Source organism: Stenotrophomonas sp. C-A (assembly GCF_054030835.1).
Genome location: NZ_CM132916.1, coordinates 1,855,023 through 2,081,104, shown reverse-complemented (window position 1 = coordinate 2,081,104; position 226,082 = coordinate 1,855,023). Strand labels below are relative to the sequence as shown.

The 226,082-nt window shown below is 65.6% G+C and carries 210 protein-coding genes, 1 tRNA gene and 1 other RNA gene (2 of these 212 cut by a window edge); 88 read left to right on the top strand and 124 right to left on the bottom strand.

Features of this window, described 5'->3' with window-relative positions; all coding sequences use genetic code 11:
• A protein-coding gene (locus tag ACW5IY_RS09915; protein ID WP_049436273.1) for a response regulator crosses the window boundary here: on the bottom strand, positions 1-2,510 show its 5' portion. Its footprint begins 592 nt before the window's first position; the window shows 2,510 of its 3,102 coding nt (coding positions 1-2,510); the start codon lies at positions 2,508-2,510; its stop codon lies beyond the left edge, outside the window.
• Positions 2,511-2,661: 151 nt separating this feature from the next.
• On the opposite strand from ACW5IY_RS09915, the gene ACW5IY_RS09910 reads away from it, so the two are divergent.
• Both ACW5IY_RS09910 and ACW5IY_RS09905 read left to right on the top strand, forming a co-directional pair.
• Positions 2,662-3,825 (top strand): two-component system sensor histidine kinase NtrB, encoded by a 1,164-nt coding sequence (locus tag ACW5IY_RS09910; protein ID WP_457327173.1) that lies wholly within the window; start codon positions 2,662-2,664, stop codon positions 3,823-3,825.
• Positions 3,815-4,174 (top strand): response regulator, encoded by a 360-nt coding sequence (locus ACW5IY_RS09905; RefSeq protein ID WP_010482617.1) that lies wholly within the window; start codon positions 3,815-3,817, stop codon positions 4,172-4,174. Before ACW5IY_RS09910 ends, ACW5IY_RS09905 begins: the two co-directional genes overlap by 11 nt.
• A 31-nt stretch (positions 4,175-4,205) precedes the next feature.
• Here ACW5IY_RS09905 and ACW5IY_RS09900 read toward each other — a convergent pair whose 3' ends face one another.
• On the bottom strand, positions 4,206-4,772 hold the full coding sequence (locus tag ACW5IY_RS09900) for a TetR/AcrR family transcriptional regulator (protein WP_049486979.1): 567 nt from the start codon (positions 4,770-4,772) through the stop codon (positions 4,206-4,208).
• 171 nt (positions 4,773-4,943) lie between these two features.
• Here ACW5IY_RS09900 and ACW5IY_RS09895 point away from each other — a divergent pair, with 171 nt between their 5' ends.
• Positions 4,944-5,774: a universal stress protein gene (locus ACW5IY_RS09895; RefSeq protein WP_019338486.1), complete on the top strand. Its 831-nt coding sequence runs from the start codon at positions 4,944-4,946 to the stop codon at positions 5,772-5,774.
• On the opposite strand, the gene ACW5IY_RS09890 is transcribed toward ACW5IY_RS09895, so the two are convergent.
• Positions 5,722-6,615: a helix-turn-helix domain-containing protein gene (locus ACW5IY_RS09890; RefSeq protein WP_049436275.1), complete on the bottom strand. Its 894-nt coding sequence runs from the start codon at positions 6,613-6,615 to the stop codon at positions 5,722-5,724. The genes ACW5IY_RS09895 and ACW5IY_RS09890 overlap by 53 nt on opposite strands.
• Positions 6,616-6,759: 144 nt before the next feature.
• On the opposite strand from ACW5IY_RS09890, the gene ACW5IY_RS09885 reads away from it, so the two are divergent.
• A complete protein-coding gene (locus tag ACW5IY_RS09885) occupies positions 6,760-7,317 on the top strand; it encodes a GNAT family N-acetyltransferase (protein ID WP_049436276.1) in 558 nt (185 codons plus the stop codon).
• Positions 7,318-7,324: 7 nt separating this feature from the next.
• On the opposite strand, the gene ACW5IY_RS09880 is transcribed toward ACW5IY_RS09885, so the two are convergent.
• On the bottom strand, positions 7,325-7,789 hold the full coding sequence (locus tag ACW5IY_RS09880) for a GNAT family N-acetyltransferase (protein WP_049436278.1): 465 nt from the start codon (positions 7,787-7,789) through the stop codon (positions 7,325-7,327).
• A 147-nt stretch (positions 7,790-7,936) separates the two neighbouring features.
• On the opposite strand from ACW5IY_RS09880, the gene ACW5IY_RS09875 reads away from it, so the two are divergent.
• Positions 7,937-8,827 carry a dihydrodipicolinate synthase family protein gene (locus tag ACW5IY_RS09875; protein ID WP_049436279.1) on the top strand — a complete coding sequence of 297 codons (891 nt, stop codon included), beginning with the start codon at positions 7,937-7,939 and terminating at the stop codon, positions 8,825-8,827.
• A 128-nt stretch (positions 8,828-8,955) separates the two neighbouring features.
• Here ACW5IY_RS09875 and ACW5IY_RS09870 read toward each other — a convergent pair whose 3' ends face one another.
• Together ACW5IY_RS09870 and ACW5IY_RS09865 are read right to left on the bottom strand one after the other, a co-directional pair.
• Positions 8,956-9,420 carry a hypothetical protein gene (locus ACW5IY_RS09870; RefSeq protein ID WP_152906243.1) on the bottom strand — a complete coding sequence of 155 codons (465 nt, stop codon included), beginning with the start codon at positions 9,418-9,420 and terminating at the stop codon, positions 8,956-8,958.
• Positions 9,421-11,279: 1,859 nt separating this feature from the next.
• A tRNA-Arg gene (locus tag ACW5IY_RS09865) sits at positions 11,280-11,356 on the bottom strand.
• 118 nt (positions 11,357-11,474) lie between these two features.
• Here ACW5IY_RS09865 and ACW5IY_RS09860 point away from each other — a divergent pair.
• From ACW5IY_RS09860 to ACW5IY_RS09835, 6 genes are all read left to right on the top strand, one after another.
• Positions 11,475-12,122, top strand: coding sequence for a phosphatase PAP2 family protein (locus ACW5IY_RS09860; RefSeq protein WP_049436340.1), 648 nt, complete (start codon positions 11,475-11,477; stop codon positions 12,120-12,122).
• A 73-nt stretch (positions 12,123-12,195) separates the two neighbouring features.
• A complete protein-coding gene (locus ACW5IY_RS09855; protein WP_049436284.1) occupies positions 12,196-12,546 on the top strand; it encodes a hypothetical protein in 351 nt (116 codons plus the stop codon).
• A 116-nt stretch (positions 12,547-12,662) separates the two neighbouring features.
• Positions 12,663-13,736, top strand: a complete 1,074-nt coding sequence (locus ACW5IY_RS09850; RefSeq protein WP_019338478.1) for a polysaccharide biosynthesis/export family protein — start codon at positions 12,663-12,665, stop codon at positions 13,734-13,736.
• A gap of 61 nt (positions 13,737-13,797) precedes the next feature.
• A complete protein-coding gene (locus tag ACW5IY_RS09845; protein ID WP_049436286.1) occupies positions 13,798-14,421 on the top strand; it encodes a YjbF family lipoprotein in 624 nt (207 codons plus the stop codon).
• Positions 14,422-14,424: 3 nt separating this feature from the next.
• Positions 14,425-15,177: a capsule biosynthesis GfcC family protein gene (locus ACW5IY_RS09840; RefSeq protein WP_049436287.1), complete on the top strand. Its 753-nt coding sequence runs from the start codon at positions 14,425-14,427 to the stop codon at positions 15,175-15,177.
• Positions 15,177-17,366 carry a YjbH domain-containing protein gene (locus ACW5IY_RS09835; RefSeq protein ID WP_049436288.1) on the top strand — a complete coding sequence of 730 codons (2,190 nt, stop codon included), beginning with the start codon at positions 15,177-15,179 and terminating at the stop codon, positions 17,364-17,366. Before ACW5IY_RS09840 ends, ACW5IY_RS09835 begins: the two co-directional genes overlap by 1 nt.
• A 66-nt stretch (positions 17,367-17,432) precedes the next feature.
• On the opposite strand, the gene ACW5IY_RS09830 is transcribed toward ACW5IY_RS09835, so the two are convergent.
• A complete protein-coding gene (locus ACW5IY_RS09830) occupies positions 17,433-17,867 on the bottom strand; it encodes a low molecular weight protein-tyrosine-phosphatase (protein ID WP_029550852.1) in 435 nt (144 codons plus the stop codon).
• A gap of 110 nt (positions 17,868-17,977) precedes the next feature.
• A complete protein-coding gene (locus ACW5IY_RS09825; RefSeq protein ID WP_457327172.1) occupies positions 17,978-19,312 on the bottom strand; it encodes an undecaprenyl-phosphate glucose phosphotransferase in 1,335 nt (444 codons plus the stop codon).
• A gap of 544 nt (positions 19,313-19,856) precedes the next feature.
• On the opposite strand from ACW5IY_RS09825, the gene amaB reads away from it, so the two are divergent.
• The 7 genes from amaB to ACW5IY_RS09790 all read left to right on the top strand — a co-directional run bounded on the left by amaB (position 19,857) and on the right by ACW5IY_RS09790 (position 26,514).
• Positions 19,857-21,389 carry an L-piperidine-6-carboxylate dehydrogenase gene (gene amaB, locus ACW5IY_RS09820; protein ID WP_049436290.1) on the top strand — a complete coding sequence of 511 codons (1,533 nt, stop codon included), beginning with the start codon at positions 19,857-19,859 and terminating at the stop codon, positions 21,387-21,389.
• Positions 21,390-21,429: 40 nt separating this feature from the next.
• Complete coding sequence (locus ACW5IY_RS09815) at positions 21,430-22,239, top strand: SDR family NAD(P)-dependent oxidoreductase (RefSeq protein WP_197638406.1); 810 nt, start codon at positions 21,430-21,432, stop codon at positions 22,237-22,239.
• Between the two features lie 160 nt (positions 22,240-22,399).
• Positions 22,400-22,684, top strand: coding sequence for a DUF4190 domain-containing protein (locus tag ACW5IY_RS09810; protein ID WP_010484694.1), 285 nt, complete (start codon positions 22,400-22,402; stop codon positions 22,682-22,684).
• 5 nt (positions 22,685-22,689) lie between these two features.
• Positions 22,690-23,460 (top strand): class I SAM-dependent methyltransferase, encoded by a 771-nt coding sequence (locus tag ACW5IY_RS09805; RefSeq protein ID WP_049436292.1) that lies wholly within the window; start codon positions 22,690-22,692, stop codon positions 23,458-23,460.
• 8 nt (positions 23,461-23,468) lie between these two features.
• On the top strand, positions 23,469-24,524 hold the full coding sequence (locus tag ACW5IY_RS09800) for a quinone-dependent dihydroorotate dehydrogenase (protein WP_049436293.1): 1,056 nt from the start codon (positions 23,469-23,471) through the stop codon (positions 24,522-24,524).
• Between the two features lie 8 nt (positions 24,525-24,532).
• Positions 24,533-25,594, top strand: coding sequence for a UDP-N-acetylmuramate dehydrogenase (gene murB / locus ACW5IY_RS09795; protein ID WP_049436341.1), 1,062 nt, complete (start codon positions 24,533-24,535; stop codon positions 25,592-25,594).
• A 32-nt stretch (positions 25,595-25,626) separates the two neighbouring features.
• Entirely contained in the window at positions 25,627-26,514 is an 888-nt protein-coding gene (locus ACW5IY_RS09790; RefSeq protein ID WP_049436294.1) for a DMT family transporter, read from the top strand.
• Positions 26,515-26,632: 118 nt separating this feature from the next.
• Here the strand turns inward: ACW5IY_RS09790 and ACW5IY_RS09785 are convergent, their stop codons facing one another.
• From ACW5IY_RS09785 to ACW5IY_RS09775, 3 genes are all read right to left on the bottom strand, one after another.
• Positions 26,633-27,637 (bottom strand): aminoglycoside phosphotransferase family protein, encoded by a 1,005-nt coding sequence (locus ACW5IY_RS09785; RefSeq protein ID WP_049436295.1) that lies wholly within the window; start codon positions 27,635-27,637, stop codon positions 26,633-26,635.
• Between the two features lie 99 nt (positions 27,638-27,736).
• Entirely contained in the window at positions 27,737-28,771 is a 1,035-nt protein-coding gene (locus ACW5IY_RS09780; RefSeq protein WP_049436296.1) for a DUF418 domain-containing protein, read from the bottom strand.
• Positions 28,768-29,358 (bottom strand): TetR/AcrR family transcriptional regulator, encoded by a 591-nt coding sequence (locus ACW5IY_RS09775; RefSeq protein WP_049436297.1) that lies wholly within the window; start codon positions 29,356-29,358, stop codon positions 28,768-28,770. Before ACW5IY_RS09775 ends, ACW5IY_RS09780 begins: the two co-directional genes overlap by 4 nt.
• 143 nt (positions 29,359-29,501) lie before the next feature.
• Here ACW5IY_RS09775 and ACW5IY_RS09770 point away from each other — a divergent pair, with 143 nt between their 5' ends.
• On the top strand, positions 29,502-29,927 hold the full coding sequence (locus tag ACW5IY_RS09770) for a DoxX family protein (protein ID WP_049436298.1): 426 nt from the start codon (positions 29,502-29,504) through the stop codon (positions 29,925-29,927).
• Here ACW5IY_RS09770 and ACW5IY_RS09765 read toward each other — a convergent pair.
• Both ACW5IY_RS09765 and ACW5IY_RS09760 read right to left on the bottom strand, forming a co-directional pair.
• Entirely contained in the window at positions 29,900-30,694 is a 795-nt protein-coding gene (locus tag ACW5IY_RS09765) for an APH(3')-II family aminoglycoside O-phosphotransferase (protein WP_425602565.1), read from the bottom strand. The genes ACW5IY_RS09770 and ACW5IY_RS09765 overlap by 28 nt on opposite strands.
• Positions 30,695-30,744: 50 nt before the next feature.
• A complete protein-coding gene (locus ACW5IY_RS09760) occupies positions 30,745-31,305 on the bottom strand; it encodes a DUF2938 domain-containing protein (protein ID WP_239682889.1) in 561 nt (186 codons plus the stop codon).
• Here ACW5IY_RS09760 and ACW5IY_RS09755 point away from each other — a divergent pair.
• The 4 genes from ACW5IY_RS09755 (at position 31,304) to ACW5IY_RS09740 (ending at position 35,496) form a co-directional block, all read left to right on the top strand.
• Entirely contained in the window at positions 31,304-31,969 is a 666-nt protein-coding gene (locus tag ACW5IY_RS09755) for an ArsR/SmtB family transcription factor (protein ID WP_049436300.1), read from the top strand. The genes ACW5IY_RS09760 and ACW5IY_RS09755 overlap by 2 nt on opposite strands.
• 13 nt (positions 31,970-31,982) lie before the next feature.
• Positions 31,983-32,711 (top strand): GNAT family N-acetyltransferase, encoded by a 729-nt coding sequence (locus tag ACW5IY_RS09750; protein ID WP_049436301.1) that lies wholly within the window; start codon positions 31,983-31,985, stop codon positions 32,709-32,711.
• A 28-nt stretch (positions 32,712-32,739) separates the two neighbouring features.
• On the top strand, positions 32,740-33,456 hold the full coding sequence (locus tag ACW5IY_RS09745) for an SDR family oxidoreductase (protein ID WP_049436302.1): 717 nt from the start codon (positions 32,740-32,742) through the stop codon (positions 33,454-33,456).
• Between the two features lie 93 nt (positions 33,457-33,549).
• Positions 33,550-35,496 (top strand): EAL domain-containing protein, encoded by a 1,947-nt coding sequence (locus ACW5IY_RS09740; protein WP_049436303.1) that lies wholly within the window; start codon positions 33,550-33,552, stop codon positions 35,494-35,496.
• Here the strand turns inward: ACW5IY_RS09740 and ACW5IY_RS09735 are convergent.
• Positions 35,493-36,104 (bottom strand): TetR/AcrR family transcriptional regulator, encoded by a 612-nt coding sequence (locus tag ACW5IY_RS09735; RefSeq protein WP_010484672.1) that lies wholly within the window; start codon positions 36,102-36,104, stop codon positions 35,493-35,495. The genes ACW5IY_RS09740 and ACW5IY_RS09735 overlap by 4 nt on opposite strands.
• A gap of 104 nt (positions 36,105-36,208) precedes the next feature.
• Between ACW5IY_RS09735 and ACW5IY_RS09730 the strand changes: the two genes are divergently transcribed.
• Complete coding sequence (locus ACW5IY_RS09730) at positions 36,209-37,285, top strand: MBL fold metallo-hydrolase (RefSeq protein ID WP_043397118.1); 1,077 nt, start codon at positions 36,209-36,211, stop codon at positions 37,283-37,285.
• A gap of 165 nt (positions 37,286-37,450) precedes the next feature.
• Complete coding sequence (locus ACW5IY_RS09725; RefSeq protein ID WP_049436304.1) at positions 37,451-40,570, top strand: discoidin domain-containing protein; 3,120 nt, start codon at positions 37,451-37,453, stop codon at positions 40,568-40,570.
• A 143-nt stretch (positions 40,571-40,713) separates the two neighbouring features.
• Here ACW5IY_RS09725 and ACW5IY_RS09720 read toward each other — a convergent pair whose 3' ends face one another.
• From ACW5IY_RS09720 to ACW5IY_RS09680, 9 genes are all read right to left on the bottom strand, one after another.
• Positions 40,714-41,691: an ABC transporter substrate-binding protein gene (locus ACW5IY_RS09720; RefSeq protein WP_043397112.1), complete on the bottom strand. Its 978-nt coding sequence runs from the start codon at positions 41,689-41,691 to the stop codon at positions 40,714-40,716.
• 16 nt (positions 41,692-41,707) lie between these two features.
• Positions 41,708-43,453, bottom strand: coding sequence for an amino acid ABC transporter permease/ATP-binding protein (locus ACW5IY_RS09715; RefSeq protein ID WP_100049947.1), 1,746 nt, complete (start codon positions 43,451-43,453; stop codon positions 41,708-41,710).
• Positions 43,450-44,001, bottom strand: coding sequence for a GNAT family N-acetyltransferase (locus tag ACW5IY_RS09710; protein ID WP_049436305.1), 552 nt, complete (start codon positions 43,999-44,001; stop codon positions 43,450-43,452). The genes ACW5IY_RS09715 and ACW5IY_RS09710 overlap by 4 nt, the downstream gene beginning before the upstream one ends.
• Positions 43,998-45,218 carry a M20 aminoacylase family protein gene (locus tag ACW5IY_RS09705; protein ID WP_100049948.1) on the bottom strand — a complete coding sequence of 407 codons (1,221 nt, stop codon included), beginning with the start codon at positions 45,216-45,218 and terminating at the stop codon, positions 43,998-44,000. The genes ACW5IY_RS09710 and ACW5IY_RS09705 overlap by 4 nt, the downstream gene beginning before the upstream one ends.
• A 4-nt stretch (positions 45,219-45,222) precedes the next feature.
• Positions 45,223-46,566 carry an LLM class flavin-dependent oxidoreductase gene (locus tag ACW5IY_RS09700; protein ID WP_049436307.1) on the bottom strand — a complete coding sequence of 448 codons (1,344 nt, stop codon included), beginning with the start codon at positions 46,564-46,566 and terminating at the stop codon, positions 45,223-45,225.
• Positions 46,567-46,584: 18 nt separating this feature from the next.
• Positions 46,585-47,562, bottom strand: coding sequence for an MsnO8 family LLM class oxidoreductase (locus ACW5IY_RS09695; protein ID WP_049436308.1), 978 nt, complete (start codon positions 47,560-47,562; stop codon positions 46,585-46,587).
• Positions 47,563-47,576: 14 nt separating this feature from the next.
• Entirely contained in the window at positions 47,577-47,939 is a 363-nt protein-coding gene (locus ACW5IY_RS09690; protein ID WP_014646898.1) for a DUF3088 family protein, read from the bottom strand.
• 157 nt (positions 47,940-48,096) lie between these two features.
• A complete protein-coding gene (msuE, locus tag ACW5IY_RS09685) occupies positions 48,097-48,678 on the bottom strand; it encodes an FMN reductase (protein WP_049436309.1) in 582 nt (193 codons plus the stop codon).
• 52 nt (positions 48,679-48,730) lie between these two features.
• A complete protein-coding gene (locus tag ACW5IY_RS09680) occupies positions 48,731-51,307 on the bottom strand; it encodes a TonB-dependent receptor (protein WP_049436310.1) in 2,577 nt (858 codons plus the stop codon).
• Between the two features lie 345 nt (positions 51,308-51,652).
• On the opposite strand from ACW5IY_RS09680, the gene ftrA reads away from it, so the two are divergent.
• Positions 51,653-52,654: a transcriptional regulator FtrA gene (ftrA, locus tag ACW5IY_RS09675; protein ID WP_049436311.1), complete on the top strand. Its 1,002-nt coding sequence runs from the start codon at positions 51,653-51,655 to the stop codon at positions 52,652-52,654.
• Between the two features lie 44 nt (positions 52,655-52,698).
• On the opposite strand, the gene ACW5IY_RS09670 is transcribed toward ftrA, so the two are convergent.
• A complete protein-coding gene (locus tag ACW5IY_RS09670) occupies positions 52,699-54,468 on the bottom strand; it encodes an oleate hydratase (RefSeq protein ID WP_049436312.1) in 1,770 nt (589 codons plus the stop codon).
• 206 nt (positions 54,469-54,674) lie between these two features.
• On the opposite strand from ACW5IY_RS09670, the gene ACW5IY_RS09665 reads away from it, so the two are divergent.
• The 7 genes from ACW5IY_RS09665 (at position 54,675) to ACW5IY_RS09635 (ending at position 58,565) form a co-directional block, all read left to right on the top strand.
• Entirely contained in the window at positions 54,675-55,130 is a 456-nt protein-coding gene (locus tag ACW5IY_RS09665) for an SRPBCC family protein (RefSeq protein ID WP_049436313.1), read from the top strand.
• Between the two features lie 11 nt (positions 55,131-55,141).
• Complete coding sequence (locus ACW5IY_RS09660) at positions 55,142-55,456, top strand: ArsR/SmtB family transcription factor (protein ID WP_005416268.1); 315 nt, start codon at positions 55,142-55,144, stop codon at positions 55,454-55,456.
• Between the two features lie 2 nt (positions 55,457-55,458).
• Positions 55,459-55,917, top strand: a complete 459-nt coding sequence (locus ACW5IY_RS09655; RefSeq protein ID WP_049436314.1) for an SRPBCC family protein — start codon at positions 55,459-55,461, stop codon at positions 55,915-55,917.
• A gap of 133 nt (positions 55,918-56,050) precedes the next feature.
• Positions 56,051-56,470: a helix-turn-helix domain-containing protein gene (locus ACW5IY_RS09650; protein WP_019337520.1), complete on the top strand. Its 420-nt coding sequence runs from the start codon at positions 56,051-56,053 to the stop codon at positions 56,468-56,470.
• Positions 56,467-57,333: an alpha/beta fold hydrolase gene (locus ACW5IY_RS09645; RefSeq protein WP_049436315.1), complete on the top strand. Its 867-nt coding sequence runs from the start codon at positions 56,467-56,469 to the stop codon at positions 57,331-57,333. Before ACW5IY_RS09650 ends, ACW5IY_RS09645 begins: the two co-directional genes overlap by 4 nt.
• Positions 57,326-57,703 (top strand): DUF4180 domain-containing protein, encoded by a 378-nt coding sequence (locus tag ACW5IY_RS09640; protein WP_049436316.1) that lies wholly within the window; start codon positions 57,326-57,328, stop codon positions 57,701-57,703. Before ACW5IY_RS09645 ends, ACW5IY_RS09640 begins: the two co-directional genes overlap by 8 nt.
• 97 nt (positions 57,704-57,800) lie before the next feature.
• Positions 57,801-58,565, top strand: coding sequence for a COG4705 family protein (locus ACW5IY_RS09635; RefSeq protein ID WP_049436317.1), 765 nt, complete (start codon positions 57,801-57,803; stop codon positions 58,563-58,565).
• Here ACW5IY_RS09635 and ACW5IY_RS09630 read toward each other — a convergent pair.
• From ACW5IY_RS09630 to ACW5IY_RS09615, 4 genes are all read right to left on the bottom strand, one after another.
• Positions 58,562-59,344, bottom strand: a complete 783-nt coding sequence (locus ACW5IY_RS09630; protein ID WP_049436318.1) for a 3-hydroxybutyrate dehydrogenase — start codon at positions 59,342-59,344, stop codon at positions 58,562-58,564. The two genes, ACW5IY_RS09635 and ACW5IY_RS09630, sit on opposite strands and share 4 nt — an antisense overlap.
• Before the next feature lie 85 nt (positions 59,345-59,429).
• Positions 59,430-59,909, bottom strand: coding sequence for a hypothetical protein (locus tag ACW5IY_RS09625; protein WP_239682890.1), 480 nt, complete (start codon positions 59,907-59,909; stop codon positions 59,430-59,432).
• 79 nt (positions 59,910-59,988) lie between these two features.
• A complete protein-coding gene (locus ACW5IY_RS09620; RefSeq protein WP_049436319.1) occupies positions 59,989-60,726 on the bottom strand; it encodes a hypothetical protein in 738 nt (245 codons plus the stop codon).
• A gap of 99 nt (positions 60,727-60,825) precedes the next feature.
• Positions 60,826-61,665, bottom strand: a complete 840-nt coding sequence (locus ACW5IY_RS09615) for a type 1 glutamine amidotransferase domain-containing protein (protein WP_049436320.1) — start codon at positions 61,663-61,665, stop codon at positions 60,826-60,828.
• Positions 61,666-61,761: 96 nt separating this feature from the next.
• On the opposite strand from ACW5IY_RS09615, the gene ACW5IY_RS09610 reads away from it, so the two are divergent.
• Entirely contained in the window at positions 61,762-62,685 is a 924-nt protein-coding gene (locus ACW5IY_RS09610; RefSeq protein WP_049436321.1) for a LysR family transcriptional regulator, read from the top strand.
• Positions 62,686-63,241: 556 nt separating this feature from the next.
• Positions 63,242-63,598: a hypothetical protein gene (locus tag ACW5IY_RS09605; RefSeq protein ID WP_049436322.1), complete on the top strand. Its 357-nt coding sequence runs from the start codon at positions 63,242-63,244 to the stop codon at positions 63,596-63,598.
• A gap of 554 nt (positions 63,599-64,152) precedes the next feature.
• Here ACW5IY_RS09605 and ACW5IY_RS09600 read toward each other — a convergent pair.
• The 14 genes from ACW5IY_RS09600 to ACW5IY_RS09535 form a co-directional block, all read right to left on the bottom strand.
• Positions 64,153-64,971, bottom strand: coding sequence for an HNH endonuclease (locus ACW5IY_RS09600; protein ID WP_160314070.1), 819 nt, complete (start codon positions 64,969-64,971; stop codon positions 64,153-64,155).
• A 266-nt stretch (positions 64,972-65,237) separates the two neighbouring features.
• Entirely contained in the window at positions 65,238-66,335 is a 1,098-nt protein-coding gene (locus ACW5IY_RS09595; RefSeq protein ID WP_049436324.1) for a CBS domain-containing protein, read from the bottom strand.
• 252 nt (positions 66,336-66,587) lie between these two features.
• Positions 66,588-67,319 (bottom strand): hypothetical protein, encoded by a 732-nt coding sequence (locus tag ACW5IY_RS09590; RefSeq protein WP_152906244.1) that lies wholly within the window; start codon positions 67,317-67,319, stop codon positions 66,588-66,590.
• A 223-nt stretch (positions 67,320-67,542) separates the two neighbouring features.
• Positions 67,543-67,932 (bottom strand): Mov34/MPN/PAD-1 family protein, encoded by a 390-nt coding sequence (locus tag ACW5IY_RS09585; RefSeq protein ID WP_457327240.1) that lies wholly within the window; start codon positions 67,930-67,932, stop codon positions 67,543-67,545.
• Positions 67,933-68,615: 683 nt separating this feature from the next.
• Positions 68,616-69,428, bottom strand: coding sequence for an abortive infection family protein (locus ACW5IY_RS09580; RefSeq protein ID WP_049436327.1), 813 nt, complete (start codon positions 69,426-69,428; stop codon positions 68,616-68,618).
• 9 nt (positions 69,429-69,437) lie between these two features.
• Positions 69,438-71,609, bottom strand: a complete 2,172-nt coding sequence (locus tag ACW5IY_RS09575; protein ID WP_049436328.1) for a DNA methyltransferase — start codon at positions 71,607-71,609, stop codon at positions 69,438-69,440.
• The gene (locus ACW5IY_RS09570; protein ID WP_049436329.1) at positions 71,606-72,424 is read right to left on the bottom strand and encodes a hypothetical protein; all 819 of its coding nucleotides are present in this window, start codon (positions 72,422-72,424) and stop codon (positions 71,606-71,608) included. The genes ACW5IY_RS09575 and ACW5IY_RS09570 overlap by 4 nt, the downstream gene beginning before the upstream one ends.
• A gap of 384 nt (positions 72,425-72,808) precedes the next feature.
• A complete protein-coding gene (gene guaA, locus ACW5IY_RS09565) occupies positions 72,809-74,374 on the bottom strand; it encodes a glutamine-hydrolyzing GMP synthase (protein ID WP_049436330.1) in 1,566 nt (521 codons plus the stop codon).
• Complete coding sequence (locus ACW5IY_RS09560) at positions 74,371-74,847, bottom strand: hypothetical protein (protein ID WP_049436331.1); 477 nt, start codon at positions 74,845-74,847, stop codon at positions 74,371-74,373. The genes guaA and ACW5IY_RS09560 overlap by 4 nt, the downstream gene beginning before the upstream one ends.
• A gap of 107 nt (positions 74,848-74,954) precedes the next feature.
• Positions 74,955-76,412, bottom strand: coding sequence for an IMP dehydrogenase (guaB, locus tag ACW5IY_RS09555; RefSeq protein WP_005416248.1), 1,458 nt, complete (start codon positions 76,410-76,412; stop codon positions 74,955-74,957).
• Between the two features lie 449 nt (positions 76,413-76,861).
• Positions 76,862-77,740, bottom strand: coding sequence for a bifunctional methylenetetrahydrofolate dehydrogenase/methenyltetrahydrofolate cyclohydrolase FolD (gene folD, locus ACW5IY_RS09550; RefSeq protein ID WP_049402332.1), 879 nt, complete (start codon positions 77,738-77,740; stop codon positions 76,862-76,864).
• A gap of 168 nt (positions 77,741-77,908) precedes the next feature.
• Positions 77,909-79,741, bottom strand: a complete 1,833-nt coding sequence (locus tag ACW5IY_RS09545; protein ID WP_049436332.1) for a monovalent cation:proton antiporter-2 (CPA2) family protein — start codon at positions 79,739-79,741, stop codon at positions 77,909-77,911.
• A gap of 323 nt (positions 79,742-80,064) precedes the next feature.
• Positions 80,065-81,201 (bottom strand): molybdopterin-synthase adenylyltransferase MoeB, encoded by a 1,137-nt coding sequence (moeB, locus tag ACW5IY_RS09540; RefSeq protein ID WP_049436333.1) that lies wholly within the window; start codon positions 81,199-81,201, stop codon positions 80,065-80,067.
• An 80-nt stretch (positions 81,202-81,281) separates the two neighbouring features.
• Positions 81,282-82,193: a LysR family transcriptional regulator gene (locus tag ACW5IY_RS09535; RefSeq protein WP_425602564.1), complete on the bottom strand. Its 912-nt coding sequence runs from the start codon at positions 82,191-82,193 to the stop codon at positions 81,282-81,284.
• Between the two features lie 119 nt (positions 82,194-82,312).
• Here ACW5IY_RS09535 and ACW5IY_RS09530 point away from each other — a divergent pair, with 119 nt between their 5' ends.
• The gene (locus ACW5IY_RS09530) at positions 82,313-83,347 is read left to right on the top strand and encodes an alcohol dehydrogenase catalytic domain-containing protein (protein ID WP_100049952.1); all 1,035 of its coding nucleotides are present in this window, start codon (positions 82,313-82,315) and stop codon (positions 83,345-83,347) included.
• Between the two features lie 61 nt (positions 83,348-83,408).
• On the opposite strand, the gene der is transcribed toward ACW5IY_RS09530, so the two are convergent.
• From der to ndk, 7 genes are all read right to left on the bottom strand, one after another.
• The gene (gene der, locus ACW5IY_RS09525) at positions 83,409-84,806 is read right to left on the bottom strand and encodes a ribosome biogenesis GTPase Der (RefSeq protein WP_010484595.1); all 1,398 of its coding nucleotides are present in this window, start codon (positions 84,804-84,806) and stop codon (positions 83,409-83,411) included.
• Between the two features lie 17 nt (positions 84,807-84,823).
• The gene (bamB, locus tag ACW5IY_RS09520) at positions 84,824-86,032 is read right to left on the bottom strand and encodes an outer membrane protein assembly factor BamB (RefSeq protein WP_010484593.1); all 1,209 of its coding nucleotides are present in this window, start codon (positions 86,030-86,032) and stop codon (positions 84,824-84,826) included.
• Positions 86,032-86,670, bottom strand: a complete 639-nt coding sequence (locus ACW5IY_RS09515; protein WP_032130493.1) for a YfgM family protein — start codon at positions 86,668-86,670, stop codon at positions 86,032-86,034. The genes bamB and ACW5IY_RS09515 overlap by 1 nt, the downstream gene beginning before the upstream one ends.
• 65 nt (positions 86,671-86,735) lie before the next feature.
• Complete coding sequence (locus ACW5IY_RS09510; RefSeq protein ID WP_049436335.1) at positions 86,736-87,608, bottom strand: RodZ domain-containing protein; 873 nt, start codon at positions 87,606-87,608, stop codon at positions 86,736-86,738.
• Positions 87,609-87,626: 18 nt separating this feature from the next.
• Positions 87,627-88,412 (bottom strand): type IV pilus biogenesis/stability protein PilW, encoded by a 786-nt coding sequence (gene pilW, locus ACW5IY_RS09505; RefSeq protein WP_049436336.1) that lies wholly within the window; start codon positions 88,410-88,412, stop codon positions 87,627-87,629.
• Complete coding sequence (gene rlmN / locus ACW5IY_RS09500; protein ID WP_005409296.1) at positions 88,399-89,604, bottom strand: dual-specificity RNA methyltransferase RlmN; 1,206 nt, start codon at positions 89,602-89,604, stop codon at positions 88,399-88,401. The genes pilW and rlmN overlap by 14 nt, the downstream gene beginning before the upstream one ends.
• 10 nt (positions 89,605-89,614) lie before the next feature.
• Positions 89,615-90,040, bottom strand: a complete 426-nt coding sequence (ndk, locus tag ACW5IY_RS09495; RefSeq protein ID WP_008265389.1) for a nucleoside-diphosphate kinase — start codon at positions 90,038-90,040, stop codon at positions 89,615-89,617.
• A gap of 346 nt (positions 90,041-90,386) precedes the next feature.
• Here ndk and ACW5IY_RS09490 point away from each other — a divergent pair, with 346 nt between their 5' ends.
• The 3 genes from ACW5IY_RS09490 to ACW5IY_RS09480 all read left to right on the top strand — a co-directional run bounded on the left by ACW5IY_RS09490 (position 90,387) and on the right by ACW5IY_RS09480 (position 94,771).
• Positions 90,387-91,040: a TetR/AcrR family transcriptional regulator gene (locus tag ACW5IY_RS09490; protein WP_049436337.1), complete on the top strand. Its 654-nt coding sequence runs from the start codon at positions 90,387-90,389 to the stop codon at positions 91,038-91,040.
• A gap of 39 nt (positions 91,041-91,079) precedes the next feature.
• The gene (locus ACW5IY_RS09485) at positions 91,080-93,452 is read left to right on the top strand and encodes a 3-hydroxyacyl-CoA dehydrogenase/enoyl-CoA hydratase family protein (protein ID WP_049436338.1); all 2,373 of its coding nucleotides are present in this window, start codon (positions 91,080-91,082) and stop codon (positions 93,450-93,452) included.
• 110 nt (positions 93,453-93,562) lie between these two features.
• On the top strand, positions 93,563-94,771 hold the full coding sequence (locus ACW5IY_RS09480) for an acetyl-CoA C-acyltransferase (protein ID WP_049436339.1): 1,209 nt from the start codon (positions 93,563-93,565) through the stop codon (positions 94,769-94,771).
• A gap of 482 nt (positions 94,772-95,253) precedes the next feature.
• Here ACW5IY_RS09480 and galU read toward each other — a convergent pair whose 3' ends face one another.
• The 8 genes from galU to cmk all read right to left on the bottom strand — a co-directional run bounded on the left by galU (position 95,254) and on the right by cmk (position 103,540).
• On the bottom strand, positions 95,254-96,132 hold the full coding sequence (gene galU, locus ACW5IY_RS09475) for a UTP--glucose-1-phosphate uridylyltransferase GalU (RefSeq protein ID WP_049486972.1): 879 nt from the start codon (positions 96,130-96,132) through the stop codon (positions 95,254-95,256).
• Complete coding sequence (locus ACW5IY_RS09470) at positions 96,129-98,042, bottom strand: polysaccharide biosynthesis protein (protein WP_049437230.1); 1,914 nt, start codon at positions 98,040-98,042, stop codon at positions 96,129-96,131. Before ACW5IY_RS09470 ends, galU begins: the two co-directional genes overlap by 4 nt.
• A gap of 3 nt (positions 98,043-98,045) precedes the next feature.
• The gene (locus tag ACW5IY_RS09465; RefSeq protein WP_049437232.1) at positions 98,046-99,035 is read right to left on the bottom strand and encodes an MraY family glycosyltransferase; all 990 of its coding nucleotides are present in this window, start codon (positions 99,033-99,035) and stop codon (positions 98,046-98,048) included.
• Positions 99,036-99,038: 3 nt separating this feature from the next.
• Positions 99,039-100,217, bottom strand: coding sequence for a lipopolysaccharide assembly protein LapB (gene lapB / locus ACW5IY_RS09460; RefSeq protein WP_005416232.1), 1,179 nt, complete (start codon positions 100,215-100,217; stop codon positions 99,039-99,041).
• A 6-nt stretch (positions 100,218-100,223) separates the two neighbouring features.
• Positions 100,224-100,508 (bottom strand): LapA family protein, encoded by a 285-nt coding sequence (locus ACW5IY_RS09455; protein ID WP_010484569.1) that lies wholly within the window; start codon positions 100,506-100,508, stop codon positions 100,224-100,226.
• Positions 100,509-100,585: 77 nt separating this feature from the next.
• Positions 100,586-100,891: an integration host factor subunit beta gene (locus tag ACW5IY_RS09450; RefSeq protein WP_005409286.1), complete on the bottom strand. Its 306-nt coding sequence runs from the start codon at positions 100,889-100,891 to the stop codon at positions 100,586-100,588.
• Between the two features lie 87 nt (positions 100,892-100,978).
• Positions 100,979-102,664, bottom strand: coding sequence for a 30S ribosomal protein S1 (gene rpsA / locus ACW5IY_RS09445; protein ID WP_005416230.1), 1,686 nt, complete (start codon positions 102,662-102,664; stop codon positions 100,979-100,981).
• A gap of 198 nt (positions 102,665-102,862) precedes the next feature.
• A complete protein-coding gene (gene cmk, locus ACW5IY_RS09440) occupies positions 102,863-103,540 on the bottom strand; it encodes a (d)CMP kinase (protein ID WP_010484566.1) in 678 nt (225 codons plus the stop codon).
• Positions 103,541-103,737: 197 nt separating this feature from the next.
• On the opposite strand from cmk, the gene ykgO reads away from it, so the two are divergent.
• The 6 genes from ykgO (at position 103,738) to ACW5IY_RS09410 (ending at position 108,249) form a co-directional block, all read left to right on the top strand.
• Positions 103,738-103,863, top strand: coding sequence for a type B 50S ribosomal protein L36 (gene ykgO, locus ACW5IY_RS09435; RefSeq protein WP_005409283.1), 126 nt, complete (start codon positions 103,738-103,740; stop codon positions 103,861-103,863).
• A 176-nt stretch (positions 103,864-104,039) separates the two neighbouring features.
• On the top strand, positions 104,040-104,339 hold the full coding sequence (locus ACW5IY_RS09430) for a hypothetical protein (protein ID WP_226053522.1): 300 nt from the start codon (positions 104,040-104,042) through the stop codon (positions 104,337-104,339).
• Between the two features lie 39 nt (positions 104,340-104,378).
• Positions 104,379-105,416: an agmatine deiminase family protein gene (locus ACW5IY_RS09425; RefSeq protein WP_010484562.1), complete on the top strand. Its 1,038-nt coding sequence runs from the start codon at positions 104,379-104,381 to the stop codon at positions 105,414-105,416.
• 175 nt (positions 105,417-105,591) lie between these two features.
• Positions 105,592-106,479: a carbon-nitrogen hydrolase gene (locus ACW5IY_RS09420; protein ID WP_005409280.1), complete on the top strand. Its 888-nt coding sequence runs from the start codon at positions 105,592-105,594 to the stop codon at positions 106,477-106,479.
• A 14-nt stretch (positions 106,480-106,493) separates the two neighbouring features.
• Positions 106,494-107,024: a GNAT family N-acetyltransferase gene (locus ACW5IY_RS09415; protein WP_049437233.1), complete on the top strand. Its 531-nt coding sequence runs from the start codon at positions 106,494-106,496 to the stop codon at positions 107,022-107,024.
• A gap of 4 nt (positions 107,025-107,028) precedes the next feature.
• Complete coding sequence (locus tag ACW5IY_RS09410; protein WP_152906259.1) at positions 107,029-108,249, top strand: TraB/GumN family protein; 1,221 nt, start codon at positions 107,029-107,031, stop codon at positions 108,247-108,249.
• 295 nt (positions 108,250-108,544) lie between these two features.
• Here ACW5IY_RS09410 and ACW5IY_RS09405 read toward each other — a convergent pair whose 3' ends face one another.
• Genes ACW5IY_RS09405 through ACW5IY_RS09395 form a run of 3 tightly spaced genes read right to left on the bottom strand, consistent with a single transcriptional unit; the run spans position 108,545 to position 116,291 of the window.
• Positions 108,545-111,625 (bottom strand): efflux RND transporter permease subunit, encoded by a 3,081-nt coding sequence (locus ACW5IY_RS09405; protein WP_010484555.1) that lies wholly within the window; start codon positions 111,623-111,625, stop codon positions 108,545-108,547.
• A complete protein-coding gene (locus ACW5IY_RS09400) occupies positions 111,622-115,083 on the bottom strand; it encodes an efflux RND transporter permease subunit (protein ID WP_152609479.1) in 3,462 nt (1,153 codons plus the stop codon). The genes ACW5IY_RS09405 and ACW5IY_RS09400 overlap by 4 nt, the downstream gene beginning before the upstream one ends.
• 56 nt (positions 115,084-115,139) lie before the next feature.
• On the bottom strand, positions 115,140-116,291 hold the full coding sequence (locus tag ACW5IY_RS09395) for an efflux RND transporter periplasmic adaptor subunit (RefSeq protein ID WP_010484552.1): 1,152 nt from the start codon (positions 116,289-116,291) through the stop codon (positions 115,140-115,142).
• A gap of 206 nt (positions 116,292-116,497) precedes the next feature.
• Between ACW5IY_RS09395 and ACW5IY_RS09390 the strand changes: the two genes are divergently transcribed.
• Complete coding sequence (locus tag ACW5IY_RS09390) at positions 116,498-116,887, top strand: c-type cytochrome (RefSeq protein ID WP_005413034.1); 390 nt, start codon at positions 116,498-116,500, stop codon at positions 116,885-116,887.
• 9 nt (positions 116,888-116,896) lie between these two features.
• Positions 116,897-117,358, top strand: coding sequence for a c-type cytochrome (locus tag ACW5IY_RS09385; protein WP_005416218.1), 462 nt, complete (start codon positions 116,897-116,899; stop codon positions 117,356-117,358).
• A 144-nt stretch (positions 117,359-117,502) separates the two neighbouring features.
• Here ACW5IY_RS09385 and ACW5IY_RS09380 read toward each other — a convergent pair whose 3' ends face one another.
• Positions 117,503-119,389, bottom strand: a complete 1,887-nt coding sequence (locus ACW5IY_RS09380) for an ATP-binding cassette domain-containing protein (protein ID WP_049437237.1) — start codon at positions 119,387-119,389, stop codon at positions 117,503-117,505.
• A gap of 348 nt (positions 119,390-119,737) precedes the next feature.
• On the bottom strand, positions 119,738-120,613 hold the full coding sequence (locus ACW5IY_RS09375) for a LysR family transcriptional regulator (RefSeq protein ID WP_049437239.1): 876 nt from the start codon (positions 120,611-120,613) through the stop codon (positions 119,738-119,740).
• A gap of 102 nt (positions 120,614-120,715) precedes the next feature.
• Here ACW5IY_RS09375 and ACW5IY_RS09370 point away from each other — a divergent pair, with 102 nt between their 5' ends.
• Entirely contained in the window at positions 120,716-121,795 is a 1,080-nt protein-coding gene (locus ACW5IY_RS09370; protein ID WP_049437240.1) for a YeiH family protein, read from the top strand.
• Between the two features lie 113 nt (positions 121,796-121,908).
• A complete protein-coding gene (dbpA, locus tag ACW5IY_RS09365; RefSeq protein WP_049437241.1) occupies positions 121,909-123,285 on the top strand; it encodes an ATP-dependent RNA helicase DbpA in 1,377 nt (458 codons plus the stop codon).
• A 140-nt stretch (positions 123,286-123,425) separates the two neighbouring features.
• Here the strand turns inward: dbpA and ACW5IY_RS09360 are convergent, their stop codons facing one another.
• The 4 genes from ACW5IY_RS09360 to ACW5IY_RS09345 all read right to left on the bottom strand — a co-directional run bounded on the left by ACW5IY_RS09360 (position 123,426) and on the right by ACW5IY_RS09345 (position 127,240).
• A complete protein-coding gene (locus tag ACW5IY_RS09360) occupies positions 123,426-123,962 on the bottom strand; it encodes an adenine phosphoribosyltransferase (protein WP_049437243.1) in 537 nt (178 codons plus the stop codon).
• A 595-nt stretch (positions 123,963-124,557) separates the two neighbouring features.
• A complete protein-coding gene (locus tag ACW5IY_RS09355; RefSeq protein WP_049437245.1) occupies positions 124,558-126,123 on the bottom strand; it encodes a protein adenylyltransferase SelO in 1,566 nt (521 codons plus the stop codon).
• Positions 126,124-126,155: 32 nt separating this feature from the next.
• The gene (locus ACW5IY_RS09350; RefSeq protein WP_049437247.1) at positions 126,156-126,845 is read right to left on the bottom strand and encodes a glutathione S-transferase family protein; all 690 of its coding nucleotides are present in this window, start codon (positions 126,843-126,845) and stop codon (positions 126,156-126,158) included.
• A 185-nt stretch (positions 126,846-127,030) separates the two neighbouring features.
• A complete protein-coding gene (locus ACW5IY_RS09345) occupies positions 127,031-127,240 on the bottom strand; it encodes a cold-shock protein (protein ID WP_004153307.1) in 210 nt (69 codons plus the stop codon).
• A 302-nt stretch (positions 127,241-127,542) separates the two neighbouring features.
• Between ACW5IY_RS09345 and ACW5IY_RS09340 the strand changes: the two genes are divergently transcribed.
• Positions 127,543-128,031: a YaiI/YqxD family protein gene (locus ACW5IY_RS09340; protein ID WP_049486970.1), complete on the top strand. Its 489-nt coding sequence runs from the start codon at positions 127,543-127,545 to the stop codon at positions 128,029-128,031.
• Positions 128,032-128,037: 6 nt separating this feature from the next.
• Here the strand turns inward: ACW5IY_RS09340 and ACW5IY_RS09335 are convergent, their stop codons facing one another.
• Positions 128,038-128,916, bottom strand: a complete 879-nt coding sequence (locus ACW5IY_RS09335) for a pseudouridine synthase (protein ID WP_049437251.1) — start codon at positions 128,914-128,916, stop codon at positions 128,038-128,040.
• 124 nt (positions 128,917-129,040) lie between these two features.
• Between ACW5IY_RS09335 and ACW5IY_RS09330 the strand changes: the two genes are divergently transcribed.
• The 3 genes from ACW5IY_RS09330 to ACW5IY_RS09320 all read left to right on the top strand — a co-directional run bounded on the left by ACW5IY_RS09330 (position 129,041) and on the right by ACW5IY_RS09320 (position 132,931).
• Complete coding sequence (locus tag ACW5IY_RS09330; RefSeq protein ID WP_043403207.1) at positions 129,041-129,589, top strand: YaeQ family protein; 549 nt, start codon at positions 129,041-129,043, stop codon at positions 129,587-129,589.
• Complete coding sequence (locus tag ACW5IY_RS09325; RefSeq protein ID WP_049437253.1) at positions 129,586-130,770, top strand: BaiN/RdsA family NAD(P)/FAD-dependent oxidoreductase; 1,185 nt, start codon at positions 129,586-129,588, stop codon at positions 130,768-130,770. Before ACW5IY_RS09330 ends, ACW5IY_RS09325 begins: the two co-directional genes overlap by 4 nt.
• A gap of 91 nt (positions 130,771-130,861) precedes the next feature.
• Positions 130,862-132,931 (top strand): EAL domain-containing response regulator, encoded by a 2,070-nt coding sequence (locus tag ACW5IY_RS09320; RefSeq protein ID WP_049486986.1) that lies wholly within the window; start codon positions 130,862-130,864, stop codon positions 132,929-132,931.
• Positions 132,932-133,044: 113 nt separating this feature from the next.
• On the opposite strand, the gene fabV is transcribed toward ACW5IY_RS09320, so the two are convergent.
• From fabV to queA, 6 genes are all read right to left on the bottom strand, one after another.
• Positions 133,045-134,304, bottom strand: a complete 1,260-nt coding sequence (gene fabV / locus ACW5IY_RS09315; protein WP_043403212.1) for an enoyl-ACP reductase FabV — start codon at positions 134,302-134,304, stop codon at positions 133,045-133,047.
• A gap of 668 nt (positions 134,305-134,972) precedes the next feature.
• On the bottom strand, positions 134,973-135,953 hold the full coding sequence (gene secF / locus ACW5IY_RS09310) for a protein translocase subunit SecF (protein ID WP_049437255.1): 981 nt from the start codon (positions 135,951-135,953) through the stop codon (positions 134,973-134,975).
• Positions 135,954-135,969: 16 nt separating this feature from the next.
• Positions 135,970-137,826, bottom strand: a complete 1,857-nt coding sequence (gene secD / locus ACW5IY_RS09305; RefSeq protein WP_049437257.1) for a protein translocase subunit SecD — start codon at positions 137,824-137,826, stop codon at positions 135,970-135,972.
• Between the two features lie 61 nt (positions 137,827-137,887).
• The gene (gene yajC / locus ACW5IY_RS09300; protein ID WP_046430173.1) at positions 137,888-138,232 is read right to left on the bottom strand and encodes a preprotein translocase subunit YajC; all 345 of its coding nucleotides are present in this window, start codon (positions 138,230-138,232) and stop codon (positions 137,888-137,890) included.
• A gap of 133 nt (positions 138,233-138,365) precedes the next feature.
• Entirely contained in the window at positions 138,366-139,496 is a 1,131-nt protein-coding gene (gene tgt, locus ACW5IY_RS09295) for a tRNA guanosine(34) transglycosylase Tgt (protein WP_049437258.1), read from the bottom strand.
• A gap of 97 nt (positions 139,497-139,593) precedes the next feature.
• Positions 139,594-140,661 (bottom strand): tRNA preQ1(34) S-adenosylmethionine ribosyltransferase-isomerase QueA, encoded by a 1,068-nt coding sequence (gene queA / locus ACW5IY_RS09290; RefSeq protein ID WP_049437259.1) that lies wholly within the window; start codon positions 140,659-140,661, stop codon positions 139,594-139,596.
• A gap of 211 nt (positions 140,662-140,872) precedes the next feature.
• Here queA and ACW5IY_RS09285 point away from each other — a divergent pair, with 211 nt between their 5' ends.
• Both ACW5IY_RS09285 and ACW5IY_RS09280 read left to right on the top strand, forming a co-directional pair.
• Positions 140,873-142,369 (top strand): aminotransferase class III-fold pyridoxal phosphate-dependent enzyme, encoded by a 1,497-nt coding sequence (locus tag ACW5IY_RS09285; RefSeq protein WP_049486967.1) that lies wholly within the window; start codon positions 140,873-140,875, stop codon positions 142,367-142,369.
• A gap of 265 nt (positions 142,370-142,634) precedes the next feature.
• Complete coding sequence (locus ACW5IY_RS09280; RefSeq protein ID WP_049437262.1) at positions 142,635-143,228, top strand: LOG family protein; 594 nt, start codon at positions 142,635-142,637, stop codon at positions 143,226-143,228.
• A 19-nt stretch (positions 143,229-143,247) separates the two neighbouring features.
• Here the strand turns inward: ACW5IY_RS09280 and ACW5IY_RS09275 are convergent, their stop codons facing one another.
• Complete coding sequence (locus ACW5IY_RS09275) at positions 143,248-146,088, bottom strand: EAL domain-containing protein (protein WP_049437264.1); 2,841 nt, start codon at positions 146,086-146,088, stop codon at positions 143,248-143,250.
• Between the two features lie 247 nt (positions 146,089-146,335).
• Between ACW5IY_RS09275 and ACW5IY_RS09270 the strand changes: the two genes are divergently transcribed.
• The 5 genes from ACW5IY_RS09270 to ACW5IY_RS09250 all read left to right on the top strand — a co-directional run bounded on the left by ACW5IY_RS09270 (position 146,336) and on the right by ACW5IY_RS09250 (position 150,513).
• A complete protein-coding gene (locus ACW5IY_RS09270) occupies positions 146,336-146,854 on the top strand; it encodes an RNA polymerase sigma factor (RefSeq protein ID WP_229301621.1) in 519 nt (172 codons plus the stop codon).
• The gene (locus ACW5IY_RS09265) at positions 146,851-147,846 is read left to right on the top strand and encodes a hypothetical protein (RefSeq protein ID WP_049437265.1); all 996 of its coding nucleotides are present in this window, start codon (positions 146,851-146,853) and stop codon (positions 147,844-147,846) included. Before ACW5IY_RS09270 ends, ACW5IY_RS09265 begins: the two co-directional genes overlap by 4 nt.
• A gap of 40 nt (positions 147,847-147,886) precedes the next feature.
• Positions 147,887-148,483, top strand: coding sequence for an IMPACT family protein (locus tag ACW5IY_RS09260; protein WP_049437266.1), 597 nt, complete (start codon positions 147,887-147,889; stop codon positions 148,481-148,483).
• Complete coding sequence (locus ACW5IY_RS09255) at positions 148,476-150,248, top strand: ABC transporter transmembrane domain-containing protein (RefSeq protein ID WP_010484484.1); 1,773 nt, start codon at positions 148,476-148,478, stop codon at positions 150,246-150,248. Before ACW5IY_RS09260 ends, ACW5IY_RS09255 begins: the two co-directional genes overlap by 8 nt.
• A gap of 70 nt (positions 150,249-150,318) precedes the next feature.
• Positions 150,319-150,513: a hypothetical protein gene (locus ACW5IY_RS09250; RefSeq protein WP_005409247.1), complete on the top strand. Its 195-nt coding sequence runs from the start codon at positions 150,319-150,321 to the stop codon at positions 150,511-150,513.
• 269 nt (positions 150,514-150,782) lie between these two features.
• Here the strand turns inward: ACW5IY_RS09250 and ACW5IY_RS09245 are convergent, their stop codons facing one another.
• The 3 genes from ACW5IY_RS09245 to ACW5IY_RS09235 all read right to left on the bottom strand — a co-directional run bounded on the left by ACW5IY_RS09245 (position 150,783) and on the right by ACW5IY_RS09235 (position 154,598).
• Positions 150,783-151,907: a prephenate dehydrogenase gene (locus tag ACW5IY_RS09245; RefSeq protein WP_049437268.1), complete on the bottom strand. Its 1,125-nt coding sequence runs from the start codon at positions 151,905-151,907 to the stop codon at positions 150,783-150,785.
• Entirely contained in the window at positions 151,904-152,812 is a 909-nt protein-coding gene (gene pdxY / locus ACW5IY_RS09240; RefSeq protein WP_049437270.1) for a pyridoxal kinase, read from the bottom strand. The genes ACW5IY_RS09245 and pdxY overlap by 4 nt, the downstream gene beginning before the upstream one ends.
• Positions 152,813-153,398: 586 nt before the next feature.
• The gene (locus tag ACW5IY_RS09235; protein ID WP_014036855.1) at positions 153,399-154,598 is read right to left on the bottom strand and encodes an MFS transporter; all 1,200 of its coding nucleotides are present in this window, start codon (positions 154,596-154,598) and stop codon (positions 153,399-153,401) included.
• A 72-nt stretch (positions 154,599-154,670) separates the two neighbouring features.
• Between ACW5IY_RS09235 and ACW5IY_RS09230 the strand changes: the two genes are divergently transcribed.
• Positions 154,671-155,468 (top strand): AraC family transcriptional regulator, encoded by a 798-nt coding sequence (locus ACW5IY_RS09230; RefSeq protein WP_049434942.1) that lies wholly within the window; start codon positions 154,671-154,673, stop codon positions 155,466-155,468.
• 59 nt (positions 155,469-155,527) lie between these two features.
• Here ACW5IY_RS09230 and dnaJ read toward each other — a convergent pair whose 3' ends face one another.
• The 4 genes from dnaJ to hrcA form a co-directional block, all read right to left on the bottom strand.
• Positions 155,528-156,655, bottom strand: a complete 1,128-nt coding sequence (gene dnaJ, locus ACW5IY_RS09225; RefSeq protein ID WP_049434941.1) for a molecular chaperone DnaJ — start codon at positions 156,653-156,655, stop codon at positions 155,528-155,530.
• A 154-nt stretch (positions 156,656-156,809) separates the two neighbouring features.
• Positions 156,810-158,735, bottom strand: coding sequence for a molecular chaperone DnaK (gene dnaK, locus ACW5IY_RS09220; protein WP_049434940.1), 1,926 nt, complete (start codon positions 158,733-158,735; stop codon positions 156,810-156,812).
• 182 nt (positions 158,736-158,917) lie between these two features.
• Positions 158,918-159,433: a nucleotide exchange factor GrpE gene (gene grpE / locus ACW5IY_RS09215; RefSeq protein WP_010484465.1), complete on the bottom strand. Its 516-nt coding sequence runs from the start codon at positions 159,431-159,433 to the stop codon at positions 158,918-158,920.
• A gap of 63 nt (positions 159,434-159,496) precedes the next feature.
• Positions 159,497-160,561 carry a heat-inducible transcriptional repressor HrcA gene (gene hrcA / locus ACW5IY_RS09210; RefSeq protein ID WP_049434939.1) on the bottom strand — a complete coding sequence of 355 codons (1,065 nt, stop codon included), beginning with the start codon at positions 160,559-160,561 and terminating at the stop codon, positions 159,497-159,499.
• 115 nt (positions 160,562-160,676) lie between these two features.
• Between hrcA and recN the strand changes: the two genes are divergently transcribed.
• Entirely contained in the window at positions 160,677-162,338 is a 1,662-nt protein-coding gene (gene recN / locus ACW5IY_RS09205; protein WP_049434938.1) for a DNA repair protein RecN, read from the top strand.
• Between the two features lie 102 nt (positions 162,339-162,440).
• On the opposite strand, the gene ACW5IY_RS09200 is transcribed toward recN, so the two are convergent.
• On the bottom strand, positions 162,441-163,358 hold the full coding sequence (locus ACW5IY_RS09200) for a LysR family transcriptional regulator (RefSeq protein WP_049434937.1): 918 nt from the start codon (positions 163,356-163,358) through the stop codon (positions 162,441-162,443).
• Positions 163,359-163,455: 97 nt separating this feature from the next.
• On the opposite strand from ACW5IY_RS09200, the gene ACW5IY_RS09195 reads away from it, so the two are divergent.
• On the top strand, positions 163,456-164,700 hold the full coding sequence (locus tag ACW5IY_RS09195) for an SGNH/GDSL hydrolase family protein (RefSeq protein WP_049434936.1): 1,245 nt from the start codon (positions 163,456-163,458) through the stop codon (positions 164,698-164,700).
• A 59-nt stretch (positions 164,701-164,759) separates the two neighbouring features.
• On the opposite strand, the gene fur is transcribed toward ACW5IY_RS09195, so the two are convergent.
• Positions 164,760-165,167, bottom strand: coding sequence for a ferric iron uptake transcriptional regulator (fur, locus tag ACW5IY_RS09190; protein WP_005409235.1), 408 nt, complete (start codon positions 165,165-165,167; stop codon positions 164,760-164,762).
• Between the two features lie 103 nt (positions 165,168-165,270).
• On the opposite strand from fur, the gene ACW5IY_RS09185 reads away from it, so the two are divergent.
• A complete protein-coding gene (locus ACW5IY_RS09185; RefSeq protein ID WP_010484453.1) occupies positions 165,271-165,663 on the top strand; it encodes an outer membrane protein assembly factor BamE in 393 nt (130 codons plus the stop codon).
• A 36-nt stretch (positions 165,664-165,699) separates the two neighbouring features.
• On the opposite strand, the gene ACW5IY_RS09180 is transcribed toward ACW5IY_RS09185, so the two are convergent.
• Positions 165,700-165,957, bottom strand: coding sequence for an RnfH family protein (locus tag ACW5IY_RS09180; RefSeq protein ID WP_010484451.1), 258 nt, complete (start codon positions 165,955-165,957; stop codon positions 165,700-165,702).
• A 3-nt stretch (positions 165,958-165,960) separates the two neighbouring features.
• Positions 165,961-166,386: a type II toxin-antitoxin system RatA family toxin gene (locus ACW5IY_RS09175; protein ID WP_010484449.1), complete on the bottom strand. Its 426-nt coding sequence runs from the start codon at positions 166,384-166,386 to the stop codon at positions 165,961-165,963.
• Between the two features lie 57 nt (positions 166,387-166,443).
• On the opposite strand from ACW5IY_RS09175, the gene smpB reads away from it, so the two are divergent.
• Positions 166,444-166,947, top strand: coding sequence for an SsrA-binding protein SmpB (gene smpB / locus ACW5IY_RS09170; RefSeq protein WP_010484447.1), 504 nt, complete (start codon positions 166,444-166,446; stop codon positions 166,945-166,947).
• Between the two features lie 126 nt (positions 166,948-167,073).
• Here the strand turns inward: smpB and ACW5IY_RS09165 are convergent, their stop codons facing one another.
• The 4 genes from ACW5IY_RS09165 to ACW5IY_RS09150 form a co-directional block, all read right to left on the bottom strand.
• The gene (locus ACW5IY_RS09165) at positions 167,074-167,646 is read right to left on the bottom strand and encodes a hypothetical protein (RefSeq protein ID WP_049434935.1); all 573 of its coding nucleotides are present in this window, start codon (positions 167,644-167,646) and stop codon (positions 167,074-167,076) included.
• Positions 167,647-167,787: 141 nt separating this feature from the next.
• The gene (locus ACW5IY_RS09160; RefSeq protein ID WP_049434934.1) at positions 167,788-168,219 is read right to left on the bottom strand and encodes a GNAT family N-acetyltransferase; all 432 of its coding nucleotides are present in this window, start codon (positions 168,217-168,219) and stop codon (positions 167,788-167,790) included.
• Between the two features lie 266 nt (positions 168,220-168,485).
• Positions 168,486-168,881, bottom strand: coding sequence for a hypothetical protein (locus ACW5IY_RS09155; RefSeq protein ID WP_239682908.1), 396 nt, complete (start codon positions 168,879-168,881; stop codon positions 168,486-168,488).
• Positions 168,882-169,338: 457 nt separating this feature from the next.
• Positions 169,339-170,106: a hypothetical protein gene (locus ACW5IY_RS09150; protein WP_152906263.1), complete on the bottom strand. Its 768-nt coding sequence runs from the start codon at positions 170,104-170,106 to the stop codon at positions 169,339-169,341.
• A 1,524-nt stretch (positions 170,107-171,630) separates the two neighbouring features.
• Between ACW5IY_RS09150 and ssrA the strand changes: the two genes are divergently transcribed.
• From ssrA to ACW5IY_RS09135, 3 genes are all read left to right on the top strand, one after another.
• Positions 171,631-172,023, top strand: a transfer-messenger RNA (tmRNA) gene (gene ssrA / locus ACW5IY_RS09145).
• A 342-nt stretch (positions 172,024-172,365) separates the two neighbouring features.
• On the top strand, positions 172,366-173,865 hold the full coding sequence (locus ACW5IY_RS09140) for a S8 family serine peptidase (protein WP_230080556.1): 1,500 nt from the start codon (positions 172,366-172,368) through the stop codon (positions 173,863-173,865).
• A gap of 143 nt (positions 173,866-174,008) precedes the next feature.
• Complete coding sequence (locus tag ACW5IY_RS09135) at positions 174,009-174,497, top strand: hypothetical protein (RefSeq protein WP_049434930.1); 489 nt, start codon at positions 174,009-174,011, stop codon at positions 174,495-174,497.
• Between the two features lie 14 nt (positions 174,498-174,511).
• On the opposite strand, the gene ACW5IY_RS09130 is transcribed toward ACW5IY_RS09135, so the two are convergent.
• Positions 174,512-174,973, bottom strand: a complete 462-nt coding sequence (locus tag ACW5IY_RS09130) for a methyltransferase family protein (RefSeq protein ID WP_049434929.1) — start codon at positions 174,971-174,973, stop codon at positions 174,512-174,514.
• A 153-nt stretch (positions 174,974-175,126) separates the two neighbouring features.
• Here ACW5IY_RS09130 and ACW5IY_RS09125 point away from each other — a divergent pair, with 153 nt between their 5' ends.
• Positions 175,127-177,157: an esterase/lipase family protein gene (locus tag ACW5IY_RS09125; RefSeq protein ID WP_049434928.1), complete on the top strand. Its 2,031-nt coding sequence runs from the start codon at positions 175,127-175,129 to the stop codon at positions 177,155-177,157.
• 75 nt (positions 177,158-177,232) lie between these two features.
• Here ACW5IY_RS09125 and ACW5IY_RS09120 read toward each other — a convergent pair whose 3' ends face one another.
• A complete protein-coding gene (locus ACW5IY_RS09120; protein WP_049434927.1) occupies positions 177,233-177,925 on the bottom strand; it encodes an alpha/beta hydrolase in 693 nt (230 codons plus the stop codon).
• A 98-nt stretch (positions 177,926-178,023) separates the two neighbouring features.
• Between ACW5IY_RS09120 and ACW5IY_RS09115 the strand changes: the two genes are divergently transcribed.
• The 7 genes from ACW5IY_RS09115 (at position 178,024) to ACW5IY_RS09085 (ending at position 182,567) form a co-directional block, all read left to right on the top strand.
• Positions 178,024-178,956 (top strand): cupin domain-containing protein, encoded by a 933-nt coding sequence (locus tag ACW5IY_RS09115; RefSeq protein WP_239682909.1) that lies wholly within the window; start codon positions 178,024-178,026, stop codon positions 178,954-178,956.
• Between the two features lie 70 nt (positions 178,957-179,026).
• Positions 179,027-179,899: a glyoxalase III HchA gene (hchA, locus tag ACW5IY_RS09110; RefSeq protein WP_049434925.1), complete on the top strand. Its 873-nt coding sequence runs from the start codon at positions 179,027-179,029 to the stop codon at positions 179,897-179,899.
• Between the two features lie 5 nt (positions 179,900-179,904).
• A complete protein-coding gene (locus tag ACW5IY_RS09105) occupies positions 179,905-180,609 on the top strand; it encodes a PA1136 family autoinducer-binding transcriptional regulator (RefSeq protein ID WP_049434924.1) in 705 nt (234 codons plus the stop codon).
• Between the two features lie 87 nt (positions 180,610-180,696).
• Entirely contained in the window at positions 180,697-180,930 is a 234-nt protein-coding gene (locus ACW5IY_RS09100) for a hypothetical protein (RefSeq protein ID WP_049434923.1), read from the top strand.
• Between the two features lie 134 nt (positions 180,931-181,064).
• Positions 181,065-181,304 carry a hypothetical protein gene (locus tag ACW5IY_RS09095; protein ID WP_224329210.1) on the top strand — a complete coding sequence of 80 codons (240 nt, stop codon included), beginning with the start codon at positions 181,065-181,067 and terminating at the stop codon, positions 181,302-181,304.
• Between the two features lie 24 nt (positions 181,305-181,328).
• Positions 181,329-181,574, top strand: coding sequence for a hypothetical protein (locus tag ACW5IY_RS09090; RefSeq protein WP_049434921.1), 246 nt, complete (start codon positions 181,329-181,331; stop codon positions 181,572-181,574).
• Positions 181,575-181,712: 138 nt separating this feature from the next.
• A complete protein-coding gene (locus ACW5IY_RS09085; protein WP_049434920.1) occupies positions 181,713-182,567 on the top strand; it encodes an endonuclease/exonuclease/phosphatase family protein in 855 nt (284 codons plus the stop codon).
• 19 nt (positions 182,568-182,586) lie between these two features.
• Here the strand turns inward: ACW5IY_RS09085 and ACW5IY_RS09080 are convergent, their stop codons facing one another.
• The gene (locus ACW5IY_RS09080; protein ID WP_010484415.1) at positions 182,587-182,850 is read right to left on the bottom strand and encodes a hypothetical protein; all 264 of its coding nucleotides are present in this window, start codon (positions 182,848-182,850) and stop codon (positions 182,587-182,589) included.
• Positions 182,851-182,989: 139 nt separating this feature from the next.
• On the opposite strand from ACW5IY_RS09080, the gene ACW5IY_RS09075 reads away from it, so the two are divergent.
• Positions 182,990-183,367 carry a VOC family protein gene (locus ACW5IY_RS09075; protein ID WP_049434919.1) on the top strand — a complete coding sequence of 126 codons (378 nt, stop codon included), beginning with the start codon at positions 182,990-182,992 and terminating at the stop codon, positions 183,365-183,367.
• Positions 183,368-183,408: 41 nt separating this feature from the next.
• On the opposite strand, the gene ACW5IY_RS09070 is transcribed toward ACW5IY_RS09075, so the two are convergent.
• The 6 genes from ACW5IY_RS09070 to ACW5IY_RS09045 form a co-directional block, all read right to left on the bottom strand.
• Positions 183,409-184,830 (bottom strand): efflux transporter outer membrane subunit, encoded by a 1,422-nt coding sequence (locus ACW5IY_RS09070; protein WP_049434918.1) that lies wholly within the window; start codon positions 184,828-184,830, stop codon positions 183,409-183,411.
• Positions 184,824-185,561 carry an SDR family oxidoreductase gene (locus ACW5IY_RS09065; protein ID WP_049434917.1) on the bottom strand — a complete coding sequence of 246 codons (738 nt, stop codon included), beginning with the start codon at positions 185,559-185,561 and terminating at the stop codon, positions 184,824-184,826. The genes ACW5IY_RS09070 and ACW5IY_RS09065 overlap by 7 nt, the downstream gene beginning before the upstream one ends.
• A gap of 64 nt (positions 185,562-185,625) precedes the next feature.
• Positions 185,626-188,796 (bottom strand): efflux RND transporter permease subunit, encoded by a 3,171-nt coding sequence (locus ACW5IY_RS09060; RefSeq protein ID WP_049434916.1) that lies wholly within the window; start codon positions 188,794-188,796, stop codon positions 185,626-185,628.
• A 112-nt stretch (positions 188,797-188,908) separates the two neighbouring features.
• Positions 188,909-190,135, bottom strand: coding sequence for an efflux RND transporter periplasmic adaptor subunit (locus ACW5IY_RS09055; protein WP_032128263.1), 1,227 nt, complete (start codon positions 190,133-190,135; stop codon positions 188,909-188,911).
• Positions 190,136-190,226: 91 nt separating this feature from the next.
• Complete coding sequence (locus ACW5IY_RS09050; protein WP_049400332.1) at positions 190,227-190,997, bottom strand: SDR family NAD(P)-dependent oxidoreductase; 771 nt, start codon at positions 190,995-190,997, stop codon at positions 190,227-190,229.
• On the bottom strand, positions 190,994-191,221 hold the full coding sequence (locus tag ACW5IY_RS09045; RefSeq protein ID WP_049434944.1) for a hypothetical protein: 228 nt from the start codon (positions 191,219-191,221) through the stop codon (positions 190,994-190,996). The genes ACW5IY_RS09050 and ACW5IY_RS09045 overlap by 4 nt, the downstream gene beginning before the upstream one ends.
• A 147-nt stretch (positions 191,222-191,368) precedes the next feature.
• Between ACW5IY_RS09045 and ACW5IY_RS09040 the strand changes: the two genes are divergently transcribed.
• Positions 191,369-192,400: a LysR family transcriptional regulator gene (locus ACW5IY_RS09040; RefSeq protein WP_005409107.1), complete on the top strand. Its 1,032-nt coding sequence runs from the start codon at positions 191,369-191,371 to the stop codon at positions 192,398-192,400.
• A gap of 258 nt (positions 192,401-192,658) precedes the next feature.
• On the opposite strand, the gene ACW5IY_RS09035 is transcribed toward ACW5IY_RS09040, so the two are convergent.
• From ACW5IY_RS09035 to ACW5IY_RS09010, 6 genes are all read right to left on the bottom strand, one after another.
• Positions 192,659-193,354 carry an OmpA family lipoprotein gene (locus tag ACW5IY_RS09035; protein ID WP_010484399.1) on the bottom strand — a complete coding sequence of 232 codons (696 nt, stop codon included), beginning with the start codon at positions 193,352-193,354 and terminating at the stop codon, positions 192,659-192,661.
• A 139-nt stretch (positions 193,355-193,493) separates the two neighbouring features.
• A complete protein-coding gene (locus ACW5IY_RS09030; protein ID WP_049434943.1) occupies positions 193,494-194,909 on the bottom strand; it encodes a cryptochrome/photolyase family protein in 1,416 nt (471 codons plus the stop codon).
• Positions 194,910-194,998: 89 nt separating this feature from the next.
• Positions 194,999-195,613, bottom strand: a complete 615-nt coding sequence (locus tag ACW5IY_RS09025; RefSeq protein WP_049434915.1) for an inorganic diphosphatase — start codon at positions 195,611-195,613, stop codon at positions 194,999-195,001.
• Positions 195,614-195,623: 10 nt separating this feature from the next.
• On the bottom strand, positions 195,624-196,973 hold the full coding sequence (locus tag ACW5IY_RS09020; RefSeq protein WP_239682913.1) for a purple acid phosphatase family protein: 1,350 nt from the start codon (positions 196,971-196,973) through the stop codon (positions 195,624-195,626).
• A gap of 14 nt (positions 196,974-196,987) precedes the next feature.
• Positions 196,988-198,103 carry an NHL repeat-containing protein gene (locus ACW5IY_RS09015; protein WP_049434913.1) on the bottom strand — a complete coding sequence of 372 codons (1,116 nt, stop codon included), beginning with the start codon at positions 198,101-198,103 and terminating at the stop codon, positions 196,988-196,990.
• Positions 198,103-200,616, bottom strand: a complete 2,514-nt coding sequence (locus ACW5IY_RS09010; RefSeq protein WP_457327239.1) for a TonB-dependent receptor — start codon at positions 200,614-200,616, stop codon at positions 198,103-198,105. Before ACW5IY_RS09010 ends, ACW5IY_RS09015 begins: the two co-directional genes overlap by 1 nt.
• Before the next feature lie 216 nt (positions 200,617-200,832).
• Between ACW5IY_RS09010 and upp the strand changes: the two genes are divergently transcribed.
• A complete protein-coding gene (gene upp / locus ACW5IY_RS09005; RefSeq protein ID WP_005409099.1) occupies positions 200,833-201,465 on the top strand; it encodes a uracil phosphoribosyltransferase in 633 nt (210 codons plus the stop codon).
• Positions 201,466-201,524: 59 nt separating this feature from the next.
• Here upp and ACW5IY_RS09000 read toward each other — a convergent pair whose 3' ends face one another.
• Both ACW5IY_RS09000 and ACW5IY_RS08995 read right to left on the bottom strand, forming a co-directional pair.
• Positions 201,525-202,004, bottom strand: a complete 480-nt coding sequence (locus tag ACW5IY_RS09000; RefSeq protein WP_049434910.1) for an SRPBCC family protein — start codon at positions 202,002-202,004, stop codon at positions 201,525-201,527.
• Positions 201,976-202,410 carry an ArsR/SmtB family transcription factor gene (locus tag ACW5IY_RS08995; RefSeq protein ID WP_239682910.1) on the bottom strand — a complete coding sequence of 145 codons (435 nt, stop codon included), beginning with the start codon at positions 202,408-202,410 and terminating at the stop codon, positions 201,976-201,978. Before ACW5IY_RS08995 ends, ACW5IY_RS09000 begins: the two co-directional genes overlap by 29 nt.
• A 57-nt stretch (positions 202,411-202,467) precedes the next feature.
• On the opposite strand from ACW5IY_RS08995, the gene ACW5IY_RS08990 reads away from it, so the two are divergent.
• Positions 202,468-202,761 (top strand): PsiF family protein, encoded by a 294-nt coding sequence (locus ACW5IY_RS08990; RefSeq protein WP_049434901.1) that lies wholly within the window; start codon positions 202,468-202,470, stop codon positions 202,759-202,761.
• 96 nt (positions 202,762-202,857) lie between these two features.
• Here ACW5IY_RS08990 and ACW5IY_RS08985 read toward each other — a convergent pair whose 3' ends face one another.
• From ACW5IY_RS08985 to rsmD, 6 genes are all read right to left on the bottom strand, one after another.
• Positions 202,858-203,745, bottom strand: coding sequence for an MBL fold metallo-hydrolase (locus ACW5IY_RS08985; RefSeq protein WP_019338337.1), 888 nt, complete (start codon positions 203,743-203,745; stop codon positions 202,858-202,860).
• Positions 203,746-203,865: 120 nt separating this feature from the next.
• On the bottom strand, positions 203,866-205,596 hold the full coding sequence (gene ggt / locus ACW5IY_RS08980; protein WP_049434900.1) for a gamma-glutamyltransferase: 1,731 nt from the start codon (positions 205,594-205,596) through the stop codon (positions 203,866-203,868).
• Complete coding sequence (locus tag ACW5IY_RS08975) at positions 205,593-205,874, bottom strand: YfhL family 4Fe-4S dicluster ferredoxin (protein WP_004153175.1); 282 nt, start codon at positions 205,872-205,874, stop codon at positions 205,593-205,595. The genes ggt and ACW5IY_RS08975 overlap by 4 nt, the downstream gene beginning before the upstream one ends.
• Positions 205,875-206,006: 132 nt before the next feature.
• Complete coding sequence (locus ACW5IY_RS08970; RefSeq protein ID WP_004153167.1) at positions 206,007-206,498, bottom strand: hypothetical protein; 492 nt, start codon at positions 206,496-206,498, stop codon at positions 206,007-206,009.
• Positions 206,499-206,558: 60 nt separating this feature from the next.
• On the bottom strand, positions 206,559-207,068 hold the full coding sequence (gene coaD, locus ACW5IY_RS08965; RefSeq protein WP_010484372.1) for a pantetheine-phosphate adenylyltransferase: 510 nt from the start codon (positions 207,066-207,068) through the stop codon (positions 206,559-206,561).
• Between the two features lie 26 nt (positions 207,069-207,094).
• A complete protein-coding gene (rsmD, locus tag ACW5IY_RS08960) occupies positions 207,095-207,673 on the bottom strand; it encodes a 16S rRNA (guanine(966)-N(2))-methyltransferase RsmD (protein WP_049434898.1) in 579 nt (192 codons plus the stop codon).
• Between the two features lie 713 nt (positions 207,674-208,386).
• On the opposite strand from rsmD, the gene htpG reads away from it, so the two are divergent.
• Positions 208,387-210,273, top strand: coding sequence for a molecular chaperone HtpG (htpG, locus tag ACW5IY_RS08955; RefSeq protein ID WP_049434167.1), 1,887 nt, complete (start codon positions 208,387-208,389; stop codon positions 210,271-210,273).
• 203 nt (positions 210,274-210,476) lie between these two features.
• Here htpG and ACW5IY_RS08950 read toward each other — a convergent pair whose 3' ends face one another.
• The gene (locus ACW5IY_RS08950; RefSeq protein WP_049434168.1) at positions 210,477-210,776 is read right to left on the bottom strand and encodes a hypothetical protein; all 300 of its coding nucleotides are present in this window, start codon (positions 210,774-210,776) and stop codon (positions 210,477-210,479) included.
• Between the two features lie 129 nt (positions 210,777-210,905).
• Here ACW5IY_RS08950 and ftsY point away from each other — a divergent pair, with 129 nt between their 5' ends.
• The 3 genes from ftsY (at position 210,906) to ACW5IY_RS08935 (ending at position 213,698) form a co-directional block, all read left to right on the top strand.
• Positions 210,906-212,207, top strand: a complete 1,302-nt coding sequence (gene ftsY, locus ACW5IY_RS08945) for a signal recognition particle-docking protein FtsY (protein ID WP_049434170.1) — start codon at positions 210,906-210,908, stop codon at positions 212,205-212,207.
• A 91-nt stretch (positions 212,208-212,298) separates the two neighbouring features.
• The gene (gene mutY, locus ACW5IY_RS08940; protein WP_049434172.1) at positions 212,299-213,423 is read left to right on the top strand and encodes an A/G-specific adenine glycosylase; all 1,125 of its coding nucleotides are present in this window, start codon (positions 212,299-212,301) and stop codon (positions 213,421-213,423) included.
• Between the two features lie 5 nt (positions 213,424-213,428).
• Positions 213,429-213,698, top strand: a complete 270-nt coding sequence (locus tag ACW5IY_RS08935; protein WP_019661206.1) for an oxidative damage protection protein — start codon at positions 213,429-213,431, stop codon at positions 213,696-213,698.
• A 74-nt stretch (positions 213,699-213,772) separates the two neighbouring features.
• Here ACW5IY_RS08935 and ACW5IY_RS08930 read toward each other — a convergent pair whose 3' ends face one another.
• The 10 genes from ACW5IY_RS08930 to ACW5IY_RS08885 all read right to left on the bottom strand — a co-directional run bounded on the left by ACW5IY_RS08930 (position 213,773) and on the right by ACW5IY_RS08885 (position 220,822).
• Positions 213,773-214,231, bottom strand: coding sequence for a DUF6491 family protein (locus ACW5IY_RS08930; protein ID WP_049434174.1), 459 nt, complete (start codon positions 214,229-214,231; stop codon positions 213,773-213,775).
• Between the two features lie 221 nt (positions 214,232-214,452).
• Positions 214,453-215,166: a lipoprotein-releasing ABC transporter ATP-binding protein LolD gene (gene lolD / locus ACW5IY_RS08925; protein WP_005409083.1), complete on the bottom strand. Its 714-nt coding sequence runs from the start codon at positions 215,164-215,166 to the stop codon at positions 214,453-214,455.
• Positions 215,159-216,400 (bottom strand): lipoprotein-releasing ABC transporter permease subunit, encoded by a 1,242-nt coding sequence (locus ACW5IY_RS08920; RefSeq protein ID WP_049434175.1) that lies wholly within the window; start codon positions 216,398-216,400, stop codon positions 215,159-215,161. Before ACW5IY_RS08920 ends, lolD begins: the two co-directional genes overlap by 8 nt.
• A 23-nt stretch (positions 216,401-216,423) precedes the next feature.
• Positions 216,424-216,873: a hypothetical protein gene (locus ACW5IY_RS08915; protein ID WP_049434178.1), complete on the bottom strand. Its 450-nt coding sequence runs from the start codon at positions 216,871-216,873 to the stop codon at positions 216,424-216,426.
• Entirely contained in the window at positions 216,824-217,072 is a 249-nt protein-coding gene (locus tag ACW5IY_RS08910; RefSeq protein ID WP_005409080.1) for an FAD assembly factor SdhE, read from the bottom strand. Before ACW5IY_RS08910 ends, ACW5IY_RS08915 begins: the two co-directional genes overlap by 50 nt.
• Positions 217,073-217,145: 73 nt before the next feature.
• Complete coding sequence (locus ACW5IY_RS08905; protein WP_005409079.1) at positions 217,146-217,931, bottom strand: succinate dehydrogenase iron-sulfur subunit; 786 nt, start codon at positions 217,929-217,931, stop codon at positions 217,146-217,148.
• Positions 217,932-217,997: 66 nt separating this feature from the next.
• Positions 217,998-219,788 carry a succinate dehydrogenase flavoprotein subunit gene (gene sdhA, locus ACW5IY_RS08900; protein WP_049434180.1) on the bottom strand — a complete coding sequence of 597 codons (1,791 nt, stop codon included), beginning with the start codon at positions 219,786-219,788 and terminating at the stop codon, positions 217,998-218,000.
• Positions 219,789-219,819: 31 nt separating this feature from the next.
• Complete coding sequence (sdhD, locus tag ACW5IY_RS08895) at positions 219,820-220,206, bottom strand: succinate dehydrogenase, hydrophobic membrane anchor protein (RefSeq protein WP_049434183.1); 387 nt, start codon at positions 220,204-220,206, stop codon at positions 219,820-219,822.
• The gene (gene sdhC / locus ACW5IY_RS08890) at positions 220,203-220,595 is read right to left on the bottom strand and encodes a succinate dehydrogenase, cytochrome b556 subunit (protein WP_005409076.1); all 393 of its coding nucleotides are present in this window, start codon (positions 220,593-220,595) and stop codon (positions 220,203-220,205) included. Before sdhC ends, sdhD begins: the two co-directional genes overlap by 4 nt.
• A 56-nt stretch (positions 220,596-220,651) precedes the next feature.
• Positions 220,652-220,822 carry a DUF1674 domain-containing protein gene (locus tag ACW5IY_RS08885; RefSeq protein WP_005409075.1) on the bottom strand — a complete coding sequence of 57 codons (171 nt, stop codon included), beginning with the start codon at positions 220,820-220,822 and terminating at the stop codon, positions 220,652-220,654.
• A gap of 39 nt (positions 220,823-220,861) precedes the next feature.
• Between ACW5IY_RS08885 and ygfZ the strand changes: the two genes are divergently transcribed.
• A complete protein-coding gene (gene ygfZ, locus ACW5IY_RS08880) occupies positions 220,862-221,737 on the top strand; it encodes a CAF17-like 4Fe-4S cluster assembly/insertion protein YgfZ (protein ID WP_049434185.1) in 876 nt (291 codons plus the stop codon).
• Positions 221,738-221,840: 103 nt separating this feature from the next.
• On the opposite strand, the gene ACW5IY_RS08875 is transcribed toward ygfZ, so the two are convergent.
• A complete protein-coding gene (locus tag ACW5IY_RS08875) occupies positions 221,841-222,923 on the bottom strand; it encodes an ABC transporter ATP-binding protein (protein WP_010484335.1) in 1,083 nt (360 codons plus the stop codon).
• Between the two features lie 352 nt (positions 222,924-223,275).
• On the opposite strand from ACW5IY_RS08875, the gene zwf reads away from it, so the two are divergent.
• The 3 genes in view from zwf to pgl are tightly spaced (each overlapping or abutting the next) and all read left to right on the top strand, a layout consistent with a single transcriptional unit that may run on beyond the window.
• Positions 223,276-224,712, top strand: coding sequence for a glucose-6-phosphate dehydrogenase (gene zwf / locus ACW5IY_RS08870; protein ID WP_049434187.1), 1,437 nt, complete (start codon positions 223,276-223,278; stop codon positions 224,710-224,712).
• On the top strand, positions 224,709-225,716 hold the full coding sequence (gene glk, locus ACW5IY_RS08865) for a glucokinase (RefSeq protein ID WP_049434189.1): 1,008 nt from the start codon (positions 224,709-224,711) through the stop codon (positions 225,714-225,716). The genes zwf and glk overlap by 4 nt, the downstream gene beginning before the upstream one ends.
• Positions 225,713-226,082 carry the 5' portion of a 6-phosphogluconolactonase gene (gene pgl / locus ACW5IY_RS08860; RefSeq protein ID WP_049434190.1) on the top strand. It continues 353 nt past the right edge of the window, so 370 of the gene's 723 nt are visible here — the first part of the coding sequence; its start codon is at positions 225,713-225,715; its stop codon lies beyond the right edge, outside the window. The genes glk and pgl overlap by 4 nt, the downstream gene beginning before the upstream one ends.

Sequence of the window (226,082 nt, the reverse complement as noted above, 5' to 3'; positions counted from 1 at the left end):
TCATCGTTGCCGGCCATGTGCTCGAGCAGGTCGTAGCCGCTGCCGTCGGGCAGCGACAGGTCCATCACCATGCAGTCGAACGTGACCGTGCTGAGCTGCTCCAGCGCACCGGCCAGAGTGCCCACCGCGACAATCTGCAGCTGATCACGGCCCAGCAGCAGTTCCAGGTTGTGGCGCAGCTCACTGTCGTCCTCGACGATCAGCAGACGCCGCACGTCGCGCTGGCTGGTCTGCTCCAGCTGCTCGATGGCCGACACCAGACGCTCGCGCGTGGTCGGCTTGATCGCGAAACCAATCGCGCCCAGCTCGCGCGCCACCTGGCTGCGGTCCATCGCCGAGACCACGTGCACCGGGATATGCCGGGTATCGGGGTTGCGCTTCAGCCGCTCCAGCACGCTCAGGCCGGACACGTCCGGCAAGCCGATATCGAGCAGGATGCCGTTCGGGCGCAGTTCGCTGGCCAGGGTCAGCGCCTCTTCGGCGGTTCCGGCCACCACGCAGTCAAAGTCCAGTTCATGGGCCAGGGCCACCAGCGCTTCGGCGAACGTGGCGTCGTCCTCAACGGCCAGGATCAAGCGGCCAGCGCGTTGGCGACGACCGCGGTCATCGGCCACGCTGGGCACCGTCGTGGTCGGCGCCACCGCAGCCGTTGCAGGTACCGGCATCGCCGGCACAGCGGCCATGGCCGGCGCCGCCACGGGCGCCACGGAGTTGTCAGTGGCGTTCGATGCGGGCGCACCCTGCAACGGCAGTTCCAGGATGAAGCAGCTGCCGCGGCCCGGTTCACTGTCGACCTGGATGCTGCCGCCCATGCGCTCGGCCAGATCGCGCGAGATCGACAGCCCCAGGCCGGTGCCACCGTAGCGGCGGCGGGTGCTGCCATCGGCCTGGCGGAATGCCTCGAAGATGACCTGCAGCTGCTCTCGGGCAATGCCGATACCGCTGTCGCAGACCTCGAACCGGATGCGGCCCTGGCCGCCCGCACGCACGTGCAGGCTGACCTTTCCATGCTCGGTGAACTTCACCGCATTGGCCAGCAGGTTCTTCAGGATCTGCTGCAGGCGCTGGCTGTCGACCACCAGCTGGCTCGGCGCCAGCGCATCGGCCTCGATCTGCAGCACCAGGCCCTTCTGCCGCGCCATCGGCTCGAAGGTCTCGCGCAGGCGCTGCAGCACGCTGTCCGTCACCACCACTTCATCGGCCAGCTCGACGTGGCCGGCCTCGATGCGCGACAGGTCCAGGATGTCGTTGATCAACGCCAGCAGGTCGTTGTTGGACGAAAGGATCGCGCGCGCATACTTCACCTGTTCTTCGGTGAGCGTGCCGTCCTTGTTGTCGGCCAGCAGCTTGGCCAGGATCAGCGAGCTGTTCAGCGGCGTGCGTAGCTCGTGCGACATATTGGCCAGGAATTCGGACTTGTAGCGCGAGGTAGCGGCCAGCTCGTTGCTGTTGCGCACCAGCTGGCTCTGCGCGACCAGCAGCGCCTGCTTCTGCGCCTCCAGCTCGTGGGTTCGCTCTTCCAGCTGGACGTTGCTCTGTTCCAGCTCGGCCTGCTGTTCTTCCAGATGGCTCTGCGACTGCAGCAGGCTGCGGCTCTGCTCTTCCAGTTCCTCATTGGCCACGCGCAGCTCTTCCTGCTGGGCCTGCAGTTCCTCGCCCTGGCGCTGCGACTCTTCCAGCAGAACAACCAGCTGCGCGCGCAGCAGGGAGGCCCGCAGCGCCATGCCGATGGTCTCTGAACATCGCTCCAGCAGCTCGACATCGAGTCGATCCTGTTCGCCGGCACGGGTGCGTCCCAGCTCAATGATGCCCACGACCGCACCATCGCTGCTGATCGGCGCCAGGATGCGCTCGCGCACCGGCAAGCGCCCCAGGCTGGTCTGAAGTTCAAGCACCGCATCGTCGCCCCCGTGCAGGTGGCGGATGCGTTCATCCCGCGCCACCTGCCCGGCCACGCCCTCCTGCAATGCCAGCGACGCCGGCATGCCGGACGGCAATGCCAGCCCGCCGGTCAGCTGCAGCCGCCCGCCTTCCAGGCGGTAGACGGCGGCGACATCCGCCTGCAGCTGGGCCCCCAGGCTGGTTGCCGCGGCCTCGGCGATCTGCTCCGGACCCAGGTCACCGCGCAGGCTCATCGCCACCGCGTTCTCGGCTTGCTGCAGCCACAGCGCCCGCATCGCTTCGCGCCGCGCCTGGATGGCGCGGGAGACGATCAACGCGATCATCAGGAACGCACAGCCACCGATGCTTCGGTTGACGAACGAGAACGCCGAGTTGGAGCTGGCCGGAGCGACGTTGTAGCCAATGATCAACAGGACGCAGGCGACGACGGCCACGATGAACGGCGCGCGCGCACTGCGCTGGAACAGCGTGACGCCAACAGCGAGGAAGTACGCCAGCCAAACGGCATAGCCCAGCGGAACCACCAGTTCCAACGCGATGGTCGCTGCCAGCAGTACGGCGGAGGTCATCCAGATCCAGCGGTCACGCGTAGTCGCACCAGGACGCATGCAGGTCGGTTCCAGAACACAGAGGGTGGGTGATGGTACTCTGTGTCGCATTCAGCCGCACAGGACCATTGGCACGTGCCGCGCCTGCACGCACCCTTCACACTGCACTGCCTAGCTTCACGTCCCTCCCAGGGGTAATGCTCATTTCCACGTGGACGCAGCTGCTTCTACGACGTCCGTGCTGACGGACCCTTCCCGCCAACTGCGACTGCTGATCGACAGCGTGCGCGACCATGCGCTGTACCTGCTTGATCCTGATGGCGTCGTCTGCAGCTGGAACCCGGGTGCCGAGCGCATCAAGGGCTATTCAGCCGATGACGTGGTGGGCACGCACTTTGGCCGTTTCTATCTGGCTGCCGAACGCGAAGCCGGCGAACCGCAGCGCCTGCTCCGCCTCGCGGCGCAACATGGCCATGTCGCCAGTGAAGGTTGGCGGGTTCGCCGTGATGGCTCGTCGTTCCGAGCCAGCGTGGTCATCGAGCCGGTGGTCGAAGCGGGCGAGCTGCTCGGCTTCGTCAAGATCACACGCGACATCACCGAGCAGTGGCAGGCACAGCGGCTGCTGCGCGATGCCCAGCGTGCACTGCGCAATACCCAGCAGTTCGAGACCGTCGGCCGGCTCAGCCGCGGGCTGTCGCACGAGTTCAACAACCTGCTGACCACCATCGGCAACGCGCTGGACCTGCTGTCGCTGCGCGTGAACGGTGACGATGCACGCGCCGCCGAGCTGCTTGATGCGGCGCAGACTGCGACCGATCGTGGTGCGCTGCTGACCCGTCAGCTGTTGGCCTTCAGCACCGGCCAGACCCTGATCCGCGAACCACTGGATATCAATGCGCTGATACGGCAATGGCTGCCGGACCTGCAACGCGCCTGCCCGCCCACGGTGGTGCTGGATGCCCAACTGGCGCCGGGCCTGCCTGCCATCAACACCGATGCGCTGCAGCTGCAGACGGCGCTGGCCAATCTGGTCGCCAATGCCGCGGATGCTACCCTTGAAGGCGGCCGCATCCTGATCGGCACCGCGCTGGAGCATCGCCTCGACCCGGATGCGGACTCCACGCTGCAACGTGGCTATGTCACCCTCAGCGTCTGCGATGAAGGCCACGGCATGGCGGCCGACATCGCCGAACGGGCGACCGAGCCGTTCTTCACCACCAAGGACATCGGCAAAGGCAGCGGCCTGGGCCTGAGCCAGGTGTTCGGATTCACTACCCAGAGCGGCGGCTTCGTCGACGTGTCCACCACGCCCGGTGTCGGCACCACGGTCAGCCTGCTGCTCCCCGCAATGGAGGACCCTGCCGATGACCGATGACCCGATCCGCGTATTGATGGTGGAAGACCAGACCGATCTGCGTGAAATGATCGGCCTGGCCCTGCGCGACCTCGGCATCGACGTGGCCACGACCGCCGACGCGCATGAGGCCGCCGCCCTGCTAAAGGGCGAAGCACGTTTCGACGTGGTGTTCAGCGACGTCAGCATGCCCAACGGCATGTCCGGCATCGAGCTGAGCGAGCATGTGGCGCGCGAACAACCGCAGGCGCGGATGATCCTGTCGTCCGGTTATGCGCGCTCGCAGCTGCCGCCGCTGCCGGAACAGGTGGAGTTCCTGCCCAAGCCGTATCGGCTGCGCCAGCTGGTGCAGTTGTTGAAGCAGGCGTAAGCCACGGCGCCCCGGCCGCAAGCCCCTGCGGTCAATCCTTCATCGCCCCCCGCTGGAACGACGCGAGCAGCGTGGAGGCCGCCGTGGCCGGCGCCAGCCGACCACGTGCGAGTGACCAGGTGATGCCGTAGAAACAGGTCCAGTAGAAGTCCGCGAGCCACACTGCGGTGAAACCGACGTTGAACTCTCCGGCCGCCTGACCACGCAGGAAAAAGGCCTCGAAGCGCTCGCCGATCGGCGCCCAGCGCTCCGGCAGCAGATGCAGGTCGCCCTGGCGCTGCTGCTCTTCCATCATCCGCGCGAACAGCAGCGTCACCAGTTCCCAGTCCGCCAGCAGCGTGGCGGTGACCTGCTCCAGCACGTGGCGTGCATCACCGCCCTCGTCGAACCAGACCGCCGCCGCTTCCAGACGCTCGAAGCCTGCGGCGAACAGTGCTTCGTCTATCGCTTCACGTGTTGGTGCAAACCGATACAGCGTGGCCCGGCTGATGCCTGCCCCCTGCGCCAGTTCGCTGAGCGTGCAGCGCGGATGGCTGACCAGGGTGGCTGCCAGGGCGTGGTGCAGGTCGCGGCGGGTGCGTGCTGCGGCAGGTCGCATGAAAGCGCTGAGGTGTGGGTTCACCCTCACGCTAGCATGAATCATCAATTAATAAACTGAATCACGGATGATTCATCCGAATCACCAATGCGCTAAAACGGGTGTGCGTCCGGTGCGCCCGGGTCGGTGCGCGACAGGGAACGCGTCACAGGCATCGAAGGAGACAACGCCATGCTGCATCCACTACGCGATATCGCTGTACTGTTCGACGCCAGCGACACCGGGAACCGCGTTCTCAACATCGCCGCCCATCTGGCGCAGGCGCAGCAGGCGCATCTGGTCGCAGTCTCCACCGCCCAGCATCCCACCGACATCGCCAACGGCTTCGCGCGCGGCGCCGGCATCGCCGCCGCACTCGACCATGAGGCGCGCGCGGATGCCGCCTGCACCGCACAGCTGATGCAGAACCTGCGTGCCGTGTCCGAGCCGCTGCAGATCAGCACCGAACTGCGCATCGTCTCGGACTATCTGGGCGGCGCCGACCTGGCCCTGCAGTCGCTGTACTGCGACCTGATCATCGCCGGCTATCCGCGCACGCCCGGCGCCCCTTCTGGCTGGCACCCGCTGGGCACGCTGCGCCAGACCGGCGTGCCGATGCTGTTGGTGCCGCCGCATTGGCAAGGCGATCAGGTAGGCCATCGCATTGTGGTGGCCTGGAATGCCAGCAAGCAGGCACGTCGCGCGGTGGCCGATGCGCTGCCCCTGCTCGCACGTGCACAAGCGGTGCACCTGCTGATGGTCGACACGCCCAAGGCCGAGGCCACACCCGGCACAGAGATGGCCCAGCATCTATCGCGGCATGGCGTTGAAGTGGAGATCCAGACGATCAGCTCGAGCCAGGGCGGCGTTGCCGCAGCCATCCGCCAGCACGTACTCGATGCCGACGCAGACCTGCTGGTGCTGGGCCCTTACAGCCGCAGCCGGGTGGTCGAGCGCGTGCTCGGCGGAGTCACCGAGGATCTGCTCGCCGAAGTACCGGCGCCGCTGTTCGTATCACATTAGTGCCACCCTGCCCCGCCCGGCGGTAGCCAGTCAGCGATTGACCGGTATGCCGCCGGAAGTAGCGACACAGGTAGGACGCATCCTCGAAACACAGGCGCTCGGCGATGCGACCGATCGGCAATTCGCTGTAGGTGAGCAGTGCCTTGATCTCCAGCACCACCTGACGGTCGATCAACGCCTTCGGCGTCTCGTCGAAGCACTCGCGGGTCAGCTGCGAAAGATAGAACGGGGTGATGCACAGCGCCTCGGCGTAGGACTGCACGTCACGTTGGCGCGTGCTGCGCTGCCCGACCAGCTCCCAGAAGCTCCAGGCCAGGCGCTCGCGTCGGCTGACCTGCGCGGGCGCCCGCTTCTGCTTCGGCAGCAACGTGGCCATCTTCAGGAAGAAACTCTGCAGCAGATTGCGCAGCATCACGTGGCGATGCCGTCCACCGTTGTGCTGCGCGTCCATCATCAGCTGCAACCATCCCTGCAGCAACGGCACATCCAACGGTGATGGCCGGCAGTGCGGCTGTTCGTGCAGGAACTGGAACAGCGCATTGGGCAACACATAGGCCACCTCCGATGCCAGCGCTTTGGGCATCAGGCAGACCATCGCCAGGAAGCCGCGCGAGCGATGCCGCAGCAGCGCCAGCGTGTCCTCTGCCAGCACCAGCACATCATGACGCTGCACCGCTACTTCACGAAAATTCAGTGCAAAGCGCGCGCGCCCCGAGACGCATACCAGTACCGCCAGATAGGCGTGACCGAACGACAACGGGACGCCCTGCCCTTCGGCCAGCGTACTGACCTCAAGTCGCATGGATTCGTCCTGGTCCAGAAGCTGCGGTACGCGGTCCATGGGCCGATCCGGCTGTATTCCGGGACACAGCATAGCGAGCCTTCGTGCCCTGTTGTGAAAAGTGCCGAAATCATCAAGGTCCAGCCCTGTGCCCGCGATGCTCCGGGGCCTAGTCTGAACGTCCTTTCTTCTTCTGGAATTGCCATGCAGCTGTACACCGAACGCTTGATTCTTCGCCCCTGGCGAGACACCGACGCCGCCGATCTGTACGAGTACGCCCGCGACCCGCGCGTGGGTCCGATCGCCGGTTGGCCGGTGCACACCAGTGTCGAGGAAAGTACCGAAATCATCCGCACCGTCTTCAACCAACCGGAGGTCTACGCTCTGCAGAACCGCGAAGACGGCCGCGCCATCGGCTGTGTCGGCATCCTGATCGGCGCTGACAGCAACTTCGAGATCAGCGACCGCGAAGGCGAGATCGCCTACTGGATCGGCGTACCGTACTGGGGCCGCGGGCTGGTCCCCGAAGCGGTGCGCGAAGTGATGCGGCATGCATTCCTGCAGCTGGAGCTGGAAGCGCTGTGGTGCGGTTACTTCGCTGATAACCTGCAATCGCTCACCGCGCAGAGCAAATGCGGTTTCCAGCATCACCATACCGAAGTGAACAAGTTCAACAGCTTCCTTGGCGACTACCGTACCGAGCACATCAGCCGCATCACCCGGGAGCAATGGTGTGCCCTGCAGGCCGCCACACCGGCTTGAACAGGATTCAGCCCGACGTGCGCTGCATGAACAGAAGTTCCGGCGTTGAGGGCGCTTCAACCTGCTGGAAACCGAGATCGCGGTACAGGGCCACGGCGGCCGTGTTGTCACGATAGACGCGCAGAGTGAGGCGTTGGATACCGCTTTCGCGCAGCGCCTGTGCACTCAAGGACTGAACGAGCAGCCGGCCAAGGCCGCGCCCGCGTGCCAGTGGGGAAACAATGATGCGGCCCAGGTGCGCGGTGCCGGTGCCGGTCATCCAGTACTGGCCGAATCCAACACAAACACCCTGCTCGTCCAGCAGCACCCAGCCCGGGCGCACCTCGAGCTCAAGCACCTGCGCGAACCACTCCGGTGGTAGTGGAAACGGCACACCCGGGCCCGCCCAGCGCTGGGTGGCCCCGGAGGATTCGGGCCAGCTGGCGACGGTGGCGTAGTTCGAAGGCTGGACGGGGCGAAGGCTGGGTTCCATGACATTCATGGTGCGCCATTTGCACCGGGCAAACACGCTGCACGACGGCACTTGAGTTTTGTCATAGGACAATAAACAATTCCACGCGTCCAGCCGCCACGCCCCAGGCGCGGCGGCACCCAGCCCATTCCAGTTCCGGGAGATCCCATGTTCAATGGCCTCAGCGCGTTTCCCCTGACTCCGCTCTCTGAAGCCGGCATCGACTTTCGGGCATTTGCGCAACTGATCGAGCGCCTGGCTGATTCCGGTGTTGATTCAATGGGCGTCCTGGGCTCTACGGGTAGCTACGCCTATCTTGAAAAGCCCGAGCGCAAGCGGGTGCTGCGCGAAGCACTCGCGCATGCCGGGGGCGTACCGGTGATCGCCGGAATCGGTGCACTGCGCACCCGCGATGTGCTGGCACTGGCGCTGGATGCGGAGGATGCAGGTGCTGCAGGCCTGCTGCTCGCCCCCGTGTCTTACCAACCCCTGAAGGATCATGAGGTGCAAGCGCTGTTCGAAACCGTATGCGCAGCGGTGCGCACGCCGATCTGCGTCTACGACAATCCGGGCACCACGCATTTCCGCTTCACCGATGCGTTGCATGGCCGCATCGCCGCATTGCCCAACATCGCTTCGATCAAGATCCCGCGCCTCGCAGATGATCCGGCTGAGGCGGCCGCGCGCGTTGCTGCATTCCGCGCGTGCGTTCCCGCGCATGTGACGCTGGGCGTCAGTGGTGACGCGTCGGCCGTACGTGGACTGCTGGCGGGGTGCGACGGCTGGTATTCGATAACTGCCGGACTGTTCCCCGAGGTTGCGCTGCAGATCGTGCGGGCCGTGGGTAACAGCGATGCCGAAGGTGCCATGGCCCTCTCTGCACGACTGGCGCCGCTGTGGTCGTTGTATGACCGGTTTGGCGGGATTCGCGTCATGGCCTGCGCGGCGGCGCTGCTGGGGTTGTGCGGCGAGGACTGCCTGCCACTGCCGTTGCAGGGGCTGCGGGGCGGCGAGCGCGAGGAGGTGGCGGCGGTGCTGGGTGGGCTGGGGTTGTTGTAGAAGCCGGATAAGTGCGTGGCATGCGGTGGCGGGAACCTCGGTCCGATTCCAACCGCCGACCGGCATCCTCCGGAAGAACAGATAACCCGCCTCACGGCGGGTTGGCAGCTGATCCAAACGCGTGCGTTCTACCTTTTGGAGGCCACTTCTTGAACTACCTCTCGCACCCGCTTTTCATACGCAGTGATGAGCTGCTTCCTCTGGTCTGGCGTTGAGGGTTTCCCGGCATTTCCCGGGCGCGCAGCATATTCCTTCTGGAAATCGCACATGGCTGCGAACACCGCATTGCTCATCTCATCATTCGCAATGGTTGGCGCGGCGGGGCTTCCATCAGGGTTGATGCCGATGTCGAATTTCATCTCGCCCGTATAGCCGCCGAAGCTGTTCTTTGCATTCACAGTTCCGCAAGCGACCGTACCGTCATAGAGTGCGAATACTTGGCGGACCGTGATCCTTGCCGAATCAGGATCCTTCAATGCCTTGCGAACACCCGCCTCAACTGCGGCTCTGATTGCCTCAGTCTTCTCTTTTTCAAGCTCCTCCTCGCTGGGAGAACAGCCAGCGAGACTGCCCATCAACAAGATCATCAGCATCCGATTCCGCATATCCGTTCCTCCATGCGACGAGAACGGATGTTCGCTCAATGTACGCTGTTTTCAGCAGATGCAGCGCGCTTGCGAGAAGCGCCCTGATCTCATCTCATGGCCAACATGTGCGGCATCAGGCAGCCGCGATCGCGGCCTCTTGCAGTGCGTCGAGTCTCTGTGCGGCGGGGATGCGCCGAACCGGCGCCACCAGACGGAACCTGTTCCAACGCCCTGAGTCCGGTAGCCCAGCCCGATTCGAACGGGCGCCCCTCCCCTTAGGGCGGGGATTTCTCTGCGCGTTCAATCAATGGCTTATGAAGTGAATAGGACCGGCTTGGGGCCATTCCGCCCAAGCACTGGGCTGCATCTACTACTGCTCCGCCCTCACCCACGACCCTATCGGCTCCCTTGCCTTGGGCGAGATCACTGCCGGCAGCAGACCGACCTCACGACTACACTGTTGTAGCCTTCTCATGATTGCGTCACAGTTCCGCACTTCCAATGGAGCTGCCGCATGCACGGAATGACTCAACATCTCGGGATGGCAACAGCCGGGATCACACTTCTGCTGCTGGCTGCCTGCACATCCGTTGGCGGCATGCGAAGTACTGGACCTGCAGCAGCTTTCTCGTCCAGTCAGGAGCCCTTGGCTGCCGCTACTTGTGTCCGCGATGCCTGGGGAGAGGTGAGCATCGGAGGATCGCGGTGGCAGTACGTGATTGAGCCCCGTACAGATGGCTACTCCGTATCGACCTCCAATGGCGGGGTCCCGGCGGAGTTTGTTGAGATCACCCCCCAGACTGGAGGCGGGAGCGAGATCAAGTTCTACAGCAAGTTCCTGAAGCGTCGGCAGGCTCGCTACATCGAGGCCGTCACCCTATGTGGTGTCCGCTCGGAGTAGCCCCAGCTCTTGAATGTCGCGAAGGTCGAAGCCTTTTCGATTCACCGCAACACCCAGATGTCGCCCAACTGCCCCCCCCCCCCCCCCGCCAGAGGGAACGGGAGCGGTGCAGAAGGATTGGTTGTTGTGCCTAGGAAGCAAGGCCGGAAGGATACGACCGGCGGTTGCAGATCCTGCGAACGCAGCAACGATCTGCCTGAATCGTTCGGACTGGGCGCCGACGCGTCGCTGCTCACGCGCTCCCGGCGGATTCGTCGAAGCCACTTCGGCCTTGAATTAGGTTAAGGCTCACTCACCGGCATATGTGCCAATTACTATCGTGAAGTAGCACAGCTTGGTTCTTGGAAAACCTCAACGCCAAGCAGGCGCTCGTTCGCGCGGGGACCTTGCTTTTTGGTCGGTCATGCGGACCAGCTTCTTGTAGGAGGTAGTGACCTGGGCGAAGCAGCACACGGCAGCCACCTGGCCGCAGTGCCATTCCGGCTACGTGATGGAGGCCTACCGCGTCAGCCGCGCGGTGAACGCGCCCCGGAACAGCCGCAAAGATCTTTTGCTGCAGATCACCTGGGATTCGCGACACCAAGATGCGAATTGTTCTCTGAAAGGCTCGCGAAAGCCCGGGACCATACCTTTGCCCCTTCGCAGTACAACACAAGCAGCAGAACGCTGTTCGCGCATCAGTCTTTGCATGGGGGCAACGTGGCGAGCTTGAGTTGGTTCGACGGCATAGTCCTCGGCTTCTTGCTCGGCGTCGCTGCAAGCACAATTGCCGCATTCCTCGCCCTCCGCGACAAAAGTCGGGATGAATGACCACAGTGCAAGCTGCGGGCCGCCTGAAATGGGTGGAGGCCCACACCACCCGCGCAGCGAACTTCCGCGCAGAGCCCGCATTCCGCACCTGTGGGAGCAACTGCCGCTTCAAGACACCCTGCAAGCTCGCCAAATGTCGCAATCCATTGATTTATGGTGACCCCGGCCCGATTCGAACGGGCGACCTTCCCCTTAGGAGGGGGACGCTCTATCCAGCTGAGCTACGGGGCCATTGGCAGCGGGAAAGGATACCTCGTCTGGCTGAATGGACCAAGCGCGGGGCGTTCTGCAGGACGTCCAGCACCAGTATTCTGTGCACATCCACCCGCTGCACTTATACCGTCGCCGCATGATGACCTTCTGGGAGAGCCTGTCTGCGCTCGGCGACAGCCGCGCCTTGTTTCCGCTTGCCACTGTACTCGCCTTGTTCCTGCCAACCTCTCACCGCCACCTGCTGTGGCGCTGGGCAACGGCAATCATTGTAGTCGCCGCGACCACGCTGGCGAGCAAGATCGCCTTCATGGGCTGGGGTTTCGGCTTGGAGTATCTGAATTTCACCGGCATCTCCGGGCACGCCGCCATGTCCAGCACGCTCTATCCCGTAGCCTTCTGGCTGCTGGCCAGCGGCCGCAGTCGCCACCTTCGGGCCTGGGCCGTCGCGGGCGCAGGGCTAGCACTTGCGATCGGCTGCTCTCGACTGCCATTGCGAGCCCACTCTCCATCCGAGATCATCATAGGAATCAGCCTCGGCGTGGCTGCGTCGGCCTGGGTGCTGCGTGACGGGCAGACGCTGGGCTATATCCTGGCCGTGCATGGCCGCGCCGCGTTGCTGGCCATTGCCGCCGCAATGACCACACCGATATTGCTCGCAGACCTGCACACCCATGACCTCGTGAAGGCCGCGGCGAAGACACTGTCCGGTCGCGCGCAAGCGTTCGAACGCCAGGATCTACGTGGCCATTCGTCACCTGTCAAAGGCCATCATTGGGCACAGTAATCATAAATCTTGACAGCAGGGGTTCATCCGCAGAACATGTGAAAGGAATTTTCCCTGACGGAGCAGGCCTCCCATGTTCAAGAAGACGATCGCAGTTGTGGCACTGGCGGCCCTGTCCGCCTCCCCGATGATGAGTTTCGCGCAGGAAGCGCAGGCTACGGCTGGCTCTGGGGCTACCGCGACTGAAGTCGCAGGCGCAGAAGCTGCAGGCATCTCGTCGGCTGCCGTGGTCGGCACCACCGTGATTGCAGTCGCGGCGGCGGCTGTTGCTTACAGCATCGGCGGCGACAGCACCAGCGGCAGCAATGACGGCGGCAGCGGCACCGATCCGGGCGGCCCGGGTCCGGGCGGCCCAGGCACGGGTGGCACCGGCGGTACGGGCGGCACCGGTGGTACGGGCGGCACCGGCGGCACCGGCGGCTGATCAGCGCACCGCGTACCACTCAGGCCCTCGCCGGGCGCGGCCCGGCGGGGGTTTTTTATGCCTGCCAGACTCTCATTCCCATGAATAACATCACCCCTCGCCTTCTTGCCGCTGCGTTGACCGCACTGGCACTGTCCAGCTGTGCGCTTGCGCCGGGACAGCACCTGCGCCGCAGCGACGTCGCCGTTGACCGCAAGAGCGGCGATGGTCAGCTGGAAATCGTCACCATCACGCCGAAGCTGATCGCGCAGGAAAACGCCGCGCGTACGCAGAATTCACTGCCGGCTGCATTGTTCGATTACCAGCCGGCACCGTACACGGTCGGCGCCGGCGACATTCTCTATGTCACCGTGTGGGATCACCCGGAACTGACCGTGCCGGCCGGTCCCCAGCAGCAAGGTGCTCTGGCAGGGCGCCTTGTGCAGAGTGACGGCACGATGTTCTACCCATACATCGGCAAGGTCACAGCTTCAGGCAAGACGCCGATGCAGCTCCGCGAGGAGATCAGCACCCGCCTGGCCAAGTACGTGGAATCGCCCCAAGTGGACGTATCCGTCCTCACCTATGGCAGCCAGCGGGTCTGGGTGACAGGCGCTGCCCAGCGATCCTCACCGATTGCTCTGGGCACCTCGCCGCTGACGCTGGCGGATGCGATCAGCCAGTCCGGACTGGACAACCAGCAGGCCGACTTGTCCGGCATCCAGCTCAGCCGGGAAGGCACCACTTACACGATCAATCTGGAAACCCTGGCCCGCGAGTTTGGCGGCCGCCAATTGCTCCTCAAGGATGGCGACTCCATCTTCGTCCCTTATCTGGATCGCAAAGAGATCTTCGTGGTGGGCGAAGTCAATCAGCCTGGCGCCTACAGCTTCCGTACGGGCGACGTCTCGCTGAACCAGGCACTGGGCCGTGCTCGCGGCCTGCTTCAACAGACCGCAAACGGCAACGCCGTGTATGTCATCCGCGGCAGCACGGACCTGCAGCAGGAGCCGTCGATGGTCTATCAGCTGGAGGCGCGCTCGCCGACCGCATTTGCTGCCGGCAGCCAGTTCCATCTGCAGCCGGGCGACGTGGTATTTGTCGGCGCAGCCGGCGTCAGCCGTTGGAACCGCTTCGTAAATCAGCTGCTGCCCTTCACCAATATCCTGTACAACGCGGCGCGTACCGGAACCGAAATCAAGGACAACTGACATGGCTCGCATGGATGCGGCTTGCCACTGCCCAGCACATCGGGCCCACGGCGCGGTGTTGATGGTCATCGTCGCCGCCCTGCTGCTCACCGGGTGCACCACCGGCAGCCGTTCCACAGTGGACACCTTCCGGCTGATCACCCATCGCCCGGCACAGGCGACCGCAGAAGGCGTGGCCAACAACCGCTTCCCACAGATGCAGGTAGAAACTCCTGACCTCACCGCAGTGGCGGTGTTGGGCTACATCGATGGAGGCCGCCAGCAGTGGTTCGCAGGCTCACATGCGGTGTTCGAAATGGACGCTCACGGCCTGCTGCTGGGTGGCAGCGGCCAGGGGCAGCAATGGCGTGCGCGTATCGATGGCCCTTCGCCGTTCGACGACCTGCGTACAGTGACCGCGCCCGTTACGGTGCAACGCCGCTATGACTGGGTTCCCGCCTACCAGGTCGACGTCGCCGTGACCGGCACACTGAGCAGGGGCGCACTGGAGCAGGTAGACATACTGGGTTCGCGTCGAACCCTGCAGCGGTTCGACGAGCGGCTACAGGGCGGCGGAATGAGTGGCCGCAATGTCTACTGGGCAGATCCGGTCACGGGCTTCATCTGGAAAAGCCGACAGCATCTGGCACCCGGCCGCGTCGCAGAACTGACCCAGCTCAAACCCTATCGCACGGCCAAGGATTGAGCCATGACGTTCAGATTTCCCAACCCGGCAATCCTTGCCGCGCTGTTTGCTGCCACTGGCGTCCAGGCCGCGCAGATACATATTGAAGGTGCCGCAGAAGCAGCCGGGGAGTACGAGCTGAGCGCTGGCGCCCGTCTGGCCGACGGGCTACTGCTAGCCCGCCCAAACACCGACGCCTACCTCCTGGGGACAAGCCTCGAACGGCCACACGCCCTGAAGGCCCAAGTGCGGCTGCGCGCAGGGCTGCAGTATGGCGCCGGGCAGCTGGCAGAGTCTGCCGACGCACAGGTGGTCACGCTCGCGCAGGCATTGCAGACCTGGCTGGAGACACATCCGGCCACCGGCCGGACACCCATCACCGGCCCCGCCCGACTGATCCAGGTCCAGCCCGCGAACAACCCGGTACTAGCCACAGGCGATAGGCTGCGGTTCCCACTGCAGCCACGCACGATCACCGTCATGGGCGCAGTGGAGCAGGAATGCGAGCTGCCGCACGTCCCGCAGCGCGATGCACGCGACTATCTGCGTGACTGTCATCCCAGTCCTCTTGCCGACCGCAACGATATTTACGTGATTCAACCCGACGGGCGAATCCAGCAGTTGGGTATCGGCCTGTGGAACCGCGCAGATCCCCAGGCTGTCGCGCCTGGAGGTACGGTCTTCGTGCCCGTACGTGCGTCCCTCATCAAGCATATCGACCCGCTGTTCAACAGCGATTTCGCCACGTTCATCGCCACCCAGCCCATCAATCCGTGATGACCCAGCCCTGCCTGCGCGCGCACCCGGTGCGCCCCGCCCGTTTCGCACTGAGCGCGCTCGCCTTGTCGCTGTCCTGCGCGCTGCATGCACAGGAGGCGCCGCCACCCACCGCCAACGAATGGGGCGGGATCGGCCTGTTGCAGACGCCTACCGCGCGCATGGCAAGCGACGGAGACCTGAGCTTTACGGCGTCATACAACGCTCCGTACGCCCGCTATAACCTGACCATGCAGCCATTCCCATGGCTGGAGGCGTCATTCCGCTACATCAATGTCAATAACTTACTGTACGGGCCCAGCGTTGCAGGCGATCAGCATTACAAGGACAAGTCGATCGACTTCAAACTGCGCCTATGGCAGGAATCACGCCTGCTGCCGGAGCTGGCCTTTGGTGTGCGCGATCTGGGTGGCACTGGATTCTTTTCCAGCGAATACCTGGTTGCCAACAAGAATTTCGGTCCGATCGATGCGTCGATCGGACTTGCCACCGGCTACATTGGCAACCGCGGCGACTTCTCCAATCCACTCGGCGCTATCGATGATCGCTTCAAGGACCGCCGCTCCATTGCCAACAGTGACATCACCCAGTCCGGCAAGTTCGGCCTGAGCAACATGTTCAAGGGGCCAGTTGGCGTTTTTGGCGGCATCACCTACCAGACGCCGATGGATGAGCTGCTGCTCAAAGTCGAATACGACGGCAACGACTACCGCCGCGAACCCCGCAACAACAACCTGCGCCAGCGCACGCCCGTCAACGTGGGCCTGGTCTATGTGCCAAACCGCAATGTAGAGCTGACTGCAGCCTGGGAGCGCGGCGACGCGGCGATGTTCTCGCTCACCCTGCGTGGCAACCCGGGCAATGCGCCTGCTGCACCGAAGCCGTTCGACCCGCCACCGCAGCGACTGCTGCCCGAGACGGCCGCCGTCGATCAGCGCGCATCAGTTGCCAACAGCGACGCTTCTGGTGCCGCACCTGGCACCAGCACCGATTGGGCAGCGATCAGCACCGAGCTGCAGCGCAATGCCGGCTTCCGTGTCGAACGCATTTCGCGCCGCGGCGACGAACTGTATGTCGACGGTTACCAGACCCGCTACCTGCATGCCGCCAAGGGCCTGGGACGCGCCACGCGCATTCTTGCCAACGCGACCGGCGATGACTACAACTGGTTCACCCTGCGTACCACCCGCGTGGGCATGCCGATCGCCGATCTGTCGATCAACCGCGAAGCGTTCGCGGGATACCTGGATGGCACCGTCAGCGAAGACGTACTGCGACGGAGCACGGAACTGCAGGCGCCTGACGCGCGCGCGCGCGAAACGCTTTACACACCCAAGCGCAACCCGTTCGGCGGCGGCTTCAACATCGGCTACCGGCAGAACCTTGGTGGCCCCGATGGCTTCATTCTCTACCAGGTCGCAGCCAACTATACGGGCAGCCTGTTCCTGCGCGACAACATCTGGCTGACCGGCACCATCAGTGCCGATGTCACCAACAACTACCACAAGTTCAAGTACAACGCCCCAAGCCGCCTGCCGCGTGTACGTACCGACATCCGCCAGTACCTGACCACCTCCGACATCATGCTGCCCAACCTGCAGGCCAACATCGCCGGGCGGCTGGCACCGGACCTGTATGGCATCGCCTACGCAGGCTACCTGGAGTGGATGTATGCTGGCGTCGGCGGCGAACTGCTGTATCGCCCAAGCGGCGAGCGCTGGGCGATTGGCGCAAATCTCAACCGGGTGCAACAGCGCGACTATGACCAGCACTGGGGCCTTCGTGACTACCGCGTCACCACCGGCCACGCCACGTTCTATTACGCCTTCGACGCCCGTGAACGCATCATCGGCTCGCTATCGGTCGGCCAGTATCTGGCCGGCGACAAGGGCGCCACTCTGGACCTGGCCCGCGTATTCGACAACGGCGTGACAATGGGCGCGTATGCGACCAAGACCAATGTCTCGGCGCGCGACTTCGGTGAGGGCAGCTTCGACAAGGGCATCTACTTCAGCATTCCGCTCGATGGATTCCTGCCACGCTCCACGCGTGGCCGTGCGGCCTTCAATTGGAACCCGCTGATCCGCGATGGTGGCGCCATGCTCGGCCGCAAGTACGGCCTGTACGGCATGACTGGTGATCGCGACGAGCGCTTCTTCTACGACAATCTGCGTAACGTCGGGGAATGACAAAAGCCGGGAGCCTGACGGCTCCCGGCCATTCGTCTGCAGCGCAACTTCAAAGAGCTTGTGCAATCAAAGGTAACGCACCCAGCTCTTCACCCCCTCATCCATCAGCGTGTAGACGTGCTCGAATGCAGCACGCTGCTGGCGATAGGGATCGGGAATCTCGCGATCGGACTGCCACTTTCCCAGCAGGAAGGTCTTGCCCGACGCCTCCGGCGCGATTTCGATGATGCGATGGACATGCTTGCGCTCCATCACCAGCACCAGATCCGAAGCTGCCAGGATGCCGCGGTCGATCTGCCGCGCACGATGGCTGCTGCCATCCAGGCCATGCTCGGTCAACAGCGCCTGCGCGGTGGCATCCACACCATGATTGACCAGGGCCCCCAGCCCGGCCGAGGACACCGTGATGCCCCTGCCGCTCACAGCCTCACGCAGCATCACTTCCGCCGACGGACTACGGCAGATGTTGCCGACACACACAACCAGAATATTCTTGAACACGGACAACGGCTTCCATCAATTCTTCAATACATGGCACGCAACACCTGGCCGCCCCTACAGACCGGGCACTTCCATCCGAGCGTGCCGCCACATGCCGGCAGCAGCCTCGCCTAGTATGCCGATTTCTGGCCCAGCACTTTGAAGGCCGTCATCAAAATGATCCGTACGTCCAGCGTCGGACTCCAGCGCCGGATGTAATCAATGTCGTACTGGACCCGCTTCTTCATCGAGCGCAACTCCGGTGTCTCACCACGCAATCCGTGGACCTGCGCCCAGCCGGTAATCCCCGGCTTCACATAGTGGCGATGCATGTAGCGCTCGATCACACGCTCGTAGTGATTGTTATGCTGAATCGCGTGCGGTCGCGGCCCAACCACCGACATGTTACCGCCCAGCACATTGAAGAACTGTGGCAGCTCATCCAGGCTGCTGCGACGCAGGAACGCACCGAACCGGGTCACTCGCGGATCACCGCGCGTCGCCTGGGTGATCTGCCCGGCGCCCTCTGCATGTACGCGCATGGAGCGGAACTTGAGCATCCAGAATTCCTTTCCGCCCAGTCCATGGCGCTTCTGGCGGAACAGCACCGGCCCCGGAGAACTCAGCTTCACACCAATGGCCAACACGGCGAACAAAGGCGCCAGCAGGATTACTGCCACGCCTGCAACCATGATGTCCTCGACGCGCTTGAACAAGCGGAATCGATGATCAACCAAGCCTTGGCGTACACCGATCATCGGCACATCACCCACCTGGTGCACACCAGGGTTCAGCGCCCCAAGGCCCGTGGTATCAGGAATCAGACGCACAGGCACCGGAAAACGCTCGATCTGCTTAAGCATGTCCTTGATGGCGCCAGCATGCCCCATCGGCAGAGACACCCATACCTGATCGAATTCGCCGCGGTGCTGATCCATGTACTGCGGGACGTCTTCCAGTCGCCCCAGCCTGCACGGCGCGTCCCCTCCGCGGCGGGTGGCGATATCGCCCGCACTGGCAAAGTAGCCGATGACGTCCTTGCCAAGCTCTGGCTTCCCGCGCAGCAGGCGATGCAGCCTCAAAGCGGGAGCCCTTAGCCCAACCAGCAGGATGCGCTCGTGGTCCATTCCGCGCGAGCGCAGGCGATGCAACTGCACTCTCAGCAATACGCGCAGCGCCGCCATCGATGCCAGACCAAAGGCGTACCAGCCAATCAGCCATGTCGAGGGCACCACGTCGGCAAGCCCAACCAGCACGACGTAGAGCGAAAACAGCGCAAAGGTGGCAGACCACGCCAGCAACAGCAGCCAGAGGTCAGCGAGCAGCCCCCGGATGCGCCAGTTCCGATACAGCGGCGCCACGGAGAAACACACGATGGCGCTGAGAATCACCGCGCCAAACACGATTCGCTGGGAGGAGTCCGGCGCAGCTGCTCCATACAACACGATATGGGAAAGCACTGCCATGCCTGGCAGTAGCAACATGTCGCCCAGGCGTAGCCCCAACTCCAAGGCAGCCCGGGCTTCGACGCGGCGGCGGCCAGCCCGGGCCCGCTCTGCGGAAAGGTCTTCTACTGATCCCTGTAGCAACGCACTTCTCCATTTTCGGCTCGACGGGACGCGGAATTGTCTGCGTCCACGTGCGCGGACTCCCCAGCCAGCACGGAATCGTCGAGGTTGTGTCAATCAAATGTGGAGGAATTGTGGATGAAGTCTGGGCCAAAAGATAGGAATTCCGACTGGGCACAGGCTCGGACGAATGCCATGAAATCACCCCATCCAATTGAAAATATTGACAATTTCCAATGTGTCAATTTGCATCAACATGCGTCATTTAGCGTCAATAAATGAACGTCATTGCGCACTTCATGTCGGTTCACTGGCGCTCAACCCACCCCGCACCGCACCAAAGCCCAACCACCACCCTCTGCTACCATCGGCGGTTCTGTTCATCGCGTCCCCCACCTGCCCGCGATGGCGCCAAACAACGTAACGAAACACAGGAGTCTGCATGTCTTCCGAGCTGCTCAAGTCCCTTGGCCTGGACGCGATCAACGCTGGCACGTACCTGGGCAACGGGGAGTGGTCGAGCGCGACCAGTGGTGAGCTGATCACCCCGGTCAACCCGACCACCGGCGAGCCGATCGCACAGGTCCGCGCGACCACCGAGGCCGAGTACGAGACCGTCGTCGCCCGCGCCCAGGAAGCCTTCAAGATCTGGCGCACCACGCCGGCCCCGCGCCGCGGTGAAGCCGTGCGCCTGTGCGGTGAAGCACTGCGCAAGCACAAGGATGCGCTGGGTTCGCTGGTCGCCCTGGAAATGGGCAAGAGCAAGCCGGAAGGCGACGGCGAAGTGCAGGAGATGATCGACATCGCCGATTTCGCCGTTGGCCAGAGCCGCATGCTGTACGGCTACACCATGCATTCCGAGCGCCCCGGCCACCGCATGTACGAGCAGTACCACCCGCTGGGCCTGGTCGGCATCATCTCTGCCTTCAACTTCCCGGTGGCGGTGTGGAGCTGGAACTCGTTCCTGGCCGCCATCTGCGGCGACGTCTGCATCTGGAAGCCGTCCAACAAGACGCCGCTGACCGCCATCGCCTCACTGAAGATCTGCAACGACGCCCTGCGCGAAGCCGGTTTCCCGGACATCTTCTTCCTGATCAACGATGCCGGCACCGCGCTGTCGGAGAAGATGGTCGATGACCGTCGCGTGCCGCTGATCAGCTTCACCGGCTCGACCCAGGTCGGCCGCACCGTCAACGAAAAGGTCGCACGCCGCCTCGGCCGCTGCCTGCTGGAACTGGGTGGCAATAACGCCATCATCCTGGACGAAACCGCCGACCTGAAGCTGGCCGTGCCGGGCATCGTGTTCGGCGCCGTCGGTACCGCCGGCCAGCGCTGCACCACCACCCGCCGCCTGATCGTGCACCGCTCGATCTACGCCGACGTGCTGGCTACCCTGGTCAAGGCCTACAAGCAGGTTGAAGGCAAGATCGGCGACCCGACCGATGCCGCCAACCTGATGGGCCCGCTGAACAGCGACGGCGCCGTGCAGCAGTTCCTCGATGCCATCGCCCAGGCCAAGGCCGCCGGCGGCACCATCGAGACCGGCGGCACCCGCATCGACCGCGCCGGCAACTTCGTACTGCCGGCGATCGTTTCGGGCCTGAAGAACAGCGATGCCGTGGTCCAGCACGAGACCTTTGCGCCGATCCTGTACGTGATGCCGTACGACAGCCTCGACGAAGCCATCGACATGCAGAACGGCGTGCCGCAGGGCCTGTCCTCGTCGATCTTCACCCAGAACCTGAAGACCGCCGAGAAGTTCCTGTCGGCCGCCGGCAGCGACTGCGGCATCGCCAACATCAACATCGGCACGTCCGGTGCGGAAATCGGCGGCGCCTTCGGTGGCGAGAAGGACACCGGCGGTGGCCGCGAGTCCGGTTCGGATGCGTGGAAGGTCTACATGCGCCGCCAGACCAACACCATCAACTATTCGGATTCGCTGCCGCTGGCCCAGGGCATCAAGTTCGACCTGTAACGCTTTCTGTAGTGCCGGGCCATGCTCGGCAGGATGTGCCATGAACACCGCAGGAAATGCAGCCGAGCATGGCTCGGCTCTACAGGGTGGCAAGCCGGTGATTGATTTCACCGGCCGCCGCGTGCTCATCGCCGGTGGCAGCAAGGGCATTGGCCGTGAGATGGCGCTGGCATTTGCCGGCGCCGGAGCGCAGGTATCAGTCTGCGCGCGAGGCCAGGCCGGCCTGGATGCCCTGCGTGCCGATGCGCAGGCGCAGGGCATCGGGCTGCACGCCTTCGCTGCCGATCTGGGCGAAGCCAACCAGATCCAAGCCTGGCTGCAGTCCGCCGCCGATGCGCTCGGCGGTATCGACGTGCTGGTCAACAACGCCACCGGCTACGGCATGGCGGATGACGAAGAGGGCTGGGCCGCCAGCCTGCAGATCGACCTGATGGCGGCGGTGCGGGCCTCGCGCCTGGCACTGCCGTGGCTGCGCGCATCCAGCGATGCCTGCATCCTCAACCTGTCCTCGATCGCCGCACAGCAGCCGCGTCCCGGTGGCGCGCCCTACGCTGCCGCCAAGGCCGCGCTGTCGCACTACACCACCTCGCAGGCACTGGCGCTGGCCAAGGACCGGATCCGGGTCAATGCTATCGCCCCGGGCTCGATCGAATTCGATGACGGTCTGTGGGACCGCCGCCGCACCGAAGATCCTGCGCTGTACCACGGCACCCTGGCGAAGATCCCGTTCGGCCGCTTCGGCCACCCGCGCGAGATCGCCGACGCTGCCCTGTTCCTGTGCTCGCCGCTGGCGCGCTGGATTACCGGGCACGTACTCAATGTGGACGGCGGCCAGGTGTTGATGGGCTGAATTTGTAGAGCCGAGCCCATGCTCGGCTTGCGCGCAAAGCGCGGTCCATACCGCATCGGCCCAGAGTTCAGCCGAGCATGGGCTCGGCTCTACAGGGCACTGCCCATGGGATTGCCCGGGCAGAGGCACTATCATGTGCACACTGCCAAGGAGGACCCCGATGAGCGTGGCACCCCGACAGACAAGCGCCCTGGCCGTGGTCAGCCTGGTCATGGGCATCGCCAGCTGGACCGTCCTGCCCTTCGTGGCCAGCATCGTGGCCATCATCACCGGCCACATGGCCCGCGCCGAGATCCGCCGCCGCCCGCATGAACTGGAAGGCGATGGCCTGGCCGTCACCGGCCTGGTGCTGGGCTGGGTGATGGTCGGCGCCGTGATCGCCGCCATCCTGGTCTTCATCCTGTTCTTCGGCGGCCTGGCCTGGCTCGCCGCGATGTCGAACTGATCATCATGACCACTTCCGACAGCACTGAACGCTTCAGCAGCCGCGTCGGCGACTACGTCCGCTACCGGCCCGATTACCCGCCCGCCCTGTTGGAGTGGCTGCATGGCCCGATGGGCGTCAGCCACGAGGCCGTGGTCGCCGACATGGGCGCCGGCACCGGCATCTCCAGCCGCCTGTTCCTGGCCACCGGCCATCCGGTGGTTGCCGTTGAACCGAATGCGGCCATGCGCGGCGCCGCCGAGGAATGGCTCGCACCGCAGTACCCACGGTTCAGCGCAGTCGATGGCCGCGCCGAGGCCACCGGGCTGAACGATGCCAGCGTTGACCTGGTCAGCGTTGCGCAGGCCTTCCACTGGTTCGATACCGTGGCGGTGCGCGCCGAGTGGCAGCGCATCCTGCGCCCGGGTGGCCTGGCACTGATCTACTGGAACTCGCGCCTGCTCGACGCCAGCCCGTTCCTGATCGGCTACGAACAGCTGTTGCTGGACTACGGCACCGACTACACCGCGGTGGCCGAGCGCTACCAGGACGACGCCACCATGCAGGCCTGGTTCGGCCCCGGCCTGCGCGGCATGGTGGAGCTGCCGAACGTGCAACATCTGGATTTCGACGCCCTGCGCGGGCGCCTGCTGTCCTCCTCCTATGCCCCGCAATCCGGTCATCCGCGCCACGCGCCGATGATCGACGCTCTGCAGGACCTGTTCGCCGCCCACGCGGTCGACGGCCAGGTCGCCTTTGAATATCGAACCCGAGCCTTCCTCGGCACGCTGGACTGAACCGACGCATGTATTCGCTTGCCCGCCCCTTCCTGTTCTCGCTCGACGCCGAGCGCGCCCACGGCCTCGGCCTGTCCGCACTGGACCTGGCCTATCGCACCGGCACCACGCCGCTGCTGGCCGCACGCATCGCGCCGATGCCGAGCACCGTGTTCGGGCTGACCTTCCCCAATCCGGTAGGCCTCGCTGCCGGCCTGGACAAGAATGGCGAGCACATCGATGCATTGTTCGCGCTGGGCTTCGGCTTCGTCGAGATCGGCACCATCACGCCGCGTCCGCAGGCCGGCAATCCGCAGCCGCGCCTGTTCCGCCTGCCGGCGCACAACGCGATCATCAACCGCATGGGCTTCAACAATGCGGGCGTGGACGCGCTGGTGCGCAACGTCGAGCGCGCGCGCAACCGCCGCGGCCTGCTCGGCATCAACATCGGCAAGAACAAAGACACCCCCAACGAACAGGCCGTGGACGATTACATCGCCTGCCTGAACAAGGTCTATCCGCTGGCCGACTACATCACCGTCAACATCTCCTCGCCCAACACCGCCGGCCTGCGTGAACTGCAGGAAGAAACCGCGCTGCGACAGCTGGTCAGCCAGCTGCGTGACCGCCAGGAAGACCTTGCAGCCCGCCACGGCCGCCGCGTGCCGATGCTGGTGAAGGTGGCGCCGGACCTCAGCGAACGCGACATCGATGCCGCCGCCCGCGTGCTCGGCGAGCTGCAGGTGGACGGCGTGATCGCCACCAACACCACCATCGACCACAGCAAGGTGGCTGGCGATCCACTGGCCAACGAGGCCGGCGGCCTGTCCGGTGCGCCGGTGCTGGAGCAGTCCACCCTGGTGCTGCGCCGCCTGCGCTCGCGCCTGCCCGAATCGGTGCCGCTGATCGGTGTCGGCGGCATCCTGTCCGGTGCCGACGCGGTAGCCAAGATGGCCGCCGGTGCTGCACTGGTGCAGTGTTACAGCGGCCTGATCTTCCGTGGACCGGCGCTGGTCTCCGAATGCGTGGAGGCGATCCGTCGCCGCCGCGAAGCGCCGAGCCGCGGCGCGGTGGCCCCACTGTGAGCGCGCCCATGGATACCATCGACGGCAACGCCCCGCTGCGCTGGACGCTCACACGCAATGCGCCGCTGCAGGCGCTGAACACCTTCCATGTGCAGGCCAGCGCAGCGCAGCTGCTGGAACTGCACGATGCCGCACTGCTGCCGGAAGTGCTCGCGCTGCCCGAGGTGGCCAACGGCCCGCTGTTGGTGCTGGGCAGCGGCAGCAACGTACTGATCGCCGAGGACCTGCCCGGCACCGTGCTGGTGTTCGGCAACCGTGATATCAGTTTCCTTGAACACCGCGCCGACCATGCGGTGATCCGCGCCGGTGCCGGCGTGCCCTGGCACGGGCTGGTGATGTGGTCGCTGCAGGAGGGCCTGTCCGGCCTGGAGAACCTGGCGCTGATTCCCGGCACCGCCGGTGCCGCGCCGATCCAGAACATCGGTGCCTACGGCGCGCAGGTCGGCGAATTCATCCAGGCCGTCGAGGCCTGGGACTGCCAGGAGCAGGCCTGGGTGCGGCTGGACAACGAACAGTGTGGCTTCGCCTACCGCGACAGCGTGTTCAAGCAACAGCCTGATCGCTACCTGATCACCGCCATCGAGCTCAAGCTGCCGCTGCTGCACGATCTGCGCATGGACTACGCCGGCATCCGCGAGGAACTGCAGGCACAGGGCGTGGAACTGCCGAGCGCGGTGGACGTGGCAAACGCGGTGATCGCGATCCGCCGCCGCAAGCTGCCCGACCCGGATGTACTGGGCAACGCCGGCAGCTTCTTCAAGAACCCGGTGCTGCCACTGGAACAGGTCGACGTGCTGCTGCAGCACTTCCCCGAACTGCCGGTGTTCCCGTCCGACCAGGACGGCAAGCGCAAGGTCTCGGCGGCATGGATGATCGAGTCCTGCGGCTGGAAGGGCTTCCGCGAAGGCGATGCCGGCGTGGCGCCGAGCCACGCACTGGTGCTGGTCAACCACGGCAACGCCACCGGTGCTGAACTGCTGGCGCTGGCGCGACGCATCTCCGCTTCGGTGCTGGAGAAGTTCGGCGTGCCGATCGAACCGGAGCCCCGCCTGCTCGGCGCACAGTGGTGAACAGCCCCGCCCTCTCCCCCAGCGCCACCCCGATGCGGGCGGCGCTGCTGATGCTCGGCAGCACCATGGCGTTCGGCCTGATGGCGGTGGCGATCCGCTATGCCACGCGCTATGTGCCGACCCAGGAAGTGGCGTTCTTCCGCAATGCCTTTGGCCTGCTCGCGTTGCTGCCGATGCTGCTGCGCCCCGGCCACGCGCCGCTGAAGACCCGGCAGCTGCCGCGCTATTTCGTGCGCAGTGCGATCGGCCTGGGCTCGATGCTGTGCGCGTTCTGGGCACTGGGCCACCTGCCGTTGGCACAGGCGGTTTCGCTGTCGTACTCGACGCCGCTGTTCGTCACGATTGCGGCGGTGCTGTGGTTGGGCGAGACCGTGCGCGTGCGCCGCTGGGCCGCGGTGGTGGTTGGATTCATCGGCGTGCTGGTGATCGTCCGCCCGGGCACCGCTGGCTTCACGGCTGGCAGCCTGGTCGCTGTCGGTGCGGCCGTGCTCAGCTCGCTGGTGGCGATCCAGATCAAGCAGCTGACCCGTATCGACAGCGCCGATACCGTGGTGCTCTATACCTACGTGTTCTGGGTGCCGCTGTCGCTGGTTCCTGCCCTGTTCGTCTGGGTCTGGCCCACCGGCATCGCCTGGCTGTGGCTGCTGGCCACCGGCGTGCTCGGCACTGTCGGCCAGCTGCTGTGGACGCGGGCGCTGCGCCTGGGCGAAGTCTCGGCGCTGACCCCGATCAGCTTCCTGCAGCTGCCGCTGGTGACGCTGTGCGGCTGGCTGCTGTTCAACGAAACGGTGGACCGCTGGACGATCATCGGCGCCGGCATCATCCTCGCCGCGAACGCCTACATCGCCCACCGCGAAGCCGTACTGTCGCGGCGTGCCGCAAGTGCAGCGGCCTCGGCAGCGGCCAAGCCCGCCGAGTAGATCCACGCCACACGTGGATGACGCTGCACTCCTCTGTAGAGCCGAGCCTACGCTCGGCTGCTCTTCGCGCTTCCACCGTTGACTGAGCGCGCAGGGTTCATCCACGCATGGCGTGGATCTACAGCCCGCGATACACCCGCTCCGCCGCATCGAGCACATTGCCCGGCGCGAACTGCTCGCCCAGGTAATGCAGTGACTGCCTGCGCAGTTGCGGCGAACGCTCCTCACCATCGCTGCCCAACAGCACCTGCTGGAACTCGATCAGGTCCTGGAGAATGCGCCAGTGCCGGTACCAGGCGATCCAGCGCGGGTCGCCGCGGTCGCTGCCGTAGCCGTCCTCGAAGCCCAACGGATTCTCACGCCCCCAGCGCCCGCCAACAGCCGCACCGATGAACATCAGGTCGCGCTCGCGCGGTGCCAGCGACAGGCCATCCCAGTCAATCAGGTGCAGGCCCCCGTCATTGCCCATCAGCAGGTTGCCGGCATGCAGATCGGTGTGGCACAGATGGAGGTCTACCGGCACGTCCTGCAATGCCGCGAGCAGCTCCCGTGCCTGCGCATGCAGCGCCGCGATGCGCGCATGCTGCCGGTCCCATACCGAAACGAAGGCGCGGCCCAGCCCGTCCTTCGCGGCCGCCAGGCCCTCGCCAGCCAGCCATTGCCCAACGGTTTCCAGCGCCGCGGTTTCCAGCCGTACGATCGGCAGCGCCTGCTGCAGGTCCGCTGGCAGCTGCGCGCCGTGCAGGCGCCGCAGCACCTCCCCCAGCCGTTTCCACTGCGTGCGGCTCAACGCCGCCTCGAACCCGGACTGGCCTTCCACATAAGGGAACAGGGTGAACTGCAATCCCCAACGCTGCACCGACGCACCACCGGTCAGTGCCGGCCACGGCGCGACGATCTCATCGATGCCCAGCGTGCCGCGCATCCAATGCAGGCTGTCCCACACTGCGGGGTCAACCTGGTAGGTGCGGCATTTCAACCACCACTGCCCGTGCCGCGCATCGACGCGATACACGCTGGCATTGGCGTCGGCACCCACCGGGCGTGGCACCACGGCGGTGGGGGTGATGCCATAGGATTGTTGCAGGACTTCGCCGAGATGCTGCGCCGAAGCGAATGACATGGATGCAAGCGGAAAGTGTTACCTGCCGCCACTATCGCAGATGCGCTCGCCACGACACAGACATGTCCGTCACAACATCGCCTCGGCACGACCAGAGAACTAGCCTGCGATGCGCCGCATCACCGCCTCCAGCGGGCCGCGCGCGAACTGCCACGACCACAGCCATGCCGCGCCCGTCGCCAGCATCAGGAACAGCAGTGCCCACAGCAGCACCGACGCCAGCGATGCACGGCCATCGAGCAGGCCCAGGCTTTCCAGCGTGCCCATGCCCAGCAGGATATGGCCGACGTACAGGGTCAGGGTCATGCGCCCGGCCGCGGTGAACGGCTCCAGCCAGTCCCCCGGTCGCACACGCGTCAGCCACAGGCAGGCGGCAATGACACTGCACGCCGCACCCGCACCCGTGAGTACGTAGGCCGGCCCCGGCGGCATTGGCTGCGTTCCCAGCCACGCCTGCCAGGGCGTTCCCTGCGCAAGCTGCTGCATGCCATGTCCGGCCGCGATCAGCAGCAGGCCCAGCACCAGCAGCGCGCGCTGGACACGCGGTTGCGACAGCTGCAGCCGTGCCAGCAGCATCCCCAGCAGGAAGAAGCACAGCCACGGCAGCAGCGGATGGAAGCCATTGAACAGAAGGTTGCGGGCCGCGCCCGGCCATTGCCACAGGTCGGCGTATTCCAGCGTCTGCCAGTTCCATCCCTGGCTGTAGTCCCAGTGCAGAAACGCCCAGAACGAACAGGCCGCCAGGCCCACGATGCTGGCCAACAATACCTGCGGCGAGGCACGCAGCCACAGCACGGCCAACGCGAAATACACCGCGTAGTAGTGAAGGATATCGGCCGGGAACAAGGTCAGGTTGAGCAGGCCCAGCACCATCAGGAACAGTGCGCGCCGCCAGGTCTGCACACTGGCCGGCCACCACCCCTGCCGCTGCGTGGCCAGCACCAGGCCAAGACCGGCCAGGGTGACGAACGTCGCCGAGGCTTTCCCTTCCAGCAGATGGAAGAACCCTGCCAGCCAACCCTCGCCCTCTGCGGGCACGGCCATCGCCAGACGGAAGTTGACCAGCACCATGCCGGCCAAGGCCAGGTAGCGCGCCAGATCAAGGCCGTGCAATCGCCGGTCAACGGCGCTCATGCGCGTGCCCCGAGCAGCAGCGCGAGCAGGCCAAGATCCAGCGATGCCTCATCGATGCCATCGGCTTCGCCCAGCCCCCGACGCAGCGCATCGCTTTCGATGGCATCCAGCAGCACCTGCGCCTGTAGCGCCGCTGCCAGCACGGGACGCCGCCGCTCGCGCTGCGCCACCTGCTGCAGGGCTTCGGCCAGCGTCATCTGCAATTGCCTGCGATTGGCCGCAAATGCCTCGGCCACGGCTGGATTGCGTGCACTCTCGGCCAGCACTTCGACGGCAAGCGTCGCCCATTCCGGCTGGCGGCACAGTGCGTGGAAGTCCTGAAGGAAAACCAGTACCTGTGCACGCTCGCCATCGGACGCGGCCAGTCGCTGCAGCAACGGTGCCAGTTCTTCGCTCTCGGCCACCGCCACTGCAAGGATGATCGCTTCCTTGCCCGGGAAGTGGTTGTAGAGATTGCCCAGGCTGACACCGGCCGCCTGCGCGATGTCACGCATGCTGGTCTGGTGGAATCCCTTTGCGACGAAGCACTGCAGTGCCGCCTGCAGGATCAGGGTCACGCGCTGCTCATTGCGGTCGATTCTGCTCATGCCACGAATAGTGAACGAACGTTCGTCCATTTTGAAGATCGTAACCCGGCCACCACCGGGCTTCGTTCAGGCAGCCTTGACCTCAACCGCTGTTGAGGCCCGATGCTGCCCGCCCCGCCCAACGCTCAACCCGGAGTTGCTGCATGCCACGGATGATCTCCACCCTGCTCGACAGCCGCGTGCTGTGGTTCCTCGCCCGACTGCTGCTGGCCGTGGTGTTCCTGTCCTCGGGTCTGGCCAAGCTGCTGGCGTGGGACAACAGCGTGGCCGAAATGCAGGCGGCCGGGCTTCAACCGCCTGCGCTGTTCAACATCGCCAGCGCCGTGGTGCTGCTGGGCGGCTCACTGTGCCTGCTGCTTGATCGCCTGCTATGGCTGGGCAGCGGCGCGCTGGCGGTGTTCATGCTGCTGACCATCGTCATCGTGCATACCTTCTGGACCAAGCACGGCGCGGAACAGCAGCTGGCGCTGTTCTTCGCGCTGGAACACCTGAGCGTGGTCGGTGGCCTGATCTGCGCGGCCATCGCCAGCCATGCGCGGGCTCAGAAGAACTCGTCGAGCAACCGGTAGAACGCCAGCCGGCGCTCATCAGCCACCACGCCATAGCGCCGGAACAGCGGCGCGACCCAACACGTGTCGCCGAAATTGTGAACCAGGCTGCGCGCGGCCAGCGCCAGGTCCTGGTAGCGGTCGGCCACGCCCAGCCGCCCACAGTCGATGAAACCACTGAAACGCCCCTCGACCGCCATCAGGTTCGGCAGGCACGCATCGCCATGGCTGACCACCAGATCTTCATGATCGGGCCGGGTGCTGCACAGTTCGGCGAACACCTGCTGTGCGCTCTGCCCCAGGCGCTCGTCATCGAAGTCATCGGCGTCGACCAGGCCCGCCTCCACCCTTGCCTGCGCGGCCTGCAGGCGCGAGGCCAATCGCTGGTCGAACGGACAGGCTGCCACCGGCAACACATGCAGCCCGCGCAGCGCGTCAGCCAGCAGTTCCACCAACTGCTGCGGCGCAAGTTCCGACGACGAGGCCAGGTCGCGGCCGGGCAGCGCACTCATCAGCAACCAGCGCCGGCCCGCTTCTTCGGCGGTGGCAATCACCGTTGGCGCCGGCTGTCCCTGTGCCTGCAGCCAGCGCAGGCGCGCGATCTCATCGCCCAGCTCACTGAAGGCGTCGATCACTTCCGACTTCAGGAAGGCGTCGGCCTGCCCGGGACGATGCACCCGCGCGACATCCGCACGCGACACGCCGATCGACTGCCGCTCGATGCGGGCATCGGCCAAGCCCTGCTGCCACGCTCGCGGCAAAGGCATGCCGTGGTTACCTGCGTGGATTGCATCCATTGCTGAGTGTTCCTGTTGTCGGTGGCCCCACGGATTCTCGCTCATCCGGCCCTGGCCATGGCCCACAGGCATGCCGAAAGGTACATGCCCAGCCCGAACACCGAATGTGCGAGCAGGCTGCGCAGGCGAGCCTTGACCGGTGCCGGCGTCCTGCACGCGGCAATGCCTGCGCCCATGCCGGGCTGCATGATGAAGAACGGCGCGACAATGCTCAGAATGCCGAACAACAGTGCCGGCAACGGCGTTGGCGACCGCACCCAGCCATCGCCGACGAACGCGAGCAGTGCCGCCGCGAAGATCACGCCGATCAGATAGTGCGCCGACCAACCCAGCACATGCTCCCCCTTTACCGGCGCGGCCCGGCCAATCGCCTCGTGGCGGAAGCGCCCGCGTGGCAGATGGCCGAGCCAGCGGCCGACCATCCCGAAGTCCAGCGTGGGAATGCCGAACACCCGGCGTTGCAGCACCGACCACAGGTCCAGCACGGCGGTGGCGCCAACGCCGATCACCAGCGCGCCCGCCAGGAATGCCGCAGATCCGTTCATGATGAATACCATCAATTCTTTGCTTGAATGATAGATCGATGGTAGCGTACTGATCATGAACGCTACAAGTCACCTGCCGCCGTCGCCGCTGGAGGCGCTGGCCGAGATCGCCCGCACACTCGGCCATGCCCATCGGCTCGCGCTGCTGGAGCACGTCGCCCAGGGCGAACGCGCAGTGGAACGCCTGGCCGAGCTGACCGGGCTCTCGGTGGCCAACACCTCCCAGCATCTGCAGCAGCTGCGCCGCGCCGGCCTGGTGCAGACCCGCCGCGATGGCAAGCGCATCCTCTACCGCAGTGGTGACGGCCCGCTGGGCAATCTGCTGGCCGCACTGCGCGACTATGCCGACCATCAGCGCAGCGAGATGCACGGCGTGATCGCCGACAGCGTGCATCGCCGCGACACGCTGGAAGGGCTGACCGTTGAGCAGCTGCTGGCGCAGCGAAGCGACGTGGTGCTGCTGGATGTGCGTCCGCGCGAAGAATTCGATCTGGGCCACCTGCCCGGCGCGCTGAACATTCCCGCTACGGAACTGCACGAACGGATGGACGAACTGCCGCGCGACGTCCACATTGTCGCGTACTGCCGCGGCCCCTACTGCGTGCTTTCAAGCGCTGCCGTAACGCAGCTGCGCGACGCCGGACTGACCGCGCAGCGCCTCGCTGCCGGCTATCCGGAATGGAAGGCGGCCGGACTGCAGGTGGATCTGCCCGCACACTGAGCGAGACTTTGTCATGGATGATGCCTTCTCCCCGTTGATCCATGCCGCCTGGCAGGGCGTGTTCGCCGGGGCTCGCACGTTGCAGAACGATCGGATGCTGCGCCTGGCGTGCAGTGATGATCTCGACGAGGGCGAGGACGGCATGCTGCTGCAGCCAGTCGCGGGCCCCGCACGCGCACTGTTGCGCCCTGCACTGGCGGCTCGCCTGCACCTGCACGCGCAACCGCACTGGACGCTGGCGCAGCTGCAACAGCGCCTGCAGCAGCTCGGCCAGCGCACGCATGGTGCGGATCGCGTCTTCTATTTCCCTGCCGCAGAACTTGCAGCCCTGGCCGAGCGCCGGGCACCGCCACACATTCGCCGTCTCGACCCGGCCGACGCCGCCGCGTTCGACGTGTTCCAGGCGAGCGCCAGCGAAGAGGATCTGGATGCGGCCTGGGTTGAACTGGACCACTGGCAGGTGTTCGGCGCCTTCGATGGCGAGCGGCTGGTTGCCGCGGGAAGCATGTACCCGTGGGGCCTGGATCCGGCCCTGGCCGACATGGGCGTGCTGACCCTGCCCGAGGCCCGCGGTCGCGGGCACGCGCGCCAGCTGGTACACGCCATGGCCGTGTCCGCACAGACGGCCGGGCTGCAGCCTCAGTACCGCTGCCAGCTCGACAACACCGCCTCGATCATCACCGCCGAGCGCAGCGGCCTGCGTGCGTTCGCCGATTGGGACACCGTTCTGGCAGTCGATTGAGGCTGCCGCAGTACAACAAGGAAGCAGCATGAAATTGATGGTCATCGGCGCCAGCAGGGGCCTGGGTCGGGCGTTCGTGGAAGGCCTGTGCAGTGCGGGCGACACCGTCATCGGCGTTTCGCGCAAGCGTCCACGCGATCTTGAATGCCCCGAGGGTGTCACTCTGCAGTGGATCGAAGCCGATCTGTCCCAGCCCACCCTGGCTGCCAATCACATCTCAGCGCAGGCACCGGCCGATCTGGATGTGCTGATCCACAACGTGGGCATCTGGGAAGAGACCGCCTTCAGCGACGAGTACGCCTTCCTCGACGAGAGCGATGCCGCGCTCACCCAACTGGTCGACGTCAACATCACCGCCACCCTGGTGCTGCTGCAGCGCCTGCTGCCGCGGGTGCTGGGCGCACCACGCCCGCAGCTGGTGCTGACCGGCTCGACCTCGGCGCTGCCGCGCAGCGGCCGCCCGGAAGTGGCGTTCGGCGCATCCAAGTTCGCACTCAACGGCATCGCCGATGCACTGCGCGAGGGCTTCCGCGATCGCCGCCTGGCGGTGACCAGCCTGCAGCTGGGCTACCTCAACACCGACGATGCACTGTCGGTGCCGGTTGCAGAGGCCGCAGCGCGCGGCGACGGCGAACGGGTGCCCGTGCATGACGTCGTTGCGATGGTGCGCGCGCTGCTGCAGTTGTCAGCGTCCGGCTTCGTGCGCGAACTGGTACTGCCGGCCATCGCCGACCCGCGCTACTGACTGCAGAGACCTTGGTCGGGCCCTTGGTGGCCGCGTAGGCGCCTGTGGTTTACCCTGCTCGCACTGGCCGTCGGTCACAGGCGGGAACCTGCTATGGATGCGCTTTCACGGGTCTCGGCCCAGGTCCTGGACAGCGCCCTGCCCAGCCTGCCGCTGTACCTGCTGCAGGCCACGGCAGTGATCGGCATGATCGGCGTGCTGCTGATCGCCACCCGTCGCGCCGGCCACGCCATTGAAGGCCGCCGGCTGTACGTGGGCGTAGCGCTGGGCCTGATCTACCTGTTCAACGCCTGGTTCGTGGCCCGCTATACCCAGGGCGTGGTCAAGCTCCACCTGGGTTTCGACATCCTGGTGGTCAGCGGACTGCTCGGCGGCTGGCGCGGCGGCCTGGCCTGCCTGGGTGCCAGCCTGCTGGCCCGCTACCAGTTCGCCGGCACCCAGTATTTCCTGCCGGCCGGCCTTGAGGCCACGCTGCAGATGCTGGCCGGCGTCTGGCTGCGCAGGCGCCTGCACCCGCGCATGCTCAATGAACTCTCGCTGCGCATGATCCTGCAGGCCTGGGGCGTGCGTATCGTCGTCACTGCGTTGGGCCTGGCACTGGGCGTCGCAATCATCGGCGCCCATCAGCTGCCCGTGGAGGAGTTGGCAATCCAGCGCCTGCTGGCACTGCCGCTGTCACTGCTGATGCTGGGCGCAGTGTTCGCACTGGTCTACAACGATGCGCAGATCGATGCACAGCGCCAGCGCGAACACGCCTGGCTGCGCATCGATCCGATCAGTGGCCTGCCCAACATGCGTGCGCTCGGCGAACGCCTGCAGCATTACTGGCGCGACAACGACGGCATCGGCAAGGCCTGCCTGATCGTGGCCGAGATGGGCAACCTGCGCGACCTGCGCCTGCGCTACGGTCCGCTGCAGGACAACGGCCTGTGGCAGCGCGACAGCACTGAAGAGGTGCATCGGCTGCTGCCCTCGCTGCCGGCCGGCCAGCTGGAGATCTACCAGTTCGGCGATGCCGCGCTGGCGATCCTGGTGCGCGACCTGACCTTGTCCGAACTGCGCACGCAACCGCAGATCACCGAGCTGGCCAGCAACCTGGCCGATCGGGTCGGCCGCGATTGGCCCGGCTTCCGGCCGCTGTTCCGCTGCGCGGTAGTCGAACTGAAGCCACCGGCCGCGGCAGACGATGGCCACCTGCCCTTCCGGGCAATCACCGTGGCGCTGAGTGCGATCGAATCCGGCGTCGTGTTCTTCGACGACCCGATCCAGCGCGACAGCGAGATCGACGCCCTGATTGAAGTCGCCCTTGATCGCTGGCTGCAGCAGGGCGACGCCCCGCTGTGCTACCAGCCCAAGCATCGCCTGCAGGATCGCCAGCTGGTCGGCGCCGAAGCACTGCTGCGCATGCGCGACGGCGAGGGCCGGCTGATCGCGCCGATGCGGGTGATCTCGCTGCTGCGCCGGCAGGGGCGGCTGGCTGAACTGGAATGGGCCACGCTGCAGTCGGCCATCCACTTCCTGCAGCAGTGCCGACGCGATGGCACGCAGCTGAAAATCGCCGTGAATGTTTCGGCCGAGTCACTGCGCCGGCCCGACTTCGGCCTGCGCCTGCAGGAACTGCTGGCACTGCACGATGTGCCTGGCGTGATGCTGCGCCTGGAGATCGTCGAATGGACCGAGATCGTCGAGCGCGACGTGGTCGATGCCAACATCGCACAGCTGCTGGCGGCGGAGGTCACGTTGTCACTGGATGATTTCGGTGCCGGCTATTCAACCCTGATCCTGCTCTCGCAGCTGGCCATCGCCGAGGTCAAGATCGAGCAGGCGCTGATCGCCACGCTGTCCGACGCCAAGTCGCAGTCGATCGTGCGCTTCATCGTGGAAGTCGCGCACCGCTGCGGTGCGATCGTGGTGGCCGAAGGTACCGAAACCTTGGCGCAGGAACAGCAATTGCGCGCACTGGGTGTGGATGTCGGCCAGGGCTATCTGTACTCGGCGGCGCTGCCGGCCGACGAGTTCCGCCGCTTCGCTGCCAGCTAGACCGCGTAGAAACCCAGGAACATCGCCACCGCCGATTCGGCAACGCGTGCACGCTCCTGTGCGCTCAACGGTGCCTGCCCCATCGTCACCTGTGGCCAGAACGCGAAGCTCTTCACCAACCCATGCAGCTGGTGGCCGGCGAACTCCGGATCGACCTCGCGCAGTCGGCCATCGGCGATGGCCGCGCGGATCCAGGCACTCTCGCCGCTTTCCTTTTCGCCCATGCGGCAGACGATGGCCTGCGCGCGCTCCGGCGAATGAATGATCTCGGCCATCGCCACCCGCGCCAGGTCAATGAAGTTGGCATCGCTGAGCAGTTCCAGCTTCTGGCCGAGCAACTGCAGCAGCTGCGCCTGCAGCGGCTGGTCGGCGCGGTACGGCAACGCGTCGCTGGCCACGCTGCGTTCCCACAGCTCCTCCAGGATCATCGAGAACAACGCTTCCTTGCTTGGGAAGTGGTTGTAGACGGTGCGCTTGGAGACCCCGGCCGCCTCGGCGATCCGGTCCATGCTGGTGGCCTCGTAGCCCGAAGCACGGAACTCCTCCACCGCTGCGCGCACGATGGCGTCGCGTTTACGGTCGGTCAGGCGTTGCGGGGCTCGGGGCATGGCGGAAACCGGATAACTGAACGGATGCGCACATTTTACACCCGACAGTGTACTTTTGAAAAACACGAAACTACACTGTGCAGTGTACCCAGCGGACGTCACCCATGAAGCGCCTGCTCCTTGTCCTTTTGCTTGGAATCCTCGCCGTGACCGCCTACACCTTCTGCAAGTCCTGGTCCCTCCCCGACTTCCCCGATTCGCCGCAGTATCGCGACGGCAAGTTCCGCAATGCCCTGCCCCGTCCGGCGATGGGCCTGCGCGACGGTGCGGAGATCTGGTGGACGTTCCTCTTCAACAAACCCAAGGGCACCGTGCCCGCGCACCCGATTCCGGTGCTGCCGCTGGACCGCGCCACCCTCGACGCCGCGCCGGACCGCAGCCTGTTCCGGATCGGTCACTCCACGATCCTGCTGAAGCTGCGCGGCCAGTACTGGCTCACCGATCCGGTGTTCTCCGAGCGCGCCTCGCCGGTGCAGTGGATGGGCCCGGCACGCTTCCATGCACCGCCGATCAGCATCGACGAACTGCCGCCGATTGCCGGCGTGATCCTCTCGCACAACCACTACGACCACCTGGATCATGCCGCCGTGATGCAGCTGGCCGGCAAGACCGCGCGCTTCATCGCCCCGCTCGGCGTCGGCGACCAGCTGATCGCCTGGGGTGTGGACGCCAGCAAGGTCGAACAGCTGGACTGGTGGCAATCGACCGAAGCCAACGGCCTGCGCCTGACCGCCACCCCGGGCCAGCATTTCTCTGGCCGCGGACTGGGCGACAGTGATCGCAGCCTGTGGGCGTCGTGGGTGATCCAGGACGGTGACTTCCGCATCTTCTTCAGCGGCGACACCGGCTACTTCGATGGCTTCAAGGCCATCGGCGAAAAGTATGGCCCGTTCGATCTGACCATGATCGAGACCGGCGCCTATGATCCGCGCTGGGCGTTCGTGCACATGCAGCCAGAACAGACGCTGCAGGCGCACCTGGACCTGCGCGGCAAGTGGCTGCTGCCGATCCACAACGGCACCTTCGACCTGGCCCTGCACGCATGGCAGCAGCCGTTCGAGCGCATCACCGCATTGGCGGCCGCAAAGAATGTGCCGGTGTCCACGCCGATGATGGGCGAAGCACTGGACATGCAGGCGCCACAGGCGGGTACGCGCTGGTGGGAGACGGTGGAGCTGTAGCGTGCGGTGCGCTTGACCTGCCGGAGACCATGTAGAGCCGAGCCATGCTCGGCTGCGTCAACCACAGAAGCGGCCTGCGACGCTGCAGTGCGTCATGTAACCGATTACATCCCTTGCTAGCGTAGCGCTCGCCCGATTCCGGTCGAACCTGCGAGGCTGTCCGTAATGACGTTGCGCGCCGAACGCTCCAAGGTCTCCACACCGCTTTTCCCGTTGCGCCCTGCCGCTGCCCTGCTGTTGGCCGCCCTGGCCTCCAGCGCACAGGCACAGACCCTCCCCCCGCGCAGCCAATGGCAGGCCAGCAGTTCCTCGCAGCAGGTACCCGCGATGGCGATCAGCCACCTGATCGACGGCGACCCGAAGACCGTCACCGGCGGCGCCTTCAGCCCCGGCCATTGGTTCCAGATCGATCTGGGGGCCCCCGCGATGATGGCCGGCGTACGCCTCACCTGGGATGTCTCCAACCCGGAAGGCTATTCGCTGCAGACCTCGCTGGACGGCCAGCAGTGGCAGACCGCGTACACCATGGCCGATTCGCTGGGCGACGTGGAAACGCTGTACTTCGCACCGCGCCAGGCACGCTACCTGCGGCTGGCCAGCCCGCAGCGCACCTCCGACTGGGGCGTGTCGATCTTCGAGATGGAGCCACTGGACAGCACACTCAGCGCGCGCATCGGCGGTGTCGATGCGACGCAGGCGGCAGCACTCTGGCAAGGCGGCAGTGCGGTCGCTCTGCCGGCCGGGAGAGGCGGCAGCCACACGCTCGAACTCACACTGCCACGTGCGCAGTCCACGGCTGGCCTGGTAGTGGAATGGGCGGATGGCGCGCGCGGCGCTGCACGACTGCAGGCGCAGGATGCACAGGGCCGTTGGCAGGACCTCGCACACGATGCACAGGCGGCCAATCATCGGCAAAGCTGGCTGGCTGCTGACACGGCACAACCCCTGCGTGCGTTCCGGCTGAGCGTGGATGGCCCCGCACCGCAGGTCGCGCGACTGCGCCTGCTCGGGCCAAAGGCGGTAATGACGCCGATGAAGCGGTACCAGATCACCGCCAGCGGCGCTCAGCGCGCGTTGTTCCCGGCGTCGCTGCAGATGCAGCAGACCTACTGGACCGCCGTCGGTGTGCACGCAGGACGACAGAAATCAATCTTCGACGAATACGGCAATCTGGAAGCCTTCAAGGGCGCGCCGCTGGTGCAGCCGATCTGGCGTGGCGCTGACGGGCGTGCCGCTGGCGCGGCAGGACAGCCGATACAGCACGCGTTGCGGGATGGCTGGAAGCCGATGCCCTCCGCTTCGTGGTCACCGCAGCCCGGCCTGGAGCTGCGCAGCGAGGTATTCGCCATCGAGCGCGACGGCCAGCCGGTAACGTTCTTGCGGCATCGCCTGCACAACACGGGCAGCGCCAGGATCGAAGGCACGCTCAGCCTGGTCGTGCGCCCGATGCAGATGAATCCGCCGTGGCAGAACGGCGGGCTGTCACCGATCCGCGATGTGACCATCGATGGGCAGGCCGTGCGCATCAATGGACGCATGCTGCTGCAGTCGCTCACGCCGGTATTGGCGTCAGGTGCGGCGGCCTTCGGCAAGGATGGCGCAACGGAAATCACCGCGACCCTCGCTGCCGGCCAGCTGCCTTCCACGCAACACGCGCGTGATGACCAGGGTCTTGCCTCGGCTGCGTTGAACTACCGCGTGTCACTGGCACCGGGCGCCAGCGATGCCGTCGTGGTCGCATTCCCGCTGGGCATTGCCGCTGCAGATGCCAAGGGCGTGCTGCCCGAAGCATCCGCGCTCGATCTGGCCACGCTGCCCCGCGATGCCAATGCGGCGTTCGATTCACTGGCCACGCAGGCGTCCGCGGACTGGCAGGCACGGCTGGGCCAGGTCGGGCTGCGCCTGCCCGATCCCTCACTGGTCGACATGCTGCGCGCGCAGGCCGCCTACATGCTGATCAACCAGACCGGCCCGGCGATGCAGCCCGGCCCGCGCAACTACAACCGCTCCTTCATCCGCGACGGCATGGCCACCTCGGCGGTGCTGCTGCGCATGGGTGAAGCCCGCGTCGCGCGGGACTACCTGGCCTGGTACAGCGAACACGGCGTGCATGCCAACGGCCTGGTCTCGCCGATCCTCAACGACGATGGCAGCGTCAACACCGGCTTCGGTTCGGATATCGAGTACGACAGCCAGGGCCAGTACGTGGCGCTGGTGGCCGATGTCGCGCGCCTCGATGGCGGACCCGAATCGGTACGTGCCTATCTGCCGAAAGTGAAGGCAGCGCTGCGCTTCCTGCATGAACTGCGCGAACGCACGCTGGCGCCCGGCTACAAGGCCGACCAGCCAGCGCCGGAGCGCTTCGCGGGCATTCTTGCGCCGTCGATCAGCCATGAGGGTTATCCGTCTCCCACCCACAGCTACTGGGACGACTATTGGGGCCTCAAAGGGTGGCACGACGGCGCGTGGCTGGCCGAGGCACTGGGCGACCACGAGACTGCGATGTGGGCACGGGAACAGTACAAACTGCTTTACGACGCGCTGCATGCCTCGATCCGGGCGACGATGGCGTGGAAGGGCATCGACTTCATTCCCTCCTCGGCCGACCTGGGCGATGGCGATCCCACCGGCGTTTCGATCGCACTGGACCCGACCGGCGCACAGAGCGTGCTGCCCGCTGAGGCGCTGCGGACCACTTTCGCGCGTTATCTGGAGGATGTGCGCAAGCGCAGTCAGCCTGGTGCGTTGTACGCGTACACACCGTACGAGATCCGCAATGTGCTGAGCTATGTGCACCTGGGCCAGCCGCAGGTGGCCGATGAGCTGCTGCAGGGACTGCTGCATGATCGGCGCCCGCTTGAGTGGCAGGTGCTGGCTGAGGTCGTGCACTCACGCCTGCGTTTTCCGCGTTACCTGGGCGACATGCCGCATACCTGGATTGGTGCCGAGTACGGCCGCACGCTGTTCGGCATGCTGATGCGCGAAGACGATGATGCCCTCTCACTGCTGCCGGGTACGCCGCCCTCGTGGGTGGCAGGCGATGGATTGGCGGTGGAGCGGTTGCCGACAGCGTATGGCACGTTGCAGATGCAGGCGCGGCAACGCGACGGGGTGCTGACGGTGGCGCTTGGTGAGGGGCTGCGCGGCGGGACGGCGGTGAAGGTCTGGTGGCCGGCGCGGACGATGCCGAAGACGGTGCGTGTGGATGGACGTAGCGTTTCCGACTTCGATGCCGAGGGTGTGCGGCTGGTGAAACCGTTCCGGACACTGGAGGCACGTTGGTAGAGTCGAGCCATGCTCGACTCATCGCGCATCGCGCGAACCGCAGCCGAGCATGGCTCGGCTCTACAAAAGGCAGACTCCGCGATTAGATCCACGCCATGGCTCGGCTCTACAAAGACGGAGGTAGCGCCGGGCCACGCCCGGCGTCATTGCAGCGTCGGCAACCCCGGCGGATTGGTCTGCGACTGCGGCACCGCTTCCTCGGCCACATTCCATCGCTTCAGCGCCTGCGCATAGGTGCCGCTGCCGATCTGGGTATTCAGCGCCTGCGTCACCGCGTCGGCCAGGCCGCTGCCCTTGCGCGTGGTCACCGAAATCGCCGCAGCATTCGGCCAGCCGCCAGGGAACAGGCCCACACGCCGCACCTTGCCATCGCGTGCCGAATAAGCGCCGGTGGCATTGGGCTCGAACGAGACATCGGCGCGGCCGGTGATCACCGCCAAGCGGCCGACCACCGCGTCGTCGAAGTACTGGTACTCCACCGGCTTCAGGCCCGCGGCGATGTTCTGCTGATCCCACTGACGCAGGATCTGGTCCTGGTTGGTGCTGGCACCCACCACCACCTTCAGCCCGGCAACGTCGGCGGGCTTCTCGATTTTCTGTATCGGCCCATCAGTGCGCGTGTAGATGCCCAGCAGGTCGTAACGATAGCTGGAGAAATCGAATTTCTTCTTGCGCTCCTCGGTGACCGTCACATTGGACAGCACCGCATCGTACTTGCCCGATTCCAGCCCCAGCGGCCAATCGGGCCAGGCCACCGGTACGATCACCAGCTTCAGGCCCAACCCATCGGCGATCAGCCGCGCGATGTCCGGCTCGATGCCGACCACGTCCTTGCTGTCGGCACCATAGTCGGCCAGCGGCAGCTGCCCCGGATGAGTGGCCACGGTGAACGTACCGGGGGTGACGAAGCGATAGTCGGCCGGGATCAACGCCTGCGCCTTCGGGTCAAACGTGCCCTTCAGCACGGCTGTGTTCGCACCGGCCAGGCTGGTCGCGGCCACGGCGCCGGCATCCGGTGCCTGGCGTACGCGCGAATAGACGATACCGGCGATGCCGATGACCAGCACGCCCACGATCAACAGGGTGCTGCGCGAGGGGCGACGCGGTGCTGCAGGGCTCATGGTGTTCCTTCCGGGGCTACAGGGTCTTGGCCAGGAAATCGGCCGTGCGTTGCTGGCGCGGGCGCTCGAACAGGGCCTCGGGCGTGCCCTGCTCGATCACCCGCCCTTGGTCCATCATCACCACGTGGTCGGCCACGCGGCGGGCGAAGCTCAGTTCATGGGTGACGATCACCAGCGTGGTGCCGGAACTGGCCAGCTCCTCGATCACGCTCAGCACTTCAGCCACCAGTTCCGGGTCCAGTGCCGAGGTCGGTTCATCGAACAGCAGCACCTTCGGTTGCAGCGCCAGTGCGCGGGCGATCGCGATGCGCTGCTGCTGGCCACCGGACAGCTGGCGCGGGAACGCATCGGCCTTGTCGGCCAGGCCAACCCGCTCCAGCAGTGTGCGCGCCTGCTGCTCGGCCTGCGCGCGCGATACACCACGTACCGCGATCGGTGCCTCGATGATGTTCTCCAGCGCGGTCAGATGCGGGAACAGGTTGAAGCCCTGGAACACCATGCCCACCTCGGAACGACGGCGGCGGATCTCGCGCTCGGGAAGTTCGTACAACGTGTCACCCTCGCGGCGGTAACCGATCAGCTGGCCGCCGACAGTCACGTAACCACTGTCCGCGCGTTCCAGGTGGTTGATCAACCGCAGCAGCGTGGATTTCCCGGCACCGGACGGGCCGATCAGCACCGTCACGCTGCCGGCGCGCAGGTCCAGGTTCACATCTTCCAGCACCGGCTGATCGCCGAACACCTTGCCCACGCCATGCAGCGATACCGCCGCACCCTCGCCCGCTTCCACCTGGGTGGCGATGCGCGGGCGGTTGGCCACGCGCGGCGCAGCATCACTGGATGTCCGCACCGGTGACGACACCCGCGACACCGAGCGCTCGCGCTGCAGCTGGCCGCGCGCGAAGCGCTGTTCCACGCGCCGCTGCAGCAGCGACAACACGGTCAGGATCACCAGGTACCAGACCGTGGCGACCATCAGCAGCGGCACCACCTCAAGGTTGCGCCGGTAGATCACCTGCACGGTGTAGAACAGCTCCGGCAGCGCCAGCACGTAGACCACCGAGGTGCTCTTGGCCAGGCCGATCACATCGTTGAACGCCGCCGGCAGGATCGAACGCATCGCCTGCGGCAGGATGATGCGGCGCACCTGGCGGCCACGCGGCAGGCCGAGCGCGGCCGCGGCCTCGTACTGGCCGTGGTCGACCGAGAGGATGCCACCGCGGATCACCTCGGCCGAGAACGCTGCCTGGTTCAGGGTCAGGCCCAGCACCGCGGCGGTGAACACACCGATCAGCTGTGTGGTCGGGTACGAGAACAGGCTGATGCCGGTGAACGGCACGCCCAGTTCGATGGTGCTGTACAGATAGCCCAGGTTGTTCAACAGCAGCAACAGCACCAGCAACGGGATCGAACGGAACAACCACACATAGCCCCACGACACCGCCGACAGCAGCGGCGAACCGGAGACGCGTGCCAGCGCGAGCAGCATACCCAGCGCGAAACCGAGGCCGGTGCCAAGCGCGGTCAGCAGCAGCGTGCGACCCAGGCCTTCCAGCACCGGGCGTGCGAAGAACCACTCGGCGAAGGTGCCCCAACCCCAGCGCGGATTGCCCAGCACGGACTGCAGCCCGATCAGGATCAGCGCCAGTGCCAGCACCGTGCCGAAGACCTGCAGCGGATGCCGGGCCGGCACGATCTTCAGTGCCTGTCCGGGCGCCGGACGAGCGGCGATGCCCTCCAGCGCGGTCGACGGTGTGCTCATGCGTGGGCTCCGTGCAGCAGTGCCTGTGCAGGTGCAACGACGGGCGTCGTCGCTCGCAATTGCTTCTCGAACGGCAGATGCGCAACCGTTTCCGGGTCGGCCTCCAGATCGAACAGCGCGGTGTAGCCGTGGCTCAGGTACAGGCCAACAGCTTCAGGCTGGCGAAAGCCGGTCGTCAGGAACACCCTCCGGTACCCTTGCCGCGCCGCCTGCTCTTCCAGCTCCTGCAGCACGCGTCGCGCGATGCCCTGGCGGCGCAGTCCGGGCAGCGTCCAGATGCGCTTGAACTCGGCGGTATCCGGATCGCGGTGCGGCATGAAGGCACCACCTGAAATAGCCACACCGTCGCGCAGCAGCAGCACGAAGGCACCTACCGGGGCAGCAAAGGCCTGCGCCGGATAGCGCTGCAGCTCCTCGCGAGCGCTGCCACCGATGCGTCGACGCACGTCGGCGTAGCGGCTGTCGTACTCCTGTTCAAGACCGTCGAACAGGGGCCGCGCCAGCGGATCATCCACCGAGGTATAGAGGAAGCGTTCGTCGCTGCTCATGTCGCATCCTTCACCAGATAGTCTTCGGCCAGTCGCGCCCACAGGCTGGCGGCGGGTGCGATGGCCGCATCGTTGAACACGTAGCGCGGGCTGTGCAGCGGCGCGCTGTCGCCGTTGCCGACGAACACGAAGCTGCCCGGTCGTGCCTGCAGCAGGAAGGCGAAATCCTCGCTGGCCGTGCGCGGCGCGAATTCGGGAACGACCTGTGCGGCGCCGAAGCCCTGCACGGCCACCTCGCGGATGTAGGCGGTCTGCTGCGGATGGTTGATCACACTGGGGAAGCCGCGCGGGAACTCGATCTCGGCGCGCGCACCGAACGCGGCGGCGGTATGTTCGGCAATCTCGGTGACCCGGCGCCGCAGGGTGTCGCGCACTTCCGGCAGGTAGGCGCGCACGGTCAGCTTCAGCTCAACCACGTCTGGAATCACATTGGCGGCCTGCCCGCCGTGGATCGAACCGACGGTGACCACGCCCATCTGCCGCGGATCGACATTGCGCGACACCACGCTCTGCAGCGCGGTGATGATGTGCGCCGCCACCAGGATCGGATCGACGCTGCCCTGTGGCTCGGCGCCGTGGCCGCCCTTGCCGATCACCTTCAACCGTGCCCAATCCACCGACGCCATCGCCGGGCCATCGACGAAACCGAAGTGGCCCACCGGCACGCCCGGCCAGTTGTGCAGCCCATAGATCGCATCCACCGGGAAGCGCTCGAACAGGCCATCGGCAATCATCTTCGACGCGCCCGAACCGGTTTCCTCGGCTGGCTGGAACACCAGCTGCAGGGTGCCGTCGATATCACCGTGATGGGCCAGGTAATGCGCGGCGGACAGCAGGATGGCGGTGTGGCCATCGTGGCCGCAGGCATGCATCAGCCCATCGGTCTGGCTGGCATAGGCCAGCCCGGAGTCTTCGTGGATCGGCAATGCATCGATGTCGGCGCGCAGGCCGAGGCGACGGCTGCCCTGCCCGCGCTGCAGCGTGCCGACCACACCGGTGCCGCCGAGCCCGGTGGTCACCTCATAACCCCACTGCTGCAGCAGCTCGGCCACACGTGCACTGGTGCGATGCTCCTCGAAGGCCAACTCCGGGTGCCGGTGCAGATCGTGGCGGATCGCGATGGCGGCCTCGGCGCGTGCTGCGATTTCGGGCAGCACGCCGGTTGTTGGGGAAGTCCGCCGGACGTGGCCCGGTGCTGCCGCAGTTTCTCCGCTCATCGCCTTACCCCACCTTCCGCGCCGGTTCGGCGTCGGTCGAATAGCGGCTGGCCTTGTACGGCAGGCCCAGATGCTCGCGCAGGGTCTGTCCTTCCAGCTCGCGCTGGTGGTAGCCGCGCGCCTGCAGGATCGGCAGCACCTGGGTCACGAAATCGTCCAGGCCTTCGCGCTGTGCGGCGAAACCAAGGATGAAGCCATCGCTGGCCCCGGCATCGAACCAGCGGATCAGCTCATCGGCCACATGCTCCGGTGTGCCGATGAAGTTCGGCCGTGGGCTCACCGCCTCAAGTGCCACCTGGCGCAGGCTCAGGCCCTTCTCACGCGCATCCTGCTTGATGCGGTCGGTGGTGGAACGGAACGAATTGCTGCCGATGTCACCCAGCTCCGGGAACGGTGCATCCGGGTCGTACTGGCTGAAATCGTGGTGATCGAAGAAGCGCCCGAGGTAGGCCAGCGCATCTTCCAGCGTGGCCAGTGCGGCAATCGCCTGGTACTTGGCTTCGGCTTCCTCGGCGGTGCGGCCGACGATGGGGCCGATGCCCGGGAAGATCTTCACGTCATTGCCGCTGCGGCCGTGCGCAATCGCCGAGTTCTTCACCTTCTGGGTGAACGCGCGGGTTTCTTCCAGCGACGGCGAATGGGTGAACACCGCGTCGGCGTACTTGCCGGCCAGTGCGATGCCATCATCAGACGAACCCGCCTGGAAGATCACCGGCTGGCCCTGTGGCGAACGCTGGATGTTGAGCGGACCTTCCACCTGGAAGAAGCGGCCCTTGTAGTCGAGGCGGCGGAATTTCTCCGGTGCGAAGAAGGTGCCGCTGTCGCGCTCACGCACGAAGGCGTCGTCATCCCACGAATCCCACAGCCCCTGCACGACGTCCAGGTACTCATCGGCGATCTGGTAGCGCAGCGCATGCTCCGGGTGTGGCCGGCCATAGTTGCGGCCCGAACCTTCCAACGGCGACGTCACCACGTTCCAACCGGCGCGGCCGCCACTGAGCAGATCCAGTGAAGCGAACTGCCGTGCCACCGTGAACGGATCGCTGTAGGACGTCGACAGCGTGCCCGCCAGGCCGATCTTGTTCGTTGCCGTGGCCAGCGCCGACAGCAGCGAGATCGGCTCGAAGCGGTTGAGGAAATGCGGGATCGACTTCTCGTTGATGTACAGGCCATCGGCCACGAAACCGAAGGCAATGCCGTTGTCCTCGGCGGTGCGCGCAATGTCGATGTAGAACTGCAGGTTGACGCTGGCATCGGCCGGATTGGACGGATGCTTCCAGGCATGCATGTGGCTGCCGGGGCCCTGCAGCATGATGCCGAACGGAATGTGGCGCGGGGTGGTGCTCATGGGAATCGCTCCTGCAGGTCAGGCCACCGCCGCGCGCGGCGCGGGCGACAGCAGTTCAAGGGATGTCAGGCGTGCGTCGAGGTCGGCCACCGGCGCATCGAGAATGAACTCACCCACGCCGAAGCTCCGGTGCAGCGCATCCAGTTCGTCACGCACATGCTGCGCATCGCCGGACAGCACGCTGGGGCGCGTTTCCTCGATGCGGAAGTCCGCCACGCCCACCTGGCGTGCGTACTCGGCTGCCGCCTCTGGGCTGGGCAGGTTCACCGCCTGCCCGGGACCAAGGTGCAGCTTGTAGACGCGTAGCGCACCGATATGCCGCGCAGCCGCTTCGGCCGTAGGTGCGGCGAAGGCCACCGTGGCCAGCAGCGGGGGCTGCGAGGAGACGCTGCGGTAGGCGTCGAATGCGGCCTCGATGTGCTTCGGATCACCATCGAAGTGCGCGGCGTAGACGAAGCGCCAGCCCAGCTCGGCCGCCTGCTTCGCACTCTGCGGGCTGGCACCGAGCAGGAAGCGCTCCGGCGCCTGCTGCGGGATCGGGCGCGCTTGCGCCTCGGTTTCGGTACTGGAAAGGTAGCCCTCCAGGTCGCGCAGTTGCTGGTCGAAGTCGGCAAACGCCGGTCGCCCCGCTGCCAATGCAGCTGTAGAGGCCGGCAGGCCACCGGGCGCCTTGCCCACGCCCAGATCCACACGCCCCGGCGCCAGTGCGGCCAGCAGGTTGAAGTTCTCCGCCACCTTGTACGGCGCGTAGTGGCGCAGCATCACTCCGCCGCTTCCGATGCGGATGCGCCGGGTCTGCGCCAGCACCCAGGCCGCCAGCACTTCCGGCGCTGGGCTGGCCAAGGTCGGCGCGGCGTGGTGTTCGGCGAACCAGTAGCGGTGGTAGCCCAGCTGCTCGGCACGCTGCGCCAGCTGCAGGCTGTTGCGCAGCGCCTGCTCCGGCGACGCGTCTTCGGCCACCGGGCTCTTGTCCAGTACGCTGATCTGATAGCTCATCGTCGCGTCCTCGCTCAGGGATGGGCCACGGGGATGCCGAGCAACCCGTTCAGTGCGGCCAGTATCGGCTCGGCGCCGGAGATGTACTGGCGGTCCTGGTGCGCGCCACTCGCAAGATCACTGCGCACGCCCTGCGGCAGCACCAGCTTCGGCAGCGACTGGTCCTGCTCGCCGATCTCGGCGATCACCTCGCGGCGCGGCCGCGCGAAGCCGATGCGGCGCACGTCCAGCTGCGCGTCCAGGCCGTCGATGCTCGACAGCGCCCCTTCCAGCAGCAGGCTGTGCCGGCAGAAGAAGCGCTGGCCGGGAATCTGCCCGTCCTCGAACTCACGGTCGAGCAGGAACAGGATGGGCTTGTCGGTTGCGTCCAGACTCACAGGGTCGTCCTCATCGGGGGGCGGCAATGCGATGCCGCTTCGATATCGATGCTAGAGATGACGGCCGTCGGCACGGCGATGCCAGACGACAATCGGCGGTCAGATCCGGCCACGCAGATGCGCCTTGGCCATAAGCAAAGCGCCGCCGGTTATGCCGTCAGGCGATGCGTCGCAGCGGCGCCGCTACCGCCAGCGCCTGCGTAGCCAGATGGCCGGCCGCACGCTCGGTCGCCAGCGCGATCCGCGCCTGCAAAGCGGCACTGTTGATGTGCTCGCCATCGAAGTCGGCAGGCGTGGCATATACCCCGATCGGCAGCGTGTGCGCCTGCAGGAAACTGAACAACGGCCGCAGCTGGTGGTCGATCACCAGCGCATGGCGCTCGCTGCCGCCGGTCGCTGCCAGCAATACCGGCGTATCCACCAGCGCTTCCAGCCCGATGAAGTCGACCAGGTGCTTGAACAGCCCCGGATACGCCCCCCGATACACCGGCGCGGCCACCACCAGCAGCTCGGCCGACTCGATCGTCTGCAGCGCCTGCTCCACGGCGGGCTCCGCTTCATCGCGCGACAACGACTGCCCCAGCGAACGCGCGATCGGCGCCAGCTCCACCAGATCCACACTGGCGTACACCCGCTGCTGCAACGACTCCAGCAGGTGCCGCACCAGCAGCAACGTGCGCGACGTCGCCGAACTGGTCGGCGACCCCACCAATGCAACCACCTTCAATGCAGAAGACATGAAACGCTCCCATGTAGAGCCGAGCCATGCTCGGCTGCCTTTGGCCTGAACCTCAAAACCGGTAATTGACCCGCCCATACCAGTACGCCCCAACATTGCCCAGCACATCGCCGCTATCCCAAGTGGTCTCGATGCTGGCCACATCGGTGGCACTGCGCGCGTACTCGGGCACCTTGCGGGTGCGCTTGTCGAACACGTTGTTGATGCCCAGTACCGCACTCCAGCCCGCACCCAGTTCCACCCCACCGGACAGGTTGGTCACCAGCACCGGCGGCTGCTTGTACTCCACGCCGTTGTTCAAGCGCTTGATCGGGCCGTAATAGGTGAAGTCCAGGTTCGAGCGCCAGCGCCCGTTCTGCCACCCCAGGCCGGCCACCTGCGTGTAGCTCGGCGTGCGGAAGCGCAGCGCGTACTCGCTGCTCTTGGTCAGCAGGTTGATGTTCGGCAGCCCCTGCAGCGCCGCCGGAATGTCGCTGACCTTCTGGATGGTGGTGCGCCCCACGTTGGCCGCGTAGCTCCAGCGCAGCTTGCCCCACGTGGTTTCCTGGTTCGCCTCCAGGGTCAGCTCGACACCGCGTGTGCGGGTGTTGCCCACGTTGGTGAAGTAGCTCGCGTAGAACGCATCACCCGGCAGGATGCTGATGCCGGCCGAACCCAGCAGCGCATCGATGGTGTTCTTCTGCGCCGCGCTCAGCACCGTACCGCTGTTGTCGGTAACGCGCGCCGGATCCTGTGCGTTGTAGCCGATCTGGCTGGACTGCCCTAGCTGGCCACGGATATCGATCTGGTACGCATCCACGGCCAGGTGGAAGGCCGGGCTCGGGTCCCAGGTCACGCCGAGGCTGTAATTGGTGGCTTTCTCAGGCTTCAGCGGCGTGGCACCCAGTGCGATCGCCGCCGGCGACGACACCTGTGCCACCAGCGTGGTGCCGCACGGGCAGCTGCCAGTGGCCTGGTAGAACTGCGCACCCAGGCTGGGCGCATGGAAGCCGTTGCTGACCGTGGCCCGCACACCCAGCGCATCGGTGAAGTCGAAGCGCGTGGTCAGGCGGCCCGTGGAGACACTGCCGAAGTCGGAATGGTCTTCCCAGCGCGCGGCCGCATCCAGGTACCAGCGCGAGGTGACGTTGGTGGCCGCGCCCACATAGACCGCCTTGCTGTTGCGGGTAGCCTTCACCGCGTCCGCAGTGGAATAGCCGACGAAGGCCGCAGCACCAAAGCCGGTATACGACTCCCACTGCCCGGCCCCGCGTTCGTACTTTTCGTGCTGGTACTCGGCGCCCGCGCTCACTTCCAGCGGCGAGGCGAACGCGGCCACCTCGAAGCCACGGCGCAGGTCCAGGTTGGCGATGCCCTGCTGGTAGTCCAGCTTGCCGTCGTAGAAGTCCGTGGGCGAGCCGGGATACGGCAGCGAGTAGTTCACCGAGTTACGGGTGTAGGTGCGCACCGTGCTGCGGTTGCCGGTCAGGCTGGCGTCGTAGTCCCAGCCCGCGATCTGGCCTTTCACGCCCGCGGTGCCGGTGTACTGCTTCTCCTTGGTTTCCAGCACCGGCAGGAAGCCATCCGGGAACACACTCAGCACGCCGGGTGCCTTGTAGGTGGTGAAGATGGTCGCCGGCAGGCGGAAGTTCTGGATCGCCTGCGCGGTGCGGTCGCTGGCGGTGGCATTGGCGTAGAACTGCGCGCTTTCGCCCAGGCCATGGCCCACGTTCACCGCGAAGGCCTTCAACGCGTACGACGGCGAGCTGAGGATGGTGTTGGCCTCGGCATCGCGGTTGGCCTCAGCCGGGTTCGGCGACGCACCCGCAGGCAACCGGTTGTTCGGGCGCAATGCCACCAGATTGCCGTTGCCGTCCACCGCCGGGTAGCTCAGATAGCCATCGATGTAGCGGCGGGTGCGGATCGCATGATGCTGGCGCGTGGTCTCGCCAGACAGATTGACGAAGCCATCCTGTCCCCACGGCAGGCCCACGTTGGCACGCACGCTGGTGCGCGAACCATCACCGTCGATGCTCTGCCCGCTCTCCACGGCAAACTCACCGCCGTGCGCCTGCGACTTCAGGATCACGTTGACCACGCCGGTGATCGCATCCGAGCCGTAGATGGCCGAGGCACCATCGCGCAGCACTTCGACATGGTCGATGGCCGAGACCGGAATCAACGCCAGATCGGCCCAGGCATGGCCCGGATAGCCGCCGCCGTTTGCGCCGCTCACATAGGCACTGGCATTGCGACGCTTGCCGTTCACCAGCACCAGCGTGTAGCCCGGCGACAGGTTGCGCAGCTGGTAGCCGCGGATCAGGCTTTCCTGGTCGCTCTGGTAGCCACCAATCTGGCTCAGCGACGGCAGGCTGCGCTGCAACGCTTCCAACAGGTTGCCCTGCCCGGTAGCGGCAAGGTCCTCGGCGGAGATCACATCGATGGGCGTGGAGCTGTTCTTTACCGTGCGCGTGGCGGTGCGCGAACCGGTCACTACCACCGCATCCAGCGTGGACGCTGCCACGTTGGCTGTCGCGGTGGTGGCGGCAGGATCGGCATCGGTTTCCGCCGCATGGGTGGGCGACGCGGCGAGGATAGAAGTGATCAGAACAGCGAGAGTGCTCAGGACAGGGGCGTGGGCGGCAGGCATGGGGGCTCGTGGGGGTGGGCCGGAAACACGCTTCCATTCAAGGGCCTGTTCACCTGGCGCGACAGGCGGGATCACGTCACCCAACCGTCATATCCGGCCACCCACATGACCGCTGGTAATGACGTTAGGCCGCAGCACCGGTGCGCTGCATTCTGTAGAGCCGAGCCCACGCTCGGCTGCTCTTCGTGACGGCGTCAGATGCATCCACTTCTGCCAATTATGAGCCGAGCGTGGGCTCGGCTCTACAGGAAGGGATCCGACCCCGGGGCCGCACATGCTTCACCGGCATCACCTCATGCCCGCGCACCACTCAGCGCCATGCATCTGCACCCGTAGCATCAAGCCATGCCCAGCCCACCCGCCGATCCCGCCGCGCCGCTCGTTGCCATCGTCGCCTGCCACGGCCAGGGGCTGTTCGAATTTGGCTGCGCGGTAGGCTTGTTCGCGCCGGTGCGGCCGGAACTCGGCGTGGCCTGGTACCGCACCCAGTTGTGCGCAGGCGAACCGGGTGCACTGCGCATGCTCGGCGGAACGCAGGTGCAGCTTCCCTACGATCTGAGCACTGTTGATGACGCCAACATCATCGTCATCCCCGGTTGGCGCGAACCCAGCGAACGCCCGCCACAGGCATTGCTCGATGCACTCATCCGTGCCCACGCACGTGGCGCGCGCATCGCCTCGATCTGCTCCGGTGCATTCGTGCTGGCCTGGGCCGGGCTGCTCGATGGCCGCCAGGCCACCACCCACTGGCGCCTCACCGAAGCGCTGGCGCGCGACTTCCCGCGCATCGACGTACGCGAGGATGTGCTGTACGTGGACACCGGCAGCATCATCACCTCGGCCGGCTCGGCCACCGGCATGGACATGATGCTGCACATGGTGCGCAAGGATTACGGCGCACGGGTAGCCAACCTGGTGGCCGAACGGCTGGTGCTGGCACCGTGGCGCGATGCCGAACGCAGCCAGCGCGTCAGCCGGGCCATTCCCAATGGCGAGCCCACGCGCTTGGCAAAGCTGATGGAATGGATGCGCCGCAACCTGCGCGAGCCACATTCCCTTGGCAGTCTCGCCGAGCAGGCTGCACTCAGCCAGCGCACCCTGCAGCGGCAGTTCCTGGAAGCCACCGGCCTGTCGCCGATCGACTGGCTGATCCGCGAGCGCGTGGCCTTCGCGCGTGAGCTGCTGGAAACCACCGACCGACCGCTGCAGTGGATCGCCGAGCAGGCCGGCTTTGGTTCACAGGAATCCTTCCGCCGCCATTTCCGCAGCCAGGCGGACGCCAGCCCGACCGAATACCGCAGCCAGCATCGCAACGGGATCGGCGCAGACCGCCTGGTCGGCTGCTGATTCCCGGTAGTGCCGGGCCATGCCCGGCGCTACCCACACCCCGCTCAGTCGTCCTGCACCAGCTTGAACTCGCGCAGCAGCCCACCGATCTGGGTCTTGTCCAGCTTGTTCATCAGCAGGTTGCGCAGGAACGCAGGCCCGGGAATATCCAGTTCCTTGCCATCGCGCAGACGACCGGCGGCGGCCAGCAGCGAGCGCACGTCGTAGGTGGAATTGAACACCTCCGGCACGCCGCGTTCGATATCCAGCAACGTGTACACCGCTTCCATCGGCGTACGCACCGAATACTCGGTGGTGAAAATGCAGTCGCGCTGCTTCGATTCGGCGAACTGGCCGATGAAGGCGAAGTTCACCGCACCTTCCGGCACCACGTCAGGGCGATCACCGGCCTGGCGCGGCATGAAGAACGCGGTGATGTACGGCATCATCACCGGCACCGTCTTGGCACCGGTCGCGGCCAGCTCGTCGATCTCCTCCACCGGCACGCCCAGGTGGTACAGCCACTCGCGGGTGATCTCCTCGCCGGTGCAGTCCTGCATCGGCTTGTTCACGTAGTCGCCGGGCGTATCCACGAACAGCGAATACACCCAGACCACGATCTGGTCCTTGGGCTGGTTCTTGAAATGTGGCTGCCGGTTCACCGTCCAGCTCATCAGCCAGCGCGAGTCGCGCACGCTGACGATGCCGCCGGTCACCACCTTGCCGCTGAAGGGATCGCGCTTCGCTATCTTCTGGATGTAAGTCGGGATGCGCGCGTCCAGCGTAGTCACCGTCGCCGATTCCCACTTGGTTTCCGGTATATGCGCGCCGAACACATCCGGGCGGCCAAAGGCCTCGTCCTTGGCGGCGATGCGGCGCCACAGGTCCCAGGCCGGTGCCGGGCCTTCGTTCAAGCGCGCCGCCGTGTGGTGGTCGCCGTTGTCCGAATTCTCGGTCAACGAACCGATGGTCATGAACAGCAGATCGTCCGCGCCCAGATCCACTCCACCCGCCACGCCGTCACGCGTCCAGTGGATGTGGGTCGCCTGCTTGCGCCCCGGCTGCAGATCGAAGTCGACGTCGGTCACCTCGGTGCCGTACTGGAACACCACGCCCTGCTCCTGCAACCACTTCACCAGCGGCAGCACCAGCGATTCGTACTGGTTGTACCTGGTGAACTTCAACGCCGAGAAGTCCGGCAGCCCGCCGATGTGGTGGATGAAGCGGTGCAGGTACAGCTTCATCTCCAGCGCCGAATGCCATTCCTCGAACGCGAACATGGTGCGCCAGTACAACCAGAAGTTGCTGTTCAGGAAATCGCGGCCCAGCACTTCGTTGATGCGCTTGTTCTCCATCTCCTGCCGGGTGGCCAGGAACAGCGCGATGATGTCCTTCTGCGCCTGCTCGGTCAGCGTGAACAGGCCTTCGGTGTGCGCATCCTCGCCGCGATTGATGGTGGCGCGCTGCAACGAATAGTTCGGGTCGTCCTTGTTCAACCAGTAGAACTCGTCCAGCACGCTGGCGTCCTCGATCTCCAGCGAGGGGATCGAGCGGAACAGGTCCCACAGGCACTCGAAATGGTTCTCCATCTCGCGGCCACCACGGATCACGAAACCCTTTTCCGGCACCTTCAGGCCATCCAGCGCGCCGCCGGGAATCTGCTGCTGCTCAAGGATGGTGATGCGCTCACCGGCCATCCGCCCATCGCGTAGCAGAAACGCGGCACCGGCCAGCGAGGCCAGCCCCGAACCGACGAACCATGCGCGCTTGTCATCGACGCCCGCGGGCTTGCGCGGGCGCGCGAAGGCTTCGTAGTTGCCACTGCTGTAGTACATGCGCTGCTCCTTCCTGGAGGGATCCACCCCACTCTAGCGCCGAACCCGTCTCCCTCATGCTTCAGCCCGCCTGCGACCCAGTGACGCAGTAGTGCCAGGCCATGCCTGGCAAGTCCCTCCAAACGACCAGATTTGACATGCAGGCATCTGCCTGCATATAGTCCACTCGACGGCGGCAACCTGCCCGCCCACGCGAGGAACCTGCAATGGTGGATATCGCACATCGGGTCGGCATCAAGGCCCCTGCAAGCCAGGTGTACGAGGCCCTGGCCACCCCCGAAGGCATCGCCACCTGGTGGGCCGAAGACACCCACGGCGAACGCGAGACCGGCGGCATGGTCAAGGTCCGTTTCACCAACAACGGCCAGGAAATCGGCGCCATGGAAATGCTGCTGGAACAGCTCATTCCCGGCGAGCTGGTGCTCTGGAAGTTCCTGGCCGGCCCTGCCGAATGGATCGGCACGCATGCGCGTTTCGCGCTGAAACAGGAAGGCGACTACTGCATCGTGCTGTTCACCCACGAAGGCTGGAAGGAACGCGTCGAGTTCACCTCCCACTGCAGCACCAAGTGGGCGGTGTTCCTGATGAGCCTCAAAGCCCTGCTGGAAACCGGCAGGGGCCAGCCCAACCCACACGACGTCAGGATCGACAACTGGAACTGAAGACGCCCCGCATGAATGCAGACAAGGTGTTCAAGGCCCTGGCCGACCCCACGCGCAGAACACTGCTGGACCTGCTCTGCGAAGACAACGGCCAGACCTTGGGCCAGCTCTGCGAGCACCTGGACATGGCCCGGCAATCGGTCACCCAGCACCTGGGCCTGCTGGAAGACGCGAACCTGATCAGCACCGTGCGTCGTGGTCGCGAGAAGCTGCACTTCATCAACCCGGTGCCGCTGCATGAAGTCTACGAGCGCTGGGTACGCAAGTTCGAGCAGCAGCGCCTGAGCCTGCTGCATGACCTGAAACGAGAACTGGAAGGAGAATGACGATGTCCGCAGAGACCACCCGCTTCATCCACGTGATCTATATCGCCTCCACGCCACAGAAGGTGTTCGAGGCCATCACCCGCCCCGAGATCGCCAGCCGCTACTGGGGCCATGAGAACGTCTCGGACTGGAAGCCCGGTTCGCGCTGGCAGCATGTGCGTGCCAACGAAACGCGCTCGGTCGAACTGGTCGGCGAAGTGGTGGAAAGCACCCCGCCCTCGCGGCTGGTCATCACCTGGGCCGCCGCCTCGCAGGCCGACAACCCAGACGCCTACAGCCGGGTGACCTTCGAAATCGTGCCCTATCAGGACATGGTGCGGCTGACCGTTACCCACGACGAGCTTGAACCCGGCAGTGGCATGGACACCGGCATCCGCCAGGGCTGGCCGATCGTGCTGTCCAGCCTGAAGTCGCTGTTGGAGACGGGCAAGGGGTTGGATGTGTTCGCCAAGCCAGCGTAGTCGTCGGGAGGGTTGGCCCGCGCGAGCGGCACCGGGGAGATGGCCCCTGTTGCCGCCGCCGCGCAATCCCCAATCGCTCCCACAAATTTCATTTCATGGAACAATAGGGGGCGCATGGTTCTCGAGTTCCGTTATGTCCCCCGCGTTGCTAACCGTCGATCAGGTTGCCCAGCAGCTCAGCCTGCACCCCAAAACCGTCCTGCGGCATATCCGTAGCGGCCAACTGCGCGCGACCCGCATCGGCAAGTCCTATCGCATCACCGCTGAAGACCTCGACGAGTTCACCGGCACCGTACGTGAGCCCTCCGCTGCGCGCCCACAGCTGACCACGGTGGTGGATATTCCCGGATGCGGTGCAGCACGTGCCGCCGACCTGGTGCGTGCCCTGCATGCGCGCGTCACCGGCCGCGAGGCCGACGATGAGCCGCTGCGCATGGAGACGATCTATTCGCCTGAGCACGATGTGCTCAAGCTGATCGTGATCGGTGGCCTGGCAGGTTCCACGGCGCTGCTGGTCAGCCTGCAGCGCCTGCTGCAGGACCGCAGCGCATGAAGCGGCAGCGCCCCGGCATTCCCACGCAGCACGTACTTGCCGCCTACCGCCAGGTGCTTTCGGACTGGCCGGGACCACACGAATCGCACCATCTCGCCACCCGCGCCGGTTCGACATTTGTAGTCAGCTGCGGCCCGGAACACGGCCCTGCCCTGGTGCTGCTGCATGGCACCCTCAGCAATGCCGCCAGCTGGATGTTCGATGCCGAACGTTGGAGCGAGTACTACCGCGTGCATGCCGTCGACATCATTGGCGAACCGGGCCTGAGCGAAGGCACGCAACCTGCGCTGGACAGCGATGCGCATGCGCAATGGCTGGATGATGTCCTCGACGCACTTGGCGTGGAAAGCGCAGCATTCGTGGGCCTGTCGTTCGGCGGCTTCCTGGCACTGGACTACGCGCTGCGAAGGCCTGCCCGGGTCAACGCACTGGTCCTGGTCAGCCCCTCGGGTATCGGGCGCCAGCGTGCATTCCTGCTCAAGGCGCTGCCACTGTTGCTGCTTGGCCGATGGGGACGCGAGCGCCTTCGCCGTGCGGTCATGGGTCCCGCGCCACTGCATGCACCTGCACGTGCGCAGCCGCTGCTCGACCTGCTGGCATTGATCCGTGCCGAGGTTCGGCCACGTCCGCTGCGCATCCCCCGCATCAGCGACGAGCGCCTGGCTACCTTGCATCCGCCGGCAGCCCTTGTCATGGGCGCGCGTGATGCCCTCATCGACACCCCTGCCGCCGCCGAACGCATGAAACGGCTCGTCCCGACGGCGGACGTCACCCTGCTCGCAGACGCCTATCACTACATCCCCGGCCTGCGCGAAGACATCCTCGCCCGGCTGCGTCAACTGCAGAACCTCCAGAATGAATGATTCCATTGAACACATCGGCACCACCCGCCTCCTGCGCATCGAGCCGCAGGGCCCCGCACTCGATGCCAACGGCCTGCGCGATCTGGTCGGCGACGCCCTTGGGCACCAGGCCGAGTGGATTGCCGTGCCGGTGCAGCGCCTTTCGGCAGACTTCTTCGAGCTTCGCTCCGGCATGGCCGGTCAGTGGCTGCAGATGCTGGTGAACTACCGCCTGCACTTCGCCGTGCTGGGCGATGTCAGCGACTACCGCGCACAGAGCGAATCGCTGGACGCGTGGATCATTGAGTGCAACCGCGGCCACAACGGCTGCTTCGTGTCCGACTGGGATGCCCTGCTGGTTCGCCTTTCGTCCCCCGCCAGCGCGGGCTGAACGCCAGCCCCACACTCACCCTCACCGAACCCGGTTCCGACCGCACTCCGACGCCGCCCGCCAGAGCATCACCCGCAGGCTCCCCAGGCGACGTTCGATGAGTGCTTCAGACGCAGATTCCCTGCACAGCAAGGTGGCGGCGGTCACCCTTGGCTTCTGGGTGATGAAGATTGCCGCCACCACCCTCGGCGAGACTGCGGGCGATCTGCTGTCGATGACGCTCAACCTGGGCTACGTGGCCAGCTCGGCCATCCTGCTGACGATCTTTGCCGGCCTGCTGGGCATGCAGTTGTCGGCACGACGCTTCCACCCGGTGCTGTTCTGGTCGGTGGTGCTGGCCACCAGCACCGCCGGCACGACGATGTCGGACCTGATCGACCGCACGCTGGGGCTGGGCTACGCCACCGGCGCCAGCCTGCTGGCCGGCTGCCTGGCGCTGGTGTTGCTGGCCTGGCGGGTATCGGAAAAGTCGATCTCGGTCAGCAACATCGCATCGCGCCGCGCCGAAGGCTTCTACTGGACCGCCGTGCTGTTCTCCAACACGCTGGGCACCGCGCTGGGTGATTTCCTTGCCGACGATTCCGGGCTGGGCTTCACCGGCGGCGCACTGCTGATCGGCAGCCTCATCGCGCTCACCGCGCTGGCCACCCGCATCAAGGGCATCAACCGGGTCATCCTGTTCTGGATCGCCTTCGTGCTCACCCGCCCGTTCGGCGCCACCTTCGGCGATCTGCTCACCAAGCCGCTGGAAAAGGGCGGCCTGGGCTTCGGCACGGTCGGCTCGTCGCTGGTGTTGTTCACCATTCTGGTGACGCTTGTGGCGCTGCCGATGCTGCAGCGTAAGGCCCAGCCAGCCAGCTAACGCGCCGTCCAGCCCCCATCCACGGGCAGTGCCGTGCCGGTGATCTGCCCCCCAGCGTCCGAGGCCAGGAACACCACCATCTCGCCCAGCTGCTCGGGCGTCACGAACTGCAACGACGGCTGCTTTTCAGCCAGCAGCGCACGCGCGGCGGTTTCCTGATCCGTGCCTTCGCGCTCGGCCAACGCGGTGATCTGCTGCTCGACCAGCGCCGTCCGCACCCAGCCCGGGCAGATGGCATTGGCGGTGATGCCGGTGCCCGCATTCTCCAGCGCGGTCACCTTGGTGAACCCGATCACGCCATGCTTGGCCGCCACATAGGCCGACTTGTTCACCGAGCCGACCAGCCCGTGCACCGACGCGATGTTGATGATGCGGCCAGCGCCCTGCTGCTTCATATGGGGCAAGGCCGCCGCCGTTGCATGGAACACCGCCGAGAGATTCAGCGCCAGGATCGCATCCCACTTGTCGATCGGGAATTTCTCGATCGACGCGGTGTGCTGGATGCCCGCGTTGTTCACCAGGATGTCGATGCGGCCCATCGTCGTGACGGCACGGTCGATCAGTCCACGCACCGCCTCGCCACGGGACAGGTCGGCGCTGTCATGCGCCACCCGCACGCCGAACTCGGCTTCCAGTCCGGTACGGATGCGTTCGATCTCCGCCGCATCGCCGAAACCATTCAGCACGATATCGGCACCTTGCCGCGCCAGCGCCGTGGCAATGCCAAGACCGATACCGCTGGTGGAGCCGGTGACCACCGCAACCTTTCCACTGAACATGGGCGAGCTTCCATTGGGCGTATGCCGCCAGTGTAGCTCCAAGGGCCAGCCCCTTTTGAATGGCACGGCCCATGTCAGCCCAGGGTTAGAAGATGACGCTCGCTCGATCAACGGTCGCCAGCGGATTGGCCTTCCGCACCGCCTCCAGGAAAAGCAGGAAATCACGGTTGAACAGCGACAGGTTGTTGGTGAACGTCACGCACTTTCTACCCGATGCTCTGCTGAAGCACACCTGCCAGACATAGCGCGCATAGATGACGTCGGACGTTCGAGTGACTGAGGTGATCTGCGAAAGCGGAACTGCCGTGGGCACCGGCCCCCCCCGCAGGTAGAAGGATTCTGTATCAAAGAAGTAGTGCTCGCGATCCTCTTTGCCATCCACCATCACCAAGGTCATGGACGTACCGGAAATCCGGCGAGGGGGATCCAAACGCAGCCCCGATTTCACGGACGAGCGAGCAGTTGCCGACATTCGCCGAAGGGTAAACCAGAGGATCACCAACGGAAGGGCCGCGAGAACAATGAAGCCCACGGTCTTCAAAACAGTTTCCAGCGTGCTGGGCACACAGATCTCCAGGATGAACGTTCAGGCGATGCCCAAGTAGATCCACGCCACACGTGGATGACGCTCCCTCAACGCCTTTTCACTTCCAGTGATCCGGCCCCAGGAACGGCAGGCTCAACACAAACACCGGAACCGCCACCGGCACCAACGCAGCGCCCAGCACCTTGCCGGCCGCCGTCCCAACCCCCGGCTTGTCCGTATCGTCCGGCCGGATCCGCTCAGCCCGCGCGGTAATCGACTGCGGCAGCTTCGCCTTCGCGGCCAGCGCAGCGGCATCCGGCAACTTCACCCGCTCGCCATCACTCTCGAACAGCGCGCTGTAATAGCTGCCGCCCTGCCTGGAAAGATTGCAGTCCGGGTTGGCCGCCAGCTCGTAGCGGCTCCGGGCTTCAAGGATGTACGGCTGGCGCGTCAACGCATCGATGGCCTTGGCCACCCGCGGGCTGATCTCCAACCGCTCCAGCTTGAACTGCGCCGCCTGTTCCGGCGTCACCTGCTCGGGCCGCAGCAGCAGCGCGTAGCTGCCATGCACCTTGGCCCTGTCGGCCGGCACGCGCCAGTCCTCACGGAAGTACAGCTGCGCGCAGACCACGGCCTCGCGCAACGGGCTGTCCATCAGGGCGCGGTAATCACGGAACGGCGCGGCGTCGAAGCGCATCGGCTCGTCATAGACCGGCAGCAGGTACAGCTTGCCGTCGTCGGCCACGAACGCGCCGGTAATCTCGCGATTGGAATGGTGGTAGTCCGGCCCACTGGCGCAGCCAGACAGCAGGCCAAGGCACAGCGCGGAGAGAATGAAGCGGATGGACGTTCGCATGTCGTAGTGAGTGGCTTCCCTGGAAAACCGGCCCCGCCCAGAAGGACGAGGCCAGCCCACCATGGTGCCACGGCACCGCACGCGATGCAGAGCCCCGCCCTACTTCAACCGCTCCACCAACCGCTGCCCCACCTCCAGCGCCGAAGCCGGGTTCTGCCCGGTAATCAGCTCGCGGTCCACCACCACATGCCCCGTCCACGGCGTGGTGTTGCTGTTGAACTTCGCCCCCGCCCGCTGCAATGCGGTCTGCGGGTAAAACTTCATCTCACCGCCGCCCAGCAGCGGCTTGGCCTGCTCTTCTTCCTGGTTGCTGATCACCGTCATCCGGTAGCCGCTGTAAATCCACTTCGGCGTGGCCGGCATCGCACCCGCGTCCAGCTTCGCCACGAAACCCGCCGCATCCGGCAGCGTGGACAGCAGCGCGATCGGCCCGTGGCAGACCAGCGCAGTGGTCTTGTTGCGCTGATGGAAGTCGGCCAGCAGCCGGCCCAGCGCCGGGCTCTTCAGCAGGTCCTGCATCGGCGCGTGGCCACCGGGAATGTAGACCGCATCGAACCGCGCATAGCCTTGCTGTTCGACGCGCGCCAGGCTCACCACCGGCGAGGCCGTCGGCGAGGTCAGCGCCAGTTTCTCCAGCAGCTCCTTGTGCAGCGTCAGCTGTGCGGCATCGTTGCCGAAGTAAGCCGGCGTCACAGAGGACGCATCCACCGTCGGCGCCCGCCCCTGCGGCGTGGCGAAGGTCACCTCGTGGCCCGCGTCCAGCAGCAGCTTGACCGGCTGCATCAGCTCGTTGAGATAGAAGCCAGTGGACAGCACCTTCCCGTCCTTCAGGTCCAGGTGGTTTTCATCGGACAGCACCACCAGCACGTTGGCGGCGTGGGCGCCGCTGGCGGCCAGGGTCAGGGCCAGCGCTGCGGCCAGCCGGGTCATCAGGTTCATGGGGAGCTCCTATGGGGGAATGGCGGCCACTTTATTCATCGCCCCAGCGGCGATAAATTGGCCCCATCGCAAAACATCTGTTCCCCGGAGAGCTAAATGAGCCGCAAGTTCGACTACCTGGGCGATGTGGAGGTGTTCCTGGCGGTGGTTGAGCACGGCTCGTTCACGGCGGGCGCAGTGGCGCTGTCCACCACGCCGTCGGTATTGAGCCGCGCGGTCACCCGCTTGGAAGCGCGGCTAGGCCGCCAGCTGCTGCAGCGGACCACCCGCCGCGTGGGACTGACCGACGCTGGGCGGCTCTATCTGGAACAGGTGCGCACCGCCTTCGGCCTGCTGGACGACGCCGAACGCGACGTACTGGCCCAGGACGGTGCGCTGGCCGGCCGCGTGCGCCTGAGCGTGCCCACCACCTATGGCCACTACCGGCTGCCGCCCGTGCTGGCGCGCTTTGCGCAGCAGTACCCGCAGGTGCAGGTGGAACTGAACATCACCAACCGCAACGTGGACCTGGTGGCCGAAGGCTTCGACCTGGCCATCCGCCTGGGCCAGCTGCCGGACAGCGGGCTGGTGGGGCGGAAGCTGGAAGACGCCCCACTGCTGCTGGTAGCCGCGCCGGACTACCTGCAGCGCCGCGGCACGCCGCAGACGTTGGACGACCTACAGCAGCACCTGTGCCTGCCGTTTGTGATGCCGCGTACTGGGCGGTTGGCGCCTTGGATCTTCCGCGACGGTGGGCGCGACGTGGACTGGCTGCCGCGTTCGTCCATCGAGACCTCCGACGATGTGCTGGGAGTGGTGTCGCTGGCCGAACAGGGCATCGGCATCTGCCAGAGCTATGAGTTCATCGTGCGCGAGCGGTTGCGGCGTGGGCAGCTGGTGGAGGTGCTGCCGCAGCTGCGCGGGAGATCGCGGCCGTTCTCGGTTATCTATGCGCCGCATCGGCGTCAGTCGGCCGCGGCGCGGGCGATGATTGAGTTGCTGGTGGGGAATGCGTCGGTCATCGAGGACGGCGTTGGTTGAGGTCTCTGATACTCCCTAGCGATGTCGGGTTTGAACCGAATTTCGGACTGGGCGGCTGATCGGGCGCCGTTGTCCGCCGACGCGGACTAAGAACTGTTGCAAAGAAGGCCATCGCACTATTCGCTTGGGGCACGGGCGATTACGCCACTTTGATTCGCAATCAGCAGAGCATCTGCACGAATGCGTCTTGTGGCGTCGCCTGTTGCACGAATGCTGCATGCAACAATAGATATTCGCTCTCGAACTCCGCGATTTCTTCGCGAATTTCAATTTGCATTCGAAGCCTCAGCGTAAACACCATGGCGCGCCACCGACAACGGGTGGCAACGGGTCTGCAAACCCGCGATGAGAAAAGCACATGTTGTTTACGCTTGCCCGTCGGCACCGTCCTTAACCGGTGCCGGCCGGCAATCCGTCGGCCTATATGGCGGGCGGTGCGTGGGGGCCTTCGGGCCCGCCGGTCTATGTGCTTGCTCATCCCGGTTTGCAGCCACGCATCGTCCGCCACCCCGCTTACGCGGTGGCGCTGTTAAGCACAGCCAAGGAAACCGACGCCATGAGCGAATCCGAGACCTTCTCCTCGTACGCCGCTGTTGAGCCCATCAACGACGACACCCCACTGCCGGACCTGAGCACCTTCTTGGGCATTCTCAAGCGCATGCGCGGCTGCGAGGGGGCTGATGGGCTGCCCTGGCCGGAGAACGATGTGTCACCTGGCCGTCGCGTGAGCCTAGCGAGGACCGAGCGCGCACTTGTGGGGCTGCTGACGGTGCTGGAGGTGCTGCATTCGGCCGACCGCTGCCGGGTGGCAGCGGAGCCGGAGCGGCATTTAGATGAGGGAGTCGTTGATGGGTTGTTTCTGGCTTGCCGCGGGTTGGCTGAGTGGGCTTGCCGCGAGGTTAGGCCGGAGTAGACCGACGAATAGCAATCGCAGCAATGCTCGCGATCATTGGTAACCTCGGAGCACTAAGAGAATTTCCTGTGGCTACCAGCAGGAAGGAGCTTGAAGAGATCGATGAATTCGGGGATGGAACCCCAGCCAGCTCGTCGTCTGCGAGGCCGGCGTCGATTTCTTCGGTCTTGACGAAAGGCTCGTTCGCGCCGTGTAGTTTCACGCGATCTCCACAGTGGTTTTCCTGCATTAGAACGGTTGGGAATACCCAAGGCGACAACAAATCCCTATAGAACCGGTAAAGCGGGCTTTCCAGACGCCTGAACTCCCTCGAATGTAAACATCTGCGCCCGTCGGTGCAGAGTGTTCACACAGCTCACGTCGGGGTGCTAATGCCAGCAGCGCTCCAGCTCCACCGGTAGACAGGACTAACGTCCCTCCGTTGACCATTGCCAAAGAGGCAAACCGCGCAGCCTACCCTCGGCGGGCCTCCGATTCCAATGAGCTCCCGCCGCCATCCCATTGGGCGCTCCACCGAGCCCGCGCCGTACAGAACCACTGGGCATCGCTAAGAACTAAGGTACTTGCGAGATCGGTCGGGATGCTTGCAAATGCCGATAGGCGTCTACGAGCTCATTGCCAAGCTGGTATTCAAGATCTTCTGCGATCTCGATAACTAATGGGATAATTTCTTCCCGCAGAGAGGCAAGATCACGACAGAACCTCCCGAAGACAGGATCTCCACCATCGCACCTCAACGTAGCAAGATGCGGGTTCGCCGTAAGGAACTTTTGGATCGAATTCCTCATCCGTTGCATACGCTTCCATGCGAAATCGTCCTTCGACAAGTGACCAGATGACTCAGCGATTCTAGCCCTTATCTCCACCAACGATGTCGCGACTTGATCAGGATACTCTACATCGAGCGCATCAAAAAAAACACGCCTCCCCTCGATGTAACCTAGGAAGCTATGGCGTTGGGCGACGTTTCGGCTTCGTGCGTACAATTCGAAATGAACGATATCGAAATCCTTTCCAACAAGCTTCGAAACGAATGTCTGATGCGCCTTTTTCCAATCCCGCAGCATTTGTATTGGGTACGCACTGGGATCATCGTCGATGAGGCCATGGCAATTCTTGCATAGCCATATTCCGTTCTCCGCAGACTTCAACTCCGTCTCTGTCATGCTCACTTCGGAACGGGGTCCTTGGGAACTGGCAGCAACAATATGCGCAGCTTCAGCGATCGCTCTAGCTTTGCCTGTTGTCGTCCCATAGGACGTGAAGCGGCAACAAGTCGGATTAGCGCAGAACAGGTGCGCTTCAAATGCAATCTCCCTCTTCACGCCATCCGCGAATTCGACGCGTTGATCAGATCCTTTCTTCCTAGCCATGGGTCCCTCTATTTTTATATGCTCTCGTTCTAATGCGAACGGCCCCTCCATTCTAGACAAACCCACGAATCAACGTAATCCCCATCAGGTTCAGAGCCCCATTCTGACCCAATCGCATTACCCACCAACTTCGATGCGGGCAACGAATGACCTCTACGCCTAGCAACTAAAATCATTCCATGGCCACCGCCCCTGCAGCCACGCAGTCCAGATTAACAACGAGCAATTCGTCACCCCAGGTCAGGGAGAAAGATATCGATACAGATCTATCGATCCAAGACTGGGGCTTGTCGATCCTTCAGCTCATGAATGAATTGAACAAAATTTCGCAATGATCCGCGCTCAACGTCAGTTATCCGGTCAGAATCGAAGTGCATGACGTCGTTTCTAAGTTGCCGAACGACGTCAAGCTCTCGCACAAACACTGCTCGGTCGGCCTTCAACCCTAGCCTGGCCCAGTTGGCGGGGTTTTCGATCAGCCGGACATGCTCTCCAATCGTGAGGTCCGCAACAGACTCAATTAATCGATTTTGATCATTCTCATTACGGACTGCGGCAAGTTCTTCTTGAGTGAATCGACCATCAATCAGCGAACGGATGTGATTTTCAATCTCGCCAATTAGCAGAAATGGCTCAGCCAGGTCTTGGAACTGCTGGCTCAAATCAGTGGTGGTCAAGATGCCACTAATAGATCGCCGCTCATTACGAACAAGAACATACGAGCTCTCGATGATCCTGTTGATAACTTGAAATAGCGAATCTGTCTCTTTAACCTCAACATGTGGCCGCATGCATTCTCGAACAAACTGAGGCATAGGATGCCCGAGTGCCATTGCTGGGCCGATGCTATCCCAACTTACAACGCCCCGCACATCTCGCTCATTTGTCATGACTGGAAGTTGTGAGTAGTCATGTCGAAGCATGAGAGTCACCGCCTCCTCAAGCGAAGCATCAGGTCCAATTGTGACCAGCCTCAGCCTTGGGTCTAATAAACGGCTCACGCGATATGCAGGCTCTACTCCGGCCCCACCAACGAACTGGACTGGCGCGGCGCCTTGCTGCGGAGCAAGCTCCACTACTGGCTCCAGATCATTGTTCCCGGGCCGCTCTTCCGGTTGATCTTCGAGCGCCTGGGGTAATGCAAACTGAACCCGTCCATCTATATGGGAACTTTCAAAATCCGGAACGGTGACTAGGCCAGCCTGCTCCAGAGAACGACGGACATGCCAGTTAACGTTAGTACCACGACGCAGCGCATCAAACCAGCCAATGAGCTCGCGGACAGATATTGGCTCCGGTGCGCGCCCCCCTCTCAGGGTCTCCGCAATTTCGCCCAACAAACGATTTCTTGCCTCAACGTCCATTGTTAGTACCATCCAGATGATGAACCGACATCTATCGTGAACAAGAATTGACGTCGGCTCAAGGCTTAATAGGGACACTATCAGCTCAGGATCAAGATCGAGTCGGGCCCTCTTAGGCCCCATCTCCCCTCTCCGCTCACCATGATCGGTGACCTGCTCTGCTTGTGCTAAGTTGTGGGGTGCGCTCCCCGAAACATAGGCTCAGCCTAGTCATCGGCACCGCGCTTAATTATTGGGAGAGCTGTTAGGCTCTCACTTCTCAGCAAATTCACGCATCCATTCATTCTGCCTTTCACGCGCCTCTTCCGCGAGCATACTGCGCTCTTGCAACTGCTGCCTAAGGAACGGCATCGTGGTGTCGTCTTCGTCAATTTGGGGGTTTAGACCAGCGCGAGCACGCAGCGCGGCAATCACCTCAATCGTGGCGACGCCAATTTTTGCATACCTCAACCGCCGGTCTGAGAAGTAATCACTGCGATCACCGGATCCGTCATACTCTGCAACGAAGTCAAGATAGGCTTCAGCATTTGCGAGCTTGATAGGCAGACTATGGACTTGGTCGAGCAGATCTACCGGCATCGACCTCCACACAACGTCCAAACCTGACAGATCGAGCTTCGGAGAGGGCACTTGAACGACTAGTTCGCCTTGCGGGCTGTTCGAGTAGTCGCGCTCTCCATGACGTGTTCCATCATCTGACACTACTGCCGCACATAGCGAAGCGAATGAATCTAAGGTAGCGGATACGGTGACCGCCAGATAGAGGAAGTCAGCCAGTCGGACTCTTTCATGGGCATCAGCCTCGCGACGCCTTGTTAGATACCCATTGATCCAAGTACCTGCGACAGCACCTATTAAAGCTAGAACTCCGGTAACAATAGGTATCCATGGCCAATTGCTGTTCGCCGCGCACGTGAGCACCTTCGCGCTCGCCGCGGCCAAGAGCATTTGATTTGCGTCTATCGGCCCCATCATCGATTCCATGTAATGACCAGCCTGCTGCCAAAGTTAAAGGAACTGGAGTACGTCTATTTGAGCACAAATAGCCCCCAGGACAAGGCCCTGTCAGAGACATCGCGGAAAGGCTTAGACTCCACGTCCAAGTCCAACACCCGCATTGAAGTAGAGCGTTCGTGACGCTCTAACTCCATCCCAACCCAGCTAGGCTCCGGAGAGCGTACTGCCGCCAAAGAGATAATTCGGCGAGCTACTCAGGGCCACTACTGCTCATTTCCCTTAGAAACACATCGACCCCATCCTCCCCCGCTATAAGCATCACTGCGGGATAGCCATCAGTGCCTAGACGTTGTGCCGGGTGCGATAAGAGCTTTTGATCTTGCCCACTAGGAATGGTCTTGATTCCTCGCGGATGCGAATGCCATGCCCCCACCCAGCTGACCATGCCCATGGTTCTTCGTTGAGCTTCATCGATATCATCCTGAACACCCGCCTTTCCACACTGGGAATCGATCGTTGTCGGTATGCTGTCATCGGGGGCTGGTCGGCCATCAACCAAGTGAATGGCCCTCAACTTGAAGTCGACTACGCCCAGTATGCCCCCCGTCTCGAGCGGAAGCGCCTGCTCTCTCGCTGCCATGAGTTGGTCTTCCAGACCTTCGTCCCACATCACGTTCCAGTCATCGATCTTCCTGGAAACCGTTCTTCTAACGCCAATGCTAATGTGGCGCACGCAGCCATCGACTCCCGCCTCCCATATGTCAATGCTTGCTTCCGCCCCAGTGCCCTCATCCGAATCTGACGGGCAAGTATCCAGGCGTGAAGTAGTACCGGTTCATCGGCGAGAACGGACGATACGTCACGACAGCTCGCACCGCTTCGGATGGAGACCCCGACTGACTGGAGGTGTGACAGTCCCCAATCCTCCCGAACGATGGCCCTGTAGCACTGAGCCTCGAGCGAGCCGCCTCTTGTGGTTCTGGCATTTTCCTCCGCGCCCACTCCCTGACGGCTAGCCTGCATCGAGTGGCGGCTGAGCATCCTGGCATTGATAAGTGCTACGAAGGTTTGAGCGGCCTCATGCAGGCTGTTGCATGTGAGGATGCCAGAGGGGTGATCCCGACTCCTTGCACAGAAGCGTTGGAAGTCGCTCTCCAGACTCGAACCGAACTGCTTCTATCCTAAAGCCAGCCGCCATGTTGACCTTTCCGAGAAGTAGTCGGTAAGCCAGGGAACTGGCAGCCGATGGAGAACGCTACCAACAAAAAAGGCCCTTGGCAAATGCGCCAAGAGCCCTTGTTAACAGAAACAAAGAGGTATCCTCTAGAACGGAATGCTGTCGTCCCAGCCACCTTGCTTAGTCTGTGCCATTTGGACCCGAATCTTCGCTTCAAGCGACTTGATGAATCGAATCGAGGCTGCAACGTGGTTGAAGATCAGTAGGCTCTCCTCGTAATTGAGGATCGGGTTGTCGTGGGCCAGGCTCTTGTTGTTCCGTACATCATTGAAGGCTTCGAGCACCGAAATGCTGGACTTCAATATACGCTCGGTCATCACTGACTCAAGGTAGCTGCCTTCGCGCAGCGCCTTCACATATTCGCCGAAAACGCTGTGCAACGGCTTGTCACGAGTGATTTCGATGCCATGCGGCTCGCAGGTAACGCGGATGAACTTGTTGACGAAGGTGTGGAGTCGATCCAGGCCACCTTCGGGCTGGTTCTTCTCGATGGCCTCCCGAACATGCTCCGCGACTACCTCAAAATCCCTATCATCTGCGATCGCCCTCAGCGCATCCAGCTCGGCCACTGGTTGGTCACTGAGTAGGCGCTGGGCGATCTTCCGGCAATCGTCAATCAGCACCGGATTGCTGTCTCCGAAGCACTGCGCGTCGCCGGCGTAGTCGATCAGTCCTTCGACGACGCGGCCAACCACATGGTTGGCATCCAACTCCCAGAAGGTACGCATCCGATTGGCCTTCGACGTGCCGCGTGCTCTGTAGCGCTCGGTATCAATCTTCACCCGGTACTCGTCGAAGAAGTCACCGAAAGTTCGGTCAGAGAAGTTGAGCACATACCCACCGCCCATCCCAAGCAGCTTTTCCAGCTTCCGGCGCTCGTTCCCGCTAAGGTCCGACATTCGACCGCCTCACACAGAGGCCAGCGCTGCGTTGGCCGTTTGGGGCTCGTCGCCGGCATCGCCAGCACTCGGTCCGACAGCCAGACGGATCGCTTCCAGATCGACCTTAATCTCGTCGAAACTCAGATCGTCGGCAGCTCGGGCGATCAAAGTCCGGGCCGCACCGATCACAAAGCGATCACCCGCCGAGATGCGTAGGCCAGCAACTTGCAGCCGTGACGACAGGGCATCGACGGCCAGGCGCACGTCCTGGACGGCGGACGGCTGGTGCAGGGCAAACGCCTTCTTACGACACACGAGGATCGCATCAAGACTAATCGGGTCTTTCGCCGCCGTCTTGGGGCTCGCGGCTCGCAGCTCCGCGTGAACGGGGTGAGCCGCAACAACGGCTAAGCCCGACTTGCTGATCGCCTCATAAATGGCAGCCCAACCCTCGGCCCGCGAGTGATGGAAGCTGAATGCCAGTACGCCGTCGTCCTTGAGCACGCGGCAGGCTTCAGTGAATACAGCGGCGAGCTGGTGGGCGAACACACGCGGGTCTTTGTGCTGCACCTCGCCGTGGCCCGAAGAGTCCTCGCGGCCCATCCACGAATAGCGTTGGCGCAGCACGGGCGACAGCCAGGCGAAGAAGAAGTCGCTCAACTCCGAGTAGTGGACGAAATCGAAGTAAGGAGGATCGGTCACAACCGCGTCCACCGATCCTGCTGGCATCGGCAGCTTAGAGCTATCGCCGTTGAGGATCAACAGGCCATGATCTGCCGCCTCCAATTCGGGCCACGTATCGACGCGACGGGCGCGGATCGGGTGGCTGGCCACCGTCTTGCGCGAGCCTGTACGATTGCCGTCCTGGTCGTGCTCGAAAGCGATCTCGAAGGGCTCATCAAGATAGCGTTTGGCACGCAGCAGCCGCGACTCAAACAGTGTGCTGAACGTACCGCTGCTCTTGTTGGTGCCCCACACCGAGTTTTCCAGCGGGGTGCGCTCAGGCTTCAGGATGTGATTCGAGAACATGTGCCGGACAGCCCCGGTGCCCTCTCCCTTGAAGCTGCAAAACTGGTTGTTGAACTCCAATGTGCTGGAGAACAGGCACAGCATCTGTTCCTGCACGGTCTGGTCGTCGATGCTCAGGATTTCGCGCAGCAGCAACCCAAGACACAGCAGTTGGCGCGCATTGAAGAAGTCGCGCCACTGGGTGTAGTTGTAGCCCCGTGCCTGGTCGGTGTTGTGTCCAGGCCGAACGGAAGTTTCCGGCAGCGGTAGCGTCTCAACCGCAAGGCGCGTTTCGGCTTCCTCATAGAGCGCCAAATCCTCATCACGCACTGGTAGATAGACCTTCGTCCCATCAGCGCGCAGCGCCATCATGGCGTACATGCGATGCGCAGGGGGGCGACCGTCCTTGGGCAGCAATTGCTTGATCCGGTAGCGCTGGCCGCCCTTAGTCGTGACGTACTGGCCCGTGGCCGGGCCTTCTTGCGGGTTGAACTGGTGGCCGCAGTGCTGGCAGTGAAGATCGGTCGCGTCGTAGCGATTCTCCTGCACGCCCCAGCAGCCAGGGCACACGATCTGCGCTCTTGGCTTCTTTTTCGGGTAGGCGTCCTGAGAGAATACATAGCGCGAGAGCAGCGGGATCACCTCGCCTTCCGGCGTCGTGACCGTTTTTACCCAGAAGTAGTAAAGCACCGGGATCAGTTCGCCGGTGTGGGGATCACGGGTCTGGTAGTAGCGCCGAATCTCCGGTGCCACGTCGTGCTCCAACCGCTCGAGGGCAGCACGAAGCTGCCCCTCGGACGCTGGCGTGAACGCCTGGCGCACAAGGAACGTGCTGACCGGGTTGATGTCGCACCCGATTGCTTTGGCCCCGAGCTTAGCGGCCTCGCCAAGCGTCGTGCCGCTGCCCATAAAGGGATCAAGCACCACCTTACCGGCAAGATCGTGCGTCTTGTAGAACTGCGCCCAAGTATCGGTGCCGGGCTGGCTCAAAGCCCCGAGCGTTATGCCACGGAACACCGACCCGAGTCGGGTCGCCCACCATTTGTGGATGTGGTAAATCGGCCGATTGATCTCCTTCCTCCAGCTTTCTTGCTCGGCGATCTGGCTGATCTCGATCAGCGGGAAATCGCACTCCAGCGCGGTTGCGGCGGCCGCAGGGGCGAACCCGACCTTGTCGGTGAATCTGTTCATTCTTCGTCCGGCAGGTTGTTCTCATCGGACTGCACCAGGATGCCGGTCATGGACACGGGCTTTCTGGCTTGGTCCTTGAGCCGGTAGGCCACGAATCGGTGCTGAGTGCCCGCTTTGGGGTTGGGCACGCGCTCTGCGCTCAATTCGTTCGTGCGCAAGTCGAAGTTGTATCCAACCACCAGCGTCTCCGCCTCGACGCGCGTGAGGTTGCCGACCACTTGGTAGCGGTCATCGCTACCGAAGTTCTCTGGAAGAATCAGGGTCATCAGGCCCGTGGTACCCTCGGTCAGCGCAAAGGGCGTTGGCGCAACGTACATCTTCCGGTCACGAATCATGATGTCGCCGTAGGTGCCAAAACCTTTCACGCTCTTATTCTTGTGGACGTAGTTGTGGTCGGCGTTCAGGAAGTCACCGTGGCACACCACAAGGTCAACGACGGGGTACTGCTTTCGGCCATTGCCCTGGTCCGCATAGCCGGACAGGTCAGCCGGGTAGCGCCCGAACACGTAGAAGATTTGTCGGCCGTTGTGATAGCCAGTCGGCACCTGACTGTTCGAGTCGTAGTCCCGCTCGCGGCCAGGCCACGCCAAGCCCTTGATCTCGTAGCCCTCGGTGTGCTCCACCAGACAGAAATCGGGGTATGTGTTACGGCCCGATCCCTCGAAATGCATCGACAAACTCTGGAGGCGCTTCTGAAACCAGTTCTGGAAGTGAAATTCCTTATCCTTCGCAGAGACGGATTCGATCAGCTCCCCAGCCTGGACTGCTTGGACGCACTTCTCGAATACGTCGAATGCGGTGGTCTTTTTGGTCATGTTATCCCTTCAATAATTGGTTCTTCTCCCATCTGAGGGGAGAGGCTCATGGCCGACCCGCTAGATTGTGGTTGGCGAGGCTACAAACTGGGCCGGTCGTGGCTAAGCAGGATTGTATGCCGTTGTTGGGGGGGCTGGGCTGGTATCGCCTTGGTCACTGGAAACGCGAGATTCGTGGTGAAGTCTCGTGGGTGGTGCTTTCGCTGCTCCCCCGATGGACGCCGCAGGAGCCGCTGCAGCTGCTGTTACAAGCGGATCATCCCCATCCATGGCGATGCCGATTATTGCCCAATGATGCCAAACGAAATCACAAAAAAGCCCGCAATGACGCGGGCTTAGGTGTGTTTTCATGCTACTCGGTGTCAGCCGATGCCAGACGCCGAATCACTCCCACTCAATAGTCGCCGGCGGCTTCCCCGAGATGTCATAGACAACCCGCGACACCCCCCGCAACTCATTGATGATCCGGTTGCTCACCGTACCCAGGAACTCATACGGCAGATGCGCCCAATGCGCCGTCATGAAGTCAATCGTCTCCACGGCCCTTAGCGCAATCACCCACTCGTAAGCCCGCGCATCGCCCACCACGCCCACCGACTTCACCGGCAGGAACACGGCAAACGCCTGGCTGGTCTTGTCGTACAGATCCGCCTTGCGCAGCTCATCAATGAAGATGGCATCGGCCTTGGCCAGCAGCTCGGCGTATTCGCGCTTCACTTCGCCCAGAATGCGCACGCCCAGGCCCGGGCCCGGGAACGGATGGCGGTAGACCATGGTGCGCGGCAGGCCCAGCTCAACGCCCAGGCGACGCACTTCGTCCTTGAACAGCTCGCGCAGCGGCTCCACCAGGCCCAGCTTCATGTGCTCCGGCAGGCCGCCCACGTTGTGGTGGCTCTTGATCACATGCGCCTTACCGGTCTTGCTGCCGGCCGACTCGATCACGTCCGGGTAGATGGTGCCCTGCGCCAGCCACTTGGCGTTGCTCAGCTTGTTCGACTCTTCGTCGAAGATCTCAACGAACAGGTTGCCGATGATCTTGCGCTTGGCTTCCGGGTCGCTCACGCCTTCCAGCGCGTTGAAGTAACGGTCGGCAGCGTTCACGCGCACCACCTTCACGCCCATGTGCTCGGCGAACATCGCCATCACCTGGTCGCCTTCCTGCCAGCGCAGCAGGCCGGTATCCACGAACACGCAGGTCAGCTTCTCGCCGATGGCCTTGTGCAGCAGCGCGGCCACGACGGACGAATCGACGCCGCCGGACAGGCCCAGGATCACTTCGTCATCGCCCACCTGTTCGCGCACGCGGGCGATCTGGTCGTCGATGATGTTGGCGGCGGTCCACAGGGTCTGGCAGCCGCACACGTCCACCACGAAGCGGCGCAGCAGCGCCTGGCCCTGCAGGGTGTGGGTCACTTCCGGGTGGAACTGCACGCCGTACCAGCGCTTTTCTTCGTTGGCCATGGCAGCCACCGGAATGCGGTCGGTGGTGGCGGTGATGGTGAAGCCCGGCGGTGCAACGGAGACGTGGTCGCCGTGGCTCATCCAGACATTCAGCTTCGGCTCGCCGCCGTGGTCGCTCAGGCCCTTGAACAGTGCATCGGGGTTGATGACGTTCACTTCGGCGTGGCCGAACTCGCGCTGATCCGCTGCTTCGGTAGCACCGCCCAGCTGCGCGGCCAGGGTCTGCATGCCGTAGCAGATGCCGAAGATCGGCAGGCCGCTGTCGAACACTTCCTGCGGCGCGGCGGGGGCACCCGGCAGCGTGGTCGATTCCGGGCCACCGGACAGGATGATGCCCTTGGCGCCAAACGCCGCGATGTCGGCCGGGTTGTGGTCCCACGCCCAGATTTCGCAGTAGACGCCCAGCTCGCGGATGCGGCGGGCAATCAGCTGCGTGTACTGCGCGCCGAAATCGAGGATGAGGATCTTGTCGTTATGGATGTTGGTCATGGTGCCGTTCCAGTGGTGTTTTTCGCAGCGCCCGGCGCTTCAAGGCTCTGCGTCAGCGTGGCGATGAACGCCTCGCGTTGTTGAATATGTGAGGGGTCTTCCTCGTCCCAGCGCAGCATCAGCAAGCCGTGCGGGGCGTTGGGGTTGGTGCGGTCGGCGCGCGGCAGCTCGGCGATTTCCTGCACTTCGGTGCCGGGCACGATGCGCCGTTGCAGCGCCGCCATCGAGAGGCCCGACTCCGCAGCGCCCCAGGACGCCCAGCGCACGCTCATCCGTGCGGGCTCCAGCTCGCCCAGCACCGGCGTCAGCACCGGATCATCCGGCCCGTGCAGCAGCTCGGTAATGCATTGCAGCGTGACCTGCAGCGGGCGCTCGCCGGTGCCTTTCAGCAGCCAGCGCTGTTCGCCAGCGGCCCGCACCTGCCAACCCTTCGGCAGCGAGAACGCGTTCTGGCACGCCTGCACGTCCTGCAATTGCGAAACCGCCGCGCCCGGAGACCCGGAGCGCGGCGGCGGTTCGGACAACGAACAGCCTGCCATCAGCAGGCTGCCCGTAATCGCAAGAGCAGTTCGCAAGCGCATCAGGCGCGGTAGTTCGGCGGCTCTTTGGTGATGGTCACGTCGTGGACGTGGCTCTCACGCTGGCCGGCGCCGCTGATCTTCACGAACTTGGGCTTGCTGCGCATGTCTTCGATGGTGGCGCAGCCCACGTAGCCCATGGTGGCGCGCAGGCCGCCCATCAGCTGGTGGATGATGCCGCCCACCGGGCCGCGGTACGGCACGCGGCCTTCGATGCCTTCCGGCACCAGCTTGTCGGCAGTGGCGGCGTCCTGGAAGTAGCGGTCCTTCGACCCCTTCTCCATCGCAGCCAGCGAACCCATGCCGCGGTAGCTCTTGTACGAACGGCCCTGGTACAGCTCGGTCTCGCCCGGCGATTCCTCGGTACCGGCCAGCAGGCCACCGACCATGATGGTCGAGGCACCGGCGGCCAGCGCCTTGCCGATGTCGCCCGAGTAGCGGATGCCACCGTCGGCGATCAGCGGGATGCGGTCCTGCAGCGCTTCGGCCACCAGGTCGATGGCGGTGACCTGCGGCACGCCGACGCCGGCGACGACGCGCGTGGTGCAGATCGAGCCCGGGCCGATGCCGACCTTCACGGCGTCCGCGCCGCTGTCCAGCAGCGCCAGTGCGGCTTCACCGGTGCAGATGTTGCCACCGATGACCTGCACGTTCGGGAAGTTCTTCTTGACCCAGCTGACGCGGTCCAGCACGCCCTGCGAGTGGCCGTGCGCGGTATCAACCACGATCACGTCCACGCCGGCGGCGACCAGCGCTTCCACGCGGCGATCGGTATCGCCACCCACGCCGACGGCAGCGCCGACCAGCAGGCGGGTCGACAGATCCTTGGCAGCGTTCGGGAAGTCGGTGTTCTTCTGGATGTCCTTGACGGTGATCAGGCCACGCAGTTCGAACGAATCATTGACCACCAGCACCTTTTCGATGCGGTTGCGGTGCAGCAGCTGCAGCACTTCATCAGACGCGGCGCCTTCCTTGACCGTGATCAGGCGATCCTTCTTGGTCATGATGTGGCGGACCGGATCGTCCAGCTCGGTCTCGAAGCGCATGTCGCGGTGGGTCACGATGCCGGCCAGCTGGCCGTCGCTGCCCACCACCGGCACGCCGGAGATGTTGTGCGCCTGGGTCAGGGCCAGCACGTCGCGGATGGTGGTTTCCGGGCCGACGGTGATCGGGTCGCGGATGACACCGGCCTCGAACTTCTTGACCTTGGCCACTTCCGCGGCCTGCTGTTCCAGGCTGAGATTCTTGTGGATGATGCCCATGCCGCCGAGCTGGGCCATGGCGATGGCCAGGCGGGCTTCGGTGACGGTATCCATGGCTGCGGACAGGATCGGAAGCTTCAGCTTCAGGTCGCGCGTCAACCGCGTTTCGAGGTTGACGTCCTTGGGCAGGATGGTCGAGTGGGCGGGGACGAGCGAGACGTCGTCGTAAGTGAGTGCTTCAGCCTGGATGCGCAGCATCGGCATACCCGAGATGTGGGGAAGCGCGACATTTTACCCTGTTTTCGCGCCGCGTGGCAGGGGGTAGATGCGACGCAGTGTCGCGCGGGCGGTGATTGGTTCAGGGGGGGGTGAAACCTGCCTCGGTGGGTGCGGACCGTTGGTCTGCACTACCTTCATACACCTGTGCACCGGCATTGTGCCGACCAACGGTCGGCACCCACCTTGACCTTGAGAGGATCACCTGGGCCAGCCCTGGGGCATCTTTGGTAGGTGCGGACCGTTGGTCCGCACTACCCTTCAGACACCTGTGCGCCAGCATTGTGCCGACCAACGGTCGGCACCCACCAGGAGCACATCTCGAGCACATCTCGCGAGCAGACCCAAGGGCCAGATCCAGCCGCTTCAGGTGGGTGCGGACCGTTGGTCCGCACTTTCCCTCAGACACCTGAGAACAGCCCCAGGTGAGGTCAGCTCAGCGCTTCCGCCGCTTCCAGGGTGTTCTGCATCAACGTAGCCACGGTCATCGGGCCCACGCCACCCGGCACCGGGGTGATCCAGCTCGCCCGCTGGGCAGCCGCTTCAAACCCAACATCGCCCACCAACCGGCCGTCGTCCAAGCGGTTGATGCCCACATCGATCACCACCGCGCCCGGCTTCACCCACTCGCCCGGCACGATGCCCGGGCGGCCCACCGCCACCACCAGGATGTCGGCGTTGCGCACGGCCTGTTCCAGCACGTCTTTGGGGGTGAACTTGTGGCAGCTGGTGACGGTGCAGCCGGCAATCAGCAGCTCCAGGCCCATCGGGCGGCCGACGTGGTTGCTGACGCCTACGATCGTGGCGTTGCGGCCACGCACTGGCTGGTCGGTGTGGCCCAGCAGCGTGGTGATGCCGCGCGGGGTGCACGGGCGCAGGCCGAACTCGCGCAGGGCCAGGTGGCCGACGTTTTCCGGGTGGAAGCCGTCCACGTCCTTGCGCGGGTCGATGCGCTGGATCAGCCGGCGCGCATCCGGGATACCCGGCAACGGCAGCTGGATCAGGATGCCGTTGATCTTCGGATCGGCGTTGAGCTGGTCGATCAGGTCGAGCAGCTCGGCTTCGGTGGTACCGGCCGGCAGATCGTAGTCGTGCGCCTCGATGCCGACCTTCTCGGCGGCACGGCGCTTGTTGCGCACGTATACGGTCGAGGCCGGGTCGCCGCCCACCAGCACCACGGCCAGGCCCGGACGGCTGCCGCCGGCGGCCACGCGGGCGTCGACGCGCACCTTCAGGCTGTCGAGCAGGTCCTCGGCGATACGGCGGCCATCAAGGATGCGGGCAGGATGCTGGGGGGCGGAATCGGTCATCGGAGGCAGGCGTGGGGCGGCGGGGACGCTATTGTCCCCGATTCAGGCCCCCTCGCCCACCGCCAATCCGGGCGGCCGCTGCGCTCGCCGGGCATGGCCCGGCGCTACCCCACCCGTGCGCACCACGGTAGCGCCGGGCCACGCCCGGCGAGCGCGGTGCGCGGCACCTCATTCTTCCTCTTCCGGCACATCCTGCGGGTTCAGCGTCTTGCTCTCCCGCTTCGGCGCGGTGAACGGCGTCGGCGTCGGCACGCCCTGCGGGCTGTTGCCATAGATCATCCGCGCGCCGGCATTCAGGCCACCACCGGCAATTTCCAGCTCGAAGCGCTCGGCATCGCGGCGGCGGATCTGCTCGGCGATCTCCACCGCGTCATCCTCATCCGCGCCCAGTTCCACCAGCGCGGCTTGGCCGAACAGCACCGCCGATTCAAACGTCTCGCGGATCTGGAAATCGACGCCGGCATGGATCAACCGCAGCGAATGCTCACGATCGAACGAGCGCACCATCAGCTTGGCCTGCGGGAACTCGTGAGCCACCAGTTCAACGATGCGGTCGGCGGCCTCGGCCTTGTCCACGCACACCGCAATTGCACGTGCTGTGGCCGCGCCCGAGGCATGCAGTACGTCCAACCGCGTGCCATCGCCGTAGTAGATCTTGAAACCGAAGCGCGCCGCGCTTTGAATCATCTCCACATCGTTGTCGATGATGGTCACGTCCACGTCGCGCGCCAGCAGCGACTGGCTGGCGACCTGGCCGAAGCGACCGAAGCCGATCAGCAGCACGCTGCCGGACAGGCCATCGGCCTCGTCCACGCCATCCATGTTCACCGTCGGCTTCGGCGCCACGCGCTTGTAGAGCAGTACCACCAGCGGGGTCAGCGCCATCGACAGCACCACCACGGCGGTGAAGTTGGCATTGATCTCCAGATCGATCACGCCGGCCGATGCCGCGGCGGAGAACAGCACGAAGGCGAACTCGCCGCCCTGCGCCATCAGCACACCGCGATCCAGCGCCTGTGCGTGGTCGCTGCCCATGATGCGCGCGACCACGTAGATGCACAGCGCCTTGGCCGCCATCAACGCCAGCACCAGGCCCAGGATCAGCTGCCAGTTGCCAGCCACCACGCCCAGGTCCAGCGCCATGCCCACGCTAAGGAAGAACAGGCCAAGCAGGATGCCGCGGAACGGTTCGATGTCCGCTTCGATCTGGTGGCGGAAGGTCGATTCGCTCAGCAGCACGCCGGCCAGGAACGCGCCCATCGCCATCGACAGGCCGGACAGCTGCATCAGCAGCGCCGCACCCAGCACCACCAGCAGCGCGGCGGCAGTCATCACCTCGCGCGCCTTCGATTCGGCCAGCACGCGGAACAGCGGATTGAGCAGGAAGCGGCCGACCAGCACCAGGCCGACGATGGCACCGACGCCGATTGCCACCGACAGCCAGCGCGAACCCTCGCCATCGGCACTGCCCGCGCTCGGGCCCATCCAGGCTACCAGCGCCAGCAACGGCACGATCAGCAGGTCTTCGAACAGCAGGATGGAGACGATCTTCTGCCCTGACGGCAGCGCGATGTCGCCGCGCTCGGCCAGCAACTGCATCACCACTGCGGTGGAGGTGAGTACGAAACCGGTGGCGCCGATGAAGGCCACCTGCCACGGCAGGCCGAACAGTTTGGCGATGCTGGTCAGCACCAGCGCACAGGTGACGATCTGCAGCGTGCCCAGCCCGAAGATTTCCTTGCGCAGGCTCCACAGGTGCGAGGGCCGCATTTCCAGGCCGATCACGAACAGGAACATCACCACGCCGAGCTCGGCGGTATGCAAGATGGCCTGCGGGTCGGAGAACCAGCCCAGCCCGAACGGTCCGATCGCCAGGCCAGCGGCGAAGTAGCCCAGCACCGAGCCCAGGCCGGCCCGGCGGAACAGGGGCACCATCACCACCGCCGCGCCCAACAGGGCGACGACCTTGACCAGCTCGCTGGTCGCTGCTTCTACCGCCATGCGGTGTTTTCCCCAAGATCCATAATCGGGTTCAACAATAGAGCAATGCCGATGACGGCAATAGCACGCATGTTGCGTCGGATTGTCTTGGCGATGGAACGATGCAGAGAGTGAGCCCCGGCATCATCCCGAAACCATGCACATGCTTGGGTGGGCGCCATTACCTGTAGAGCCGAGCCCACGCTCGGCTGCTCTTCGTGCCGAGGCCAGAAGCAGCCGAGCATGGGCTCGGCTCTACAGTAGATCCACGCCATGCGTGGATGGACGCCCAGCCGTCATGCCCCGGTAGATCCACGCCACGCGTGGATGCCGCCCGGTCGGATTCACCCGCCCCGGCAGAACGCGGCGTAATCGATATACCCCGGGAACGGCACGCCCGGCGCGCACAACGGGCACTGCGGGTCCGGCCGGATGCCGGTCTCGCGGAAGCGCATGCCCAGCGCATCGAAGCGCAGCAGGCGCCCGACCAGCGGCTCGCCGATGCCGAGCAGCAGCTTCAGCACCTCGGTGGCCTGCAGCACCCCAGCCAAGCCGGGCAACACGCCCAGCACACCGGCCTCGGAACAGTTCGGCGCAAACTCCGGCGGCGGCGGTTCGGGGAACAGGCAGCGGTAGCACGGCGCCACGCCACGCTGGCGGCCGGCATCAAACACGCTTACCTGGCCATCAAAGCGCTCGATGGCGGCATACACCAGCGGCTTGGCGTGCTTGATGCAGGCGTCGTTGAGCAGGTAGCGCAGCGGGAAGTTGTCCGACCCATCCAGCACCACATCCACTCCCTCCAGCAGCGCATCCACGTTCTCGGAGGTGACCCGCTCGGGCACCGCCTCGACGTCGATGGAGGGGTTCAGCGCCAGCAGGCGCTCGCGCGCGGAATCGACCTTGAGCTGGCCGACACTGTCTTCGGTATGCACGATCTGCCGGTGCAGGTTGCTGCGCTCCACGCGGTCGTGGTCGGCGAAGCGCAGGTGCCCCACCCCGGCCGCGGCCAGGTAGAAGCCAGCCGGTGCGCCCAGCCCGCCCGCGCCCAGTACCAGCACGCGCGCCTGCTGCAGCCGGCGCTGGCCGGCCTCGCCCACCTGCGGCAGCAGCAGATGCCGCGAATAGCGATCATAGAAATCACGGTCGGCGGCGCTGGCCAGCGGCTGCACCAGCGGCAGCGACTGCTCGCGCCAGGCCACGGTACCGCCCGTCACGGAAGCGACGTTTGTGTAGCCAGCCTCCAACAGGAAAAGTGCGGCATCGGCCGAGCGCTTGCCGCTCTGGCAGATCAGCAGGATTTCCTGGTCGCGCCGCGGCAGATGCGCGGCCGGGTCGGCCTGCAGCTCGCCCTTGGCCACGCCACGCGCGCCTTCGGCCATGCCACCGGCCCGTTCGTGCGCCTCGCGCACATCGATCAGCACGGCGCCGTGGGCCAGGCGCTCGCGCGCCTGCGCGGGGGAAAGCTCTTGGATGCTCATGGCCGCATTATCACGCACGTTGCGCCGGCTCGCGTTGACCAGGATCTGTAGACCACAAGCGTAGCCCGGCGCTACCCGGTCTACCCGCGCCCGCCGTGCTGTTCCTGAAGAAGACCGATCAGCGCTTTCAGCCCGGGCGGCACATGCCGATGGCCCGGGTAGTACAGCGAGAGGCCAGGAAATTCAGGACACCAGTCCTCAAGCAGGCGCAGCAGGCGGCCATCGGCCAACGGCTCCAGCGCCAGATGCTCGGGAACGAAGGCGATGCCGATCCCTTCAATGGCCGCGTCGACCATCAACGGCTGGTCCGTCAGCGTGATCGGCCCGGAGACGTTCACCCGCTCGGTAGTGCCCTGGTGCTCGAACTCCCACCGGTAGATCGCCCCACTTTCGAAGCGGAAACGAATGCAGTCGTGCTGATGCAGATCCAGCGGCCGCAGCGGTCTGCCACGCGCCTGCAGATACGCCGGCGAGGCCACCGCCGCGAAGCGCAGGGGGGCGGTCACGGCTATCGCGACCATGTCCTGGGGCACGGCTTCGGTCAGGCGGATACCCGCATCGAAACCCTCCGAAACGATATCGCCCAACCTGCCGTCACTGACGATGTCCAGGTGGACCTGCGGGTACTGGCGCAGGAAGCGCGCAAGCACCGGCTTCAGCACGAGCCGTATGGCGCCCTCACTGGCGTTGATGCGGACCGTGCCGCGCGGCGTGCCGGCTTCAGTGTCCACGGACTGCAGGGCCTCCTCGATCGAGGCCATGGCCGGCCGCAGTTTTTCCGCCAGGCGCTCCCCGGCGTCGGTCAGCGACACGCTGCGTGTGGTGCGATTGAACAGGCGCGCACCCAGCCGCTGCTCGAGCGCCTTGATCGCATGACTGATCGCCGACGGCGTGATGTTCAACTCTGCCGCAGCGCTGCGGAAGCTCCGATGTGCCGCCACCGCCAGGAACGCGGTGAAGGCGGTCAGATCCCCCCCGCTCGATTGTTGAATGCGACTCACCATATCGTGAAATATTGAAGCGATTGTCTTGATAGTCAACCGATTCTACGCTCCGGGGTGTCGGCGGGCGCACGCCCTCGGCGCTCACCCACCGGGACAGGATCAAGACGATGAAGACGATGAAAGCGGTTGTGATGACCGGGCCGAATGCACCGTGGCAGGTCCAGGACGTGCCGCTGCCCGTGATCGAACCGGGCCAGGTGCTGGTCAAGGTCCACGCATCGGGCATGTGCTACACGGACGTGTGGGCAACCCAGGGCTATGGCGGCAACATCTACCCGCAGACACCGGGGCATGAAGTGGTCGGCGAGGTCGTGGAAGTGGGCGCGGGCGTGCACACGCGCCGGGTGGGTGATCGCGTGGGCACCTCATGGGTCCAATCCGCGTGCGGGCGCTGCCCCTACTGCCGCGAGAGCCGCCCCCTGTCCGGGCAGACCGCGATGAACTGCGATGCCCCCCGCACCACTGGCTTCGCCGCGCAGGGTGGACACGCACAGTACATCGCCATCTCCGCCGAAGGCACGGTACTGCTGCCTGACGGCCTCTCCTACGTGGACGCGGCACCGATGATGTGTGCCGGATACACCACCTGGAGTGGGTTGCGCGATGCGGCGCCCCAGCCACGGGAGAAGATCGCGGTATTGGGTATCGGTGGACTGGGCCATGTCGCCCTGCAGCTGTCCAAGGCCTGTGGCTTCGAGACCATCGCCATCACCCATTCCGCAGACAAGCATGCGCTCGCCCAGCAGCTGGGCGCCGACAAGGTCGTGGCTAATGGCAAGGAGTTGAAGGCCATCGGCGGCGCCGACGTGCTGCTGGTGACCACCAATGAATTCAGCTCGGCCGAAGATGCGATGACCGGCCTGCGTGTCGACGGGCGCGTTGTGCTGTGCGGCCTGGACTTCAGCCAGCCCTTCTCGATCTCGTCCGAAGGCGTGCCGTTTCACATGATGCGCCAGCGCGTGATCGGCGCTACCCATGGTGGCCAGCACTACCTCAGCGAAGTGCTGCAGCTTGCCGCCGCCGGCAAGGTGAAGCCGATGGTCGAGACCTTTGATCTGGACCAGGCGACCGAGGCGTATGACCGCCTGTCGTCAGGAAGGATGAGGTTCCGTGGCGTGCTGTTGCCGTGGGGCCACGCCTGAGCAAGGCGGCCGCCCATGCATCACAACGAAAAAGGCGGCCCTGCGGCCGCCTCCCCGTGAATCACTTGCCCTTGACGTGCTTCATCAAGCGCCGCTTGGCCTTGACCTGCCGCTCGGTGAGGACGTTCTTCTTGCCCTCGTACGGGTTGGTACCCTCGCGGAAGATGAAGCTCACCGGCGTGCCGATCAGCTTGAAACGCTTGCGGAAGAAGTTCTCCAGGTAGCGCTTGTAGGATTCCTGCAGCTCCTTCAGGCGGGTGCCGTGCACGATGAATGTCGGCGGATTGGAGCCGGCCGGGTGCACGTAGCGCAGCTTGGAGACGTGGCCGCGGATGGTCGGCGGCGGATTGGTCTCGTAAGCCACTTCCAGCGCCTTGTTCACTTCGCTGGTGGTGAATGTCTTGTTCGCCGATTCGTGAGCACGGTGCACCGCACGGAACAGCTCACGCAGGCCCGAGCCATGCTTGGCCGAGATGCGGACCGATTCAGCCCACGGCACGAAGCCCAGCTTCAGCGACAGCATGGTTTCCGCCTGCTCGCGCTGGTACTCGGTCAGGCCGTCCCACTTGTTGATGGCGATCACCAGCGCGCGGCCGGCATCGAGCACGGCGCCGAGCACGGTGGCATCCTGGTCGGTCACACCTTCGGTGGCGTCCAGCATCAGCACGGCCACCTGGCACTGCTCGATCGACTGCATGGTCTTGACCACCGAGAACTTCTCGACGACCTCGTCCACGCGCGAACGACGGCGCAGGCCAGCGGTGTCGATCAGGCGGTACTCGCGGCCGTCACGCTCCAGGTCCACCGCGATCGAGTCGCGGGTAGTGCCCGGCACGTCGGAGGCGATCATGCGCTCCTCGCCGAGAATGCGGTTGACCAGGGTCGACTTGCCCACGTTCGGGCGGCCGACGAAGGCGATGCGGATGCGGTTCGGATCGTTGTCCAGCTCTTCGCCGCTGCCTTCTTCCGGCAGGCGCTGGACCACTTCGTCCAGCAGGTCGTCCAGGCCCTGGCGGTGCGCAGCCGACACGGTCAGCATCTCGCCGAAGCCGTAACGGGCAAACTCCGAACGCACGGTGTCCTCGTCGGTGCCGTCGATCTTGTTGATCAGCAGCAGCGTCGGGCGCGACAGCTTGCGCAGCCAGGCCAGGATCTCGTCGTCCATCGCCGAGGTACCCTCACGGGCATCGACCACGAACAGGATCAGGTCCGCTTCCGCAGCAGCGGCGCGGGCCTGGCGGGTGGTAGCCCCGGCCAGACCTTCTTCCTCTTCCGCGATACCACCGGTGTCGACGACGAGGAAATGGTTGTCCTCGTCCAGGCGGCAGACACCGTAGTTACGGTCGCGGGTGACGCCGGGCTGATCATGGACCAGCGCGTCACGGGTGCGCGTAAGCGCATTGAAAATAGTCGACTTGCCGACATTCGGCCGTCCAACCAGGGCGACCAAAGGCAGCATCGCGATTACTCCAATTTTTAATTTGCCAACCGGAAGGCGGTCAGCTTGCCATCAACGTTCTGCACCAGCAGCACCCCGTCTACGACGACCGGCTGGGCCAGCAGGGCGTCACCGCCACTTTTCGCCCGTGCCGCCATCGCACCATCGGAGGTCTGCAACCAGTGCACGTATCCCTTGTAGTCGCCGACCACGACGTAGTCGCCGTGCAGTGCCGGACCGGTCAGCGAGCGACGGGCCAGTGCGGTCTGCGACCACATCGCCGCGCCGCTGGCCTTGTCCAGGCCGAACACGCCGCCCTTGTTGTCGGTGACGAACACATTGCCAGACGAGACCGCCACACCACCGGCACCTCCATGGTCGCGCGCCCACAGCGGGCGACCGGTCGGGCCTTCGATGGCCATCGTCTGGTTCTTGAAGCTGCTCACGAACAGGGTGTTGCCATCCAGCACCGGCGCGCCGTCGACATCGGCCATGCGCTCCAGCTCGGTACGGCCTTCACCGTTGCCCACGTTCTGTTCCCACAGGGTGCGGCCATCCTGCTGGGCCAGGGCGGCAACCGCGCCCTCGTCCTTGCCGATGAACAGCACGCCCGGGCCGGTCACCACCGGCGCGTTGCCACGCACGGTCAGTGCCGGCAGTTCGCTCGGGTTGAACCACTTCTGGGTGCCGTTGCCGGCATCGAACGCGGTGATGCGGCCGTCATTGCTGCGCACGTAGACCGCGCCCTGAGCGATGGCCGGCGCGGCGATGACTTCACCCGGAACACGGGCGCGCCACTTCTCGCTGCCGTCATTGATGTCCAGGGCGATGACCTGGCCATCCAGCGTGCCGATCACGACCAGGTTCTCACCGACCCCCGGGCCGCCGGACAGGCGCAGCTTGGCCTTCTTCTTTTCCTTCTTCGGCTCCCAGGTCCAGACCTTCTTGCCGGTCTGCAGGTCGATGGCGTGCACGCCACCGGTGAGTGCCGCAGCGAACACGTGGCCGTTGGCCACGGCCGGGCCCTGGCGCACGCCGATGCGGCGCTCGCCCTTGCCGAGATTGACCGACCAGGCCTTGTTGACCTTCAGGGTCGGCTCGAACTTGACCAGCTCAGCCGGTTCCTGTGCCTTCTTCGCGGCCGCGTCCTTGCCGGCGAACCAGCCCTTCACGGTGCTGCAGCCGCTCAGGGCCATGCCCATCAGGAGCACGGTGGCGACGCGGGTGATCATGACCTTCTGACTCATCAAACCGACTCCGCAGGGGCGGCAACGGTGCCGCCGGCGTCCATAACCTTGGTTTCCAGCAGGCGCCGCTGCGGCGCTGCCACGTCCAGCGACTTCAGCGCTTTCTCGTACTGGCCCCTGGCGTCATCACGCTTGCCCTGCGCCATCAGCGCGTCGCCATGGATTTCCAGGCTGCTGCTGTCGGTGGCGCTGCCCAGCAGCTTGATCGCCTCGTCACTCTTGCCGGTGGCCACCAGCAGGCGGGCCACACGCTGGTCGACCACGCGTTGCAGGTCGCCTTCGACCTTCACGCCGCGCAGGGTGGCCAGGGCTTCTTCGTTCTTGCCGGCGTCGACCTGGGCCTTGGCCAGCTGCAGCGCCGCGAGGTCGCCGTAGATGCTGGACGGGCCGGCTTCGAGCGCCTTGACCGCCTTGGAGGCGTCGTCGAGCTTGTTCTGCTGCAGGCCAACGAGCGCCTTCTGGTACTCGACATTGGCCGAGGCCAGCTTGCCGCCCTGATCCTTCTGGTACCACTGCCAGCCGGCAATGGCACCGATGGCGATGACTACGCCACCGAGGATGCTGGCGCCATTCTTCCGCAGCCAGCTGCGGACGCGTTCACTTTGTTCGTGCTCGTCGAGCAGATCGTCGATCGCCATGCGTACTCTCGCCCCGCCCATCGGGAGGGACCATTGGGATTAATCGAAGGTGGTGAAACCGCGCCTCAGTGCGAAACCGGGACTACGGAGCCTTCAGAGGATACCTGAAAGCGTGCCACGTTGGCTCGCTGGTAGGGGGTCAGATCGACGATAGCGCCGTTCTGCTGAACCTGGACCGCCGAGGCGTTGCCCAGGGTCACCCGGGTCACCTGGCCCGGCGTGAAGCTGCGGCTCTCGCCGGACTTGATCAGCGCCTTCTCGACGGTAGCGCCGTCCGGGCCGCCGATATCGACCCAGCTGTCGCCGCTGAACTGCATGTCCAGCGTGTTGGCGGCAGCCGCTGGCGCCGGGGTTGAACGCGGCACCGGGGCCAGCGAGGCCACGTACGGGGTGGCGGCCGGCTTGCTGGCCGGGGCACTCGCCACTTCAGCCGGCGCCGAGGGTTCGACACCCGCGGCGGACGGGGTTACCGGCACCGCGGCCGGGATCGCGTCCAGCGAGGCGGTATTCGGCGACGGGGTGGCACTGCCATCGAAATGGCCACGGGTAGCGAACCACACCGGCACCGCCAGCACCGCGGTGATGCCGACATACAGCACGCGACGGCCGAGATTCTCGGCAATGCGGCGCGCACGCGGAGTATGGGTATGGCTGACCAGGGTGGGCGGAACCACCGGACCGACCTGGGCCTGCTCCAGCAGCTGGCTCACGTCCACGTCCAGCAGGCGCGCATAGCTGCGCAGCTGGCCGCGCACGAACACCGGCGCGCCGAGCTTCTGCCATTGTTCCTCTTCCAGCGACCTGACCACCTGGACCGGCATGCGCAGGCGCGAGCCGACATCTTCGAGGGTCAGTCCGGCCGCCTCGCGGGCCTGGCGCAGGCGGCTGCCGCAGCCGGCCGCAGTCTCGAGAGCGCTCACAGTCTGGTCATCAATCACAATGCATCAACCCTGGAGTTAGGAGCCCGCTTCCTGCGGAAATTCCTGTCGAATCCGCTGAATATAGCGATCAGATGCCGCCCGATCACCCAGCCGCGCTTCGATTTGAGACGCAAGTTGTAACACGGAACGCGTTGCGGGTGCAGCCGCAATCCTACGTTCGGCGAAGGCCCGGGCCTCCATGTAGCGGCCCTGGCGGAAGCTGAGCTGGGCCATCGCCTCCAGCGCGACCGGGTTTCCCGGCAGCGCCGACAGCGCCGCGCGCAGGTCGCGCTCGGCACGTTCAAGCTGGCCAGCGTCCAGGGCACAGCCCCCGGCATTGGCCTGGGCCTCGGCCGGCGTGGCGTAGCCCGGCGCCTGCAGCGCACGATCGAACCAGACCAGCGACTCGGCCGGCCGGCCCTGCTGGCACAGCCACGCACCGTAATTGTTGAGGACGTCCCCGCGCTGCGGCGCCTGCTCGGCAGCCCTGCGGAAGCTCTCACCGGCCTGCTGGGTACGGCCACGGCGCTCGTCGATGCCGGCCATCAGCACCAGCGCATCAGGCGATTCGGGTGCCAGCTTCAGCGCCTCGCGCGCCTTGCGTTCGGCCGCATCGAGATTGCCGACCTGCATGTCGCGCGCGGCCAGTGCCAGCAGATCCTGCAGGCGCACCTGACGCCGCACGTTGTCTGGATCACGGACCGAGTAGACCGGCGCTTCACTGGGGCCCAGCCTGGCCTTGGGTTGGGATTTGCAGCCGCCGACCGCAACGGCCAGCACGCCTGCGAACAGAACCAGCCAGAGGCGGTCAGGCCGCGGCATCGCTCCCCTTCCCCGCCTGCAGCGTCTTGTTGAACTCCGCCTGGCGGCGGGTGCGGTCCATCACCTGGCCCTTGAGCTGGCCGCAGGCGGCGTCGATGTCGTCGCCACGGGTGCGGCGGACCATGGTCAGCACGTTGCTGTCGAGCAGGATCTTCTGGAAGGCGCGGATGTGCGCTTCTTCCGAACGCTCGTAGCGGGTGCCCGGGAACGGATTAAAGGGGATCAGGTTGACCTTGCCCGAGTCCTTGGCCTGCACCGCGTTGTCGAACTGGCGCATCAGGCGGGCCAGCTCGCGGGCATGCTCGGGCTTGTCGTTGATGCCCTTCATCAGGGTGTATTCGAAGGTGACCGATTCGCGGCGCTTGTTGGCGCGCAGGTAGCGTGCGCACGAGGCCATCAGCTCGGCGATCGGGTACTTCTTGTTGAGCGGCACCAGGGTTTCGCGCAGCGCATCGTTCGGCGCATGCAGCGACACCGCCAGCGACACGTCGCTTTCGGCAGACAGGCGGTCGATCTGCGGCACCAGGCCGGAGGTCGACAGGGTCACGCGCTTGTTGGCCAGGCCGTAGCCCAGGTCGTCGCGCATCACGCTCATGGCGCGCACGACGTTGTCGAAATTCATCAGCGGCTCGCCCATGCCCATCATCACCACGTTGGTGAGGCGGCGCATCTGGTGCGGCACGTTGCCCAGGTGGCGTGCGGCAACCCACACCTGGCCGATGATCTCGGCGGTGGTCAGGTTGCGGTTGAAGCCCTGGGTGGCGGTGGAGCAGAACGTGCAGTTCAGGCCGCAACCGACCTGCGAAGACACGCACAGCGTGCCGCGGGTCTTGTCCGGGATGTACACGGTCTCGATGGCGTTCTTGCCATCCACGCCCATCGCCAGCAGCCACTTGTGGGTGCCGTCGGCGGAGGGCTTGTCGAACACGATGTTCGGAACCAGCACCTCGGCATGGGCCTGCAGCTTGGCGCGCAGGACCTTGCCGAGGTCGGTCATTTCATCGAAGTCGGTGACGTAGCGATGGTGGATCCACTTCATCACCTGATGGGCACGGAACTTCTTTTCGCCAAGCACCTCGACGAAAAACTTCTCCAGGCCCGCGCGATCGAGGTCGAGCAGGTTCTGCTTGCCAGCCGTGGGTGCCGACTTCGGCAGCGGCTGGATGGCGGGGGACTGTACGACCTCGTTCACGGCATTACTCTCAGCGCGAGACGACTTCGGTGGCGGCGAAGAAATAGGCGATTTCAATCGCGGCATTCTCGACCGAGTCCGAGCCGTGGGCGGCGTTGGCATCGATGGATTCGGCGAAGTCGGCGCGGATGGTGCCCGCAGCGGCTTCCTTCGGGTTGGTGGCGCCCAGCAGGTCGCGGTGGGCCAGGACGGCGTTCTCGCCTTCCAGGGCCTGGATCATCACCGGGCCGGAGATCATGAACTCGACCAGCGCGTTGAAGAACGGACGCTCGCGGTGCACGGCGTAGAAGCCTTCGGCTTCACGGCGCGACAGCTGCTTGTACTTGGCGGCCACGACCTTCAGGCCGGCCTTCTCGAAGCGGGCGTAGATTTCGCCGATGACGTTCTTGGCAACGGCGTCCGGCTTGATGATCGAAAGGGTGCGCTCCAGCGCCATGGGATGTCTCCAATGGAATCGGGCCGCTGATGGCCCGAAGGGTAACATGAAAAAAACCCGCGTCGGGACGCGGGCTTAGCCTGATAAACGTAGGCGAATTGTAAAAGATAACGTGGCCGGGTGGTAGAGGGCCGTGCGGCCCTGCTGTAGAGCCGAGCCCATGCTCGGCTGGCCTTTGGGCCGAAGAGCAGCCGAGCGCGGGCTCGGCTCTACAGGTTCAGGTCCACCCATTCACCCACCTGAGTGAAATCTGACCGAGCCGGCCGATTTTGCTGCACTGCAAAATGCCATACGGTACCGTCTGGTTCTAGTATCAAACAATCGTTTGATTAAGGTCCGCCCACCGATGGCCAAGCCCGCCCACTTCTCGACCAAGGACCGGATCCTCGGCGCGGCCGAGGAGCTGTTCGCCCAGCACGGCTTCGCCGGCACCTCGCTGCGCCAGGTGACCAGCCAGGCCGACGTCAACATCGCCGCGGTCAACTACCACTTCGGCTCCAAGGAAAACCTGGTCAACGAGGTATTCCGCCGCCGCATGGACGAGATGACCGGCGCCCGCCTGTCGCAGCTTGAGCGCGCCCGCGCGGAGCATCCGGGCGAACTTCGCCCGGTGCTGGCCGCCTTCGTCGAGCCGGCGCTGGCGCTGGCCCAGGACCGCCAGAACGGCGGCGCCTTCGTGCGCGTGATCGCCCGCGCCTACGCCGAGAAGAACGACAACCTGCGCAAGTTCCTGTCTGACCACTACGGCCACGTGCTGCGTGCGTTCGGCAAGGCGATTGCCGAATGCGCGCCCGACCTGAGCAAGGAGGAGCTGTACTGGCGCCTGGATTTCCTGGCCGGCTCGCTCACCTATGCCATGGCCGACTTCGGGCTGATCAAGCGTCCCGCCGGTGTCACCGAAGCGGCGCATCGTGCCCATGCCGCCCACGAGCTGATCCATTTCGCCGAAGCCGGGTTCCGCGCCGCCGCACGCGCCAGCGCCCTGCCCGCTTCCCTTTGATTCCACCCAGTAACTGCTGACCAACAAAGGCCCTACACCATGTCCAATTCCCTGCTAGTCCGCCGCGCCGCCGTGCTGGGTGCCGGCGTCATGGGTGCCCAGATCGCCGCCCACCTCACCAACGCTGGCGTCGACACCGTGCTGTTCGACCTGCCCGCCAAGGAAGGTCCGGCCGACGGCATCGTGCTGAAGGCGATCGCCAACCTGGGCAAGCTGAGCCCGGCGCCGCTGGCCAGCAAGTCGCTGGCCGAAGCCATCACCCCGGCCAACTACGAGTCCGGCCTGGAGCAGCTGAAGGACTGCGACCTGATCATCGAGGCCATTGCCGAGCGCATGGACTGGAAGCAGGACCTGTACAAGAAGATCGCCCCGTTCGTGGCCGACCACGCGGTGCTGGCCTCCAACACCTCGGGCCTGGGCATCAACAAGCTGGCCGACGTGCTGCCCGAGCAGCTGCGCCACCGCTTCTGCGGCGTGCACTTCTTCAACCCGCCGCGCTACATGCACCTGGCCGAGCTGATTCCGGCCACCACCACCGACGCCAGCGTGCTGGAAGGCCTGGAAGCCTTCCTGGTCACCACCCTGGGCAAGGGCGTGGTGTACGCCAAGGACACCCCGAACTTCATCGGCAACCGCATCGGCGTGTTCTCGATCCTGTCCACCATCCACCACACCCAGCAGTTCGGCCTGGGCTTCGATGAAGTGGACGGCCTGACCGGCCCGCTGGTCGGCCGCCCGAAGTCGGCCACCTACCGCACCTCCGACGTGGTCGGCCTGGACACCATGGCCCACGTCATCAAGACCATGGGCGATACCCTGCCGAACGACCCGTGGCATGAATTCTTCAAGTCGCCGAAGTGGCTGGATGCGCTGATTTCCAAGGGCGCGCTGGGCCAGAAGACCGGCGCCGGCATCTTCCGCAAGGTCGGCAAGGACATCATGGTTCTCGACCTGGAAAAGCAGGACTACCGCCCGGCCGATCGCACCGCCGCGCCGGAAGTGGTCGAGATCCTGAAGATCAAAAACCCCGCCGAGAAGTTCGCCAAGCTGCGCGAAAGCCAGCACCCGCAGGCGCAGTTCCTGTGGGCGACCTTCCGCGACCTGTTCCACTACAGCGCCTACCACCTGGCCGACATCGCCGAAACCGCGCGCGACGTCGACCTGGCCATCCGCTGGGGCTACGGCTGGTCGCTGGGCCCGTTCGAAACCTGGCAGGCCGCCGGCTGGAAGCAGGTGGCACAGTGGATCGCCGATGACATCGTCGCCGGCAAGAGCATGAGCAACGCCCCGCTGCCGGACTGGGTGTTCGATGGCCGCGACGGCGTGCATGCCGCCGAAGGCAGCTACAGCCCGTCGCGCAATGCCAAGCTGCCGCGCTCGTCGCTGCCGGTGTACCAGCGCCAGCGCTTCCCCGATCCGCTGCTGGGCGAGACGTTCGCGCCGGGCGAGACCGTGTTCGAGAACGACGGCCTGCGCATGTGGCACGACGGTGATGGCATCGCCGTGGTCAGCTTCAAGACCAAGATGAACACCGTGTCCGACCAGGTGCTGGACGGCCTGCAGGAATGCGTCAGCCGCGCCGAGAAGGACTTCCAGGGCCTGGTGATCTGGCAGCAGAAGGAGCCCTTCTCTGCCGGTGCCGATCTGGCCGGTGCACTGGGCCTGCTGCAGGCCGGCAAGGTCGACCAGTTCGAAGAAATGGTTGCCAACTTCCAGCGCACCAGCCAGCGCATCAAGTACTCGCTGGTGCCGGTGGTTGCCGCCGTGCGTGGCCTGGCGCTGGGTGGTGGCTGCGAGTTCCAGATGCACAGCGCCAAGACCGTGGCCTTCCTGGAAAGCTACATCGGCCTGGTCGAGGCCGGCGTCGGCCTGCTGCCGGCCGGTGGTGGCCTGAAGGAACTGGCCGTGCGCGCCTCGCAGGCCGCAGGCCCGGGCGGTGACGTGTTCGCCGAACTGAAGAAGACCTTCGAGACCGTGGCGATGGCCAAGGTGTCCAACTCCGCGGTCAACGCCAAGGAACTGGGCCTGCTGCGCAGCACCGACAAGGTGGTGTTCAACAGCTACGAAGCGCTGCACATCGCCAAGGCCGAAGCTCGCGCTCTGGCCGAAGCGGGCTACCGTCCGCCGCTGCCGGCACGCCGCATCCAGGTGGCCGGTGACGTGGGTATCGCCACCTTCAAGATGATGCTGGTCAACATGCTGGAAGGCCGCTTCATCAGCCCGTACGACTACGAGATCGCCGAGCGCATCGCCACCGTGCTGTGCGGCGGCAAGGTCGACCGCGGCACCCTGGTGGACGAAGAGTGGCTGCTGACCCTGGAGCGCAAGCACTTCGTCGAACTGGCCCAGCAGGAAAAGACCCAGGCCCGCATCGCGCACATGCTGAAGACCGGCAAGCCGCTGCGTAACTGATCGCCATCCCTGCTTTTGGTGGGTGCCCACCTTGGTGGGCACTCCCTCTGCCCCGGTGGGTGCCGACCGTTGGTCGGCACTCCGGCTAAAAAAATCGAGAGATCACTGCAATGACCAAGCAAATCCAGGACGCCTACATCGTCGCCGCCACCCGTACTCCGGTCGGCAAGGCGCCCAAGGGCATGTTCCGCAACACCCGCCCCGACGACATGCTCGCGCACGTGCTGCGCAGCGTCGTCGCGCAGGCCCCGGGCGTGGACGTCAACCGCATCGATGACGCGATCATCGGCTGCGCGATGCCGGAAGCCGAGCAGGGCATGAACGTCGCCCGCATCGGCGTGCTGCTGGCCGGCCTGCCGAACACCATCGCCGCGCAGACCGTGAACCGCTTCTGCTCCTCCGGCCTGCAGGCCGTGGCGCAGGCCGCCGACGCGATCCGCCTGGGCAACGCCGACCTGATGCTGGCCGGTGGCACCGAGTCGATGTCGATGGTGCCGATGATGGGCAACAAGATCGCCATGGCACCGAGCGTGTTCGACAACGACCACGTGGCCATCGCCTACGGCATGGGCATCACCGCCGAGAAGGTGGCCGAAGAGTGGAAGGTCTCGCGCGAAGACCAGGACGCCTTCGCCCTCGCCTCGCACCAGAAGGCCATGGCGGCGATCCAGAACGGCGAGTTCAAGGACGAGATCAGCCCGTACGAGATCGTCTCGCACCTGCCGGACCTGGCCGATGGCCAGCGCATCATCACCCGCAACAAGATCGCCGACACCGACGAAGGCCCGCGCCCGGACTCCTCCGCCGAAGGCCTGGCCAAGCTGCGCCCGGTGTTCCGCAACGGCCAGTTCGGCGGCACCGTCACCGCCGGTAACTCCTCGCAGATGAGCGACGGCGCCGGTGCCGTGCTGTTGGCCTCCGAACAGGCGATCAAGGACTACGGCCTGACCCCGCTGGCCCGTTTCGTCAGCTTCTCGGTGGCCGGCGTGCGCCCGGAAGTGATGGGCATCGGCCCGATCGCCGCGATCCCGAAGGCACTGAAGCAGGCGGGCCTGACCCAGGACCAGCTGGACTGGATTGAACTGAACGAAGCCTTCGCCGCGCAGTCGCTGGCGGTGATCCGCGATTGCGGCCTGGACCCGGGCAAGGTCAACCCGCTGGGCGGCGCGATCGCCCTGGGCCACCCGCTGGGTGCGACCGGCGCGATCCGTACCGCGACCCTGCTGCACGGCCTGCGTCGTCGCCAGCAGAAGTACGGCATGGTGACGATGTGCATCGGCACCGGCATGGGCGCAGCGGGTATTTTCGAGGCGCTGTAAGGTTCAAAGCGTTGCCGGCTGATTGTTGGTTGGCTGTGGGGCCCGGGTGGGTGAGGCTGCCCGGGACACGCCGTAAACCCGTCCATGGGGGCTTGGCAGCGGCATCCATGCCGCTGACAGTCCCGGTCAGCCTCACCCACCCGCGCCACCCAACATTCCGCGCGGCGGAGGGATGAGCAAAGGCAGGGTCAAAGGCCGGGGTCAGAGCCCTTTGCTGCGCAAAGGGCTCTGACCCCAACAATCAAAAAAGGCAGCCATAGGCTGCCTTTTTTGATTGTGCTTCTGCCTTTGATTCCGCCCTTCCCGTCCGCGCCCGCAGGAAACCTGCCAGGCGGGACGGGTGGGCCGTTGCAGGACCGTTGGCGCCATGGATGGCGCCATCGAGCCCCCATGGACGGGTTTACGGCGTGTCCTGCAACGGCCCACCCGTCCCGCCCATCACGTATCAATCAAGGCGCCGCGAACGGAGCGCTTGATAAACCTTATTCCGCCAACATCGCCGTCAGCTTCTCCCGCGCCGGGCCGGCCAGCTTGGGGTTGTCCAGCGCGAAGCGGATCGTCGCCTCCACCAGCCCCAGATGCGTGCCGCAGTCGAAGCGGGTGCCCTCGAAACGGTAGGCATCAACCTTTTCGGTCTTCAGCAGCTGCGCGATCGCGTCGGTCAGCTGGATCTCGCCACCGGCACCGCTGCCGGTCTGCTCCAACAGCTCGAAGATCTTCGGGCTCAGCACATAGCGGCCGACCACCGCCAGGTCGCTCGGCGCGTCCTCCGGCTTCGGCTTCTCCACGATCTGCGAAATGCGACCCTTGCGGCCGTCGAACGCGTCAGTGGCCACGATGCCGTAGCTGGCAGTCTTGTCGTGCGGCACGTCTTCAACGGCGATCACGCTGGCACCACTGGCCTCGTTGAGGTCGGCCATCTGCTTCAGTGCGCCGTCGCCGCGGTTCCAGATCAGGTCATCCGGCAGCAGCACCGCGAACGGCTCGTCACCGATCACGGCCTTGGCGCACAGCACCGCATGGCCCAGGCCCAGGGCCTCGGCCTGGGTCACGAAGATCGCGCGCACGCCATTGGGCAGCACATGGCGGATCATCTCCAGCTGCTCCTGCTTACCGGCGCGCTCGAGCTTCTGCTCCAGTTCGTAGGCCTTGTCGAAGTAGTCGGCCACGGCATGCTTGTAGCGGTTGGTGATGAACACCAGGGTGTCGCAACCGGCTTCGATCGCTTCATCGACCGCGTACTGGATCAGCGGACGATCAATGATCGGCAACATTTCCTTCGGAACCGTCTTGGTTGCCGGTAAAAAGCGCGTCCCGAGCCCTGCCACTGGAAAAACTGCCTTGCGAATTCGCTTGCTCATTGGTGCCTGTTGGCCTCACGTGCCGGAAAAGGCACGACTTTAGCGGATGAAATGTAAGCATCCTGTTCGATGGGAGAAAACTCCGGCATCGTCGCGAACAGGATCTCCTGGATGCTGGTGGTGTCGTAACCAGCCACGGCATCGCGCAGGCGTGGAACATTGCCCAACACCAGATCACGCGAGAACGTGCGTACACCGGCCTCGAGAATCTTCGGATGCGCGGTGGAACGGTAGTCCTCGTCCGAATAGAACAGCGTCTCGTGCAGCTTCTCGCCCGGACGCAGCCCGGTGTAGATGATCGGAATGTCCTTGTACGGCTGCTTGCCGGCCAGGCGGATCATCTGCTCGGCCAGCACGCGGATCGGCACCGGCTCGCCCATGTCGAGCGTATAGATCGCACCGTGCGACGCCGAAGCGGCCGCCTGCAGGATCAGCTGGCAGGCCTCCGGGATGGTCATGAAGTAGCGACTGACCTCCGGATCGGTGACGGTCACCGGCCCGCCACGCAGGATCTGTTCGCGGAACAACGGCACCACGCTGCCAGCCGAGGCCAGCACGTTGCCGAAGCGCACCGTGACGAAACGGGTATGCGTGGACTTCTGGTCCAGGCTCTGGCAGATCATCTCCGCATAGCGCTTGCTGGCGCCCAGCGCATTGACCGGGTCGACCGCCTTGTCGGTGGAGATGAACACGAAATGCTCCACGTGTGCCTCCAGGCAGGCGCGGGCCACGTTCTCGGTGGCCAAGATGTTGTTGCGCACCGCTTCGCGCAGCTGCCGCTCCAGCACCGGCACATGCTTGTAGGCGGCGGCATGGAAGGCGGTGTCGACGGGGTGCAGCGACAGGGCGTGGCGGATCACCGCCGGGTCACCGCAGTCGCCCAGCACCGCTTCGACCTCGACATCCGGGAAGCTGCGCCGCAGCTCGCCCTCGATGGTCAGCAGCAGCAGTTCGCTGATCTCGAGCAGGATGATGCGGCCGGCGCCGTGACGCGCGCACTGGCGGCACAGCTCGGAGCCGATCGAACCACCGGCGCCGGTGACCATCACCGTACGCCCGCCCAACCAGCCACGGATCAGGTTCCAGTCCGGCATGATCGGCTTGCGGCCGAGCAGGTCCTCGATCGCCACTTCCTTCAACTGCCCGGGCAGCGACTGGCCCTGCAGGATATCGCTGAGCTTGGGCACGGTGCGGAACGGCACGCCGGTGCTTTCGCAGATGGCGACGATGCGCTGCATGCCCGCAGCGTCCAGCGACGGAATGGCGATCACCAGCAGCTTGGCCGCAGTCTCGCGGACCACTGTCGGCGCATCGTCCAGGGTGCCGAGGATCGGCAGGCCCTGCAGCTTGGCACCGCGCAGGTGCGGCGCGTCGTCCAGCAGGCCGACCGGCTCGAAATTGCCTGAACGGCGCAGGTCGCGGACCAGGGTCTCGGCGGCCTGGCCGGCACCCAGGATCAGCACGCGACGCGCGGACGAGTCCGACTGCAGCGCCTGATAGTCCTTCCAGGCCCGGTACAGCAGGCGCGGCGCGCCCAGCAGCGCCGACAGCGCGAACGGATAGATCACCAGCACCGACATCGGCACGCCGTCGAAGCGCTTCCACATCAGCACCAGCACGATGGCGACCATGCCGATGAAGCTGGCCTTGAAGATGTTCAGCAGGTCGCTGACGCTGGCGAACCGCCACAGGCCGCGATAGAGCCCCACGCGCCAGAACACCATGCCCTGCAGCAGCAGCACCAGCGTGGTGTCGACGTTCCAGAGTGGGAGCTCGGGGGCGTTGGCCAGGATCGAGTACCGCCCCGCGTGGAGCAGCTGCCAGCATGCCCAGACCATGAACAGGTCATGGCAGACGATGGCCGAACGCGGCATCAGGCCGAGGATTCTGTCCCGCCAGGGTGAAGCCATAAGTCAGGTATTTCCTTTTGGGTGGCGCAATCCATTGCGCAGGAGGAGCCAGAGGACGCTCAGCGCGGTGAACCACGCGATCGCCACGGCAGCCTCCCACCTCGGCTGCAAATTGGAGCAGACATTAAGCACTGTAATACTGAACAGGCCCAAAGCAAAGTACATCCCTGTTACCTGGGCGTGACTGGCTCCTGCCTGCACCGCGCGCTGGTAAACGTGCTGGGTATGGGGTTCCATCCAGCGTTGTCCGGAAATGATGCGCGCCAGCAGTGTGAAGCCCGCGTCCACAAGGAAGGGCGATGCCGACACCAGCAGCAGGATCCAGTGGATGTCGGTCTTTACGCTGGCCAGTGCCAGCACTGCCGCCACCGCGTAGCCCAGCGCGCCACTTCCGACATCGCCCATGAAGATCCGGGCCCGCGGGAAGTTGAACGGCAGGAAGCCAAGGCAGGCCAGGCCCAACGCGACCGCCGCCAGCGAGTACGGCCAAGGCAGCAGCGGCGCCAGCCCCAGCGCGACCACGATGGCCTGGCTGGCGGCGATGCCGTTGATCCCATCCATGAAATTCCAGATGTTGATCAGCGAGGAAGTGAACAGCAGGACCAGTACGGCCAGCAGCCAGCTGCCGCCATGGAACTTGACCAGCGCGGCCAGCAGCGCGGCGGCGATGAAGTGCACCATCAGGCGGCGCATGGCCGGAAGCGGCCGGTGGTCGTCCCACCAGCCGATACCCGCCACCAGCGCCAGGCCAAGGCTGGCGACCAGCAGGCTCGGACGCGCTTCGGGCCAGGCCCACATGGCAGCACCGGCGGTCACCAGCAGGCTGATGACGATGGCGATGCCGCCGCCACGCGGGGTCGCCACGCTATGACTGCGGCGTTCGCCCGGCTGGTCAAACAGTTGCCGGCGCAGCGCGTAGCCCCGCGCTGCCCAGGTCAGTGCCGCACTCAGCAGGGCCAGACCCAGCAGCGCGCCCATCACGAGCCACGGCATGGATCAGAGCACCGCGTAGTTCAGCAGCGGCTTGACCGTACCCCACTCCTTGCAGCTCGGGCACTGCCAGTGGTGGGTGCGCGCACCGAAACCACAACGGGTGCAGCGATAGGCCGGATTGCGCACCAGCAACTGGTCGGTGATGTGCTTGAGGTCGTGCAGGGTCGCCGTGGAATCGGCACCTTCAGCCAGGGTCAGGTCGATCAGCGCGGACTCACCACGCACCGACGGGCGATCCTTGAGCTGGCGGCCCAGGTAGGCACGGGCCGGGGCCACGCCCTCCTGCTCTTCCATCAGACGGGTCAGCGCCAGCACCGGGGCAATGCCACGGTAATGCTCGGTCATCTCCGACAGGAAGGCGCGCGCGCCCGCCAGATCGCCCACCTTGCGGTAGTTCTGCATCAGCGCCGGCAGCAGCTCCGGCAGGTACTCCGGATCGTTGCGCGCTGCGCGTTCAAAGGCGCGCACGGCCGCTTCCGGATTGCCGGCATCGGTTTCCAGGCGGCCTTCAATGATGCCGGCACGGACCGACATCGCATCGGCCTGGTAGGCCCGGGCAATCGCTGCCCTCGCCTCTTCCAGCTTGCCGGCACCGCGGAAGCGTTCGGCCAGTTCGCATTCGAACTGCCCGATCAGCTTGCCCATCGGCTCGCCGGTGACATCCTCGAAACGGGTGGCGTTGTCGATCGCCTTTTCCCAGTCGCGCTCGGCCTGGTAGATGCCGATCAGGTGCTTGAGTGCCTGCGGGGCACGCTGGTCCAGCTGGGCCAGTTCGGTGAACACGGTTTCGGCGCGGTCCAGCAGGCCGGACTTCATGTAGTCCTCGCCCAGCGCCAGCAGCGCCTGCACGCGTTGCGCATCGCTGAGGTCGTGGCGGTTGACCAGGCCCTGATGCAGGCGGATGGCGCGGTCGACTTCGCCGCGGCGACGGAACAGATGGCCCAGCGCGACCTGGGTCTCGAAGGTTTCCTTGTCCAGCTCGGCGATGTGCAGGAACAGCTCGATGGCCTTGTCCGGCTGCTCGTTGAGCAGGTAGTTCAGGCCACGGAAATAGGTGCTCGACAGGCGGCTGACCTGGCTGTCACCGTGGCGTTGACCACCACGCCGTCCGATCACCCACCCGGCCAGTGCGGCCAGCGGAACGAACAGGAAGAACCAGAACCACTCGGTGACGAAATCCATCTTCGATCAGCGTCCATCAAAAGATTGGGGGGAAGCAACCGGTGCCGGCGTGGCGACAGCGGACTTGTTGGCGCGGCGCAACTGGCTGTAGAGCGGAATGACCACGCTCACCAGCACCAGGCCAGCGCCGACGATGACACCCACCAGCAGCGCGGCGATCAGGGCCACGCCCACCGAGGTGTGCAGTTGGGTAAACAGCAGGTTGATCGACATCGCGGTCATGTTGACCGCACCGATGATCAATCCAAGGATCAGTACCGCCAGCAGGACCAGCAGACGAAAAACCTTCATGCGACAGCTCCAGTGGCAGGAGTCCGTAGCTTATCCGACTCGCGGCTGGATTCGCACGCGGTGGCGCGACGGCAGGCTCAGGCCGGATCGGCGTCCAGCGGCAGCACACTGCTGACCCGCTCGCGCAGTTCCTTGCCCGGCTTGAAATGGGGGACATGCTTGCCCGGCAGGGCAACCGATTCGCCGGTCTTCGGGTTGCGACCCAGGCGCGGCGGACGATAGTGCAGCGAGAAACTGCCAAAACCACGGATTTCGATGCGATCCCCGGCGGACAGCGATCCGCCCATCATTTCCAGCAACGACTTCACCGCCAGATCGACATCATCGGCCTTCAGGTGCGCCTGGCGGCGCGCAAGGATTTCGATCAGTTCGGATTTGGTCATTACCGGCTCACATCAGGGGTATCCCAGCCTGAAACGGCCCGGGCAATGCCCGGGCCGTCCAGGAAACAACGAACAGCGTAAGGCCGATTACTCGGACTTGTTGCCGTTCAGCTGTGCACGCAGCAGCGCGCCCAGCTGGGTGGTGCCGCTGGAAGCCGAAGAGGACTGGTATTCCTCCAGCACTTCGCGCATTTCAGCGTCGTCCTTGGCCTTGATCGACAGCTGCAGGGTACGGCCCTTGCGGTCCATGCCCACGAACTTGGCTTCGACCTTGTCGCCGACCTTCAGGTGCTGGGTGGCGTCGTCAACGCGCTCGTTGGCGATGTCGCGGGCCGAGACGTAACCTTCGATGCCGTCAGCCAGCTCGATGATCGCGCCCTTGGCGTCGACTTCCTTCACCACGCCTTCGACCTTGGAGCCCTTCGGATTGGCAGCCATGTACTGGCCGAACGGATCCTGCTCCAGCTGCTTCACGCCCAGGGAGATGCGCTCGCGCTCCGGATCGACAGCCAGGACGACGGCGTCCAGGGTATCGCCCTTCTTGAAGTTGCGAACGACGTCTTCGCCGGTGGTGTTCCAGCTGATGTCGGACAGGTGGACCAGGCCGTCGATGCCGCCGTCCAGGCCGATGAAGATGCCGAAGTCGGTGATCGACTTGATCTGGCCCGACACCTTGTCACCCTTCTTGTGGGTGGCAGCGAAGGTTTCCCACGGATTGGCGGCAACCTGCTTCATGCCCAGCGAGATACGGCGACGCTCTTCATCGACGTCCAGCACCATCACTTCGACTTCATCACCAACCTGGACAACCTTGGACGGGTTGACGTTCTTGTTGGTCCAATCCATCTCGGAGACGTGCACCAGGCCTTCGACGCCCGGCTCGATCTCAACGAACGCACCGTAATCGGTGACGTTGGAGACCTTGCCGAAGACGCGGCTGTTGGCCGGGTAACGACGGCCGATGTTGTCCCACGGATCCTCGCCCAGCTGCTTCAGGCCCAGCGAAACGCGGTTGCGCTCGCGGTCGAACTTCAGCACGCGGACGTCCAGCTCGTCGCCGACGTTCACGACTTCCGACGGGTGACGCACGCGCTTCCACGCCATGTCGGTGATGTGCAGCAGGCCGTCGATACCGCCCAGGTCCACGAACGCGCCGTAATCGGTCAGGTTCTTGACGACACCCTTCAGGATCGCGCCTTCCTGCAGCTTGTCCATCAGCTGCTCGCGCTCTTCCGAGTGCTCGCTTTCGACGACAGCGCGGCGCGAGACCACGACGTTGTTACGCTTGCGGTCCAGCTTGATGAGCTTGAACTCGAGCTCCTTGCCTTCCAGGTAGGCCGGATCGCGCACCGGGCGCACATCGACCAGGGAACCCGGCAGGAAGGCGCGGACATCCTTGATGTCCACGGTGAAACCACCCTTGACCTTGCCGCTGATGCGGCCGGTGATGGTTTCGTTCTTTTCCAACGCTTCTTCCAGCTCGTCCCACACCATCGCGCGCTTGGCCTTCTCGCGCGACAGGACGGTTTCGCCGAAGCCGTTCTCGATCGAGTCGAGGGCGACCTTGACGATGTCGCCTTCGGCGACGTCGATTTCGCCAGCGTCGTTACGGAACTGTTCGATCGGCACGATGCCTTCGGACTTCAGGCCAGCGTTGATCACCACGACGTCGCCGCGGACTTCAACAACGGTACCGCTGACGATGGCGCCCGGCTTCAGCTTGGCCAGGTTGGCCTGGCTGGCTTCAAACAGTTCGGCAAATGATTCGGTCATTAGATTTACTCTGTTGGACACATGGGTCGGTGGCGTCCCCTTCAGGGGAATGGCGACCGCCCGCCTGTTGGTCGACCCCGGAAACGCAGGTCGTGTGTAGTAGGAAAACCGCCACGCATCATTGCGCGACGGAGCTGGTACAGCACTGCTATGCGCGACCACCACCGATGTTGCTGGCAGTGCTCCCGCGCGAACGGATCAGGCAGCCGGAACCGGAAGCAGATCCATCACTCTGGCAACGACATCTGCGATGCCGATGCCTGTGGTGTCGATGAGGACAGCATCGTCTGCCGGCTTCAGGGGCGCCACGGTACGCTGAGCATCACGGGCGTCGCGGGCCATGATCTCGCGCAGGAGGTCATCAAAGTTAACAGAAACCCCCTTGTCTTTCAACTGCTTATGCCGACGCTCGGCGCGCTCCTCGGCACTGGCGGTCAGGAAGACCTTGTAGGGGGCGTCCTTGAAGATCACCGTGCCCATGTCGCGGCCGTCGGCGACCAGGCCGGGCAGCTCCCTGAATGCGCGCTGGCGCTCCTTCAGGGCAGCCCGGACCTCGGGAATGGCGGCAATGGCCGAGGCCAGGGCGCCGGTGGTCTCCAGGCGCAGCTCGTCGGTGGCATCGGTGCCATTGACCATGACCCGCATCGACTCGCCCTGTTCAACAAACTGAACATGGGTGTCGAAGGTGCAGCGCACCAGCGCCGAGGCATCGGACGTATCAATGTCGGCCCAGCTCGCGGCCACGCCCACTGCCCGGTACAGCGCGCCCGAATCCAGGTAATGCCAGCCCATCCGGCGCGCGATGATGCGGCTGATGGTACCCTTGCCGGCCCCGGAAGGGCCGTCGATGGTCAGGACGGGAGCGAGTGGATTCATGGGGTTCCCAGAGCGTGTGAAGGGGTCATTCTAGCCCCTGCCAGACACCCCCAGCGGGATCTTTTGTGCAACCACTTGAAACCACGAGGAAAAGCCCGGTAGAATGGCGGGCTTGAACGAGCGTCAACTGCCGATTGTCTTTCGCATATCGCGGCCACGCTCCACCCGAACAACTACTGTTTACGCCGAGGTATGCCATGAAAGTCCTGTCCTCCCTGAAGTCGGCGAAGGCCCGTCACCGTGACTGCAAGGTCGTGCGTCGTCGTGGCAAGATCTTCGTCATCTGCAAGTCGAACCCGCGTTTCAAGGCGCGTCAGCGCTAAGCCCAACAGCCTTCGCGGCTGCGGCTGGCCCTACGCGGGGCCGACCCGATGCAAAAAGCCGCCTTCGGGCGGTTTTTTGTTTATGCGGCTTTTTCCTGCCGTTTTTGCTGTAATCGCCTTTCTTGACCACTGGGGAGTAGATCGAGATGAAGCGTTACCTGTCCGCCCTGGCCGTGATGGCCACCCTTGCCGCCGCCACGCCGGCGATGGCCGATACCCTGCTTGTCGACCGTGCCCGCGAGAAGCCGGCCGGTGCCCTGCCCGTGCGCGGCCAGAGCATGCAGCAGGTGCAGGCGCAGTTCGGCGCGCCGAGCGAGCAGCTGCAGCCGCGTGGCGGGCAGAAGCGGCAATGGCCGACCATCAACCGCTGGGTGTACCCGCAGTTCACCGTCTACTTCGAGAAGCAGAAGGTGATCGACGTGGTGGCCAACCAGGCGGACCCGAACGAAATCGGCCCGAAACCGCCGATCCGTTGATCCCTTTACCCGCCGTGGGCGGGCCTGTGTAGCGAGACCATGAACCAGACCCTTCGTTTTCCTGCCGAGTGGGAAGCCCAGAGCGGCGTCCTGATTGCCTGGCCCACTGCCGACACCGACTGGGCCGACCGCCTGGGCCAGGTGGAAGAGACCTACATCGCCCTGGTCGCGGCCATCACCCGCTTCCAGCCGGTGCTGATCTGCGTGGCCGACGACGATGTGGAGACCTATGCCGAGATGCGGCTGCGCTCCAACCGCATCGACATGGACAAGGTCCACTTCACCACGGCGGCCTACGACGATACCTGGCTGCGCGACTCCGGCCCGATCACCCTGCGCCGCGCCGACGGCGGCTTCCAGCTGCTGGATTTCCGCTTCACCGGCTGGGGCGGCAAGTTCGACGCCACCCTGGATGACCAGCTGGTGGGCGTGCTCGACCAGGCCGGTGTGTTCAACGACGCGCCGGTGCGCAGCATCCCGTTCGCGCTGGAAGGCGGCGGCATCGAGACCGACGGCGAAGGCACCCTGCTGACCACCTGGAAGTGCCTGCACGAGCGCCACCCGGACCGCGACCGCGCCAGCCTGAGCGCCGACCTGGCCGACTGGCTGCAGCAGGACCGCGTGCTGTGGCTGGACCACGGCTACCTGGAAGGCGACGACACCGACGCGCATATCGACACCCTCGCCCGCTTCGCCTCGGCTGACAGCATCGTCTACCAGGCCTGCGACGACGCGAGCGATTCGCACTATGCCGAACTGCAGGCGATGGGCAATGAGCTGGCCGCGCTGCGCACCAAAGATGGCCAGCCGTACCGCCTGTTCCCGCTGCCGTGGGCGCAGCCGGTGATCGACGAAGGCCGCCGCCTGGCTGCGTCGTACGCCAATTACCTGATCGTCAATGGTGCGGTGCTGATGCCGGCCTATGGCGATCCGGCCGACGACCTGGCCCGCGATGTACTGGCCCAGGCGCACCCGGGCCGCGAGATCGTGCAGGTCCCCTGCCGCTCGCTGATCTGGCAGAACGGCAGCCTGCACTGCATCACCATGCAGCTGCCGGAAGGCCTGCTGAAGGCATGACGGATGATGCCGGGCCCCGCCCGGCACCGCTTTTGTAGCGTCGAGCCATGCTCGACTGGCTTCTTGTAGAGCCGAGCCCACGCTCGGCTCTACAACACCGGCCATTCAGCGCGCTACACGCCGTCGCCGCCCATCCGCGCTAACATGCTGGTTTTCCCCCGCAGGAACGCCCCGCATGAACTCGCGCAGCCCCCTTACCGTCGCCCTGATCCAGGAGCGCAACCACGGTGATGCCGCCGCCAACCTGGCGGTGATCGAAGCACGCGTGGCCGAGGCGGCTGCGCAGGGTGCCAAGCTGGTGCTGCTGCAGGAACTGCATAACGGTCCGTACTTCTGCCAGCACGAGTCGGTGGACGAGTTCGACCTGGCCGAGCCGATTCCGGGCCCGAGCACCGAGCGCCTTGGCGCACTGGCGAAGAAGCATGGCGTGGTGCTGGTCGGCTCGCTGTTCGAGCGCCGCGCTGCCGGCCTGTACCACAACACCGCCGTCGTCTTCGAGAAGGACGGTACGTTGCTGGGCAAGTACCGCAAGATGCATATCCCGGACGACCCGGGCTTCTACGAGAAGTTCTACTTCACCCCGGGCGACATCGGCTTCAAGCCGATCGATACCTCGGTGGGTCGCCTCGGTGTGCTGGTCTGCTGGGACCAGTGGTACCCGGAAGCGGCGCGCCTGATGGCGCTGGCCGGTGCCGAGCTGCTGCTGTACCCGACCGCGATCGGCTGGGATCCGGACGACGTGCAGGACGAGAAGACCCGCCAGCGCGACGCCTGGGTGCTGAGCCACCGCGGCCACGCCGTGGCCAACGGTCTGCCGGTGCTGAGCTGCAACCGCGTCGGCCATGAAGCCTCCCCGCTGGGTGCGTCGGGCATCCAGTTCTGGGGCAACAGCCACGTGCTGGGCCCGCAGGGTGAGTTCCTGGCCGAAGCCGGCACCGATGCCACCGTGCTGCTGTGCGACGTTGACCTGCAGCGCAGCGAGCACGTGCGCCGCATCTGGCCGTTCCTGCGCGACCGTCGCATCGATGCGTACGGTGACCTGCTCAAGCGCTACATCGACTGAGCCGGAGCCCGCGCATGGCCGTCCTCATCCGTGATGCCGGCCCGGCCGACATCGCCGCGATCACCGCAATCTATGCGGTGGAAGTGACCGACTTCGTCAACACCTACGAGTACGACATCCCGGACGCGACCGAGATGCTGCGCCGCATGCGCGACATCATCGATCGCGGCTTCCCCTACCTGGTCGCCGAGATCGACGGCCAGGTGGCCGGCTATGCCTATGCCAACACCTACCGCACCCGCGTCGCCTACCAGTGGACCGTGGAAAACTCGGTCTACGTCGATGCCGGCTTCCAGGGCAAGGGCGTCGGCACCGGCCTGCTGCAGGCCCTGATCGACGCCTGCGTGGCGCGTGGCTACCGGCAGATGGTGGCGGTGATCGGCGAACCGACCAATACCGCTTCAATCAAGCTGCACGAACGCTTCGGCTTCGAGCTGGTCGGCGTGTTCCGTGGCCTCGGCCGCAAGCACGGCCGCTGGCTGGATACCGTGCAGATGCAGCGCGCGCTCGGCGATGGCGCCGACACCGCACCTTCCAATGAATGAACCCATGACCGAAACCCTCCCCGAGACCGGCGACGACCTGTTCGCCGGCCAGCCGGTACGCGTCGTCGAACGCGACGGCGTGCGCTACACCCTGCTGGGCACTGCCCACGTTTCGCGCGCCAGCGTCGAGGCGGTGGAAAAAGCCATCGACAGCGGCCGCTTCGATGCCGTTGCCGTTGAACTGGACCCGCAGCGCCTGCAGGCACTGAGTGATCCGGACACGCTGGCCAAGCTCGACCTGGTCGAGGTGATCCGCAAGGGCCGCGTCGCCCTGTTCGCGGCCAACCTGGCGCTGTCCGCCTACCAGCGCCGCTTGGCCGAACAGCTGGACATCGAGCCGGGCGCCGAACTGAAGCGCGCGGTGGAACTGGCCCGCGAACGCGACCTGCCGGTGTACCTGATCGACCGCGAGGTCGGCCTGACCTTCCGCCGCGCCTCGCAGCGGCTGGGTTTCTTCGGCAAGCTGAAGCTGGTCGCCGGCCTCGGCGCCGGCCTGTTCTCGTCCGAGGAAGTGGGCGAGAACGAGATCGAGAAGCTCAAGCAGGGCGACATGCTGGAATCGAGCTTCGGTGAGTTCGCCAGCGAGAGCCCAGCGCTGTACGAGACCATCATCGGCGAGCGTGACCGTTACATGGCCACGCGCCTGCGCGAGGAGCACTACCCGCAGCAGCGTGAAGTGCTGGCGGTTGTCGGTGCCGGTCACCTTGCAGGGCTGGCGCGTTACCTGGAAACCGACACCGAGGCACCGGCGCCGCTGCGCGCCGAGCTGGAAGCGGTACCGAAGAAGCGCAACATTCCGTGGTTCACGCTGGGCATCCTGGCCATTGTGGCGACCGGCATCGGCGTGGGCTTCTACCGCGGCGGCCTCGGCGTCGGTACCGAACTGCTGGCGACCTGGGCGATGTATACCGGCGGCCTGGCGGGCCTGGGCTGCCTGCTGGCCGGCGGCCACCCGCTGAGCATCCTCACTGCAATCGCGGTGGCCCCGTTCAAGCCGTTCCGCCTGAGCATCCCGACCGGCGCATTCTCGGCCTTGGTGGAAGCGCGCCTGCGCAAGCCGGCGTATGAGGACTTCCTCAAGCTGCGCGACGATGCGCAGAGCTTGAAGGGCTGGTACCGCAACCGCGTCACCCGCGTGGTGCTGACCTTCATGCTGACCAACATCGGCAGCATGCTCGGCCTGTGGCTGACCACCTTCAAGGTGTGGGGCAAGGTCGCGGGGTAGGCCTTTCAACCGGCCACAGAATCTGTAGCGCCCGAGCCCATGCTCGGGCGACGCCGCGACGCGGCGAACAGCAGCCGAGCATGGGCTCGGCTCTACATGGGCACGGAATCGGTAGCGCCCGAGCCCACGCTCGGGCGGCGCCGCGATGTGGCGAACAGCAGCCGAGCATCGGCTCGGCTCTACAGAGGCAAACAGACGCGACGAGCGAAAAAAAAGGGGGAGGCCGCCCCACTACGACCGGCCTCCCCCACACCACAACACGTTGTCGCGCATTACGGTCGAGCAAGCTCGACCACTACACCGGGGTACCCGCCACGACCTCCAGGCCGCGCGCACGGCGGATCAGCCGCGTCACGGCATTGCGCAGGTCATCCAGCACCGCGTAGATGGTCGGCAGGAACAGCAGGCTGACCACGGTCGAGAACGCCAGGCCGCCAGCAATCGCGCGCGCCATCGGCGCGTACTCCGGGCCATTGCCGAACATCTGCGTGTTGGTCAGCGAGATCGGCACCATCGCCAGGATCGCCGTGCCCATGGTCATCATGATCGGGCGTAGGCGCTCGCGGGAGCCTTCAACCAGTGCCTGCGTTCGGCCCATGCCGCCGCGCCGCAGGTTGTTGATGTGTTCGATCATCACGATGCCGTTGTTCACCACCACCCCCATCAGCACAAGGATGCCGATGAAGGACATGATCCCGAACGAGGTGCCGGTGATCCAGAACAGCCAGAACACGCCGAAGATCGAGAACAGCACGCCGCTCATGATCGCCGCCGGGAACAGCAGCGACTCGAACACCGCTGCCATCACCACGTAGATCATCACCAGCGCGATCAGCAGATTGAACACCATCTGCTGCATGGCTTCGTCATCGTTGCCGTAGTCGCCGCCGTCGAAGGTGAAGCCATAGCCGGCCGGGAAGTTCATCGGCTTGAGCACCGACTCCATCGCCTTGCGGCCATCCGGCGCGGTGACCTTCTCGGCCAGGTTGGCCTTGATGGTCAGCGTGGTCTGGCGGTTGGTGCGGCCGATCTGGGTGGCCGACGAGCCGACGTCAACGGTGACCAGGCTCAGCAGCGGCACGCTGCGGCCGTCGCCGGTGCGCACGCTGAAACCGGCCAGGTCTTCCGGGCTGCTCTGCTCGGCGCCGGCGAAGCGCACCCATACCGGTACTTCGTTGTCGCCGCGGCGGAACTCGCGCATCGGCGCACCGCGCAGCGCCAGGCCGACGAAGCTCGCCACCTGCTCGGCGTTGAAGCCGAACGCCGCCGCACGCTCGCGGTCAACGCGCACCTTCAGCTCGCCGCCCTTTTCGCCATTGTCGATGCGCACATCGCGGAGCTCGGCGCGCTGGGCCAGCAGCGGCACTACTTCCTGGCCGATCTCCTGCAGCATCGAACTGGAGTCGCCGACCAGCTGCACCTGCACGCCCTGGTTGCCGCCACCACCGCCATCGCCGCCCTGGTTACCGACGAAGTAGTCGGTGCGGGCCGACTTCGGCAGGCCCTTGCGCAGTTCTTCCTGCAGCGCCTTGATGTCCTTGGCGTACTTCTCGTCCAGGGTGACCACGGTGGAGCTGCCTTCCTGCTCGCTGTACCAGGAATAGACCTGCTTGACGTGCAGGCGTTCACGGTTGGCATCGATCCAGTTCTCCACCCGCGCCACTTCCTCGGACATCTGCCGGTAGGTGTAGGCGCCCTTCCACATGTAGCCGATGAAGATGTCCTTGCCGCCGTCACCACCGAACATGTCGATCTTGGTCAGCTTCATCGGCACCAGGCTGACCAGCACCACCAGCAGAATGCCGAGCAGGCTCCAGCCACGATGGTGCAGCGACCAGTCCAGCAGCCTGGCGTAGCGGCGCTGCAGGCGCGCGATCATGCCGGTCTGCGAGTGAACCAGCTTGGGCGTGGCCATGCGCGCGGACAGCATCGGGATCAGGCTGACCGCAACCAGCCACGAGGCCAGCAGCGAGACCGAGATGGTGATCGCGATCTGCGCCATGAAGATGCTGATGTTGTTGGTCTCGCCGAACAGGTTCGGCACGAACACGATGCAGTGGCACAGCGTGCCGGCGCTGAGCGCGATGGCCACGTTGCGGGTGCCTATGATCGAGGCCAGCCGCGGCTGCCCTGGCAGGCGCTCGCGCTCCTGGTAGATGCTCTCCACCACCACCACGGCGTTGTCGACCAGCATGCCCACCGCCAGCAGCAGGCCCATCATGGTCAGGATGTTCAGCGTCACCCCGACGAAGTACATGAAGCCCAGGGTGATGGTGAAGCAGATTGGAATGGCCAGGGTCACCATCAGCGTCGATGGCCAGTGGCGCAGGAAGAAGAACAGCACCGTCACCGACAGGATCAGGCCGACCGCACCGGCCTCGGCCAGCTCCAGCAGCGAGGACGTCACCGCCTTGCCCTGGTTGTCGATCACCTTGATCTGCACGTCGCGCATCGACGGCTCCGCGCGGATCGATTCGACCTCGGCCAGCGCCGCGCGCGAGACTTCCACCAGGTTGGCGCTGCGTTCCTTGAAGATGTCCAGGCCGACGGCCGGGTTGCCGTCCAGGCGACGCCCGTAGTTCATCCGCGCCGGTTTCAGGCGCACGTCGGCGATGTCGCCCAGGCGCAGGCCCTTGGCGTTGATCACCAGGTCACGCATTTCCTGCAGGTCGGTGATCTCGCCTACCGGCTGCACGCGCACGCGCTGGCCGTTGTCGTCGATCTGTCCGGCCGAGATCGAGAAGTTCAGCGTGCGCAGGCGCTCGCTCAGCTCATTGATGCTCAGGCCGTGCGCGTTGAGGCGGTTCGGATCGATGGCGATCTCCACCTCGTTCGGCGGTGCGCCGGTGATGTCGACGCGGGCCACGCCGGGGATGCGCTCGATGCGCCGCTTGAACTCGCGGTCGAGCATGTCATAGGCGGTGGTCAGGTCGGTGGTGCTGGCCAGGCGCACCTTCAGCACCGGCTGGTCACTGCTGGACCACTTGAACACGTTGTAGCGCTGCAGGTCATCGGGCAGGTCGCTGCGGATCGCATCGATGCGTTCGCGTGCATCGGAGGCGGCGATGGCGATGTCGCGGTCCCAGTCGCTGAACTCAATGAAGATCAGCGCCGCCTCGGAGGTGGCCGACGAGCGCATGCGCTTGATGCCGGTCATCGTCGCCAGCGATTCCTCCACCGGGCGGATGATGGTCCGCTCCACTTCCTCCGGCGTCGAACCGGTGTACGGGATCTGCACGAACAGGAACGGCGCGGAGATGTCCGGCAGCGCTTCCAGCGGCAGCCGGAACGAGGCGATCAGGCCGATCACCACCAGTGACACGAAACACATGATGGTGGTGACCGGACGGCGGATGGAGAACTCGGCAACACTCATGCCGGTTCCTCCGCACCCGCCGCGCTGCCTGCTGCACCCGGCTCGATCTCACCGGCGTGCTTGCGGCCACGCTCGCGGTAATAGGCATCACCGCGGCGATCCATCAGGTCGTACACCACCGGGATCACCAGCAGGGTGAGCAGGGTCGACACCAGCAGGCCACCGATCACGGTGATCGCCATCGGTGCACGCACTTCAGCGCCCTCGCCCATCGCCACCGCCAGCGGCAGGAAGCCGAACAGCGTGCACAGCGTGGTCATGATGATCGGCCGCAGGCGCGAACGTGCACCTTCCACCAGGGCCTCATGCTTGGCCACGCCGGCCTCGCGCAGCTGGTTGACCTTGTCGATCAGGATGATCGCATTCTTGGTGACCAGGCCCACCAGCAGGATCAAGCCGATGAACACCACCACCGAGATGGGCTTGCCGGTCAGCATCAGTGCCAGGATCGCGCCGACCAGCGCCAGCGGGATGGTGAACAGGATCACGAACGGATGCAGCAGCGACTCGAACTGCGAGGCCATCACCAGGTAGACCAGGAAGATCGCCAGGCCGAAGGCGAAGATCAGCGACTTCGCCGCCTGCGCCAGCTCCTCACCCTGGCCGCCGATGTGCAGGCCGACACCCGCGCCCAGCGGTTGCTCGGCCACCATCTGCTGCACTTCACGCATGGCCGCACCCAGATCGATGTCGCGCAGGTTGGCCGAGACCACGGCCACGCGGGTCTGGTCGGCACGATGGATCTCGCTGGGGCCGGTGGTGGCAACCACTTCGGCAACCGCGTCCAGCGTCACCGGACGGGTACTGCCGGGATTGACGATCAGGCGACGGATGCTTTCCACGCTGGCACGATCACCTTCCTGTGCACGCACCAGCACGTCGATCTTGCGGTCGCGGAAGCTGTAGCGGGTGGCGACATCACCGCGCACCTTCTTGACCACCACATCGGCGATCTGGCGGGTGGTCAGGCCCAGCGCACCCGCGCGTTCCTGGTCGAAGCGGATCTGGATTTCCGGGAAGCCCTCCTCCACCGTCGACTTCACGTCGGCGTAGTGCGCGTTGCCGCGCAGCATCGCCGCCAGGCGCTGGCCGGCCACTTCCAGGGTCGCCATGTCCTGCCCGCGCAGCTCGATTTCCAGCGGCGTGGAGAAGCTGAACAACGCCGGGCGCGCGAAGTCGACCTGTGCACCCGGATGCTGGCCCATGGTGTCACGCAGGCGCTCGGTGATCTCCGCTTCGGTACGTGCATTGCCGCCGCCTTCCATCACCACGGTCAGCTTGCCGATGTTCTCGCCGCTTTCGGTCGGGCTGGCATCCAGGCGGGTGCCGCTGCCACTGACACCATACAGCGAGGCCACGCCTTCACCCTTGCCATGCGCCAGCTGCAGCTCGCGCACCAGCGCATCGGTCTGCTTCAGCGGCGTGCCGGCCGGCAGCTTCACCGTCATTTCGAAGCGGTCCTGCGCCAGCTGCGGAATCAGGTCGGCACCGAGCATCGGCACCAGCGCCATGGTCGCCACGAAGATGATCGAGGCCACGCCCAGCACCTTGCCCGGATGCGCCAGCGCACTTGGCAGCAGCCGCAGGTAGCCGCGCTCGGCACCCGCATAGGGCTTCATCGCCAGATCGCTGGCCTTGCGCATCACCGGACCGACCACCGCCACCACGCCACGCCACGCCCGCACGACCAGCCAGGCCAGTGCATAGAAGCTCCAGCGCGCGGTCGCCACGGCACCACGGCGACCCAGCGCCACCGGCTTCTGCCAGCGGTTCTGCGGCTGCCACGGCTCGTTCGGTGCCTCTTCCGGGAACGCCAGCGGCGGCCGTCCCTTCAGCGAGCTCAGCATCGGGATCAGCGTCATCGACACCAGCAGCGAGATCGCAATGGCGATCGCCACGGTCAGTGCCTGGTCGCGGAACAGCTGGCCGGCGATGCCGTCGACGAACACCAGCGGCAGGAACACCGCGATGGTGGTCAGGGTCGAGGCGACCACCGCCATGCTCACTTCGCGGGTACCGACGATGGCCGCCTGCAGGATGCCCAGGCCACGCTCGCGGGCCTTGGCGATGCTCTCCAGCACCACGATCGAGTCGTCCACCACCAGGCCGGTGGCCAGTGCCAAACCGCCCAGCGACATCACGTTCAAGCTCAGGCCGAGCTGGCCCATGAAGAAGAACGTGGCGATGATCGAGACCGGCAGCGACAGGCTGATCACGAACGTACTCCAGCCATCACGCAGGAACAGGAAGATGATCAGGATCGCCAGCAGGCCACCGATCACCGCATCCTTCTTGACATCGGCGATGGCGTGCTCGATGAAGCGCGACTGGTCCTCGATGGTGGTCATCTCGACGTCGGACGGGAACGTGCCCTTGATCTGCTCCAGGCGCTTGCGCAGCGCTTCGGCGGTGGACACGGTATTGGCGTCGCCTTCCTTGTAGATCGCCAGTTCGACCGATTCCTTGCCGCCCAGGCGGATCACCGCTTCGCGCTCCTTGTAGCCCTGGCGCACGGTGGCCACGTCCTTCAGGCGCACCGGCACACCGTTGGCGACCACGCTGGAGCTGCCGCCGGATGATGCGCTCTGCGCCGCCGACGCCGCAGCGATGGCCGCCGCCGAACCGGTCGACGCGGCAATGTTGAACATCTGCTGCAGTGCCGAGTCGGCCGCGCTGCCGTTCGACGCCTGGGTGGTGACCAGCAGATTGCGGATTTCCTCCAGATCGGCGAACTGGTTGACGGTGCGCACCAGGAAGCGCTGCGAACCCTCCTCCAAGCGGCCGCCGGAGATGTTGATGTTCTCGTCCTTCAGGCGCTTGATGACGGTGTCGATCGGCAGGTTCAGCTGCGCCAGCTTCTGCTGGTCGATGTCGACCTGGATCTCGTCTTCCAGGCCACCGCCGACCTTGACCGCTGCGACGCCGGTGACCGGCTCCAGCTTCTTCTTCAGGTCTTCATCGGCATAGCGGCGCAGGCCGGTCAGCTCGCGGATCGCATCGGCATCGCTGGCCGGTGCCGCCTTGTTCGACAGCACCAGGCGCATGATCGGCTCGGTGGACGGATTGAAGCGCAGCAGCACCGGGGCCTTGGCCTCCAGTGGCAGGTTCAGCGCTTCCATCTTGTCGCGCACCTCCAGGCTGGCCTGGTCCATGTTGGTGCCCCAGGCGAACTCCAGCACCACGTCGCTCTGTCCGGTGCGCGAGACCGACTTCAGCTTGCGCAGGTTCTTGACCACGCCGACCGCTTCTTCGACCGGCTGGGTGATCAAGGTTTCGATTTCGGTCGGCGCCGCACCGGTGTACTCGGTGCGCACGGTCAGCGTCGGGTAGCTCAGGTCAGGCAGCAGGTTGACCTTGAGGTTGCCCAGCGCGATCAGCCCGAACAGCAGCAGGGTGACCGTGCACATGGCGATGGTCACGCGGCGGCGGGTGGCGAATTCCACCAGGCCGCCGCGCATGCCCGCGGCGGCGCCGTCGCTCGCCGGCGAGGCACCTTGGTCGTGGCCCGGGGCGGTCATTGCTTGCTCCCGGCCTTGTCTGCCGGCTTGGCGGCCGCTGCGACCGTCTTCGCCTTTGCCTTCGGATCAGCGATCACCTGCACTGCGGTGCCGTCGCGCAGCGCGACCTTGCCGGCGGTGACCACCTGATCACCGGCCGCCAGGCCATCACGGATCTCCACCCACGGGCCCTCGGCGTAACCCAGCTTGACCGGAACGCGTGCGACCTTGCCTTCGCGCACCCGGAACACCGCCGGCTCACCGTCGTCGAGCAGCGCCAGGCGCGGCACCACCAGCGCATCGGCACGCTGGTCGTAATCGATGCGGATGCGGCCGAACATGCCGGGCTGCAGCGCGTGCGCGGCGCCGTCGAAGGCACTGACCACGCGAAACGTGCCGCTGCCCGAATCCACCACCGGCGCGATGCGATCGACGGTGCCGGTGAAGCTCTGCCCCGGCAGTGCATCGGCAGCCAGTGTCACCGGCTGGCCGGCGCGCAGCGTGGCCAGCTCGCGCTCGGGCACATTGAGCGTGGCTTCCAGCCGCGAGTTGTCGACGATGCGGAAGATCGGCGTGTTGATCTGCACGAAGTTGCCGGTCTTGATCGAGCGCGAGGCGATCACGCCGGAGATCGGCGCCACCACCGTGGTGTAGGACAGCTCCAGCGTGGCCAGGCGGTACTGCGCACGGACGTTTTCCAGGTCGTAGCGCAGCTGGTCAACGCTGGCCGCACTGACCAGCTGCTGGACGACCAGCTTCTGTGCACGCTGATAGTCGTTTTCCAGCTTGCGCATCTGCGCTTCGCTCTGCGCCACGGCCAGGCGTGCGCGGTCCGGGTCCAGGCGCACCAGCGGCTGGCCAGCGGTCACCCGCTGGCCTTCCTCGACCAGCACCGCCAGCGCCACGCCGGAGGTCTTGGCGACCACCTGCGATTCGGCGCGTGGTTCCAACGCGGCGGTACCGGTGTAGCTGGCCGCGACGGCACGGTGGCTGGCCACGGCCACTTCGACCGGGACCGCGTCGACCTTCTTCTCCTCCTTGGTCTCGGCGGCCTTGGCTTCGGAATTGGGCCCTGCGGCGCAACCGCCCAGCAGCAGGGAGGTGGAGATCAGCAGTGCGGCAGCGCAGATTCCGCTGCGACGGCCGGACAGGAAGGTTGGGTGCGACATCGTCAGGTCCCTGGAGGATGCGTGGACAGGTGTGGTAGCAAAGTAATGCACCACTTCACGGCAACACCATATCCCAAAGGTCATGGTGCCTTCGTGCCACTGGTCGGCCCGCCCCCCATTTCAGCTAGATGAAACCTGGGGCTATACTCGGGTCGTTCCGTACCCCACGCCGGAACGACCAGACCCGAATCCCCGGAAACGACACCATGCGCCCGCAGCCGCTCGCCGCTTGTCTCGCTCTGGCCGTCCTCCTGCCCCTTGGGGCCGCCGCACAGCCCGCTCCTGCTCCTGCCACACCGGCCCCGGCCCCGGCTCCCGCCGCTGCCCCGGCGCCCGCCGCCCCCACCGGCAACTTCGACAATGGCCGTGTCCTGGCCTACACCTGTCAGGGCTGCCACGGGATCACCGGCTACAAGAACGCCTACCCCAGTTACCGGGTGCCGAAGATCGGCGGCCAGACCCAGCAGTACCTGGCCCAGGCCCTGACCGAGTACCGCCAGGGCAAGCGCCGGCATCCGACGATGCAGGCGCAGTCGATGAGTTTCAGCGAACAGGAGATCGCCGATCTCTCTGTTTACCTGTCCACCGTCAAGTAAGGCCCGCCCATGTCGAAAGCCGCGCATCCGATGCGTCACGCCATCGCCCTGTCCGTTGCCCTGCTGCTGGCGGCCTGTTCGCAGTCGCAGGTGGAAAACAGCGAGAAATCCGCCGCCGACCCGGGCCATGCCAGCGGCGAACACGGCTCTTCTTCTTCGGCCGGCCTGCCCGCAGGCCGCGAGGCCGCCGGTGAAGCCCGCGCCAAGGTGAAGGGCAAGGCCACCAACCAGAGCTGCATCGACTGCCACGGGGCTGACGGCAATGCGCCGATCGACCCGACCTATCCGAAGCTGGGTGGGCAGTACGGTGACTACCTGGCACATGCGCTGCAGGCCTACCGCGCCGGAGACCGCCAGCATGCGCTGATGACGCCGCAGGCGAAGGACCTGAGTGATCAGGACATCGCCGATCTGGCGGCGTACTTCGGCAGCCGGCCGAGCCAGCTGCGGGACCTGCACGGGGTCAAATGACCGCTGGCCCCCGGTGGGTGCGGAATCCGCTTTGGTGGGTGCGGACCTTGGTCCGCACTGATGCAGGCATCCACGCATGGCGTGGATCTACCAGGCACCGGCGTCGGTAGGTGCGGACCGTTGGTCCGCACGAACCCGGCGAACTCAGCCTTCCAGCTCTTCCCAGCGTGCGTACGCGGCATCCAGCTCGGCCTGCACCTTGGCCAGCTGCTGGGTGTGCGCGGTCACTTCGGCGCTGCTGCGGGTGTAGAACGACGGATCGTTCATCGCCGAGGTCAGCCCTTCGACATCGCCTTCCAGCTTCTCGATGGTCTTCGGCAGCTGCTCCAGTTCGCGCGCTTCCTTGTAGGCCAGCTTGCGCTTCGGTGCGGCCGGAGCTGCAGCAGTCGGGGTGGCCGGTGCGGCGACCGCCGGCTTGGCTGCCGGTGCCGCAGCAGGCGTCGCCGCCACACTGGCCGCATAACGCTGCCAGTCGCTGTAGCCGCCGACGTACTCACCGATCACGCCGTCGCCTTCCATCACCAGCGTGGAGGTCACCACGTTGTCGATGAAGTCACGGTCGTGGCTGACCAACAGCAACGTGCCGGTGTAGTCGCCCAGCAGCTCTTCCAGCAGCTCCAGGGTTTCCACGTCGAGGTCGTTGGTCGGTTCGTCCATCACCAGCAGGTTGGACGGCTGCGCGAACAGCTTGGCCAGCAGCAGGCGGTTGCGCTCGCCACCGGACAGGCGGGTGATCGGTGCGCGCGCACGTTCCGGGGTGAACATGAAGTCCTGCAGGTAGGCATGCACGTGCTTGCGCTTGCCGTTGAACTCGAGGAAGTCACGGCCTTCGGCCACGTTCTCGATCGCGCTCCAGTCTTCGCGCAGCACCGCGCGGTACTGGTCGAAATAGGCGATCTGCAGGTTGGTGCCGGCGTTGACTTCGCCCTTGGCCGGCTGCAGTTCACCCAGCAGCAGTTTCAGCAGCGTGGTCTTGCCGCTGCCGTTGGGGCCGATCAGGCCGATGCGGTCACCGCGCAGGATGGTGGTGGTGAAGTCGCGGACCATGGTGCGCTCGCCGAAGGCGAACGAAATGTCCTTGACGTCGATGACCTTCTTGCCGGAGCTGACGCCCTGCGCGGCTTCCATCTTGACGTTGCCGCTGAGATCGCGGCGCGCGGAACGCTCGTTGCGCATCGCCTTCAGGCGGCGCACACGGCCTTCATCGCGGGTACGACGGGCCTTGATGCCCTGGCGGATCCACACTTCTTCCTGCGCCAGCAGCTTGTCGAAGCGGGCATTTTCCTGCGCCTGCGCGTTGAGGCGTTCCTCGCGGCGGCGCTCGTAGTTGGCCCAGTCGCCCGGCCAGCTGGTGACCTGGCCGCGGTCGATCTCGACGATGCGGGTGGCCAGCGCACGCAGGAAGCGGCGGTCATGGGTGACGAACACCACGCTGCCACTCCAGCCCTTCAGGAACGCTTCGAGCCAGTCGATAGCTTCGATATCCAGGTGGTTGGTGGGTTCGTCCAGCAGCAACACGTCCGGGCTGGACACCAGCGCGCGCGCGAGCAGCACGCGGCGCTTCATGCCGCCGGACAGGCGGCCGAACTCGGCCTCGCCGTCCAGATCGAGCTTGGTCAGGGTTTCGCTGACGCGCTGGTCCAGGCCCCAGCCGTTGGCGGCGTCGATCTTGGCCTGCACGTTGCCGAGGGCTTCACCATCGAAGACCTCGGCATGGCTGAGGTGGTGGAATTCGGCCAGCCACTGGCCCAGTTCGCCGAGGCCATCGGCGACGACGTCGAACACCGAGCCGGCCGCGCCGTGCGGCACTTCCTGCTCCAGGCGGGTGACACGCACGCCCTGCTGCACGCGGACTTCGCCGTCATCGGGCTTGTGGTCGCCGGACAGCAGCTTGAGCAGGGTGGATTTGCCGGCGCCGTTGCGGCCGATCAGGGCGATGCGTTCGCCCGGCTCGATCGACAGTTCGGCCTTTTCCAGCAACAACGGGCCGCCGACGCTGAAGTCGACGTTCTGTAGGGTAATCAGAGGCATCCGGATATTGTACGGGTTGGGGGCGTCGGCCGGGTTGCACCCGGCACCCGCAGAGGCAACGTCAACCGCCGAAGCAACAGCTGAAGCGGGTTTCCTGTGGGCTGGCGAGGCGGTGTGGGTCTGCAGGACACGCCGTAAACCCATCCTTGGGGGCTCGATGGCGCCATCCGTGGCGCCAACGGTCCTGCAAACCCACACCGCCCCGCCTCTGACAGCTTCCCGCGATCTGTCGGAACGGCATTCTGCTCTGGTGGGTGTCGAACTTGGTCGACACGGTAGATCCACGCCATGCGTGGATGAACGCTGGAGGGACTGTCGATGGATGGGATCCACTGGGGTTCTGATGGATTACCCCACCTCCCCCAACAACGCCTGCAACCCCGGCAACCATTGCTTGCCCGGGTGGCGGACCAGCCACAGGGTGCGCTGCAGGGCGGGCAACGGGGTTTCGAGCACGCGCAGGCGGCCCAGGGCCAGTGGTTCTTCCAGCGCGTGACGCGAAAGACAGGCCAGGCCGAGGCCGGCGATGGCGGCCTGCTTGATTGCTTCGGTATTGCCCAGTTGCAGGGTCTGGGCGAAGCCGCGCAGATGCGGCAGCAGCGCCTGTTCGACGGCTTCGCGGGTGCCGGAGCCGGGCTCGCGCAGCAGCCAGCGAGCGCGGCGCAGTTCGTCCAGCGACCAGCGCGCGGGGGTGTCGGCGGCAGCCACGATCACCAGCGGATCCTGCTGCCAGGCCGTGACCTGCAGGCCGCGTTCGTGGCAGGGGCCTTCGATCAGGCCTGCGTCGACGTCCAGGCGCTGCACAGCGGCGACCACGCCGGCACTGTTGTCGATGCGCAGATCAACCTCGGCCTGCGGCGCCTGGCGCAGCAGCTCGGCGATGCGTGGTGGCAGCAGGTAGTTGCCGATGGTGGTACTGGCCGCCAGCACCAGCCGCAGCGGTGCCCCCTGTGACGGGTCGCCGCCGGCGGCCAGCTGCCGCTCCAGATCGGCGGCGTTGACCAGCAAGGTACGCGCCGGCTCCAGCAGTGCGCGGCCGTGCCCGTTCAGCGCCAGGCGGCGGCCGATGCGGTCGAACAGCGGGGTACCGAAGTGCGCTTCCAACTCCTGCAGGGCGGCGCTGCTGGCCGATTGCGAAAGCGCGATGGCCTGGCCGGCGGCGGTAGTGCTGCCGTGATCGGCGATGGCGACGAAGACCTGCAGCTGGCGCAAGGTCAGGCGCATGGCACTTACCTCCTTTATGGGTAGGTTTCACCCATATTATTCGTTTTACAGGTCATCGACTCAGGCGCACGCTTGCCCCATCTCTCCAGCGCTGCCCGTGCCATGAACGCCCCTGCCCTCTCCCCCTGGTCCCTGCCCGCCCTGCGCCAACGCTGGCAGCCGCGCCTGCCCGGCCTGCTGCTGGTGGGCCTGATCGCGGCGGCGTCGCTGTACCTGGCCGAGCTGCCCTGGTTGCAGGCACACGGCCTGAGTGCGCTGACCGTGGCCATCGTCGCCGGCATCGTGGTCGGCAACACGTTCTACCCGCGGCTGGCGCCGAGCAGCGCGGCCGGTGTCGGCTTTTCCAAGCACTGGCTGCTGCGCGCTGGCATCGTGCTGTACGGCCTGCGCCTGACCTTCCAGGACATCGGCCATGTCGGCGTCACTGGCGTGCTGATGGACGTGCTGGTGGTCGCCAGCACCTTCGGCCTGGCCTGCTGGCTTGGTGTGCGCGTGTTCAAGATGGAGCGTGAGGCAGCGATGCTGATCGGTGCTGGCAGCGCGATCTGCGGTGCGGCAGCGGTGATGGCCGCCGAACCGGTGGTGCGCGGCCGCGCTGCGCAGGTCACGGTCGCGGTCTCTACGGTGGTGGTGTTCGGCACGCTGGCAATGTTCCTGTATCCGGCGTTGTATGCACTGGTGCAGTCGCACGGCTGGCTGGCAATGGACGCGCGCGAATACGGTCTGTTCACCGGTGCGACGGTGCATGAAGTGGCACAGGTGGTGGCGGCAGGCCGCGCGGTCAACGAAGCGGCGGCCGACACGGCGGTGATCACCAAGATGGTGCGGGTGATGCTGCTGGCACCGTTCCTGGTCGCACTGTCGCTGTGGCTGGCGCGCGGCGGCAAGGCCAGCGCCGACGGCAGCAAGACGCGCATCGTGGTGCCGTGGTTCGCGTTCGGTTTCGTGGCGGTGGCCGGTTTCAACTCGCTGCATCTGCTGCCGGCGGGCCTGCAGGCCGGGCTGGTGCAGCTGGATACCGTGCTGCTGGCGATGGCAATGGCCGCGCTGGGCCTGACCACCCACGTTTCAGCGCTGCGCCAGGCGGGCCTGAAGCCGCTGCTGCTGGCACTGATCCTTTTCGCCTGGCTGCTGTTCGGGGGGTTGGCGATTCATCAGGGCGTGTTGGCGGTGCTGGGCTGAGCCTACCCCCGATGTAGAGCCGAGCCGACGCTCGGCTTCAGAGGTGAAGCAGCCGAGCATCGGCTCGGCTCTACAAAGGGCAGCCGCGCGCGACCGGACGGGTACAATGCGCCATGACTGACTTCTCGACCCTGCCGCTGAGCCCGGCCCTGCAGCCCGGCCTGGATGCCCTCGGCTACACCACCCTCACCCCCGTGCAGGCGCAGAGCCTGCCGGCCATTCTGGATGGCCGCGATGTGATCGCACAGGCGCCGACCGGCAGCGGCAAGACCGCCGCCTTCGGCCTGGGCCTGCTGCAGGCCATCGACCCCAGCCTGATCCGCGTGCAGGCGCTGGTGCTGTGCCCGACCCGCGAACTGGCCGACCAGGTCGGCAAGCAGATCCGCAAGCTGGCGACCGGCATCCCCAACCTGAAGCTGTTGCTGCTGGTCGGTGGCGTGCCGCTGGGCCCGCAGCTGGCGTCGCTGGAAGGCCATGACCCGCACGTGGTGGTCGGCACGCCCGGCCGCGTGCAGGAGCTGGCACGCAAGCGCGCGCTGAACCTGGGCGCGGTGCGCACACTGGTGCTGGACGAGGCCGACCGAATGCTCGACATGGGCTTCGAGGAGCCGATCCGCGAGATCGCCGGCCGCACCCACAGGGACCGCCAGAGCCTGCTGTTCTCGGCCACCTTCCCCGACAGCATCCGCGCCATGGCGCGTGACCTGCTGCGCGACGCGGTGGAAGTGACCGTGGAAGGCGCCGACCAGGCACCGGCCATCCGCCACCTGTTCTGCGAGGTGGAACCGGCGCACCGCCAGAAGGCGCTGGCGGGCCTGCTGCTGAAGTACACACCGGAATCGGCGGTGGTGTTCTGCAACACCCGCAAGGACGTGGACGAGGTTGCGAATTCCCTGCAGCAGTTCGGCTTCTCCGCACTCGCCCTGCATGGCGACATGGAGCAGCGCGACCGCGAGGAAGTGCTGTTGCTGCTGGCCAACCGCAGCTGCAACGTGCTGGTGGCCAGCGACGTGGCCGCACGCGGCCTGGACGTGGAAGAGCTGGCGGCGGTGATCAACTACGAGCTGCCGACCGACGTGGAGAGCTACCAGCATCGCGTGGGCCGTACTGGCCGTGCCGGTGCCAGCGGCCTGGCGATCAGCCTGGTGGCCGGTCGTGAGAAGACCCGCGCCGAAGCGATTGAAGCGCACATGGGGCAACCGCTGGACTGGCAGAAGACGCCGTTGGCGACCTCGCGCCCGGCCGAATTGCCGCAGGCGGCGATGCGCACCCTGCGCATTGATGGTGGCAAGACCGACAAGCTGCGCCCGGGCGACATCCTTGGCGCGCTGACCGGTGATGCCGGCCTGTCAGCCAAGTTCATCGGCAAGATCGCGATCTTCCCGACCCGCTCCTACGTGGCGATCGCCCGAGAGCAGGCCAACAAGGCCGTCGCCAAGCTGGAAGCCGGCAAGATCAAGGGCCGTCGCTTCCGCGTGCGGATGATGTGATTGAAGCAGCGTTGCCAACCACGGTTGGCAACGACCTGACCTGGTAGTGGCCAACCTTGGTTGGCCCATTCCGTGGCGTCAGTCGCGAAAGGTGCTGCCAACCAAGGTTGGCAACTACCGGTTCGCAGATACCTGCCTGATCAGAACACCAGTTCAGTATGCAGCGGCAGGTCCGATTCCCAGCGCGCACGACCGCCGAGGCCATCGAGCTCGACCAGCACGCCGGCACCGACCACGTCAACGCCCAGGCGGCGCACCAGCGACAACGCAGCGACCAGCGTGCCGCCCGTGGCCAGCACGTCGTCGATGATCGCCACGCGGGCACCGGCCGGCAGCGCATCGGCGTGCACTTCGATGCAGTCGCTGCGGTATTCCAGCGTGTATTCCTCGCGCAGCACCTGACCCGGCAGCTTGCCCGGCTTGCGCACCGGCACGAAGCCCACGCCCAGTTCCAGCGCCATGGCGGCACCGAGGATGAAACCACGCGATTCGATGCCAACCACCGCGTCCAGCTTCTGGTCGCGCCAACGGTCGGCCGTCGCGATGATGGCACCGCGGAAGTCCTCGCCATGGGCGAGCAGCGGCATGATGTCCTTGAAGAGGATGCCGGGCTTGGGGAAGTCGGCGATGTCGCGCAGGCGGGAGGCCCACTGCGGAGCGACGAGGGCGTCGGTCATGTCACGTTGGCTATCTGATGGCGGCATAGGGTACCTGTTCCGGGCGCCGCCTGCCTGTCGGGGGGGTCGGCCGGGCTGCGCCCGGCACCTGCAGAGGCTTCAAGCCAAGGCAACGGCAAGAGCAACAGCAACAGCGGGTTTCCTGGGGGATGGCGGGGTGGGCCCGGTTGCGGGGCCGCTGCAAGTACGTCCATGTAAGCTCGGTCGCCGCATCCATGCGGCTCACGCCCCGCAACCGGACCCACCCCGCCTTCGACAGGTTCCTGCGATCTGTCGTAGATCCACGCCATGCGTGGATGAATTTTCATCGAAATCGAATATTTCGAGAATTGAACGAAGAGCATCCACGCATGGCGTGGATCTACCGTGTCGACCAAGGTCGACACCTACCAACGGCAGTCGGAATCTGTCAGAGGTGGGGCGGTGTCGGAGTGCGGGGTGTCAGCCGCATGGATGCGGCTGCCAAGCCTACACGGACGTACTTGCGGCGTCCCCGCACTCCGACACCGCCCCGCCAAACCACGGAATCCGCTTTTGCTCTCGCTGTTGACCTGGCCTCTGCGGGTGCAGGGCGCAGCCCTGCCGAAACCTACCCTCAGGAACTGCAGGACAGCATCGAGCAGCCGGCGCGATTGTCTGCCCATGCCGGGCGCTTGCCGGCAAAGTGTTCCAGGCCGGCACGCTCGGTGTATGGATCGCGCAGTACGTCCTGCAACGCATGAACACCGCCGAGGTCGCCCTGCTCCGCGCGATCGATGGCTTCCTGGGCCAGCCAGTTGCGCAGCACGTACAGCGGGTTGGCCGCTGTCATCTTCGCCAGGCGCTCGCTGGCCGGCAGCGGATCGGCCTGCAACCGCGCCGCATAGTCCTGCAGCCACTGCTGCAACGGCGCCTGCACCGCCTGCTGGCGCGCCTCGTCGTAGTACACCGCATCCAGCAGCGCCGCATCCGGTGCCGCCGGATCGATACGCATCAGCGCACGCCAGGCCAGGGTCATGTCCATACCCCCGTCCTGCATCAACTGCTGCCAGCGCAGGTAGAGCTGCAGGTCGTCATCGTCGGCGGCAGCCAGGCCCAACTTGGCGGCGGCATCGCGGCGCGTGCAGGCCACGAAGGTGGACTGGTATGCAGCCAATCCTGCCTGCAGCGGTGCCACATCGGCAAACAACGGCGACAGTGCCTGCGCCAATCGGCTCAGGTTCCAGTACGCCACCTGCGGCTGGGTGCCGAAGCGGTAGCGGCGACCCTGCGCGTCGGTGGTGTTCGGCGTCCAGTCCGGATCGAAATCCTCGACCCAGCCGTAGGGACCGTAGTCGAGCGTGAGACCAAGAACGGACAGGTTGTCGGTGTTCATCACGCCATGCACGAAGCCGACACGCATCCAGTGCGCGATCATCTCGGCGGTGCGCACCGCGATCTGCGCGAACCAGTCGCCATACAGCGCCTCGCCCTGCCCTTCCAGTTCGGGGAAATCACGCGCGATGCAGGCATCAACCAGCTGCTGCAGCAGTGCGGTTTCCCCGCGCGATGCCGGAAGCTCGAAGGAACCAAAGCGCAGGAACGACGGCGACACGCGGCATACGATGGCGCCGGGCTCGGCACGCGGATGGCCGTCGTAGAACATGTCGCGCACCACGTCGTCGCCGGTACCAACCAGCGACAGCGCACGCGTGGTCGGCACGCCAAGGTGGTGCATCGCTTCACTGCACAAGAACTCGCGGATCGACGAGCGCAGTACCGCGCGACCATCGGCGCCGCGCGAATACGGCGTGGGGCCCGCCCCCTTCAGCTGCAGCTCCCAATGACGGCCATCGGGCGCGACCAGTTCACCCAGCGAGATCGCGCGGCCGTCGCCGAGCTGGCCGGCCCAGTGACCAAACTGATGGCCGCCGTAGTTGGCCGCCCAAGGCTGCATGCCGGCGTACAGTGCATTGCCGCCAAACACCTGCGCGAAGCTTTCGCTTTCGACTTCAGCGGTATCGAAACCAAGCATCGCGGCAACATCCGGCGCCCAGGCCAGCAACGTGGGCGCCGTCACCGGGGTCGGCATCACCGGCGACCAGGCCGCACCCAGCACTTCGCGCCGGCGCGGGCCGGATTCGGGATCGCCCGGCAGGGTATGCAGCAGGCGGTTGTCGAAACGGGGGCTGTCGGTATCCATGGTGCTGAAGATGGGGGCGACGGCCGCCCTCCTCAATTGCCGCTGAGCGCCTGCAGGTGACCGCCGTGGGCCTCGGCACGCTGGTAGGCTGGACGCTCACCGATACGCTTGAGGAAGCCACGCAGTGCCGGCTTGTCGTCGAGGCCACCGCCGCGTGCGGCCGCAGCCTGGATCGGGAAGCTCATCTGGATGTCGGCTGCGCTGAACCGCTCACCCGCGAACCACTGGCTTTCGGCCAGGCGGCGCTCCATCCAGTCCAGGTGCAGGCGCCGCTGTGGGCCGATGAAGCCACGTTCGGCCTTGTCGGCAATGCTGCGCGCGATCGGACGGGCGAAGAACGGCATCGGCGCGTTGCGGATGCGGCCCATCACCAGGGTCAGCAGCAGCGGCGGCATCGCCGAGCCTTCGGCGTAGTGCAGCCAATAACGGTAGGCGATGCGCTCGGCGCCATCGGCCGGCATCGGTGACGGCGACAGCTGGCGTTGGGTGTCATAGCGATCCGCGAGGTAGTCGAGGATGGCACCGGACTCGGCCAGTACCAGCTCGCCATCCTGCAGTACCGGCGACTTGCCCAGCGGATGCACGTTGCGCAGCTCCGGCGGCGCCAGCAGCGTCTTCGGATCGCGCGGATAGCGGCGCAGTTCGTAGTCCAGCCCCAGCTCCTCCAGCATCCACAGCACACGCAGGGAACGGGAGTTTTCCAGGTGATGGACGATGCGCATGGGGATGATCCTTGGGGAGGCCCGCATCGTACCGCGCGCAGTGCATGCCCCATGTAGAGTCGAACCATGCTCGACTGTCTTTGGAAAGCAGTCGAGCATGGCTCGACGCTACAGAACAGCAGGCAACAAAAAACGCCGGAAGCTTTCGCTTCCGGCGTTCTGGCTACCAAACGGTAGCAGACGGATTAGACCGCCTGCACCTGGTCAGCCTGCATACCCTTCTGGCCCTGGACGGCGATGAAGGTAACCTTCTGGCCTTCCTGCAGGGTCTTGAAGCCGGTGCCCTGGATGGCACGGAAGTGCACGAACAGGTCCGGGCCGCTTTCCGGGGTGATGAAGCCGAAGCCCTTGGCGTCGTTGAACCACTTGACGGTGCCGGTCTGACGATCAGACATTTGACTAACTCCTGAAACACATGTTGAAAAAAATCGCAGCCACCGGGTATCGGGGCCGAGACTGAGTTGCAGGCGTTGGTAAAGCGGATCGATGAGCGGATCGTGAGATCAACTGCACCAGGCCACGATTCACGGTGACCCTAGCAAACACAGTGGGTCGAACGATACGCGTGTTTTCTGCAAAAAGCGATAGCCCGGACGTTCATGGGCAAACCCTGCCCGCTAGGCGTGACAAGGCTTGGCAGCCGATCAAGCCTAACTCCGAGTCCCCATTCAGGTTTTTCCTACCCTACACTGGGTAAATGACTGAAGCTGAAACCCAAGCTGAACCCGCCCTGCCCCGCATCTGGGTGGACGCGGATGCCTGCCCCACCGTCATTCGCGACATCCTGTTCCGTGCCGCTGAACGCGTTGGGATCGAGCTGACCCTGGTCGCCAACCATTGGATCCGCACCCCGCCATCGCGCTGGCTGCGCTCGATCCAGGTGCCGCAGGGCCTGGACGTGGCCGACAGCGCCATCGTCGAGCGGGTCGCCGCCGGAGACCTGGTGGTCACCCAGGACATTCCGTTGGCCGCCCTGGTGCTGGAGAAGAAGGCCGTGGCGCTGAACCCGCGCGGCCAGCTGTACACCCCGAACAACATGGCCGAGCGGCTGTCGATGCGCAATTTCATGGAAGAGCTGCGCGGCGCCGGGGTGCAGACCGGCGGCCCGCCGCCGCTGGGCCCGCGCGACCGACAGCTGTTCGCTGCCGAGCTGGACCGCTGGTTGGCCCGACGCCCGGTTCGCTGAACGGCCCTACCCGCCCTGGCCGGGCAGGCACAGGCGGCGCCGGCTGCTGAACCGCCGGGGCTCCCCGCTCAATGGGTCATCGAAGGCCAGCCCCTGCGCCAGCAGCTGCAGGGGCGACTCGACCGTTTCATCCGGGCGCGGCCTCAGCAGCGGATACAGGTCATCGCCCTCGATCGGCGCGCCCAGCGCCGCCATGTGCACGCGCAGCTGGTGCTTGCGGCCGGTTTCCGGCAGCAGCCGGTAGCGCCAGACCGGCCCTTCGGCCTCGATCAGCTCGATCCGGCTGCGCGCATTGGGCTCGCCCGGCACTTCGGCCATGCGGAAGAATGGCTCCCCCGGCACCAGGCGGCTGTCCCGCTGCAACGGAAACGCCAGCCCGGGCAGCGCCGGTGCCAGCGCCTCATAGGTCTTCTCGATGCGCCGTTCGCGGAACAGCCGTTGATAGGCATCACGCGTGGCTGCCTGGGTCGAGAACAGCACCAGGCCGGCGGTCAGCCGGTCCAAGCGGTGCAACGGCGCCAGTTCGGTGTTGCCGGTGCGTGCGATCAGGCGCGCCAGCAGGGTTTCGCGCACGTAGCTGCCGGCCGGCGTCACTGGCAGGAAGTGCGGCTTGTCGGCGACCAGAAGGTGCTCATCCAGGTGCAGGATGGTCTCGGCGAAGGGAATCACCGGCTCGTCGGCCACCTCGCGGAAGTACTGGATCTCCAGCCCCACCTGCCAGGGCATGTCCGGCGCCAGTGCCCTGCCCTGCGCATCCTGCACACGGCCCCGGGCGAAGCGGTCCTGCCATTGCGCGCGGTCGATGCGCGGGAAGCGCGCACACAGGCCATCGAGCAGGCTGCGCCAGTGGCCGGGCGGCAGCTGCAGGCGGCTGGGCAGGATCATCGGTGGCACTCCTGCGGCAGGAAAGAGCGCAAGAGTGCCACCGTTGACGCTGCGCAGACAGACCGGCAACGGACACCTCTGGAGCAAACCTCTATCATTGTCGTCTTTAGTCCACGGACCCCCCATGGCCCTCACCGCCACCATCCGCAAGGCCGAACTGCAGATCAGCGACATGGATCGCGGCTACTACGTGACCCACAACCTGACCCTGGCCCAGCACCCGTCCGAGACCGACGATCGCCTGATGGTGCGCCTGCTCGCCTTCGCGCTGAACGCCGGCGACCGCCTGGAATTCGGCCGTGGCCTGAGTACCGATGACGAGCCGGACCTGTGGGAACACGACTACACCGGCGACATCCTGCAGTGGATCGACCTGGGTCATCCGGACGAATCGCGCATCCGCAAGGCCAGCAACCGCAGCCGCCAGGTGCAGGTGGTGAACTACGGCGGCAACGCTTCGGACATCTGGTGGAGCAAGCAGAGCAAGGGCCTGGCGCGCTTCGACAACCTTTCGGTGGTCGACCTCGATGGTGCCTTCGTCGAACTGTGGGGCCAGCAGATCCAGCGCGCCATGCGCTGGAGCGTGCTGATCCAGGACGGCGAAGTGCAGCTGCTCAACGACCAGATCCAGCTCGACGTGATCCCGAACTGGCGCAAGCGCGCCAAGGCATGAGCACCATCCGTTGCGATGTGGTGGTCATCGGCGCCGGCGCGGCCGGGCTGATGACCGCAATCACGGCTGGCCAGCGCGGCCGCCAGGTGCAGGTGATCGACCATGCCAACAAGGTCGGCAAGAAGATCCTGATGTCCGGCGGTGGCCGTTGCAACTTCACCAACACCGGCACCACCCCGGCCAACTTCCTGTCCGCCAACCCGCACTTCTGCAAATCGGCGCTGGCGCGCTACACGCCCTGGCACTTCATCGAGCTGGTGCACAAGCACGGCATCGCGTATCACGAAAAAGAGCTGGGCCAGCTGTTCTGCGATGTCTCGTCCAAGCAGATCGTGAAGATGCTGGTGGACGAATGCCAGGCGGCCGGCGTGCAGGTGCGCACCGAGTGCAGCGTGCAGCGCATCGAGCACGGCAGCGATGGCTTCCACGTGCATACCACCCATGGCCTGTTCCATTGCGCCTCGCTGGTGGTTGCCACCGGCGGCCTGTCCATTCCCAGCATGGGTGCCACCGGCTTTGGTTATGAAGTGGCCCGACAGTTCGGCCACCAGGTGCTGCCGACCCGCGCAGGGCTGGTACCGCTGACGCTCAGCGGCAAGCACCAGGAACGGCTGGCCGATCTGAGTGGTGTCGCCCTGCCGATCGAGGCGCGCTGCAACGGCAGGAGCTTCCAGAACTTCATGCTGCTGACCCACCGTGGCGTGAGTGGCCCGGCGATCCTGCAGATCTCCTCGTTCTGGCAACCCGGCGATGCGCTGGAGCTGGACCTGCTGCCCGGCCAGGATGCCGGCGAGTGGTTGCGCCAGATGAAGCGCGAACGACCCGCCGCCGAACTGCGCACGGTGCTGGGCGAAGTACTGCCGAAGCGGCTGGCACAGCGGCTGTGCGAACACTGGCTGCCCGACCGGCCCGTGCGCCAGCTGGACGAGCCGGTGCTGCGCCAGGCCGCGCAGCTGCTGGGCGCGTTCCCGCTGGTGGCCAGTGGCACCGAGGGCTACCGTACCGCTGAAGTCACGCTCGGCGGCGTGGACACCGCCGAGGTCTCGTCTTCGACGATGGAATCCAAGCGCGTACCCGGCCTGCATTTCGTCGGCGAGGTGCTGGATGTGACCGGCTGGCTGGGCGGCTACAACTTCCAGTGGGCCTGGGCCAGCGGCCACGCGGCCGGTGGCGTGGTGTGAACCACATCGCCGTTCGATGCGTGCAAGGGGCGCGCGCATGGACGGTTCGGCGCGCATCGTGTATCTAGATTTGCAGATTGGGGAGCAGTGCATGCAGAACGCGAACGACATCACCATCCGCCTGCTGATCGTCGATGACAGCGGCGAAAATGCCGAAGCCATCGTCAGCACGCTGCGCAACAGCGGCATAGCAGTACGCCCATGGCGCCCTCAGGATGCAGCCGAGCTGGCCCAGGTCCTGGCCAGCCAAGCCATCGACCTGGTGCTGGCTTCGCCCTCCCAGGGCATCCCGCTGCCACTGGTGGCCCAGCATATTGCCGCCAGCGGCAAGGACATTCCGCTGGTGCTGCTGGCCGAGCGCATCGACGAAGACGAACTGGTGCAGGCCAGCAGCCACGGCATCCGTGCCCTCGCCCTGCGCCAGCGTTCCGAGCACCTGCTCGCCGTGGTCCGCGACCAATGGGTGGACCTGCAGGCGCGTCGCGGCCTGCGCCGCATCGAGGCGCAGATGCGCGAGACCGAGCGCCGCTGCGATGCCCTGATCGCCTCCTCCCGCGACCCCATCGCCTACGTGCATGAGGGCATGCACATCCGCGCCAACGACGCCTACCTGGAGATGTTCGGCTACGAGCATTTCGACGACATCGAAGGCATCTCGCTGCTGGACATGGTCGCCGCCCAGCATGTGGAAGGCTTCAAGCAGCTGCTGAAGGGCCTCAGCCGTGGCGAGGCGCCGCCGCCGCAGTACCAGCTCGACGCGCGCCACGAGGATGGCAGCGCGTTCCCGGCAACGATGGAATTCACCCCCGCCACCTACGAGGGCGAATCCTGCCTGCAGGTGGTACTCCGCCGCCGCATGGAATTCGACCCGGAACTGGCGCGCGAGGTCGAAGACCTGCGCCAGCGCGACCAGGTCACCGGCCTGCTCAACCGACCGACCTTCATGCTGCAGCTGGAAAGCGCGGTGGCCCAGGCAGGGCGCAGCGAAGGCCAGTTCGGCCTGCTGCTGATCGAGCCGGACCACTACGCGCGCCTGCTGCCGGATATCGGCCTGGCCTCGGCCGACATCCTGATCGGCGCCCTCGCCGCCCTGCTGGCCGAGGTGGTTGGCGAGGACGCGCAGCTGGCCCGTTTCGGCGAACACAATTTCGCCGTGCTGCAGGCCGGGCCCTACGCGCAGACCGTGGCACTGGCCGAGCGCATCCGCGAAGCCTACGCCGCACACGTCTTCAGCATCGGCGCGCGTTCGGCCACGGTAACGGTCAGCATCGGTGGCGTGCAGGTGGGCGAGAAGATCGCCAGCATCGGCCAGGTGCTGGCACGCGCCAGCGAATGCACGCAGGCCGCCGCCGAACTGGGCAACACCTGCCGCATCTTCGACCCGGCCGCTGCCGACCGCGTGGAGGAAGAACGCGTGCTGCGCTGGGTCACCCGAATCCGTGAAGCACTGGCCGGTGATGGCTTCCAGCTGCACTACCAGCCGGTGCTGAACCTGCAGGGTGAGTCGCTGGAGCTGTATGAGGCCTACCTGCGCCTTGAGCACAATGGTGAACTGCTGAGCCCGACTGCGTTCCTGGGCATCGCGGAGGAACACGGCCTGCTGGCCGACATCAACCGCTGGGTGGTGTCACGGGCGATCGCTGTGCTGGGCCAACGTGCACGCGAAGGCCATGCCACGCAGATGCTGGTGAAGGTGACGCCAGAGTCGTTCGACGACCCGCAGATGATCGCCACCCTGCGCCGGGAACTGCAGGCACAGGGCGTGCCCGGCGAACGGCTGTGGCTGCATGCGCCGGAAGCGAAGGTGTTCACCCATCTGCGCAGTGCGCAGCAGTTCCTTGCCGAAGTGGCGCCGCTGGGCTGCCGCATCGGCCTGGAGCAGTTCGGATCGGGGCTGGATTCGTTCCAGCTGCTGGCCCACTTCCAGCCGCAGTTCCTCAAGCTGGACCGCGGCTTCACCAGCGATCTGGCCGCCACCCGCGAGAACATCGACCGCATCAGCCAGATCACCGCTCGCGCGCAGGAGGCCGGCATCCGCACCATCGCCGAGTTCGTCAGCGATGCCAACTCGATGACCCTGCTGTTCAGTGCCGGCGTGGATTACGTGCAGGGCGACTTCGTTGGCCCGGCGTTGCCGGAGATGGGCTTCGAGTTTGGTTGACGCCTCTCTGTAGAGCCGAGCCATGCTCGGCTGCGGGACTCAAGCGAAGAGCAGCCGAGCATGGCTCGGCTCTGCACAAAGAGAAGGCCGGCTTTCGCCGGCCTTTTCGTTGATCAGGTCATGTCGACCAGATTGTCGATCTTCACGTCCGGGTTGACGTCGGCCTCGTAGTCGACGCCCTCCACGCCAAAGCCGAACAAGCGCAGGAAGTCGGCCTTGTAACCGGCCAGATCGCTGATCTCGTACAGGTTCTCGTTGGTGACCTGCGGCCACAGTGCGACCACCTTGCCCTGCACGTCCGCCGCCATTTCCTTGTAGTCGGCACGCAGGCGGCCTTCCTCATCGACCAGCGCGACGGTATGGCCCTCGCCATCGACCAGGTCGTGACGCAGGCGATCGATCGCCACGCCGTCGGCCTTGCCGCCGTAGAGGATGTCGTACAGCACATCCAACTGCTCGATGCAGCCTTCGTGCGTGCCCTTTTCCTTCATCACCTTGAACAGCAGCGACAGGTACAGCGGCATGGTCGGAATGGCCGAGCTGGCCTGGGTGACCACGGCCTTCAACACCGAGACTCGCGCGTCGCCGCCGATTTTCGCCAGCTTTTCGCGCAGGCCCAGCACCTTGGTGTCCAGGTCCTTCTTGGCGGCACCGATGGAACCGTTCCAGTAGATCGCCTGGGTGATTTCTTCGCCCACGTAGGTGAAGGCGGTGGTGGTGCAGCCGTTGGCCAGCACGCCGGCATCGGCCAGCGCGTCGATCCACATCTGCCAGTCCTCACCGCCCATCACCGCGACGGTACCGGCGATTTCTTCCGGGGTGGCCGGCTGCAGATGGGTCTCGGTCAGCACTTCCTTGTCGGTATCCAGGCCACGCAGCGTGATCGGCTCGCCGATCGGTTTCAGCGTGGAGCTGATGATTTCACCGGTCTTGGGGTGCTTGCGGCGCGGCGCCGCCAGGCTGTAGACGACCTGATCGACCTGGCCGAGATCGGCCTTGATCATTTCGATGGTCTTCGCCTTCACTTCATCGGAGAAGGCATCGCCGTTGATGCTCTTGGCGTACAGGCCGGCTTCGTCGGCGTACTTGTGGAACGCGGCCGAGTTGTACCAGCCCGCCGTGCCCGGCTTGGTTTCGCTGCCCGGACGTTCGAAGAAGATGCCCAGGGTTGCGGCGCCACTGCCGAAGGCAGCGGTGATGCGCGCGGCCAGGCCGTAGCCGGTGGAGGCGCCGATCACCAGCACGCGCTTGGGGCCGTTCTGGATCGGCGGACGCGCGCGGATGTAGTCGATCTGCTGCTTGACCGCGGCCTCGCAGCCGGTCGGGTGGGTGGTGACGCAGATGAAGCCGCGGACGCGCGGTTTGATGACCATGGATACCTCGGGTTGGCAGATGCGGCGCGCGGGGCGCTCAGCAGGAATATGGGTGCGCGCCTGCGCGCGCGAACCGCAGGATCGTAGTGCGCGGGGGAAGATTGCACAACCGACGCTGGCGTAGGGTGGTGTTTCTTTTGCGCAGGGTTGCACCCTGCACCCGCAGAGGCAACGTCAACGGCGGAAGCCGGGTTCCTGTGGGTTGGCGGGGCGGGTCCGGTTGCGGGGGACGCCGTAAACCCATCCTTGGGGGCTTGGCCGCGGCATCCATGCCGCGGACACCCCCTCAACCGGACCCACCCCGCTTTCGACAGTTCTCCGCGATCTGCCAGGACGGCGTGCGGCCCTGGTAGGTGTCGACCTTGGTCGACACGGTTGAATTCATTCGATATCTGACAGATGTGTCGACCAAGGTCGACACCTACCGACGGCCGCAGGAATCTGTCAAAGGTGGGGCGGTGTCGGAGTGCGGGGTGTCAGCCGCATGGATGCGGCTGCCAAGCCTACAAGGACGTACTTGCGGCGTCCCCGCAATCCGACACCGCCCCGCCAACCCACGGAATGCCCGCTGTTGCTGTTGCTGTTGCCTCGGCGGGTGCCGGGTGCAACCCGGCCAACAAAAAACCCCGCTTGCGCGGGGTTCTCTGTGTGCTGCGTGCAGCGGATGCTTACGGGCGACGGGCCAGGGCCTCGACGTCCTTGGCCTTCGGCAGCAGGTCCTGCTTGCTGACGCGCAGGAAACCGATCGTCAGCATCGGCACCGCCACCAGGATCGAGGACAGCACCACGATCACCGCACCGATCATGTGCGTCTCGGCCAGGCCTTCCATCGAGCTGCCGCCGTACAGGTACAGGGCCAGCGCGGACAGGAAGAACATCACCGCGGTGATCACCGTACGCGACAGCGTCTGGTTGATCGAACGGTTCAGCACTTCCATAGAGTCCACGCGCAGGCTGCGGAAGTTCTCGCGGACGCGGTCGAAGACCACGATGATGTCGTTGATCGCAAAGCCCATCACCGACAGCAGGCCGGCCAGCACGGTCAGGTCGAACTCACGGCCCAGCAGGGACACGTAAGCCACCGTCACGATCAGGTCGAACATGGCCACGATGCTGGCGGTGACCGCGAACTTCCATTCGAAGCGCACGGCGATGTAGATCAGGAAGCCGGCCAGCATGAAGATGGTGGCGTACAGGCCATTCATCGCCAGGTCCTTGCCGATCTGCGGGCCGACGAACTCGTTGCGCAGCACGGTGGCCTGGTTGTCAGCCGTGGACAGTGCCTTCACTACAGCGGCAGCGGTAGCCTTGTCTTCGGTGGCGGCAGCACCCGTGCCCGGAGCATGCTCGCCGTGCGGCGCCAGGCGGATCAGCAGGTCGGTGTTGCCACCGACGCTCTGTACCTGGGCGCCATCGAAGCCGTTCTGCTCCAGCTTGGTACGGACCTGCTCGACGTCCACCGCCTTGTCGAAGCGGGCTTCGATCAAGGTACCGCCGGTGAAGTCCAGTGCGTAGTTGAAGCCCTTGAAGCCGATGATGGCGACCGACGCCAGGAACACCACGATGGTGACCGCCATGGCGACATGGCGCCAGCGCATGAAGTCGATCTTGGTGTCGTTCGGGAGGATGTGCAGCGGAAACAGTTTCATTGTGCGTGTCGTCCCGTCAGATGGCCACGTTCTGGAGCTTCTTGCGACGGCCGTAGATCAGCGTCGCCAGCGCACGCGACACGGTGATCGCAGTGAACATGGAGGCGAAAATACCGATGATCATGGTCAGCGCGAAGCCCTTCAGCGGACCGGTACCGAATGCGAACAGCGCCACACCGACGATCAGGCCGGTCAGGTTGGCGTCGAGGATGGTGCCGGAGGCACGCTCGTAACCGGTCACGATCGCGGTCTTGCCCGGCACGCCGGCACGCAGCTCTTCACGGATACGCTCGTTGATCAGCACGTTGGCGTCCACCGACAGGCCGACCGACAACGCCAGGCCGGCGAAGCCCGGCAGGGTCATGGTCGCGCCGAACAGCGACATCACCGCCACCACGATCAGCAGGTTGAACAGCATCGCGATCGAGGTGATCACGCCGAACATGCGGTAGTAGACGCTGAAGAACACCAGGGTGAACAGGAATGCGAACACCACCGCGCGCATACCGTTCTTGACGTTCTCGGCACCCAGGCTCGGGCCGACCACGCGCTCTTCGACGAAGTCCATCGGCGCGGCCAGCGAGCCGGACTTCAGCAGCTTGGCCAGGTCCTCGGCTTCCTTCTTCTGCAGGCCGGTGGTCTGGAAGTTCTTGCCGAACACGCCGTTGATGTTGGCCACCGAGATCACTTCCTCGTTGACCTTGAAGCCACGCACTTCCTGGCCGTCGACGACGGTCACGGTCGGCACGCGCTCGGTGTAGACCACCGCCATCGGCTTGTTCACGTTGGCGCTGGTGAAGTCGAACATGCGCTGGCCGCCGACATTGTTCAGCGTCACGCTGACCGCCGGAGAGCCGCTGTTCGAATCGGTCACCGCCTGCGCGCCGACCATCTGGTCACCAGTGACGATCACGCGCTTGTTCAGCAGGACCGGACCACCGCCATCACGACGCTGGTAGACCTTCGCTTCCGGTGGGATGCGACCGGAGTTGATGGCGTCCTGTGCATTGCCGTCAACCACCGCGCGATACTCGAGGGTAGCGGTGGCGCCGATCATGCGCTTGGCTTCGGCCGTGTCCTGCACGCCCGGCAGCTGCACGACCACGCGGTCGGCACCCTGGCGCTGGATGATCGGCTCGGCCACGCCCAGCTGGTTCACGCGGTTGCGCAGGGTGTTGATGTTCTGCTCGATGGCGCCGTTGGCGATCTGGGTGATCTCGGTTTCCGGCACGGTCACCGTGATGCGATTGCCACTGACGTCGTAGCCGAGGGTCGGCTGCGCCTTGACCAGGGCAGTGCGGGCACGCTGCGCGGCGTCGTCACCGGCGGATGGGCTCAGGTTCGCCACGATGCTGTTGTCAGCACGGCGTTCCACCGACTGGTACGGAATGCGCGCGTCGCGCAGGGTGCTACGCACGTCTTCGGTGTAGGCGTCCAGGCGCTTGTCCAGGGCGGCCTTCTGGTCGACCTGCAGCACGAAGTGCACACCACCCTGCAGGTCCAGGCCCAGCACCATCGGGCGGCCGCCGAGGTTGGCCAGCCAGTCCGGCACGGTCGAGGCCAGGTTCAGGGCCACGGTGTATTTTTCGCCGACCGTATCACGCAGGGCGTCGCTGGCAGCGGACTGCGCCTTCAGGTCCGGCAGGCGGACGATCAGGCTCTCCCCTTCCTTCTCGACACCGATGGTGGTGACACCGGCCGTCTTCAGGTCGGCCAGCACACGGTCGCGCAGCGCATCGTCGATCTGCCCGCCACGGTTGGCGGTGATCTGGAGGGCCGGGTCCTTCTGGTAGATGTTGGGCAGCGCGTACAGCGCGCTGAGCGCCAGTACGATCAGGATGACGACGTACTTCCAGCGTGGAAATTCGAGCATTGCTTGGGTCCCGCGCGGCGCCATCCCCGGCGCCGCGGTTGTGCTTCGGAAAGGGAGTGGCTTACTTGGCCGAATCCAGGGTGCCGGTCGGCAGCACGCTGCCGACAGCGCCCTTCTGCACGCGGATGCGCACGTTCTCGGCCACTTCGATGGTGATGAAGTTGTCGCCGATGTCGGTGACCTTGCCGGCGATGCCACCGTTGGTCAGCACTTCGTCGCCACGCTTGATCTTCTCCAGCATGGACTTGTGCTCCTTCTGCCGCTTCATCTGCGGGCGGATCATCAGGAAGTACATGATGGCGATCAGGATGACCGGGAACAGCAGCGTGGTCAGGCCCATGCCCTGCGGTTGGCCGCCGGCGGCCTGGGCGTGGGCGGCGGGAATCAGGAAGGCAAGCAGGTTCATCGTTGGTCCTTTGGTTGGGCGGCGCTCCGGCCCTTTCACGGGCACGGGGTGTCGACCGCGGATCTGGGTCAGCCTTGAAGTATGCCACGGCCCCGGGCGTTCGTCCTTGGGCCGTTTGGCAGGGGCGTTCGGGTTACAGCGGCGGGGGTACCGCCCCGCGTGCCGCGTAGAAGGACTCACGGAAGGCCAGGAAGGTTCCCGCCTCGATGGCCGCACGGATGTCGGCCATGAGCTTTTCGTAATAGAACAGGTTGTGCAGCGTGCCCAGCATCGGTGCCAGCATCTCGTTGCAGCGGTCCAGGTGACGCAGGTAGGAACGGGTGTAGCCGCCGGTGCAGGCCACGCAGCCGCAGCCCGGCTCGATCGGGTCCATGTCGCGTGCGTACTGCGAATTACGGATGCGAACGGTGCCGAACGAGGTGAAATAGTGGCCGTTGCGGGCGTTGCGGGTGGGCATCACGCAGTCGAACATGTCCACGCCACGTGCGACACCCTCGACCAGGTCCTCCGGCCGGCCCACGCCCATCAGGTAGCGCGGGCGGTCGCCCGGCAGCTCGGGGTCCAGGTGGTCGAGCATGGCGTTGCGCTCGTGCTCCGGTTCGCCCACGGCCAAGCCGCCGATGGCGTAACCGTCGAAGCCGATCGCCTGCAGGGCCTCGGCCGAACGGCTGCGCAGGTCGGTATGCACGCCGCCCTGGACGATGCCGAACAGGGCCGCGTCGTTGCCCAGCTCGTCATGCGCGTTGCGGCTGCGCTGGGCCCAGCGCAGGCTCAGTTCCATCGAGCGGCGCGCCACATCCTCGGTGGCCGGGTACGGGGTGCACTCGTCGAAGATCATCACCACGTCCGAATCGAGCACCTTCTGGATCTTCATGCTCTCTTCCGGGCCCAGGAACACACGGGCACCGTCGGTGGGCGAGGCGAAGGTCACGCCCTGCTCGGTGATCTTGCGGCGGTGGGCCAGCGAGAACACCTGGAAGCCGCCGGAGTCGGTCAGGATCGGGCCATCCCAGCGGCAGAAGCCGTGCAGGCCGCCGTGGTCGGCGATGATGTCCAGGCCCGGGCGCAGGTACAGGTGGAAGGTGTTGCCGAGGATGATCTCGGCGCCCAGCGCACGCACCTGGTCCGGCAGGATGCCCTTGACCGAGCCATAGGTTCCCACCGGCATGAAGGCCGGCGTTTCCACCGTACCACGCGGGAAGGTCAGGCGGCCACGGCGGGCACGGCCGTCGCGGGTCTGGAGCTGGAACTGCAATCGGGACATGGAGCGGTCGTTCAGGCAAATAGTCGCCTATTGTCTCCCAAGAAGGCGTGCGCACCAAGGTGCGCACCCACAGGGGTCCCGGCGCTCCCAGGGCCCCCTACCCCGCCTGCGGGAACAGCAGCATGGCGTCGCCGTAGCTGAAGAAGCGGTAGCGCTGCTCGATCGCGTGCTGGTACGCCTCGAACACCCTTTCCTTGCCGGCGAACGCGGAGATCATCATCAACAGCGTGCTTTCCGGCAGGTGGAAGTTGGTCACCATCGCGTCGACGCTGCGGATGCGGTAGCCCGGGGTGATGAAGATCTGGGTCTCGCCGGCAAACGGCAGCAGCTCACCGTCACGCATCGCGCTTTCCAGCGCGCGCACCACGGTGGTGCCCACGCCGATCACCCGGCCGCCGGCCGCGCGCGTGCGCCGTACCTGCTGCACCAGCTCAGCGCCGACGTTCAGCCACTCGCGGTGCATCACGTGGTCCTTCAGGTCATCGGCGCGCACCGGCTGGAAGGTACCCGCACCCACATGCAGGGTGACGTGTCCGAAGTCCACGCCCTTTTCCTTCAATGCGGCCAGCAACGGCTCGTCGAAATGCAGGCCGGCGGTCGGCGCGGCCACCGCGCCCACTTCGCGCGCAAACACGGTCTGGTAGCGCTCGCGGTCGTCCACGCCCGGTTCGCGCTGGATGTACGGCGGCAGCGGCAGCCGGCCGGCATGCAGCAGCCACTGCTCCAGCGATTCCGGCACGTGGAACTGCAGCACGTAGAACTCGCCATCGCGGCCCAGCACCTCGGCTTCGCCACCGGCATCCAGCGCGATGCGGCTGCCCGCCTTCGGCGACTTGCTGGCCCCCACCTGGGCGCGGGCCTGTTGGGCGCCGAGCAGGCGCTCGATCAGGATCTCCACGCGGCCACCGCTGGCCTTCTGCCCGAACAGGCGCGCCGGGATCACCCGGGTGTCGTTGAACACCAGCAAATCGCCCGGCTGCAGCAGGGATGGCAGGTCACGCACCTGCAGGTCGGCGAAGGCATCGGGCGCCGGCGGGACCAGCAGCAGGCGGCTTGCGGAACGTTCGGCGAGGGGCGCCTGCGCGATCAGTTCAGCCGGCAGGTCGTAGTGGAAATCGGACTTCTTCAAGGCAGTGGGCGGCAACAGGTCGACAATGGCGCGCATTGTACGTCCAGCGTCTGCGAGCCGGCGCGCTTCGCGGCGAACGTCGCGCAAAATGCTGCTATGCAGCAGGTTTCTGCGGGGTTATCGCGCAAAAAAACAAGTGCTAGCATCGAGCCGGAAGTCCGCTGCACGAGCCTGCCCCCAAGCGCGCGTGATGACGCGCGTTTTGCTTTTGAAGACCCGTGCGACCCATTGTTTCAGGAGATCTGCAATGAGCTTCATCGAACGCCTCGCCCCCCTGCGCAACCAGCCCGGCAGCCGCCTCACCTCCGGTCTGGACGATGCCACCCTGACCACCCTGTCCGCCAACCACCCGCAGCTGATCGCCGCGGTGGACGCCGCCGCCGAGGAATTCGCGCGCGTGCAGGCCGACCTGGGGCCGCTGCTGGCGCAGGACGAACAGGCGCAGATCGACGCGATGCAGGACGGTTTCGTCAATTTCTACGCCGATGACGCGGTGACCCCGTACGTGGCACTGGCCGCGCGCGGCCCGTGGGTGGTCACCCTGAAGGGCGCCGTGCTGTACGACGCCGGCGGCTACGGCATGCTCGGCTTCGGGCACACCCCGGACGCCGTGCTGGAGGCGATGGCCCGCCCGCAGGTGATGGCCAACATCATGACCCCCAGCCTGTCGCAGCAGCGCTTCATCACCGCCCTGCGCGCCGAGATCGGCCACCGCCGTGGCGACTGCCCGTTCGCCCGTTTCATGTGCCTGAATTCCGGCTCCGAAGCGGTCGGCCTGGCCGCGCGCATCGCCGACGTCAACGCCAAGCTGCAGACCGACCCGGGTGCTCGCCACGCCGGCGCTGCGATCAAGCGCGTGGTGGTCAAGGGCAGCTTCCATGGCCGTACCGACCGCCCTGCCCTCTATTCGGATTCCAGCCGCAAGAGCTACATGCAGCACCTGGCCAGCTATCGCGGCGAGGACTCGGTGATCACCGTGGCGCCGTACGACGAGGCCGGCCTGCGCAAGGTATTCGAGGATGCCGCACGCAACCAGTGGTTCATCGAGGCGGTGTTCCTGGAACCGGTGATGGGCGAAGGCGACCCGGGGCGCTCGGTGCCGCCGTCGTTCTATGCCGTGGCCCGTGAACTGACTCGTGCGCATGGCAGCCTGCTGCTGCTCGACTCGATCCAGGCCGGCCTGCGCGCGCATGGCGTGCTCTCGGTGGTGGACTACCCGGGCTTCGAAGGCCTGGACCCGCCGGACATGGAAACCTATTCGAAGGCACTGAACGCCGCGCAGTACCCGCTGTCGGTGCTGGCGGTGACCGAGCATGCCGCGCAGCTGTACCGCAAGGGTATCTACGGCAACACCATGACCAGCAATCCGCGTGCGCTGGACGTGGCCTGCGCCACCCTGGCCCAGCTGACCCCGCAGGTGCGCGCCAACATCGCCGAACGCGGTGCCGAGGCCGTGCGCAAGCTGGAGCAGCTCAAGAGCGAGCTGGGCGGGCTGATCACCAAGGTGCAGGGTACCGGCCTGCTGTTCTCGTGCGAGCTGGCACCGCAGTTCAAGTGCTACGGCGCCAACTCCACCGAGGAATGGCTGCGCCAGCACGGCATCAACGTGATCCATGGTGGCGAGAACTCGCTGCGCTTCACCCCGCACTTCGGCATGGACAGCGAAGAGCTGGACCTGCTGGTGGGCTTGGTCGGCCGCGCCCTGCGTGAAGGCCCGCGCCGCGAGCAGGCCGCGGCGGCGTAAGCCCCCGCTTTTTGTAGAGCCGAAGGCAGCGGCAGGAGCCGCTGCCAACGTCGCTGGCGACGGCCCGAAGGGTGCCGGGCAGGACGACCGGCATAGCCCATGCTCGGCTGGCGCCTTTGCCGCGATCTGAACGAAGAGCAGCCGAGCGCGGCTCGGCTCTACAGAAGGCCTCTCAAGGCCTCATAATCCTTGAACACCCCGTCCCTGACCGCCCTGCGGTCGGCGACGGGGCGTTTTCGTTTCCGGCCAAGAGACAGGAAGATCCATGAAATCGATCTGTGTGTACTGTGGTTCCAACGCTGGCAGCAAGCCGGCCTATACCGAACGCGCCATTGCACTGGGCGACCGCATCGCCCGCGACGGCCTGCGCCTGGTGTATGGCGGCGGCAACGTCGGCCTGATGGGAACCGTGGCCAATGCCGTGCTCGCCGCTGGCGGCGAGGTGACCGGCGTGATCCCGCGTCAGCTGGCCGACTGGGAAGTGGCCCACCGCGGCCTGACCGAACTGGAGATCGTCGGTTCGATGCATGAGCGCAAGTCGCGCATGTTCGACCTCGCCGATGGCTTCGTCACCCTGCCCGGCGGCTTCGGCACCATGGAAGAGATCTTCGAGATGCTGACGTGGCGCCAGCTGGGCATCGGCAACAAGCCATGCGCGTTCCTCGACGTGGAAGGTTTCTACGCCCCGTTGATCGGCATGATCGACCGCATGGTGGAAGAGCGCTTCCTGCACCCGGACCAGCGCCAGGATCTGTGGTACGGCTCGGACATCGAAGCGATGCTGGAGTGGATGAAGAACTACCAGCCGGCCCAGGCTTCCAAGTGGATCGACGAGAAGCGTCGCTCCGCTCTGCGTTGAAGTGATCTGGCGCGGTGGCTCAGGCCACCGCGCGCTCCCACGGTGCCGGACGGCCCAGCAGGTAGCCCTGGCCGTAATCGCAGCCCAGTTCGCGCAGGGTCTGCCGCTGCGCCTCGGTCTCGATGCCTTCACCGATGGTCTCGATGCCCAGCGTGCGCGCCAGCGACAGTACGCCTTCGACCAGCGCGCGCGTGCTCTGCACTTCCGGTCCATGCAGGCCGGCGATGAAGCTCTGGTCGATCTTCAGCGTACTGATCGGGAAACGGTGCAGGTAGGACAGCGCGGAGAAGCCGGTACCGAAATCGTCCAGCTGCACCTGGATGCCGCGCTCGCGCAGCCCCTGCAGGATGCGCAGCGTGTGCGGGCCATCGTCCAGCAGCGCCACCTCGGTGATCTCCAGGCGCAGCCGGCGCGGATCGGCACCGCAGCTGTCGAGCAGGCCGAACAGGCGGCCACTGAATTCGGCGGAGCGGAAATGCCGGGGTGAGACGTTCACCGAGACGTAGCCTTCGCCCCCCTGCGCCAACCCTGCGATGACCTGCTCGTAGATCAGCCAGTCGACCTGTTCGATCAGGCCGCTCTCTTCACCCAGCTCCAGGAACGCGCCCGGCAGCAGCAGGCCGCGGCGCTCATGCTGCCAGCGCAGCAGCGCCTCGTGGCCCACCACCTCGCCATCGGACAGGCGCACGATCGGCTGGTAGAACGGCACGAAATCGCGGTGGTTGATCGCACGACGCAGGTCGGCCTCCAGGTCGAGGCTGCGCATGGCCTGCTCGCGCATGTCCTCGTCGAAGATCGCGCAGCGGTCATGACCCTGCGCCTTGGCCCGGTACATGGCCGCGTCGGCGTCGCGCAGCAGCTCTTCGCCGGTGCGGTAGCGCGGGTTCCACAGGGCGATGCCCAGGCTGCCGGACGGGAACAGTTCGCGCCCGGCGATCCACATCGATTCCTGCAGCGCCAGCAGCAGGCGCTGGCCAAAGTCCAGCGCCTGTGCCAGGCCCTGCGGGCATTGCAGCAGCACCGCGAATTCATCACCGCCCAGCCGCGCCACGACGTCCTCGGCGCCAGCCATCGATACAATGCGCTTGGCCACTTCCACCAGCATGCGGTCACCGGCAGCGTGGCCGATACTGTCGTTGACCAGCTTGAAGCGGTCCAGGTCGAGGAACAGCACAGCGAACACCGGCCCACCTTCACGCTTGGCCAGCGCCAGCGAATCCTGCAGGCGATCGAGCAAATGCAGGCGGTTGGGCAGGCCGGTCAGCGCATCGTGCATGGCCTGATGGGTCAGGCGTTGCTCGGCCCTCAGGCGTTCACCAATCTGCCCGAGCAACTTCTCGTTGACCTCGGCCAGCTCGCGGGTACGTTCTTCCACGCGCTTTTCCAGTTCGGCATGCGCCGAACGCAGCCGCTGCTGGTCGCGCTGACGGGCCAGGCCGGTACCGATGTTCTGTGCGACGAAGGTCAGCAGGCGCTGGTCATGCACGCTGAAAATGCTGTTCTCGCTGTAGCTCTGCACCACGATCGCGCCGACCACTTCGTCGTCGCGCAGCAGTGGTACGCCCAGCCAGCAGTGCGAACGCGCACCGGATTCACGCACTTCGCCACTGGCCAGCAGTGCATCGATCTCCGCGCGCGAGGCCAGCAGCGGGCGCCGGTTGCGCACCACGTATTCGGTCAGGCCCCGGCTGAAGGGCCGTGGCGCGCGACTGGCATTGTGCTCGTCCACCGAATACACGAAATCCAGGCCGTTGCCGGCCGGGTTGACCAGGGCGATGTAGAAATTGCGTGCGTCGAGCAGGCGCCCGACCACCCCATGCACCTGTCCGTAGAACTGGGCCAGGCTGTCGGCTGACATCGCCATCTCGGCAATGTTGTAGAGCGCGGTCTGCAGCTGTTCGGCGCGACGCCGCTCGGTTACTTCGTCCTGCAGGCTGTGGTTGGCCCGCTGCAGTTCCTGGGTACGCCGCTCTACCTGCTGCTCCAGCCGCACCTGCGCCTGGCGCCGGTCCATCGCGGTCTGCACATGCTGCGCAACGAAACCCAGCAATGCGCGCTCAGCCTCGCCATAGCGGGCCGCCTGTTCATAGCTCTGAACCACGATGGCGCCGCACACACGGCCATCGCGCAGCATCGGCACGCCCAGCCAGTCCAGGCTTTCCGGCCCACGCTGCGGGTCGTGCTCCTGTTCCATCACCTGCGCCAGCAGTTTGCGCGAGGGACCACTGAGCGGTTTGCCATGGCGCAGCAGCGCCACGGTCAGGCTGCGCGGCATCTCGCTGGCGTCATGGCTCTGCGTGGGATCGGCGACGAAGTCATCGACCTGATCGGCGAAGTACAGGAACCGGATCTGGTCGCGCACATCGTCGTATTCCACGATGTAGCAGTTCTCGGCATACATCAGCGTGCCCAGCACACCATGCACGTGGCGCAGCATCTCGGGCATTTCCAGGTCGGCACCGGCCAGGTCTGCAATCTGGAACAGGGCCTGCTGCAACCGCTCGGCCTCTTCCAGTGCCTTGATCTGGCCGGCCTGGCGGCCGCGCTGCAGCGCCAGCTCCATCGCCTGCCGGGCAACACCCCACCATGCCGGCGAAGGCACTGCGCCTTCGACCGACAACAGCAGGCGCGCACCATCATGTTCCCAGCCGTGCTGGCCATCGCCCGCGCCGGGTGCCGCCGCATCACCTCCGGCAGCCGCTGTCGGCCAGCCCCCCTGGCCACGACCGAGCTGCGGGTCGTCCCAGCCGACGCGGACCAAGGCCGTTTCCGGCAAAAGCGCATGCAACGCGCGCACCAGCGCCGTGCTCAGCACGGCCTCGTGTGGTGGCTCTTCCGCCGGTTCAGCATGCGTGGACAAATGACAATCTCTTGGCGCCGTCTGTGCGTCGCCTCCCCTGAGCCGCCGAGCATAGCGCGCCACCCGGGGGGCAATGGAAGCCCGTAAACCCCGAATCGTGCGCCCGTACGTTTTTCCTGCTGTCCGTAGCCCCTTCCGAGCCATGACCCTCGCCCTGCCCGCCCCCGCTACCGGCTATGCGCCATCGCCTGCAGGCCTTACCCTGTACGCCGTGGAAGCCAGCGCACTGCCAACCGATGAAGCCTTGATGCTGGCCTGGGCCGGTGGCGACCTGCGCGCATTCGAAAGCCTGTATGCGCGCCATCGCAAGCGCCTGTTCGGCTTCCTGCTGCGGCAACTGCGCGACAACGCGCTGGCCGAGGAGATCTTCCAGGACGTCTGGCAGCGGGTGATCAGCGCCCGCGCCGGCTGGCAGCCCGAGGCGGCGTTCAGCACCTGGTTGTTCCGCATCGCGCACAACCGCCTGAATGACCATTGGCGTGCCGCCCGTCATCGCCCCGCCGCGCCGGCCGACGCCGATCTGCGCCTGGCCGCGATCGAGGATGGGCAGACCCCGGAAGGTGAGCTTTCCGAATTCGAACAACGTCGCCGCATCCAGCTGGCGATGGAACAACTGCCGCCGGAGCAGCGCGAGGTGCTGCAACTGCGGCTGGATCAGGAACTGAGCCTGGAGGAGATCGGCCAGATCACCGGCGTAGGCCGGGAAACCGTGAAATCGCGGCTGCGCTATGCGATGGACAAGCTGCGTGCGGGATTGAACGCATGAACCGAGACGAACCGCTGACGCCGGAAGAACGCGAGCTGGCCCGGCTGCTCGGCCGTCGCGCCGAGCAGGCACCGCCCGCCGCACTGGACGCCGCCATCCTGGCCGCGGCCCGCGCTGCCGTGGACGCTCCGGCTGCCGATGCGGTCGCCTCTCCCGAGGCGCCGCGCACGCAGCGCACACGCCCGCGTTGGCCGGCGGTGTTCGGCATCGCCGCCTCGATGGTGTTCGCCATTGGCATCGCCTGGCAGCTGCGTCCGGAACCGCCGCCGGTTCCGGCCGGTGAGGCCGCTGTTGCTGCGGCACCGGCTGCGGCAGAAGACGTTGCGGCTGCCGATCAGGCCGCTGACAGCAGTGCAGCCGACAGCGCGGTGGCGGCTGCGGAACCGGCCGCTGCGCCCGCAGCGCCCGAGGCAGGCCCTGTTGCCGCTGCCCCGGCACCGGCACCGGCCATCGCGCGCACGCGCAAGCCTGCGCCGGCCGAGACCGCTGAAGCGCCGGCCCAGGCTGCACGATCGATGGCTGCAGATGCGGTCGCCGATACCTCCTTTGCGGCCCTTCCGCCCGCTCCGGCCGCAGCGCCGCCTGCGCCACCGGCCCCCGCCGCCTACTCGGCACCGGCACCGGCATTCGCGCCGGCAGCGTCCGGGGCGCTGAAAGCACGCACGGCCGCAGCACCGGCAGCCAATGCCGCCGAAGTCGAGCGGGCGCAGGCGCTGGACCGGGTAGAAATCACCTCGATGAAGCGTGAGGCTCCCAGCCGTTCCGCACCAGGCATCATGCGCCGCGGCAGCGATGCGGGCCTGAGCGCGGACGCCGTGCAGGCCGAGGTGGACGCCGACGCACGACTGCCGCGTCGGCAGTGGCTGCAGAAAATCCGCACACGACGCGACGACGGCCAGCGTGATCTGGCCCGTGCCAGCCTGGAGCGTTACATGCAGCAGTACCCGGAAGCGCGCCTGCCACGCGACCTGCGCCCACTGCTGGACGACTGAAGCGGACGGGAATACCCGGCAACCCCGTAGAATGGCGGGAATGCTCGATACTCTCGCCCAGCCGGTCAGCCACACGCTGGAAGTCAAACACAGCCGTTTCATCGCCCAGGCCGCGCCGATCGACGGCGCCGCAGCGGCCATGGCGTTCCTGCAGCAGGTCGCGGTGGCCGATGCCACCCACAACTGCTGGGCCTACCGGCACGGGCAGGACTATCGCTCCAGCGACGATGGCGAGCCGGCCGGCACGGCTGGACGTCCGATCCTGGCGGCGATCGACGGCCAGGGTTTCGACCGGGTGATGGTGGTGGTGACCCGCTGGTTCGGCGGTATCAAGCTCGGCGCCGGTGGCCTTGTACGCGCCTACGGTGGCGCCGCCGCCGAGTGCCTGCGTACCGCGCCGCGCCTGCCGCTGGTAGCGATGGCCCGGCTGCAGCTGCTGGCCGGCTTCGAGGACCTGGGTACCCTGCACGCCACCCTGCCCGCCTTCGGCGCCGAAAAGCGAGATGAACAGTTCGACGCCAACGGCGTGTGCCTGCGGATCGAATTGCCTGCCGATCAGGTCGACGCATTGAAAATCCGCCTGCGCGACGCCACCCGTGACCGTATCCGCATAGAAGACGACGACCAGGATGACTGACAAGGACGACGCCCCCGCTTCGACCCCGCCGCTGCGGCGCCTCGGCAGCCTGCGCACGTTGTGGCCATTCGTGCGCCGCCATAGCGGGCTGTTCACCGCCTGGCTGCTGGCCCTGGCGGTGTCTTCGGCCGCCACGCTGAGCCTGCCTCCGGCGGTGAAGCAGATGATCGATCATGGTTTCAGCAGTGGCGGTCAGATCAACCGCGCCTTCGCCCTGCTGATGCTGGTGGCGGTCGTGATGGCGTTGGGCACGGCCGCGCGTTTCTACTTCGTGTCGCTGCTCGGCGAAAAAGTCGTTGCCGACCTGCGCAGCCAGCTGTATGCCCACCTGATCCAGCTGGGCGCCGGCTTCCACGACCGCAGCCGCAGCGGCGAACTGGTCTCGCGCCTGACCGCGGACACCGAACTGCTGCGCAGCGTGGTCGGCTCGACCATGTCCGTAGCATTGCGCAGCACGGTCACTGTCATCGGCAGCCTGGCGATGCTGTTCGTCACCAGCCCGCGGCTGGCCGCATGGTCGCTGCTCGGCATTCCACTGGCGGTGCTGCCCATCATCATCGGTGCGCGCAAGCTGCGCACGGTCGCACGCAACAGCCAGGACCGCATCGCCGATGCCAACAGCCTGGCCAGCGAGACGCTGGGCGCGGTGCGCACGGTGCAGGCACATGCACGCGAGCCATACGAACGCGGTCGCTTCGACAAGGCGCTCGGTGATGCCATCGGCGCCGCCCGCCGCCGGATCGGTGCACAGTCGCTGGTCACCGCCAGCGCCATCCTGCTGGTGTTCGGCGCCATCGTCGGTGTGCTGTGGCTGGGCGCGCACGACGTCATCGACGGCCGCCTCAGCGCCGGCACGTTGGGCCAGTTCGTGCTGTATGCATTGATCGGCGGCGGTTCGGTGGGCGCGCTGGCCGAAGTATGGAACGAGCTACAGCGCGCGGCCGGCGGCATGGGCCGCATCGGCGAACTGTTGCAGGAAGACATCGAGATCCGCGCGCCGGCCCAGCCGCATGCGCTGCCGCAACCGCTGCGTGGCGAGATCCGGTTCGACGACGTGGTGTTCCACTACCCGCAGCGACCGGACCAGGCCGCACTGGACCACTTCAACCTGCACGTGCGCCCGGGCGAGACCGTGGCGCTGGTGGGTCCGTCAGGGGCGGGCAAGAGCACGGTGCTTTCGATGCTGCTGCGCTTCCATGACCCGGCCAGCGGCCGCATCGACGTGGACGGCATCGACGTGCGCCAGGTCGACCCGGCCGAGCTGCGTGCGCAGCTGGCGCTGGTGCCACAGCAGCCTACGCTGTTCGCGGCCAGTGCACGCGACAACATCCGCTATGGCCGCCTGCAGGCCAGCGACGCCGAGGTCGAGGATGCCGCACGAGCGGCCGAGGCCGACGGTTTCCTGCGCGCGTTGCCGCAGGGCTATGACAGCGAGCTGGGTGAGCGCGGTGCCCGCCTGTCCGGTGGCCAGCAGCAGCGTGTGGCGATTGCCCGTGCGCTGCTGAAGGATGCGCCGATCCTGCTGCTGGATGAAGCCACCAGCGCGCTGGATGCACAGAGCGAACACAGCGTGCAGCAGGCGCTGGAGCGCCTGATGGCGGGCCGCACCACGCTGGTCATCGCCCACCGCCTGGCCACCGTGCTCAAGGCCGACCGCATCGTGGTGATGGACCAGGGCCGCATCGTCGCCGAGGGCACGCACGCACAGCTGCTGGCCGAAGACGGACTGTACGCTGAACTGGCACGCCTGCAGTTCATCGATTGATGACGTCCGGCTAACATCGGCGCGGCCAAGCTGGCCGCGCAACTGCAGCATCCGCTGAAGGAGGTGCACGATGTCGTTCCGTCAGTTCCCCGCCGTCGACAGCAACGGCGAAAGTCACATCATCATCGAGTTCAAGCCCGAGGCGAATGGCAGCGGGCACCATTCCGAAGCCACGCCGCGCTACGAGCTGGATGATGGGCGGCCGCTGGTGCGCGATGGCCGCGAGTTCACCACCAGTGGCGGCGAGTTGAGGTTGACGATTTGAGGTTCGCCGGGCATGGCCCGGCGCTACCGGATTTCATTCCGTCCTGCTCTGGTGGGTGTCGACCTTGGTCGACATGCCTTTTGCCTCTGGTAGGTGTCGACCTTCGTCGACACCCTTTTTGCCAAAGGCGGTCGAGCATGGCTCGACGCTACAAAAAAGCATGGTCAATTTTTCACCAAGCATCTTGACAGCCTTGGCTGCCAAGGGCTGCGCGCGGTTATCCACACCTTTGCTCAGAAACCATCCACACCGCCTGTGGATGAATGTGCTCAACCCAGCACCCGCCCAATGCCGCTGGCGTCCACCTCAGCCGCCGCCGTTGCGATCGCAACCGGGTCGCTGCCCGCCACGAATCCGATACGGAAATGCACTTCGCCGCCGGGCGTACGCGAAGAATGGATCGAGGCCAGGCTGATGCGGTGCTGCTCGAACACGTTCAGCAGCTCACGCAGCGAGCCCGGCCGGTCTTCCGGCAGGTGCACCGACAACGCATTGCGCTCGGTCAGGTCAGCCAGCAGATAACCCACCCGTTCGAATGTGTAATTGCCGTCCGCAAGCGCCTGCTCGCCGAAGGCAGTGCGATTGGCCGACAGCAGCTGCTCCCGGAATGCAGCACGTGCACCGTCGTCACCCTGACCGACCTGCGCCTGCAGGGACTGCAGCTGGCCGACCAGCCGCTCCAGCATCGGCGCTACGTATGGGTTGCCGAACTGGATGTCTTCGTAGATCGCCGGGTTGAGCGAGAGGATGCGCGAGATGATCGCCGTATCCAGCTCGAACGATGCCGACCGGTACGGCATCATCGCGGCCAGATCGCCCAGCTGCGGCTGGTACTGGCGCAGCACGCCGGCCTGGGCCAGGTGAGTGGCATGCACCATCGCCTGTACCAGCGCCATCATCTGGTCGTGGTGCTGCGGCGTGGCGCGCACGCACTCAGCCTGCAACGCCGTGCACAGCGTCTCGACCCACGGCTGCCAGTGCTGCAGCCGCGCTTCGCAGACCACCATCACCCGGCCCTTCAGGGTCGGCGCCTTGGGCGGAGCGGTCATCGGGTGCAGGCCGACCACTTCGGCTTGAGAGGCCAACATCGCCTGGACCGGCGCTTCCTTTACCGAGGTCACGTCCAGCCACAGCCGGTCCTGCTCGCGGCCGGCCGACTGCTGCACGTACTCGGCAATCAGAGCCGGCGTATGCCGGATCGGTGCCGAGAACACCAGCACGTCGGCCTGCGCCAGCAGCTGTTGCGGCGTATGCGAGTCCGGATCGGCCGGATCGTGGCCGATCACCTGCAGCTGCATGTGCTGCTGGAAGAAGCGGGTCAGCCAGCGCCCGTAGGCGCCGGCACTGCCGATGATGCCGACCGTGCGCGGCGTACGTTCGAGCAGGCCGCTCATGCCACGCGTTCGGCGCGGAAGCGCGACCCTTCGGCCAGCGCGGCAGGCGCTGCCGCGATCATGTCGAACTCTTCGAAGCCGTTGTCCAGGGTCGCCTCCAGCGCCGCGTGGGTGCCCGCAATCGCACGCGAGATCGCCTGCTGCATCGATTCGCCGCGCAGCAGGAACGACACCACCAGCGACATCAGCACGTCGCCGGTACCGGCCACGTCCACCGGCAGCAGGGGCGAGGTCCAGCGCCAGGTCTCCTCGCGGCCGACCGCCAGGGTCACCAGTTCACCCGGGTTGCCGCCCACGCTGTGCGCGATCACCCAGTGCGGGCCACGGTCCAGCAGCGTGCGTGCGGCGGCGATGGCATCGGCCTCGGCGAGTGCTGGCATGCCGGTCAGGCGATTCAATTCAAAGGCGTTCGGGGTCACCAGCCAGGCATGCGGCAACAACCGCTCTGCGAAGATCGCTTCCAGGCCCGGTTCCACGTAGGGGCCGGTGTGAGTATCACCGATCACCGGATCCAGGCAGTAACGCAGCTGCGGGCAGGCCGGCAGGATGTCGTCCAGCCAGTCGGCGAAGGCAGCACCGTTGGCCGTGCTGCCAAAGTAGCCGGAGACGAGCATCTTCGCCCGCTGCGGCAGGCCGCGCTCGTGGGTGCCCAGCAGCAGGTCGGCGAACCAGTCGGCGGGCAGCACACGGCCGCGGGTGGTGTCGTAGAACGGCGCATTGCTCAGCAACACGGTCGGGATCTCCGCCACGCGCACGCCAAGTGCGCGCATCGGCGGTACCGCGGCGCTGTTGCCGGCATGGCCGTAGACAAGTTGCGACTGGACCGAGATGACATCGATCGGCGACGGGCCGTCGGGCCGCTGGCGGCGGCCGTGGACCAGGTGGTTATCAAGGGATTCGCTCATGGCCGCATTCTACGCTCAAGGGGGTTTTCGGCAGGGCTTGCAGCCCTGCACCTGCCAAAGCTTCAAGCAACGGCAAAGGCAAAAGCCAAAGCGAGCTATCCGTGGGATGGCGGGGCGGTGTCGGAGTGCGGGGACGCCGTGAACCCGTCCATGGGGGCTTGGCCGCGGCATCCATGCCGCGGACACCCCGCACTCCGACACCGCCCCACCTTCGACAGGTTCACGCGGCTGTTGGTAACTGCGGCTGTTGTGCCGCACGGCTGTTGGTAGGTGTCGACCTTGGTCGACACATCTGTCAGACATCGAATGAATTCATCCACGCATGGCATGGATCTACCGTGTCGACCAAGGTCGACACCTACCAGAGCAGTAAGCCGTTCCGGCAGATCACGGAAAACTGTCGAAGGCGGGGTGGGTCCGGTTGCAGGGGTGTCCGCGGCATGGATGCCGCGGCCAAGCCCCCAGGGATGGGTTTACGGCGTCCCCTGCAACCGGACCCACCCCGCCAACCCACGGATAGCCCGCTTCTGCTGTTGACGTTGCCTCTGCAGGTGCAGGGCTGCAAGCCCTGCAAACCCACCCCCCCTCAGTGAGCAGCAGGCCGAGATGGCGGCAGCCATGCCGCCACGATGCCCAGCAGCGGCAGGAACGCGGTCAGCTGGTAGACGTACTCAATGCTGGTCTTGTCCGCCAGTAGGCCCAGCACGGCAGCACCCAGTCCACCCATGCCGAAGGCGAAGCCGAAGAACAGGCCGGACACCATGCCGATGCGGTGCGGCATCATCTCCTGCGCATACACCACGATCGCCGAGAACGCCGACGACAACACGAAACCGATCAGCACCGCCAGCACCGTGGTCCACAACAGATCGGCATGCGGCAGCATCAGTGCGAACGGCGCCACGCCGAGGATCGAGGTCCAGATGATCGGCTTGCGGCCGATGCGGTCACCCAGCGGGCCGCCAAGGAAGCCGCCGGCGGCGGACGCCACCAGGAACGCGAACAGGTGCAGCTGCGCCTGTGCCACCGGAATGCCGAAGTGGTGGATCAGGTAGAAGGTGAAGTAGCTGCCGATGCTGGCCATGTAGAAGTATTTGCTGAAGATCAGCACCAGCAGGATCGCCAGCACCTTGGCCACGGTGCGCGACGGATGCCGCGGGGCCATCGACGCGGTGCTGGCCGGACGCGGGGTGCCCAGGTGCAGCGCATACCAGCGGCCGACATAGGTCAGCAACGCGATGCCGATCAGGGCGGCGCCGGCAAACCATGATGCGGCATGCTGGCCATACGGCACGATCACCGCCGCGGCAATCAGCGGGCCCAGCGCGGTACCGAAGTTGCCGCCGACCTGGAACACCGACTGTGCAAAACCATGTCGACCGCCCGAGGCCAGCCGCGCGATGCGCGAGGCTTCCGGATGGAAGATGGCCGAACCAATGCCGACCATCGCCGCCGCCATCAGCACCACCGCGTAGTTCGGTGCGAAGCCCAGCAGCAGCATGCCGCACAGGGTCGAGGCCATGCCGATCGGCAGCGAGTACGGCGCCGGGCGGCGGTCGGTGGCCATGCCGATCAAGGGCTGGAAGATCGAGGCGGTGAGCTGGTAGGTCAGCGTGATCAGGCCGATCTGGGTGAAGCTCAGGTTGAAGCCGCCCTTGATCACCGGATAGATGGCCAGGATCAGCGACTGCATCATGTCGTTGACGACATGCGAGGTGGAAATGGCGGCCAGCACGCCGGGGGCCACCGGGCGTGAGGTCGTTGCAGGAGAAGCCAGGGTTGACATGGACACAGTCAGGTTGGGGGCGAGCCACGCATGCTACGGTGACCTCCCCCTCCCTTCTGCCGCGTTCGGGTCATGGCATATCGCAAAAAGGACACCCCCTGCCCGGTCCGCGAGACTGCGCCGTGGAACGAGGTTCCGGTGCACCGCCCAGTGACCTGCCGCGCCCGCCACTACAAGCCCGGCACCCACATCGCGCCCCACCGGCACCGCCGTCACCAGCTGGTGTTCGCCATGTCCGGACTGATGGTGGTGCGTGCGGACGGCGGCCGCTGGGTGGTGCCTTCGACCCGCGCGATCTGGGTGCCGGCCGGCATGGCGCACGCGGTGGACTGCATCGCCGAGGTACACATGCGCAGCCTGTACGTGGAGCCGGACTTCGCGCCGCAGCTGCCGGACGAGGCATTTGCGGTACAGGTAGCGCCGCTGCTGCGCGAGCTGCTGCTGGCCGCCAGCCTGATCGAGACCGCGCATGTGGACGACAGCCGCGACGGCCGCCTGGTGCGCCTGCTGCTGGACGAGCTGCACCGCATGGACGTGCTGCCGCTGCACCTGCCCTCCCCCACCGACCCGCGCCTGCAGCGGATCTGCCAGCACATCCAGAAGCATCCCGGCGACGACGCCACCCTGCAGGACTGGGCACAGGCGCTGGAGGTGGACGTGAAAACCATCCAGCGTCATTTCGCCAGCGAACTGGGCATGACGTTCGGCCAGTGGCGACAACAGGCGCGGCTGCTGGCCGCGATGGAACGGCTGGCGGTCGGCGACAAGGTCATCGATGTCGCGCTGGCGATGGGTTACGACAGCCCAAGCGCGTTCACCAGCATGTTCAAGCGGCAGCTGGGGCAGACACCGGCGGCGTTTTTCCGCTGACCGCAAACGAAAACGCCGGGCATGGCCCGGCGCTACCGTTCAACGCTTGGGTTGAAAACTCAGGACGTCATCCGGTCCCAGAAGCCCTTCACGCCATCCATGAAGGTGGCCGACTTCGGCGAATGCTTGCGCGCTTCCTCGCCGACGAAGGTGGCCTCGAACTGCTCCAGCAGCTTGCGCTGCTCGTTGGTGAGGTTGACCGGGGTCTCCACCACCACACGGCAGTACAGGTCACCTTCGCTGCGGCTGCGCACCGAGCGCACGCCCTTGCCGCGCAGGCGGAACAGCTTGCCGGTCTGGGTCTCGGCCGGGATGCGGATCTCCGCCTCGCCGCCCAGCGTGGCCACGCGCACGGTGTCGCCCAGTGCGGCCTGCGAGATGCGGATCGGCACTTCGCAGTGCAGGTCGTCGCCATCGCGCTGGAAGATCGCATGCTCACGCACGCGCACTTCCACGTACAGGTCACCCGGCGGCGTACCGGCCGGGCCGGCTTCGCCCTCGCCCTGCAGGCGGATGCGATCACCGGTATCGACGCCGGCCGGCACCTTCACCGACAGCACCTTGTCTTCCTCGACACGGCCATTGCCGTGGCAGGTCTTGCAGGGCTTGGCGATGATCTGGCCACGGCCGCCGCAGTTGTGGCAGGCCTGCTGCATGGCGAAGATGCCGCGCTGGATGCGCACCTGGCCACGGCCATGGCAGACGTTGCAGGTCTCGACCTTGCCGTCTTCCGAGCCACTGCCATCGCAGTCGCCACACTCGGCCAGGGTCGGGATCTCGATCCGGCGCTCGACGCCGCGCACGGCTTCTTCCAGGTCCAGCTCCATCACGTAGCCGATGTCGGCACCGCGACGGGCCTGGCGCGGACCACCGCCGCCGCCACCAAAGATGTTGCCGAAGATATCGCCGAAGATATCGTTCATGTCCGGGCCGCCCGGACCGCCGCCGCCACCCATGCCGTGCTCGAACGCGGCATGGCCGTGGCTGTCGTACATGCGGCGCTTGTTGCCGTCGGACAGCACTTCGTAGGCTTCCTTGCACTCCTTGAAGGAGGCTTCGGCCGCCGCATCACCCGGGTTGCGGTCCGGGTGGAACTTCATCGCGCAGCGACGGTAGGCCTTCTTCAGCTCGTCGTCGGTGGCGGTGCGGGCAACGCCCAGCACTTCGTAGTAATCGCGCTTGCTCATATCGTGAATCGGGTTCCGGAAAGTCGGGATTCGTCAAAGCGGAAGAGCGGAACCAGGTCCGCTCTTGCGTCGGGCGCCCCGACACGCCGGTGGGCGGTCAGGACCCTGATGCGACAACGGGACGCTGGTGGCCAGCGTCCCGTGTCGGTCCGGATCAGGACTTCTTGTCGTCCTTGACTTCGGTGAACTCGGCGTCGACCACGTCATCCTGCGCCTTGCCTGCATTGCCGGCGTCGGCACCCGGGGCAGCACCGCCCTGGTCGGCCGAAGCGGCAGCGAACAGCGACTGACCGGCTTCTTCCAGCACCTTCGACTTGGCTTCGATCTGTGCCTTGTCGTCACCCTTCATCGCGGTTTCCAGGTCGGCCAGTGCCGCCTCGACCTTGCCGATCACTTCGCCGCCGACCTTGCTGCCGTGCTCGGTGATGGCGCTGCGGGTGCCGTGGATCAGGGCGTCGGCCTGGTTGCGGGCCTGCACCAGTTCCTGGAACTTCTTGTCTTCTTCGCGGTTGGCTTCCGCGTCAGCGACCATGCGCGCGATCTCTTCCTCGGACAGGCCCGAACCGGCCTTGATCTCGACCTTCTGTTCCTTGTTGGTCTTCTTGTCCTTGGCCGACACGTGCAGGATGCCGTTGGCGTCGATGTCGAAGGACACTTCCACCTGCGGCAGGCCGCGCGGGGCCGGCTCGATGCCGGACAGGTCGAACTTGGCCAGCGACTTGTTGAAGCGGGCCTGTTCGCGCTCACCCTGCAGCACGTGCACGGTCACGGCCGACTGGTTGTCCTCGGCGGTGGAGAACACCTGCGAGGCCTTGGTCGGGATGGTGGTGTTCTTCTCGATGATCTTGGTGAACACGCCGCCCATGGTCTCGATGCCCAGCGACAGCGGGGTCACGTCCAGCAGCAGCACGTCCTTGACGTCGCCACCCAGCACGCCGCCCTGGATCGCAGCACCCAGTGCCACGGCTTCGTCCGGGTTGACGTCCTTGCGCGGTTCCTTGCCGAAGAACTCGGTCACCGCCTGCTGCACCTTCGGCATGCGGGTCTGGCCACCGACCAGGATCACTTCGCTGATGTCGCTCGAACGCAGGCCGGCATCGTTCAGGGCGACGCGGCACGGCTCGATCGACTTCTTGATCAGGTCTTCCACCAGCGCTTCCAGCTTGGCGCGGGTCAGCTTGATGTTCAGGTGCTTCGGACCCGAGGCGTCAGCGGTGACGTACGGCAGGTTCACTTCGGTCTGCTGGGCGCTGGACAGCTCGATCTTGGCGCGCTCGGCAGCATCCTTCAGGCGCTGCAGGGCCAGCGGATCCTTGCGCAGGTCGATGCCCTGGTCCTTGTTGAACTCTTCAACCAGGTACTCGATGACGCGGTTGTCGAAGTCTTCGCCGCCCAGGAAGGTGTCGCCGTTGGTGGCCAGCACTTCGAACTGCTTTTCGCCGTCGACGTTGGCGATCTCGATCACCGAGACGTCGAAGGTGCCGCCGCCCAGGTCGTACACCACGATCTTGCGATCCTTGTTGTCGCCCTTGTCCAGGCCATAGGCCAGCGCGGCCGCGGTCGGCTCGTTGATGATGCGCTTGACGTCCAGACCGGCAATGCGGCCGGCGTCCTTGGTCGCCTGGCGCTGGCTGTCGTTGAAGTAGGCCGGCACGGTGATGACCGCTTCGGTGACCTTCTCACCGAGGAAGTCCTCGGCGGTCTTCTTCATCTTTTCCAGCACCTTGGCCGAGATTTCCTGCGGGGCCATCTTCTTGCCGTCGCTGGTCGACACCCAGGCATCGCCATTGTCATGGGCGAGGATGCCGTACGGGACGTGGGCGATGTCCTTCTGCACTTCGGCGTCGGTGAACTTGCGGCCGATCAGGCGCTTCACCGCGTAGAAGGTGTTCTTCGGGTTGGTCACGGCCTGGCGCTTGGCCGAGGCGCCGACCAGGACTTCGCCGTCCTTGGTGTAGGCGACGATCGACGGGGTGGTGCGATCGCCTTCCGAATTCTCGATGACGCGGGCCTTGCCGCCGTCCATGATCGCCACGCACGAGTTGGTGGTGCCGAGGTCGATACCAATGATCTTGCCCATGGGGGAGACTCCTGAGGATGCTTGTTGGGGTCAGTCCGGCCGCTCGGCCGGTGGATGAATACGATGTGGGGGAGGCTCGTGGAACATTCAAGCCATCTCCCGAACGCTGTGTTCAGCGCCTGGAAAACCTTGCCAGGCATGGCCTGGCACGACCGGGGCCGGGCATCACCCGGCCCGGTCAATCAATCGGCGGCCACCACCACCAGCGCCGGCCGCAGCAGGCGCTCGTTGAGCAGGTAGCCCTTCTGGAACACGGTCACCACGCTGCCCGGGGCGGCGCCCGGGGCCGGCACCTGGCTGATGGCCTGGTGGTGTTCCGGGTTGAACGGCTGGCCGGTCGGGTCCAGCAGGACCAGACCGTTGTCGGCGGCCACCTTCAGCAGCTGCTTGTAGGTCAGCTCCAGGCCTTCGCGCAGCGGGTGCGGGTCGTCGCCGGCGGCCTTCAGGCCGGCATCCAGGCTGTCGAACACCGGCAGCAGCTCGCCGAGCAGCTTCTCGTTGGCGAACTTGCGGGCCTGCTCGATGTCACGGGCCACGCGCTTGCGCTGGTTCTCCAGGTCGGCGCGCTCACGCAGCGCATCGGCCTTGATCTGCTCGACCTCGGCGCGCAGGCGCTCCACTTCGTCGTTGACGCCGGCGGCGGCAGCCGCATCAGCGGCACTCTGCTGGGATTCGATATCTGGCTGTTCGTGGTTCATGTCTGGGTCCCTGGCGGTCACTCTCCGCCTCCACCCACCCTAGTGTGGGCGGGATGCTGCGTTTCAAGCGTCGGATGTTCCGGGAGTGCGCCCGGCGGGTGAAAAGGCCGCGCCGAGCACATCGGCGGTGGCCTGCACCAGCGGGATCATGCGGTCGTAGGCCATCCGCTTGGGGCCGATCACGCCCAGCACGCCCAGCACCTGGCCGTTGGCGGTGTACGGGGCGGTGACCAGCGAGACGCCCTGCAGCGGCATCATCCCGGTCTCCTCGCCGATGAAGATGCGCACGCCCGGCGCCTGGATGGTCCGCTCCAGCAGCTGCAGGATCTCGCGCTTGCTGGAGAACAGCTCGAACAGTTCACGCAGGCGCTCCAGGTCGGACAGGTCCTGCACCCCCATCAGGCGGGTCTGGCCAGCCACCAGCATGTCGTCGGCCGCCGGCTGCAGGGCCTGCTCGGCCAGCTCGATGCTGTACGCCAGCAGCTGCTCCAGCTCGGACCGGGCGTCGCGCAGTTCCAGCAGCAGGCGGGTGCGGATCTCGGCCATCGGCAGGCCGGCGAAATGCGCATTGAGGTAGTTGGCCACCTGCTCCAGCTGGCCCGGCGCAAACTCCTGGCGGGTCTCGATGACCCGGTTCTGCACCTCGTTGTCGGCAAACACCAGGATCGCCAGCACCCGGCGCCCGTCCAGCGCCACGAAATCGATCTGGCGGAAGGCGAACTGCTCGCGCCGCGGCGCGCTGACCACGCCGACGAAGTGGCTCATGGCCGACAGCAGCTCCGAGGCGCTGCCGAGCAGGGCCTGGGTGCTGCCACCGCCGGCCAGTTCCTGGCGCAACCGGGCCAGCTCACCCTCACCCGGCGGCTGCATCTGCAGCAGGCTGTCGACGAACACCCGGTAGCCGTGTGCGGTCGGGACGCGCCCGGCCGAGGTGTGCGGCGAGGCCAGCAGCCCCAGGTCCTCCAGGTCGCCGAGGATGTTGCGGATGGTGGCCGGGCTGACCTCAAGGCCGGCCACGCGCGCCAGCGTCTGCGAGCCGACCGGCTCACCGTCCTGGATGTAACGCGCGATCAGCGTGCGCAGCAGATGGCGCGCACGCGGGGCAAGCTGGTCGGGAGAACCGTGCATGGAATCAACCTGTGAGACACGGACACTAGATAATGGCGGCGCATCACCTTGGCAAGTCATTGGACCTCCCTCGCCCACGTGCTAGCGTTGCGCGGCTGCTGATACCCCCTTACCCATGCTCAGACATCTTTCGATCAAGGATTTTGCCGTCGTCCGCGCCACCGAACTGGAGTTCGGGCCAGGCATGACCGTGGTTTCAGGCGAGACCGGCGCCGGCAAGTCGCTGATGGTCGACGCGCTGGGCTTCCTGTCCGGCCTGCGCGCCGACAGCGGCGTGGTCCGCCACGGCGCCGCGCGCGCCGAGCTTTCGGCCGAGTTCGCGCTGGACCAGCTGCAGGCCGCGCGCCAGTGGCTGGCCGACAACGAGCTGGACGACGAAGAACAATGCCAGCTGCGCCGCGTGATCCGTGCCGACGGCGGTTCGCGGGCGTGGATCAATGGCCGCCCGGTGACCCTGGCCCAGCTGGGCGACCTGGCCTCGTTGCTGGTGGAGATCCACGGCCAGCACGAACAGCAGGCCCTGCTGACGCGCCCGTCACAGCTGGCCCTGCTGGATGCCTATGCCGGCAACGAGAACGAGCGCCGCCAGGTGCGCCGCGCCGCGGCCGCATGGCAGGCACTGGTCGATGAATCGCTGGCGCTGTCGCAACAGGGCGACGTGAGTGACCGGATCGGCTTCCTGGAGCACCAGCTGCGCGAACTGGACCGCGAAGACCTGGAGCCGGAGTCGATCGTGGCGCTCGGTGCCAGCCATCGCCGCCAGGCCCACGCCAGCGCCCTGCTGAGCGCCTGCCAGGCCGCCAGCAACCAGCTCAACGGCGATGACGGGAGCTCCGCGCTGGACCTGCTGCAGCAGGTGCGCCACGAGCTGTCGCGCCTGATCGAACACGACCCGCGCCTGGGCGAGGTGGACGGCCTGATCGAGAACGCCTCGATCCAGCTGCATGAAGCCCTGTCGCTGCTGGACCGGGTGCACGACGACCTCGATGCCGACCCGGAGCAGTTCGAAGAGAACGAGCGCCGTCTCGGCCGCCTGCACGACCTGGCCCGCAAGCACCGCGTGCCAATGGACGAGCTGGGCGCGCAGCGCGAGCGCATGCACGCCGAAGTGGAGCAGCTGCGCGGCGCCGACGAACGCCTGCAGCGCCTGGCCGGCGAGATCGACAAGGCCGCCGCCGCCTGGCGTGTGCAGGCTGAAGTGCTGACCGCCAGCCGTCGCAGCGCTGCTGCCGAACTGTCGGCCACCACCACCGGCATCATCGCCGAGCTGGGCATGGGCGGCGGCCAGTTCCTGATCGAGCTGGAACCGCAGGACGCCGGCAAGCCGGACCCGCAGGGCGCCGAACGCGTGGAGTTCCTGGTCGCCGCCAACGCCGGCCAACCGCCGCGCGCCTTGCGCAAGGTCGCCTCGGGCGGTGAACTGTCGCGTATCTCGCTCGCTATCGAAGTGGCCGCGCTGGACCTGGATGCGGTGCCGACCATGGTGTTCGACGAGGTCGACTCCGGCATCGGTGGCGCCGTGGCCGACATTGTCGGCCAGAAGCTGCGCGCCCTCGGCGAGAAGCGCCAGGTGCTGTGCGTGACCCACCTGCCGCAGGTCGCTTCCAAGGGCCATGCCCATTACCGGGTCAGCAAGGCGCCGGTGGAAGGCATGACCCAGAGCGCAGTGGAAAAACTGGACAGCAAGGCGCGCGAGGAAGAGCTGGCACGCATGCTCGGCGGCGTGGAAGTGAGCAAGGAAGCGCGCGCCGCTGCGCGCAAGCTGCTGGCACATTGAGCCGAGCATAGGCTCGGCTCTACAGCCGCCCCCCCCAAAAAAAACGGAACCGACATGTAGAGCCGAGCCCACGCTCGGCTACGCGCACCGGCGCGGCGCATATCACCCCAACGGCCGCTCCAGATCCACGTTCTCCACCAGGTAATCCAGGAACGCGCGCACCCGCAGCGGCAGGTAGCCGCCCTGCCCCAGGAACACCGCGTGCACCTCTTCCAGGTCACCGGGATTGGCCTCCTCCAGCACCGGCAGCAGGCGCCCCGCGGCGATGTCCTCCTGCACCTGGAACGCCGCCAGCCGCGCCATGCCCAGCCCCCCCAGCACCAGCTGCCGCAGCGCGTTGCCGTTGCTGGCGCGGGCATTGCCACTGGGCAGCAGCATCCGTTCGCGACCGTCCTGCAGCAATGGCCAGCCCTGCATCGCCCGCGCGTGGCCGATGTCCAGCCGATTGTGCGACTGCAGCTCCTCAGCGTCGCGCGGCAGCCCATGCCGCTGCGCGTAGGCCGGCGCGGCCACGATCATCATCCGCGTCGCGCCCAGCCGCCGCGCCACCAAGCTGGAGCTCTTCAGCGGCCCGGCCCGCACCGCCACATCGGTACGTTGCTCCAGCAGGTCGATCACCTCGTCGTTGAGGGTCAGGTCCACGCCCACCTGCGGGTTGCGCTCCAGGAACGCCGGCAGCAGCGGTAACAGGAAATGCTGGCCGAACGGCACATTGGAGTTGACCCGCAGCCGTCCACGCGGCTCGGCGTGGGCACTGGCGCAGCGCTCGGCCTCCTCCAGGTCGGCCAGCACACGCAGGCCGCGCTCGTAGAACGCGCAGCCCTCCGGAGTCAGCTGCAGCTGGCGGGTGGAACGCTGCAGCAGGCGCGTCCCCAGCCGCTGTTCCAGCCGCGCCACCAGCTTGCTCACCGCCGACGGCGTCATGTCCAGGGTGCGGGCGGCGGCGGAGAAGCCACCGGTCTCGATCACCCGCACGAACACTTCCAGCTCGCCGGATCGGTTGATGTCAGGTCGCGCCATGGCAATGAATCCAGTTCACAGATGATTATCCATGCGCAGTCTAGTTCACAGATAACCACGGAATCACCATGGTGGTCCCTCCACCCGGGACCGCCCGATGAACCGCTTGAGCCACCTCACCGCCACCGCCCTGCTCGCCCTGTCCGGTGTCGCCAGTGCCGCATCCGCCCCGCACTGGGTTGCCAGCTGGCAGGCCAGCCCGCAACCGGTCTGGGGCGCGGATTTTCTATTCCCGACCCTGGTCCCGGCCACGTTGCATGACCAGACCTTCCGCCAGACCGCGCGCATCAGCCTGGGCGGGCCTCGGCTGCGGGTGCGGCTGAGCAATGCTTACGGCACCCAGCCGCTGCGGATCGGGGCAGCGAGCGTGGCTGCCCGGGCGGGGGACACACCGCAGCCGCTCAGTTTCGACGGCCAGCCCGGGGTGCTGATCTCCCCCGGGCAGGAACGGCTGAGCGACCCGCTGCCACTGGTCACGGATGACCGGCAGGCACTGCAGGTCAGTGTCTTCGTGCCGGGGCCGACGCCGGTGCAGACGTTCCATTGGGAAGGCCGCCAGACCAGTTGGACTGCGCCCGGCGACCAGAGCAGGGCCCAGGCTCTGAGCGCGGCCAGCAGCACCACTGCCCGCCTGTTCCTGGCCGGCATCGAGGTCGAGGCCGCCGCCCGCGCACGTAGCGTGGTGGTGATCGGCGACTCGATCACCGACGGCGCCACCGCCAGCCTCGACCAGGACCAGCGCTGGACCGACCACCTGGCCGCGCGTCTGGCACCGCGGGGCATCGCCGTGGTCAACGCCGGTATATCCGGGGGGCGGCTGCTGCGCGACGGCATGGGTGAGTCGGTTCTGGCCCGCTTGCAGCGCGATGCACTGGATCAGCCCGGCGTGGCCAGTGTGATCGTGCTGATCGGCATCAACGACATCAGCTGGCCTGGCACCGCGTTCGCCCGCAACCAGGCCCGGCCCACGCTGGCCGAACTACAGGCGGGGTATCGCGCCCTGGCCGAGCAGGCCCGAGGCCGAGGTATCCGGATCGTAGGCGCCACCCTGGCACCGTTCGCCGGCGCCCTGCCCGACACGCCGCTGGATGACTACTACCACCCGGACAAGGATGTCCTGCGCCGGCAGCTCAATGCGTGGCTGCGCACGGACAGCCCTTTTGACGCGGTGATCGACCTGGACGCCGCGCTGCGGGACCCGGCCGATCCGTCACGGATGGCGGCCGCCTACGACTCCGGTGACCACCTGCACCCGGGCGATGCGGGTAACCGGGCCATGGCCGAGGCGGTCGATCTTGAGGTGCTCATGGGGCCATCCACGCATGGCGTGGATCTACCGTAAGCAACGAAAAACCCCGGGCAAGCCCGGGGTTTCGTCGCACTACGGCTGGCCGGAACGGCTTACTTGCGCTTTTTGCGCACGTACAGCACCAGCGAGTGCTCTTCCAGCTCGTAGCCGTGGTCGGCAGCGATCTTGCGCTGCAGCTCCTCGATCTCGTGGCTCTCGAACTCGATGATCTTGCCGCTGTCCACGTCGACCATGTGGTCATGGTGGCCGCCACGGTCCAGCTCGTAGACGGCCTGGCCGCCTTCGAAATTGTGCTTGAGCACGAGACCGGCGGCCTCGAACTGGGTCAACACCCGGTAGACCGTCGCCAGGCCGATCTCGTCGCCATGCTCGAGCAGCTGGCGGTAGATATCTTCGGCGGTCATGTGGTGCTGGGCATTGCGCTGTTCAAGCAGCGCCAGGATCCGCATCCGTGGATGGGTCACCTTCAGGCCGACTTTTCGCAGGTCGTGGGTTTCCATAGGTCTCCGTTCATTGGCGATTTAGCGCCAGCTGCCTCGGATTGGGTCGCGGTGGCACGCCGGGAGTGTATCATCGGTTTGATTTCCCCAACCGCCAGTCCCGATGCGCAATCTCCTGTTGGTCGCCGCCGTCGCCCTGTCCACCACCGGGTGCGGCATCATCTACAAGCAACCCATCTATCAGGGCAACCTGATCCGGGAAGATGCCGTGGCCAAGCTGCAGGTCGGGCAGAGCAAGCAGCAGGTCACTGCGCTGCTGGGCACCCCGTCCATTCCGGACCCGTTCCACGCCCAGCGCTGGGACTACACCTCCAGCCAGCGCGTGAACCGCCTGGGCCGTACCGAGGTGAAGAACTTCACCGTGTTCTTCGACAATGACAACGTGACCCGCTGGGAAGGCGATTACTTCCCGGGTAACGACAAGGCCCTGGCCCAGCAGACCGTGCGCCAGTTCGGCCGCAATCTGCCGAAGGACAAGAAGAAGAAGGGTCGCTGACGCCCCCTGCCCGTCCGCACGGACGGGCGGCAGGAATCAACCGCCGAGCGCGCGACGTCGGCGGTTGTCCTTGGGGTCGGCCTGCAACGGGCGTAGCAGCTCGATGCGGTCGCCATCCAGCAGTACCTGCTGCGGGCGAGCCAGTACCCCATGCACGGCCGCCGCCGGGCAGCCGGCACTGCCTTCCAGCGCAGCAGCGGCAATGGCCTCGGCCACGGTCGCGCCCTCGTCCAGCTGCAACCGGCGCGAGAGCACCCGCTGCGGCCAGGCCAGCACCACCTCGACCTCGATCATTGCTCAGGCCTCGTCGGCAACGCGGATGAAGTCGTTGACCATGCGGTCGGCCAGGCTCTGGAAGCCCAACGCCAGCGCCGGCCCCAGCAGGCGCGAACTGGGCTCGAAGTCCAGGGTCAGGGTGACTTTGCAGGCATCTTCGGCCAGCGCATGGAACTCCCAGCGGCCATGCAGCTGCTTGAACGGGCCATCGCGCAGCTGCATGTCGATGCTGTGCGGGCGCTGCAGGGTGTTTTCAGTCTGGAACCAGGTGCTGAACGAGCCCAGGCCCAGATCCAGGCGCGCTACCAGTCGGTCCTCGCCCTGCTCCAGGATCTGGGCAGCCGAACACCAGCGGAAACGGCGCGGATAGGCCTGGACATCATTGACCAGGTCGAACATGCGCGCGGCCGAATGTTCGACCAGGGCGCTGCGGCGGATAGTAGGCATGAATACAGGACGTTTCGGCAATCGACCGGGCGGGCCCGAATCGGAGACAATACGGAAATGAGCAAGAACAGCGGCAAGGATAAAGCAAAGAGCGCGACGGCCAACAAAACCATCGCGTTGAACAAGCGTGCCCGCCACGAGTACCACATCGAAGACCGCTTCGAAGCCGGCCTGGCCCTGCAGGGCTGGGAGGTGAAGTCGATCCGTGCTGGCCGCGGCAACATCGTCGACGCCTACGCCTACGTGAAGGATGGTGAGATCTTCCTGATCGGCGCGCAGATCACGCCGTTGATCCAGGCCTCGACCCATGTCGTGGCCAACGACCGGCGCGATCGCAAGCTGCTGCTGCACCGGAGCGAGATCGACAAGCTGGTTGGCAAGGTCGAGCGCGATGGCTACACGATCGTGCCCACCGCGATGTACTGGAGCAAGAACAAGATCAAGCTCGAAGTCGCGCTGGCCAAGGGCAAGCAGACCCACGACAAGCGCGATGCCGCCAAGGACCGCGACTGGGCGATCGAGAAGCAGCGTGTCATGCGTCGCGGCAACCGCGACGCGTAAGGCGGTTGCGCATCACCCTGTAGGGTTGAGCCATGCTCGACTGCTTTGGCTTTCTGTAAAGCCGAGCCACGCTCGGCTTCGGAAAGAAGAGCAGCCGAGCGCAGGCTCGGCTCTACAAGACGCTGGTCACCCCGCCAGCATGCCCTGCCTGCGCACCCGCGGCGCCAGTGCCGCGTGCATCACCGCCAGGTGCATCACCACTGCCAGCTCCGGCGCGTAACGATCATCGCCCGAGCGCCACTGCTGGGCCAGCTGTGCGGCATCAGCCGGCAGCAACGCCAGCAGCTGGGCATCGTCCAGCGCGTCGGCCGCGCCCTGCAGCTGGCGGGCCATCTGTCGCGACTGCCACACGTGCACACCAATGCTCAGGCTGGCCAGCGACATCAGCACCACGGCCAGCCCGTGCTCGAACCACTGCGACAGCACTTCCGGCCCCCACAACAGGGCCGCCAGCACCGCCAGGCCCGGCAGGCGCCACCCCAGCCAATGGATGCGACCACGCTGCGACCAGTGCACCACCACCGCGCTGGCGACCAGTGCTGCAGCGGCCGTGGCCGGCAACTCGGTCACCCAGGTGGCCGCCAGCAGCACCGCCAGCACCGCCCATACCCAGCCCGGCGGCAACGCGCGTCGCTGGTAATCGGCTCCGACCGGCCCGATCAGCTGCCGCAGGCTGCGTTGTTGGCTTGCATCGGTCACCCACCGTCTCCGTGTCTGTCCTGGCCTGGATGGTCGTCGCCAGTGTGTCGCAAATTCGTGCCCACGAAGTTAGCAATCCGCTATGACAGACGCTCTACAACAAGTTGCGGATTGACAGGACGCGCGGCTCGCCCGCAGCACTCACCCCACTGACAGGTCCTTGCTGAGGAACACCCTGCATGTGCCGACCGGATCGCATGGCACCCGGCCGAACACGACCCATCCATGCTTCACATAGAAGTCGGGCGCCTGGAAGCTGAGGGTGTACAGCACGCCGGAACGGCAACCACGACGCCGTGCTTCATCCTCTGCGGCCTTCAGCACGCGCGATCCCAGCCCGTTGCCGCGATAGGCCGCTGGCAGATGGAACAGATCCACGAACCACAGGCCCAGTGAGGTTCGCCCGGTAAGGCCCCCCACCACCTCGCCACTGGCCGGATCGGTGACCAGCACCGCCAGCGTTCGCCGATCGGCGTAACCGGCAGCGTCAAGATTGAACTGATCCAAGCCAGTGCCAATCACCTCCAGCGCTTCGTCGCTGGGTGCATCCGTTACTGCAACGTCAAGCGTCATGGCGTCCTTCCAACGGTTCCACCTCAGGATTCTGGATGCTATCAAGCCTGCCCGCCCCTACGCCGGCCCGCTTCAACCTTCGGCGCTATTGCGGCCTGACTTGAGCACAGACCGATGCCGCTGCCTTCAACAACGGATCAGCCTGCAGCCCTGGTGCAGGACCTGTTGCCGGGAACGCTGCCGCGAGGGCCTTCGCCGCGAGGTCTGCATGTGGCTGGGTGTACCAGGACGATTCAGCCGACAACATGCCACCGCGCAGCTCATGCTCAAACCGATACTGCCCCAGTAGATCGCCAGGGGCTCTTCTCTGCGCCAGCGAACAGCCGGTCGACAAGCACGGCCGTAGCCTCATGATCCTGTGCCAAGGCAGAAGTGCGCCGGCGGAAGCCTGCGTAGGCGCCGAACAGTGCGGGGTCCCGTTCGTCCAGACCAAAGCGCTGCTGCCAGGCGTTCTTGTAGAGCGACGAGGTGTATCCCGGCAACCAATCCGGCAGGTTGTCGAGCAGGTTGAACAGGTCCAGCAAAGGGCTGTAGCCCACCTCCGCCGTCGGGCGCGGGGAATCGGTCGCTGCGGCGGGCCACGCCTGCATCGCCAGAACGGCTACGGCAAGCGCACCTGCCCATTCCAGCCACATCCTGCCGGGGCAGACGGAAACGACCATGAGACCCCGTGGAGTAGCGCCCAGAAATTCGAGCACGGCGTCCCGAGGGATGGCAACGCGCCAAACAGCAGGGGCCGGACGGTCACCCGCGTGACTGTTCTGGCAGCCGACCTCCGATCGGCAAACGCTCGCGTCTGCAATGACATTACTCCCCCCGGTCAATGAACAGAGCCGCGAGCCCGCGTGAAATACAGGAAAACAGACACCACCGACGACAAGAAGCTTGCCACATAGAGCAAGCCAGCCAGAACTGCAACAGGGATGTACAAATTAAAGTAAGGCGCGCTGTTTACAGCAAAAAAGGCCGCAAAGATTGGGGCGACAGACAAAAGCACCAACGCCGAAACGCTGGCGAAATATGCCCACCCCCTGCCGGAAGCGGGCAAGAGCGGGCATTGACATTGTCAAGACTGTCAAATGAAATAGAATCAGAACAACGAAAGTTTGCATACAAACCTTATTTCAATCCCGCAATACTGCACATACTCTTATAGCTACTCATTACAGCACCCGGATCCATTGCCCCGACCTTGCTCGAATAAGCTTGGAGCAATGCGGCCGACCTCGCGTCACCCAAATCACCGGCAACTGCGATTGAAGCGGCAATAGGGAATTCCATCCCGCCAGTCACAGCGCTGGTCCGTCCAAACAAGTATGCAGCGAAGGGGCTGGGATGAAATTTGAGAATCTCGGCAGCAGAAACCTGTGTATCAATCGCCAATTTCTGATATTCATCACGAGCAGCGGGCGAAGCCTGGAAAACCTCACTAATATTTTCAGCTCCAGAAGATGACACCAAGCTCTCAAGCTTAAACATCCCCCTATCGACATAAAAGGCTTTCGCCTTAACATCCCCCTGCCGAGCCCTATTGAGAAGCTCATCGTCCGTGAGATTTTTCGCGTCCAACCATTCTTTGGCAGAGGGGAAACCCAAAGCCTCTACCTCACGCATCGACCTTCCCTCCAGACCTGCGAAAATTCCATTGTATCGGATCGAGAGATCGGCCAAATATTCACGTTGCTCCGCAGATAGTGAAGAGTCACCATCCCACTTGAAAGTAGAGTTCCCGCTCTCCCCAAGCAATTTTTCAGATCCAGACCCAGAATCACTGGGACGCAGCTCAGCCTTGCTAGCTACCTGCTCCGCCGGCGGCCCACAAGCAATTAAAAGACCTGCTGATATCACTGAAACAATAGCGAACTTCGCGCCAAATTTAATGCTCATGGTGCACATCCATTTGCTTTCATGTCATGGACCCAGGCAGCACAAGTATTCTCACTAATCGCCTTTGCGTACGCTTCGTTTGATCCACTCGTAGTCGATACGGCCCCGTGATACATTCCTGCATAACCCATGCAAATATTGAAAGAGTCGGGATTCGACTGCCCTGAACAAGCGGACTCCATCGCTCCTCGGAATTGAACATCACAGGTACCTCGATGCATCGCACTGCCCCAACAGGCATCATGGCCATTACATGCAGCGAGAAAACTCACACCTGCAAACGGGGCATTCAGATCCCCCGAATAAGTTGACGAATTGGATTGCGAAAGCGCGCGCCCCAGAAACCAATTTGCACGAGGCCCAGTGCCACACCCATTTGGCACCCATCCAGGACTGAATCCAGGCACAGACGGTGGGGACCCGTAATCACAGTTTGCGGGGCGGCTTGCGCGCATCGCCCTGCAGACTTGCTGCTGATCGAGTTCCGGCAGCTCATCAGGATATCGCGCATGCTCCTCTAGAAACCGCTGATTGGCTGCGAATGACTCCTGATTCACTGCACCAGCACATGCGGTTCCGAGACAGCTAAACTGTCCCCCTCCCACTTTTGGCGCTGTGACCCTAACCGGCGGCAGAGTGACCGTCTGGGAGTAAGCCGAAAAAATACCGCGCTCGCCACCACTGCCAGCAATATACCTTTGCCCTTCATATGCACTCCTTTGCTTTAGTAGGCCCTCTTTAACATCCAGAACTCTAAGAACTCTCCTTGGACCAATTGCTGCCTTGCCTTCTCCACCAACAGCTGAACTCTTATCAATCCTGAACAATCGTGTCAACACGTGATTGGTGTAGCGGCCCTTCCATGCATGCTTTCGTCCCGTGGCTGCGATCCCCGAGGATGTCCCATCGATCCTGGCGGCCTGCCGCGAGGACCAGGTCCGTAATTACTGCCTGTTCAACTTCGCAACGGGTCTGCGCACCTCGGAAATGATCGGTCTTTGTTAGTCGGACATCGATTGGCGCAAGGGCACGGCCAATATCCGACGCGCCTGGGTCATGGGCAAGACGAAGGCCTCAAAGACCTAGCCCGGCATGTGTGAGGCGCAGCTGCTGCAGCCGACGATCGACGCCCTGAAGGCCCAGCGCACCCATACCGCCACCGTCGACGGATTCGTCCCCCACGACCCCAGGAGCAGTTCCACGCTCAGCGTCGGCGACAACGTGATGTGGGTGACCCGGCAGATGGAGCACCGGGACTGGACGATCACAGCCAAGAAGTATGGCCGATGGTCCCATCGATGGTTCCCGACGCCGGCGCCAGGGCGGCGGCTATCTGGGATCCGCTGAGGGCCCTCGTCAGCCCGGTGCTGGACACCGGTACCGAGGACTGAACAGCTCAGGCGCCTCGCAGTTGCGGGCGTGACTGTTCAGGAAGATTGCCGTAAGATCCGTTTCGTTGGGCAGGGTCAGTGTCAGCTTTTTTGCCGGCATTGGCCCCAAAGCCTTGCAGCACTTGAAGAAACCGGGGGTGCATTGGTTTCGACGGGGGTTGTGAAGTCGCCTGGCGCATGCCGAGGGGGTAGCTTTCCTCGTAAATCCAGCTGCAAAACTCTAGTTGCCAACGACGACAACTACGCTCCGGTCGCTCTCGCAGCCTAAAAACTGCGGTGCGTGACCTTCTGCCGACTTAGGCGGAGCCTCGAAACTGCTTGTGTCCATGCTCGCAGCGTAGAGTCATTATCATGGAATCGCGCTGGGCGGCTGCCTGTCAGTCCGGCACTAGAACACAACAGGCTGGTTCCCGGGTGCGCTTTGCACACCGTGCTGCTCGGGGATGAGATTCAACGGTGAGCTAAGCATGTAGTGCTGGGGATGGAGTGCCTCCGGACGGCGGTTCAATTCCGCCCACCTCCACCAACGAACGGTTCGTCAAGGACCGGAGAAGCCCGGAAATTCCACCAACGTGGGTTTCCGGGCTTTTTTATTGCCCGCCTCGCCTCGCCGCGGAGTTCACCGCCCAGGCGCAGTCGCGATTCGATGCCGTCAAGCAATGTCGACACCGCGCATCTTCTCTCACCTTCGACATCACTAAATCACTTCAGAATTTTCCCAGCCTCCCATTGGGGGGGATGTGTCCGCGAAGCCGTTCGTCCCTGGTCGCCATCAAGAGGAGACCACGGAGCACCCGCACCCTTCACATGAAGCCGCGCCCGAGGGGCACGGCCTGTTCGACACATCTTTCACAAAGGAACTGTATCCATGCGTACGTCGCTTCGGGTTTCCCTTGCCAGCGCCATCACCCTGGTTCTGGTCAGCGCCCCCGCCTTCGCCCAACCCACCGAACGGGTATGGACGCGAGGCATGGCCAGCAACGAGCAGTACAGCAGTTTCATCGTCAAGTACCGGGATGGCAGCAGCAAGCGCGTTTCGGCCACCACCGCACAGGATGCGCTGAAGAAGCGCCTCGGCATCCAGCAACGCAGCAAGCGCTCGATCGGCGCTGCGCCGGCCCCAGCCGTGACCCACCAGCGCCGCATGGGCGGTGGCGCCGACGTTGTCACCACGGACAAGGCACTGGATCTTCCGGAAGCGCAGATCCTGATGCAGCGCATCGCCGACGATCCGGACGTCGAGTATGTGCAGCCGAACTACATGATGAGCGCGTTCGCCACACCGAACGATCCGCGCTACGGCGAGCAGTGGCACTACAGCAATCCGACCAGTGGTGCGCGCCTGCCGGCCGCGTGGGACCGCTCCACCGGCCAGGGTGTGGTGGTGGCTGTGGTCGATTCGGGGTATCTGAACAACAACGACCTGCAGGCGAACCTGTTGCCGGGTTACGACATGATCTCGTCCACCCGCCCGTTCAGCGATTGGCAGTGCATCATCGGGGGAATGAATCCCGGCTGTGGTGGCTCCGACGATGGCGACGGACGCGACGCCGATGCCTTCGATGCCTCGGGCATTGCACACGGCACCCACGTCGCTGGGACGGTCGCGGCGGTGACCAACAACCAGATCGGCGTCGCCGGCGTGGCCTACAACGCGAAAGTGGTGCCGATACGCGTACTCGGCAACCAGGGCAATGGCGGTTCCGCCGACATCATCGACGGCATGCTCTGGAGTGCGGGTATCAACGTGCCCAATGTCCCGGCCAATGCCAACCCGGCTGAAGTCATCAATCTCAGCCTGGGCGGCCGCCGGGCCTGTTCGCCGGCCGAGCAGGATGCAATCGACGACATCACCGCGCAGGGCACGATCGTGGTGGTCGCCGCCGGCAACAGCAATCTGGATGTGTCCGAGTTTGCTCCGGCGAACTGCAAGGGCGTGATTGCGGTTGCCGCCAACGACCAGGGCGGTCGTCGTGCGTTCTACTCCAACTACGGCGCAGGCATCCACATCACCGCACCCGGTGGTGAAACCTGGTCCTGCCGTGCGTCGGTAGGCGAGTTCCTGCCATTGGCTACGCCGCCGAGCCAGAGCAACTGCGCACCGACCCGCCAGCATCCGGCACAGGGCATCCTGTCCACCGTGGGCAACAACGCCTTCGACTTCATGTCCGGCACCTCGATGGCGGCGCCGCACGTCGCCGGCATCGTCGCGCTGATGCAGGCGGTGGCGCCGGTGCCCAAGACCACCGACCAGGTCAAGGACATCCTGCGTCGCACTGCGCGCCCGATCGCCGCAGCAAACTGCCCGGGGGGTTGCGGGCCAGGCATTGTCGACGCCGCAGAAGCGGTGAAGGCGGCCAGCAACTGATGGCATGGCGCAGCGGCCCCGCAAGGTCGCTGCGCCTTCGTCGCGCATCCGATCTGTACACGCAGGCAACATCAGCAGGCCCATAATCCGGTTCCGCGCCCGGTGCCGGGCGCGCTGCTCCGTCACGTACAGAAGGACCTGCAATGAGAACCAGAAACACCGCGTTCGCCGTGGTCATGACCGCTCTGGCCGCGAGCTCGGCTACCCACGCAGCCCCGCCGCCTGCCATCGCCCCCGCCGGCACCGCAACGCTGGAGGCCCTGCTGGCCTGCAAGGCAGGTTCGAACTTCAGCGAAGCCGAGGCCATCGATGCCCTGCAGGCAGCCGGCCTGGCCAGGAAGCCTGGCGGCACGTTCGAGCCGGAAACCACGCCAGTCGCCCTGTTGGGCGGTACCGTCACCCATGCCGATGTGAATGTCGCCGAGGGCGAGAAGAGCGTCTTCGTCTACTTGAACGGTGTCGATCCGAAGCGCCTCGCCAAGACCTGGTCGGTGACCACGGTCAACGAATACGCCAACACCGAAGAGCCCTCGTACGTGAAGCGCATCGACAAGCGCCACACCCTGCACGTGATTGCCGGTGACGATTACGAAGGTTATTCCGCCGCCGTGAAGTGCCAGATCGCGCCGTAACGGCCTGACCCGCGCTACAGCCAGCGTCGTACTCGCTGGCGGAAGGCTGCGTACGCCCCAGGAAAGCGGGCCGACAGTGCCCGCTCTTCCGGTACGATCTGCCACCGGTTGATGTACAGCACGAACAGCGGCACAGCCAGCAGTGCGGCCAGGTTCTGCAGGTACAGCATGGCACCTGCCAGGACAGTGGCCTGCCCCAGATACATCGGGTTGCGCGTGTAGCGGTACACGCCGTGCGTGACCAGCACGCTCGACGCCGCCGGCCGCAAGGGGTTGACCGTGGTGCCCACGCGCCGGAAGGCCAGCTTCGGCAGCAGGTTCAAGACCACGCCGAAGACCATCACCAGACCCGCAAGCAACTCAGGCATCGGTAGCTGCAACGCCCCGCCCGGCTGCCATCGGCTGCCCATATAACCGATGGCGGCACACAACAGCATCGCAAGAGGCGGAGGAACACGGGTCTCAAGCCATCGCATCGCAGCCCCGCGTTCATCCTGTTCACCCCAGTGTCACACGGAAATGCCTGAATCGCCCGGTTGGCGGCACTTCCGCACTCCAAACCGACCGCCCGGTATCTTCCGCTTTGACATGCCGACCGCTAGAGTGGCGCCACCGCGCAGGAGGATCGTATGGCAACCACGGGCTTGGGCTTCATCGGCCGCACGACCCTCATCATCACCGTGTTGCTCACCCTGGGCGGCTGCGCCACGTTGCGCCAGTTCGGGCCGTCGGTGCAGGTGGCCTCGGTCAGCCCCGGCCAGTACATCGCCCTGAAGCGCGGCGACATCCTCACCACCGGCAAGCTCAGTTCGGCCACCATGGAAACCCTGCGCGTGGCCGGTCTCGACGAAGGCGTCTGCGCCAAGCCTGGCCTGCCCTGCATCGAGGCCATGGAAGGCAGCATCGTGGTGCGCGAGGAGGACAAGCGCTCAAGCCTGGCCGAGCTCTGGCTGCAGTATGCGATGACCCTGCCCGCGCCCAAGCGCGAGTACTCCACCTCCGGCCGTGCCAAGAGTGCGATCACCGAACTGGATGCCGACTTCCAGCCGCGCCTGGACGCGTGGATGCAGGTCGCGCGGCAGGCCTACGCCTACCTGTTCTTCACCGAGCGAACGGCCAACCAGCGCGGTTTCGAAGACCGCCAGACCCAGGTGCGCGACTACTACAACCTGGCCGTGCAGGAAGCCTCGGTGCAGTTGTACAACGCGTATGCCACCGGGCGCGTGCACAGCCAGGCCAGTCATTTCCAGCTGGGCCGCTGGACCTTCGTGCTGGCACCTTCAGGCGAGGCATCGCCGCTGGATACGCGTACCCCCACCGAACTGGTACCGGCGGCCTCGCTGTCGTTCACCGGCACGCTGCGCAGCGTGCATCGCCGCGATGGCTTCGGTGCCGAACTGGTGGCCGTGATGGAGGATCCGGCCGCCACCACCGCCACCACCGCCACCACGCCGCCGGCCACAACACCCGCCGCGCAGGCCGCCACACCGGTGACGCAGAGCTGGAGCGAGATGCCGTCGCCATCGATGACGGTACTGCTGCGCTTCTCCGGAAAGAACCTGTGGGAAGTGCTGCACGACGACGAGCCGGAACTGGAGATCCACGATCCCTACCAGGTCACGGAAGTCACCCTGCATGGGCAGCAGGTGCCATTGGCCGCGAACTTCACCGCAGGCTACGCATTGTGGCTGGCGCGCTCCAACTTCAGCCACCAGTCGCTGCGCTCGCTGTTCGGCGGCAAGGGCGGCATCGACACGCCGCATCTGTACATGATGCAGCCCTACGATCCGAACCGCCGCGTGCTGCTGATGATCCATGGCCTGGCCAGCAGTCCGGAAGCCTGGGTCAACGTCGCCAACGAGCTGATGCGCGACGACGAGATCCGCCAGGACTTCCAGGTCTGGCAGTTCTACTACCCCACCAACATGCCCATCGCGATGAGCCACGATTCGATGCGCCACACGCTGGATGAGGTGTTCAAGCATTTCGACCCCAGCGGCAAGGCGCAGGCTTCGCATGACATGGTGCTGGTCGGGCATAGCATGGGTGGGGTGATCGCGCGGCTGATGATCTCCTCTTCCGGCGATCATCTGGTCGACACCCTGCTGGAGACTGCGCAGATGACGCCGGCACAGCGTGAACTGCTGCGTACCAAGGGCGCACCGGTACTGACCTTCCTGCCGGAGCCGGAAGTATCGCGCGTGGTATTCATCGCCACGCCACACCGCGGCACCGATGTGGCGGGCACCCGCCTGGGCCGCTGGATCGGTCGCCTGGTGCGGTTGCCGCTGACCGTGCTGGAAGACGTCGCCACCATCGCCAACGACGGCCAGATCGATCGCAACGACGGCAAGCACGGCTACCAGATGAACAGCATCCAGAATCTGGACAAGGACGATCCCTTCGTCCGCGCCGTGGCCGGCCTGCCGATGTCGCCGAAGGTGCACTACCACTCGATCATCGCGCGGGCCAAGGCCGATGGTCCGCTGGAAAAGACCGACGACGGGCTGGTGCCCTACTGGAGCTCGCACCTGCCGCACGCGGATTCGGAGAAGGTGATCGTGTCCGGGCACAGCGTGCAGGAAGCCACGCCGGCCATCGTCGAACTGCGGCGGATCCTGCATGAAGACATGCAGGAACACGACCGGCAGAACAAGTAACGCACAGCGTGGCGGCATCACGGCAGCGGTATCCGGGCTGACCGGGACACCGCCACCGCGGCAAGACCGGGAAACTCAGCCTTGTCCGTCGGACGCAGCTTCGGTGATCAGTTCGGCCACCGCTACCGGCTGCGATGCCAGCGATGCATGACTGGCATCCAGCGTGATGCTGGCACGTGGCTGCATGCGCGCCGCCATGCGCCGCTGGTTGTCAGGGTGAATCATGTGGTCAGCGCTGGAGACCTGGTACCAGCTCGGCTTGTGCCGCCACGCCGGATCACTGACGGCATCACCGAACGTGCTCGCCAGCGGCGCCTTCTGGGTGACCGCCATCACCCGCGCCTCGTCGGCCTGCAGGTCCTGGCAGAAACTCTCGTGGAATTTGCCGGGTTGCAGCCACAGGTAGCCGTCGCTGTCCGGCGCCAGATTGGCCGCCGCCTGCGGCAGCTGTTGCTGGGTGATGCCGCCAGGGCTCTCGCCCGCATCCGGCGCGAACGCGGCGATGAAGACCAGGCCGGTCACGTTGGGTTCGTTTCCGGCTTCGGAGATCACCGCGCCCCCATACGAATGGCCGACCAGCAGCACCGGCCCCGCAACCTGGCGGATCATGCGCCGGGTCCGCTCCGCGTCGTCGGCCAGCGACGTCAACGGCAGCTCCACGGCATGCAGATCGTGGAAGCCCCGGCGATCAAGCTCCAGGATCACCTTGGCCCAATGCGCGGCGCCGCCCCAGAAACCATGAACCAGAATGATGCTTGGCTTGCTCATCTTGCAGAACTCCTCACTTGGATGGGATCGTTGCCCGACAGCCATCAGCGCTGCCTGAAGCCACCCGACCAGACTACGGATCGCCCCTGCCAGCGGCGATGCACGGACTCCTGAAAACCATGCCAAGGCTCCACACCACCGAATCGCTTCAGGCCGGCTCCGACGCCTTGTTTGCGATCTTCCAGGCCTCGCGCATGCACGGCGGCGACATCACCCGCCACGTCGTGCAGCCCGGTGGATCCCGCATCATTGCCGAGGGGCGCGGCTGCTTCCATTTCATCGAACAGAGCACGGCACGCCTGCATGCGGATGCCGCGGTGGTGCCCCTGCAGACCGGCGAGCTGCTGTTGATGCCGCATGGCCGGACACATCGCATCGACTGTGCCGGCGACGCCCCGCAACCTGCCCATCTGACCACGGCATCCTTTGGATTTGATGGCCCGGGCAGCCAGCTGCTGCTTGATGCCCTGCCCGGCTGGCTGCATGTTCCCGGGGTTGACCGGATGCCGAACGGATTTCCCGCCAGCTCAGCCGATTGGGTGGCGGTAACCCTGGGCGCAATCCAGGTTGAAGCGGCCCGGCCCACGCTGGGTAGTGGGCTGATGCTGTCACGCCTGCTGGACCTGTTGTTTGTCTGGACGCTGCGCTACTGGCTGGGAACCTCCAGCCCCCACAACTGCCAGCGTCTGCACGCACTGGCCGACCCATTGATCGGGCGGGCACTGGCGTTGATGCAGGCACACCCCGCACAGGCATGGACGGTCGAGTCCCTGGCGGCAAGCCTGAATCAGTCCCGCTCGAACTTCGCGCAGCGGTTCAGCCTGGCCACCGGCATGTCACCGATGCGTTATCTCGCTGGATCGCGATTGCAGCTGGCCGCGGAGCTGCTGCGCAGCGGAAACCGGCGGGTTTCGCAGATCGCCGGAGACGTCGGGTATCTCTCCGAACCAGCATTCAGCCGTGCGTTCCGCCGTGCTTTCGGCATGAGCCCGAATGCCTGGCGTCAACAGATGGCAGCGTCGCGCGAATAAGGGGAAAACCCTCATCGCGCCTGCGCATCAGCCCTTCTATGCTGGCTCCACTACCCCACTGGAGGTCCGCATGAACACGCAAGAGCCCAGCCGCCATCCCAGCCCCGATCCGGCCGAGCGCGACGCCTTCTTCCCGTCTCCGTACTCGCTGTCACAGTTCACGTCGGCGAAGAGCGACCTGTCCGGTGCCGACTATCCCGACGCGCGCCGCGACGGCCGCTGGAAGGTGCTGATGATCGCTGCGGACGAACGCTATCTGCCCACTGCCAACGGCCACCTGTTCTCCACCGGCAACCATCCGGTGGAAACCCTGCTGCCGATGTACCACCTGGACAAAGCCGGCTTCGACATCGATGTGGCCACGCTGTCCGGCAATGCCGCGAAGTTCGAGTGGTGGGCGTTCCCGCGCGAGGACAAGGAGATCGGCGGACTGTACGACCGCTACGAGGCCCGCTTCCGCCAGCCACTGCCGTTGGATGAGGTGGTGGCAGGCCTCGATGCCGCATCGGATTATGCAGCCGTGTTCATTCCCGGTGGCCATGGCGCCCTTATCGGATTGCCGCAGAGTCGCGCGGTAAAGGCAGCCCTGCGCTGGGCGATGGCCGAGCAACGCCACATCATCACCCTCTGCCATGGTCCGGCCGCGTTGCTGGCCGCAGGCGTCGACGAGGCCGACGGTGGTTCGCTGTTCCGCGGCTACCGCATCTGTGCCTTCCCCGATGCAATGGACCGGCAGACGCCGGAGATCGGCTACATGCCCGGGCAGCTGCCGTGGTTCTTCGGTGAACGCCTGGCGCAGCAGGGCGTGCAGATCGTCAATGACGGCATCGATGGCAGCGTGCTGCAGGACCGCCTGCTGCTGACCGGCGACAGCCCGCTGGCCGGCAATGCGCTGGGCAAGCTGGCCGCGCGCACGCTGCTCGACGCACTGGCCGGACGCTGACCGGGATGGGCGATCTGGTGCAGGCGTTGCTGGAACTGGAACGCGCTCGCTCACTGAGTGCGGTGGGCGCGGTACTGCGCAGCATCTCTGCACCGCTCGGCTACGACCGCGTGCTGGTGTTCGCCACCGGCACGGGGTTGGAGCGCGGTACCCAGCGCGTGTACTGGATCGAGGGCGACTGGTTCGGCGACGGCAGCAGTACCGACCTCGCGCGCTACCTGCACGCCTGTCCGGTCAATCGCCACGTGCTGGACAGTGACGCGCCGTTCTTCTGGAGCAAGCGCCAGGGCGTTCGCGGCGAACGCTATCAGGTGGTGAAGCAGCCTCGTGGTGAAGGCCTGCACGGCCTGCAGGTGCCGGTGTTCGGCACCACCGGCCTGGAAGGCGCGATCAGTTTTCCCGGGACAGCGATCGATGCATCGGCCAGCGCGCGGCTGCTGCTGGATGCTGCTGCAGCTGCAGCATTCCGTGCCGCACGCCGGCTTGCAGAGACACCCAGCGAACTTTCCGGAAGTACGTTGAGCACGCGCGAACGCGAGGTGCTGCGCTGGGTCGCCGCCGGCCGTCGCCAGGCGGAGATCGCGGCCACGCTGGGGCTGTCCGCACGTACGGTTGAAAACCATCTGCGTCGCGCGCGCCAGCGCCTAGGCGTGGCAACCACCGCGCAGGCAGTGCGTGCTGCCAGCCGCCGCGGTGAGATCGAAGACTGATCGCAGCAAGGCACTTCCGGCGGTCGGGTTCACGTGTTACACACGCCATGCGCATGTGCGCGATTGCAGAAAGCAAGGATGATGCTTATGAAACTGCAACTGGCCGCGATGGCCGCGTTGGTGGTGGCAACTGCAACCCTGGCTCCGGCGGCGGACGCCAATGCTGGGGGACCGAGAGAGAATGTTTCCTGTGTGCCTGTGAACGTGGACCGCAACCGCGTCCACCAGCACTGCACGGAAACCTACACCGATGAATTCGGCAACGTCTACACTGCCGAGTATTGGATCGACGAGTACGGCAACCCTTACCTGCGCGACTGAGCCGGGTGGGGAGTGCGCCGGACCGATCGCCGGGCCGGCGCGCATGCCGCAGCTGCCGCTCGGTCGCATGCGCTACCGGGGGTAGTTGCACGACACCGCGCAGATGCGCGATTGCAGACACAAGGATGATGCCGATGAAACTGCACCTGGCCGCGATGGCCACACTGGCCGTGGCCTTCGCGGGAATGATGTCGAGCGGCAACGCCAACGCCGGGGTAACCAGCCCACCCGGCAGCGTGACCCGCTGCGAACCCTTTGAAGTGGAGCGCTACCGGATCCACCAGCATTGCATCGTGACCATGCCCGATGCGGACGGGGAGATTTTCCTCACCGAGTACTGGATCGACGAATACGGCAATCCCTACTTGATGTAATCCTCATCGACAAGGAGCGTGGAAATGAGACTGCATAAAGGCATACCGGCATGTTCGCTTGCCACCGTGCTGGCCGTGTTGATGCTGGCCCCTGTCGCCAGCACAACGGCTGCCGAAGTCATCGAGGTCCAGGAAGAGTGCGTGCCCTTCCGCATCGCTGGCAACGTATTCCACCAGCGCTGCACGTCGTACGTGGTCTACGACAACGGTACCCGCGAAGCCACCGGTCATTACAACCGTGACGAGAACGGGATGATCTACGACCCCTGATCGCGTCCGCGCGATCCGCCGGGCGGCGCCTTCACCGCCCGCCCGGCATCTCCCAGCCGCCCATCCCGGCATACCGCTGCCCTCGCCTTCCATGGCATGCTTCGTGAAACCGTTTTCATGGAATGGAGGGATTCCACGATGTTGTCGCGTTTCCGTCGCCCTGCGCTGTCTGCGCTGCTGGCGCTTGCTCTGCCTGCCGTCGCCTGGGCTGCTGCACCGGCGCCGCTGAAAGTAATGTCGTTCAATGTCCGCACTCCGGCCGATACCGAACCGGGCAAGCGCTGGCCCGACCGTCGCGATGCCATGGTCAAGGTGATCCTCGACGCGCATCCGGCGGTGATCGGCACGCAGGAGCTGGTGAAGGAACAGGCCGACTACCTGTCAGGGCACCTGCCCGGCTACCGCTGGTTCGGTGAAGGCCGCCGCGGTGGCAGCGGCGATGAACACATGGGCGTGTTCTACGACAGCAAAGTGCTGGCCATCGAGGAATCCGGCAACTTCTGGTTGTCCGATACGCCCGATGTTCCCGGCAGCATCACCTGGGGCAACCTGTACCCGCGCATGGTCACCTGGGCCCTGTTCCGGCGCCTGGACGACGGCCGTCGCTTCTACTTCATGAATACCCACCTGCCCTACCGCAACGAGGACGAACCTCGCCGGGTGAAGGGTGCCGAGCTGATCAGCAAGCGCCTGGAAGCCCTGCCCGCCGACCTGCCGGTGGTGTTAACCGGTGACTTCAACAGCGAGCCAGGCGGTGACACCTACAAGGCGTTCACCCGCCTCCTGCAGGACACCCGTACCCAGGTGAAGGCTCCGCAGGGTCCGCGCCTGACCTTCCACGACTTCACCGGCAAGGCCACCGTGCAGCTGGACTGGGTGCTGGTGCGCGGCTTCCATGCGCGCAGCTTCCTTACCGATGATCGTCGCATCGATGGCGTGCTGCCGTCGGACCACTTCCCGTTGGTGGTCGAGCTGGACTGGCCGAAGCACTGATTCTCTGCGGCAGCCGTGGCTACGGCGGCGGCTGCCGCGACAACAGCCGGTACAACGCCTGGTGCTGGTTGCGCGCCTGGCAGATGCGGGCGCCGACGGCAAGGAACACGGCAACGCCGATCAGCCCGAGCCCCAGCATCGGATCGGGCAGCCGCAGGAAACCGATGGCAGCGGCCATCGTCGCCAATACCATCAGCACTACGACCGCCACCGACAGCCCTGCGCCAGGCGGTCCCGGATCACCAAACAGCATGCGCTGGGTATCGCGTTTGTCATCGCTCATCGCCTTCCCTCCTGGACTCTGCCCCACTAGTTACACCGCAGGCCCCGGTTCTGGCAGAGTCAGAAACGTCATGACTGTGACAACGTCCACAGCACGCGACGCGCTACCCTTCCTCCATTCCCAATCTGCGGAGGACGTCATGGCGCACCAGAGCCGTCTGGCCGGATTCATCATCGACTGCCAGGACACGCCCGCTGACGAAGGCGCACGCTTCTGGTCGGCCGCACTCGGCCTGCAGGCGCAGCCATCGTATGCCGAAGATGGCGCCGAGTACGCCGACCTGCAGGGCGCGCCCGCAGGCCTGAACGTGGAAGTACAGCGGGTCGCTCACCCATCGCGGGTGCACCTGGACATCGAGAGCGACGACATCGATGCCGAGGCAGATCGACTGGAAAAACTCGGCGCGCGCCGGATCGGCTTCGTCAAACGCTGGTGGGTAATGGAAGCACCGACCGGCCATCGCTTCTGCATCGTGCGCATGCGCGAGCGCGAGGTGCCTGCCAATCACTGGCCCTGAAAAAAGAAAGGGACGGAAGCCACTGCTTCCGTCCCCTGCGGTTACTGCACCTGCGCCACACTCGGCGGCTGCGGTGATTGACCCCACCCCCCCAGCGCCTTGTACACGCCCACCACGCTGACGTTGACCTCGGACTCGGCGGCCGCCAACGCATCATCGGCCGCCAGCTGCGTGCGCTGCGCATCCAGCAGGGTCAGGAAGTCCTCCGAGCCCTCGCGGTAGCGGATCTGCGCCAGCGACTCAGCACGGCGTGCCGCCTGCGCCTGCTCGACCACGATCGCCAGCCGCGCCTGCTGCTTGGAATAGCGGGTCAGCGCGTTTTCGGTGTCTTCCAGTGCCAGCAGCACGGCCTGCTCATACTGCGCAGCCACACCCTCGGCTTCAGCCTTGCTGGCACGCAGGCGTGCACGCACGGTGCCGAAGTCGAAGGCTGCCCAGCTCAGCGACGGGGTCAGCGACCAGGCCTTGTTGTTGCCATTGACCAGGCCACTTGCATCGCCGCCGAGGAAGCCGACGAAACCGGACAGCGACAGCCGCGGGAACAGATCCGCAGTGGCCACGCCCACGCGTGCGGTCGCCGCCGCCAGGCGACGCTCGGCCACGCGCACGTCGGCGCGTTGGCGCAGCAGCTCGCGGGTATCGCCCAGCGGCAGTGCCTTGGCGAATGCCTGCACGTCATGCGGTGCAAGCATGACGGTCAGCGTTTCCGGGCGCTGGCCCAGCAGCACCGCCAGCCGGTTACGCGACTGCGTCTCGGATACTTCCAGAAGCGGAATGTCGGCCTCGATCGCCTTCAACCGCGCACGACTGCTCTGCACGTCCAGCTCACTGCCGGCGCCCAGCTCCCAGCGCGCCTCGGTCAGCTTCTGCGTATCGCGCAGGTTGACCAGCGTGTGCTGGGCCACCGCAATGCGCTTCTGCGTACCGCGCAGCTCGAAGTAGTTGCGCGCCACTTCGGCGGCGACCAGCACCTGCGCGTCGGCCAGATTGGCCTGCTCGGCGTCGAGGTCGGCGCGCGCGGCTTCTGCAGCACGGCGCTTGCGGCCGAACAGATCCAGCTCCCAGCCGGCGTCGAAGCCGAGCTGGTAGCTTTCACTGAACACCCGCTGCCCACCCAGCTGCGGATCGGGTTGCTTGCGGCGGTCGTAGCTGCCGCCTGCGGTGATGTGCGGGGCCTGGTCGAAACGGCTTTCGACGAACACCGCGCGGGCCTGGCTGACGCGGGCCACGGCCACGCGAAGATCCAGGTTGTCCGACAGTGCGCCATGCACCAGCTGTTCCAGCACCGGATCATCGAACTGCGCCCACCAGCTGGCGACCGGCGAGACGGTACTGAACACCGGCTGCTGTGCGCTCTGGAGGACCACCGGCTCCTGCATCGGAGCCTTGTAGTTCGGGCCGACGCTGACACAGCCTGCCAGCACCAGGCTGGAGACGGCCATCGCCAACGTGCGGATCACCATGGCAGCACCTCGCCCAGGTAGGTGAAGCTGCCACTGGCGCCGGATTCACCGATCAGCGCCATTTCCACGCTGGAACGTGCGCCTTCGCTGATTTCGATTTCGCCGTTGCCGCCGTTCATGTCGGTCTTCACGTAACCCGGATGCACGGTGTTGACCTTGATCGGGGTGTTGCGCAGTTCGTAGGCCAGGCTCAGGGTCCAGCTGTTCACCGCTGCCTTGGAGGCGTTGTAGGCCGGCACCTTGAAATCGTAGATGCCCGACGCCGGGTCGGCGTGCAGGGTCTGCGAGCCGAGCATGCTCGACACGTTGACGATACGCCCGGACTTGGCCTGCTTGACCAGCGGCAGGAACGCCTGGGTGACCGCCACCAGTGCATACACGTTGGTGTCGAAGGTGCGCTTCCAGGTATCCAGCGACTGCTCCGACGGCGCCTGCGCCGGGTTTTCGATCATGATGCCGGCGTTGTTGACCAGGATGTCGAGGCCCCCATGGCGCTGGCGTACCTGTTCGACCGCTTCGGCGATGCTGGCTGCATCGGTCACGTCCAGCTGGATGGCTTCCACCGGCAGGCCCTCGGCCTGCAGCTTCAGTGCCAGTTCGACGGCGGTCTCGCGCTTGCGCCCGGCCAGCAGCGTGTGCACGCCGGCCTGCGCCAGCTGGCGCACGGTTTCCAGGCCGATGCCGCGGGTTGCGCCGGTGACCAGCGCGATCTTGTTCTGATGGGTGTTCATGGATTCTTGCCTTGTGAGGGGGAAGCCACCGCCGGCCAGTGACCGGCGGCGACGGGGTTCCATGTCAGTGGTGGATGGTCGGCTCGCCGTGCTGCACCAGCTGGCCACCACCGTTGCGGGTGACGAACTTGCGCAGTGCCACGTAGAACACCGGGGTCAGGAACAGGCCGAACAGGGTCACGCCCAGCATGCCGGCGAACACGGTGATACCAGTCACCGAGCGCACCTCGGCACCTGCACCATGCGACAGCACCAGCGGCACGGTGCCGGCAATGAAGGCGATGGAGGTCATCACGATCGGGCGCAGACGCAGGCGGCAGGCTTCCAGTGCCGATTCAACGATGCCCTTGCCGCCCATTTCCAGCTCTCTGGCGAACTCGACGATCAGGATCGCGTTCTTGCACGCCAATCCCATCAGCACCACCAGGCCAACCTGCACGAACACGTTGTTGTCACCACCGGTCAACCACACGCCGAACAGCGCGGACAGCAGGGTCATCGGCACGATCAGGATCACCGCCAGCGGCAGCGACCAGCTCTCGTACAGCGCAGCCAGCACCAGGAAGGCCAGCATGATCGCCACCGGGAAGACAATGAAGGCCGCCTTGCCCTGGGTCGCCTGCTGATAGCTCAGGTCGGTCCATTCGGTGGTCATGCCTACCGGCAGCACCTTGCCGGCGATCTCGGTCAGCTTGTTCATCGCCTCGGCGGAGGACAGCAGGCGCGGGTCGGCTTCACCGGCCAGGTCAGCCGCCGGATAGCCATTGAAGCGCAGCACCGGGTCCGGGCCGAAGGTCTGCTTGATGGTGACCATCGAACCGATCGGCACCATCTCGCCGCGGTCGTTGCGGGTGCGCAGCTTGCCGATGTCCTCGACCGTCTCGCGGTACGGACCGTCGGCCTGGGCGATTACCTGCCAGGTACGACCGAACTGGTTGAAGTCGTTGACGTAGGCCGAGCCGAGGTAGGTCTGCAGGGTGTCGAACAGTTCGGTGAGCTGCACGCCCTGTGCCTTGGCCTTGACGCGGTCGACCTCGGCATCCAGCTGCGGCACATTGGCCTGGTAGCTGGAAATCGGGAAGGCCATGCCCGGCGTCTGCGCAACGGTACCCTGCATCGCCTGCACGGCATTCTGCAGCGCGCCGTAACCCAGGTTGCCACGGTCCTCGATGAACATCTGGTAGCCGTTGCCGTTGCCCAGGCCGAGGATCGGCGGCGGCATCATCGCGAAGGCAAAGCCCTCCTGCAGGCCAGCGATCTTCTGGTTGATCTCGGCGTTGATCTGCGCGGCGGTACGACCATGGCGCTCGGCGAACGGTTTGAGCGGAATGAACGCCACACCGGTGTTCGGCGTATTGGTGAACTGCAGCGCGTTCAGACCCGGGAACGAGATGGTGTGGGCGACGCCATCGGTTTCCTGGGCGATCTTGGCGACCTTGCGCAGCATTTCATCGGTACGCGCGATCGACGAGCCTTCCGGCAGCTTCACACCCGCGATCAGGTACAGCTTGTCCTGGGTCGGGATGAAGCCCGGCGGCACCAGCTTGAAGATCACGCCGGTACCGACCAGCAGGATCGCGTAGACCACGAACACCGCGCCGCGGCGGCCGAGGATGCGGGCCACGCCACGCTCGTACTTCTCCGAGCTGGACTTGAAGAAGCGGTTGAACGGGCGGAACACCCAGCCGAACAGGCGGTCGATCAGACGGCTCGGGCCGTCCTTCGGGGCACCGTGGGCCTTCAGCAGGCGCGCGGCCAGGGCCGGCGACAGGGTCAGCGAGTTGATCGCCGAGATCACCGTGGAAATGGCGATGGTGACCGCGAACTGCTTGTAGAACTGGCCGGTGACACCGGACAGGAACGCCATCGGCACGAACACGGCGCACAGCACCAGCGCGATCGCCACGATCGGGCCGGAGACCTCGCGCATGGCCTGGTGAGCCGCTGCGGTGGGCGACAACCCTTCCTCGATGTTGCGTTCGACGTTCTCCACCACCACGATCGCGTCGTCGACCACGATGCCGATCGCCAGCACCAGGCCGAACAGGCTCAGCGTGTTGATCGAGAAGCCCAGCAGGTACAGCGCAGCAAAGGTACCGACCACCGACACCGGCACCGCGATCAACGGGATGATCGAGGCACGCCAGGTCTGCAGGAACAGGATCACCACCAGCACCACCAGCGCGATGGCTTCCAGCAGCGTGGAGACCACGGCCTTGATCGAGTCGCGCACGAAGATGGTGGTGTCATACACCGCCTCGTACTTGACGTCGGCCGGCATGGTCTTCTGCATCTCGTCCATCGTCGAGATGACCTGGTCGCGGATTTCCAGCGCGTTCGCACCCGGCGACTGGAAGATACCGATACCGACGGCGTTCTTGCCGTCCAGCTGCGAGCGCAGGGTGTAGTCACCGGCACCCAGTTCCAGGCGGGCCACATCGGCCAGGCGTACGATCTCACCGTCCACACCGCTCTTGAGCACGATGTCGCCGAATTCCTTTTCGGTCTTCAGGCGGCCCTGGGCATTGATCAGGGTCAGGAACTGGCTGTTCGGCAGCGGTTCGGCACCGAGCTGGCCGGCCGAGACCTGCACGTTCTGCTCGCGCATGGCGCGCACCACGTCACTGGCAGTCAGGCCGCGCGAGGCCACCTTGTCCGGGTCCAGCCAGGCGCGCATGGCGTAGTCGCCGCCACCGAAGATCTGCGCGTCACCCACGCCCGGAATACGCGCCAGCGCATCCTTGACGTGCAGGCGGGCGTAGTTGCGCAGGTACAGGGTGTCGTACTTGCCTTGCGGCGAGGTCAGGTGCACCACCATCAGGAAGGTCGGCGACTGCTTCTGCGTGGTCACGCCCTGGCGGCGCACGTCTTCAGGCAGACGCGCCTGCGCCTGCGCCACGCGGTTCTGCACCTTCACCGCCGCCGCGTCCGGGTCGGTGCCCGGGCGGAAGGTGACGGTCATCTGCAGCACGCCGTCCGAGCCGGCAACCGACTTCAGGTACATCATGCCTTCGACGCCGTTGATCGCTTCTTCAAGCGGCGTGGCAACGGTCTCGGCAATGACCTTGGGGTTGGCGCCCGGATACACCGTGCGCACGACCACCGACGGCGGCACCACTTCCGGGTACTCGCTGATCGGCAGGATCGGAATCGTGATCAGGCCTGCGGCGAAGATCACGATCGACAGCACCGCCGCGAAGATCGGCCTGTCGATGAAGAAACGGGAAAAGTCCATGGAGGAATTCCTGGGAAAGGCGTTCGGCGGGCAACAGCCGGCCTGCCCCTCGTCACTTTGACGAAGGCAGGAACGGCTGCCGCTGGCGCCGGCAGCTAAGCGGGGACGCGGATCAGTGGTTCAGTGCGGCAGTCGCATCGCGGCCCGGTGCCGGCGGCGCGGCCTGCGGCTGCATCGCCACCGCCTTGGCCTGCACCGGCATGCCCGGCATGAAGACCTTCTGCACGCCGTCGATGATCACCTTGTCGCCGGCGGCCAGGCCGTGCTCGACAATGCGCAGGCCATCAGCGGTGCGGCCGAGCTGGATGTCACGGCGCTGGGCCTTGCCATCCTTGTCGACCACGTACACGTACTTGCGATCCTGGTCGGTCAGAACAGCCTTCTCGTCGATCAGCAGGGCCTGGAACTGGCCGCTGCCGAGCAGCTGCACGCGGGCGAACAGGCCTGGCGTGAACTGGCGATCGGCGTTGTCCAGCAGCGCGCGGACGCGGATGGTGCCGGTGCTGCGGGCGACCTGGTTGTCGAGGAAGTCGACCTTGCCCGAATGCGGGTAGCCCTCTTCGCCGGACAGGCCGACCTTCACTGGCAGATCGCTGTCACGCTCGCTTGGGCGCTCGCCCTTGCGTGCCATCTGGGCGTAACGCAGGAAGGTGCTTTCATCGGCATCGAAGTAGACGAAGACGGTATCCAGCGAGACCAGCGTGGTCAGCACGCTGGCGCTGTCGCCGGCGGTGACCAGGTTGCCGGCGGTGACCATCGCGCGGCCGGCACGGCCGTCGATCGGTGCGCGCACCTTGGTGAACTCCAGGTTGAGGCGGGCCGCATCCAGCGCAGCCTGCGCCGCCTGCACGGCGGCACCGGACTGGTCGGCTGCAGCGCGACGCTGCTCGGCGGTCTCGGTGGAGATCGCCTGCTGCTCGGACAGCCGCTTGGCACGCTCGGATTCGCTGCGGGCCAGCGTGGCCTGGGTGCGGGCGCGGGCGAGTTCGGCAGCGGCGCGATCGTACTCGGCCTGGTAGCTGCGCGCGTCGATGGTGAAGAGCACTTCGCCCTTCTTCACTTCCTGGCCTTCGACATAGTTGACCTTGTCGATGTAGCCGGACACGCGCGGGCGCAGTTCAACGCTCTGTACCGCTTCGACGCGGCCGCTGAACTCGTCCCACTGGCTGACCTGCTTGACCAGCACCGGTGCAGCGCTGACCTGCGGCGGCGGCGGCGCACCGGCTTCTTCGGCGTGGCCGCCGCTGCAGGCCGCAAGCACGGCGGCGGCGAGGATCGACACGCCGACCATCGCAATGCGATGGCCGAAACGATGTGGAGTGGAATTGGGGGAAGTCATGGCATGCATCCGTACGGAGGGGTGGTACAGCTAGATGAGAACGTGTTGCAAAAACAGGCGGCGTATCCTGCGACCTCAACCATGGTCGAGGTCAAGCGACGCCCGCGGTATCGCGCCAGAGGGGAGGAACGTCCAGGTGCAGCAGGCCGCGCGGCAATTCGGCATCACTGCTGTCGCAGCGGACGATGGCGCGGTTGTCGCGGCAGCCATCAAGCAGGGAGACCACGCGGCGGCCGACCAGCAGCGAGCTGGGCCACTCGATGCAGGCATTGGCCGCGTTGGCAGGCGTACACACCGGGCTGCAGACTTCCAGCATCTGCGCACGCACGCCCAGCGCCTGCGCTTCCTGGTGCACCACCTGCGCGTACATGCGCAGCGCGGCAGTAGTGATCGAGGTCTCGCCGTAGCCCGCCCATGGCTTGGCGTTGGCCGGGCTGCCGATCATCACGTAGCGGCGCGCATGCACGTTGTCCTGCAGCAGCGGCAGCAGATGACGCACCGCGTGCACGTGCGGCATGAGGTCGGCCTGCATCGCGCCCAGCAGTTCATCGCCATTGCGGTCGGTCACCCGGCCGCGACGGTAAGGACCACCCATTGCGGCGATCACGGCGGCCAGCGGACGCGGGCGATGCGCGATGCGTTCGGCCAGTGCGCGCGCCGAGCCGTCATCGCTGAGCGAACCCAGCAGCGTCTCCAGGCCCGGCTCGTCGGCGAACTGCTCATGCAGCGCCGCCAGCCGGCCCGGATCGCGACCGACCACCAGCACCGGGCTGCCGGCTTCCAGCAATGCGCCAACCACGCCCTGGCCGACGGCACCGGTGCCGCCGAGGACCAGGACTTCGGGCGTCAGCATCCCATTCACGGGACATTTCCTCCCAAATCCGGGATAGTCCCGATTCGACGCAGCCGGTCGCCCTTGTGCGGGACCAGGCGGACGGCACCGCCACGCTGCTGACGCATCGGCGCGGTAAACTCACGAAAGTCCTTGTGTACCAAGGAACTCGGGCGGACTTCAACGGTCATTGCCAGATCCAGGGTGCTCTGGCCGGCGTTCCGGAGACGGGCAAGAATGTTGCGCAGGCTCATGGCGGACGGGCTCCAAATAACGAATGGCGCCACGATAGACCTCAAACCTTTACTTGATTAGTCCTGATTAAGGGGAATAATCATCCCGCTCCCGGTCCAATCGTTCTGTCACGATTGTCCCATCCCCGACGTCCAGGATCCCAGACCATGTCCCACGATCTCAACGAGACGCTGATCTTCGTCAAAGTGGTCGAGCAAGGCAGTTTCATCGCCGCTGCAAAATCGCTCGGCCTGCCCAAGACCACGGTCAGCCGCAAAGTGCAGGAGCTGGAAACGCGCCTGGGTGCGCGCCTGCTGCACCGGACCACCCGCCGCCTCGGTCTGACCGAAGCGGGTTCGATCTATCACGAACATTGCCAACGCATCGCACGCGAGCTTGAAGAAGCCGAGAGCGCAGTGAGCCAGTTGCAGTCCGGGCCGCGTGGCTGGCTGCGCTTCACTGTGCCTTACTCGATCGGCATCACCTGGATTGCGCCGCTGCTGGGCCAGTTCCATGCGCAGTACCCGGAAATCCGCCTGGACATGCATATGGGCAACGAGAAGCTGGACCTGATTGCCGGCGAAGCCGATCTGGCGCTGCGCGTGGGTGCCCTGCCCGATTCCAATCTGGTCGCGCGCAAGCTCGGCAGCCTGCGCACGCAGGTGTTCGCCAGCCCGGCCTACATCGAACGCTATGGCGAGCCGCTGCATCCGGAAGAACTGCAGTTCCATCGCATCCTGGCGATGCGCAAGCCGTACCACACCGGCAACTCGCCTCGTTTTACCTGGCAACTGGGCGAGAACGGCGGCGAGCTGCGCGATTTCCCGGTCACCCCGCTGATGACCGCCAACGACATGTCTGCGTTGAACGGTGCGCTGGTGTGTGGCGAAGGCCTGCTGCTGACCGGCGATGTGATGGCCAAGCCGTTCGTTGAATCGGGCATGGTGCGCCGCGTGCTGGCCGGCTGGACGGGCCCGGAAGTGGACTTCAACGCGGTGTTCGCCGGTGGCCGCCTGGTCTCCCCGAAAGTGCGGGCATTCGTCGACTTCCTGGTCGAGAAGCTCAACTTCGACGCCAACTACATGCTGGCGCAATGCCCGGGCGCGAAGCTGGCACAGCAGCAGAAAGAAAAGGAAGACGCTGCGCTGGAAAGCAGCGGCAAGCGGATCCTGGAGAAGGTCGCGGCTTCGGCGGCATGACCGAGGGTATCCACGCATGGCGTGGATCTACCCGGTCGCGCGATGCCGGTTTCTGTAGAGTCGAGCCATGCTCGACTGCTTTTCGAATGGCGCCGACCAAGGTCGGCATCTACCAGAAGAGGTAGCCCAGCGTGGCTCGGCTCTACAGGCGCTATCGGCGTGCCGAGCAACGCTCGGCACCCACAAAAATGCCGCCTGCAAGGGCGGCATTTTCGTTCCGGCCGATGGCCGGACCGGCTCAAGCAATAACGCGTTGCGTTATTGCTTGAGCGGAATCACACGAATCTCGACGCGGCGGTTCTTTGCACGGCCGGCGTCGGTGCTGTTGTCGGCAATCGGGTACGACTTGCCGGCGCCCAGCGTTTCGATACGCACGCTCTGCACGCCCTGGCCGATCAGGTATTGCGCGACCGAGTCGGCGCGTTCCTTCGACAGGCGGTTGTTGACCGCGTCGCTGCCGATGCTGTCGGTATGGCCGACCACTTCGATCATGGTCTGGTTGTAGTCGCGCAGGGTACCGGCAACGCCGTTGAGCGAACCGTAGAACTGCGGCTTCAGGGTCGACTTGCCGAAGTCGAAGGTGATGCCGTCCGGCAGGTTCAGCATGATGTTGTCGCCCTGGCGCTGCACATCGATGCCGGTGTTGGCGGTGCGCTCGCGCAGTGCGCGTTCCTGGCGATCCTGATACTGGCCGACCGCGGCGCCGCTGAGCGCGCCGATACCAGCACCAATCAGGGCATGCTGACGGCGCTCGGTGGCGCTGTCGCCGGTCAGCAGGCCGGCGGCCACGCCGATGGCGGTACCGATCAGTGCGTTGCGGCCGGTGCGGTTCTGCTGCTCCGTCGGGTTGCCGTACTGGTCACTCTGTACGTAGGAGCCGCCGGTGGCGCAGGCCGACAGGACGGCCGCACTCATCAGGGCCAATGCGACGTTGCGGGTGGTGTTGCGGATCATGAGGTTCTCCTTGGTTTCCGGTCGGCCGGCGGCCTGCGGGCGCAAAGAGAATAAACAGCCCGATGCGATGCCGGAATGATGATCGGGCACGCCGACAGGGCCGCGTTCAGCTAACTGACCGGATCACTCAACCCGCACTTTACCCCGCTCCTGACTGCCGGTAGGCAGCCAGCGCGGCATCGCGGCCAGCCGCCAGATCCACCAGCGGCGTACGCGGATAGCCCGGGGCATGCGCCGCCAGCAGCAGCGGATGCTGCCACGGCGCGAAGCGCGCCTTCACCGGCAGCGCCGCCAGTTCGGGCACCCAGCGGCTGATGTAGCGGGCCTGGGGGTCGAACTTCTCGGCCTGGGTGACTGGGTTGAACACACGGAAGTACGGCGCGGCATCGGCACCGGTCCCAGCCACCCATTGCCAGCCCATCGTGTTGTTGGCCAGGTCGGCATCGACCAGGGTGTCCCAGAACCAGCGTGCGCCATGCAGCCAGTGCGCGCGCAGGTGCTTGCACAGATAGCTGGCCACGATCATCCGCACCCGGTTGTGCATGTAACCGGTGTGCCACAGCTCGCGTAGGCCGGCGTCGACGATCGGCACGCCAGTGTTGCCGCGCTGCCAGTCGTGTAGCTGCGCTGCACTCGGTTTGGCCCACGGGAAACGGTCAAAACGCGGATTGAGGTTGTCAGTCGGCGTCTTCGGGAAGTGATGCAGCAGGTGGTAAGCGAAGTCACGCCAGCCCAGTTGCCGCAGATAGCCGTCGATGTCGGCGTCAGTGCCCGCACTGCGCAGGCCTTCCAGCGCATGGGCAATACGCCACGGCGCGATCTCGCCGAAATGCAGGTGCGGCGACATTCGCGAGGTGCCCACGCGATCCGGCAGGTCGCGCTGCTCACGGTAACCGCGCAACGCGCCATCCTCAAACACCGACAGCGCCTCCAGCGCACCGGCTTCGCCCGGCTGCCAGTGCTCCCAGAAGCCGGTATCCCAGTCCAGCGTCGGTGCCAGCTGGAGATCATCCAGTGCGAGGCTGTCGACCGCGTGTGCCGCCAGTGCCTTCGGTGCGGCCTGCAGCGCCGGCAGGCGCCAATGACTGAGCACGTTGCGCCAGTAGGGAGTGAACACCTTGTACGGCTGTCCCTGCTGGGTCGCGATATCCCACGGCTCGAAAAGCAGGCTGCCATTGCAGCTCTGCGCGTCGATGCCCTGCTCGCGCAGCGTGCGCTTGATGGTGGCGTCGCGTGGCTGGGTGGCCGGTTCGTACTTGCGGTTCCAGCACACCGCCTCGGCGCCGGTCTGCTCGATCAGCAGCTGCAGGGTCGGCAGGCTGTCACCGCTGCGCAGCACCAGCGAGGAACCCCGGGCGCGCAGGTCGGTATCCAATGCCGCCAGGGAACGGTGCCGCCACGCATCGGAGGCGGCACCCGGCGCCCACTCGCCTTCTTCGTGCGGCGCATGGATGTAGACCGGCACCACGTCGTGACCGGCATCCAGCGCGGCCTGCAGGGCCGGATTGTCCTGCAGCCGCAGATCACGGCGGAACCATACCAACGCTACCGACACATGCACCGCCTTCATTGTGGAAGGCGCACATGATAGCCAGCGGCGGTGAAGGAGATGCGCGCGCCCGGCCATCCACGCGTGGCGTGGGTCTACTGCTTGAATCGCTCCATCGCTTCACTGATCAGCGCGCGCGCCTCGGCGGCGTTGCCCCATCCGTTGAGCTGCACCGGGTTGCGCCCCGCCGGCAGGTCCTTGTAGACCCGGAAGAAGGCCTCGATGCGCTGCCGTTCGATCTCTGGCAGATCGGCCAGATCGCGGATGTTGGCGTAGCTCGGATCAACCTTGTCGGTCGGCACGCCGATGATCTTCTCGTCGTGCTCGCCGCCGTCGATCATCTTCAGGTAGCCGATCGGCCGGAAGCGCACGATCACGCCCGGATGCAGCGGTTCGCGGGTCAGCACCAGTGCATCCAGCGGATCGTTGTCACCGGCCAGGGTGCGCGGCATCGAACCGTAGTTGGCCGGATAGGCGACCGGCATCGACTGGAAACGGTCCACATGGACCAGGCCATCGTCCTTGATCTCGTACTTGGTGAAGCTGCCGGCCGGAATCTCCACCGCCAGATTCACCTCCTGCGGGGCCTGCTTCGGCTGCGCCACCAGGAACGGATGCAGCACGGTATCGGCGGCGGTCACTGCACTGGCCAGCAACAGCAGGGCGGCGCCGATGGCAGCGAGCGGAAGGATGCGACGGGGCGTGGTCATCGGTGCGTCCTCATTCCCAGCAGCGGTCGGCACGACCCTTGGCGGTCTGCGCGCGCGGGCAGTCGCGTGGCGTGATGCGGCCTTCGGTCAGCTCCGTGCGCTGCTTGCCACCCTTGGCATCACGGCGCAGTTCGAAGGCATCGTAGAGACGGCCGGTCACGGTGCGCGCTTCATAGCGCAGGTGCTGCGGGTCGATGTTCAACACCTGGAACAGCTGGGTGTCTTCGGCCACCGGGTCCATCGTCCTGCGCGCTTCGTCGGAAAGGCGGTACTGTTTCGGCCCCGCCACGGTCACCACATACTGCGGCGTCGCGGCCTGCCCTTCACCACGGCGACCATAGGTGTGATCGTGGCCCTGCAGCACCAGATCGACATTGTGGCGGCGTACCACCGGCAGCAGCAGGTCACGCAACGCGGCGTTCTCGCGTCCTTCGCGCGGCGAGTAGAACGGCTGGTGCAGCAGCACGATGGTCCACGGCTGTGGATTGCCGCCCAGTACCTTGTCCAGCCACTGTGCCTGTGCCTTGGCGGTGCCCAGGTCGAGTGCCGAAGTGCCATCGACCACGGCCACGCGCACGCCCTGCGCATCGAACCAGTAGCTGGTCTGCTGTGCGGCGCTGGCGCCATTGCCTGGCAGCGCGAACGTGACTGGCCAATGCTTGCCCAGCACGCGGCGTTCCTGCGGGGTGTCCTCGAATTCCTCGAAGTACTCGTGATTGCCGATGGCCGGGGCCACCAGCGTTTCCTGCGCCAGCCAGCTGGTCGCAGCAAACCACTCTCCCCACTCGCTGTCATCCATGTTGTCGCCGCCGCTGACCAGGTCGCCGGCAAACAGGCTCATGCGTGCCTGCGGTGCGGCCTTCTGCGCGGCACGCACTACCCGGCTGACATGGCTGACGTTCTTGTTCTGGGTATCGCCGAAGTACAGCAGGGTCAGCGGCTGGTCGGCGGCGGCCAGCGTGCGCAACTGGTTCCAGGCGCTCCAGCTGCCATTGCCCTGCACGCGGTAGACGTACTGGGTATCCGGCTGCAGGCCGCTGATGTCGGCGCGATGATGATGCGACAGACCGTTCTCGGTCTGCAGCGCACGGGTCGTTGCGCGCACCTGGCGGATGCCCTCGATGGCCGGTGAATCAGCGGCCAGGGCGATTTCCAGCAGCGGCGCCTGCACGCTGCCATCGGTACGCCAAGCGACAGCGAATCCATGGCTGGGATCGACCGCCGGCGAGGCGACGATGCGGTCAGGTACCGTCGTTGCTGCGTAGTGGCGGCTACCCGCCGGCACCTGAGTATTCGGTTCGGCCGCTGCGAACGACAGTGACGGCAACGCCAGCAGCAAGCCCAGCGCCAGCGTGCGCATCACGCGGTGCCCGCTCATGCGCCACACTCCAGCGGCAGCGCCAGCTGCTTGGCGATGCTCTCCCAGTCGAACGCCACCACGCCCTGGTCATCGTGCACGGCATAGAGCGCACCGTGCGGGAAGCGCGCGCTGGGTTGCTGCATCATCCAGATACCATCGGTGTTGGCCACGGTATTGCCCTGGAACGCACCGACCGGCTTCAGCGTATGCCGGTCGAACAGGTGGAACACGCTGCGCTGCTTGCCCTGTTCGGTAGTGATCCACCAGCCGTCCTTGCCACAGGTGCGCAGGGTCACGCCTTCGGCCTGGGCCTTGAACACGTCGCGGCCGAAGGTGGTACCGGTGAAGCGACCTGACAGGGTGTAGACCTTGAACTCGCTGGCGTAGCTCTCGTCCTCTTCGGCAATCAGCAGGCGATCGTTGTCCGGGTCGCCCCAGATCGACTCGACCACGCGCAGTGCTCCCGCCTCGGTGGTATCGCCGATGCTCGCCACCAGCTTCGCCTCGACCTTCGCACCGTCACGGGTCACGTGGTACTGGCGCACGCGCTTATCCAGTTCGGCCAGCGGCGGCAGGATGTCATTCCCCTGCGCATCCTCGCCGTTGTCCCAGGAGTCGGTGACGTAGACGCTGTAGCCATCGGCACGGCGGTCGACCCACAGCCCGTACGGCTTGCGCAGGTCGTCCGCAGCGAACGTCGCCAGCGGCGCGAAGTCCGGCAGGCTCAGTACCTGCACGCGGTGATTGTCGCGCTCCACGATCCACAACAGGTCGTCGATCACCGCGATGCCGTTTGGGCGGTCGAACTGCCCCGGTGCGGTACCGCTGCTGCCGACGTCACGCAGGTGCTGCCCGGTGCTGCCGTCGTAGACCACCAGCTTGTCGGTGGCCTTGGCTGTGGCGATCAGCCACAGCGCGCCGTCCGGCGCGCGCCAGGCCGCCGGCGAGTCGATGTTGTCGGCCGGGGTCATTGGTGACAGGAAGGCTTCGGCGATGGTGGTCACCACGCGCTCGCCACTGGCGGCCGGCGCGGCCGCTCCCGCAACCGGATCGTTGCCGGTGGTCGGCGTGCAGCCAGCAACCAGCGTGGCGGCCAGCGCCGCGGCCAGGACAGCAATGCCACGCCCCATCACAGCGCCACCTTCAGGCCCAGCGCATAGGTGCGGCCGTACTCTTCCAGCTGCAGGGTGCGCGAACGGGTGCCCTGGTACAGCTCCAATGGCTTGTCCAGCAGGTTCTGCGCTTCGAAGTACACGCTCACGCGCGGGGTGAACTTGTAGTCCAGCGAGAAATCGAGCTGTGTGTTGGGTGCAACGTAGATGTCGAATGCGCGCCCCTTGCCGATGCTGTCCAGGTACTCGCTGCGGTACACGGCCGCCAGGCGCGTGCTTACACCGTACTTTTCATAGCCGATGTGTGCGCTGTAGACATGCTTGGAAGCGCGCGGCAGCGTGAAGTCCTCGCCCGCACGGTCCTTGATGCCGGCGTCGAACTTGGTATCCAGCCAGGTGCCACTGGCACCGACCAGCAGGCCATCAAGACCGTCCGGCAGGAAGGCCAGCTGCTGCTGCCAGTTGAATTCCGCACCACGCACGGTGGCCTTGCGACCATTGATCGGCTGGGTCACGTCGAATCCACCGTAGGCCGGATCATTGGTGCGCACGGTCTCCACGATGTAGCCATCGATCGACTTGTGGAACAGGCCCAGCGAAACGATGCCGCTGCTGCCGATGTACTTCTCCACCGACAGGTCGATGTTCTTCGATTCGTACGGATCCAGTTCCGGATTGCCCAGGCGCACTTCCTCGTCACCGCGGCTGTAGCCCACGCGCGGTGAAATGTCACCGAACGAGGGGCGCGATACGGTCTTGTTGGCCGAGGCGCGCAGCACCCAGTCATCGGCCGCGTCATAGCGCAGGTGCAGGCCCGGCAGCACGTTGGTGTAGCTGCTGTTGGCCACGCGCGGGGTGACGGTGAAGCTGCGGCCGTTGGCCGCCACGTCCACCTGGTTGCCGGTCGCCTTGAACTGGGTGTTCTCCACGCGCACGCCGCCGATGATGCGCAGTGCACCGATGTCCCAGGTGCCCATCGCATAGCTTGCGAAGATGTCTTCGCTGGCCACGTAGTCCTCTTCCAGCGAGGTCATCGCGTTGCCACCGACGTCCTGCGGACGGGCACTGTACTGGCCGCCATTGGCCGCCCAGAAGGCACGCATCGCGGCCGAATCCATGCCATCACCCAGGTTGCCGTGGCGGTATTCGGGCGAGGAGGTGCTCCAGCTCGACAGCGCCACCTTCGGGCCGACACGCAGTTCGCGCTCATCCACATTCACGTCGCGGTCGCGCCAGCGGCCCAGCAGACCGAATTTGATGCTGCTGCTGTCGCCGTCGAAGCGCACGTTGACCTGCGCGCTGTGCTCCTTGTCGTTCACCTGCTTGGGCGAAAGCACGAAGCGGTCGAACGCGTAGTTGCTGTTGTCCAGCCACTGCGGATTGTCGAAGCTGTAGCTGGGCAGGCGGCTGCTCTGGTCCAAGGTGCCGTTGAAGGCCTTGCCGTTGAGCTTGAAGCGCGCCTCCATCTCGTCATTCACGCGCTCTTCGGTACGGGTGTAGCCAACCCTGTAGTCGACCACGGCGTTGGTCAGCTTGTTCTCGCCACCCAAGCTGGCCGCGAAGGTGTTTTCCCTCTTGGTGCGGTAGCGCATGCGCTTGTCGATGGAATCCTTAGGCATGCCATCCAGGCGGTACTGGTCGGTGCCGGTCTTGACCATCTTCGCGTCATCGAAGTTGAAGATCACGCGCTGGCGAGTCTCCGCATCATCGAACTGACTGTACAGCGTGCGCAGGTAGTACTTGCTGTCTTCGTTCGGGCGCCAGTCGAGGTTGAGGTTGGCGCCGATGCGCTTGCGCTCGATCTCGTACTTGCGGTGCTGCAGGTTGATCGCGGTGACGTCGCCAGGTGCGGCGTCATCCTCGCCGTCATACTCCACTTCGGTGTTGTCCGACTCGAACTTCCGCTTCTGGTAGTTCACGCCCAGGGCCACGCCGAAGGTGTCGTTGAACACTTCGCTGTAGTTGAAGGCGGCCTTGGGGCTGGTCTCGCCGGACAACTGCTGGTGGCTGCCTTCGATCTTGCCACGCAGGCTGCGACCGTCGCGGTCGAAGGCCGAGGCCGATTCCACCAGCACGGCGCCGCCGATGGCATCACCGGGCATGTCCGGGGTCGGCGACTTGACCACGCGCAGGCGTTCGGTGGAGTCGGACGGGATCACGTCCAGCGGCGCGGCACGGCTGGAATCCTCCGGCGTGCCCACGGCGATGCCATCCACGCTGACGCTGTTGAGATTGGCATCCAGGCCACGAATGACCACGAAGCGGCCCTCGCCCTGGTCGCGGGTGACGCTGATGCCCGGCAGTCGCTGCAGCGACTCGGCCACGTTCTTGTCCGGGTACTGGCCCAGGGCATCGGAGGACACCGCGTCTTCGATGGCGTCGCTGCTGCGCTTGAGGTCGACCGCGCGGATCTGCGATTCGAGCTGGGCGCGCACTTCGATGCGGTCCAGGTCGACCGCATCGGCGGCCACGGCGCCGGTGGCGGCGACCGCCTGCTGCCCGGCGGCCTGCAGCGGTGCGGCAGCCCCCATCGCCAGGGTCAGGGTGATGGCAACGGCCAACGGAGTCTTGATATGCACTGGGAATCCCCATTCCTGTTAAGAATGGGTCTGCACGGTATGTCCGCAAGGTTGCATGGCCGTGACATGGATCTGCACATTTCATGCAGGCCGTCTCCGGGCCCGGTTTGGGGTTGTGCGCCCAATCCGGCAAAATGGCGTCCTCTCTCCTTTTTCCCCTTCCCGACCATGAAGATCGTCGAAGTGCGCCACCCGCTGGTGCAGCACAAGATCGGCCTGATGCGCAATGCCGCGCTCAGCACCAAGGATTTCCGCGAACTGGCCAACGAGCTGGGCACGCTGCTGGCCTACGAGGCCACCGCCGACCTGGACACCGAACCGCACACCCTGCCCGGTTGGGCCGGTCCGGTCACCGTGCAGCGCATCGCCGGTGCCAAGATCACCGTGGTGCCGATCCTGCGCGCCGGCCTGGGCATGCTCAGCGGCGTGCTGTCGCTGATCCCGGCCGCCCGCGTCAGCGTGGTCGGCCTGCAGCGCGATGAGGAAACCCTGCAGCCGGTGCCCTACTTCGAGCGCCTGACCGGCCGCCTGGAAGAGCGCGATGCACTGATCCTGGACCCGATGCTGGCCACCGGCGGCACCCTGATCGCCACCATCGACATGCTCAAGCGTGCCGGTGCCCGCCGCATCAAGGGCATCTTCCTGGTGGCCGCGCCGGAGGGCATCGAGGCGGTCAAGGCCGTGCACCCGGACGTGGAGATCTACACCGCGGCCATCGACGCCCAGCTCAACGACAAGGGTTACATCCTGCCGGGCCTGGGCGATGCCGGTGACCGTATCTTCGGTACCCGCGTCGGCTGATCCGGCGAACCGGGGTCAGCATCCTTTCACAGCGGAAGGGATCTGACCCCAAGCGCGGCCTACAGGCCGGCCGCGAAGGCTTCCAGCTGGCCGATGACCGTGTTCCAGCCGTCGAAGAAGCCCAGCTGCTCATGCTGGTCACGCAGGGCCTTGTCCGGGTGCATCACCCGCGCGGTGTAGCGGCAGCCCTGCCCGTCATCCTCCATCGTGATGACGGCGGTGAAGCCCAGCCAGGGTGACTGCGGTCGCCAGCCTGCGCCCAGCATCGAAGTGAACACCAGGCGCTGCTGCGGCACGATTTCCAGGAAACTGCCCGGATTGTCACTGCTGCCGCCGTCCGGGCCCTGCATGAAGGTGTGGAAGGCGCCACCGGGGCGCAGGTCGAATGCGCGCACCTCGGTGGTCCACGGTTTCGGGCACCACCACTGGCGCAGCAGTTCCGGGTCGGTCCACGCCCGCCACAAGGCGGCACGCGGTGCATTCAGCACGCGGCTGATGACCAGATCGGTGTCAGGGTTGTTGCCTGCGTCTACGGCCATGGGCCTGCTCCTGTCGGTGAAGGGTTTCAACGAAATCGACCATGCGGTCGGCGCGCGCTTCCCATACGGCACGTTGTTCGGCCAGCCACTGCTCGGCCTCCCCAAGCCGCGTCGGCACCAGTTCGCAGGTGCGTACGCGCCCCCGCTTGTGGCTGCGCACCACGCCGCTGCGCTCCAGCACGGCCAGATGTTTCATCAGCGAGGGCAAGGCCATCTCGAAGGGCTCGGCCAGCGTCGACACCGTGCGCGGCCCATGCCCCAGCACAGCCACGATCGCGCACCGGGTAGGGTCGGCCAATGCCTGGAAGACGTCCTGAATGGCTGGATCATACTTATCCATATGGCTAAGTAATACGCCGATCTGAACGTTGCCGCAAGCAGGCGCTGCAATGGCGTGGTTCTTCACGTGGCCTTGCAGGCGGGAAGCGAATGCTCCGCGCACCCGCCACCCTTGGAGCTCCCGATGAAAGTCTCTTTCCTGCTGGCCGCCGTCCTGCTGGTCGGCCTGCCCCTGGCTGCCAATGCCACCACTCCGCAGCAGCAGCGCATGGCCGAATGCTCAGCCAAGAACAAGGGCTTGAAGGGGGATGCCTACAAGACTGCACAGAGCTCCTGCCTCAGCGGCCATGCCGCCGAGACGAAGGCCGCGACAACGCCGCAGGAACGCATGCGCAAATGCAACGCCGATGCCGGCACGAAGAAACTGGCGGGTGACGCGCGCAAGACCTTCATGAGCAGTTGCCTGAAGGCGTCGTAATGGCAGTGACGTAGAGCCGAGCCCATGCTCGGCTCAGGCATCCGTAACGTGCATGACCGTTCAGAGAAGCAGCCGAGCGTAGGCTCGGCTCTACCCCTACCCCAGGGCGCGTGCCTTCAGCTCGCCCTGTTCGTGCAGGGTCACGAAACGTCCCTTGTCATCACGGCCCAGCTGCGCCAGCGCAACCTGCGGGTCATGGGTGAAGAACAGCCGCACGTTGCGCGCCAGCTTGTCTTCAAGGAACTGCCGCTTTTCGTCGATCAGCAGCTCGGCATTGCGGTCGTAGCCCATGGTGATCGGCACGTGTACCCATGAGCGCCCCGGGATCAGGTCGGCACAGAACACCACGCCACCGTGCGCACTTTCGCCGGCATGCGCGTGACCGACGATCTCGGCCAGCATCAGCCCCGGTGTATGCCCGTCGCTGTAGCTGAAGCGTACGCTGCGGCCGAGCGCCTTCGAGTACTCCCCGTCCACCACTTCCAGCCGGCCACTGGCCTGCAGCAGGCCCGGCAGTTCCGGAATGAAGCTGGCGCGGTCGCGTGGGTGTGGCTGCACGGCGCGCTGCCAATGCTGCGCGCCGACCACATAGGTTGCGTTGGGGAACAGCAGCTCGGGCTCACGCCCTTCGCTCCACGCCGCCAGCAGGCCGCCAGCATGATCGAAGTGCAGGTGGCTGAGCACCACCACGTCGATATCCTCGTGCTCGAAGCCGGCTTCGCGGAGCGAATCGATCAGCACATGCTGGCTTTCCTGCACGCCGTAGCGCTCGCGCATGCGCGGGTCGAAGAACGCGCCGATACCGGTTTCAAACAGCACGGTTTTGCCTTCCAGCGGGCTGGCAAGCAGCGCACGGCAGGCCAGCTCGATGCGATTGAGCTCGTCCGGTGCCGCCCATTTTTCCCACAACGCGCGCGGCGCGTTGCCGAACATCGCGCCGCCATCGAGGCGCTGCGAGTTTCCACGAATAGACCAGAGTTTCATGTGTCGATTATCGGCGCCAGCTCGTTAAATAATCGCTAGAAGGGAAACAGAAAACCCCGCCGGCAAAGGCGGGGTTTCGATAATCAGCCGGATTGCCGGCCAGCAGCCGGCACGACCGGATCAGCGCGCCGGGACGACCTGGGCACTGCCCACCGGATTGCGCGGGTCGCTGCCGCCGAACAGCTTGTTCGCCTTGCGGTCCCATTCCACGGTCTGCAGGTTGCCCCACACATGGCTGGACCCGCGGCCACCTGCGGCCACATTGCCCGGCAGGTCGATCTTGTGACCCATCGCCTGCAGCTGCTTCACCGTCGCCGCGTCGAACGCATCGTCCTCGGCTTCGATCAGGTCCGGCAGCCACTGGTGGTGGTAGCGCGGCAGCGCGGCAACCTGCTGCGCATCCAGGCCGTCGTCGTAGCCGAGGATGCCCAGCAGCACCATGGTGATGATGCGGCTGCCACCCGGGGTGCCCAGCACCACCACCTTGTCGGCGTTCTCCATGAAGGTCGGGGTCATCGAGCTGAGCATGCGCTTGCCCGGCTTCGGCGCATTGGCCTCGTAGCCCATCACGCCGAACGCATTGGGCGTGCCCGGCTTCAGCGCGAAGTCGTCCATCTCGTTGTTCAGCAGCACGCCGGTGCCCTTGGGAATCAACCCCGAGCCGTACAGCAGGTTGACGGTCTGGGTGGCGCCGACGCGGTTGCCGTCGCGGTCGATGATCGAGAAGTGCGTGGTCTCGTCGTCTTCCAGCGGGGTCGGATTGCCCGACAGCAGGTCGCTGGGCGTGGCCTTCTCCGGATGGATGGTAGCGCGCAGGCCCTGTGCGTAATCCTTGCTGGTCAGCACCTTCTGCGGGATCTGCACGAAGTCCGGATCGCCGAGGAAGAAGGTGCGGTCGCGGTAGGCGCGACGCATCGATTCCACCACCAGGTGGGTGCGGTGCGCCGGGTCCATCTTCCTGATGTCCCAACCTTCCAGGATCTGCAGCATGCTGGCCAGTGCGATACCACCGGACGACGGCGGCGGCGCGGTGGTGATCTTCCAGCCGTTGTAGTTGAACACGATCGGCTCGCGCTGCTTCACGCGGTAGCCGGCCAGCTCTTCGGCGCTCCACTTGCCGCCAGCCTGCTTCACGCCGGCCAGCAACAGCTTTCCGGTCTGGCCCTTGTAGAACCCATCGAAGCCACCCGCGGCCAGGCGCTCCAGCGTCTGTGCCAGCTCCGGCTGCTTGAACAGGTCACCGGTGGCGATCGGCTTGCCGTTGCGCAGGTAGACCTCGCGCGTGCCGGGATAGCGCTCCATCACTTCTCGGCGCGACGCATAGCCCTTGGCCATGCGGTCGTACACCGGGAAGCCTTCACGCGCGATGCGGATCGCCGGCTGCAGCGAAGCCGACAACGGCAGCTTGCCGTGCTTGGCCGACAGCTCGACCAACGCTGCAGGCAGGCCGGGAATACCCGCCGACCAGGCACCGTTGACCGAACGATCACGGTCCAGGTTGCCCTGCTTGTCGAGGAAGGCCTGCGGGGTTGCCGCGGCCGGCGCGGTCTCGCGCGCGTCCAGCATCACGTCCTTGCCGGTGGCCGCATCATGCAGCAGGAAGAAGCCGCCACCGCCGAGGCCGGAACTGATCGGCTCGACCACCGCCAGCGTGGACGATACCGCCACCGCAGCATCGAAGGCGTTGCCGCCCTGCGCCAGGATATCGATACCTGCCTGGGTGGCCAGTGCGTGGCCGCTGGCAATGGCCGCGCCGTCAGGACGCTCGGCGCGGGACGGGCTGTCGGCCCAGGCCATCGGGCTCAGCAGCAGGCCGAGCAGCAACAGGGGGCGGACGATCAGCGTCTTCATTCGGATGGGGGCTCCGCATAGAGTTCGGGGTGATCGTGCTGCAGCTGGCGCAGCTTGGCCAGCAGCTGGTCTTCCGTTTCCACGATCTCCGGGTCCGGGTCGATGCACTCGACCGGGCAGACGACCACGCACTGTGGCTCGTCGAAATGACCCACGCATTCGGTGCAGCGCGCAGGGTCGATCACGTAGATGGTTTCACCCATCGCAATGGCCTGGTTCGGGCAGGCCGGCTCGCATACGTCGCAGTTGACGCAGAGCTCGTTGATTTTCAGCGACACGGCGATACTCCTCGCCCGCGCCCTGGGACAAAGGACCGGCCAGCGCGGGCGCGCGGGCCGGTCAGGTCATCAGCGGCACCCTTGCAGGACGCCGCCCGGGCCATGCCGGAGCATGGCCGCCATGGCTCGGTATTACTTGGCTTCGACGAAAATGTACTCGGCACCGGTCGGCTGGATGGCAGCCTGCACGCGGGCGTTGTCGGCCGACTGGCCGATGAAGACGACGCGGACGCCCTTCATCGAATCCGGCGACACGTCCTTGAACACGGCCTGGATCATGTCAGCCATCTTGCCCGAGGCCGACGAACCGAAGGCCAGCATGTTGCCCGGCTGCACGCCACGGGCCACGGCCTGGGTCGCGCTCTCGGTCTGGCGCTCGTACTTGGCCTGGAAGTCCGGGTCCGATTCCGGCGAGAGGTAGTACAGGAACGGGCTGTTGGTGATGTTGCCCATGTTCTGGATGGCCACTTCCTGCAGGTACTTCTTCCAGCCTGCATCGTCGTCCTTGGACGGGGCGACCAGGGCCTGCTTGGCCTCGTCGACCGGAGCGGCCTCTTCCTTCTTGCAGGCGGTGAAGGCCAGGGCCAACGAAGCGATCAGCATCGCGCGCATGGTGGTGTTCATGGGTTTCCTCCCGGAATGGTGCGTGGTGTTGTACGTAATGGGGTGCGGGTACAGCAGGGCTTACGACTGTGCCGCCTTCGCTTCGCGGACCTTGCGCAGGGCTTCGAGCACCGCGGCCGGCACGAAGCCGGACACGTCGCCACCCAGGCGCGCGATCTCGCGGACCAGCGAGGACGAAATGAAGCTGTGCTGCTCGGCCGGGGTCAGGAACAGGGTCTCGACCTCGGGAATCAGATGGCGGTTCATGCTGGCCATCTGGAACTCGTACTCGAAGTCGGACACCGCGCGCAGGCCGCGCAGCAGTACCCCACCCTGGACCGAACGTACGAAATGGGCCAGCAGGGTATCGAAACCGATCACCTCGACGTTGCTGTGGTGGCCGAGTGCGCCACGTGCCAGCTGCACGCGCTGCTCCAGCGGCAGCGCCGGGCCCTTGGACGGGCTCTGCGCCACGCCGACCACGACCTTTTCGAACAGCGGCGCGGCCCGGCTCACCAGGTCGATATGACCGTTGGTGATGGGGTCGAACGTGCCGGGATAAACGGCGATGCGGCGGTTGGCCACGGTCATGGGCGGTTGCAGATGTTCAGATGAGGTCAAAGTGTAGCAGTGGCGCGGCGGTACAGGGCAAAGCGCACCTCGCGGGTGCCGCCCTCGCGGTGCAGCAGCCAGTCCGGCGGCAGCACCGGCGTGTGACCGGCCGGCGATTCCAGGTACAGCCAGGCATCGGCGGCCAGATGCCGCGGCAGCTGCGCCAGCACGTCCTGCCACAGGCCATCCGCGAACGGCGGGTCGATGAAGACCAGATCGGCCTGCTGTGCCGGTGCGCCCTGCAGCCAGCGCAGCGCATCGGCCTGCACGACGGTGACCTGGTCGTAGGCCTGCAGCTTGGCCACGGCCGCGGTCAGATTGCGTCCCAGCTGCGCGTCGCGCTCGACCAGAGTGGCGTGGGCGGCGCCGCGCGAGACGGCTTCCAGGCCCAAGGCGCCACTGCCGGCAAACAGGTCCAGCACCCGCGCGCCGCCCAGTCTGGGCATCAACCAGTTGAAAAGAGTCTCGCGCACGCGGTCGCTGCTGGGCCGAAGCCCCGGAAGGGTCGGCACCGGCAGGCGGGTGTTGCGCCAGCGCCCGCCGATGATGCGGACCTGGCCGTCATTGCCCCCACGGCCGCTCATCGGCGCCCCCGGCGGGGTTCATTCGAGAATTTCAGCATGAGCAGGATTGTAGTTCGGCCGGGCTTTGCCCGGCACCCGTTGAAGCCGCAGCAACGGCCGAAGCAACTTCAAAAGCTGGTTTCCTGGGGGTTGGCGGGGTGGGTCCGGTTGCGGGGGACGCTGCAAGTCCCCCTCCGGGGCCCGGCCCAGCCGCTGGCGGCTGTGCGTTCGGGCACTTGCGAAGCAGTGCTTCGCAAGCAAAGCGCCCTCACCCATGTAAGCTCGGTCGCCGCATCCATGCGGCTCACGCCCCCTCAACCGGACCCACCCCGCCTTCGACAGTTTCTCGCCATCTGTCGGTAGATCCACGCCATGCGTGGATGAACATCTGTCAGATATCGAAGGATTTGAATGAAATCAGGAAGCCGCCGTTGCGACCGTCACCGGGAGCCTGTCAGAGGCGGGGCGGTGTGGGTTGGCAGGACCGTTGGCGCCATGGATGGCGCCATCGAGCCCCCAAGGACGGGTTTACGGCGTGTCCTGCCAACCCACACCGCCCCGCCATCCCACGGAATGCCCGCTCTTGCCGTTGCTGTTGCAGTTGCAGTTGCCTTGGCCTCTGCGGGTGCAGGGCGCCGCCCTGCCCGACCAACCCCTTGATTTCGGGACAATCAGCCATACCCCTTGGCGAGGCCGCACGCGCTGGCGCGGCATTGCACATGGAGCCTTAATCGATGACCGAGACCACCCAGACCGAAACCCTTGGCTTCCAGACCGAAGTCAAGCAGCTGCTGCAGCTGATGATCCACTCGCTGTACTCCAACAAGGAAATCTTCCTCCGCGAGCTGGTCTCCAATGCCGCCGACGCCGCCGACAAGCTGCGCTTCGAGGCCCTGACCCAGCCGGCCCTGCTGGAAGGCGACAGCGAGCTGCGCGTGCGCGTCAGCTTCGACGCCACCGCCCACACCATCACCATCGAAGACAACGGCATCGGCATGAGCCGCGCCGAAGCCATCGCCCACCTCGGCACGATTGCCAAGTCCGGCACCGGCGATTTCCTGCGCCAGCTGTCCGGCGACCAGAAGAAGGATTCGCAGCTGATCGGCCAGTTCGGCGTCGGCTTCTACAGCGCCTTCATCGTCGCCGACGAAGTGGAAGTGACCTCGCGCCGCGCCGGCCTGGCTGCAGGCGAAGGCGTGCGCTGGACCTCGCGCGGCGAAGGCGATTTCGAAGTGGCCACCGTCGACAAGGCCGAGCGCGGCACCCGCATCGTGCTGCACCTGAAGGACGGCGAGCACGACTTCGCCGATGGCTGGCGCCTGCGCAGCATCCTGAAGAAGTATTCCGACCACATCGGCCTGCCGATCCAGATGCCGAAGGAAGGCGAAGACGCCGCCGGCGAGTGGGAGACCGTCAACCGCGCCAGCGCGCTGTGGACCCGCCCGCGCACCGAGATCAGCGACGCCGAATACACCGAGTTCTACAAGCATGTGGCGCACGACCATAGCGACCCGCTGGCGTGGAGCCACAACAAGGTCGAAGGCAAGCTGGAATACACCTCGCTGCTGTACGTGCCCGGTCGCGCACCGTTCGACCTGTACCACCGCGACGCGCCCAAGGGCCTGAAGCTGTACGTGCAGCGCGTGTTCGTGATGGACCAGGCCGAGCAGTTCCTGCCGCTGTACCTGCGCTTCATCAAGGGCGTGGTTGATTCCAACGATCTGTCGCTGAACGTCTCGCGCGAGATCCTGCAGTCCGGCCCGGTCATTGATTCGATGAAGGCCGCGCTGACCAAGCGCTCGCTGGACATGCTGGAAAAGCTGGCCACCGACAAGCCGGAGCAGTACGCCACGTTCTGGAAGGAATTCGGCCAGGTGCTGAAGGAAGGCCCGGCCGAGGACTACAACAACCGCGAGAAGGTGGCCGGCCTGCTGCGCTTCGCCTCCACCCGCGGCGACGGCGACGCGCAGAGCGTGTCGCTGGCCGACTACATCAGCCGCATGGCCGAAGGCCAGGACAAGATCTACTACCTGACCGGCGAGAGCTACAGCCAGGTGCGCAACAGCCCGCACCTGGAAGTGTTCCGCAAGAAGGGCGTGGAAGTGCTGCTGCTGACCGACCGCATCGACGAGTGGCTGATGGGCTACCTGACCGATTTCGACGGCAAGAGCTTCGTTGACATCGCCCGTGGCGACCTCGACCTGGGCGCGCTGGAAAGCGAAGCGGACAAGCAGGAACAGGAAGCAGCGGCCAAGGACAAGCAGGGTCTGGTTGAGCGCCTGAAAACGGTGCTGGGCGATGACGTGGCCGAGGTGCGCGTGTCCCACCGCCTGACCGATTCGCCGGCGGTGCTGGCCATCGGCGAGCAGGACCTGGGCCTGCAGATGCGGCAGATCCTGGAGGCCAGCGGGCAGAAGGTGCCGGACAGCAAGCCGGTACTGGAGATCAACCCGGGCCATCCGCTGATCGCCAAGCTGGATGCCGAAGGCGATGGCGCACGTTTCGACGACCTGGGCCGGGTGCTGTTCGACCAGGCCGCGCTGGCCGCTGGTGACAGCCTGAAGGACCCGGGCGCCTACGTGGCGCGCCTGAACAAGCTGCTGCTGGAGCTGTCGGCCTGATCGGCAGGGTGGAGGTCAACCTTGGTGACGCGCTTTTGTAGAGTCGAGCCATGCTCGACTGCTCCATGAGTGCCAACCAAGGTTGGCACCTACCGAGGCGGGTCGAGCGTGCCAACCAAGGTTGGCACCTACCAGGGCGGGTCGAGCGTGCCCACCAGGGTTGGCACCCACCAGGAGCGGTGGTTGGCGCCTGCCGAGGGGGTTCAGACCTCGCGATCCAGCAGCGAGCCCAGCATCTGGTCCTGGCGACGGATCACCGTGGCATTGGCAGCGAAGGCCACCACCTCGGCTTTCGCGGCCAGCAGATCTCCCAGCGGTGCACTGACATCGGCGCCGCCAGGGGTCACCGAGGCCTGCACTCCGCCCTGCTCCACCGCACTACGCTGCAGTTGCAGGCGCTGGGCGTCCGGGGTCGCCAGATTGGCCACGTTGTGCGCGGCCACCTGCACGCCCTGCTGGGCTGCACGCATGCCACTGAGTGCCGCTCCCATCACGTTGTTCATGGCGGTCTCCGGGCCGCACTGCGCAGCCCTCCGGACCGGTTAACGGCCGATGGGCCGCGACCTTGAGTCCACATCGGCCCGACAGGCCCGAGTGGTAGCATATCCCTCTGATTTCAGCGCCTTTTGCCAATGCTCAGTTTTTTCCGCCGCAAGAAGCCCCAGGATGCCCCCGCAGCGGAGGCACCCAAGACCCAGCACTACTCGGCTGAAGAGCTGGCGGCGGCGTTCCCGTCGGCCGCGCCGGTCGAGGACAAGCAGCCGGCACCCGTAGCGGCACCGGCCGAGCCTGTACCGGTCGAGCCGCCTCCGGCAGCCGTCGTTCCGGTCACTGTCGAACCCACACCGGTGATTCCGGCTCCAGCCGCACCGGTTCCGGCAGCTTCGGCGCCGATCGACGTCGCCCCCGTCACGCCCCCGGTCATCGAACCGGCACCGGCACCTGAGTCCACCCCGGCCCCGGTCGCCGACGACCTGCCGGCCGCTGCTTCGGTCGACGCCGTGCCCGCTCCGGCCGGCAAGCCCGGCTGGCGTGAGCGCCTGCGCAACAGCGTCATCGCGCGCAGCTTCGGCGGCCTGTTCTCGCGCAACCCCAAGCTCGACGACGACCTGCTGGACGAGCTGGAAACCGCACTGATCACCGCCGACGTCGGCGTGGGTGCTACCACCGACCTGGTCGAGGGCCTGCGCAGGCGCATGAAGTCGCGCGAGTTCGCGGACGCCAATGCGCTGCTGGCCGCGCTGCGCGCCGAACTGATCGCGATCCTGCAGCCGGTGGCCAAGCCGCTGGTGATCGACCGCAACGCCAAGCCCTTCGTGGTGCTCACCGTCGGCGTCAACGGCGTCGGCAAGACCACCACCATCGGCAAGCTGGCCAAGCGCTTCAAGGATGATGGCCACAGCCTGATGCTGGCCGCGGGCGATACCTTCCGTGCCGCCGCCGTGGCCCAGCTGCAGGCCTGGGGCGAGCGCAACGGTGTGGCCGTGGTCGCGCAGGGCCAGAACGCCGATGCCGCCTCGGTGGCATTCGACGCGCTGCAGGCCGGCAAGGCCCGTGGCACCTCGGTGCTGATTGCCGACACCGCCGGCCGCCTGCACACCCAGTCCGGCTTGATGAACGAGCTGGGCAAGATCCGCCGTGTGCTCGGCAAGATCGACCCCACCGCGCCGCACGAGGTGCTGATGGTGATCGACGGCACCACCGGCCAGAACGCGCTGTCGCAGCTGCGCCAGTTCAACGCCGCAGTGAACGTGACCGGCTTGGTGGTGACCAAGCTGGACGGCACCGCCAAGGGCGGCGTGGTGTTCGCGCTGGCCCGCGAATTCGGTATTCCGATCCGTTTCGCTGGTATCGGCGAGCGCCCGGAAGACCTGCGCGTGTTCGATCCGGAAGCTTTCGTCGACGCCCTGCTGCCTGAAGCTTTGGGCGCCTGATACACCGTGCAGCCACCGCACTCTGGTGCAGCCACCCATGGGGTGGCTCTACAAGGGTTAACCCACGGGTGGCTGCCTCTCTGGAACACCGATGCCCCGCCAGCCGCACGCCAGCGCCGACACCGCCCAGCACGACGGCTTCGTCGCCCGCCTGCTGCACTGGTTTGACGACCACGGCCGCCACGATCTGCCCTGGCAGCACCCACGCAGCCCCTACCGGGTCTGGCTGTCGGAGATCATGCTGCAGCAGACCCAGGTGGCCACGGTCATCCCGTATTTCCAGCGGTTCCTGCAGCACTTCCCGACCCTGCCCGACCTCGCCGCTGCCAGCAACGATGCGGTGATGGCGCAGTGGGCCGGGCTGGGCTACTACGCCCGCGCGCGCAACCTGCACGCCGCCGCGAAGCGCTGTGTGGAACTGCACGAGGGCGACCTGCCGCGTGATGTCGAGGCGCTGCACGCCCTGCCCGGCATCGGCCGCAGCACCGCCGGTGCGATCCTCAGCCAAGCCTGGAACGACCCGTTCGCGATCCTCGATGGCAACGTCAAGCGCGTGCTGAGCCGTTACCACGGCATCGACGGCTTCCCCGGCCTGCCGGCCATCGAGAAGCAGTTGTGGGCCATCGCCGAGGCGCACGTGGCGCAGGTACCGGCCGGGCGCATGGCCGATTACACCCAGGCGCAGATGGATCTGGGCGCCACCGTCTGCAGTCGGGCCAAGCCGGCGTGCGTGATCTGCCCGCTGCAGGACGACTGCGTGGCGCGTCGCGAAGGCCGCACCGCTGATCTGCCCACGCCCAAGCCCAGCAAGACCCTGCCCGAGCGCGAAGCGGTCGCCCTGCTGCTGCGTGACGCCCAGCAGCGCGTGCTGCTGCAGAAGCGGCCGGATACCGGTATCTGGGCGCAGCTGTGGACGCTGCCGCAGGCCGACGCCGGCAGCGCGCTGCAGGACTGGTTCGATGCCCATGTCGACGGCTCGCTGGAAGACGCCGAGGAACTGCCGGTGCTGCAGCACACCTTCAGCCACTACAGGCTGCATCTGCAGGTATTGTCGCGGCAGGTACACGGCCTGCGCGTGGAAGAACCGACGCTGCGCTGGGTGGCTGCCGACGAACTGCCCGCGCTGGGCCTTCCGGCGCCGATCCGCAAGCTGCTCGACGGCGCCACGATCAAGACGTCGAAACGAACTTCCAAGAAGCCCCGCAACCACGAGTGAGTGCCATGCCCCGAACCGTCTTCTGCCAGTACGAACAACGCGATGCCGAAGGTTTGGACTTCGTGCCCTACCCCGGTGAGCTGGGCCAGCGCATCTTCAACAACATCGGCAAGCAGGCCTGGGCCGCGTGGCTGGCGCACCAGACCATGCTGATCAACGAGAACCGGCTGTCACCGCGCACGCCGGAGCATCGCGCGTTCCTTGAAGGCGAACTGGTCAAATTCCTGTTCGAGAAGGACGCGGAGAAGCCCGCAGGCTTCGTTCCGGAAGCCTGACAACAAAAAGGGGACGGAGGGGATTAAGTCGTTTGTGGCACAAACGACTTAATCCCCTCCGTCCCCTTTTTTGATCATTTGGCCGGGGAGGTCTCCGCCTCGCGCTCCTGCACCTGCGCCTGGCGCAGCTCCTGCTCGGAGGCACGCAGCGCCTTCACGTCCAGCTTGCGGATGCTGTTGATGAAGCAAGGCATGCGCGGGCCGCCGGTGGGGTCGCGCACCAGCACCTTGTCAAAGCGCGCCGAGACACGGTTCATCTGGCTGGTCAGGCCGATGGCGGTGGCATACGGCAGGTCCTGGCAGGGGCCTCTCAGCTCCAGCAGGTAGGCCTCACTGGGACGCGTCCACACCGCCAGCGCGCTGTCACCCAGCTCGGTCCAGCCATTGAGGGTGCCGAAGAACTGCATGTCGTTCTGCGGCGCACCGGCGTGGGCACGGTAAAGGTCAAGCTTCTCGGCGCTGCTGAGCCGGCCGGTGGTGGCACAGGCGGCCAGGGCCAGGCAGAGGCCGGCCAGCAGGAGCGGGGTCTTCATGGCGATCTCCTCGGGGAACTGTCGCCATCATGCGCCTGGCTTGGCAACGCCGGTGCGACGGCCGACAGCCCCATTCAGGCGCCGGTCGGCGGTCGACCAAGGTCGACCTCTACCAAAGCGGGTCCAGAACGTCGGATTCCGGTAGACGCCAACCTTGGTTGGCGCTTGCCCTGCAGGAGCAGCCGACCAAGGTCGGCTTCTACCAGAGTCCGTCCGACCGCTCAGACGTCGGCGTGGGCCAGTGCGTGCAGGCGCCCTTCGCGCAGCTCCAGCACCCGGTCCAGGCGACGCGCCAGGCTGCGGTCATGGGTCACCAGCACCAGGCTGGTGTGACGTGCACGATTCAGCTCCAGCATCAGCTCGAACACCGTTGCAGCAGTGCGGTCATCCAGGTTGCCGGTCGGCTCGTCACCGAGCACGCAGGCCGGATGGTTGACCAGTGCTCGCGCCACCGCAGCACGCTGGCGCTCGCCGCCGGACAGCTCGCCCGGCTTGTGGTCCAGGCGGTGGCCGAGGCCGACCGCTTCCAGCAGCGTGGTTGCCCGGCTGCTCGCTTCGGCCACCGCGGTGCCAGCCAGCAGCACCGGCATCATCACGTTTTCCAGCGCGGTGAACTCCGGCAGCAGGTGATGGAACTGGTAGACGAAGCCCAGCGCCTGGTTGCGCAGCAGGCCACGCGCGGTATCCGACAGCGCCGACATACGCTGGCCGGTCACATAGACCTCGCCCGCGGTCGGAATGTCGAGGCCGCCCAGCAGGTGCAGCAGCGTGCTCTTGCCGGCGCCGGAGGCACCGATGATCGCCACGGTTTCGCCGGCGGTCACGGTCAGGTCCAGGCCATCGAACACCGGGGTCTGCATGCGTCCTTCGGCGTAGGTCTTGCCCAATGCTTCGGCACGGATCACTTCATCGCCGCGGTTGAAGACCTTATTCATAACGCAGGGCCTCCGCCGGCTGGGTGCGCGCTGCCCGCCAGGCGGGATACAGGGTGGCCAGGAAGCTCATCAGCAGTGCGACCACGGTGATCGCCACCACGTCGCCGGTCTGCATGTCGGTCGGCAGGCCGGTGATGTAGTACACATCCTCCGGCATCAGCTTGACATTGAACACGCTCTCGATGGCGCCGAGGATGCGCTCCAGGTTGAGGGTCAGGGTGATGCCACCGATCAGGCCGGCCAGCGTGCCGAAGATGCCGATCAGCGAGCCCTGCACCATGAATACCTGCATCACGCCACCCGGGGTCAGGCCGAGGGTGCGCAGGATGGCGATGTCGGCCTGCTTGTCGGTCACCAGCATCACCTGCGAGGACACCAGGTTGAAGGCGCCCATGGCGATGATCAGCGACAGCAGGATGCCCATCACCACCTTCTCCATGCGCAGCGAGTGGTAGAGGTTGGCGTTCTGCTGGGTCCAGTCACTCACGCGGTAGGCACCACCGAGGTTCTGCGCCAGATCCACGCCCACTTCCAGCGAGCGGTCCATGTCGTGCAGTTTCAGGCGCACGCCGGTGGCACCGTCGCTGCGCAGCACGCGCTCCAGGTCCTTCATGTTGGCGAAGCCGACGCCACGGTCGACTTCGTTGTAACCGGCCTCGAAGATGCCGCTCACGGTAAAGCGTTTCATCCGTGGCACCGCACCGGCAGGCGTGCCCTGCACTTCTGCAAAGGTCACCAGAACCTGGTCGCCGACATCGACGCCCAGCCAGATCGCCAGCTCCTTGCCCAGCAGCAGGTTGAAGCTGCCCGGCGTGAGGCTGTCATAGCTGCCCTTGGTGACCTTCTTGTCGATCACCGACACCTTCGGCTCCAGCGCCGGGTCGATGCCCTGGATGATCGCACCCTGCACGCGCGGGCCGCTGATCATCGATTGGATCTCGATGTACGGCGCGGCACCGGCCACGCGCGGGTCCTTGCTGGCCACATCGACCACCCGCATCCAGTCCGGCATCGGCTCGCCGTCACGGCTGATGGTGGTGTGGGCGGTCATCTGCAGCAGGCGGCTGCGGATTTCCTTCTGGAAACCGCTCATCACCGCCAGGGTGGTGATCAGCACCGTGACGCCGAGCGCGATGCCCAGGATCGATGCCATCGAGATGAAGGAGATGAAGCCGTTGCGGCGCTTGGCGCGCAGGTAGCGCAGGCCAATGGCCACGGGAATGGGTTTGAACATGCAGGCACGCCGGTCAATTCAGCTTATGGTGCCATCGACCGGGGCCGACGGGAAACGCTACGTGCGGCCACGGCCAGTCGCAGTTCACGTCGCTGCCCGGAATCGAGCACATCCGGCCAGAACAGCAGGCGCCGGCGGCGCCGATCCTCACGCCAGAGCAACAGCAGCCAGGGGCCACGCACGACCAGTTGTGGCGCATCGACGTCCTGCCCGGCCACCTGCAGCGGCTCGGACGGTACCGGCAGAAGCACCTGCACGCGTGGCCTGCGCTGGCGCCAGGCCAGTTCGGCCAACCCGATGCCCCAGGCCAGCAACACCGCGGGAATCAACAGCCGCGGCGGCAGATCCGATGCGCGCAGCAGCCAGGGTGCGGCCAGCAGCACCGCCAGCTGGGCGGCGGCCTGCAGCCGCGAGGGGCGCCACTCAAGGCTTGAGGGCGAGGATCTTCTGCATGAGGGGGATCGCGTGCGCATGTGGGCAGGCCTCATAGCCCATGAACCAGCGCCACAACTTATCGTCCTCGCAATCGAGCAGGAACAGGAAAACCTCGCGCTCTTCGGTCGGCGCAGTGCTCCATTCGTGGTCGAGGTAACGGCCGAACAGCTGGTCCAGCTCGCGCATGCCGCGGCGGCAGCGCCAGCGCAGCTTCTTCAGCAAAACGTCTTCTTCCATCGTGCTTCTCCAGATACAGCAAAGCCACGCATGGCGTGGCTCTACTGGGGTCATGCAACTACCCTGCGCCGTATCAGGCGCGGCGTTCCATCATCAGCTTCTTGATCTCGGCGATCGCCAGCGCCGGGTTCAGGCCCTTTGGGCAGGTCCGGGCACAGTTCATGATGGTGTGGCAGCGGTACAGCTTGAACGGATCTTCCAGATCGTCCAGGCGCGCACCGGTGTCCTCATCGCGCGAATCGATGATCCAGCGGTAGGCCTGCAGCAGGATCGCCGGGCCCAGGTAACGCTCGCCGTTCCACCAGTAGCTCGGGCAGCTGGTCGAGCAGCAGGCGCACAGGATGCACTCGTACAGGCCGTCCAGCTTCTTGCGGTCTTCCGGCGACTGCAGGCGCTCGCGGTCCGGCGGTGCCGGGGTCTGGGTGCGGATCCACGGCTTGATCGAGGCGTACTGCGCGTAGAAGTGGGTCAGGTCCGGAACCAGATCCTTGACCACGTTCATGTGCGGCAGCGGGTAGATCGGCACTTCCTTCTTGCCGCAGTCCGAGATGGCTCGGGTGCAGGCCAGGGTGTTGGTGCCGTCGATGTTCATCGCGCACGAACCACAGATACCTTCGCGGCAGGAGCGGCGGAAGGTCAGGGTCGGGTCGATCTCGTTCTTGATCTTGATCAGGGCGTCCAGGACCATCGGGCCACAGGCATCCAGATCGACTTCATAGGTATCGGTGCGCGGGTTGCTGTCGTCGTCCGGACTCCAGCGGTAGATCTTGAAGGTGCGCACGTTCTTGCCGCCGTTCTTGACGGGGAAGTGCTTGCCCTTCGTGATCTTGGAATTCTTGGGGAGTGAAAACTCGGCCATGGCTGCTCTCGTTGGCTCAGGCGGCCCGCGCCCTTGGGCGCGGATTGCATGGTAGGCGGGGTCGGATCAGTACACGCGCGGCTTCGGCGGCACTACGGACACGTCGTCGGTCAACGTGTACATGTGCACCGGACGGTAGTCGAAGCTGCACTTGCCCTTCTCGTCGACGCTGACCAGGGTGTGCTTCTGCCAGTTGACGTCGTCGCGGTCCGGGAAGTCCTCGTGCGCATGCGCGCCGCGGCTTTCCTTGCGCTGTTCGGCCGAGTTGATCGTCGCCACCGCGTTGAGCAGCAGGTTGTTCAGCTCGTAGGTCTCGATCAGGTCCGAGTTCCACACCAGCGAACGGTCGGAGACCTTCACGTCCTGGAACGAGTCGAAGATCTTGTCCATCTTCTCGCAGCCTTCCTTCAGCGTCTGGCTGGTGCGGAAGACCGCCGCGTCGGCCTGCATGGTGCGCTGCATGCGATCGCGGATGACCGAGGTCGGGGTATCGCCGTTGGCGTGGCGCAGCTTGTCCAGCAGGCCCAGCGCCTTGTCGCAGGCATCAGACGCCAGCGGCTTGTGCGACGCGCCCGGCTTGATGGTCTCGGCGCAGCGGTTGGCCACCGCACGACCGAACACCACCAGGTCCAGCAGCGAGTTCGAACCCAGGCGGTTGGCACCGTGCACCGACACGCAGGCGGCTTCGCCGATCGCGTACAGGCCCGGGATCACCGCGTCGGGGTTGTCGCCATCCTTGCGGACGACTTCACCGTGGTAGTTGGTCGGGATGCCGCCCATGTTGTAGTGCACGGTCGGGATGACCGGGATCGGCTGCTTGTGCACGTCGACGCCGGCAAAGATGCGGGCGCTCTCGGCGATGCCCGGCAGCTTGTCGTCGATCACGCCCGGGCCGAGGTGGGTCAGGTCGAGCAGGATGTGGTCCTTGTGCTCGCCGACGCCGCGGCCTTCGCGGATCTCGATGGTCATCGAACGGCTGACCACGTCGCGCGAGGCCAGATCCTTGTAGTGCGGCGCATAGCGCTCCATGAAGCGCTCGCCGCTGCTGTTGCGCAGGATGCCACCTTCACCGCGGACACCCTCGGTGATCAGGCAGCCGGCGCCGTAGATGCCGGTCGGGTGGAACTGCACGAACTCCATGTCCTGCATGGCGATGCCGGCACGCATGGCCAGGCCGCCACCGTCGCCGGTGCAGGTGTGCGCCGAGGTGGCGCTGAAGTAGGCACGGCCGTAGCCGCCGGTGGCCAGCACCACGCCCTGGGCGCGGAACAGGTGCAGGGTGCCGTCGGACATGTCCAGGGCCAGCACGCCGCGGCAGGCGCCTTCGTCGTCGAAGATCAGGTCGAGCGCGAAGTACTCGATCATGAAGCGCGCATCGTGCTTCAGCGACTGCTGGTACAGGGTGTGCAGCATCGCATGACCGGTACGGTCGGCCGCCGCGCAGGTACGCTGCGCCGCCGGGCCTTCACCGTACTTGGTGGTCATGCCACCGAACGGACGCTGGTAGATCTTGCCTTCGGCGGTGCGCGAGAACGGCACGCCGTAGTGTTCGAGCTCGATGATGGCCGGGATGGCCTCACGGCACATGTATTCGATGGCGTCCTGGTCGCCCAGCCAGTCCGAACCCTTGATGGTATCGAAGAAGTGGTAACGCCAGTCGTCCTCGCCCATGTTGGCGAGTGCGGCCGAGATACCGCCCTGGGCGGCAACGGTGTGCGAACGGGTCGGGAAGACCTTGGTCAGGCACACGGTCTGCAGGCCCTTGGCGGCCAGGCCGAACGTGGCGCGCAGGCCGGCGCCGCCGGCGCCGACCACGACCATGTCGTACTTGTGTTCGGTGATCTTGTAAGCGGACATCTAATCTGGATTCCTGTGTTGGTGCCTGGGCTCAGGCAACGCCGAGGGCGATGCGGCCCACCGCAAACACACTGACGATCATGCCGAGCACGGCGACAAACTTCACCGCGGTCTGCAGCACCAGGGCCAGCAGCGATTCGTGGATGTAGTCTTCCAGCACGACCTGCATGCCGAGCTGCGCGTGCCAGAACATGGCGATCAGCAGGCCGATCAGCGGCACTGCGTTCCACGGCTTGGCCACGGCGGCGGCGGCGGTCGCGTAGTCCGAGCCCAGCAGGCCCAGCACGAAGACCAGGAACCAGATGCCCAGCACCACGAGCGCGGCGGCGGTCAGGCGCTGGTGCACGAAGTGCTCGGTACCGGTCTTGGCCGAGCCAAGGCCGCGCACGCTCTTCAACGGGGTACGGAACTTGCTCACGCGGCACCTCCGAACATCACATAGGCCCACACCAGCAGGGTGATCACCAGGCTGCCGGTGACCGACAGCCAGCTGCTGCGGATGAAGGCGGGGATGCTGAAGCCGATGGCGAAGTCCTGCACCACATGGCGGATGCCATTGCACAGGTGATAGGCGAACGACCATGTCCACGCGAACAGGAACACGCGGCCATACCAGGCCCCGGCATGGCCGGTGAAGCAGTTCCAGGATTCGGGCCCCATCATCAGGGCCAGCAGGCCGGCGGCGATGATGAGGGCACCAACAGACAGAAAGACGCCAGTGGCTCGATGCAGGATCGAGGTGGCCATCTGAATCTGCCAGCGATACACCTGAAGGTGCGGGGAAAGTGGGCGTTGTCTGGTCGCCATTCGCTGGGCTCGTTGTCTCGGCTGGGCGGCACACGGCCGCGTTGGCTCAATGCTGATCAGAAATCGATGCAGCGTCCGTTTTTCTCCCAATCGCCATACCGCACCGGATCAAGTCCGCCGCGGCCGCCGAATTCCTCTGCTTTTTCCTGTTCCACGGGCACGGGTGCCGCGGGGACCAGCGGGGCTTCAGATTCGTCGTCGGGAGTGGGGGTTGTTTGGCCTATCATGTTCGGTCTCGCAACGCACAAATTTTAGACCTCGTTCACGTGCCTGACAACCTGCCCCCTGCTTTCGTCGGATATCCGCGCCTGCCCGGCCACCAGTTGCTGAGCCTGCAGGGCACGGATGCGGCCGTTTTCGCCCACGCCCAGTTCAGCGGCGACGTCACTGCCTTGCCCCTGCTGCACTGGCAGTGGAGCGCCTGGCTGAGCGCAAAAGGCCGCACCCTGGCGGTGTTCCAGCTACTTCGGCTGGCCGACGACCACGTGATGCTGGTGCTGGCCGACGGCGATGCCGATGCGATTGCGTCGCAACTGCAGCGCTTCGTGTTCCGTCGCAAGGTGAAGGTGCAGGTGCGCAGCGATCTGGCGGTGGCCGGCGCCTTCACCGCGCCCGAAGCCGCCAGCAACGCCGCGATTGCGCACGCCGCAGCGGACGGCTGGGAACTTGACCTGGGCAGCGATGCGCTGCCGCGCACCCTGCGCATTGGCGCAGCTGATGCCTTTGCCGCCGGCAGCGAAACCGATGAGGCCGCTTTCGCCCTGGCCTGGCGCCAGGCCGACCTGCGCTACGGGTTGCCGCGACTGGAAGAAAGCCAGCGCGAAGTGTGGACCCCCCAGCAGCTGGGCCTGGACCGCCTGAACGGCTACAGCGTGAAGAAGGGCTGCTATCCCGGCCAGGAAATCGTCGCGCGCACCCACTTCCTCGGCAAGGCCAAGCGCGCGGTACAGCTGCTGCATACCGCAGCACCGGCGCAGGCCGGCGATGGCGTGCAGCAGGACGGCGCAGCGCTGGGCACGATTGCCAGCGTGGCCGGTGAGCTGGCGCTGGCGGTGCTGCCGCTGGAGGCCAGCGACGCCGAGCTGCAGGTGGGTGGTGCGGTGGCGCAGCGTGTGCCGCTACTGGATGGATTGGCGCGCTGAGGTTCACGCCGGGCACGGCCCGGCGCTACCGCCACCATGGTGGGTGCGGACCGTTGGTCCGCACTGCAACGAAGCAGCCGAGCGTGGGCTCGGCTCTACAGAATCAGAGGCGCTCGCCGGTTTCCGGGTTGAAGAAATGCAACCCCTGCGGGTGGATCGCCACGCGGATCTGCTCGCCCACCGCCGGCAGCGCCTGCGGCGCCACGCGCATGGTCAGCGCATGCTGGCCACTGCTGAGGTTGACGAAGATCTCGTTGCCGACCGGCTCAATGCCTTCGATGCGCGCAGTGAACGCATGCGCATCATCGGCGGCCGCCGGCTGCAGGTGCTCCGGCCGCACACCCACCGCGATCGGCTTCTGCAACCACGCTGGATCGATCGTGGCCTGGCCCAGCGGTGCACGCCATTCGCCGTCGACCACGGTCACGCCACCGGCGTCGCCCTGCAGCGTGCCACGCAGCACGTTCATCGCCGGGCTGCCGAGGAAGCCGGCCACGAACAGGTTGGCCGGGCGGTCGTACAGCGCCATCGGGGTATCGATCTGCTGGATGATGCCGTCCTTCAGCACCACGATGCGCTGGCCCAGGGTCATCGCTTCAACCTGGTCGTGCGTCACGTAGATCATGGTGGTGCCCAGCTTGCGGTGCAGCTGCGCGATTTCGGTGCGCACGCTATGGCGCAGCTTGGCATCCAGATTGGACAGCGGTTCGTCGAGCAGGAACACCGCCGGCTCGCGCACCAGCGCCCGGCCCAGCGCAACACGCTGGCGCTGGCCGCCGGACATCGCCTTGGGCAGCTTGTCCATCATCTCAGTCAGGCCCAGCGTCTGCGCCGCTTCGGCGATGCGCTTGTCGATGGTCGCCTTGTCATGCCCGCGCAGCTTCAGGCCAAAGGCCAGGTTCTCGGCCACGGTCATGTGCGGATACAGTGCGTAGCTCTGGAACACCATCGCGATGTCGCGATCCTTCGGCGCCACGTCGTTGACCACGCGATCACCGATGGTCAGCGTGCCGCCGCTGATCTCTTCCAAGCCGGCCACCATCCGCAACAGGGTCGACTTGCCACAGCCGGACGGACCGACCAGCACCATCAGCTCGCCATCGGCGACCTCGAAGCTGGCGTCCTTCACCGCGACCTGGCCGTTGTCATAGACCTTGCGCACACCCTGCAACTGCACTTTTGCCATTTCACCTTTCCGGTCCGCCCGAAGCCGGGCTGTCTTTTGGGACTGCCTCGGCCCTCCCGATGGCAGTGATGATTGCGCGCTTGCCGCATGACGGCGAGCACTGCAATCGAATACAGTTGCCCATTCTGCCATGTAAACGTTTTCACGTGGCACTATCCGATGATCGGTGCGCACCGATCTGCGTCGGCGGTTGAACGAAGCTTCCGCCGAGGTAGTGGTTTCGAATGGAACGGTCTTCCGCCACCCCGGAGATCGCCCCTGACGAACCTCGGACAGGCAGTTGCGCGGATGTCCCCCGAACCCAGCCATGAAGCGATTGACAACGATGTCACCCGGATCTGAAACTCGAGCGATGCACGACACCCTCTTCCTGTTCGGTGCCACAGGTGATCTGGCCCAGCGCTACCTGTTCCCTTCGCTGCTTCGCCTGCTTGGCGACGGCCTGCTGCCGGAGGACTTCCGCATCCGTGCGCTGGCCCTGTCCGGGCATGACACCGAAGCCTTCCATGACATCCTGCGGCCGCGCCTGCAGCAGGCCATGCCGATGGCCACGCAGGACGACATCGGTGCCCTGTTGCGCCGCATCGACTACCGTTCGGTGGATCTGCGCGACGTCGACTCGGTTGCCGCCGCGGTCTCCGACCTGGTGCACCGCAAGTGCGTCAGCTACCTGGCCATCCCGCCGGGCCTGTACATCTCCACCTGCGAAGGCCTGGCCAAGGGCGGCGCACTTGCCGCACCGGCACGCCTGATGCTGGAGAAGCCGATCGGCAGCGACAGCGAGAGCGCCGAGGAAATCATCAGCACCATCGGCCAGTGGATCGACGAGGACCGCGTGTTCCGTCTCGACCACTACCTGGGCAAGGCGGCAGTTCAGAACCTGATCGCGCTGCGCTTCGGCAACACGCTGCTGGAGGCAGTGTGGAACCGCAACTACATCGAATCGGTGCACATCCTGGTGGCCGAGAGCGAAGGCGTGGATGGCCGCGACGCCTACTACGCCCGCTCCGGCGCGCTGCGCGACATGGTGCAGAGCCATATTCTGCAGCTGCTGTGCATGGTGGCGATGGAACCGCCGGCGTCGCTGGAAGCCGACCGCATCCGCGACGAGAAGGTCAAGGTACTGCGCGCCCTGCGTCCGCTTGATGCCAAGCACGCCGCGCGTGACAGCATCCGCGGCCGCTACACCGCCGGCACCATCAACGGCCAGCCGGCACAGGCCTACCAGCCGCCGGAAGGCAGCGACGTGGAGACCTTCGCCGGTGTCACCGCGCACATCGACAACTGGCGCTGGAGCGGCGTGCCGTTCCACCTGGTCACCGGCAAGCGCCTGCCCGAACGCACCACCCGCGTGGTGGTCACGCTGAAGCCGGTCACCCACTGGCTGTTCGAGCGCCCGCAGCGCGCGCAGGCCGCACCGAACCGCCTGGTGTTCCAGCTGCAGCCGCAGGAAAACATCGAACTGGGCCTGATGAGCAGCCTGGCCGGCCCGGAATGGGGCGCGCTGGAACTGCACCCGCTGGAGCTGGAGCTGTCGGTGCCGACCGGCCTGCACCGCCGCATCGCCTACGAACGCCTGTTCCTGGATGCCTTCAACGGCAACCACACGCTGTTCGTGCGCGATGACGAAGTGCGCGCCGCCTGGGCGTGGATCGACAGCGTCGCCGATGCCTGGAAGGACGCCAAGCTGCCGCTGGAACCCTACCCGGCCGGCCAATGGGGCCCGAGCAATGCGGGCGAGTTCCTTCCGCAGGGTGTGGACGCACCGGACACTGGAGCCTCGGCATGAGTGCCAGTTCGCAGCCGGTGCTGGTCGCCGACATCGGCGGCACCAACGCCCGCTTCGCCCTGGCTGACACCTCGCAGGACGCACCGCTGCAGAAGGACAGCATCCGCGAGTATGCGGTGGCGGAGTTTCCCTCGCTGGGTGATGCCGCACGCCACCATCTCGAACAGATCGGTGCCACTGCAAGCCGCGGCGTGTTCGCGGTTGCCGGTCGGGTCGATGGAGACGAAGCGCGCATCACCAACCATCCGTGGGTGATCTCGCGCAGCCGCACCGCCGCCATGCTCGGTTTCGACGAACTGCACCTGATCAACGACTTCGCCGCACAGGCGATGGCGATTTCACTGCTGCAGCCCGATGACGTGGTCCAGGTCGGCGGTGCCGCCTGGGTCCCCGGCAAGCCCGGCCAGCCCCGCAACTACGCGGTGATCGGCCCGGGTACCGGCCTGGGTGTCGGCGGCCTGATCCTGCGCCACGGGCGCTGCTACCCGCTGGAAACCGAAGGCGGCCATGTCAGCTTCCCGCCGGGAACCCCGGAGGAGATCCGCATCCTGGAAATCCTGTCCGAGCAGTTCGGCCGCGTCTCCAACGAGCGACTGATCTGCGGCCCCGGCCTGGTCAACATCCATCGCGCGGTGTGCGAGCTGGCCGGTATCGATCCCGGCCAGCTGCAGCCGGTGGACGTGACCGCCCGCGCCCTGCATGGCGATCCGCAGGCAATGCGCACCGTGGACGTGTTCTGCGCGGTGTTCGGCGCCATTGCCGGCGACCTGGTGCTGACCCAGGGTGCCTGGGATGGCGTGTTCCTGACCGGCGGTCTGACCCCGAAGATGCTCGATTCGCTGCAGCACTCTGGTTTCCGCCAGCGCTTCGAACACAAGGGGCGGTTCTCTTCGATCATGGCGCGCGTTCCCTCGTTGGCCGTGATGCATCCCCACGCCGGATTGCTGGGCGCCGCCGCCTATGCCGCCGACGCCGAACGTGACGCACCTGGAGTTGCCGCATGAGTCCCACCTTCCACGACGACCGCATCGAGTTCATCAGCCACGGCGATGCCGATGGCTGGATCGAGGCAGTGGCCGCCGAGATGGCGCAGACCCTCAACCACGACATCAACGAAGTGGGCCGCGCCCGCATCCTGTTGTCCGGCGGCACCACGCCGGCGCCGGTCTACCAGGCTCTGGCCGAGTTGGACGTGCACTGGGACCGGGTGGAAGTGAGCCTGGCCGACGAGCGCTGGCTGTCGCCGCAGGATCGCGACAGCAACGCCTGGCTGGTGCGCGAGCACCTGCTCAAGCGCGCCGAAGGTGCGCATTTCGATCCGCTGGTGCGGATCGGCAAGCCGCTGCCGGAGTGCGTTTACACCGCCAACC

Bases quoted from the DNA above. Each gene is read 5' to 3' on its own strand.
- ACW5IY_RS09905 (WP_010482617.1), top strand. From the start codon at position 3,815: ATGACCGATGACCCGATCCGCGTATTGATGGTGGAAGACCAGACCGAT.
- ACW5IY_RS09900 (WP_049486979.1), bottom strand. From the start codon at position 4,772: ATGCGACCTGCCGCAGCACGCACCCGCCGCGACCTGCACCACGCCCTG.
- ACW5IY_RS09895 (WP_019338486.1), top strand. From the start codon at position 4,944: ATGCTGCATCCACTACGCGATATCGCTGTACTGTTCGACGCCAGCGAC.
- ACW5IY_RS09890 (WP_049436275.1), bottom strand. From the start codon at position 6,615: ATGGACCGCGTACCGCAGCTTCTGGACCAGGACGAATCCATGCGACTT.
- ACW5IY_RS09885 (WP_049436276.1), top strand. From the start codon at position 6,760: ATGCAGCTGTACACCGAACGCTTGATTCTTCGCCCCTGGCGAGACACC.
- ACW5IY_RS09880 (WP_049436278.1), bottom strand. From the start codon at position 7,789: ATGGAACCCAGCCTTCGCCCCGTCCAGCCTTCGAACTACGCCACCGTC.
- ACW5IY_RS09875 (WP_049436279.1), top strand. From the start codon at position 7,937: ATGTTCAATGGCCTCAGCGCGTTTCCCCTGACTCCGCTCTCTGAAGCC.
- ACW5IY_RS09870 (WP_152906243.1), bottom strand. From the start codon at position 9,420: ATGCTGATGATCTTGTTGATGGGCAGTCTCGCTGGCTGTTCTCCCAGC.
- ACW5IY_RS09860 (WP_049436340.1), top strand. From the start codon at position 11,475: ATGATGACCTTCTGGGAGAGCCTGTCTGCGCTCGGCGACAGCCGCGCC.
- ACW5IY_RS09855 (WP_049436284.1), top strand. From the start codon at position 12,196: ATGTTCAAGAAGACGATCGCAGTTGTGGCACTGGCGGCCCTGTCCGCC.
- ACW5IY_RS09845 (WP_049436286.1), top strand. From the start codon at position 13,798: ATGGTCATCGTCGCCGCCCTGCTGCTCACCGGGTGCACCACCGGCAGC.
- ACW5IY_RS09840 (WP_049436287.1), top strand. From the start codon at position 14,425: ATGACGTTCAGATTTCCCAACCCGGCAATCCTTGCCGCGCTGTTTGCT.
- ACW5IY_RS09835 (WP_049436288.1), top strand. From the start codon at position 15,177: ATGACCCAGCCCTGCCTGCGCGCGCACCCGGTGCGCCCCGCCCGTTTC.
- ACW5IY_RS09825 (WP_457327172.1), bottom strand. From the start codon at position 19,312: ATGGCAGTGCTTTCCCATATCGTGTTGTATGGAGCAGCTGCGCCGGAC.
- amaB (WP_049436290.1), top strand. From the start codon at position 19,857: ATGTCTTCCGAGCTGCTCAAGTCCCTTGGCCTGGACGCGATCAACGCT.
- ACW5IY_RS09815 (WP_197638406.1), top strand. From the start codon at position 21,430: ATGAACACCGCAGGAAATGCAGCCGAGCATGGCTCGGCTCTACAGGGT.
- ACW5IY_RS09810 (WP_010484694.1), top strand. From the start codon at position 22,400: ATGAGCGTGGCACCCCGACAGACAAGCGCCCTGGCCGTGGTCAGCCTG.
- ACW5IY_RS09805 (WP_049436292.1), top strand. From the start codon at position 22,690: ATGACCACTTCCGACAGCACTGAACGCTTCAGCAGCCGCGTCGGCGAC.
- ACW5IY_RS09800 (WP_049436293.1), top strand. From the start codon at position 23,469: ATGTATTCGCTTGCCCGCCCCTTCCTGTTCTCGCTCGACGCCGAGCGC.
- murB (WP_049436341.1), top strand. From the start codon at position 24,533: ATGGATACCATCGACGGCAACGCCCCGCTGCGCTGGACGCTCACACGC.
- ACW5IY_RS09790 (WP_049436294.1), top strand. From the start codon at position 25,627: ATGCGGGCGGCGCTGCTGATGCTCGGCAGCACCATGGCGTTCGGCCTG.
- ACW5IY_RS09785 (WP_049436295.1), bottom strand. From the start codon at position 27,637: ATGTCATTCGCTTCGGCGCAGCATCTCGGCGAAGTCCTGCAACAATCC.
- ACW5IY_RS09780 (WP_049436296.1), bottom strand. From the start codon at position 28,771: ATGAGCGCCGTTGACCGGCGATTGCACGGCCTTGATCTGGCGCGCTAC.
- ACW5IY_RS09775 (WP_049436297.1), bottom strand. From the start codon at position 29,358: ATGAGCAGAATCGACCGCAATGAGCAGCGCGTGACCCTGATCCTGCAG.
- ACW5IY_RS09770 (WP_049436298.1), top strand. From the start codon at position 29,502: ATGCCACGGATGATCTCCACCCTGCTCGACAGCCGCGTGCTGTGGTTC.
- ACW5IY_RS09755 (WP_049436300.1), top strand. From the start codon at position 31,304: ATGAACGCTACAAGTCACCTGCCGCCGTCGCCGCTGGAGGCGCTGGCC.
- ACW5IY_RS09760 (WP_239682889.1), bottom strand. From the start codon at position 31,305: ATGATCAGTACGCTACCATCGATCTATCATTCAAGCAAAGAATTGATG.
- ACW5IY_RS09750 (WP_049436301.1), top strand. From the start codon at position 31,983: ATGGATGATGCCTTCTCCCCGTTGATCCATGCCGCCTGGCAGGGCGTG.
- ACW5IY_RS09745 (WP_049436302.1), top strand. From the start codon at position 32,740: ATGAAATTGATGGTCATCGGCGCCAGCAGGGGCCTGGGTCGGGCGTTC.
- ACW5IY_RS09740 (WP_049436303.1), top strand. From the start codon at position 33,550: ATGGATGCGCTTTCACGGGTCTCGGCCCAGGTCCTGGACAGCGCCCTG.
- ACW5IY_RS09735 (WP_010484672.1), bottom strand. From the start codon at position 36,104: ATGCCCCGAGCCCCGCAACGCCTGACCGACCGTAAACGCGACGCCATC.
- ACW5IY_RS09730 (WP_043397118.1), top strand. From the start codon at position 36,209: ATGAAGCGCCTGCTCCTTGTCCTTTTGCTTGGAATCCTCGCCGTGACC.
- ACW5IY_RS09725 (WP_049436304.1), top strand. From the start codon at position 37,451: ATGACGTTGCGCGCCGAACGCTCCAAGGTCTCCACACCGCTTTTCCCG.
- ACW5IY_RS09720 (WP_043397112.1), bottom strand. From the start codon at position 41,691: ATGAGCCCTGCAGCACCGCGTCGCCCCTCGCGCAGCACCCTGTTGATC.
- ACW5IY_RS09715 (WP_100049947.1), bottom strand. From the start codon at position 43,453: ATGAGCACACCGTCGACCGCGCTGGAGGGCATCGCCGCTCGTCCGGCG.
- ACW5IY_RS09710 (WP_049436305.1), bottom strand. From the start codon at position 44,001: ATGAGCAGCGACGAACGCTTCCTCTATACCTCGGTGGATGATCCGCTG.
- ACW5IY_RS09705 (WP_100049948.1), bottom strand. From the start codon at position 45,218: ATGAGCGGAGAAACTGCGGCAGCACCGGGCCACGTCCGGCGGACTTCC.
- ACW5IY_RS09700 (WP_049436307.1), bottom strand. From the start codon at position 46,566: ATGAGCACCACCCCGCGCCACATTCCGTTCGGCATCATGCTGCAGGGC.
- ACW5IY_RS09695 (WP_049436308.1), bottom strand. From the start codon at position 47,562: ATGAGCTATCAGATCAGCGTACTGGACAAGAGCCCGGTGGCCGAAGAC.
- msuE (WP_049436309.1), bottom strand. From the start codon at position 48,678: ATGTCTTCTGCATTGAAGGTGGTTGCATTGGTGGGGTCGCCGACCAGT.
- ACW5IY_RS09680 (WP_049436310.1), bottom strand. From the start codon at position 51,307: ATGCCTGCCGCCCACGCCCCTGTCCTGAGCACTCTCGCTGTTCTGATC.
- ftrA (WP_049436311.1), top strand. From the start codon at position 51,653: ATGCCCAGCCCACCCGCCGATCCCGCCGCGCCGCTCGTTGCCATCGTC.
- ACW5IY_RS09670 (WP_049436312.1), bottom strand. From the start codon at position 54,468: ATGTACTACAGCAGTGGCAACTACGAAGCCTTCGCGCGCCCGCGCAAG.
- ACW5IY_RS09665 (WP_049436313.1), top strand. From the start codon at position 54,675: ATGGTGGATATCGCACATCGGGTCGGCATCAAGGCCCCTGCAAGCCAG.
- ACW5IY_RS09660 (WP_005416268.1), top strand. From the start codon at position 55,142: ATGAATGCAGACAAGGTGTTCAAGGCCCTGGCCGACCCCACGCGCAGA.
- ACW5IY_RS09655 (WP_049436314.1), top strand. From the start codon at position 55,459: ATGTCCGCAGAGACCACCCGCTTCATCCACGTGATCTATATCGCCTCC.
- ACW5IY_RS09650 (WP_019337520.1), top strand. From the start codon at position 56,051: ATGTCCCCCGCGTTGCTAACCGTCGATCAGGTTGCCCAGCAGCTCAGC.
- ACW5IY_RS09645 (WP_049436315.1), top strand. From the start codon at position 56,467: ATGAAGCGGCAGCGCCCCGGCATTCCCACGCAGCACGTACTTGCCGCC.
- ACW5IY_RS09640 (WP_049436316.1), top strand. From the start codon at position 57,326: ATGAATGATTCCATTGAACACATCGGCACCACCCGCCTCCTGCGCATC.
- ACW5IY_RS09635 (WP_049436317.1), top strand. From the start codon at position 57,801: ATGAGTGCTTCAGACGCAGATTCCCTGCACAGCAAGGTGGCGGCGGTC.
- ACW5IY_RS09630 (WP_049436318.1), bottom strand. From the start codon at position 59,344: ATGTTCAGTGGAAAGGTTGCGGTGGTCACCGGCTCCACCAGCGGTATC.
- ACW5IY_RS09620 (WP_049436319.1), bottom strand. From the start codon at position 60,726: ATGCGAACGTCCATCCGCTTCATTCTCTCCGCGCTGTGCCTTGGCCTG.
- ACW5IY_RS09615 (WP_049436320.1), bottom strand. From the start codon at position 61,665: ATGAACCTGATGACCCGGCTGGCCGCAGCGCTGGCCCTGACCCTGGCC.
- ACW5IY_RS09610 (WP_049436321.1), top strand. From the start codon at position 61,762: ATGAGCCGCAAGTTCGACTACCTGGGCGATGTGGAGGTGTTCCTGGCG.
- ACW5IY_RS09605 (WP_049436322.1), top strand. From the start codon at position 63,242: ATGAGCGAATCCGAGACCTTCTCCTCGTACGCCGCTGTTGAGCCCATC.
- ACW5IY_RS09600 (WP_160314070.1), bottom strand. From the start codon at position 64,971: ATGGCTAGGAAGAAAGGATCTGATCAACGCGTCGAATTCGCGGATGGC.
- ACW5IY_RS09595 (WP_049436324.1), bottom strand. From the start codon at position 66,335: ATGGACGTTGAGGCAAGAAATCGTTTGTTGGGCGAAATTGCGGAGACC.
- ACW5IY_RS09590 (WP_152906244.1), bottom strand. From the start codon at position 67,319: ATGGAATCGATGATGGGGCCGATAGACGCAAATCAAATGCTCTTGGCC.
- ACW5IY_RS09585 (WP_457327240.1), bottom strand. From the start codon at position 67,932: ATGGCAGCGAGAGAGCAGGCGCTTCCGCTCGAGACGGGGGGCATACTG.
- ACW5IY_RS09580 (WP_049436327.1), bottom strand. From the start codon at position 69,428: ATGTCGGACCTTAGCGGGAACGAGCGCCGGAAGCTGGAAAAGCTGCTT.
- ACW5IY_RS09575 (WP_049436328.1), bottom strand. From the start codon at position 71,609: ATGAACAGATTCACCGACAAGGTCGGGTTCGCCCCTGCGGCCGCCGCA.
- ACW5IY_RS09570 (WP_049436329.1), bottom strand. From the start codon at position 72,424: ATGACCAAAAAGACCACCGCATTCGACGTATTCGAGAAGTGCGTCCAA.
- guaA (WP_049436330.1), bottom strand. From the start codon at position 74,374: ATGACCAACATCCATAACGACAAGATCCTCATCCTCGATTTCGGCGCG.
- guaB (WP_005416248.1), bottom strand. From the start codon at position 76,412: ATGCTGCGCATCCAGGCTGAAGCACTCACTTACGACGACGTCTCGCTC.
- folD (WP_049402332.1), bottom strand. From the start codon at position 77,740: ATGACCGATTCCGCCCCCCAGCATCCTGCCCGCATCCTTGATGGCCGC.
- ACW5IY_RS09545 (WP_049436332.1), bottom strand. From the start codon at position 79,741: ATGGCGGTAGAAGCAGCGACCAGCGAGCTGGTCAAGGTCGTCGCCCTG.
- moeB (WP_049436333.1), bottom strand. From the start codon at position 81,201: ATGAGCATCCAAGAGCTTTCCCCCGCGCAGGCGCGCGAGCGCCTGGCC.
- ACW5IY_RS09530 (WP_100049952.1), top strand. From the start codon at position 82,313: ATGAAGACGATGAAAGCGGTTGTGATGACCGGGCCGAATGCACCGTGG.
- der (WP_010484595.1), bottom strand. From the start codon at position 84,806: ATGCTGCCTTTGGTCGCCCTGGTTGGACGGCCGAATGTCGGCAAGTCG.
- bamB (WP_010484593.1), bottom strand. From the start codon at position 86,032: ATGAGTCAGAAGGTCATGATCACCCGCGTCGCCACCGTGCTCCTGATG.
- ACW5IY_RS09515 (WP_032130493.1), bottom strand. From the start codon at position 86,670: ATGGCGATCGACGATCTGCTCGACGAGCACGAACAAAGTGAACGCGTC.
- pilW (WP_049436336.1), bottom strand. From the start codon at position 88,412: ATGCCGCGGCCTGACCGCCTCTGGCTGGTTCTGTTCGCAGGCGTGCTG.
- ndk (WP_008265389.1), bottom strand. From the start codon at position 90,040: ATGGCGCTGGAGCGCACCCTTTCGATCATCAAGCCGGACGCCGTTGCC.
- ACW5IY_RS09490 (WP_049436337.1), top strand. From the start codon at position 90,387: ATGGCCAAGCCCGCCCACTTCTCGACCAAGGACCGGATCCTCGGCGCG.
- ACW5IY_RS09485 (WP_049436338.1), top strand. From the start codon at position 91,080: ATGTCCAATTCCCTGCTAGTCCGCCGCGCCGCCGTGCTGGGTGCCGGC.
- ACW5IY_RS09480 (WP_049436339.1), top strand. From the start codon at position 93,563: ATGACCAAGCAAATCCAGGACGCCTACATCGTCGCCGCCACCCGTACT.
- galU (WP_049486972.1), bottom strand. From the start codon at position 96,132: ATGAGCAAGCGAATTCGCAAGGCAGTTTTTCCAGTGGCAGGGCTCGGG.
- ACW5IY_RS09470 (WP_049437230.1), bottom strand. From the start codon at position 98,042: ATGGCTTCACCCTGGCGGGACAGAATCCTCGGCCTGATGCCGCGTTCG.
- ACW5IY_RS09465 (WP_049437232.1), bottom strand. From the start codon at position 99,035: ATGCCGTGGCTCGTGATGGGCGCGCTGCTGGGTCTGGCCCTGCTGAGT.
- lapB (WP_005416232.1), bottom strand. From the start codon at position 100,217: ATGGATTTCGTCACCGAGTGGTTCTGGTTCTTCCTGTTCGTTCCGCTG.
- ACW5IY_RS09455 (WP_010484569.1), bottom strand. From the start codon at position 100,508: ATGAAGGTTTTTCGTCTGCTGGTCCTGCTGGCGGTACTGATCCTTGGA.
- ACW5IY_RS09450 (WP_005409286.1), bottom strand. From the start codon at position 100,891: ATGACCAAATCCGAACTGATCGAAATCCTTGCGCGCCGCCAGGCGCAC.
- rpsA (WP_005416230.1), bottom strand. From the start codon at position 102,664: ATGACCGAATCATTTGCCGAACTGTTTGAAGCCAGCCAGGCCAACCTG.
- cmk (WP_010484566.1), bottom strand. From the start codon at position 103,540: ATGAATCCACTCGCTCCCGTCCTGACCATCGACGGCCCTTCCGGGGCC.
- ykgO (WP_005409283.1), top strand. From the start codon at position 103,738: ATGAAAGTCCTGTCCTCCCTGAAGTCGGCGAAGGCCCGTCACCGTGAC.
- ACW5IY_RS09430 (WP_226053522.1), top strand. From the start codon at position 104,040: ATGGCCACCCTTGCCGCCGCCACGCCGGCGATGGCCGATACCCTGCTT.
- ACW5IY_RS09425 (WP_010484562.1), top strand. From the start codon at position 104,379: ATGAACCAGACCCTTCGTTTTCCTGCCGAGTGGGAAGCCCAGAGCGGC.
- ACW5IY_RS09420 (WP_005409280.1), top strand. From the start codon at position 105,592: ATGAACTCGCGCAGCCCCCTTACCGTCGCCCTGATCCAGGAGCGCAAC.
- ACW5IY_RS09415 (WP_049437233.1), top strand. From the start codon at position 106,494: ATGGCCGTCCTCATCCGTGATGCCGGCCCGGCCGACATCGCCGCGATC.
- ACW5IY_RS09410 (WP_152906259.1), top strand. From the start codon at position 107,029: ATGACCGAAACCCTCCCCGAGACCGGCGACGACCTGTTCGCCGGCCAG.
- ACW5IY_RS09405 (WP_010484555.1), bottom strand. From the start codon at position 111,625: ATGAGTGTTGCCGAGTTCTCCATCCGCCGTCCGGTCACCACCATCATG.
- ACW5IY_RS09400 (WP_152609479.1), bottom strand. From the start codon at position 115,083: ATGCGCGGCGGCCTGGTGGAATTCGCCACCCGCCGCCGCGTGACCATC.
- ACW5IY_RS09395 (WP_010484552.1), bottom strand. From the start codon at position 116,291: ATGTCGCACCCAACCTTCCTGTCCGGCCGTCGCAGCGGAATCTGCGCT.
- ACW5IY_RS09390 (WP_005413034.1), top strand. From the start codon at position 116,498: ATGCGCCCGCAGCCGCTCGCCGCTTGTCTCGCTCTGGCCGTCCTCCTG.
- ACW5IY_RS09385 (WP_005416218.1), top strand. From the start codon at position 116,897: ATGTCGAAAGCCGCGCATCCGATGCGTCACGCCATCGCCCTGTCCGTT.
- ACW5IY_RS09380 (WP_049437237.1), bottom strand. From the start codon at position 119,389: ATGCCTCTGATTACCCTACAGAACGTCGACTTCAGCGTCGGCGGCCCG.
- ACW5IY_RS09375 (WP_049437239.1), bottom strand. From the start codon at position 120,613: ATGCGCCTGACCTTGCGCCAGCTGCAGGTCTTCGTCGCCATCGCCGAT.
- ACW5IY_RS09370 (WP_049437240.1), top strand. From the start codon at position 120,716: ATGAACGCCCCTGCCCTCTCCCCCTGGTCCCTGCCCGCCCTGCGCCAA.
- dbpA (WP_049437241.1), top strand. From the start codon at position 121,909: ATGACTGACTTCTCGACCCTGCCGCTGAGCCCGGCCCTGCAGCCCGGC.
- ACW5IY_RS09360 (WP_049437243.1), bottom strand. From the start codon at position 123,962: ATGACCGACGCCCTCGTCGCTCCGCAGTGGGCCTCCCGCCTGCGCGAC.
- ACW5IY_RS09355 (WP_049437245.1), bottom strand. From the start codon at position 126,123: ATGGATACCGACAGCCCCCGTTTCGACAACCGCCTGCTGCATACCCTG.
- ACW5IY_RS09350 (WP_049437247.1), bottom strand. From the start codon at position 126,845: ATGCGCATCGTCCATCACCTGGAAAACTCCCGTTCCCTGCGTGTGCTG.
- ACW5IY_RS09345 (WP_004153307.1), bottom strand. From the start codon at position 127,240: ATGTCTGATCGTCAGACCGGCACCGTCAAGTGGTTCAACGACGCCAAG.
- ACW5IY_RS09340 (WP_049486970.1), top strand. From the start codon at position 127,543: ATGACTGAAGCTGAAACCCAAGCTGAACCCGCCCTGCCCCGCATCTGG.
- ACW5IY_RS09335 (WP_049437251.1), bottom strand. From the start codon at position 128,916: ATGATCCTGCCCAGCCGCCTGCAGCTGCCGCCCGGCCACTGGCGCAGC.
- ACW5IY_RS09330 (WP_043403207.1), top strand. From the start codon at position 129,041: ATGGCCCTCACCGCCACCATCCGCAAGGCCGAACTGCAGATCAGCGAC.
- ACW5IY_RS09325 (WP_049437253.1), top strand. From the start codon at position 129,586: ATGAGCACCATCCGTTGCGATGTGGTGGTCATCGGCGCCGGCGCGGCC.
- ACW5IY_RS09320 (WP_049486986.1), top strand. From the start codon at position 130,862: ATGCAGAACGCGAACGACATCACCATCCGCCTGCTGATCGTCGATGAC.
- fabV (WP_043403212.1), bottom strand. From the start codon at position 134,304: ATGGTCATCAAACCGCGCGTCCGCGGCTTCATCTGCGTCACCACCCAC.
- secF (WP_049437255.1), bottom strand. From the start codon at position 135,953: ATGAAACTGTTTCCGCTGCACATCCTCCCGAACGACACCAAGATCGAC.
- secD (WP_049437257.1), bottom strand. From the start codon at position 137,826: ATGCTCGAATTTCCACGCTGGAAGTACGTCGTCATCCTGATCGTACTG.
- yajC (WP_046430173.1), bottom strand. From the start codon at position 138,232: ATGAACCTGCTTGCCTTCCTGATTCCCGCCGCCCACGCCCAGGCCGCC.
- tgt (WP_049437258.1), bottom strand. From the start codon at position 139,496: ATGTCCCGATTGCAGTTCCAGCTCCAGACCCGCGACGGCCGTGCCCGC.
- queA (WP_049437259.1), bottom strand. From the start codon at position 140,661: ATGCGCGCCATTGTCGACCTGTTGCCGCCCACTGCCTTGAAGAAGTCC.
- ACW5IY_RS09285 (WP_049486967.1), top strand. From the start codon at position 140,873: ATGAGCTTCATCGAACGCCTCGCCCCCCTGCGCAACCAGCCCGGCAGC.
- ACW5IY_RS09280 (WP_049437262.1), top strand. From the start codon at position 142,635: ATGAAATCGATCTGTGTGTACTGTGGTTCCAACGCTGGCAGCAAGCCG.
- ACW5IY_RS09270 (WP_229301621.1), top strand. From the start codon at position 146,336: ATGCTGGCCTGGGCCGGTGGCGACCTGCGCGCATTCGAAAGCCTGTAT.
- ACW5IY_RS09265 (WP_049437265.1), top strand. From the start codon at position 146,851: ATGAACCGAGACGAACCGCTGACGCCGGAAGAACGCGAGCTGGCCCGG.
- ACW5IY_RS09260 (WP_049437266.1), top strand. From the start codon at position 147,887: ATGCTCGATACTCTCGCCCAGCCGGTCAGCCACACGCTGGAAGTCAAA.
- ACW5IY_RS09255 (WP_010484484.1), top strand. From the start codon at position 148,476: ATGACTGACAAGGACGACGCCCCCGCTTCGACCCCGCCGCTGCGGCGC.
- ACW5IY_RS09250 (WP_005409247.1), top strand. From the start codon at position 150,319: ATGTCGTTCCGTCAGTTCCCCGCCGTCGACAGCAACGGCGAAAGTCAC.
- ACW5IY_RS09245 (WP_049437268.1), bottom strand. From the start codon at position 151,907: ATGAGCGGCCTGCTCGAACGTACGCCGCGCACGGTCGGCATCATCGGC.
- pdxY (WP_049437270.1), bottom strand. From the start codon at position 152,812: ATGAGCGAATCCCTTGATAACCACCTGGTCCACGGCCGCCGCCAGCGG.
- ACW5IY_RS09235 (WP_014036855.1), bottom strand. From the start codon at position 154,598: ATGTCAACCCTGGCTTCTCCTGCAACGACCTCACGCCCGGTGGCCCCC.
- ACW5IY_RS09230 (WP_049434942.1), top strand. From the start codon at position 154,671: ATGGCATATCGCAAAAAGGACACCCCCTGCCCGGTCCGCGAGACTGCG.
- dnaJ (WP_049434941.1), bottom strand. From the start codon at position 156,655: ATGAGCAAGCGCGATTACTACGAAGTGCTGGGCGTTGCCCGCACCGCC.
- dnaK (WP_049434940.1), bottom strand. From the start codon at position 158,735: ATGGGCAAGATCATTGGTATCGACCTCGGCACCACCAACTCGTGCGTG.
- grpE (WP_010484465.1), bottom strand. From the start codon at position 159,433: ATGAACCACGAACAGCCAGATATCGAATCCCAGCAGAGTGCCGCTGAT.
- hrcA (WP_049434939.1), bottom strand. From the start codon at position 160,561: ATGCACGGTTCTCCCGACCAGCTTGCCCCGCGTGCGCGCCATCTGCTG.
- recN (WP_049434938.1), top strand. From the start codon at position 160,677: ATGCTCAGACATCTTTCGATCAAGGATTTTGCCGTCGTCCGCGCCACC.
- ACW5IY_RS09200 (WP_049434937.1), bottom strand. From the start codon at position 163,358: ATGGCGCGACCTGACATCAACCGATCCGGCGAGCTGGAAGTGTTCGTG.
- ACW5IY_RS09195 (WP_049434936.1), top strand. From the start codon at position 163,456: ATGAACCGCTTGAGCCACCTCACCGCCACCGCCCTGCTCGCCCTGTCC.
- fur (WP_005409235.1), bottom strand. From the start codon at position 165,167: ATGGAAACCCACGACCTGCGAAAAGTCGGCCTGAAGGTGACCCATCCA.
- ACW5IY_RS09185 (WP_010484453.1), top strand. From the start codon at position 165,271: ATGCGCAATCTCCTGTTGGTCGCCGCCGTCGCCCTGTCCACCACCGGG.
- ACW5IY_RS09180 (WP_010484451.1), bottom strand. From the start codon at position 165,957: ATGATCGAGGTCGAGGTGGTGCTGGCCTGGCCGCAGCGGGTGCTCTCG.
- ACW5IY_RS09175 (WP_010484449.1), bottom strand. From the start codon at position 166,386: ATGCCTACTATCCGCCGCAGCGCCCTGGTCGAACATTCGGCCGCGCGC.
- smpB (WP_010484447.1), top strand. From the start codon at position 166,444: ATGAGCAAGAACAGCGGCAAGGATAAAGCAAAGAGCGCGACGGCCAAC.
- ACW5IY_RS09160 (WP_049434934.1), bottom strand. From the start codon at position 168,219: ATGACGCTTGACGTTGCAGTAACGGATGCACCCAGCGACGAAGCGCTG.
- ACW5IY_RS09155 (WP_239682908.1), bottom strand. From the start codon at position 168,881: ATGGTCGTTTCCGTCTGCCCCGGCAGGATGTGGCTGGAATGGGCAGGT.
- ACW5IY_RS09150 (WP_152906263.1), bottom strand. From the start codon at position 170,106: ATGAGCATTAAATTTGGCGCGAAGTTCGCTATTGTTTCAGTGATATCA.
- ACW5IY_RS09140 (WP_230080556.1), top strand. From the start codon at position 172,366: ATGCGTACGTCGCTTCGGGTTTCCCTTGCCAGCGCCATCACCCTGGTT.
- ACW5IY_RS09135 (WP_049434930.1), top strand. From the start codon at position 174,009: ATGAGAACCAGAAACACCGCGTTCGCCGTGGTCATGACCGCTCTGGCC.
- ACW5IY_RS09130 (WP_049434929.1), bottom strand. From the start codon at position 174,973: ATGCGATGGCTTGAGACCCGTGTTCCTCCGCCTCTTGCGATGCTGTTG.
- ACW5IY_RS09125 (WP_049434928.1), top strand. From the start codon at position 175,127: ATGGCAACCACGGGCTTGGGCTTCATCGGCCGCACGACCCTCATCATC.
- ACW5IY_RS09120 (WP_049434927.1), bottom strand. From the start codon at position 177,925: ATGAGCAAGCCAAGCATCATTCTGGTTCATGGTTTCTGGGGCGGCGCC.
- ACW5IY_RS09115 (WP_239682909.1), top strand. From the start codon at position 178,024: ATGCACGGACTCCTGAAAACCATGCCAAGGCTCCACACCACCGAATCG.
- hchA (WP_049434925.1), top strand. From the start codon at position 179,027: ATGAACACGCAAGAGCCCAGCCGCCATCCCAGCCCCGATCCGGCCGAG.
- ACW5IY_RS09105 (WP_049434924.1), top strand. From the start codon at position 179,905: ATGGGCGATCTGGTGCAGGCGTTGCTGGAACTGGAACGCGCTCGCTCA.
- ACW5IY_RS09100 (WP_049434923.1), top strand. From the start codon at position 180,697: ATGAAACTGCAACTGGCCGCGATGGCCGCGTTGGTGGTGGCAACTGCA.
- ACW5IY_RS09095 (WP_224329210.1), top strand. From the start codon at position 181,065: ATGAAACTGCACCTGGCCGCGATGGCCACACTGGCCGTGGCCTTCGCG.
- ACW5IY_RS09090 (WP_049434921.1), top strand. From the start codon at position 181,329: ATGAGACTGCATAAAGGCATACCGGCATGTTCGCTTGCCACCGTGCTG.
- ACW5IY_RS09085 (WP_049434920.1), top strand. From the start codon at position 181,713: ATGTTGTCGCGTTTCCGTCGCCCTGCGCTGTCTGCGCTGCTGGCGCTT.
- ACW5IY_RS09080 (WP_010484415.1), bottom strand. From the start codon at position 182,850: ATGAGCGATGACAAACGCGATACCCAGCGCATGCTGTTTGGTGATCCG.
- ACW5IY_RS09075 (WP_049434919.1), top strand. From the start codon at position 182,990: ATGGCGCACCAGAGCCGTCTGGCCGGATTCATCATCGACTGCCAGGAC.
- ACW5IY_RS09070 (WP_049434918.1), bottom strand. From the start codon at position 184,830: ATGGTGATCCGCACGTTGGCGATGGCCGTCTCCAGCCTGGTGCTGGCA.
- ACW5IY_RS09065 (WP_049434917.1), bottom strand. From the start codon at position 185,561: ATGAACACCCATCAGAACAAGATCGCGCTGGTCACCGGCGCAACCCGC.
- ACW5IY_RS09060 (WP_049434916.1), bottom strand. From the start codon at position 188,796: ATGGACTTTTCCCGTTTCTTCATCGACAGGCCGATCTTCGCGGCGGTG.
- ACW5IY_RS09055 (WP_032128263.1), bottom strand. From the start codon at position 190,135: ATGACTTCCCCCAATTCCACTCCACATCGTTTCGGCCATCGCATTGCG.
- ACW5IY_RS09045 (WP_049434944.1), bottom strand. From the start codon at position 191,221: ATGAGCCTGCGCAACATTCTTGCCCGTCTCCGGAACGCCGGCCAGAGC.
- ACW5IY_RS09040 (WP_005409107.1), top strand. From the start codon at position 191,369: ATGTCCCACGATCTCAACGAGACGCTGATCTTCGTCAAAGTGGTCGAG.
- ACW5IY_RS09035 (WP_010484399.1), bottom strand. From the start codon at position 193,354: ATGATCCGCAACACCACCCGCAACGTCGCATTGGCCCTGATGAGTGCG.
- ACW5IY_RS09025 (WP_049434915.1), bottom strand. From the start codon at position 195,613: ATGACCACGCCCCGTCGCATCCTTCCGCTCGCTGCCATCGGCGCCGCC.
- ACW5IY_RS09020 (WP_239682913.1), bottom strand. From the start codon at position 196,973: ATGCGCACGCTGGCGCTGGGCTTGCTGCTGGCGTTGCCGTCACTGTCG.
- ACW5IY_RS09015 (WP_049434913.1), bottom strand. From the start codon at position 198,103: ATGGGGCGTGGCATTGCTGTCCTGGCCGCGGCGCTGGCCGCCACGCTG.
- ACW5IY_RS09010 (WP_457327239.1), bottom strand. From the start codon at position 200,616: ATGGGGGCTGCCGCACCGCTGCAGGCCGCCGGGCAGCAGGCGGTCGCC.
- upp (WP_005409099.1), top strand. From the start codon at position 200,833: ATGAAGATCGTCGAAGTGCGCCACCCGCTGGTGCAGCACAAGATCGGC.
- ACW5IY_RS09000 (WP_049434910.1), bottom strand. From the start codon at position 202,004: ATGGCCGTAGACGCAGGCAACAACCCTGACACCGATCTGGTCATCAGC.
- ACW5IY_RS08990 (WP_049434901.1), top strand. From the start codon at position 202,468: ATGAAAGTCTCTTTCCTGCTGGCCGCCGTCCTGCTGGTCGGCCTGCCC.
- ACW5IY_RS08985 (WP_019338337.1), bottom strand. From the start codon at position 203,745: ATGAAACTCTGGTCTATTCGTGGAAACTCGCAGCGCCTCGATGGCGGC.
- ggt (WP_049434900.1), bottom strand. From the start codon at position 205,596: ATGAAGACGCTGATCGTCCGCCCCCTGTTGCTGCTCGGCCTGCTGCTG.
- ACW5IY_RS08970 (WP_004153167.1), bottom strand. From the start codon at position 206,498: ATGAACACCACCATGCGCGCGATGCTGATCGCTTCGTTGGCCCTGGCC.
- coaD (WP_010484372.1), bottom strand. From the start codon at position 207,068: ATGACCGTGGCCAACCGCCGCATCGCCGTTTATCCCGGCACGTTCGAC.
- rsmD (WP_049434898.1), bottom strand. From the start codon at position 207,673: ATGAGCGGCCGTGGGGGCAATGACGGCCAGGTCCGCATCATCGGCGGG.
- htpG (WP_049434167.1), top strand. From the start codon at position 208,387: ATGACCGAGACCACCCAGACCGAAACCCTTGGCTTCCAGACCGAAGTC.
- ACW5IY_RS08950 (WP_049434168.1), bottom strand. From the start codon at position 210,776: ATGAACAACGTGATGGGAGCGGCACTCAGTGGCATGCGTGCAGCCCAG.
- ftsY (WP_049434170.1), top strand. From the start codon at position 210,906: ATGCTCAGTTTTTTCCGCCGCAAGAAGCCCCAGGATGCCCCCGCAGCG.
- mutY (WP_049434172.1), top strand. From the start codon at position 212,299: ATGCCCCGCCAGCCGCACGCCAGCGCCGACACCGCCCAGCACGACGGC.
- ACW5IY_RS08935 (WP_019661206.1), top strand. From the start codon at position 213,429: ATGCCCCGAACCGTCTTCTGCCAGTACGAACAACGCGATGCCGAAGGT.
- ACW5IY_RS08930 (WP_049434174.1), bottom strand. From the start codon at position 214,231: ATGAAGACCCCGCTCCTGCTGGCCGGCCTCTGCCTGGCCCTGGCCGCC.
- lolD (WP_005409083.1), bottom strand. From the start codon at position 215,166: ATGAATAAGGTCTTCAACCGCGGCGATGAAGTGATCCGTGCCGAAGCA.
- ACW5IY_RS08920 (WP_049434175.1), bottom strand. From the start codon at position 216,400: ATGTTCAAACCCATTCCCGTGGCCATTGGCCTGCGCTACCTGCGCGCC.
- ACW5IY_RS08915 (WP_049434178.1), bottom strand. From the start codon at position 216,873: ATGCGCACGCGATCCCCCTCATGCAGAAGATCCTCGCCCTCAAGCCTT.
- ACW5IY_RS08910 (WP_005409080.1), bottom strand. From the start codon at position 217,072: ATGGAAGAAGACGTTTTGCTGAAGAAGCTGCGCTGGCGCTGCCGCCGC.
- ACW5IY_RS08905 (WP_005409079.1), bottom strand. From the start codon at position 217,931: ATGGCCGAGTTTTCACTCCCCAAGAATTCCAAGATCACGAAGGGCAAG.
- sdhA (WP_049434180.1), bottom strand. From the start codon at position 219,788: ATGTCCGCTTACAAGATCACCGAACACAAGTACGACATGGTCGTGGTC.
- sdhC (WP_005409076.1), bottom strand. From the start codon at position 220,595: ATGGCGACCAGACAACGCCCACTTTCCCCGCACCTTCAGGTGTATCGC.
- ACW5IY_RS08885 (WP_005409075.1), bottom strand. From the start codon at position 220,822: ATGATAGGCCAAACAACCCCCACTCCCGACGACGAATCTGAAGCCCCG.
- ACW5IY_RS08875 (WP_010484335.1), bottom strand. From the start codon at position 222,923: ATGGCAAAAGTGCAGTTGCAGGGTGTGCGCAAGGTCTATGACAACGGC.
- zwf (WP_049434187.1), top strand. From the start codon at position 223,276: ATGCACGACACCCTCTTCCTGTTCGGTGCCACAGGTGATCTGGCCCAG.
- glk (WP_049434189.1), top strand. From the start codon at position 224,709: ATGAGTGCCAGTTCGCAGCCGGTGCTGGTCGCCGACATCGGCGGCACC.